Origin of the sequence: Oceanobacillus oncorhynchi (genome assembly GCF_000821065.1) — a bacterium.
Taxonomy (GTDB): domain Bacteria; phylum Bacillota; class Bacilli; order Bacillales; family Amphibacillaceae; genus Oceanobacillus; species Oceanobacillus oncorhynchi.
In genome coordinates this window covers 1-230,686 of record NZ_CDGG01000001.1, presented here as the reverse complement: position 1 = coordinate 230,686, position 230,686 = coordinate 1, and the positions used below count along the sequence as shown (strand labels likewise).

General features: G+C 38.7%; 209 protein-coding genes, 3 tRNA genes, 1 other RNA gene, 1 pseudogene and 2 other annotated features (1 of these 216 cut by a window edge). Of the genes and pseudogenes, 100 read left to right on the top strand and 114 right to left on the bottom strand.

Going from position 1 to position 230,686, the window contains the following annotated elements:
- The 5 genes in view from BN997_RS01080 to BN997_RS01060 are tightly spaced (at most 13 nt apart) and all read left to right on the top strand, a layout consistent with a single transcriptional unit that may run on beyond the window.
- Positions 1 to 278, top strand: the end of a protein-coding gene (locus BN997_RS01080; protein WP_042528881.1) for a MurR/RpiR family transcriptional regulator. The gene continues 592 nt to the left of window position 1, outside the view; 278 of the gene's 870 nt are visible here — the last part of the coding sequence; its start codon lies beyond the left edge, outside the window; it ends in the stop codon at positions 276 to 278.
- Positions 269 to 1,420 (top strand): amidohydrolase, encoded by a 1,152-nt coding sequence (locus BN997_RS01075; RefSeq protein ID WP_042528879.1) that lies wholly within the window; start codon positions 269 to 271, stop codon positions 1,418 to 1,420. The genes BN997_RS01080 and BN997_RS01075 overlap by 10 nt, the downstream gene beginning before the upstream one ends.
- The gene (locus tag BN997_RS01070; RefSeq protein WP_042528877.1) at positions 1,417 to 2,229 is read left to right on the top strand and encodes a GNAT family N-acetyltransferase; all 813 of its coding nucleotides are present in this window, start codon (positions 1,417 to 1,419) and stop codon (positions 2,227 to 2,229) included. The genes BN997_RS01075 and BN997_RS01070 overlap by 4 nt, the downstream gene beginning before the upstream one ends.
- Before the next feature lie 2 nt (positions 2,230 to 2,231).
- Complete coding sequence (gene menC, locus BN997_RS01065) at positions 2,232 to 3,338, top strand: o-succinylbenzoate synthase (protein WP_042528875.1); 1,107 nt, start codon at positions 2,232 to 2,234, stop codon at positions 3,336 to 3,338.
- A gap of 13 nt (positions 3,339 to 3,351) precedes the next feature.
- Positions 3,352 to 4,407 (top strand): YkvI family membrane protein, encoded by a 1,056-nt coding sequence (locus tag BN997_RS01060; protein ID WP_042528873.1) that lies wholly within the window; start codon positions 3,352 to 3,354, stop codon positions 4,405 to 4,407.
- A gap of 79 nt (positions 4,408 to 4,486) precedes the next feature.
- Here the strand turns inward: BN997_RS01060 and istB are convergent, their stop codons facing one another.
- From istB to BN997_RS00990, 13 genes are all read right to left on the bottom strand, one after another.
- Positions 4,487 to 5,242: an IS21-like element helper ATPase IstB gene (gene istB, locus BN997_RS01055; RefSeq protein WP_042528871.1), complete on the bottom strand. Its 756-nt coding sequence runs from the start codon at positions 5,240 to 5,242 to the stop codon at positions 4,487 to 4,489.
- On the bottom strand, positions 5,239 to 6,819 hold the full coding sequence (gene istA / locus BN997_RS01050; protein WP_042535626.1) for an IS21 family transposase: 1,581 nt from the start codon (positions 6,817 to 6,819) through the stop codon (positions 5,239 to 5,241). Before istA ends, istB begins: the two co-directional genes overlap by 4 nt.
- Before the next feature lie 675 nt (positions 6,820 to 7,494).
- Positions 7,495 to 8,178 carry an MgtC/SapB family protein gene (locus tag BN997_RS01040; protein WP_042528867.1) on the bottom strand — a complete coding sequence of 228 codons (684 nt, stop codon included), beginning with the start codon at positions 8,176 to 8,178 and terminating at the stop codon, positions 7,495 to 7,497.
- Between the two features lie 278 nt (positions 8,179 to 8,456).
- The gene (locus tag BN997_RS01035) at positions 8,457 to 9,218 is read right to left on the bottom strand and encodes a sugar phosphate isomerase/epimerase family protein (RefSeq protein WP_042528865.1); all 762 of its coding nucleotides are present in this window, start codon (positions 9,216 to 9,218) and stop codon (positions 8,457 to 8,459) included.
- An 18-nt stretch (positions 9,219 to 9,236) separates the two neighbouring features.
- Positions 9,237 to 10,193 carry an aldo/keto reductase gene (locus BN997_RS01030; RefSeq protein WP_042528863.1) on the bottom strand — a complete coding sequence of 319 codons (957 nt, stop codon included), beginning with the start codon at positions 10,191 to 10,193 and terminating at the stop codon, positions 9,237 to 9,239.
- A gap of 128 nt (positions 10,194 to 10,321) precedes the next feature.
- A complete protein-coding gene (locus BN997_RS01025) occupies positions 10,322 to 11,374 on the bottom strand; it encodes an ABC transporter ATP-binding protein (protein ID WP_042528860.1) in 1,053 nt (350 codons plus the stop codon).
- Positions 11,375 to 11,423: 49 nt separating this feature from the next.
- A complete protein-coding gene (locus BN997_RS01020; protein ID WP_042528858.1) occupies positions 11,424 to 13,100 on the bottom strand; it encodes an ABC transporter permease in 1,677 nt (558 codons plus the stop codon).
- 316 nt (positions 13,101 to 13,416) lie between these two features.
- Positions 13,417 to 14,418, bottom strand: a complete 1,002-nt coding sequence (locus tag BN997_RS01015; protein WP_052484849.1) for an extracellular solute-binding protein — start codon at positions 14,416 to 14,418, stop codon at positions 13,417 to 13,419.
- Between the two features lie 129 nt (positions 14,419 to 14,547).
- Positions 14,548 to 15,561: a CehA/McbA family metallohydrolase gene (locus tag BN997_RS01010; protein ID WP_042528856.1), complete on the bottom strand. Its 1,014-nt coding sequence runs from the start codon at positions 15,559 to 15,561 to the stop codon at positions 14,548 to 14,550.
- A 4-nt stretch (positions 15,562 to 15,565) separates the two neighbouring features.
- The gene (locus BN997_RS01005) at positions 15,566 to 16,021 is read right to left on the bottom strand and encodes a hypothetical protein (RefSeq protein WP_042528854.1); all 456 of its coding nucleotides are present in this window, start codon (positions 16,019 to 16,021) and stop codon (positions 15,566 to 15,568) included.
- A gap of 314 nt (positions 16,022 to 16,335) precedes the next feature.
- On the bottom strand, positions 16,336 to 17,565 hold the full coding sequence (locus tag BN997_RS01000; RefSeq protein ID WP_052484848.1) for an IS4 family transposase: 1,230 nt from the start codon (positions 17,563 to 17,565) through the stop codon (positions 16,336 to 16,338).
- A 183-nt stretch (positions 17,566 to 17,748) separates the two neighbouring features.
- Positions 17,749 to 18,480: a glucosamine-6-phosphate deaminase gene (locus tag BN997_RS00995; protein WP_042528852.1), complete on the bottom strand. Its 732-nt coding sequence runs from the start codon at positions 18,478 to 18,480 to the stop codon at positions 17,749 to 17,751.
- Position 18,481: 1 nt separating this feature from the next.
- Complete coding sequence (locus BN997_RS00990) at positions 18,482 to 19,399, bottom strand: ROK family protein (RefSeq protein WP_042528850.1); 918 nt, start codon at positions 19,397 to 19,399, stop codon at positions 18,482 to 18,484.
- A gap of 234 nt (positions 19,400 to 19,633) precedes the next feature.
- Between BN997_RS00990 and BN997_RS00985 the strand changes: the two genes are divergently transcribed.
- On the top strand, positions 19,634 to 20,758 hold the full coding sequence (locus tag BN997_RS00985; RefSeq protein ID WP_042528848.1) for an ROK family transcriptional regulator: 1,125 nt from the start codon (positions 19,634 to 19,636) through the stop codon (positions 20,756 to 20,758).
- A gap of 168 nt (positions 20,759 to 20,926) precedes the next feature.
- On the opposite strand, the gene dagF is transcribed toward BN997_RS00985, so the two are convergent.
- From dagF to BN997_RS00895, 18 genes are all read right to left on the bottom strand, one after another.
- Positions 20,927 to 21,682 carry a 2-dehydro-3-deoxy-phosphogluconate aldolase gene (gene dagF, locus BN997_RS00980; protein WP_042528846.1) on the bottom strand — a complete coding sequence of 252 codons (756 nt, stop codon included), beginning with the start codon at positions 21,680 to 21,682 and terminating at the stop codon, positions 20,927 to 20,929.
- Positions 21,679 to 22,788: a DgaE family pyridoxal phosphate-dependent ammonia lyase gene (locus tag BN997_RS00975; protein ID WP_042528844.1), complete on the bottom strand. Its 1,110-nt coding sequence runs from the start codon at positions 22,786 to 22,788 to the stop codon at positions 21,679 to 21,681. Before BN997_RS00975 ends, dagF begins: the two co-directional genes overlap by 4 nt.
- A gap of 147 nt (positions 22,789 to 22,935) precedes the next feature.
- Complete coding sequence (locus tag BN997_RS00970) at positions 22,936 to 23,595, bottom strand: DUF4310 family protein (RefSeq protein WP_084612803.1); 660 nt, start codon at positions 23,593 to 23,595, stop codon at positions 22,936 to 22,938.
- A 15-nt stretch (positions 23,596 to 23,610) separates the two neighbouring features.
- The gene (locus tag BN997_RS00965; protein ID WP_212929293.1) at positions 23,611 to 24,390 is read right to left on the bottom strand and encodes a DUF4311 domain-containing protein; all 780 of its coding nucleotides are present in this window, start codon (positions 24,388 to 24,390) and stop codon (positions 23,611 to 23,613) included.
- The gene (locus tag BN997_RS00960; protein WP_052484847.1) at positions 24,362 to 24,715 is read right to left on the bottom strand and encodes a DUF4312 family protein; all 354 of its coding nucleotides are present in this window, start codon (positions 24,713 to 24,715) and stop codon (positions 24,362 to 24,364) included. Before BN997_RS00960 ends, BN997_RS00965 begins: the two co-directional genes overlap by 29 nt.
- A 5-nt stretch (positions 24,716 to 24,720) precedes the next feature.
- On the bottom strand, positions 24,721 to 25,077 hold the full coding sequence (locus BN997_RS00955) for an SFCGS family glycine-rich protein (protein WP_042528842.1): 357 nt from the start codon (positions 25,075 to 25,077) through the stop codon (positions 24,721 to 24,723).
- Positions 25,078 to 25,089: 12 nt separating this feature from the next.
- Complete coding sequence (locus BN997_RS00950; RefSeq protein ID WP_052484846.1) at positions 25,090 to 25,428, bottom strand: PRD domain-containing protein; 339 nt, start codon at positions 25,426 to 25,428, stop codon at positions 25,090 to 25,092.
- 4 nt (positions 25,429 to 25,432) lie between these two features.
- On the bottom strand, positions 25,433 to 26,557 hold the full coding sequence (locus BN997_RS00945) for an amidohydrolase/deacetylase family metallohydrolase (RefSeq protein WP_042528841.1): 1,125 nt from the start codon (positions 26,555 to 26,557) through the stop codon (positions 25,433 to 25,435).
- Positions 26,535 to 28,391, bottom strand: coding sequence for a BglG family transcription antiterminator (locus tag BN997_RS00940; RefSeq protein ID WP_042528839.1), 1,857 nt, complete (start codon positions 28,389 to 28,391; stop codon positions 26,535 to 26,537). Before BN997_RS00940 ends, BN997_RS00945 begins: the two co-directional genes overlap by 23 nt.
- Positions 28,392 to 28,892: 501 nt before the next feature.
- The gene (locus BN997_RS00935; protein ID WP_042528837.1) at positions 28,893 to 29,909 is read right to left on the bottom strand and encodes an oxidoreductase; all 1,017 of its coding nucleotides are present in this window, start codon (positions 29,907 to 29,909) and stop codon (positions 28,893 to 28,895) included.
- A gap of 168 nt (positions 29,910 to 30,077) precedes the next feature.
- Positions 30,078 to 30,992, bottom strand: coding sequence for a PTS system mannose/fructose/sorbose family transporter subunit IID (locus BN997_RS00930; protein WP_042528835.1), 915 nt, complete (start codon positions 30,990 to 30,992; stop codon positions 30,078 to 30,080).
- An 18-nt stretch (positions 30,993 to 31,010) separates the two neighbouring features.
- The gene (locus BN997_RS00925; protein WP_042528833.1) at positions 31,011 to 31,811 is read right to left on the bottom strand and encodes a PTS mannose/fructose/sorbose transporter subunit IIC; all 801 of its coding nucleotides are present in this window, start codon (positions 31,809 to 31,811) and stop codon (positions 31,011 to 31,013) included.
- A gap of 36 nt (positions 31,812 to 31,847) precedes the next feature.
- Positions 31,848 to 32,822, bottom strand: a complete 975-nt coding sequence (locus tag BN997_RS00920) for a mannose/fructose/sorbose PTS transporter subunit IIA (protein WP_042528831.1) — start codon at positions 32,820 to 32,822, stop codon at positions 31,848 to 31,850.
- Between the two features lie 452 nt (positions 32,823 to 33,274).
- Positions 33,275 to 33,649, bottom strand: coding sequence for a DUF956 family protein (locus tag BN997_RS00915; RefSeq protein ID WP_042528829.1), 375 nt, complete (start codon positions 33,647 to 33,649; stop codon positions 33,275 to 33,277).
- Positions 33,650 to 33,742: 93 nt separating this feature from the next.
- Entirely contained in the window at positions 33,743 to 34,408 is a 666-nt protein-coding gene (locus BN997_RS00910) for an LrgB family protein (protein ID WP_338112898.1), read from the bottom strand.
- Positions 34,409 to 34,413: 5 nt separating this feature from the next.
- Complete coding sequence (locus BN997_RS00905; RefSeq protein WP_042528825.1) at positions 34,414 to 34,782, bottom strand: CidA/LrgA family protein; 369 nt, start codon at positions 34,780 to 34,782, stop codon at positions 34,414 to 34,416.
- A gap of 106 nt (positions 34,783 to 34,888) precedes the next feature.
- The gene (locus tag BN997_RS00900; RefSeq protein WP_042528823.1) at positions 34,889 to 35,770 is read right to left on the bottom strand and encodes a LysR family transcriptional regulator; all 882 of its coding nucleotides are present in this window, start codon (positions 35,768 to 35,770) and stop codon (positions 34,889 to 34,891) included.
- A 265-nt stretch (positions 35,771 to 36,035) separates the two neighbouring features.
- Positions 36,036 to 37,730 (bottom strand): methyl-accepting chemotaxis protein, encoded by a 1,695-nt coding sequence (locus BN997_RS00895; protein ID WP_042528821.1) that lies wholly within the window; start codon positions 37,728 to 37,730, stop codon positions 36,036 to 36,038.
- Positions 37,731 to 38,469: 739 nt separating this feature from the next.
- Between BN997_RS00895 and BN997_RS00890 the strand changes: the two genes are divergently transcribed.
- Positions 38,470 to 39,078, top strand: coding sequence for a helix-turn-helix domain-containing protein (locus tag BN997_RS00890; RefSeq protein ID WP_042528819.1), 609 nt, complete (start codon positions 38,470 to 38,472; stop codon positions 39,076 to 39,078).
- A gap of 127 nt (positions 39,079 to 39,205) precedes the next feature.
- Here BN997_RS00890 and BN997_RS00885 read toward each other — a convergent pair whose 3' ends face one another.
- The 5 genes from BN997_RS00885 to BN997_RS00865 are packed head-to-tail and all read right to left on the bottom strand — an operon-like array spanning position 39,206 to position 45,673.
- Positions 39,206 to 41,830: a glycoside hydrolase family 38 N-terminal domain-containing protein gene (locus tag BN997_RS00885; protein WP_042528817.1), complete on the bottom strand. Its 2,625-nt coding sequence runs from the start codon at positions 41,828 to 41,830 to the stop codon at positions 39,206 to 39,208.
- Positions 41,830 to 42,945, bottom strand: a complete 1,116-nt coding sequence (locus tag BN997_RS00880) for a PTS fructose transporter subunit IIC (RefSeq protein ID WP_042528815.1) — start codon at positions 42,943 to 42,945, stop codon at positions 41,830 to 41,832. The genes BN997_RS00885 and BN997_RS00880 overlap by 1 nt, the downstream gene beginning before the upstream one ends.
- A gap of 17 nt (positions 42,946 to 42,962) precedes the next feature.
- Positions 42,963 to 43,283, bottom strand: a complete 321-nt coding sequence (locus tag BN997_RS00875) for a PTS fructose transporter subunit IIB (protein WP_042528813.1) — start codon at positions 43,281 to 43,283, stop codon at positions 42,963 to 42,965.
- Between the two features lie 15 nt (positions 43,284 to 43,298).
- Positions 43,299 to 43,745 carry a PTS sugar transporter subunit IIA gene (locus tag BN997_RS00870; RefSeq protein ID WP_042528812.1) on the bottom strand — a complete coding sequence of 149 codons (447 nt, stop codon included), beginning with the start codon at positions 43,743 to 43,745 and terminating at the stop codon, positions 43,299 to 43,301.
- The gene (locus BN997_RS00865) at positions 43,736 to 45,673 is read right to left on the bottom strand and encodes a BglG family transcription antiterminator (protein WP_042528811.1); all 1,938 of its coding nucleotides are present in this window, start codon (positions 45,671 to 45,673) and stop codon (positions 43,736 to 43,738) included. The genes BN997_RS00870 and BN997_RS00865 overlap by 10 nt, the downstream gene beginning before the upstream one ends.
- Before the next feature lie 332 nt (positions 45,674 to 46,005).
- Between BN997_RS00865 and BN997_RS23405 the strand changes: the two genes are divergently transcribed.
- Positions 46,006 to 46,398: a (deoxy)nucleoside triphosphate pyrophosphohydrolase gene (locus tag BN997_RS23405; protein WP_042528809.1), complete on the top strand. Its 393-nt coding sequence runs from the start codon at positions 46,006 to 46,008 to the stop codon at positions 46,396 to 46,398.
- A 28-nt stretch (positions 46,399 to 46,426) separates the two neighbouring features.
- Positions 46,427 to 49,324, top strand: coding sequence for a DEAD/DEAH box helicase (locus BN997_RS00855; protein ID WP_042528806.1), 2,898 nt, complete (start codon positions 46,427 to 46,429; stop codon positions 49,322 to 49,324).
- Between the two features lie 494 nt (positions 49,325 to 49,818).
- Here BN997_RS00855 and BN997_RS00845 read toward each other — a convergent pair whose 3' ends face one another.
- The 13 genes from BN997_RS00845 to BN997_RS23630 all read right to left on the bottom strand — a co-directional run bounded on the left by BN997_RS00845 (position 49,819) and on the right by BN997_RS23630 (position 65,641).
- Positions 49,819 to 52,929: a type I restriction endonuclease subunit R gene (locus tag BN997_RS00845; protein WP_042528802.1), complete on the bottom strand. Its 3,111-nt coding sequence runs from the start codon at positions 52,927 to 52,929 to the stop codon at positions 49,819 to 49,821.
- A gap of 3 nt (positions 52,930 to 52,932) precedes the next feature.
- Positions 52,933 to 54,177, bottom strand: a complete 1,245-nt coding sequence (locus BN997_RS00840) for a restriction endonuclease subunit S (protein ID WP_042528800.1) — start codon at positions 54,175 to 54,177, stop codon at positions 52,933 to 52,935.
- Positions 54,167 to 55,687, bottom strand: a complete 1,521-nt coding sequence (locus tag BN997_RS00835; RefSeq protein WP_042528798.1) for a class I SAM-dependent DNA methyltransferase — start codon at positions 55,685 to 55,687, stop codon at positions 54,167 to 54,169. The genes BN997_RS00840 and BN997_RS00835 overlap by 11 nt, the downstream gene beginning before the upstream one ends.
- A gap of 170 nt (positions 55,688 to 55,857) precedes the next feature.
- Positions 55,858 to 56,157, bottom strand: coding sequence for a hypothetical protein (locus BN997_RS00830; RefSeq protein WP_042528796.1), 300 nt, complete (start codon positions 56,155 to 56,157; stop codon positions 55,858 to 55,860).
- Positions 56,158 to 56,398: 241 nt separating this feature from the next.
- Positions 56,399 to 58,213 (bottom strand): N-6 DNA methylase, encoded by a 1,815-nt coding sequence (locus tag BN997_RS00825; protein ID WP_042528794.1) that lies wholly within the window; start codon positions 58,211 to 58,213, stop codon positions 56,399 to 56,401.
- Between the two features lie 346 nt (positions 58,214 to 58,559).
- Entirely contained in the window at positions 58,560 to 59,111 is a 552-nt protein-coding gene (locus BN997_RS00820) for a M20/M25/M40 family metallo-hydrolase (RefSeq protein ID WP_084612798.1), read from the bottom strand.
- A 254-nt stretch (positions 59,112 to 59,365) separates the two neighbouring features.
- Entirely contained in the window at positions 59,366 to 60,268 is a 903-nt protein-coding gene (locus BN997_RS00815) for a quinate/shikimate dehydrogenase (protein WP_425311623.1), read from the bottom strand.
- A 36-nt stretch (positions 60,269 to 60,304) separates the two neighbouring features.
- The gene (locus tag BN997_RS00810) at positions 60,305 to 61,492 is read right to left on the bottom strand and encodes an MFS transporter (protein ID WP_042528790.1); all 1,188 of its coding nucleotides are present in this window, start codon (positions 61,490 to 61,492) and stop codon (positions 60,305 to 60,307) included.
- A 12-nt stretch (positions 61,493 to 61,504) separates the two neighbouring features.
- On the bottom strand, positions 61,505 to 62,740 hold the full coding sequence (locus tag BN997_RS00805; RefSeq protein WP_042528788.1) for an MFS transporter: 1,236 nt from the start codon (positions 62,738 to 62,740) through the stop codon (positions 61,505 to 61,507).
- Between the two features lie 320 nt (positions 62,741 to 63,060).
- Positions 63,061 to 64,080, bottom strand: coding sequence for a LacI family DNA-binding transcriptional regulator (locus tag BN997_RS00800; protein WP_042528785.1), 1,020 nt, complete (start codon positions 64,078 to 64,080; stop codon positions 63,061 to 63,063).
- Between the two features lie 331 nt (positions 64,081 to 64,411).
- On the bottom strand, positions 64,412 to 65,125 hold the full coding sequence (locus BN997_RS00795) for a methyltransferase domain-containing protein (protein WP_338112870.1): 714 nt from the start codon (positions 65,123 to 65,125) through the stop codon (positions 64,412 to 64,414).
- Positions 65,106 to 65,297 (bottom strand): putative RNA methyltransferase, encoded by a 192-nt coding sequence (locus BN997_RS23735; RefSeq protein ID WP_338112897.1) that lies wholly within the window; start codon positions 65,295 to 65,297, stop codon positions 65,106 to 65,108. Before BN997_RS23735 ends, BN997_RS00795 begins: the two co-directional genes overlap by 20 nt.
- 212 nt (positions 65,298 to 65,509) lie before the next feature.
- The gene (locus tag BN997_RS23630; RefSeq protein ID WP_256705414.1) at positions 65,510 to 65,641 is read right to left on the bottom strand and encodes a hypothetical protein; all 132 of its coding nucleotides are present in this window, start codon (positions 65,639 to 65,641) and stop codon (positions 65,510 to 65,512) included.
- Between the two features lie 461 nt (positions 65,642 to 66,102).
- Here BN997_RS23630 and BN997_RS00785 point away from each other — a divergent pair, with 461 nt between their 5' ends.
- Together BN997_RS00785 and BN997_RS00780 are read left to right on the top strand one after the other, a co-directional pair.
- Positions 66,103 to 66,972 carry a prephenate dehydratase gene (locus tag BN997_RS00785; RefSeq protein ID WP_042528780.1) on the top strand — a complete coding sequence of 290 codons (870 nt, stop codon included), beginning with the start codon at positions 66,103 to 66,105 and terminating at the stop codon, positions 66,970 to 66,972.
- Positions 66,950 to 68,182 (top strand): dicarboxylate/amino acid:cation symporter, encoded by a 1,233-nt coding sequence (locus BN997_RS00780; RefSeq protein ID WP_042528778.1) that lies wholly within the window; start codon positions 66,950 to 66,952, stop codon positions 68,180 to 68,182. Before BN997_RS00785 ends, BN997_RS00780 begins: the two co-directional genes overlap by 23 nt.
- Positions 68,183 to 68,307: 125 nt before the next feature.
- Here BN997_RS00780 and BN997_RS00775 read toward each other — a convergent pair whose 3' ends face one another.
- Both BN997_RS00775 and BN997_RS00770 read right to left on the bottom strand, forming a co-directional pair.
- Complete coding sequence (locus BN997_RS00775; RefSeq protein ID WP_042528776.1) at positions 68,308 to 68,835, bottom strand: STM3941 family protein; 528 nt, start codon at positions 68,833 to 68,835, stop codon at positions 68,308 to 68,310.
- Positions 68,836 to 68,941: 106 nt separating this feature from the next.
- A complete protein-coding gene (locus BN997_RS00770) occupies positions 68,942 to 69,844 on the bottom strand; it encodes a LysR family transcriptional regulator (RefSeq protein WP_042528774.1) in 903 nt (300 codons plus the stop codon).
- 169 nt (positions 69,845 to 70,013) lie between these two features.
- Between BN997_RS00770 and BN997_RS00765 the strand changes: the two genes are divergently transcribed.
- On the top strand, positions 70,014 to 71,204 hold the full coding sequence (locus tag BN997_RS00765; protein ID WP_042535608.1) for a coenzyme F420-0:L-glutamate ligase: 1,191 nt from the start codon (positions 70,014 to 70,016) through the stop codon (positions 71,202 to 71,204).
- A gap of 424 nt (positions 71,205 to 71,628) precedes the next feature.
- Here BN997_RS00765 and BN997_RS00760 read toward each other — a convergent pair.
- From BN997_RS00760 to BN997_RS00730, 7 genes and pseudogenes are all read right to left on the bottom strand, one after another.
- A pseudogene (locus BN997_RS00760) lies at positions 71,629 to 72,475 on the bottom strand (DMT family transporter).
- Positions 72,476 to 72,677: 202 nt separating this feature from the next.
- Positions 72,678 to 73,157, bottom strand: a complete 480-nt coding sequence (gene rlmH, locus BN997_RS00755; RefSeq protein WP_042528772.1) for a 23S rRNA (pseudouridine(1915)-N(3))-methyltransferase RlmH — start codon at positions 73,155 to 73,157, stop codon at positions 72,678 to 72,680.
- A gap of 200 nt (positions 73,158 to 73,357) precedes the next feature.
- Entirely contained in the window at positions 73,358 to 73,993 is a 636-nt protein-coding gene (locus BN997_RS00750) for a D-sedoheptulose-7-phosphate isomerase (protein WP_042528770.1), read from the bottom strand.
- A gap of 23 nt (positions 73,994 to 74,016) precedes the next feature.
- On the bottom strand, positions 74,017 to 75,375 hold the full coding sequence (locus BN997_RS00745) for a PTS ascorbate transporter subunit IIC (RefSeq protein ID WP_425311622.1): 1,359 nt from the start codon (positions 75,373 to 75,375) through the stop codon (positions 74,017 to 74,019).
- A gap of 9 nt (positions 75,376 to 75,384) precedes the next feature.
- Positions 75,385 to 75,654: a PTS sugar transporter subunit IIB gene (locus BN997_RS00740; RefSeq protein WP_042528766.1), complete on the bottom strand. Its 270-nt coding sequence runs from the start codon at positions 75,652 to 75,654 to the stop codon at positions 75,385 to 75,387.
- A gap of 30 nt (positions 75,655 to 75,684) precedes the next feature.
- Positions 75,685 to 77,640 (bottom strand): BglG family transcription antiterminator, encoded by a 1,956-nt coding sequence (locus BN997_RS00735; RefSeq protein WP_042528764.1) that lies wholly within the window; start codon positions 77,638 to 77,640, stop codon positions 75,685 to 75,687.
- A 233-nt stretch (positions 77,641 to 77,873) separates the two neighbouring features.
- A complete protein-coding gene (locus BN997_RS00730; RefSeq protein ID WP_042528762.1) occupies positions 77,874 to 78,650 on the bottom strand; it encodes a Cof-type HAD-IIB family hydrolase in 777 nt (258 codons plus the stop codon).
- A 250-nt stretch (positions 78,651 to 78,900) separates the two neighbouring features.
- Between BN997_RS00730 and BN997_RS00725 the strand changes: the two genes are divergently transcribed.
- Positions 78,901 to 80,622: a pyruvate oxidase gene (locus BN997_RS00725; protein WP_042528760.1), complete on the top strand. Its 1,722-nt coding sequence runs from the start codon at positions 78,901 to 78,903 to the stop codon at positions 80,620 to 80,622.
- Positions 80,623 to 80,722: 100 nt separating this feature from the next.
- Here the strand turns inward: BN997_RS00725 and BN997_RS00720 are convergent, their stop codons facing one another.
- The 4 genes from BN997_RS00720 to BN997_RS00705 all read right to left on the bottom strand — a co-directional run bounded on the left by BN997_RS00720 (position 80,723) and on the right by BN997_RS00705 (position 85,475).
- The gene (locus BN997_RS00720) at positions 80,723 to 81,670 is read right to left on the bottom strand and encodes an ATP-grasp domain-containing protein (protein ID WP_042528758.1); all 948 of its coding nucleotides are present in this window, start codon (positions 81,668 to 81,670) and stop codon (positions 80,723 to 80,725) included.
- A gap of 187 nt (positions 81,671 to 81,857) precedes the next feature.
- Positions 81,858 to 82,778 (bottom strand): HPr(Ser) kinase/phosphatase, encoded by a 921-nt coding sequence (gene hprK / locus BN997_RS00715; RefSeq protein WP_042528756.1) that lies wholly within the window; start codon positions 82,776 to 82,778, stop codon positions 81,858 to 81,860.
- A gap of 173 nt (positions 82,779 to 82,951) precedes the next feature.
- Positions 82,952 to 84,172 (bottom strand): hemolysin family protein, encoded by a 1,221-nt coding sequence (locus tag BN997_RS00710; RefSeq protein WP_042528755.1) that lies wholly within the window; start codon positions 84,170 to 84,172, stop codon positions 82,952 to 82,954.
- Between the two features lie 130 nt (positions 84,173 to 84,302).
- Positions 84,303 to 85,475: a TraB/GumN family protein gene (locus tag BN997_RS00705; protein ID WP_042528753.1), complete on the bottom strand. Its 1,173-nt coding sequence runs from the start codon at positions 85,473 to 85,475 to the stop codon at positions 84,303 to 84,305.
- A 167-nt stretch (positions 85,476 to 85,642) separates the two neighbouring features.
- Here BN997_RS00705 and BN997_RS00700 point away from each other — a divergent pair, with 167 nt between their 5' ends.
- Positions 85,643 to 86,185 (top strand): GNAT family N-acetyltransferase, encoded by a 543-nt coding sequence (locus tag BN997_RS00700; RefSeq protein ID WP_042528751.1) that lies wholly within the window; start codon positions 85,643 to 85,645, stop codon positions 86,183 to 86,185.
- A 22-nt stretch (positions 86,186 to 86,207) separates the two neighbouring features.
- Here BN997_RS00700 and BN997_RS00695 read toward each other — a convergent pair whose 3' ends face one another.
- Both BN997_RS00695 and BN997_RS00690 read right to left on the bottom strand, forming a co-directional pair.
- Positions 86,208 to 86,528, bottom strand: a complete 321-nt coding sequence (locus tag BN997_RS00695) for a DUF3889 domain-containing protein (protein WP_042528749.1) — start codon at positions 86,526 to 86,528, stop codon at positions 86,208 to 86,210.
- 137 nt (positions 86,529 to 86,665) lie between these two features.
- On the bottom strand, positions 86,666 to 88,381 hold the full coding sequence (locus tag BN997_RS00690; RefSeq protein WP_042528747.1) for an ABC transporter ATP-binding protein: 1,716 nt from the start codon (positions 88,379 to 88,381) through the stop codon (positions 86,666 to 86,668).
- A 155-nt stretch (positions 88,382 to 88,536) separates the two neighbouring features.
- On the opposite strand from BN997_RS00690, the gene BN997_RS00685 reads away from it, so the two are divergent.
- The gene (locus BN997_RS00685; protein WP_042528745.1) at positions 88,537 to 88,908 is read left to right on the top strand and encodes a DoxX family protein; all 372 of its coding nucleotides are present in this window, start codon (positions 88,537 to 88,539) and stop codon (positions 88,906 to 88,908) included.
- A 257-nt stretch (positions 88,909 to 89,165) separates the two neighbouring features.
- Here BN997_RS00685 and BN997_RS00680 read toward each other — a convergent pair whose 3' ends face one another.
- The 11 genes from BN997_RS00680 to BN997_RS00630 all read right to left on the bottom strand — a co-directional run bounded on the left by BN997_RS00680 (position 89,166) and on the right by BN997_RS00630 (position 102,248).
- A complete protein-coding gene (locus tag BN997_RS00680; RefSeq protein ID WP_042528743.1) occupies positions 89,166 to 90,383 on the bottom strand; it encodes a S1C family serine protease in 1,218 nt (405 codons plus the stop codon).
- A gap of 295 nt (positions 90,384 to 90,678) precedes the next feature.
- Positions 90,679 to 91,482, bottom strand: a complete 804-nt coding sequence (locus tag BN997_RS00675; protein ID WP_042528741.1) for an MBL fold metallo-hydrolase — start codon at positions 91,480 to 91,482, stop codon at positions 90,679 to 90,681.
- Positions 91,479 to 92,426 carry a two-component system regulatory protein YycI gene (locus tag BN997_RS00670; RefSeq protein WP_042528739.1) on the bottom strand — a complete coding sequence of 316 codons (948 nt, stop codon included), beginning with the start codon at positions 92,424 to 92,426 and terminating at the stop codon, positions 91,479 to 91,481. Before BN997_RS00670 ends, BN997_RS00675 begins: the two co-directional genes overlap by 4 nt.
- A gap of 2 nt (positions 92,427 to 92,428) precedes the next feature.
- Entirely contained in the window at positions 92,429 to 93,733 is a 1,305-nt protein-coding gene (locus tag BN997_RS00665; RefSeq protein ID WP_042528737.1) for a YycH family regulatory protein, read from the bottom strand.
- A complete protein-coding gene (gene walK, locus BN997_RS00660; RefSeq protein ID WP_042528735.1) occupies positions 93,730 to 95,556 on the bottom strand; it encodes a cell wall metabolism sensor histidine kinase WalK in 1,827 nt (608 codons plus the stop codon). The genes BN997_RS00665 and walK overlap by 4 nt, the downstream gene beginning before the upstream one ends.
- Before the next feature lie 6 nt (positions 95,557 to 95,562).
- Positions 95,563 to 96,267 carry a response regulator YycF gene (yycF, locus tag BN997_RS00655; RefSeq protein ID WP_042528733.1) on the bottom strand — a complete coding sequence of 235 codons (705 nt, stop codon included), beginning with the start codon at positions 96,265 to 96,267 and terminating at the stop codon, positions 95,563 to 95,565.
- Between the two features lie 431 nt (positions 96,268 to 96,698).
- Positions 96,699 to 97,988, bottom strand: coding sequence for an adenylosuccinate synthase (locus BN997_RS00650; protein ID WP_042528731.1), 1,290 nt, complete (start codon positions 97,986 to 97,988; stop codon positions 96,699 to 96,701).
- A 332-nt stretch (positions 97,989 to 98,320) separates the two neighbouring features.
- Positions 98,321 to 99,217 carry a glycine betaine ABC transporter substrate-binding protein gene (locus BN997_RS00645; protein ID WP_042528729.1) on the bottom strand — a complete coding sequence of 299 codons (897 nt, stop codon included), beginning with the start codon at positions 99,215 to 99,217 and terminating at the stop codon, positions 98,321 to 98,323.
- Between the two features lie 94 nt (positions 99,218 to 99,311).
- A complete protein-coding gene (locus tag BN997_RS00640; protein WP_042528727.1) occupies positions 99,312 to 100,157 on the bottom strand; it encodes an ABC transporter permease in 846 nt (281 codons plus the stop codon).
- Positions 100,150 to 101,349 (bottom strand): quaternary amine ABC transporter ATP-binding protein, encoded by a 1,200-nt coding sequence (locus BN997_RS00635; RefSeq protein ID WP_042528725.1) that lies wholly within the window; start codon positions 101,347 to 101,349, stop codon positions 100,150 to 100,152. Before BN997_RS00635 ends, BN997_RS00640 begins: the two co-directional genes overlap by 8 nt.
- A gap of 371 nt (positions 101,350 to 101,720) precedes the next feature.
- Positions 101,721 to 102,248: a DUF2812 domain-containing protein gene (locus tag BN997_RS00630; protein WP_042528723.1), complete on the bottom strand. Its 528-nt coding sequence runs from the start codon at positions 102,246 to 102,248 to the stop codon at positions 101,721 to 101,723.
- 358 nt (positions 102,249 to 102,606) lie between these two features.
- Between BN997_RS00630 and BN997_RS00625 the strand changes: the two genes are divergently transcribed.
- Genes BN997_RS00625 through BN997_RS00610 form a run of 4 tightly spaced genes read left to right on the top strand, consistent with a single transcriptional unit; the run spans position 102,607 to position 106,568 of the window.
- On the top strand, positions 102,607 to 103,512 hold the full coding sequence (locus tag BN997_RS00625) for an ABC transporter permease (protein ID WP_042528720.1): 906 nt from the start codon (positions 102,607 to 102,609) through the stop codon (positions 103,510 to 103,512).
- A 16-nt stretch (positions 103,513 to 103,528) separates the two neighbouring features.
- Positions 103,529 to 104,485, top strand: coding sequence for an ABC transporter permease (locus tag BN997_RS00620; RefSeq protein WP_042528717.1), 957 nt, complete (start codon positions 103,529 to 103,531; stop codon positions 104,483 to 104,485).
- Positions 104,486 to 104,524: 39 nt separating this feature from the next.
- Positions 104,525 to 105,571: an ABC transporter ATP-binding protein gene (locus tag BN997_RS00615; protein ID WP_042528716.1), complete on the top strand. Its 1,047-nt coding sequence runs from the start codon at positions 104,525 to 104,527 to the stop codon at positions 105,569 to 105,571.
- Entirely contained in the window at positions 105,546 to 106,568 is a 1,023-nt protein-coding gene (locus BN997_RS00610; RefSeq protein ID WP_042528714.1) for an ABC transporter ATP-binding protein, read from the top strand. Before BN997_RS00615 ends, BN997_RS00610 begins: the two co-directional genes overlap by 26 nt.
- 100 nt (positions 106,569 to 106,668) lie before the next feature.
- On the opposite strand, the gene BN997_RS00605 is transcribed toward BN997_RS00610, so the two are convergent.
- The 5 genes from BN997_RS00605 to BN997_RS00585 form a co-directional block, all read right to left on the bottom strand.
- On the bottom strand, positions 106,669 to 108,279 hold the full coding sequence (locus tag BN997_RS00605) for a glutathione ABC transporter substrate-binding protein (RefSeq protein WP_042528712.1): 1,611 nt from the start codon (positions 108,277 to 108,279) through the stop codon (positions 106,669 to 106,671).
- 472 nt (positions 108,280 to 108,751) lie between these two features.
- Complete coding sequence (gene dnaB, locus BN997_RS00600) at positions 108,752 to 110,116, bottom strand: replicative DNA helicase (RefSeq protein ID WP_042528710.1); 1,365 nt, start codon at positions 110,114 to 110,116, stop codon at positions 108,752 to 108,754.
- 99 nt (positions 110,117 to 110,215) lie between these two features.
- Positions 110,216 to 110,662, bottom strand: a complete 447-nt coding sequence (gene rplI / locus BN997_RS00595) for a 50S ribosomal protein L9 (RefSeq protein ID WP_042528708.1) — start codon at positions 110,660 to 110,662, stop codon at positions 110,216 to 110,218.
- Complete coding sequence (locus BN997_RS00590) at positions 110,659 to 112,644, bottom strand: DHH family phosphoesterase (RefSeq protein WP_042528705.1); 1,986 nt, start codon at positions 112,642 to 112,644, stop codon at positions 110,659 to 110,661. The genes rplI and BN997_RS00590 overlap by 4 nt, the downstream gene beginning before the upstream one ends.
- A 126-nt stretch (positions 112,645 to 112,770) precedes the next feature.
- The gene (locus BN997_RS00585; RefSeq protein ID WP_042528703.1) at positions 112,771 to 113,703 is read right to left on the bottom strand and encodes a YybS family protein; all 933 of its coding nucleotides are present in this window, start codon (positions 113,701 to 113,703) and stop codon (positions 112,771 to 112,773) included.
- Positions 113,704 to 114,242: 539 nt separating this feature from the next.
- Between BN997_RS00585 and BN997_RS00580 the strand changes: the two genes are divergently transcribed.
- Positions 114,243 to 114,728 (top strand): DUF1189 family protein, encoded by a 486-nt coding sequence (locus BN997_RS00580; protein WP_042528701.1) that lies wholly within the window; start codon positions 114,243 to 114,245, stop codon positions 114,726 to 114,728.
- Positions 114,729 to 114,849: 121 nt separating this feature from the next.
- The gene (locus BN997_RS00575; RefSeq protein ID WP_042528698.1) at positions 114,850 to 116,220 is read left to right on the top strand and encodes a CitMHS family transporter; all 1,371 of its coding nucleotides are present in this window, start codon (positions 114,850 to 114,852) and stop codon (positions 116,218 to 116,220) included.
- 304 nt (positions 116,221 to 116,524) lie between these two features.
- Here BN997_RS00575 and rpsR read toward each other — a convergent pair whose 3' ends face one another.
- The 7 genes from rpsR to BN997_RS00535 form a co-directional block, all read right to left on the bottom strand.
- On the bottom strand, positions 116,525 to 116,755 hold the full coding sequence (gene rpsR, locus BN997_RS00570) for a 30S ribosomal protein S18 (protein WP_042528696.1): 231 nt from the start codon (positions 116,753 to 116,755) through the stop codon (positions 116,525 to 116,527).
- 39 nt (positions 116,756 to 116,794) lie between these two features.
- Positions 116,795 to 117,313, bottom strand: coding sequence for a single-stranded DNA-binding protein (gene ssb / locus BN997_RS00565; protein ID WP_042528694.1), 519 nt, complete (start codon positions 117,311 to 117,313; stop codon positions 116,795 to 116,797).
- 15 nt (positions 117,314 to 117,328) lie between these two features.
- Positions 117,329 to 117,616 carry a 30S ribosomal protein S6 gene (rpsF, locus tag BN997_RS00560; RefSeq protein WP_042528692.1) on the bottom strand — a complete coding sequence of 96 codons (288 nt, stop codon included), beginning with the start codon at positions 117,614 to 117,616 and terminating at the stop codon, positions 117,329 to 117,331.
- 204 nt (positions 117,617 to 117,820) lie between these two features.
- On the bottom strand, positions 117,821 to 118,921 hold the full coding sequence (ychF, locus tag BN997_RS00555) for a redox-regulated ATPase YchF (RefSeq protein ID WP_042528690.1): 1,101 nt from the start codon (positions 118,919 to 118,921) through the stop codon (positions 117,821 to 117,823).
- A 193-nt stretch (positions 118,922 to 119,114) separates the two neighbouring features.
- Positions 119,115 to 119,309, bottom strand: coding sequence for a DUF951 domain-containing protein (locus BN997_RS00545; protein WP_042528686.1), 195 nt, complete (start codon positions 119,307 to 119,309; stop codon positions 119,115 to 119,117).
- Between the two features lie 104 nt (positions 119,310 to 119,413).
- Positions 119,414 to 120,328, bottom strand: coding sequence for a mechanosensitive ion channel family protein (locus BN997_RS00540; protein WP_042528684.1), 915 nt, complete (start codon positions 120,326 to 120,328; stop codon positions 119,414 to 119,416).
- 236 nt (positions 120,329 to 120,564) lie between these two features.
- Positions 120,565 to 121,584 (bottom strand): YkvI family membrane protein, encoded by a 1,020-nt coding sequence (locus tag BN997_RS00535; RefSeq protein WP_042528682.1) that lies wholly within the window; start codon positions 121,582 to 121,584, stop codon positions 120,565 to 120,567.
- 78 nt (positions 121,585 to 121,662) lie between these two features.
- On the opposite strand from BN997_RS00535, the gene yyaC reads away from it, so the two are divergent.
- Positions 121,663 to 122,262: a spore protease YyaC gene (yyaC, locus tag BN997_RS00530; RefSeq protein WP_042528680.1), complete on the top strand. Its 600-nt coding sequence runs from the start codon at positions 121,663 to 121,665 to the stop codon at positions 122,260 to 122,262.
- A 40-nt stretch (positions 122,263 to 122,302) separates the two neighbouring features.
- Here yyaC and BN997_RS00525 read toward each other — a convergent pair whose 3' ends face one another.
- From BN997_RS00525 to rpmH, 15 genes are all read right to left on the bottom strand, one after another.
- A complete protein-coding gene (locus tag BN997_RS00525) occupies positions 122,303 to 123,007 on the bottom strand; it encodes a DUF554 domain-containing protein (RefSeq protein ID WP_042528678.1) in 705 nt (234 codons plus the stop codon).
- Between the two features lie 505 nt (positions 123,008 to 123,512).
- A complete protein-coding gene (locus tag BN997_RS00520) occupies positions 123,513 to 124,394 on the bottom strand; it encodes a metal ABC transporter permease (protein ID WP_042528676.1) in 882 nt (293 codons plus the stop codon).
- The gene (locus BN997_RS00515; RefSeq protein WP_042528674.1) at positions 124,391 to 125,311 is read right to left on the bottom strand and encodes a metal ABC transporter permease; all 921 of its coding nucleotides are present in this window, start codon (positions 125,309 to 125,311) and stop codon (positions 124,391 to 124,393) included. Before BN997_RS00515 ends, BN997_RS00520 begins: the two co-directional genes overlap by 4 nt.
- Entirely contained in the window at positions 125,286 to 126,059 is a 774-nt protein-coding gene (locus tag BN997_RS00510; protein WP_042528672.1) for a metal ABC transporter ATP-binding protein, read from the bottom strand. Before BN997_RS00510 ends, BN997_RS00515 begins: the two co-directional genes overlap by 26 nt.
- A complete protein-coding gene (locus tag BN997_RS00505) occupies positions 126,052 to 127,014 on the bottom strand; it encodes a metal ABC transporter solute-binding protein, Zn/Mn family (RefSeq protein WP_042528671.1) in 963 nt (320 codons plus the stop codon). Before BN997_RS00505 ends, BN997_RS00510 begins: the two co-directional genes overlap by 8 nt.
- An 856-nt stretch (positions 127,015 to 127,870) precedes the next feature.
- Entirely contained in the window at positions 127,871 to 128,710 is an 840-nt protein-coding gene (locus BN997_RS00500) for a ParB/RepB/Spo0J family partition protein (protein ID WP_042528669.1), read from the bottom strand.
- On the bottom strand, positions 128,691 to 129,464 hold the full coding sequence (locus tag BN997_RS00495; protein WP_042528667.1) for a ParA family protein: 774 nt from the start codon (positions 129,462 to 129,464) through the stop codon (positions 128,691 to 128,693). Before BN997_RS00495 ends, BN997_RS00500 begins: the two co-directional genes overlap by 20 nt.
- A 274-nt stretch (positions 129,465 to 129,738) precedes the next feature.
- Entirely contained in the window at positions 129,739 to 130,596 is an 858-nt protein-coding gene (gene noc, locus BN997_RS00490) for a nucleoid occlusion protein (RefSeq protein ID WP_042528665.1), read from the bottom strand.
- 525 nt (positions 130,597 to 131,121) lie between these two features.
- Positions 131,122 to 131,838: a 16S rRNA (guanine(527)-N(7))-methyltransferase RsmG gene (rsmG, locus tag BN997_RS00485; protein WP_042528663.1), complete on the bottom strand. Its 717-nt coding sequence runs from the start codon at positions 131,836 to 131,838 to the stop codon at positions 131,122 to 131,124.
- Between the two features lie 266 nt (positions 131,839 to 132,104).
- Complete coding sequence (mnmG, locus tag BN997_RS00480) at positions 132,105 to 133,991, bottom strand: tRNA uridine-5-carboxymethylaminomethyl(34) synthesis enzyme MnmG (protein ID WP_042528661.1); 1,887 nt, start codon at positions 133,989 to 133,991, stop codon at positions 132,105 to 132,107.
- A 35-nt stretch (positions 133,992 to 134,026) separates the two neighbouring features.
- On the bottom strand, positions 134,027 to 135,403 hold the full coding sequence (gene mnmE, locus BN997_RS00475; RefSeq protein ID WP_042528659.1) for a tRNA uridine-5-carboxymethylaminomethyl(34) synthesis GTPase MnmE: 1,377 nt from the start codon (positions 135,401 to 135,403) through the stop codon (positions 134,027 to 134,029).
- 283 nt (positions 135,404 to 135,686) lie between these two features.
- A complete protein-coding gene (jag, locus tag BN997_RS00470) occupies positions 135,687 to 136,298 on the bottom strand; it encodes an RNA-binding cell elongation regulator Jag/EloR (RefSeq protein ID WP_042528657.1) in 612 nt (203 codons plus the stop codon).
- A gap of 217 nt (positions 136,299 to 136,515) precedes the next feature.
- Positions 136,516 to 137,274: a membrane protein insertase YidC gene (gene yidC, locus BN997_RS00465; RefSeq protein ID WP_042528655.1), complete on the bottom strand. Its 759-nt coding sequence runs from the start codon at positions 137,272 to 137,274 to the stop codon at positions 136,516 to 136,518.
- Positions 137,275 to 137,356: 82 nt separating this feature from the next.
- On the bottom strand, positions 137,357 to 137,704 hold the full coding sequence (rnpA, locus tag BN997_RS00460) for a ribonuclease P protein component (protein ID WP_042528654.1): 348 nt from the start codon (positions 137,702 to 137,704) through the stop codon (positions 137,357 to 137,359).
- A 156-nt stretch (positions 137,705 to 137,860) separates the two neighbouring features.
- Positions 137,861 to 137,995 carry a 50S ribosomal protein L34 gene (rpmH, locus tag BN997_RS00455; RefSeq protein WP_042528652.1) on the bottom strand — a complete coding sequence of 45 codons (135 nt, stop codon included), beginning with the start codon at positions 137,993 to 137,995 and terminating at the stop codon, positions 137,861 to 137,863.
- A 1,044-nt stretch (positions 137,996 to 139,039) separates the two neighbouring features.
- Here rpmH and dnaA point away from each other — a divergent pair.
- The 7 genes from dnaA (at position 139,040) to gyrA (ending at position 148,962) form a co-directional block, all read left to right on the top strand.
- Positions 139,040 to 140,383 carry a chromosomal replication initiator protein DnaA gene (dnaA, locus tag BN997_RS00450; RefSeq protein WP_042528650.1) on the top strand — a complete coding sequence of 448 codons (1,344 nt, stop codon included), beginning with the start codon at positions 139,040 to 139,042 and terminating at the stop codon, positions 140,381 to 140,383.
- A gap of 370 nt (positions 140,384 to 140,753) precedes the next feature.
- The gene (gene dnaN, locus BN997_RS00445; RefSeq protein ID WP_042528648.1) at positions 140,754 to 141,890 is read left to right on the top strand and encodes a DNA polymerase III subunit beta; all 1,137 of its coding nucleotides are present in this window, start codon (positions 140,754 to 140,756) and stop codon (positions 141,888 to 141,890) included.
- A 385-nt stretch (positions 141,891 to 142,275) separates the two neighbouring features.
- On the top strand, positions 142,276 to 142,497 hold the full coding sequence (yaaA, locus tag BN997_RS00440) for a S4 domain-containing protein YaaA (protein WP_042535606.1): 222 nt from the start codon (positions 142,276 to 142,278) through the stop codon (positions 142,495 to 142,497).
- A gap of 3 nt (positions 142,498 to 142,500) precedes the next feature.
- Positions 142,501 to 143,625, top strand: coding sequence for a DNA replication/repair protein RecF (recF, locus tag BN997_RS00435; RefSeq protein WP_042528646.1), 1,125 nt, complete (start codon positions 142,501 to 142,503; stop codon positions 143,623 to 143,625).
- 142 nt (positions 143,626 to 143,767) lie between these two features.
- The gene (gene remB / locus BN997_RS00430) at positions 143,768 to 144,040 is read left to right on the top strand and encodes an extracellular matrix regulator RemB (RefSeq protein WP_042528644.1); all 273 of its coding nucleotides are present in this window, start codon (positions 143,768 to 143,770) and stop codon (positions 144,038 to 144,040) included.
- A gap of 110 nt (positions 144,041 to 144,150) precedes the next feature.
- A complete protein-coding gene (gene gyrB / locus BN997_RS00425) occupies positions 144,151 to 146,076 on the top strand; it encodes a DNA topoisomerase (ATP-hydrolyzing) subunit B (protein WP_042528642.1) in 1,926 nt (641 codons plus the stop codon).
- 372 nt (positions 146,077 to 146,448) lie between these two features.
- A complete protein-coding gene (gyrA, locus tag BN997_RS00420) occupies positions 146,449 to 148,962 on the top strand; it encodes a DNA gyrase subunit A (RefSeq protein WP_042528640.1) in 2,514 nt (837 codons plus the stop codon).
- Between the two features lie 94 nt (positions 148,963 to 149,056).
- On the opposite strand, the gene BN997_RS00415 is transcribed toward gyrA, so the two are convergent.
- A complete protein-coding gene (locus BN997_RS00415) occupies positions 149,057 to 150,001 on the bottom strand; it encodes a YaaC family protein (RefSeq protein ID WP_042528638.1) in 945 nt (314 codons plus the stop codon).
- Positions 150,002 to 150,251: 250 nt separating this feature from the next.
- Between BN997_RS00415 and guaB the strand changes: the two genes are divergently transcribed.
- The 4 genes from guaB (at position 150,252) to BN997_RS00395 (ending at position 155,115) form a co-directional block, all read left to right on the top strand.
- Complete coding sequence (gene guaB / locus BN997_RS00410; protein ID WP_042528636.1) at positions 150,252 to 151,724, top strand: IMP dehydrogenase; 1,473 nt, start codon at positions 150,252 to 150,254, stop codon at positions 151,722 to 151,724.
- 196 nt (positions 151,725 to 151,920) lie between these two features.
- Entirely contained in the window at positions 151,921 to 153,249 is a 1,329-nt protein-coding gene (locus BN997_RS00405; RefSeq protein WP_226894870.1) for a D-alanyl-D-alanine carboxypeptidase family protein, read from the top strand.
- A 67-nt stretch (positions 153,250 to 153,316) separates the two neighbouring features.
- Positions 153,317 to 153,552, top strand: a binding site (T-box leader).
- Between the two features lie 63 nt (positions 153,553 to 153,615).
- The gene (serS, locus tag BN997_RS00400) at positions 153,616 to 154,893 is read left to right on the top strand and encodes a serine--tRNA ligase (protein ID WP_042528632.1); all 1,278 of its coding nucleotides are present in this window, start codon (positions 153,616 to 153,618) and stop codon (positions 154,891 to 154,893) included.
- 129 nt (positions 154,894 to 155,022) lie between these two features.
- Positions 155,023 to 155,115: transfer RNA gene (locus tag BN997_RS00395), tRNA-Ser, on the top strand.
- Between the two features lie 88 nt (positions 155,116 to 155,203).
- Here the strand turns inward: BN997_RS00395 and BN997_RS22385 are convergent.
- A protein-coding gene (locus BN997_RS22385; protein ID WP_139088971.1) for an IS3 family transposase occupies positions 155,204 to 156,774 on the bottom strand; the annotation gives its coding sequence in 2 pieces (ribosomal slippage) (positions 155,204 to 156,111 and positions 156,111 to 156,774; 1,572 coding nt in all).
- A gap of 104 nt (positions 156,775 to 156,878) precedes the next feature.
- Positions 156,879 to 157,625, bottom strand: coding sequence for a GTP pyrophosphokinase (locus BN997_RS00380; RefSeq protein ID WP_042528626.1), 747 nt, complete (start codon positions 157,623 to 157,625; stop codon positions 156,879 to 156,881).
- Between the two features lie 148 nt (positions 157,626 to 157,773).
- Positions 157,774 to 157,980 (top strand) — a binding site (T-box leader).
- 90 nt (positions 157,981 to 158,070) lie between these two features.
- Between BN997_RS00380 and proC the strand changes: the two genes are divergently transcribed.
- From proC to BN997_RS00365, 3 genes are all read left to right on the top strand, one after another.
- Positions 158,071 to 158,889, top strand: a complete 819-nt coding sequence (gene proC, locus BN997_RS00375) for a pyrroline-5-carboxylate reductase (protein WP_042528624.1) — start codon at positions 158,071 to 158,073, stop codon at positions 158,887 to 158,889.
- Positions 158,890 to 158,929: 40 nt separating this feature from the next.
- A complete protein-coding gene (locus tag BN997_RS00370) occupies positions 158,930 to 159,217 on the top strand; it encodes a TIGR04104 family putative zinc finger protein (protein ID WP_042528622.1) in 288 nt (95 codons plus the stop codon).
- A gap of 119 nt (positions 159,218 to 159,336) precedes the next feature.
- Positions 159,337 to 159,409, top strand: a tRNA-Arg gene (locus BN997_RS00365).
- 332 nt (positions 159,410 to 159,741) lie between these two features.
- On the opposite strand, the gene pflA is transcribed toward BN997_RS00365, so the two are convergent.
- Positions 159,742 to 160,482, bottom strand: coding sequence for a pyruvate formate-lyase-activating protein (gene pflA / locus BN997_RS00360; RefSeq protein ID WP_042528620.1), 741 nt, complete (start codon positions 160,480 to 160,482; stop codon positions 159,742 to 159,744).
- Positions 160,483 to 160,580: 98 nt separating this feature from the next.
- Entirely contained in the window at positions 160,581 to 162,836 is a 2,256-nt protein-coding gene (gene pflB / locus BN997_RS00355; protein WP_042528618.1) for a formate C-acetyltransferase, read from the bottom strand.
- Between the two features lie 646 nt (positions 162,837 to 163,482).
- Here pflB and BN997_RS00345 point away from each other — a divergent pair.
- The gene (locus tag BN997_RS00345; RefSeq protein ID WP_052484845.1) at positions 163,483 to 164,400 is read left to right on the top strand and encodes a DMT family transporter; all 918 of its coding nucleotides are present in this window, start codon (positions 163,483 to 163,485) and stop codon (positions 164,398 to 164,400) included.
- Between the two features lie 100 nt (positions 164,401 to 164,500).
- Here BN997_RS00345 and BN997_RS00340 read toward each other — a convergent pair whose 3' ends face one another.
- Together BN997_RS00340 and BN997_RS23625 are read right to left on the bottom strand one after the other, a co-directional pair.
- The gene (locus BN997_RS00340; RefSeq protein ID WP_042528614.1) at positions 164,501 to 164,968 is read right to left on the bottom strand and encodes an ImmA/IrrE family metallo-endopeptidase; all 468 of its coding nucleotides are present in this window, start codon (positions 164,966 to 164,968) and stop codon (positions 164,501 to 164,503) included.
- A gap of 106 nt (positions 164,969 to 165,074) precedes the next feature.
- Positions 165,075 to 165,449: a helix-turn-helix domain-containing protein gene (locus tag BN997_RS23625; protein ID WP_042528612.1), complete on the bottom strand. Its 375-nt coding sequence runs from the start codon at positions 165,447 to 165,449 to the stop codon at positions 165,075 to 165,077.
- Between the two features lie 155 nt (positions 165,450 to 165,604).
- On the opposite strand from BN997_RS23625, the gene BN997_RS00330 reads away from it, so the two are divergent.
- The 4 genes from BN997_RS00330 (at position 165,605) to BN997_RS00315 (ending at position 170,465) form a co-directional block, all read left to right on the top strand.
- A complete protein-coding gene (locus BN997_RS00330; protein ID WP_042528610.1) occupies positions 165,605 to 165,838 on the top strand; it encodes a helix-turn-helix domain-containing protein in 234 nt (77 codons plus the stop codon).
- A gap of 542 nt (positions 165,839 to 166,380) precedes the next feature.
- The gene (locus BN997_RS00325; RefSeq protein ID WP_042528609.1) at positions 166,381 to 167,619 is read left to right on the top strand and encodes a dicarboxylate/amino acid:cation symporter; all 1,239 of its coding nucleotides are present in this window, start codon (positions 166,381 to 166,383) and stop codon (positions 167,617 to 167,619) included.
- A gap of 357 nt (positions 167,620 to 167,976) precedes the next feature.
- On the top strand, positions 167,977 to 169,692 hold the full coding sequence (gene acsA, locus BN997_RS00320; protein WP_042528606.1) for an acetate--CoA ligase: 1,716 nt from the start codon (positions 167,977 to 167,979) through the stop codon (positions 169,690 to 169,692).
- Positions 169,693 to 169,949: 257 nt separating this feature from the next.
- Positions 169,950 to 170,465, top strand: coding sequence for a type 1 glutamine amidotransferase domain-containing protein (locus BN997_RS00315; RefSeq protein ID WP_042528605.1), 516 nt, complete (start codon positions 169,950 to 169,952; stop codon positions 170,463 to 170,465).
- An 80-nt stretch (positions 170,466 to 170,545) separates the two neighbouring features.
- Here BN997_RS00315 and BN997_RS00310 read toward each other — a convergent pair whose 3' ends face one another.
- Positions 170,546 to 171,838 (bottom strand): glycoside hydrolase family 18 protein, encoded by a 1,293-nt coding sequence (locus tag BN997_RS00310; RefSeq protein WP_042528603.1) that lies wholly within the window; start codon positions 171,836 to 171,838, stop codon positions 170,546 to 170,548.
- A gap of 60 nt (positions 171,839 to 171,898) precedes the next feature.
- Positions 171,899 to 172,426 carry a cysteine hydrolase family protein gene (locus tag BN997_RS00305; RefSeq protein ID WP_042535603.1) on the bottom strand — a complete coding sequence of 176 codons (528 nt, stop codon included), beginning with the start codon at positions 172,424 to 172,426 and terminating at the stop codon, positions 171,899 to 171,901.
- A gap of 91 nt (positions 172,427 to 172,517) precedes the next feature.
- Between BN997_RS00305 and tadA the strand changes: the two genes are divergently transcribed.
- From tadA to BN997_RS00295, 3 genes are all read left to right on the top strand, one after another.
- The gene (gene tadA, locus BN997_RS00300; RefSeq protein ID WP_042528602.1) at positions 172,518 to 173,021 is read left to right on the top strand and encodes a tRNA adenosine(34) deaminase TadA; all 504 of its coding nucleotides are present in this window, start codon (positions 172,518 to 172,520) and stop codon (positions 173,019 to 173,021) included.
- 65 nt (positions 173,022 to 173,086) lie between these two features.
- An RNA gene (gene ffs / locus BN997_RS22380) (signal recognition particle sRNA large type) lies at positions 173,087 to 173,352 on the top strand.
- 136 nt (positions 173,353 to 173,488) lie between these two features.
- Positions 173,489 to 174,514 (top strand): NADH:flavin oxidoreductase/NADH oxidase, encoded by a 1,026-nt coding sequence (locus BN997_RS00295; protein ID WP_042528601.1) that lies wholly within the window; start codon positions 173,489 to 173,491, stop codon positions 174,512 to 174,514.
- A 243-nt stretch (positions 174,515 to 174,757) separates the two neighbouring features.
- On the opposite strand, the gene BN997_RS23395 is transcribed toward BN997_RS00295, so the two are convergent.
- Positions 174,758 to 174,847 carry a putative holin-like toxin gene (locus BN997_RS23395; RefSeq protein ID WP_226894862.1) on the bottom strand — a complete coding sequence of 30 codons (90 nt, stop codon included), beginning with the start codon at positions 174,845 to 174,847 and terminating at the stop codon, positions 174,758 to 174,760.
- 257 nt (positions 174,848 to 175,104) lie between these two features.
- Between BN997_RS23395 and dnaX the strand changes: the two genes are divergently transcribed.
- From dnaX to rsmI, 19 genes are all read left to right on the top strand, one after another.
- Entirely contained in the window at positions 175,105 to 176,814 is a 1,710-nt protein-coding gene (gene dnaX, locus BN997_RS00290; protein ID WP_042528600.1) for a DNA polymerase III subunit gamma/tau, read from the top strand.
- Positions 176,815 to 176,841: 27 nt separating this feature from the next.
- Positions 176,842 to 177,156 (top strand): YbaB/EbfC family nucleoid-associated protein, encoded by a 315-nt coding sequence (locus BN997_RS00285; protein WP_042528599.1) that lies wholly within the window; start codon positions 176,842 to 176,844, stop codon positions 177,154 to 177,156.
- A gap of 107 nt (positions 177,157 to 177,263) precedes the next feature.
- Complete coding sequence (gene recR / locus BN997_RS00280) at positions 177,264 to 177,860, top strand: recombination mediator RecR (protein WP_042528598.1); 597 nt, start codon at positions 177,264 to 177,266, stop codon at positions 177,858 to 177,860.
- 81 nt (positions 177,861 to 177,941) lie between these two features.
- Positions 177,942 to 178,154 (top strand): YaaL family protein, encoded by a 213-nt coding sequence (locus BN997_RS00275; protein WP_042528597.1) that lies wholly within the window; start codon positions 177,942 to 177,944, stop codon positions 178,152 to 178,154.
- A 579-nt stretch (positions 178,155 to 178,733) separates the two neighbouring features.
- Entirely contained in the window at positions 178,734 to 180,008 is a 1,275-nt protein-coding gene (gene ltrA, locus BN997_RS00270) for a group II intron reverse transcriptase/maturase (protein ID WP_042528596.1), read from the top strand.
- Between the two features lie 112 nt (positions 180,009 to 180,120).
- On the top strand, positions 180,121 to 180,648 hold the full coding sequence (locus BN997_RS00265) for a DUF1648 domain-containing protein (protein ID WP_042528595.1): 528 nt from the start codon (positions 180,121 to 180,123) through the stop codon (positions 180,646 to 180,648).
- Positions 180,649 to 180,763: 115 nt separating this feature from the next.
- Entirely contained in the window at positions 180,764 to 181,936 is a 1,173-nt protein-coding gene (tnpB, locus tag BN997_RS00260; protein ID WP_042528594.1) for an IS200/IS605 family element RNA-guided endonuclease TnpB, read from the top strand.
- Between the two features lie 228 nt (positions 181,937 to 182,164).
- On the top strand, positions 182,165 to 182,428 hold the full coding sequence (locus tag BN997_RS00255; RefSeq protein WP_042528593.1) for a pro-sigmaK processing inhibitor BofA family protein: 264 nt from the start codon (positions 182,165 to 182,167) through the stop codon (positions 182,426 to 182,428).
- 101 nt (positions 182,429 to 182,529) lie between these two features.
- Positions 182,530 to 182,727: a sigma factor G inhibitor Gin gene (locus tag BN997_RS00250; protein ID WP_042528592.1), complete on the top strand. Its 198-nt coding sequence runs from the start codon at positions 182,530 to 182,532 to the stop codon at positions 182,725 to 182,727.
- A 225-nt stretch (positions 182,728 to 182,952) separates the two neighbouring features.
- Positions 182,953 to 184,374, top strand: coding sequence for an aminotransferase class I/II-fold pyridoxal phosphate-dependent enzyme (locus BN997_RS00245; protein ID WP_042528591.1), 1,422 nt, complete (start codon positions 182,953 to 182,955; stop codon positions 184,372 to 184,374).
- Positions 184,374 to 185,006, top strand: coding sequence for a dTMP kinase (gene tmk / locus BN997_RS00240; RefSeq protein WP_256705458.1), 633 nt, complete (start codon positions 184,374 to 184,376; stop codon positions 185,004 to 185,006). The genes BN997_RS00245 and tmk overlap by 1 nt, the downstream gene beginning before the upstream one ends.
- Before the next feature lie 25 nt (positions 185,007 to 185,031).
- Entirely contained in the window at positions 185,032 to 185,361 is a 330-nt protein-coding gene (locus BN997_RS00235; protein WP_040977662.1) for a cyclic-di-AMP receptor, read from the top strand.
- 59 nt (positions 185,362 to 185,420) lie between these two features.
- Positions 185,421 to 185,852: a YaaR family protein gene (locus BN997_RS00230; protein ID WP_042528589.1), complete on the top strand. Its 432-nt coding sequence runs from the start codon at positions 185,421 to 185,423 to the stop codon at positions 185,850 to 185,852.
- Positions 185,853 to 185,935: 83 nt separating this feature from the next.
- Positions 185,936 to 186,925: a DNA polymerase III subunit delta' gene (gene holB / locus BN997_RS00225; protein WP_042528588.1), complete on the top strand. Its 990-nt coding sequence runs from the start codon at positions 185,936 to 185,938 to the stop codon at positions 186,923 to 186,925.
- Positions 186,926 to 186,929: 4 nt separating this feature from the next.
- Complete coding sequence (locus BN997_RS00220) at positions 186,930 to 187,754, top strand: PSP1 domain-containing protein (RefSeq protein WP_042528587.1); 825 nt, start codon at positions 186,930 to 186,932, stop codon at positions 187,752 to 187,754.
- A gap of 16 nt (positions 187,755 to 187,770) precedes the next feature.
- Entirely contained in the window at positions 187,771 to 188,133 is a 363-nt protein-coding gene (yabA, locus tag BN997_RS00215) for a DNA replication initiation control protein YabA (RefSeq protein ID WP_042528586.1), read from the top strand.
- Positions 188,134 to 188,379: 246 nt separating this feature from the next.
- Positions 188,380 to 189,120: a tRNA1(Val) (adenine(37)-N6)-methyltransferase gene (locus BN997_RS00210; RefSeq protein ID WP_042528585.1), complete on the top strand. Its 741-nt coding sequence runs from the start codon at positions 188,380 to 188,382 to the stop codon at positions 189,118 to 189,120.
- Entirely contained in the window at positions 189,113 to 189,388 is a 276-nt protein-coding gene (locus BN997_RS00205; protein ID WP_042528584.1) for a GIY-YIG nuclease family protein, read from the top strand. Before BN997_RS00210 ends, BN997_RS00205 begins: the two co-directional genes overlap by 8 nt.
- Entirely contained in the window at positions 189,385 to 190,266 is an 882-nt protein-coding gene (gene rsmI / locus BN997_RS00200; RefSeq protein WP_042528583.1) for a 16S rRNA (cytidine(1402)-2'-O)-methyltransferase, read from the top strand. The genes BN997_RS00205 and rsmI overlap by 4 nt, the downstream gene beginning before the upstream one ends.
- 86 nt (positions 190,267 to 190,352) lie before the next feature.
- Here rsmI and BN997_RS00195 read toward each other — a convergent pair whose 3' ends face one another.
- The gene (locus tag BN997_RS00195; protein WP_040977653.1) at positions 190,353 to 190,628 is read right to left on the bottom strand and encodes an AbrB/MazE/SpoVT family DNA-binding domain-containing protein; all 276 of its coding nucleotides are present in this window, start codon (positions 190,626 to 190,628) and stop codon (positions 190,353 to 190,355) included.
- 541 nt (positions 190,629 to 191,169) lie between these two features.
- Between BN997_RS00195 and metG the strand changes: the two genes are divergently transcribed.
- From metG to BN997_RS00080, 24 genes are all read left to right on the top strand, one after another.
- Positions 191,170 to 193,179, top strand: a complete 2,010-nt coding sequence (gene metG / locus BN997_RS00190) for a methionine--tRNA ligase (RefSeq protein WP_042528582.1) — start codon at positions 191,170 to 191,172, stop codon at positions 193,177 to 193,179.
- 84 nt (positions 193,180 to 193,263) lie between these two features.
- Positions 193,264 to 194,031 (top strand): TatD family hydrolase, encoded by a 768-nt coding sequence (locus BN997_RS00185; protein WP_042528581.1) that lies wholly within the window; start codon positions 193,264 to 193,266, stop codon positions 194,029 to 194,031.
- Positions 194,032 to 194,067: 36 nt separating this feature from the next.
- A complete protein-coding gene (gene rnmV, locus BN997_RS00180) occupies positions 194,068 to 194,634 on the top strand; it encodes a ribonuclease M5 (protein ID WP_042528580.1) in 567 nt (188 codons plus the stop codon).
- A complete protein-coding gene (gene rsmA / locus BN997_RS00175; RefSeq protein ID WP_042528579.1) occupies positions 194,627 to 195,511 on the top strand; it encodes a 16S rRNA (adenine(1518)-N(6)/adenine(1519)-N(6))-dimethyltransferase RsmA in 885 nt (294 codons plus the stop codon). Before rnmV ends, rsmA begins: the two co-directional genes overlap by 8 nt.
- Positions 195,512 to 195,607: 96 nt before the next feature.
- The gene (gene yabG / locus BN997_RS00170) at positions 195,608 to 196,483 is read left to right on the top strand and encodes a sporulation peptidase YabG (RefSeq protein ID WP_042528578.1); all 876 of its coding nucleotides are present in this window, start codon (positions 195,608 to 195,610) and stop codon (positions 196,481 to 196,483) included.
- Between the two features lie 310 nt (positions 196,484 to 196,793).
- Complete coding sequence (gene veg, locus BN997_RS00165) at positions 196,794 to 197,057, top strand: biofilm formation stimulator Veg (protein WP_042528577.1); 264 nt, start codon at positions 196,794 to 196,796, stop codon at positions 197,055 to 197,057.
- Between the two features lie 153 nt (positions 197,058 to 197,210).
- The gene (locus BN997_RS22375; protein ID WP_084612794.1) at positions 197,211 to 197,387 is read left to right on the top strand and encodes a small, acid-soluble spore protein, alpha/beta type; all 177 of its coding nucleotides are present in this window, start codon (positions 197,211 to 197,213) and stop codon (positions 197,385 to 197,387) included.
- 216 nt (positions 197,388 to 197,603) lie between these two features.
- Positions 197,604 to 198,455: a 4-(cytidine 5'-diphospho)-2-C-methyl-D-erythritol kinase gene (gene ispE, locus BN997_RS00160; RefSeq protein ID WP_042528576.1), complete on the top strand. Its 852-nt coding sequence runs from the start codon at positions 197,604 to 197,606 to the stop codon at positions 198,453 to 198,455.
- A 65-nt stretch (positions 198,456 to 198,520) separates the two neighbouring features.
- A complete protein-coding gene (gene purR / locus BN997_RS00155; RefSeq protein WP_042528575.1) occupies positions 198,521 to 199,336 on the top strand; it encodes a pur operon repressor in 816 nt (271 codons plus the stop codon).
- Positions 199,337 to 199,637: 301 nt separating this feature from the next.
- Positions 199,638 to 199,937, top strand: a complete 300-nt coding sequence (gene spoVG, locus BN997_RS00150) for a septation regulator SpoVG (protein ID WP_042528574.1) — start codon at positions 199,638 to 199,640, stop codon at positions 199,935 to 199,937.
- Between the two features lie 442 nt (positions 199,938 to 200,379).
- Entirely contained in the window at positions 200,380 to 201,747 is a 1,368-nt protein-coding gene (gene glmU, locus BN997_RS00145) for a bifunctional UDP-N-acetylglucosamine diphosphorylase/glucosamine-1-phosphate N-acetyltransferase GlmU (RefSeq protein ID WP_042528573.1), read from the top strand.
- A 30-nt stretch (positions 201,748 to 201,777) separates the two neighbouring features.
- Entirely contained in the window at positions 201,778 to 202,731 is a 954-nt protein-coding gene (locus tag BN997_RS00140; RefSeq protein WP_042528572.1) for a ribose-phosphate diphosphokinase, read from the top strand.
- 131 nt (positions 202,732 to 202,862) lie between these two features.
- Positions 202,863 to 203,501, top strand: coding sequence for a 50S ribosomal protein L25/general stress protein Ctc (locus BN997_RS00135; protein WP_042528571.1), 639 nt, complete (start codon positions 202,863 to 202,865; stop codon positions 203,499 to 203,501).
- A 121-nt stretch (positions 203,502 to 203,622) separates the two neighbouring features.
- The gene (gene pth / locus BN997_RS00130; RefSeq protein WP_042528570.1) at positions 203,623 to 204,186 is read left to right on the top strand and encodes an aminoacyl-tRNA hydrolase; all 564 of its coding nucleotides are present in this window, start codon (positions 203,623 to 203,625) and stop codon (positions 204,184 to 204,186) included.
- A gap of 175 nt (positions 204,187 to 204,361) precedes the next feature.
- Positions 204,362 to 204,592, top strand: coding sequence for an anti-sigma-F factor Fin (locus BN997_RS00125; RefSeq protein WP_042535602.1), 231 nt, complete (start codon positions 204,362 to 204,364; stop codon positions 204,590 to 204,592).
- Between the two features lie 149 nt (positions 204,593 to 204,741).
- Positions 204,742 to 208,260, top strand: a complete 3,519-nt coding sequence (mfd, locus tag BN997_RS00120) for a transcription-repair coupling factor (protein ID WP_042528569.1) — start codon at positions 204,742 to 204,744, stop codon at positions 208,258 to 208,260.
- Between the two features lie 240 nt (positions 208,261 to 208,500).
- Entirely contained in the window at positions 208,501 to 209,034 is a 534-nt protein-coding gene (gene spoVT / locus BN997_RS00115; protein ID WP_042528568.1) for a stage V sporulation protein T, read from the top strand.
- A 159-nt stretch (positions 209,035 to 209,193) separates the two neighbouring features.
- Positions 209,194 to 210,807, top strand: a complete 1,614-nt coding sequence (locus tag BN997_RS00110) for a putative polysaccharide biosynthesis protein (protein WP_042535600.1) — start codon at positions 209,194 to 209,196, stop codon at positions 210,805 to 210,807.
- Positions 210,804 to 212,276 (top strand): bifunctional methyltransferase/pyrophosphohydrolase YabN, encoded by a 1,473-nt coding sequence (gene mazG / locus BN997_RS00105; RefSeq protein WP_042528567.1) that lies wholly within the window; start codon positions 210,804 to 210,806, stop codon positions 212,274 to 212,276. The genes BN997_RS00110 and mazG overlap by 4 nt, the downstream gene beginning before the upstream one ends.
- On the top strand, positions 212,273 to 212,533 hold the full coding sequence (locus tag BN997_RS00100) for an RNA-binding S4 domain-containing protein (protein ID WP_042528566.1): 261 nt from the start codon (positions 212,273 to 212,275) through the stop codon (positions 212,531 to 212,533). The genes mazG and BN997_RS00100 overlap by 4 nt, the downstream gene beginning before the upstream one ends.
- Before the next feature lie 61 nt (positions 212,534 to 212,594).
- Complete coding sequence (yabP, locus tag BN997_RS00095; protein WP_042528565.1) at positions 212,595 to 212,897, top strand: sporulation protein YabP; 303 nt, start codon at positions 212,595 to 212,597, stop codon at positions 212,895 to 212,897.
- Positions 212,894 to 213,484: a spore cortex biosynthesis protein YabQ gene (yabQ, locus tag BN997_RS00090; protein ID WP_042528564.1), complete on the top strand. Its 591-nt coding sequence runs from the start codon at positions 212,894 to 212,896 to the stop codon at positions 213,482 to 213,484. The genes yabP and yabQ overlap by 4 nt, the downstream gene beginning before the upstream one ends.
- A gap of 55 nt (positions 213,485 to 213,539) precedes the next feature.
- On the top strand, positions 213,540 to 213,920 hold the full coding sequence (locus BN997_RS00085; RefSeq protein ID WP_042528563.1) for an FtsB family cell division protein: 381 nt from the start codon (positions 213,540 to 213,542) through the stop codon (positions 213,918 to 213,920).
- Positions 213,921 to 213,990: 70 nt separating this feature from the next.
- Positions 213,991 to 214,389 (top strand): S1 domain-containing RNA-binding protein, encoded by a 399-nt coding sequence (locus tag BN997_RS00080; RefSeq protein WP_042528562.1) that lies wholly within the window; start codon positions 213,991 to 213,993, stop codon positions 214,387 to 214,389.
- Between the two features lie 189 nt (positions 214,390 to 214,578).
- Here BN997_RS00080 and BN997_RS00075 read toward each other — a convergent pair.
- Positions 214,579 to 214,652 (bottom strand) — tRNA-Met (locus tag BN997_RS00075).
- A 454-nt stretch (positions 214,653 to 215,106) separates the two neighbouring features.
- Here BN997_RS00075 and spoIIE point away from each other — a divergent pair.
- The 13 genes from spoIIE to lysS all read left to right on the top strand — a co-directional run bounded on the left by spoIIE (position 215,107) and on the right by lysS (position 230,209).
- A complete protein-coding gene (spoIIE, locus tag BN997_RS00070; protein WP_042528561.1) occupies positions 215,107 to 217,569 on the top strand; it encodes a stage II sporulation protein E in 2,463 nt (820 codons plus the stop codon).
- Between the two features lie 110 nt (positions 217,570 to 217,679).
- Complete coding sequence (locus BN997_RS00065; protein ID WP_042528560.1) at positions 217,680 to 218,417, top strand: VWA domain-containing protein; 738 nt, start codon at positions 217,680 to 217,682, stop codon at positions 218,415 to 218,417.
- Positions 218,380 to 219,321, top strand: coding sequence for a serine/threonine protein kinase (locus BN997_RS00060; RefSeq protein WP_042528559.1), 942 nt, complete (start codon positions 218,380 to 218,382; stop codon positions 219,319 to 219,321). The genes BN997_RS00065 and BN997_RS00060 overlap by 38 nt, the downstream gene beginning before the upstream one ends.
- Positions 219,322 to 219,480: 159 nt before the next feature.
- Positions 219,481 to 220,863 carry a tRNA lysidine(34) synthetase TilS gene (gene tilS / locus BN997_RS00055; protein WP_042528558.1) on the top strand — a complete coding sequence of 461 codons (1,383 nt, stop codon included), beginning with the start codon at positions 219,481 to 219,483 and terminating at the stop codon, positions 220,861 to 220,863.
- Positions 220,864 to 220,884: 21 nt separating this feature from the next.
- Positions 220,885 to 221,439 (top strand): hypoxanthine phosphoribosyltransferase, encoded by a 555-nt coding sequence (gene hpt / locus BN997_RS00050; RefSeq protein ID WP_084612793.1) that lies wholly within the window; start codon positions 220,885 to 220,887, stop codon positions 221,437 to 221,439.
- Between the two features lie 308 nt (positions 221,440 to 221,747).
- Positions 221,748 to 223,802 (top strand): ATP-dependent zinc metalloprotease FtsH, encoded by a 2,055-nt coding sequence (gene ftsH / locus BN997_RS00040; RefSeq protein ID WP_042528556.1) that lies wholly within the window; start codon positions 221,748 to 221,750, stop codon positions 223,800 to 223,802.
- 147 nt (positions 223,803 to 223,949) lie between these two features.
- Positions 223,950 to 224,720 carry a type III pantothenate kinase gene (locus BN997_RS00035; RefSeq protein ID WP_042528555.1) on the top strand — a complete coding sequence of 257 codons (771 nt, stop codon included), beginning with the start codon at positions 223,950 to 223,952 and terminating at the stop codon, positions 224,718 to 224,720.
- A 17-nt stretch (positions 224,721 to 224,737) separates the two neighbouring features.
- Complete coding sequence (hslO, locus tag BN997_RS00030) at positions 224,738 to 225,610, top strand: Hsp33 family molecular chaperone HslO (RefSeq protein WP_042535596.1); 873 nt, start codon at positions 224,738 to 224,740, stop codon at positions 225,608 to 225,610.
- 190 nt (positions 225,611 to 225,800) lie between these two features.
- Positions 225,801 to 226,730 (top strand): cysteine synthase A, encoded by a 930-nt coding sequence (gene cysK / locus BN997_RS00025; protein ID WP_042528554.1) that lies wholly within the window; start codon positions 225,801 to 225,803, stop codon positions 226,728 to 226,730.
- A 147-nt stretch (positions 226,731 to 226,877) separates the two neighbouring features.
- On the top strand, positions 226,878 to 227,699 hold the full coding sequence (gene folP, locus BN997_RS00020; protein WP_042528553.1) for a dihydropteroate synthase: 822 nt from the start codon (positions 226,878 to 226,880) through the stop codon (positions 227,697 to 227,699).
- A gap of 48 nt (positions 227,700 to 227,747) precedes the next feature.
- A complete protein-coding gene (gene folB / locus BN997_RS00015; protein ID WP_042528552.1) occupies positions 227,748 to 228,113 on the top strand; it encodes a dihydroneopterin aldolase in 366 nt (121 codons plus the stop codon).
- Positions 228,110 to 228,610, top strand: a complete 501-nt coding sequence (gene folK / locus BN997_RS00010) for a 2-amino-4-hydroxy-6-hydroxymethyldihydropteridine diphosphokinase (protein WP_042528551.1) — start codon at positions 228,110 to 228,112, stop codon at positions 228,608 to 228,610. The genes folB and folK overlap by 4 nt, the downstream gene beginning before the upstream one ends.
- Positions 228,611 to 228,727: 117 nt before the next feature.
- A complete protein-coding gene (lysS, locus tag BN997_RS00005) occupies positions 228,728 to 230,209 on the top strand; it encodes a lysine--tRNA ligase (protein WP_042528550.1) in 1,482 nt (493 codons plus the stop codon).
- Positions 230,210 to 230,686: the final 477 nt, after the last annotated feature.

Below are 230,686 nucleotides of genomic sequence, written 5' to 3'. Positions count from 1 at the left end.
TTAAAGAACCCATTCATATTGCGGAAGCACTTCATAAACGTGGAATAACAGTGCTTGCCATAACCGATTCTAAGCTGGCGCCGATTCAAAAACATTGCTCCTATGCTTTTGTATTGGAGCAAACAGAGAAATCAACCATTGATCTGATGCCATCACTTATTTCCTTCCTTAACTTAGTAGTAACTGGAATGATGACATTTGACCCGGATTATTATGAGAAGCAGCGCGTCAATTATGATGACTTTAATCATACTTTTATTTCTGATAAATGGAGTTGAGAAAATTGATAAAACAACAATTAGCTGAACGTTTACAGCAGATTTTTGAACATTTGCATAAGCACCCTGAAATAAGCTGGAATGAAGTAGAAACCACAGCATATCTTGTGGATTTTCTGCGCAGCGAGGGGTTGGATCCGCAAACGTTTCCTGATATGACCGGATTATATGTAGACATTGGAAAAGGAACTCCCACAGTTGGATTCAGAACGGATATAGATGCATTATGGCAAAAGGTTAATGGAGTATTCCAGGCGAACCATTCCTGCGGCCATGATGGACATATGACTGTAGCGCTCGGTGTCGTTCTTTTATTAAAAGAGCTGGAGCCAACATTATCCGGAGCGGTTCGTATCCTTTTTCAGCCGGCAGAAGAAAAAGCACAGGGTGCAAAAGCTTTTGTGGATCAAGGTGTTGTGGATCCGCTCCAATTTCTATTTGGAGCACATGTCCGGCCACTGATTGAATTAGAGGACGGCACCTACGCTCCAGCACTATATCATGGAGCAGCGAAGCTTTTCACAGGAGAAATTCATGGCGTTGAAGCGCACGGTGCAAGACCAGAACAGGGAGCGAATGCGATTGAAGCAGCAGGTGCGCTGATTGATGGACTCAAGCGTATTTGGATTAGCCCTGCTGAATCAGCCTCCATTAAAATGACTCAAATACAGGGAGGCGGTGCTTCAACAAATATTATTCCAGGAAATGCTTCCTTTAGCATCGATGCCCGTGCTCAAACCAACGAAACCATGGAGGCTCTGACAGCCGGATTTGAAAAAGCAGCAGGCGCGGTAAGTACACTATACGATGTTTCCATTGATTACAATGTAGATGCCCATATCGTCGCAGCTCAAGTAAGTGATACAGCAAAATCCATTTTGGAGCAAGCTATTATCAATGTAGCTGGAGAAGAAAATTGTGCGCCTGATGCGATCACACCAGGCGGAGAGGATTTTCATTTTTATACGTATTCCAAGCCTGAGCTGCAGACAACGATGCTTGGTCTCGGATGCGGCGTCACACCGGGGCTCCACCATCCAGAAATGACATTCAATCAAAAGCACCTGCCAACCGGAGCAGAAATTATCACACAGGCGCTTGTCCTAGCACTACAACAAACAGAAAGAAGCGATACAAAATGATTCAATGTAAAGAACTAAAAACAATGGCCGAGATGGAACAAATGCAGGAGCTGGAGGGAAGGATTTGGGGAATGGCTACCATTCCCACCCATCAGACGCTTACAGCAGTCAAAAATGGCGGCATCATGGTCGGTGCTTATGCTGACGATCAATTAGTCGGCTTCAGCTATGGGTTTGCAGGCTTCGATAACGGCAAAAGCTATCTATGCTCTCATATGCTTGGTATGGATCAAGCATACCGTTCTCAAGGCATTGGAAAAATGCTGAAACAAAAACAGCGGGAGATTGCTATCCGTAAAGGCTATGACATGATGAAATGGACATATGATCCTTTGGAGACACGTAATGCCTATCTTAATCTAACAAAACTAAACGGCATGTGTAACACCTATATTGAGAATTGTTACGGCAATATGCAGGATGGTTTTAATAAAGGGCTCCCTTCAGACCGCTTTGAAATCCATTGGCATTTGAAAAGTCCACACGTGATGGAGCAGCAATCCGTAAATACAGAAAATGCAACGGCTCTGAACACGTTACCCTTTAATCAGGAAGGTTTGCCCGTTTTCACGAAAGAGAAGGAACCGCTTGAATTGACGGAATATTCCTATTCCGTTCGTGTGCCAAAGGATTTTCAAGGACTGAAAGCAGCAAGTCAAGAGCTCGCCATGGACTGGAGACTAAAGACACGAGAGCTGTTCCAAAATCTCTTTGAAGCAGGTTACGCAGCTATACGGTTAGCACCCTATGAAAATTATGGGGAATACATTTTTGTAAAAAAAGATATTTTAGATCTTGGAGGAAAATAACGATGAAAATCACAGAAGTCACTGTTCGTCATTTACAAATGAAACTAAAAGCTCCTTTCACCACCAGCTTTGGCACATTTACAAATCGAGATTTTTTATTACTGGAAGCAAAGGATGCGGATGGAACCGTCGGCTGGGGAGAATCCGTCGCATTCCATGCCCCATGGTATAACGAAGAAACCCTGCAGACCAACTGGCATATGCTGGAGGATTTTTTAATCCCGCTTATCCTAAATAAAGAATTAAAGCACCCGGATGAAGTTAATGAAATCTTTGCTGCTATCCGAAAAAACAACATGGCAAAGTCTACCCTCGAAGGAGCTATCTGGGATATTTACTCACAACAAACCAACCAATCCCTTGCTGAAGCGCTGGGTGGCAGAAAAGAAAAGATTGAAGTCGGCATCAGTATCGGCATCCAAAAATCCATTGAGGATCTTATCGCTTTAGTAGACGGCTATATCAAAGAAGGCTATAAACGCATGAAAGTAAAAATCAAGCCTGGCTGGGACATCGATGTGATCCGTACATTACGCGAGAAATTCCCGGACACAGCAATTATGGCAGATGCTAACTCCGCCTACCGTTTAGAGGATACCGAACTATTAAAACAGTTAGATGCCTTTGACCTGACCATGATTGAACAGCCCTTGGCATCTGACGATATTATCGATCATGCAAAATTACAAAAGGAACTCCAAACACCGATTTGCTTAGACGAAAGCATCCACTCACTGGAAGATGCACGAAAAGCAGTTGAACTGGGAAGTACAAAAATTATTAATATCAAAATCGGCCGTGTCGGCGGCTTAACCGAAGCGAAGAAAATCCATGACTATTGCGCAGCAAATGATATTCCAGTCTGGTGCGGCGGTATGCTGGAATCAGGAATTGGCCGTTCTCACAATATCGCTTTAACAACACTGCCAAACTTTATTTTACCGGGGGATACCGCTGGTTCCAGCCGCTACTGGGAAAAAGATATCATTGCTCCGGAGGTTGTTGCAGAAAATGGATATATCACCGTCCCGACAAAAGCTGGAATCGGTTATGAAGTAGATCGGAAAGCTGTAGAAGCTTATACCGTGGTTAAGAAAGATTATAAGTAAGGGAGATAATCAGATGAAAAAGAGTTTTCAAATAGGAAGTGCTTTTGTTGGTCTTATTGTTGGAGCCGGGTTCGCTTCAGGACAAGAAGTCATGCAATACTTCACCAGCTTTGGTATATGGGGTACAGTTGGCGGGATTGTCGCCACCCTCCTCTTTATCTTTCTAGGATTCAACTTTGCCCAGCTGGGAACAGACTTGCAGGCAGCTTCCCATAAAGGGGTAATCTACCATATCGGCGGACGTTATATCGGGGCGATATTGGATATTTTAATTACCTTCTTCCTTTTCGGAGTAGCCGTCGTTATGTTTGCAGGCTCCGGCTCTACTTTTGAGCAGATGTTTGGCATCAATACTATTGCAGGCAGCATTATTATGGTAACTTTAACTATCCTGACATTGCTATTAAATACACAAAAGATTATCGGAATCATTGCAGCAATTACACCTTACTTGATTGCGATTATCTTTATCATCTTGGTCTATTCCATTTTCACCACGGATTTATCTCTGGCTGAAGCAGATGCAATCGCCAAGGAACAAGCTTCTGCCGCACCTAACTGGTTGTTAAGCGCCTTCCTCTATGTATCTTATAATCTGGCAGCAGGAGCAGCATTACTGATTGTCATGAGCGGAGGCGTGAAAGACCGAAAAGTTGCAGGCTGGGGAGGTATTTTGGGAGGAATCATGCTTGGCGGATTGATTATTCTTATTCATATCGGGATGTTCATGAAAGTAGATGTTGTGGCAGGAATGGACATGCCAACACTTGCCTTAGCAGAACAAATCCATCCATTTATTGGTATTCTGATGGCTATTGCACTGCTTGGCATGATGTATAATACAGCAGTTGGTATGTTCTACTCCTTTACGGTACGATTTATCGCACCTGATAGCAGAGCCTATAAGCCTGCCGTTGTGATTATTGGGTTAATTGGTTTTGCAGCTAGCTTAGTCGGTTTTACAACGCTTGTCGGCAAAGTATATTCTACGATGGGGTATTTAGGGTTTGCTTTGATTATCGCAGCAATTATTGCTTGGTTTCGGAGAGGGAATACCCGTATTTCTTAAAACTAAAAGTAGGTATACAGGAACATGTTGTGAGCGTCAAGTAGAAATGAACACTTTTTGCTAATTAAATTTGGACACTTTATTCCATAAAAATGGAAGAACGGTGTTTCATTCGGTAACTATCATCATCATGAAAATGTATGACTTCAGCTCGATGTAAAATTCTATCTAGAATGGCAGTTGTAATCCCTGGATCACCTAGTAATTCTCCCCATTCATTTGGGCCTTTATTAGAAGTTAATATAATAGAAGCCTTATCATAAAGGTCGTTAATAAGATGAAAAAATAAATTCGCTTCACGTGTATCCATTGCCATAAACATTAAATCATCAATAATCACTAAATGAGAGGAACGAATTCGTTTCATTCTAGTTTGTGATTTTCTGGTAACTTCTTCTGTTTTTAATGTTTGAATCAGTTGCCCCATGGAAACAAAAGAGACTTTATATCCTTTTTGTATAGCTTCTATTCCGAGCCCTGTGGCTAAATGCGTTTTCCCCACGCCTGGCGGCCCTAAAACGATTAAATTATAAAGTTGATCCAGCCAAGTAAACTCCTTTAACTGATTTACCTGTCTTTTGCTGAGCGATTGTTGCTCATCTAAATGAAACTCATCTAATGTCTTATAAGAAGGGAATGCAGCCCATTTTAATCGTTTTTCGATTAACTTTTCATCTCTCCGTTTTAATTCATATCCGCATAATCGTTTCAAAAGTACTTGATACGTCCAATCTTCTGACTCTGCTTGTTGAATCAGAGAGGGCAAATAATTTGCCGTCTCTGTGAGTCTCAACGATCGAAATTGCTGTTGTATTTCTTCTATCGAATGACTCATACCGGTGCTCCTTTCAATAACTCTATATAAGTATCCAATTCTCTTGTTTTTGGCTTGATTTGAAGTAGCGTATCGTCCATACCATGCAATGTTTGGATACCTTCTACTTGCTGTGGTCTTTGATTAGAAACAGCTTGTCTTTGGATAAACTCTACGACATCTCTAAACTCTGTTGCACTATATATTTTGCGTGCTACACACTCTTCTAAAGCTTGATTCCTTATTTCTCTTGCTAATGTTTGGGACACCTTTAAAATAAGAGATAATTGATCCCGTATGTATCGAGGATATCTAAGATGAATTTCCTGAAGGAAATCAGAAGCCATTTCCTTATCATCAAAGTAAGTCGATACCGTTTCTATATAGGCGGTTATTCCTTTAGAACGATCCCTGGTATGCTGGGAATCTTGAATAAGTTTTCCTTTTTCTATGCTTAACGTGTGTTTGGCAATCATCGCCCCATCCGATTTTTCCCGTATGATTAATTCGTTCTGTTCATTTATTTCAATAAAAACTGTTTTATCTTTCTTGTATGTACCAAGCGGTACGGAATAACGATTTGATTGGTAGATAATAGTATTGTCCTTACGAACATTTCTTGTTATACTATTATCGATATTTGAAATTGAAATTTTTTTGTTGACTGGTCTTAAGTGTTGTTTTTCTAGGGCAAACACTTCGACTGGTCTTTTTTTTGTTGTATTATGCACTTTTCCGTTTCCGGTTCGAATCAGCCATGCTAAACAGGATTCATTCCATTTATCTATATGGTGAAATACGCGGTTCTTCGCAAAATTCTTCTTCACAAATCCTACGACATTTTCAATCTTCCCTTTACTTTCTGGATCAGCTTTTCTACATACAAAGAGCTTTAATTTTCTCTCTTCCCTGTATGCTTGAAACTCACTGGTAAGAATGAGATCTCCTTCATTTTCACTTACTACGATAAGGGAATCCTGATCATAAGCTAACTCATGTGGAATTCCTCCAAAATACTGAAAAGTATCTTCGTGAGCTTGAATCATATCCTTTGTTGTAAAAGGACGGGGGAGCCACACAACATATTTGTAACGTGAGTGCGAAAGCACGAAACTAATAAAATATAATTTCTTCTCCTTTCCCTGGGATGTTTTCTGTATCGTCTGGCCAAAATCTACCTGGGCTTGCTGCCCCATTGGTGGGTCTGGAATAGCTTGATAGACACGCTTCATTTCTGTCTTTGGAATATGATATTTTTCCCGGAGGGCTTTGACATAACTCCGAACGGTACTTTCTCCAACACGTAGAGTTGGAAACCTTTCTTTTAACCAATCATGAACTTGAGCACTAGAAAGGTCCGGATGTTCCGTTAGCCAAGTATGAATAAGTAATTCATAGGCATCTAATTTCTTCTTTCTTGTCTGTGTGGAAGCTACCCACTCCGCCATTTCCTGAGGAGACTTTTCAAGGTATTTATATACCGTTGTCCTTGATATACCTAGTTTTCTAGCTATTCTTCGTATTTTAAATCCTTCTTGTTTTAGTTGATAGATTTCCATATACACTTTCCATGTTTCCACCTTTCTTACTCCTCCCATTTCTGTATCGTACAAACATGTATTATACAGTAAATGAAAGATTGCAATAGTTGTTAGTTGGTACCCAGCGGAACGGCGAGCATGTAACAGGCTGCCGCCCCTACGGGGCAACAGCCTGTTACATGCCTATCCCCCAAGAAAAGTGTTCATTCTTATCAAGCAATAATGGTCTACTTTAGTTTAGCAGTTACACATGTGGTGTTTTTACTGTTGATTTTTGTTATTTAGCCGTCTATCTTTATAGGCGGCTTTTTTGTTTTTTGGTTGCTGCGATTTTATTAACTCTGGTGCCACCTTTCTTCTCACAAAAATTAATTTTCCATTCTCTATATTGATGAGTGCAGTGGGAAGCGTAGCCGCAATGAGTATACTATAGCAGGTCAATCATTCTATCTGTGATTAACTCTCCTGTATTATATTTATAAATTTCTTTTAAAAATGCTTGAACAGGAATTCTTGGGATTAAACAAAATATACTGATTTGACTTCTAATTTTAAATTAAAAGAAGAAGTTATTGTTCTAATGATATTGTTTTTTCAATAAGTCTATATAGAATTTTAAAGAGTCGTAAAGAGGAATATATCTGAATTAATAGGAAAAAGATATGATTTCTGACTAGATACAGAAAGCCATATCTTTTGTTTATCACACTATACTTTCAACAAGAAAGATCTTTAAATTGTCTCCACCTCTATTTTATTTATAACCGATACTTCTCTAATAATAGAATAAACATTACTTGCATTCATATCTCGATAGAGTGTTATATTCATCTGCAACAATTGTTTATCATCCTCTAAATCTTTAATTTTTATTTTATTTATTCTTATATCGTAGGAAGTAAGTTGCTCGTTGACCTTACTAAACAGATTATATTCATTGGTAGATATCGTTACCTTTAAATCCTGACGGCTAAATTTATTAGGAGCAAATCGTTTCAATAAATATGGCAATCCTTCTACACTAAACAAAATAAAAAGAGCTCCTATAATTGATTCAAAATAAAAACCTGCACCCGCACCAATTCCCAATCCGGCCGCCGCCCATATAATTGCTGCTGTAGTAATGCCAGAAATAACATTGTCGCCCCTCTTTAAAATTACACCTGCACCTATAAAACCTATGCCACTGATGATTTGTGCTGCCAATCGCATCGGATCTGTTCGCATGGTTAAAGTTTCTTCACCATACCTAATTGCTGCTTCAATAGAAATAATCGTTAATAGACAACTAGTTACAGAAATAACAATACATGTTTTTAATCCTAATGGTTTATTTTTTAATTTTCGTTCTATACCTATTATTAACCCAAGTAAAGCAGCTACCCCCATTCTAAGTAAGCTTACGCTAATATCCATATTTATTACACGCTCCTAAATGCAATTATGAATTTATATATACCTTCCAAGCCTAAATAATCTTCAAATATCTTTATTATAGGAGGAATTCTCCTTAGGTTAGAAAATAAAGAAATACGTTATAACCCTAAATAATATTCTAAAAAAATCCCTATATAAACATGATGGAACCCATAAAAATGGATTCCATCATACGAATATAACTTTTTATATTATTCGACACAAACCTATTTGATACAATTTGAGTTATTAAAATCCTTGCCTATACCATTTATTTTCTATACTTTTTCTGTTATATTTATTAAATTACTTAAACTTAACGCTAAACTATCCAGCGGACTACCTAAACAATAGTCTTGTTCAATAGCGTAGTATTCAACATTATTAACTTCTCCCCATCTTAAAATGGACAAAAAGTCAATAGAACCTTCACCAATTTCAGCAAAAGTTTGCTCTGCATCATTTGTCATATCTTTTAGATGTAGGATAGGGATAGTACTTTTTAAAGATTTGATGTAAGACAATGGATCACGGCCGGCCTTTTTCACCCAGTAAGTATCAATTTCTGGAATAATCATGTTGCCTTCTCTATCAGGAGAAAATAAATAATCTAAAGCTACCTGTCCGTCAACAATCGTTTGAAATTCAAAATCATGATGATGATAGCCTACTTTATATCCTTTAGAGGCTATTTTCTTTTGAGCTTCAATAAGATCATTTTTCACCTGTCTATACCCCTCTTCATTTTGTAAATCATCCTCTAGATAATGACAATAAAAATTTTTTGTTTCAAATAGGTCAGCTTCCTTTAATACCATTTCTAAATCATGATTAATTCTATCAAGACTAATATGCATACCAGCTGTTTTTAAGCCTGTTTCTTTTAAAACACTTGCAATTTCTTCAGGAGTATAATCAAATAACCCATCTATTTGAATAGCTTCCCATCCCATTTTTTTCAATTCTCTTAATGTGCCTGGAAAATCTTCAGCAAGTTCATTTCTAAGCGTATATAATTGAGCAGCAAATTTATGTTTCATACTAATCATCCCCTCCGGTTATTCTATTTCTGTTAAATCAAGCCATTTGATCTCATCTGCTGTCAGTCTAATTTTGGAACCTTCCAATGAAGACGCCAATTCGCTAACCTCCATTGGACCAATAATTGCAGCAGTTGGAAATGATTGATTAAGTACATAGGCAAGCGATATTTGAATAGCTGACATATTCTTTTGAGAGCCAATTTCTTTTGCTATTTCATATTTTTTCCAATTCTCATCGTTATAATAAACCCGTACTAATTCTTCATTGCTTCTATCTTCTGGAGAAAACTTACCGCTGAAGAACCCCATAGCCTGGGAAGACCATGATAAGAGTGGAAGTTGATTCCCCTTATGCCAATCTATCATCTCTTGATCAGCTACAATACTATCTGGCCAGGGAACTTCATTGCATTTCGCTAAACTAAGGCTGGGACTATTAAATGTAAATCCGATTAACCCATGCTTAGATGCATATTCATTTGCTTCCTGGATACGTTCATATGTCCAATTAGATGCTCCAATCGCATGTATTCTGCCAGCAGCAAGATGTTCGTTTAACACTTCTATTATCGGACCAACTTCCTTTGAAGGATCATCTCGATGAAGAGCATAAAAGTCAATATAACCTATATTCAATCTTTCTAAGCTTTCTAAGACATCTTTTGTAATCGAAGCTGGGTTAACCCTTTTTCCAGGTTCTCCATCGTCAGGATGTGCTCCTTTTGTTAAAATATATATTTTTTCTCGATTGCCTCTTTCTTTTATCCACTTCCCAAGTGTTACTTCGCTATTGAAATATTGATGACCTGTATCAAACATGTTACCTCCCATTTCAATAAAGTTATCCAATATTTTAAAATTATCCTCCTCACTTTCGTATTGATAAAATTGACCCGATCCCATAATTAATCTAGAGCACTTTTTTTCTATATATTTATTATCTTTTATTCCTTTAAGTGTAATATATTTCAATGTAAAAACTCCTTCATTTAAATGATTTGGAAACTCGATGCATACTATAAAAACTAGGAAATCCAACAATCTGCAGGTTCTACAATACCCTCTTCACTGACTGTCTTCATTATGCCATAAGCTTTTTTTCATTCTTTTTCAAACAGAATATACTTCTCCACACATACATGAATTTTTTCATTCACTTCAAACTTTTCTCTAGTTTCTACAATAAAATAGACCTCATCATTATAAGAAACCTCTATTTGTACATAATTCCCTCGATAGCTTGCATCCTTAACAATTACTTCAAAAGTGTCCACAGAAGGAGCATCAGCTATTGTAATTTTCTCCGGTCTAAAGACTAAGGTTCTATCTCCATCTTCCTCTTCCAAGCTCTGTAAAGGAATAAAATTTGTACCAAAAGCATAAAACTTCCTAGATTTTATCGTGCCTTGTATATTATTACTTTTCCCAACAAAATTGGAGATTGCAGTACTGTCAGGCTGCTCATAAATCTCTTCCGGTGTTCCAATTTGTGCAACTCTTCCTTTATCAAAAACAGCTATTCTATCTGACATTTCTAAAGCTTCTTCTTGATCATGTGTTACATAAATAGCTGAAATTCCGAGACGCTCTTGTAATTCTTTAATGTCCTTTCTCATTTTCACCCGCAGCTTTGCATCAAGATTACTTAATGGTTCATCAAAGAGAAGTACTTTCGGCTGTAAAACAAGTACTCTAGCAATAGATACCCGCTGCTGTTGGCCACCACTTAGTTGTGTAGGGTATGATTTTTTTAATTGTGATAGGTTTACAATATCGAGGCTCCAGTCCACCAGTTTATCTATCTGTGCTTTATTCATCTTTTTTACTTTCAGCCCATAAGCAATATTCTCATAAACTGTCATATGTGGCCATAAAGCATAGTTTTGAAAAACGAATCCAATATTCTTTTCCCAAGGCTGTAATTTTGTAATATCGTCATCACCAAAAAATATTTTCCCCTTAGTTGGTTTCTCAAAGCCGGCAATACATCTTAATAACGTCGTTTTCCCGCAACCTGATGGACCAAGTAAAGTGAAAAACTCTCCTTTTTTAATAGTAAAATCAATATCCTTTAATACTTCTATATCGCCAAATTGCTTGTATAAATTTGAAATAATTACTTCTGTTGAAAGGTTACTCTCATTTTTATTCATATCATTTATCCACCCTTCTCTTTAACTTGCAATAATTAAAACTGCTTCATCAGTATGGCTTTACCCCTCTTGAAAACTTGGTAATGATAAATAAAGGGACATAAATGCACAACATCAATATAACTCCCATTGCAGCGGCAATTCCGAAGTCTGATCCCGAAGTTAATGCATTTTGGAAAATTACAATGACCATCGTCACCCAAGGAGGCCGATAAAGAATAATTGTCGTACTAAGTTCTGCCATGGTCATTAGAAATGCTATTGTTGCACCAGATGCTACTCCACCAATCATCAACCGGAAAGTCACATCCTTAAATGCCTTCATAGGCTTCGCTCCACAAATCAAAGCAGCGTCTTCTAAAGCAGGATGAATATTATAAAGGGAAGATTCTGCACTCTTTACAGTAAATGCTAGTTTTCTCAAGAAATAGGCTAACACAAGAATAATCCAAGTACCTGTTATCATCACTGGCGGTTTATTGAAAATCATTACCAAACCTATTGCAAATACTACTCCCGGAATAATATAAGGTACCATGATAATAAAGTTTAGAAATTTAGAGAAAAACTTATATTGTTTCCTTACAATCACATATGCGATACCTATCCCAAAAAAGACAGCTAGAAATATAGACGTAAAACTTAAGAAAAATGTAATTAATATCGGTTTTAAACCGCTATCAATTAATTTAATATAATTTTCAAATGTGAAGTTATACATTAATACTCCCCATTGCCACTCCATTAATGAAATGACAACAAGTGTCAAGTGAGGCAAAAATGAAATAAATAAAATGGCTCCGATATATAAGGACATACTCAATTTCATAACTTTCCCCGGCTTACTTAAGGGAATTTTTTTAGAAGTGACAGATGAATACGTTTTTCTGGCAATAATATATCTTTGACCAATTAGTGCCAATGTCGAAATGACAATCATTACAACGCCAGCTGTTGATGCCATTGATAAATTGCTGCCGACTTCACTAACAAACTCCTTATAAACTAATGTGGGCAATACTTGAAATGATCCGCCAATGACAGCTGGTGTACCAAAATCTGAAAAAGCAGCCATTCCCGCCATAAACATCCCTGTAATAATTCCCGGAACTGCTAAAGGCACTTCTATTTTCATAAAAGTTTTAAATTTATTTGCACCTAAATTCATTGAAGCTTCACGGTGAGATACATTTTGTGCTGTAAATGAATCAAAACTCAGCAGACAAATTATTGGGAAAACGAGCCAAATAATTACCCATATAACGCCTATCTCACCGTACAAACTTGCTTCTATTTTCCAACCTGTTAAATTAAAAATTATGTCATTTGCCACTCCATATTTCCCAAATAATATTAACCACGCATATGCCCCTAAAAAAGGCGGAGAAGCAGTAGCTAAAGTAATTAGGGTAAGCACCATATTTCGATTTTTAAATTCAAATCTTGATAGTAAAAATGCTAAAGGAACCGCTATTAAAGTTGCAAAGAACGTAGAAATCACAGTAACTTTAGCACTGTTAAACAATGCAACCCAGTAACGTTCTTGTGTAAAAAACTGAATAAAATTATCCAAAGTAAAATTCAATGAATTATCTCTAAAAGCAGCTAGAAAAATCCATATCTGTGGAATAATTATAGTAATAATTGAAATAGCTACAAAGATTAATGTGAATATCATCCAAGGATTCTTTATCTCTGATAAATTAATAAATTTGTTGTTTTTCATATTTTTAATCATCCTTTTTAAGATCTCAATACCGAATCTGAATATATAAAATGAAATTTTTATCCATATTTTTCTGATGATAATTAAAAATCACAAATATACTTACATACATAAAATATATTTACTATAATATGTAATTATTTTAAAATGACTACTTCCTTTTCTTTTTATTGCAATATAAAATAGAATTTTATTTACAAAAATTTTCGTTCTTCTATCACAAGATAAAACTACAATTATTCGTATCATAAAATTATACGCTCATGTAAATTCATTCCGTGAAGAAAACCTGAACCTCTTCACGGAACAGCATTTTTTATCTTAAGTTCTCAAATTCTTCCATTATTTCTTCATTTGTTAATTGGTTATTCTCAATTAAATTAGTAGAGTCTAATTCTTTAAATCCTTCTGGCGGATCTATATCTTCTCTTGCAGAACGTCTAAGGATTTCATCACGAACAATCATATGAACTTCTTCTGAAGTAACAAAATCGATAAAAGTTTGTGCACTTTCTTCATTTGGGCCATCTAGAATAATCCCTGCAGCATCAATTTGGTTAGTAACACCATCTTCTGGATAAATCATCCGAACTGGCAAACCTGCACTCTCCCATTTTGAACCGAGATCTTCATTAATAAATCCTACTGCAAACTCTCCATCCTTTACACCATCAAACATAGCTGAAGATCCATCAACAATGCTAGCGTTTTTCAAAGCATCTCCAACAAATTCCCAATCATATAAAGAAGCCATTCCTTTAATGATACTTACTCCTGTCCCAGATGTTCCCGGATCTGACAAAGCAAAGTTTCCTTGTTCCAGCCATGCTGCATTTGGGTCTGCTAAATCTTCTATCGAAGTTGGATGTGTTGATTCATCTGGTAATTCATCTGTATTTACTAAGATTGCTTGAGGCAAATTAGAAAAAGCATGCCATTTATGTTCTGGGTCTTGAACAATCATTTCTTTATCATTTGGCGATTCATAACTGGAAAATAATTCCTCATTTAAATCGTAAGTAGTCGTCTCACCACCCCAAAGAATGTCTCCTGCAGGGTTATCGGTCTCCGCTTTAATTCTCGCTAACAGTTCTCCAGCTCCCGCATGGATTGTTTCTACATTTATTTCCGGATGTTGTTCCTGAAACAGTTCTAAGATAGGGTCACTGATTTCATTTCCCATCGCTGAATAGATAACTAAGTCAGATGACCCGCTGCCATCATCCCCTCCACCTGCTTCACTATCAGAACTGCTTCCACATCCTGCCATAAGCATTACCATTACAATAAATAAACCTATAGATACTAATTTCTTCAACTCATTTCCCTCCAATGTTTATTTAGATAATTTGATGTATCGCTTACTTTATATCTAATTATTAGGAATATTTTATTTATAAAAATTCTTTTGTAAATATTTCTAACTTCTACGTTATTCCGATTATCATTACAATGATGTATTTATTACATATATTGCATTAGTAAAAGCTATCATTGTATACACACCGTTAAACACACCATATAATTCTGCGCGCAGCCAACGTATTTCTTCTAAGTTCACAGAACTAACGATCTGTTCCTGATTCATTAAAAGTACATTTTCATTTAACATGCCTTTATTACTATTAATAGAAATTTTAAGATTTTGATCTTCTAATTCCCATTTTCTTTCTCTAACTGAATAATCAACGGTAATGTTAACTTTCGCCTTCATATCTACATTTCTACCTATCAAAATCTCTCCGCCAATAGGATGTTTTTGCTCATTCCATTCCAAAGTCATATCTATCAGAGGTCCCATAGATACACTGACTTCCCCATGCTTAATCGCATTAATAAATGCTCGATCTCCGTCTGCATTTTTTTCTACCTTATCCACCTTTAAAAAGGTTGCCGCTATAGGATCATCTAATTCCGTAGTTTCGTGCCAATCACGTCCATTTACTGCTGTGATTTGATAACCTTCATTCAGCTTTTCAGTCCATAAATGAAAAGCTCTCCTATTATCCTTTTTTACTGATGGTAAAGTTCCTGACCAAACCTCAATATAGTCGATATCTGTCCAATCCTCCACATGGTATTCCCAGAAACAACCTGTACATATAGGAGACCCGATTCGATATGGATGCACGATTCCAACAATTCCATTCTTATCATGAACTTTTTTTATCCCTGTATGAATACTTTTAGGAGTAAATTCACGCCAATCAATATATTCAGATACTCCAAGCATATTCATATGTCCATAAAAAGTAGTCCATTCTAAACCACTTATGATGTTAATATCAAATTGAGATTCAACTTCTTCTTTTCCAATCAAGCCTGACATTGTATTATGATCTGTTAAGGCTAATCCCTGTAAACCAAGCATTTTAGCTTCTTTGACCATTTCAAGCAGAGAATGTTTTCCATCGCTATGAAAAGTATGTGTGTGTAATTCAAACGGCTTCCAAATTTTCATACTCCTAAGCCTCCCCAAAGACTTCTAATTGATATGAACATTCTTCTGATACGATTGCATGTGTACTTATAGTAATCTTCCATAGTCCCGATTTATTTTTATCAGGAATCAATCCTGGAGATGCTTCATTTTCCGATAAAACTAAATGTAATTCTGAATCATGACGATGTGTAGCTCCTCTGAATTTTTCAGAATCATCAAAGGATAATGTCAAATGATTTTTTAAAGGCATATATTTTTCCCAGTTCACTTCCTCTGTTACATTAGGAATAATGCTATATTTCAATAAACTTTCTTTAATAAGAAGCTCAGAAGTCTTCTTATCTTCTAAATCCTTTGGTGTATATTTAAAATAAAAATGCAGTCTTTCGTAATCTTCCGAGATGTACATTGCATAAATAATTTGACTACTAGCACAAGAAGGAGTTACTGTCCCCTTTACGTTATAAATTTGCTTCATCTATATCCCCCTTTGAAATCCCTTACATTTTTAAACAAAGTTTGTTTGTACTAAGCATAAACTAATATGTGTACATCATATAATATTACCTTTTATTTAATCAATAACTTTTTTGTTTTTTACATACTTTTAATTATTAATTAACAAAAATATCACTAGCGTTGCATAAAAAAATAAATGCAAAAGTAAGCAATATGCTTTGTAAATTTTGATTTATTATTGTAATTTTCAGATATAGACAATGTCTTATTTTAAAAAAAGACAATGGGTATGCAAGGTAGCCCTTCATCCATTTTCTGAATTTTATATACTTTTTAAATGATTGAGTTGATTGTTACATCATCTAAATGACCAGCTTCTCCTGTTTCGTATTGTTTGAAAGTTTCTTCAAAAATTCGTTCATGCTCCAGCCTTCGTCGCCCTTTGGATGTACGTTCTGGTCCCTTGAATATGTCGGAAATAAACTGTTCCATGGATGTTGTCCAATAATCACGAATCCAGTTCAACATTTCCAGCAGGGTTCCTCGATAGTCTAAGTTGATTTTCATTAACAGGGTCAGGCAGAAAGTGATCATTGCTAGAAAAAGTTGATTATATACGGCATTTTCACTTTTTCCGTACAGCTTTTTGATTACTAAATGCTGCTTAACCCACTTGAAAAATAATTCGATCTGCCACCTGTTGCGATAAAGATCACTGATTTCTTGTGCATTCACTTTGGCGTCATTACAAATGATTCGAATCTCATTTCCTTTACTGTCTACCGTCTCTACTAATTGTACTGGATGCTTCATCTTTCCAATGTTTACGACGGCGTGACGGGTAATTGGAGAAGAAGGGTCAATAGATAATTCTTCTATAACCTTAACAACCGTATTGGTTTTGATGCGTGTCACAAACCGAATGCCTTCTGCACAATAGGCATCAAACGTTGTAAAGTTAAAATAGCCCCGGTCAAATACATGAAGCACGTTTTTATCCGGTACAATCAATGCATCCAGCTGTGTTTCGTCTGCCGGTCTTGCAGGGGTAACGATTACTTCATTTGGATAGGAGACGCCATCGCAAAAGACAATGGACGTATGCATCTTCACGCCCGACTTGGTCTCCCGAAAATCTGCCCATTCGTATTGACTCAAACACATAGAAATGGTGGATGAATCAATCAAATGCAGTTCTCCAAGTGCTTTATCTGCCTTTTGAGGCCCAAGCAGCTGGTGTATTTGTTGAATCAAATGATGCAGAATAGCCTGGAAAATGGCAGGCGGCATCTCACTATTCTTCCGAGAAAGCTGGGATTTACTGATGCTTTCTATGCCTACCAGTCTTTGAACAGTTTTCTTGCGTGTAATCGTATCACTAATCCGCTGTAGATTATCCAGCTGCTTCATCTGCGCATAAATAAATGCGTTGATAAATGTAAGTGCATCAAACTTTTTAACATACTTATCAATTTCCGCGTTATCGATCATTTTTTGAATCACTTTTGAATCTAATGGATGAATGTATTCCTTGAATACTGTTTTTATGGTATGATTGTCCATACGAGCTCCTTATAATTTGGGATTTGGACAGGACTACCATTCCCTTATTATAAGGTTTTTTTATGGATATTTGTATTGAAAACTCCCATTATTCCTAATTTTCCAATATATTGTTTTTCTTGACTTTTGGTTAAAAACTTTATGCAACGCTAGTGCAAAAATATGCATTTATAATAAGTTGACTTATTGATTTAATTCCTGGCTGGCAGATTTATCTAAAATAAATTCCATTTTTTTAGATTTTTGTAATAAACTTGCCGGAACACCATCCGTTACATTTCCTTCTATTACTTTTTTAATTATACTAGCCTTTTTTTCTCCACTGGCAATAGCTATTAACTGATCTGCAGAAGTAATAGCCCTCATTCCTAAGGTTATTCCACTTGAAAGCTTACCATCATATTCAATTTTTCCTCCTGAATCTTCAATTGTACTTTGTTCTAAAGGAACAATTTGAACTTCTTCTTCCATAGAGACATGCGGCTCATTGAAACCTAAATGCCCATTTCTCCCAATACCTAATACCATGAAATCAATACCGTTCAATGCATTAAGTTCTTTTCTTACTCTTTCTTTCTCCTTCTCAATCGGTGTTACTGTACCATCAAAAAATAAAATCTGATTTTCTTTTATCTCTAATGGATAGAAGAAATATTCATTCAATGTATGACGGCAACTTCCTACTGTATCTCCATTTACCCCAACCCATTCATCTAATCCAACGAATGTTACTTTGTCCAAAAGCACAGAAAACTCATTTACTTGTTTAATAAATTCTTTAAAAAATCCCAATGGCGTTTGTCCACCTGCTAAACAAACGACAGCATCATTCTTTTCTTGAATAAAAGAAATCAATCTCTCAGCTGTCAATTTTGATAATTCTTCATAATCATTAACAATGGTCATATTTGCCATTTCATACACTCCATTCTTTTTCAGAAATTCTATTTAATCCTGCTGCCACTGCTCCAATTGCCCCTGATGCTTCACCGAGAGGAGATAAATAAATCTTACTGGGGATAGGTGTATATTCCTTCACCATTTCATTGATATCATCGATTAGCCCCTCCAAAGATTGAGCTACTCCACCACTTATTACTACTCTTTCCGGATTTAATAAACTGACTATATTGGCAATGCTTATCGCTAGTAATTGTTTAAAGGTATTTACAGCATCTTTTGCTTCTGCCACATTTTCATAGTAATCTTTAAATAATTGTTTAGGATCATTACCATTTTCAGCTAGTGCTGTTCCTGATAACTTGGATTCCAACATTCCAAATTGTCCAGTCTTATTATATTTTTTATTTTCCACATCAGGGGTAAATAGCAAGTAACCAATCTCTCCAGCCATAAAAGAACTGCCCCGTACTAATTGTCCATTTGTAAAAATAGAACTCCCAACTCCAGTGCCAATCGAAAGATATATAAAGTCCTTACATCCAATAGCTCGCCCCTTCCACTGCTCTCCTATTGCAGCACAGTTAACATCATTCTCTACATATATTGGGCAATTAAAATATTTCGACATTTCTTCTTTAAGTGGAAGATTAGACCATTCTAATGCTGGTGCATCAATAACAACACCATCCATCATATTTGTAGTACCAGGGACTCCAAAGCTGATGAACTTTAATTGTTCTACCTCTGCATTCGCTTCTTCTAAAAAACAGATTATAATTCTAAATATTTCCTTAATTTGACGCGAAGTTTTCACTTTTTTTTCATAGATAACGTTTTCATTTTTATTCATTAAGACAAGATATATACTTGTACCGCCAATATCAACTCCTAAATTTAAACTTTTTTCCTCTGTCGTCGTAAATAGTGCCAAAGCTTTTCAACTCTTTCTCTTAGTTAGTTTGTTCTCGATTAAAACTAATTAAATACAATATACTACATAATATTATAAATTGTCAAACCCTTTTTGGGTGGTATATAGTTTAAATAATCATACTTAGCATTATGACTATTTTTTAATTGGATAAAATTCACTATTAGCGTATGATTATAGGATAGATAAATAGAAGTTAATTCGCTTATACTAGATATTATGAGGAGGTATCTAATGATAAAAGGCCATATTGAAACAATTAAGAAAATGAACCGAGAGTTGATTATTAAAACCGTACGGGATTCTCAACCAATTAGCAGAAGTGCTATCGCTAAAAGCTTATCGCTCAGTAAATCTACAGTATCATCTATTGTAAACGATTTGGTAGATCAAAATATACTTCAGGAATTAGGTCATGCTAATTCAACAAAAGAAGGTGGAAGAAGAGCTGTTCAACTAGGATTTAATGCAAATTACGGCTATATAGTTGGGCTGGGTTTTAAAAAAAACGTTATTAATGGATGTCTGACTGATTTAAATGGTGATATCCTGTTAAGCAAAAAACTAGAAGTAGAAGAACCATTCAACGACACGATTATCATAAATTTTATTTATTCCCTGATAGAAGAAAATGATTTAGATTCAGGTCAATTATTAGCAATCGGATGTTCTGTTCCTGGAATGGTCGATAGTTTGAATGGAATTGTTTCCGAAGCCCCTGAATTAAATTGGAATAATATTAACTTAAAGGATTTAATTCTTAAACATTTCAATTGTGAAGTATTTATAAACAATAATGTAAATTGCTTGGCTATGTTGGAAAAGTGGAACGAACATAATCAAAACCTCAAAAATTTTGTATATCTCTATGTTGGTTATGGTATTGGTACAGCAATTATAGCAAATAATCACTTAATAACGGGAGCAAATTTTAAAGCTGGTGAAATTGGCTTCTTCAAATATCCAAATGATGTGCTGACCTCCCCAAATGAATATGGAGAATTTGGAGAACTTGACCATAAAGCTTCTCTTCTTGCTTTTCCAGAAGACTTAAGATATTCTATCCAACATCAATCTTACAATCAACTTTCCTCCAGCCAACAAGAAATTCTCATAGCCATTATTAACAACCTAGGCTTTGCAATCGGTAATATTATAAGCTTATTAAATCCTGAAAAACTTATTCTTGGAGGAGAATTGTCACATCTCGTTTATTCAAAACGAAATGAATTGCTTCAAATCATCAAACAAGTAACACCAATCGATTTTCAACTGGAGTTTTCAAAAGTTACGAATGATTCAGCTTCTCTAGGAAGTTTGACCATAGCCTTGGATAAATTGCACGAACTAATAAAATAAATAAAGAATTATAAAAAGACACCAGACTTGCTAAATTAACAAGATTGGTGTCTTTATTCCTGATTTTAATCAAATAAATTTAATATATCCTCAAGTTATAATCTAGCAGATAGGATATTTTTCAACTTAAACGCACAATATCGTTATCAATACATAACAAGCCATCCATTATGCATATTTACTCACTAGCTGTTTCGTAACATCTAATAGTTTTTTTACATCTTCTATATTGGTTTTACCCGTTTCTTTATCAATAATAGAAGAATAAACATGAGGGATGACTTTTGGTACTCCGGCTTCAAGAGCAATGGTCAAAATCTCTTCAAAGTTATTTAAGTCAATGCCGCCAGTTGGTTCTAAAGCAAAGTCGGCTTCTGCACAAGCTTTAGCAACAGCACGGAACTCTTCTTGGTGAGCGAGACCTTTCATAGGGAAAAATTTTAATGCATGTCCTCCCATATCTTTCATTAACGCTATAGCTGATTCTATTGGAACAACAGCTTGTTCTCCGACATTGGAACTTAACGGGCCAGTTGAAATAGTTACATAACCAACTTTTCCTGATGGAGATACCAAAGCATTGATCCAGCTCTCTTTCTCTCCTAGATTCGCTCTGGTTGCACCGACAGATGGAAACACTTGGTTAATATGACTCCCTTCATATGATTTCACAATATTTTCAACCACTGCAGCCTGTCTGTTATCACCTGCACCCAAACCAATGGATACAGCCCCATGGATTGCTTCATCATATTTTCCCATTGCGCTTACTGCTTCTTCCACCGTATCATAATTCTTCGATAGTACGCCGATTAGTACCTTTCCCTCTCCTGCTTCATATACTTCCTTTGCATTTTCAATACTATTCGCCAGAACGTTTAAAGCAACACGGTCCTTATAAAAAAATTTATCTATCTTCTTCATACTTCTTTTCCTCCTAGAATGTCAACGATTCGACTATAAATAACTTGACTATCATTTTCTTGTAACGGTCGTGGATCAATATCAAAGAATCCTTGTCTCACACCATAATCACGAGTATAAATAGCAATTTCGCCATGTTTTAGTTGATTCGTTACTTCCTTAGCTGATATAGCTGTAACAGCTTCATCAATGGTGATACGTGCTCTGAAGATAGAGCGTCCCGCTTCGTCCTGAACGATCGTTGCAGTGACACCTTCCATTGTATTTAATGATTGCAGTACTTCTAAACTCGCCTTTTCAGCTTCACTATTATCTTTTTTTACAAAATACTCATCCAATGCCTGCAGTAAGCCAAATGTAGATTCCTTTCCTACCTTCATACTTCTTCCAATATAATGAAGCTGTGTTTTGACCCACTCTACATAATCTTTTTTCCCTGCCACAATACCCGATGTTGGCCCTTCAATAGCTTTCGATCCGCTGTAAATTGCCAGATCAGCAATTTTCACATATTTTCCCAAATCTTCTTCCGCTGCTGCGTCAACAATAAACGGGATATTCTTTTCTTTAGCAACCTCTGCAGCTTCTTCAACAGAAATCATATTCTTTTGTACGGCATGATGAGATTTTACATACAAAATAGCCGCTGTATTTTCGTTTACAGCATCGGAGATATGTTCTTGTTTTCCTTCATTTGCATATCCTGCCTCCACTAGCTCGCCTCCACCAAGATAGATCATTGATTCAATTGGAGCACCGTAATGAACATTTTGCCCTTTCAACATGATAATCTCATTTTTCATGATTTTTTCTTGATGTATCTTTTCACTCAACCTTCTATTTCCTTTAGTGACCAATCCAGCGACAGATAAAACAATTCCACTTGATGCTGAATTTACAATAAGAGCAGATTCTGAATCCAGCATATCCGCAATATATTCGCCTGACTTATCCACTAAATCAGTAATTTCCACATAATTTTGTCCGCCTGTTTTCATTGCATCCATCACTGTATCAGATGGTGCAGAGACGCCAAGAATACTCATTCTGCCACTTGCATTTATGACACGTTTTAATCCATATCTGTCATGTAGTGAATTATCCATAATTAATCAACCTTTCAGTTATGATTACATATCTAACATGGTTTCTATAAAGTGAAACTTCAATCAGTGAGGGTTTTCTTTTCACCCCCACTGATTGGGGTTGCAATAACATAGAACATCTACTGGAATACTTTGCTGCTATTCATTTTAAATTGGGAAAAATGCTCCGATTGCCATAGCACCTAAGATTGCTCCGCCCGCAACGGGTTTATTCCATAAATAAAAGAATGCTCCTCCAAGTAAAGAACCCAAGCCTACAGGGATGGATGCTGTTGCAGCAGAAATAATAATTAACGGTCCTAAAAATCTGCCAGACGAGTTACCTGCACCCATCATCACATCACTGCCAAATGTAGAATTAGCCTTTCCGACCGTAAACTTTTTAATGCCAATAACAACATAGCCTATTACCACGCCTATTAATAAGCCCGTTATTAAAGAGACAAAAAAGTTTTCTAGTGGTAAAACAATTCCTGCACCTAAAAGCAGTGCTGGTATTCCGATACCTACACCAGTTAGTATCGAACCACCTATATCAAGTACTCCTACTAAACCGCCTTCAAGTATACGTGCAAATAAAAAGCTAGCTCCAAATGCTGCCGCTGCACCATAGCCAGATCCTTGCATACCTGCTTCTAACAAAGCTACAATGGCTACTTCATTAAAAGCACCTACTTTATAAACGTAATACATATGCGTACCTGCAAAAATACCAGATGACAGAAGTGCTACAAAAATTGGGAACGACCAATCTGCAAACCAAAAACTCTTTTTATACATCGCATCACTTAGTTGACCATCAGTCATTTTATTTCCTCCTCACTAAGGGTTTATTAAATTATGAAGTCCTTGTAACCAATTTGGCACAGTAAGGTTGAGACTTTCAATCAGCTCTATATCAATTCCCCTAAAGAAGGCGCTTAAGATGAACAGCACAATAATAGCTGTCATTAATATTTTTGTGATGTTATTCCATCCAGAATCATCCACACCCTTACCTACCAATATACCTAGTACAACACCAGGAACAGCATTACCCATAATAATATGAGCTAGTCCGCCAAATATCGTCCCCCAAAAACCAGAACGTTTTCCGGCATCTAATGCAGCTAACCAAAATATGACCGGCATAGCCATATTAATAAGCCAATCCGCCGCTGGAGCCAATACTTCCAGCGCAACATTTCTAAGTCCCTCCGGAATAGATGCTGTTGTAGTACTTAAAAAAGCAACAACGATTGCTCCCACGATCGCCCCCGCTATACTCATTTTGAAAGGGTTATGCATGGTTTCTTCTATTGTTTTTCCTTTTCTTAAAAGCACGGCGACAGACCAATTGGGAATAATTCTATGATCTACATCCTGCGTAAGCGCGCCAGCTCCAACAGCTGATGCCCAAGCGTTAAAGAAGAAGCCCAGTCCAAATGAAAAATGGGATGCACGGTCACCTGCACAGGCATTCATCTCGCCAATCGTTCTGAATGCTCCCATTGATTGAGACTTCGGTGCATGGAACATCCTTGCTGCACCAGCACCTACGCCAAAACCGACAATCGCTCCAATAATTAATGATTTAATTAGAATAACTACGATTCCGCCCACGTATACCCCTCCTTAATGGATGGTGACTACCTTTTTTCTGCCAATTAAATTTGGCAGAATCGATTGTTTTTAAGTTTACATCTACTTTTAACGTCACATGACAACTCAATTTTTTACGCGGCATAAAAAAGAAGAAAAAACGTTCTGTATATTCTTCCATAGTTGCCTCCACTTCTTCTATGTTTTCTGGTTCCGCACGAATAACAAGCTGATTAATCTCAGAAAATATCTGTTTCTGAATTTTACTTAAAGCACGACTAACTGCCTCATCTTGTGTACTTCCCTTTCCAGAAACGGTTATTGTTACATGTTGGTTTTCAATCATGTGATTCATTCCCCTTGTATTTTCTTGTATTCTTCCACGATACGTTTGCCCAGGTCTTCTACATCCATGAACCCGAACCCTAATACTTTATAGCCTTCACGAATGGCAGTTACTCCTTCTTCAATAGAACGCATGCCATGTCTTGCTTTATATCCATATTTCGTTTGTGCTGTAATTGCTCCTGCTCCACCACTGCCGCAAAATGAAATTCCCAAATCCGCATCTACTTTATTCATTTCATCGCCGAGCTTCATGTCCGCTCCAATTCCCGGGACTACAATAGCTTCTCCTCCAGCAATTTCTACACCTTTTCCCACGTTTTGCCCTTTTCCAAGTCTATCTGCAATAACTACTTTTACCATTTAACTCACTCCTTATTTTGATTGATTATATTTAACTACTTCAAAATGAATCGATAATAAATACGTTTCATCATCTGAAATATGTTCTAATTGTTTTACTAATTCTCTAGCTTGTTTGATGGACTCTTGCGAAACTTCTTCAAATAACTTTTTATCTTCTACTTGCATTATTTCTTTTCTTTGATTTCTTTTCACCATTTCAGATATGTGATTTAATAAGGCTTCTCTTTGATCATCTTTTATTTCATATCCATTACTATCTATATAGTTCACTGCATCATTGTAAATACTTTCACAAACATCTGGATCTTGACTATTCATGAAATAGTTAGTTAGATCTTTTTTTTCCACATTCTTAACCCCTTTGATATACAATCTTTCCGTTTTTCCATGTTGTTTGTGGAATTAAACGTTGATTTACTTTCATCACTTCACCATGTGAATCGATTAGTTCTCTATCCTTTTTCTCAATATGAAACATTGTAATATCTGCTTTCTTTCCAGGTTCCAATGATCCATAATTCATTAAAGACAGCGTTCTAGCCGGAAGAATTGTAACGGATTCGATTAAATCTTCTAAGTCATATCCTACTGCTAATAATTTCGATATGGTATCCATTAAACTGCCAACTGGCTGTTCAAAATTCTTTTCATAAACATCTGTACTGATCGTAAATGGATAACTATAATTCTCTTTAAATCGTTTAATTGTTTGATATGAAAAGCTTGATGTTCCATGACCAACGTCAAATTTAACTCCCCGCTCTAGCGCCTCATGTGCTTCAGGTATTAAAGCTCCATCTTCATCAAGAATCCCGCCTTTTTTGCCATGAAAAGCATGCGTTACAATATCACCATTTTTTAATAAAGGCAGAATTTCATTTAATGGCGGAGGAGGTGAGCCAATATGCACCATGATGGGCGTATCCGTCTGATCAGCTAATTTGCGGGCATGTTCCAAAGGGCGAATACCCTGATTCCCGACCACCGATTGACTCATTCTGGCTTTCAACCCAACAATAGCCAGTTCTGAAGCTTTTATCGTTTCCCATGCACGTTCACTCATTAATTTTTCAGGAGCAGACAATTCATCCAATCCCTCTACTAAGCCCGTGGCGGATACATTTAATAACGACAATATTTCTGTCGTATGTTGATTGATAATTTTATCCTTAAATTGAGCATAATCTTTATACCCTGTACTTCCTGCATCAACAACTGTTGTAACCCCCTGATTAATACCGATTTTGTCAGCATTTATCCCAATTTGAGCAAAATTTTCAAATACGTGTACATGCATATCTATAAACCCCGGGGCAACATAGCTTCCCTTTGCATCCCATTCTGTCAGCAAATCTGTTTCCTCAATATCTTCTTCAGCTATTATTTCATCATCTTTCACATAGACATCTTTTTTAGTAAACGCTTTATTAACAGCGTTAAATACAATTCCATTTTTAATAATGGTAACCTTTCCCACAGCTTGCTTCCTCCTTTTCAATATAGAATAGGATCGCTTTTTTCTCATCTGCATTGGCCTGCAGACCTTGTTTTTTAAAAACTTCATCTACTTTCCGATAATCTTCTGTTTCTATAAAAGATGTATTTACAAGGTGATCATATTCCATTCTGAATTTAATACGATGAACCATGAGGAAAACATGCATTAGAAAAGCATCCTCCATTTTATGCTTGATTCTGCCTTTAAAAGCTTGCTTAATTCCCAAATATAGTTCCATTGCTTCCAATATAACTGCTCTGGAGTATTCTTCTGGATCATCGATATTGCTTTCACCTTTGTTGATTATCTGCTGTGCAATTACTTGATTATCACCAGTTAATTCACTTACTTTGTTCTTTAACTCTTTAATATTACTTTCGCTTGGTACCGGGTCTACCCATATCGTTGGTATAGCGGTTTCAATTGGAAATACACTAATGATGATGTCAAACGTATCCTTTTCCATAATCTCTTCTAAATCATCTAAGCCACAATATTGAATGATTCTAATCCGCGGCACTTCTTTTTCCACACGATTTTTTATAACACGTGCCACTCCTCTGCCGCTTGCACAAACATAGAGTGCTTTTAAAGGTTTCTTGTTTTCAAAAGTTGTTTCCATTGATACAAGAAAATGCAATGTAACAAATGAACTAATCATTTCAGACGTAAAATTATGTGATTCGATATATTTTTCACACGCTGTTTTAACAGGATGATAAAGATAATCATGCTTTGTTTTAAGATCTTCCATAAACGGGTTATTCTCTAATAAAATGGCATTTTCTTCAGTAAATTTATTAGAGAAATGGGACAATAGGTTTGTTTGTAACGTACTATCGTTATAAAAAGGAATGGAAAGTCTTCTGCTCACATAATGAATAATATTATTCGTCATTTCGATCAGGTCTTCGTTGTGATTATTTAATAAGGCATTTCTATAAATGTAAATGAATTCATCATTAGTTATCTCTAGGTTGAAATGTTCAAAAACATCATTTGCAACAGCATAGACGAACATTGCGAATGTTGACATGGACATATCTATCTCATCATTATTTCTTCCTAATTGAATAGCATTTTCTTTCGTTACTCGACAAACCGAAATCACTAACCTTGTAAATAGGGTGAAAATCTTAACAGAAGCAGGATGGTATTCAACCAATGATTGTTTAATAGATTTCATCAGTATTTCATCTATTAGTAGAACCACCTTTTTCATATCTGGTGAAAAGGAAGTGAGTTCTTCTTTAAATTTCAAATATATTTCTGGTCTATACGATTCCTCAATGACAATTTTGTATGTTAGTAAATATTCCGCGTGCTGCCGTATATCAACTTCTTCTCCTGCAATCGTGTATCCTTTTCTAGGAAGCATCTTTAACGTTATATTATTTTCAGCCAAGTGTTTTTCAACTTTTTTCATATCCTTATAAATCGTTTGCTTGCTTACAAGTAACTGATCAGCTAAGAATTCCGCCGTAATATACTTGCTGGGATGTAAACTTAGCAATAGGACAATACGGCGTATGCGTCCCTCTTCGCCCCAAATTTCTTCATCTACTGTCTCTAATAAGAGTTTGTGATAGATTTTCATTTTCTCTTTTTCATTTAAATTGGTAATCCAAAGGCCTTTAACCGGTTGTGACTGTAAATCTACTTGGTGCTTTTTAAACCAATACTTTACTTCCTTCATATCTGATTTAATGGTTCTAAGTGATACAGAACATTTATCAGCTAATTCTCGATAAAGTAGCGGCTTTTCACAATTCAACAACATAGATGCAATTTCTTTTTGTCTATTTGTTAACATGCTTTTCACCCTTTTCCATCCCTGCTTTCATTATAGATTTATAAATCTGTGCCATACAGACAAACTTGGTTCCCTGTAGCAGTGCAAAAAATTATAACTATATAAAACCTATTAACCCAAAAGGTTCAACATTTTTTCCTGCCCTTCGTTCAAATACTTACCTCCAATCCGTTCTGAAGGAATATTTACTTCCTTGATTGCCATGTTTGTCGTACTAATATAGATAAGAGAATCATCATTATTATTTTATAAAAATAGTGTAGTATATAAGTGATGTAGTGGAATTTGATACAAATTATTCACAAAGCAAAGATACCTTTTAGACATGATTCAGAAGAGAGGATAATACTAATGGAGTAAATCAAAAGTCAAAAGGGAGAACAATTATTATTGGGGGTTAATGTAGACAAAATACTGCTATTTGCTCTCCACACCAAAAAAACTTGGATAAACAAGACAGCTTGTTCATCCAAGTTCTATGCACTTATGCAAAAGCATCAGCTACCTTAAATGTTGAATCCCCGTCTCCAACATTTCCATCTGCAGCAACGTCTGCTCATCCGTAATCGTTTTATCTTGCCCATTGATAACCGCTTCATATAAATCGTCATATACACGCCCATAATCGCCATCTACCGATTTCATTGTTTCCTCATGTACCGTTCCTTCTTCATCCACATACGTCAGTACGCCATAATGACGCAGCGTATCGATGCCGAAATCCTCGTTATCCGGCATATAGAATAACTTTAGATGCTCTTCCTGACGATCTTTCGTTTCTTTGATAAAGCATCCTTTTTTACCATGCACAACAAAGCTTGGTCTTTCTTTCAGTCTGAAATAGCTGGATTTCACCGATACTTTTAATTCGCCATAATATAAATCTAAATCGAAATAATCGTTCATTCTTCCTTGTCCTAATAATTGCTTCACATCGTAATGGATATTATCCGGTTTGCCAAAATAGCTGATTACCTGATCCAAGGTATGGCAGCCATGTCCATATAGAAATGATGCATTAGGGTCAAACGTATCGGCAGACTTCGGCACTTCGGGACGATAATAGTCATAATGCATCTCCACTTCCAGCAAGTCCCCAAGCTTTCCTTCTTCTATCACTTTTTGAACAGTTAAAAAATCACTATCAAATCGTCTGTTTTGATAGGCCTGGACAATCAACTCTTTTTCCTTTGCCAATGCAAAAATTTCTTTTGCCTGCTCCGAGGTTTCCATGAAAGGCTTTTCGACTAAACAGTGCTTATTATGCTCTAATACTTGTTTTGCATATTCATAATGGCTGTCATGTTTTGTACAAATCACAATAAGCTGAATGTCCTCATCACGTAACAATTCCTCTAAATCTGAAGTGTAATGCACTCCTGCATGTTTATCCCAGCTATCGTTCGCAGGGGTTCTCCGGTAAATGGTTTTCACTTTGATATGTTCTCTTTGCATTACGAACGGCAGATGATACCTGTTCGTGCTTTTCCCGTTTCCAATATAACCAATAGTAAGCATAGCGGCCTCCTAAAATAGATTTGTCTTTATTTATATATCGTTAACGTCTTCTTCTGGATTCTGGCATGGAATAAAAAAGCGCCTCCTTCATTTGATAGTTTTATCATACCAGGAGGCACCTTTTTATTTATAACATCTAATCGTCAAAAATCATCTGAAAAAGATTTATTACATCAGGTTGATGGCATGGAATACAACACCAACTACGAACAATCCAAGAATCATCGTGATTGGTGACACTTTCTTCCGGAGCAGCCACATACAAAGGAGTGTCAGTAGCAGCCCGGCAAGACCAGGAATCAAACTGTCTAAGTTATCCTGCAGCGTCGTGACATCTGTTTGGGTCAATGACCTGCCCTCTTCCTGTTGTAACAATGCGGACTGAATTCCTTCCGCTCCTCCAGGCAAGCTATCCCATTCAATATAAGCACCTTCATCGAGCTGAACTTCTGCGACGGTCGGGGTAAAGGAGACATCCACCCATCGGTTTACCAATGCCCCGAGAATAAACATACCGAGTATTGATGCGCCCTTGGTAATATCCTGGAGCAATCCGCCAGATAAGTCATCAGTGATTTTTTCCCCTGCTTTGTAACCAAGTTCCTGTGAATACCATAGGAATCCCATCCGGATCAAGTTCCATGCTACGAAGAAAATGATTGGTCCAAGGATATTACCAGTCACTGCAAGTGAAGCCGCCAATGAACCAAGAATTGGTCTGAGGGTAAACCAGAAAATAGGATCCCCGATACCTGCTAACGGCCCCATCATTCCGACCTTAACCCCTTGAATCGCCTTATTGTCCACCGGAGCACCGTTTGCACGTTCTTCTTCAAGTGCCAACGTTACACCAATAATCGGAGAAGCAACATAAGGGTGTGTATTAAAGAACTCTAAGTGACGCTGTAGTGCAGCCGCACGATCTTCTTTTGTCTGATATAATCTTTTGATTGCGGGAATCATGGAAAATGCCCAGCCGCCATTTTGCATCCGTTCGTAGTTCCAAGAACCTTGAAGGAATGTGGAGCGCCACCAAATAGCAATACGATCTCTTTTTGATAATTTGATTTCTTCTTGTGCCATCTTCATGTCCTCCTTTTTTTAATAGTCATCAATAATATCGCCTAAAGGATCACCAGTGTTTCCGCCGCCACCGGAGCCGCCTTGTTTCGTAAGTGCTATATAAATAAGTGCAAGTGCTACACCAATACCGCCAAAGCCTACAAGCGTAATATCCGGAATCGTCGCCAGTACGAAACCAATGGCAAAGAATGGCCATACTTCTTTGGTAGCCATCATGTTGATAACCATGGCATAACCAACCGCTACTACCATTCCGCCTCCGACTGCCAGGCCTTCTGTTAACCAGTCAGGCATCGATTGGAGCATCTCTCTAACCGGTGTTGCACCGATAGCTACAATCAATGCAGCCGGAATAGCAATACGTAAACCCTGCATGCAGATAGCAACCACATGCCACATTTCAATTTTTCGAATGTTGCCGTCCTTGGCCGCTGCATCCATTAAATGGACAATCCCTGTAGCAAGCGTCCGAACGATGATAGTTAATAACAGACCTGCAACTGCTAAAGGAATAGCAATCGCCATAGCTGAGTTTACCCCCGCCGTCCCCTGTCCGCTTAAAACAAGAATAATTGCCGAAGCAACAGAGGCCAAAGCTGTATCCGGTGCAACAGCAGCACCAATATTTGCCCAGCCTAAAGCAATAAACTGCAGCGAGCCGCCTAAAATAAGACATGCGGTCAATTCTCCGCTAACCAGACCGATTAACGTACAAGCAACAATGGGCTGGTGAAACTGGAATTCGTCCAGGATTCCTTCAATACCAGCTATAAATGCAATAATAATAATTAATATTATTTGAATAATAGTTAAATCCATGATGATTAATCCTCCTTTTCCTCTAATGATTTAGGATTATTTCTGTCTGTCTAATTCTGCTTGCGCTCTTCTCAAAATCTCATCCATATTCCCATATGAATCAGCTGGAACCTTACGCACATCAAAATCCACGCCTAATTCCTTCAACTTTTTGAACGTATCGATATCATTCTGGTCAAAGGCAAGTACCTTATTTGGCTGCACTTTCCCAGTAGAATGGGACATCGATCCGACATTGATCGTATCCAGCGGAACGCCGCCTTCAATAGCTCTCAATACATCCTGAGGATTCTCGAATAGAAGCAATGCGCGCTGTCCGCCAAAATGCTGATCATCCTTTGCGAGCTCCACCATTTTCTGAATAGGAACCGTATGTGCCTTGATACCTGACGGGGCAGCCTGTTGAATCAATTTTTTACGTAATTCATCCTTTGCTACCGTGTCTGATACAACGATGATACGCGTGGGCGATGTACTTCTTGTCCACGACGTTGCCACCTGTCCGTGCAATAGGCGGGAGTCAATCCGCGCTAACACGTAGTCAAATGACCCGGGAGCTCCTGCACTGGCTCCAGAAGACGCAGAAGCAGATTCAGCAGATTCTTCCGGCTCTAATTCCTCCGGTTTTACCTTCACTGCATCCTTCGCCGTATCAATAATATGAGCCGCTATTTCATGCGCTGTGTTCATAGAAAAGCGCGATGCATACGATTCGATTACCATCGCTAAGTTCAACCCAGCAACGATAGCCCATGTATCTTCATGTCCCTCCATCAAGCTGCTTGCCTGATTAAAGGGGGTTCCACCCCAAAGATCGACTAAGAATAATACTTCATCTTGATTGTCGAAAGAAGCAATGGCCTCTTCCATTTTTGCTCTTACGTCATCCGGACCTTCACTCGGCATCAACGTAACAGCCTTGACATTCTCTTGCTCTCCAAAGATCATCGCTCCAGACTGCAAGATACCTGTCGCAAATTCACCATGGCTGGCAATGATAATTCCTACCATCTTTTTAACCTCCTTTTTATGTTTGTTAAGGCTTCAATAGATATGGCAAGCTCTTAAAGCAGTATGTTTGCAAGCTTTGTAAAACGCTTTCAGCACCAATGAAAAAAGACATGAGAAAAAAGCAGGTTAAATGAAGATAAAAAGACAGAGATGTCCTTCCTCTTCGCTTTAATAACTACCTTTCACTCATGCCTGATCGAATCAGTAACACGTAAAATATAATTGCAAGTGTTTATTTAATTTATATTATGTTCGAAAGCGTTTTAACCATCTATCTAAATAAAAAGCTTTCCAATTACTTTAATGAGCTTCTTTCCTTATTATAGCACCCTGTTTTTCCCCTTTCAAGAGGGATTTTTTCTTGTGCCATTTCTGTAACTGTTTCTTCGTTAACCTGTCCCGATATCCCCCCGGAAAACGAGAGACCTCTATCCACGCCGGACTCAAAACGATTAACTTTTTGATTTCTTACGCTTGAAATTGCGTTTAATGACTTCAAAAGCACCTAAGGATCGAACCATACGATCAGGGTCAACATATTCACGAATTGCCCGAAACACCTTTTTAGGCTCTTTCGATGAGAATGAAAATGTTCCATTCTTCTTCGTTTGAATGGCATAACGCGGGATCCATTTCCCTTTGAACATGACGGAAGCAATCACGTAATCTATTTCCTCCCAAGGAATTTGAATATACTTACGGGCATCCCGTTTATTATAGAATTCAAATCCTTTATCGCCAATCATAATCTTACCATACTCTGAAACTAATACATGTGAGGTTCCATCAATAACTAAATCTACTTTTGTATTGATTGATTGGACCATTTCATCTTCCCCCTCATCTCTTTATACGAATTATTATACATGGTTTGGAGGGGGAAGTAAAAATAGTTTGGATGACGAGCCATCTTTCAAGCTTTAAATAAAGGACTTTATCAAAGAACCCCAAACGAGTGTAAAGAGAGCTGCAAAAATCATTGCTAAGGAGGAAAAGACAGATTCCTGTTTTCCATATTCCAAGGCTTTATTCGTACCGACACCATGCGCTCCCATCCCTAAGGCTAACCCTTTGGCGATTGGTGTTTTGATAGACAGCCATTTCAGCACATTCGGACCTACGATTCCTCCCACGATCCCTGTGATAATCACAAAAACCGTCGTCAATGTCGGCAAGCCGCCAATCTCTTTCGATACCTCCATGGCAATCGGAGTAGTAATCGACCGGGGAAGAATCGACACAATAAAATCATCACTGAGATGAATTAATTTGGATAATAAAAATGTGGAAATCATGGCCATCAGTGTTCCCGTGGTAATACTGATAACAATGGTTTTCATATATTTTTTTATAATCGGCAGGTTCTTATAAATCGGCACCGCAAAGGCCACTGTCGCCGGTGCAAGCATATGTGATAAGAATTTGGAGCCCTGCATATAATCATTGGCGGACACATGCATGATAGAAATAATCGCAATTAATAGAATCGGCGCTAACAATAGCGGATGAAAAAGAGCAAGGTTCATTTTTTTATAAAGCATTTTAGAAACAACATAAACCAAATACGTTATTACCGTAAACAGCACAATAATCAATGCGATTCCCCCTTTTTCGCAGCAGATACTTTTTCTGCCGTCCAGGCAGTCAGACCCATAACAATTATCGTACTAAGGACAATCAAGCCAACAATCTCTAACCCTTGTATGCTGAAAATCTCTTCATAATTGATGATTCCCACAGCAGAAGGAATAAAGAACAGCAGCAGCTCTGCCATTAACCATTTCGCACCTTGATCGACCCACTCTAGCTTGATAACACCACAGCACAATGCTGCGAACAAAAGAAATAAGCCAAACATTGACGCTGGAATAGGCAATGGAATGAAATATTTTAACACTGCTCCCAGGAGCAGAAAGACATGTAAAAAACAAATTTGTAAAATAACCTTTAAGACTTTCACAGGCTTTCCCTTCTTCTATACGTAATATAAAACATCTGCTATCTATATTACGCCCCTCCAATCCATTCGTAAAATACATATTAATTATCATTTTCATGAATCAAAGTTATAATGGATCCGTTAGAATAAAATCAATAAACTTCCTTCCTGCATTGGAAATATACTTCCCTTTCCTCGTGATAACCGCAAGCTTCCACATAATCGTCGGTTCCAGGTCAATAATTTGAATATCCTTCGTAAACAGACGATTACAGATAGACTCCGGTAATATCGTTACTCCTAAATCAGCGGCAACGAGTTCCGACATCAAATCCCATTGCATGCTCTTAAATAAAATTTTCGGTTCAAAGCCCGCTATTGTAAAGAAATGATTGCGGATAATTTGATTTAAAGCAAAATCTTCATGATAAAAAATAAATTCTTCATCCCTTAAATCCTTTACATTCACTTTCGAATAGGAAGCCAGCGGATGATCCTTTTGAACAATCAGCTTCATTTTCTCTTTCACAATCGGATAAACATTAAAAATGCGCTCATCTAAAGGAAGCACCGCCACACCAAGCTCAAACTCTCCCTCCTCCACACTTTTAACAACCCTGGCACCGCCATATTCGGTAATATCTAATTTGATATTCGGATAGCTGCGATGAAAATTCTTCATCACTTCCGGGAAAAATAGGCTCCCGATAAATGGTGGAAGACCGATATTCAGCTCTCCTACTGATAAATTTGTTAAATCACTTACTGTTAATTTCATTTCATCCACTAAGCTCGTTATTTTTTGTGTGTATTCCAATACCGTTTTGCCTGCGTCGGTTAAGTCCATTGTTTTATTTGTCCGGATGATTAGCGGGGTTCCTAGTTCTTCTTCTAGGGATTTGATGGACTTGCTTAGGGCCGGCTGAGAGATATGGATTTGTTCGGCGGCTTTGGTGATGCTTTTTTGGTTTGCTATTTCTTTGAAGTAGAGTAGTTGTTTTAGTTCCATGGGGTTCACCTCTTTGTTTTAGCTATAATTAATATATCATTTTTTAAGGAATCCATACTATTATACGGAACCAGGTTAATAACTAACTGACTTGGGAAATTTTATAAGACGCTAGATCACAATATAAAAAGGAATCACGGGAAGAAGCCTCTCTTAACTCCCCCGTAATTCCTTTAATGAGAAGCTGCTTATCAGCTTTATAAGCAGCTTCTCTACAAATTTTATTTTCTCATTCAGGTGAATGATATACTTACAAATCAATCACTTAAAGCTTAAATCGCCTTACCAATCCATTTAATTCCTCAGCAAGCTGGGATAATTGCTCGGAACTTCCCGCTACCTCATCCATTGCACCGCTTGTTTGTTGCGTAGAAGCAGAGGTCTGCTCAACACCTGCAGCTGCTTCTTCGGAAATAGACGCTATTTCTCCAATTGAGTCATTCATTTCCTGGGTATTCGCAGCAATATCAGCTAAATTACCAGATACCAGATTAATATTTTCTGCCATTTTTGATATGGATTCGTTGATTTCATTAAAGGTTTTTCCAGTCGTCGTGATTTGGTTGGTTCCCATCTCTACTTCTGTATAACCACCTTTTAAGGATTCGACGACAGCACTTGTTTCACTCTGAATATTCATTACGATATTTGTAATATCTGTAACTGAAACAGCCACTTGTTCCGCTAGCTTCTTAACCTCATCAGCCACAACAGCAAAGCCTTTTCCATGCTCACCTGCTCTTGCTGCTTCAATCGCTGCATTTAATGCAAGGAGATTCGTCTGATCTGCAATATCTTTGATCATGGAAACAAGATTTGATATTTGTTGGGACTGTTCATCCAGCCCTTCTACCTTTGCAACAGTTCCTTGAACAATCCGGTCAATTTTAGACATTTGATCTGTGGTAGCTGCCATTGCCTCGCTGCCTTTATTTGTCATTCCCAGCACTTCATTTGAATACTCTTGAACGCGTTCGCCATTAACATTGACTTCTTGTACTTTAGCAGAAAAGGTACCCATGATTGACGCTAAGTCACTAGCACTATTCGCCTGTGTTTCGGAACCTGCTGCCAATTCCTGCATCGTGATGGCCACCTGATCCGAACCAGATTTCACTTCATTTGCCGCCTGCGTTAATTCCTCACTTTGATTGGTAACTGTTTCGGAAACAGCATTTATTTGTGTGAGTAAGTCACGTGTGTTGTTTGCCATTTCGTTGGCGGCGTTAACCAGCTGTCCAACTTCATCTCTGGAATCGGTTTGTAGGTCTTCCTGACTTAAATCTCCACCTGCAATAAGCTTCATTCGCTCCATTACTGTTTTAATCGGCTTTGTAATGACTCCTGCCGTAATAATTGCTGATGCAATGCTGAGAATAACAATCAAAATCGAAGCAATAATAACAATGGTTAATGTTTGCTCTCCATTATCAATAATCCCTTCCCCGTGCTGATTTATCTCTTCTTCCGAATTCGCTGCCAGTTCCTCATATCCAGTCATAATTTCACGGACGATTGGAGTCAATTCATTGAGATTCTCTATGGCTGTATCTTGATCGCCGCTTTCATATACCGCAAACACATCTTCAGCAATTGCTGTTCGCCACTCGACGGTTTCGTTAATCAAATCATCAAATTCTGCCGTAACACCGACACTTCTTGCTAATTCTTCAAATTCGGTTCCTTGTTCCGTATATTCTTCAAAGCGGTCCTTCATCGTACTGTCTCCGCTTAATATATAACCACGGGCTGTTGATATCAGGTTGGCCATTGTTGTTTCCATGCCCTTGTTTGCAATTAATTGCTGAAGATCGTTTTCAATTATATTGGTCGTATCCTGATTGACCTGTTTAATAGCTGTATAATTATATATACCTAATATAATCACTAATAAAATAACCACCGAAAATGCAGCTATTACTTTGCTTTTGATGCTTTTGAAATTAAATATCTTTTCCATTGTTTTCTCCTTCTTTATATAAAAAATGGAACACTACGCAGTTATCTTCAAGCTGTACACTGGAGATTCTATTTATTTTTCTGAAGGGTAATAGCAATTTTACGTTTAAAATTGCTGTGTCAGAACCTAATAATATGTCTCGTGCGAAGATGTGCGGTTTTATACGTTTATAGCGTGGGGACTATGGCTGTACGTTAACCGATAGAGGTGATAGTGCCTTTTTTTATATCGGCTTTTCAGGGGATTTTTAAAGGGAGAAGTTGATAAATTTTGGAATAAATATACAGATATAAATACTAAACCGTTTTCTCATGATGCTCACAATAATTTGGTTTAAAGCAAAATTCTTATAATAAAAACCATTATTTTAATCTATAAAATTCGTGGAGTTAAATGCATCTGTTATTCATCTCGTCCCAGATAGTTCTGGCATGAAACTTAGGTACTTTCCTAAGTTAAGAATATATATAGGTTCTAATTTCGTATAATTGATAGAATACAAATTCATTATCCCTATATACCATCTCCATTATAGCATCTAAAATAAATGATAATACTTCTTTTCCTATTCCCTATTTTCTATGAAATAACATACAATAGCTTACCTTAGCATTGTAAAAGGATGATGCCACACTTATGAAATAAAGTTAATACGAGCACCCGAAAGAATTTTTCCACTTCCTAAACTAATTAAAAATAGCTATACTATTGATAACTATTTTTAAGGAGACAAATTAATTTGACTAGTTATGAAATCGAAGACTCGACATATTTAGATGAAATTGAGGCAAATGCAACTGGACACAGAATAAAATTCTTAGCTCGGAAAGCAGGCTTATCACAATCAGAATTAGCAAAATTATTAAAAAGAGATGAAAAAACAATTTCTAATTATTATTGTGGAAAGTCTCTGCCTGACAAAGTTGATTTAATAATACTTTCAAAAATATTAGGAACGGATTATGACAATCTTTTAGTATATAGAGGGGATTTAGAAGGTTATCAACGAATTGACTATTACTCAATAGAATACAACGGAAAAGAAAACGAAATTAATCACGAAGCCATCAGTCGGGCCACGAAGGAAAGTAAACTATTCGATCCACATACAAAAGGACGTTGTAATATCCACAATTTAGAGGAAGCTGGTTACTGCTTAGCGTTTTTTTGTTATTTAACTCAATTAGATATTAAAAAAAGGATGATGGACGCGTTGCTTTCAAGTGGAGGAGTTCACAGCATCTATATGCATCATATTTTTGAATTTGATCTTTGGCGAAAACTATCAAGTAAACAAAAGGATGATTGTAAAGCACAGTTTGCTATATGGCGCGGTAAGGATAGTTAAAATATGGAACCTAAACGCTATTTTCAGGATAAGCATTACTCATCGCATAATATTCATATAAAAATCTCCAGCCCAGACAGGGAGAACAAGCTAATCTGTCTGGGCTGGAAACATGAGTGTTCACTAATTATCGTTTTTTCTTTTCTTTTAATTCTACTAAAAATGAAACGACTGAATACGGTTTTATTTCCTCAGAAGCATCGACAGTCTCTTCCATTGCATTTATTGGCGTTACGTTCGATATATTGCTATCTTTAAATTTATCCATCAATTCGTTTATTGCCACAGATTGATAAGTCGGATTTTCCAATCGGATTATAAACTTCTCAGGGTAATAGTAAGAATTATAACAGCTGCTTACAAAATACTGATTATCTATTTCCAGCAGACTAAATCTAGTCTCCGTCAATGTAAGCTCCTGCCTCTTTGGTTGAATTTTATTATCAATTCGATTAATAAAGTAATTAAAGTCCTGTAATTGATAATAAATCGACGGAGATTCTTCATAACGCCTCCATTCAGTAACAGCCTCTTCCGAGAAGGCTTCATTCCCTATATTAATTGCAAAATTATATTGCATATTCTTATTTAATAGTTGGGCTGATGGGGTTTCCATCATTATATGCCCTCTTTTTGTAGTATCCCCTGAAGCTCTGCCAGGTCGATAAGCTAAATCTGGCTTACCTAAGCTATCTGTGGTTGCAAATAAAGTAATATATAAATCATTTTCTTTGTATTCATATTCTTTTGTATCCTTTGTATGAAACGTAATGGTATTATTTACGGTTTCAACGGAAACGATGCCATCAAATGGCTCTACATTTACAGGTTTTTCAGAATAGGTATTTTCCCAACCTTTTTGGCTTTGATTTGTTCTACGTATATAGCCAAATGGTAACGCAGCAGTTGCTTTACGAATCCGGCTACCTGTATTTATCTTTAATCTCATTCTATGATTCAATACCGTATTTATAAAATTCAAGTTTCCTCGGATACAATCATCTTCAGCAAGTGTGAAAGTGATAAGAAACGGAAATTTGACGGTTTTTGCTCCAGCTAATCTATCCTCCATATTATGAGGCAGCTGTATTTCTCCAAAGACTTTCATTTGCTGCATACCATCTGCTTTGTATACCTCTGCATTTTTGTAATCAAGTCTAATAGACTCGTCTCCATAAATTGGAGAATAATCATACGTATCGCCGGCATTGCCTTCATCATAAATAGAGATAAAATCCGTGATTATAGCTTCATTCCTCTCCAACACCAACTCATTTTCTTTAAAGGAGAGCGTCATATGTGAATTAGCTATTTCTTTTATTTCTGTTCTTACCAATTCTTGTGCCGAATACTCAGAATAACCAAAAGATAACACACGGTATCCTAAACCTGGTAATTCACACGCTAAGCGTATAGTCAGAATATAATATCCAGGTTCAGTAATATATCGATTACCCGCTGGTGTCTCTTCAAGTATATTCTCTCTGCTGTCTACATAATCTACTTTCTCAATAGTAAAATCTCTATCATAAAAATGAATATCTTTCCTTTTTGTTAGTACTTGAATGGTTTTATAACCCCGGAACTTATGAGGCTCCGTATTCAATAGAAGAATGTCTTCATTTTTTAGTTTTAAAGCTTCTGCCATTTGTTTCATAATTGTGTTTTCCATACTATCGCTAATTTCATTGGCTTCCTTTAATCGATGCCGAATATCTTCAGCAACAGAATCAGAAACACAGCCGGCCAAGCTATCATGCGCTTGTGATTCGAGCAGCTTTTTCCATGCTTTTAATAATAAACGATTACTAAAACGAATACCTAACTGATTGGCAATTACCAATATTGGCTCTATTCTTTTTATTAGCTTCTGTTCTAATTGATAGATTGATTGCTTGATATCCATTCGAACACTGCCAATTGTTTTATGAACTCGTGCCAGCACAGGAGAACGGAATTCTCCAACATACGTTTCTAAGTCTTTTTGTTTTATCTTTTCCAAAAAATCCTGATAACTGCTGACTTGATAATGATATCTTCCTAATTGGTTGATGCTTTTCACCTTCCCATTAAAATTTGTAATAATCGCAAGCTGGTCATTACCTGAGGGAATTAGTATATCTTCTGTGTCAGTAAACTTTTTGATAAAATCAACTGCAGGATCTAAACGTCCGTCTACGTACTCAGTGGTTGGTTCAAGAAGCATTCCTGTTCCATAACCCTGAGGCAGATTCAAAGCATAAATTTCTTGATGATTACCTAATCCACGCCATTTAAAATAAGGTGATTGAACGTGCTTGCCTAAATGAACACCTCTCCATAAAACCACATTATCTAAACCAGCTTCCTTCAAGATGACCGGAATTTGTGCATTAAACCCAAAAGTATCCGGTAAATAGCCAATTGGCATATAATCTCCATACTTCTTACTTTCAAAAACACCAATCATTGCATTGCGTAATATCGATTCACCAGAAGTAAAAAAAGCATCTGTCTGCGTATACCATGGACCAATGAATAATTGTTTTTGCTCAATCAATCGTTTAATATCTGTTAATCTTTCTGGATATAATTCAACGTATTCATCAAGTATAGAAAGCTGACCATCCAAAACAAAGCTGGCCTGCGGATTACTTAATAATTCATCAATAGCATCTGAAAATAATTGATCGCTCAAAACTAAAGCATCCATCGACGTAAAATACCATTCTCTATCCCAATGTGTATGATTAACAATGTGTACATTTGTCATTAGCTTTCCCACTCTTTTTCCCATTCTTCTTCATCAAAATCATCCTCATCCTCTAATTGATTTGCTTCAGCTAATTCCGGTTCTTTACGCAATAGTACCGTAGCAATCGCTACAAACAGAGAACCTACAGCAATTGATAAAATATAGACTGGCCATTTATCTACCGTAAACCAACCATAGAACCCGCTAATTGGAGCTTGGTTAACTGCTCCCAGACCAATAGCCATGGATGAGCCAATAGCAGAGCCAATTACCGTGCACGATATGACCTTTATAGGGCTCTCCACTGCAAAGGGAATAGCTCCTTCACTCACACCGACAAGCCCCATGACAACAGAAGATTTACCGGCTTCTCTTAACTCTCTATTATATTTTCGCTTTGCTATAAAGGTTGCCAGACCCAATCCAATTGGCGGAATAATAATGGCAACCTGTGCAGCCGTATTCGGACCATAAATACCACTTGTTAATAATGCCATTGCCGTCGTAACAGCTGCTTTATTTACCGGCCCGCCAAGGTCAAAACCTACCATTGCTCCAACAATTGCCGCCATAATAATTTGATTCCCGCCGCTCAAACCATTTAGCCAGTTCTCTAACCCCGTATTTAAGGAGGCAAAAGGCACACCGATAATATATTGAATAGCTAATAATGTTATCAAGGTGCCGAAAACCGGAACTAAAAAGACAGGAACAATCGAAGACATAGATTTCGGTAGCCGCACATTATTTTTAATCCATAAACATACATATCCAGCGATCAAACCAGCTGCTAAAGCTCCCAGGAAACCTGCCTCAATATCCTTTACCAGCATCCCACCAACTAACCCTGCTGCAATACCTAATTTATCGGATATAGAATATGCTATAAAAGCAGCGATAACTGGAAACATTAAATCTAATGCAATACCACCAAACCCATCAATATCATGTAAAAGGCGGATGATAACATTTCCGCTTTCAGCATAAGATTCATCCCAGATGTCTTGGATTCCAAACATAGAACCTCCAACACGTGAAATAGCCATAATAACTGCTCCTGCAATAACTAAAGGTATCATATATGATATCCCGGTCAATACATGATTTTTTATGTCTCTTGCAACATTTCTCATCTCTATCCCCTCTTTCTTTACTGATTGTCCACTAGTGCAAGAGCATCACTAATGACTTTCTCAGCATCTTTGATTGGTGCTGCCACAGGTACATGTAAAATTCTCTTGTGATCAAAACGTTCTTTATCTCTTACTTTTGTATCTACTGCAAAAATGACTACTTCACCAATATTGACATCCTTTTCGGTCAGTTCATTTTCAATCCCTGTTGCTCCTTGGGTTTCTACTTTTAGTAAATGCCCCATAGATTTTGCTGCTTTTTTTAACGCTTTTGCTGCCATATATGTATGTGCAACACCTGTAGCACACGCTGTTACTGCGATAATTTTTCTCTTCATAATCAATTCCTCCAATTAACTTAATATATTTACGATTTTTTGTTTATCCGTTTCCTTTTTTAATTCCTCTACCACATCATCGTCCATTAATTTCATTGAGATCTGCGATAGTAATTTTAAATGTGTATCCTTCCTGTCTTTCTCCGGAATAGCGAACATAATAACAACAGAAACAGGTTGATCATCTAAAGATTTCCATTCTACCGGAGTTTTTAATTTTCCCACAGCAATAGCTGCTTCCAACACTCCCTTTGATTTACCGTGAGGAATAGCAATGCCCCCTCCGACCCCTGTAGTCGATTGTGATTCTCTTTCTAAAACGGAACCGATGTATGCATCTTTATTTGTTAAAACTTGTTTTTCATTAATTTTCTCACTTAACTTTCTAATTACTTCCTCCTGTGTTTGAGCTTCCATATCTATTTCTACTTGCTGTACATTTAAAATTGTCGCTACATCCATCTTTTTCTTCCTTTCAAATATGTCCATACTTGTTGATAATCGCCCTTAGTCAATTTCTGTTGAACGGGATGATCAATAATTTCTAATAAAGCATCATATATTTGCTCCAGCTGTTGAGGTGATTCATCCTTGATACAAATAAAAAATACAAATTTCACTTGTGTTGTGCCCCAATTGATTGGATTAGCTAAACGTAAAAAGGCTATTTTCGATTGGTTCACATATTTAGGGTCCCCATGAGGTGTTGCAAACCTTCCAAACGATGTGAAAGATAAATTTTCTCTGTTTTTCACTGATTCTATTATCTCTGGTTGTACGATATCCCTTTGAGCTAATTCATCAACGAGATAGGTGAGAACATCATCCACCGAGCGTAAATCCTTATCTAAAAACAGTGTATTTGACGATATTAACTTTGCGAATGCTTCCTCTTGCTTATCATTTGATTTCTGTTTTTCATGAATTTCCTCTTGGATCCTTGCTTGATCATGAATGTCTAGCAATGGTGAAATTACTAATACCTTTCTATTTTCAATTTCTAGGTTCACCGTACTTAAAATCAAGTCTTCTATTACTTCCGTGTGAAATAGCTGTTGTACAGATAAAATCCTGGAAACCTCTAATTGAGAGAAATTTTTCCTCATTCTTGCCGCCAATAGCTGTGACGTTCCTTTTCCACTGTTACACACAATCAACACCTTTAACTTGTCTTCAGATAACTCTTCTATCCGTTCTTTATATGCCTGAATATGCACCGCTAAAAAAGCAACTTCATCGTCAGGAACTGAAATCTGAAAGGCTTTTTCGAGTCTGTCTTTAATATAAATTGCTTCTTCAAAGGAAATAGGAAAATGCTTCTTCACATCATCTAAAAACGGATGTTTGATTGGCAAATGAAACAATAATCGATTAACAGCCATTTTCAGATGACTTACTATTCCATCCAGAAGCTTTTGATCATAGGATGGAAGGAAATCACGAATAACAGTCAGCACCGTATCCTCTATTCCTGTTTCCGACTGATAGAACACAGCATCTTTCTTCTTTAATCGGTTATTATTGGACTCCAAGTGAATCCGGATATAATACAGTTCATTCTGTGATAAAGTAACTTGAAAGCTAGCTTCTATCAGCTGAATTAATAGTCTGGCTTCTTCCTGAAATTCCTCTGATAATTCTTCTTGTACAGGCTCTTTGAGATTCTTACCTTCTTTTATCCGCTCAATTGCAATGAGTAAATGCAATAATAACGATTGATATCCAAAATCGCTAAATACAAAATTGGTACGCTCTACAAATTCTTGTAAAACCTTATTTAACTGAATCAAACTATCTTTATTAAAAAAATCGCTTACAAAATCAGGGATGCTCTCTAACAAATGAATTAAATATTCCTCACGCTTTACGATATGCCAGTTCTGACCCCAAAAATAAAGAATTAAATCCAAGGCCAGCTTTCTTCTTTCCTGCTCCATTAAATTTAGAAAAGAACCCCTGCCTGGGATACGGTCAATAGTGACATTAAACAACTGGAATACGTTCGTTACTTCTTGTAAATCTTTTTCCATGGTCGATTTACTAACGAATGTAATATCCATTAAGTCTTGAAGTGTAAAGTAATCCGTTTTTTGTAAAATGTTGAAACAAAGAAATTGAATTCTCTCCTCACGCGTTTGAAGCCTATTTACGTTAGCTTTCTGATTAATCATTGAATAAATTTTCTCTCTATCCCCTCTTAAAAACACACCAACATTCGCCTTACGAATAAGTTCAACGTCACTTCCTTTGAATAAAGATTCAATGTTATTTAAAGATTGGGTAATGGTTTTATTAGATAATCCCATATACCTTGCAATTTGAGTCACTGTCGTTTTTTCTTCTACAAGCAAATATTTTATTATTTCTTGCTCCCTTATACTCAAATCCATTGTGATTCGCTCCCTCTATACTTATATCCTATTAGTAAAGCCAATTTGCGAAAACCCTTTCTTTTACATGAATGATTCATGTAAAAGGTGGGTTGTGGGTGATATGTAATGTTTTTTATTTAATATATAGTGCCCTTTTACGAATTGAATCGATAGATCATTTTTTTCTACTGGCTATCTTATCCATAGAGATTCTGAATACGGATAAACAGACGAATTCTAAAGGAATTGCTATCAATCGTCACCATTCTAGTCTTAATAATGCTTGTTTCACCCATAATAACCAATCTGGTATAATAATACATAATAGACGACAACTAGGAGTGAATAAAGTGAATAAAAAAAATATACATGTTGTTGGCGCAGTAATTATAAAAGACGATAAAATTTTATGTGCGCAACGTGGCGAATCAAAAAATCTGTCCTATAAATGGGAGTTTCCAGGTGGGAAAATAGAATCTGGCGAAACACCTCAGCAAGCGCTAAAGCGTGAAATTCAGGAGGAAATGGAATGTGATATTGCAGTTGGAAAAAAAATCGATCATACCGTATATGAGTATGACTTTGGAATCGTTCATTTAACAACTTTTTATTGTACCTTACAAAAGGGAAGCCCCATTTTAACAGAACATCATAGTATTAAATGGCTTTTTAAGTATGAACTTTCATCATTAGATTGGGCTCCAGCAGATATTCCAACTATTGAAAAGCTAGAAAACATGTAAAGCAAATTTCAAGGGAAGGAAGGAAAATATGGATCATTTTCTCCAAGACTTAAAGGATTCTTTATATAAAGGTTTTATTAATCAAAATAGCGAAAAAAGAGATAGCTATAAACCAAGATTATTAGTAAATAACCTACAGCGTAATGAAACTGTCTTATTTCCACTACTTGAAGAATTAGATAAATGTGAGTCGTTTATATTTTCTGTAGCTTTTATTACTGAAAGTGGGTTAGCTACTCTTAAATCCCACTTATACGACTTAAAAAGAAAAGGGATAAAAGGCCGAATATTAACATCAACTTTTTTACAGTTTAATCATCCCAACGCCTTTAAAGAGTTATTAAAAATTACAAATGTAGAGGTTAGATTAACAAATTTAAAGGGTTTTCATTCAAAAGGATATATATTTGATCATAATAGCTACTATTCATTAATTGTAGGAAGCTCTAATTTAACTGCACAAGCTTTAAAAGAAAATTATGAGTGGAATGTGCACTTAACTTCTCATGAAAACGGATCGGTCATTCGACATTTTAAAGAACAATTTGAAGATGTCTGGGCGGATGCTGTTATATTGACTGAAGAATGGATTATGGCCTATGAACAAAGCTATCAACCAGTTGATTTACAAGCTGCAACCAAGGTCATCGAACTACCGGAAATTTATGAAACAAACCCCTTAGAAGAAGCTTTAACGATTACTCCCAATAAAATGCAGCAGAATGCTCTAGAACAAATAGAAGCACTAAGACAAGAGGGACATGATAAAGGTTTAGTAATTTCGGCAACAGGAACAGGAAAAACATATCTTTCCGCATTTGATGTCCGTAGCGTTGCTCCAAAGCGAATGTTATTTATTGTTCATCGCGAACAAATCCTACGTAAGGCTAAATCTGACTTTCAACGTATCTTAGGAGGGTTAGATAATGATTTTGGGATATTATCTGGATCAAGTAAAGAAACAGATGCAAAGTATCTCTTTACGACAATCCAAACTATATCGAAACAAGAGACATTAAATACATTTGATCCGGAATTATTTGATTATATTCTTATTGATGAAGTACATAAAGCTGGTGCTAGTTCTTATCAGCGTGTGATTGATTATTTTAAACCAAAGTTTCTTTTAGGTATGACAGCAACTCCCGAAAGAACCGATGATTTCAATATCTATGAGCTGTTCAACTACAATATCGCTTATGAGATCCGTCTTCAAGAAGCCTTAGAAGAAGATATGCTTTGTCCCTTTCATTATTTTGGCGTAACAGACATAGAATACGATGGAAAATTAGTAGACGATACGACCATTGTATCTAATTTAATTACAGAAGAGCGTGTTAATCATATTCTTGAAAAAATCGATTACTATAGCTATTCCGGTGATTGCGTAAAGGGTTTAATATTTTGTAGTAGAAAAGAGGAAGCAAAAGAGCTATCTGAGGTTCTGAATAACAGAGGATTTCGTACAGTGCCTTTAACAGGGGCAGATTCTCAAGATTTCCGGCTACATCAAGTAGAGCGTTTAGAAAATGGGACCCTTGATTACATAATTACAGTTGATATTTTTAACGAGGGTATTGATATACCTAGCATCAATCAGGTTGTAATGCTAAGACAAACACAATCAAGTATTATTTTCATACAACAACTAGGCAGAGGACTACGTAAACATCCATCTAAAGAATTTGTGACAATTATTGATTTTATAGGAAATTATAAAAATAATTATCTTATCCCAGTTGCCCTATCTGGTGACAAATCACAAAATAAGGATAATATTCGTCGGCGTACTGCGGAAACAAACTATATCAAAGGCGTATCCAGTATTAATTTTGAAGAAATTGCAAGAAAACAAATCTTTAAATCCATTAGTTCCAGTAACTTAACTACTCAAAAAGTATTAAGAGATGCTTATATTGAGCTGAAAAATCGATTAGGACGTATCCCTTATCTAGAAGATTTTATTCATAATCATTCTATCGATCCAACAGTTATTATTGGAAAATATAATACTTATTATGCTTTTCTTGTAAAAATGAAAGAAAAAGTTCCTGCTCTTAGTGATTATGATCAACGTGTATTAACCATGCTTTCTAAAGAGCTGTTAGATGGTAAGAGACAACATGAACTTTTATTATTACAGCTACTTTTACAGCAAGGAAAAGTGAATAAGCAAGAATATATAAGCATATTAGAGGATAACAATTGCCTGGTCAATGAAAGCATCCTTGCATCTGTAGAAAAAGTAATGAATCTATCCTTCTTTACACAAGCAGACCTTAAAAAGTATGGAGAAAAACCAATCATCACTCTTTCAGTAGATAACGAGTATACTTTTAATAAAGAAGTACATCAAAATTTAGAGTCAAATGAATACTATAAAAAACTAGTATACGATATGGTCATAACTGGAATGGAACGAAGTAAAAAATATAAATCAAACAGCTTATTTACTTTAAAAGAAAAATACACGAGAAAAGACGCATGTAAGCTTTTAAATTGGAATAAAGATGAAAGCTCTACCATGTATGGGTACAAACCAAAGCATCAAACTTGCCCAATTTTTGTTACCTACCATAAAGACAATGAAGTAGAATCTAGTGTGGATTATGGAGATGAATTAATCAGTCCAAATGTTTTCAAATGGTATACTCGAAGTAACAGAACCTTGAAATCAGAAGAGGTTCAAAAAATCATTCATGCTGAAACGAAAGGGATAGATATTCATCTCTTTATCAAGAAGGATGATGATGAAGGAAGCGACTTCTATTACCTTGGACAAGCCTTGCCTAATCAACAAACTGTAGAGCAGGATAATATGCTAGATAAAAATAATAAAGAAATTCCTGTTGTTCATATGAATATGATTTTGAATGAATCTGTGGATTATGATTTGTATCGGTATATTACTTCGGGGGAGGAATAACAGGTATAAGCAGGGAGAAAATGATTAGTTAAAAGAATTAGATTTTAAAATTAGCCATAAAAGGATTTTCGTATTGATATTTGGAAAAATGTTTATGGCTAACTAACAATGTAGGGACTGGCATTTAATTTATGTATGGTCCTACGGACCATACATAAATTAAATGAGCCACTTGCCAACTCCACCAAATAACTTTAAACTCCTCGTTGGACCAACAACGTTTGACAGGAGGATATTAGGAGATGTTAGCAGTGGCACAAGTTAATTATATCAGAGAGTTTCGTTTTCCAGTCTTTCGACACTTTCAGGCCTACTACCTAACTGTCCACCAATTACTTGATGGAGTCCAAGACTCGCTATTGATGGCTTGGTTAGATCCTTATCAAACAGGATTTCCACCTGTTAGATTACACAACCTATACTCGGTCGCTCCGAAAGTTGAGTTAATAAATAAAGGTATGTAAAATCTCTTTTACAAATGCCCTTATTTCCGCCTACATCTCCCTTGTCAACTGCTCCGACATTAATTCAGCCTGCTCTATAACAATTTCAACTGCTTGCTTCTGTAAATCTGGCGGATAACCATATTTTTTTAACAATCGTTTGACAGTAACACGCATTTTAGCTCGTGCCGATTCACGTAAATTCCAATCAATACTCATATTATTTTTAATAGATTGTGTTAATTCATGTGCAATCATTTTTAATGTATCATCGCCTAATACTTGTTCTGCTGTTTCATGTGAAGAAAGTGCATCATAGAACGCTACTTCCTCTTTAATCATTCCTGTTTCTTCACCATTTTTATATGCAGAATCCATTTCTCTAGCCAATTGAATCAACTCTTCAATAACTTTGGATGTTTCAATAGTTCGTTTATTATACTTATTTAATGAATTAGTAAGCATTTCCGAAAATTTTCGAGCTTGAACAAGGTTACTACGTTGAACATTTTTTACTTTACCATTTAATAATCGATTCAATAATTCTACTGCTAGGTTTTTTTGTGGAATTTTTCGTACATCCTCTAAAAATTGGTCTGATAATATAGATATATCTGGATTCTCTAGACCTAATTCTTTGTAAACATCCACAATATCCTCGGAAATCACAGATTCTGAAATTAATTGATTAATTTGTGCATCCATTTGTGTTACTGTTTTCTTTTTGCTACCATCGCTGATTGTTTTTACAATACTTGCTTTTACTGCTTTGAAAAAACCTATTTCTTCATTTAGTTCTTCAGCATCTGGTATTGTTGCGCATAAAGCATATGCTTTTGATAATTCTGTCACAGTATTCAAGAAACGTTTCTTTTCATTTTCTCCAAGCCCCATTATATAGTCCATTGTATTAACAATTGCCTTAATACGTTGAGAAGATCTTTCATTTCTAAAATCAGAGTAGTCATGACCATGTAACATTTCTCTAATTAATTGGTATTTTTCCAACATCACATCAACAGCAAGTGCTGTATCTACACCAGCAGTTTTTCGATCATTATCTGTATATTGCTTTAATGCTTGTTTTAAATCATCCGCAATTCCGATATAATCGACAACTAGACCACCTGGTTTATCTTTAAACACACGATTGACACGTGCAATTGCCTGCATCAAGTTATGCCCTTTCATCGGTTTATCAATATACATCGTATCCATTGCTGGTACATCAAATCCTGTTAACCACATATCACGGACAATGACAATTTTTAATGGATCTTCATTATCCTTCATACGGCGTGCTAAAAATTCTCTTCGTTTTTTATTGCCAATAAACTGCTGCCAATCAGCTGGATCACTTGATGAACCAGTCATTACAATTTTGATAATCCCTTTGCCATCATCCTCTGAATGCCATTCTGGACGTAATGTAATGATTTCTTTATACAGTTCAATTGCAATACGGCGTGACATTACAACAATCATAGATTTTCCAAACATTGCTTTTTGTCGTTCCTCGTAATGTTGCACAATATCTTGCGCCATCTTTCCTACACGTGAGTGCGATCCTGCTACAGCTTCTAAACGTGACCATTTCGATTTCAATTTTTCTTTCACAGACTGCTCTTGATCTTCCGTAATTTCTTCATAATCCTTATCGAGGCTTAAATCTTCTGGCAAATCAAGAGGAATGACCCTTGATTCATAAAATATTTTAACAGTTGCCTCGTCTTCGACAGCTTGTGACATATCATAAACATCGATATACTCACCAAAAACAGCTGGTGTATTTCGGTCTGTTGCTTCTACAGGCGTTCCTGTAAAACCAATAAAGGAAGCATTAGGTAGTGCATCACGCACATATTTTGCAAAGCCGTATTTCATTTTACCTTCACGATCCACCTGCTGTGACATGGAAGCTCCAAATCCATATTGTGAACGATGTGCTTCGTCTGCCATTACAATAACGTTTGTACGATCTGTTAAGCAAGGCATCTCTCCAGTATATTCATTAGGTGCAAATTTTTGTAATGTTGTAAAGATAATACCACCAGATTCTACACTTAATAATTCACGTAGGGCATCACGTGAATCTGCTTGATTTGGAGTTTGACGTAAAATCTCCTTCGACATAGAAAATGTTCCATAAAGTTGATCATCTAAATCATTACGGTCTGTTAAAACCACCAAAGTTGGATTATTCATTACCTTAATCAATTTACCAGCATAAAATACCATTGATAAGCTTTTTCCTGATCCTTGCGTATGCCATATAACACCAATTTTATGACTTCCACCTTCAGCAGTAGCAACCTTTGCCTTTTCGACAGCTTTATTAACCGCGTAATATTGATGGTATGCAGCTAAAATTTTAAATATATCTACACCATCTGTTTGGAATAAGATAAAATATTGAATAATATCTAATAAACGCTTAGGTTGAAGCATTCCATAAATCATTACTTCTAACTGCGGCTCTGCTGGACTAGCCAAAGTTTCTCCATCAGCTGTTCTCCATTTCATAAAGCGATCCTCATTAGCTGTAAGCGAACCCACCCTAGCATTAACACCATCACTTGCAATTAAAAAAGCATTATACCGAAATAATGTAGGGATAGTCTGCTTATACGTTTGCAGCTGATTATAAGCATCTGAAATATTCACATCTTCATTCGTCGCATTTTTTAATTCCATCACTACAACTGGTAAACCATTCAGAAAAACAATAATATCTGGACGTCTATTCGCCTGTCCTTCTATAGTTGTAAATTGATTAACTGCCATAAAATCATTATTTTGCGGTGTATCAAAATCAAATACGGAGACAGAAACTGTAGGATTATAACCATCTTTTCCTTGTCTTTGAATTTCAATGCCGTCTGTTACCAGCTGGTGGAATTGCTTATTATTTAATATGAGATTAGGAGAAGCATTTGCAATTATCTTTTGAAATGCTTCTTCAATAATTGTTTTATCTAGTGTCGGATTAATCCTTTGTAAAGCATCCCGTAAACGATCAATTAACACGACATCCTGATAGCTCCCACGCTCTGGAGAAATACCCTCCGGAGCAATATCAGGACCTTCCACAATTTCATAACCTAACCCTTCTAACCATTCAAGCGTTCCAACTTCCAATTCAGATTCATTGTATTTAAACATGGATTATACCTCCAATGCTTCAGATATTTCGACTTCTCCTGATAAAAGTTTGGGGAGAAGATTATCACGTAGTTGGGATAATTTTTTATTTTCCGTTCTTAAGACCTTTATTTTTTCAACCATATCGACCACTTTTAAACTGTATAATTCAACTTGCTCCATATCTAAAGCAATTTTATAATCTAAAGCAATAGTTGGCGTTACTCTTTGTCTACTATTTGTAGACCCTGTTGCATTAGAAATCAAATATTCATTGAATTTATCAGACTTACATAGATTATATATAAAAGCATTAAGATTTCTGGTTTCACTCTTTAAAACTACAAACTCACTCGAAGCTACATTTAAATAATTTTCAACAATATTAGTTAACCAGATACGTGGAGTCCTCGGATTCATTTTCGAAAAAACTACACAATTATCTTTTAAAATCCATTTATTACTTTTGATACCTGAAACTTCATCTATTGTGGGAGTTTGTCCATTGTCAAATGCTGGTAAACTAAAATGGCTAATTTTTTCTTCAGTAGTCTTTTCAGGATTAAAAGTCAACTTGAATAATTCAGTTAATTCGTTTAATTTATACACTCTCCATCCTTTAGGGATCTCTCCCAACTCACTTTCTACCATTTCCCCTCCACTAGATTTATACGGTTGACCTTGTTCATTTGGAAATTCAAAATCGATAAACCAATGTTTGAAAAGGGTTTGGGATAGTTGTTCTAAAGTGTTGATTATTTCTTTATTAGATTCAATTTTAGCATCATAAAGTGAAAGTGTTCGACCAATCTTCTTTTGATAATCCAAATCGGGTAAACTCATATTATATTCTAAAATAGATTGTTTTTGAGCTCTTTGTCTACCCGAAGTCCCTGTCATCGATTGAATAATAACCTTTCTTATGTTAGGATGACGCATTAAATAATAAACAAATTGAGAATCTCCTCTCCCCTCTTTTGCCCGAATAACAAAAAACTCAGTTGAACCAAAGGCTATTTCATTATCTTCTAAAATATCTACGTAAGCTGTTTTTCCATTTTCTAAACATGGAGTAATACGCGCAACCAAAGTATCACCATTTTGAAATTTTGAACCATTTTTAAACTCAGTTAACTCATATCCTTGTATTTTCTTGACATATTCATCAATATGCTCCATAGCTACTTTCTTAGAAACTAATCCTTTTTTCAAACTTAACCTTGGGTTGATTTCTAAAATGGTCTCTAGGGAAGCCTCTCTAAATATCATAACCAGCTCCCCCCAACACTCGGCGAATTTGTTCTTCTAACTCTTTTGATTTCGCAAATTGCTCAGATAGCTCACTTGTTAAACTCTCCATTCTTTCCTCAAACAGTTCCCCATCATCTTCTTGCTCTGCCAACCCTACATAGCGTCCAGGAGTTAATATATAATCATTTTCTTTCACTTTTTCTAAACTGATTTCTTTGCAAAAACCTAATTCATCTGCATATTCTTGATCATTCGTACCACGCCATGTATGAAATGTATCGGCAACCTTTTTAATATCTTCTTCACTAAATTCTTTATGTGTACGATCTGCCATAAAACCAAGATTACGTGCATCAATAAATAAAATATGATTATTACGACTACGCTTACCAGTTCTCTTTTTATACTGGGATACAAACCATAAACATACCGGAATTGGCGTAGAATAGAATAACTGTCCGGGCAAAGTAACAATACACTCTACTCGATCATTTTCAATTAAATTTTTCCGAATTTCACCTTCCCCACTTGTATTAGAAGACATGGAGCCATTTGCCAAAACAAATCCTGCTGTTCCTGCCGGTGCTAGTTTTGAAACCATATGCTGCACCCACGCAAAGTTCGCATTACCTTTTGGCGGAATACCATATTGCCAACGAACATCTTCTGTTAACTTCTCTCCACCCCAGTCACTTATATTAAATGGTGGATTTGCTAAAATATAATCCGCCTTTAATCCTTTATGCAAATCATTATGGAATGTATCAGCATGATGATCACCTAAATTTCCATCAATCCCACGAATAGCTAAATTCATTTTACAAAGTTTCCATGTAGTAGGATTCGATTCTTGTCCATAGATGGATAAGTTATCAAGGCGACCTTGATGTTCTTTTACAAATTTGGATGATTGCACAAACAAACCTCCAGAACCGCAAGCAGGATCGTATACACGGCCTTTATATGGTTCTAACATTTCAACTAACAATTGCACCACAGTGGATGGAGTATAGAATTCTCCACCATTTTTACCTTCTGCACTTGCAAATTTACTTAGAAAATATTCATAAACACGTCCTAACACATCTTTTTGACGGCTTGTTTCATCACCGACCTTGAATGAAAATAAATCAATTGTTTCACCTAGACGTGTTTTATCCAATTCTGGGCGTGCAAAAGATTTAGGAAGGACCCCTACAAGTTGAGGGTTTTCTTTTTCAATTGCAACCATTGCTGCATCAACTAGCTGACCAATTTTAGGATCTTTTGCATTATCTTTAATAAAGGACCAGCGCGCTTCTTTTGGTACAAAGAATACGTTTTCAGCTACATATTCATCTCTATCTTCTTCATTAGCCAATTCATCAGCTTTTAACTCTTTATATTTTTCTTCAAACGCATCAGATACATATTTTAAAAATAATAAACCTAATACAACATTTTTATATTCACCGGAGTCCATTGACCCACGTAATTTATCTGCCATTCTCCATAACTTTTCTTCAAAACCTATATTTGCTGTAGCCATAATTCTTCCTCCATCATCTACTCTCTATATTTATCTTATCTTTATTTTCTCTCATCGTATAGTGTGAAAACGGAAAATACTAACCAATTCCAGTACTATATACTTAAATCATTTGAATAACTTTCTGATTTTCATAAATAGCACTGATTCCTCAAACATCCATTCAAAAATCAATACACTTTATCAAATTCTTTCTTTAAATGAGTATAATCAATTGCATAATCATCATCAGAATCGCCAACTTTTTGTTTTTGAAGCTCATTATCGAATGGATAACGATATAACGTTGATTTTTTATCCATATCGTGTAATTCTAAAATTGCTTTACGAGTATTTTTAAGAAGCTTATCATCTTCTTTTACGTCATCAGAATAATACTTTCTAATAATTGTATCTGCTTTGGACCAGAGACTTTCCAAGCTATGTCCATTTAATTTATCTTTCATTTTCTCTATTTTCAAGTTTTCCATTAAAAACTCTGTAATTAGTATTGCTTTTAATAATCATTCAATAGACTGTCTAAACATATATAGGGTTGAATTAATTAATTTATCTCCATTTTCTTTGAAATAAATTGAATAACTCATAAAATCTTGATTTGGATATATCCTTCTTCTCCAATTTGGATTACGCATTTTGTCTGATTTCAGGATTTCTTCGGAATAATTTATACATAATCTCCCTCCCCGTTCATTTTATTTATCTTTAATGTTAATTCATAATCTTTGTGAATGTTTTTCCTAATCCCATCTCTGTAAAAGCTTTTGTTTTATTAGTAATACGCTTTTCTTCCAATTGTTTAATCTGCTCTTGCAATCCCTCTTCAATATGTTTATATTCCTGAACGATTGACCGCTGCTTTTCTATACTAATTATAGGTATAGGCACGTTTTTTACATCTTTAATAGGTAAATTTACAACTGTTGTACCTACCATTTTTGATTGCAATAAAAACTGTATTGGAGGTGATTGTAAATACAATGCAATAAATTCAGAATCATATTGTTTAGAACATCGAATTCCAACAAAGTTTTGAGACAATAATACATCTTCTCTATCAGATGTAAAAATGGCTATCTTTAATTGTCCTCGTATAGACAGCACAATATCGTTTTGTTCCATACGATAATTCTCTACCTTTGTACGTCCTTCTACTTGATAACGTGTTAAATCATTACCATTAATTCTATCTCCTTGAATATCGGCAATTTTCACAAGTGCGAAATTTCCATCATTTGCTTGTGTTTTAGGAAGTGCATTATAACCACGATATATCTGTGCTATTTTTTGAAGTTCTACTGTTTCTACTGTTTCCAGTTCATTTAGTTTAATTTCTAGCTCGCCGTATCCTCGCATAGCCACTGTCGTATCCATAATATAAGAACTTGGTAGAAGATTAGCCTCCTGAATATCACTAATTGATAACATCGTGGATACTCCCTTTTTTTCTTCTCCAGAAATAATAATATGATTTAGAAACTCTACTTCATTTGGCCTCAATTTAGTTCCTACCCTACTGTTTTCCCCTAATTTCGTTGCATTAATTAATTGAATAAGGCCTCTACGTTTATTTGTTTTATTCTTATTTATTAACACTAATGCAGTCGATATACTTGTTTGAGGAGTCCATAACCGTTTAGGAAACTCAACAATGGCTTCAATAATATCAGATTCTATTAATCGTTCTCTTATTTTTTTATCAGATACACTGCGAGTCAAAGCTGATAAGGGTAAATAGAAAGCTCCTTTTCCTGTATCATTTAAAGCATGTAGGCTGGCTATAACAGGACTCCATTCCGGATGTGACTTTCCTGTTGTTCCAAAATAAGAATAACGATTTTGTTTATCTTTTTTCATTGCTTTATATTCTTCATCTGTAAAACGTACTTCAAAATGTGGTGTGTTATATACAAAATCGGCTTGATGTTGTATTATTCCCTCCATCAAAATACTACGTGGGTCCATATTCTTTTGTATGTTTTCTTTTAACATTAAACGTAACTCTGCAATAACAAAATTGGCAGAAAACTTATCTTGTGCATACACAGCAATATCTGCTTGTTTTTCTATCAATGATATCATTTCATCACCAATACCAACTTCACCACTAAATATAATATGTTTCTTAGATAAATTAAGATAATTTCTTACAATATCATTTTGTTGAGTAGTTGGTCTTATTAATGTTTTTCCACCTTTTATAGACCCTAAATATTCATCAATAATTTTTGAGGGATCAAATTCTTCACACAATTTAGCCATTCGTAAAAGTATGTTGATAAAATTCTGTAGTTGTATTGTATCCACTACAGTTTTTAATTCTTTAATTAAATACATTTGGGACTGTTCATGTATTGGAAGTTCTTTAATTTTATTAATCAATTTTTCAAGAGTATTATCTGCTATTCCTACTTTACGTAATTCTTCACTTCCAAGAATAGGAAGCATTACAATTAGAGATATGTAATTACTCTTTGTATCAACTTTTTTTGTTTGTTCAATGATATGCTTTAAATCACTCTTCATATCCATCACCCTTTTAGTTAGTATTTATTATACTAAATTTAAATTGGTATTATAACTTAACACACAAAAACTATATTGTAAATACTAACTTTCTATTAAAAACGTCAACCCCTTACAATGTATGCAGGAAATAAAAGAATCCCATACAAATTGAGTATAATGAATAGTTTTATACTTGCGCAATCTTTTTTACCTCCTTTTGATCGTAAGTGAATTCAATGGTTACGTTTTGGGATTAACTACATTTTATGTACAAGAATGATATTGGAGTAGCAAGAATATAAAAATAAAAATCTTCTATTCTTATTCTAATTTATCAAGATAACTGTCGAAACGGAGGTTACACCTATCTTTTATATAATGGACTGCAAGTTGGATTATGTGTGTAAATCAATGCTGGTCCAGTTAGTTCACCAATAATCAATCCATCCAGATCATCTGCATAACCTTCCTTCGTTAATTGCTCAGACCCTAATTCACCGACTTCTTCGCCAACCGTTGCCATGAATTTCAATGTACCGTTGATATCTGCGTTTTCTTCTTTGGTTTCGATCATAGAGATTGCTAAAGCTGCCAGACCAGATTTCATATCTGTTGAACCTCGCCCGTATAATTTATCCCCATCGATTTCCGCTGAAAACGGCGGGTATTTCCATTCGCTTTCATCACCAGCCGCTACTACATCTTCATGGTCGCTAATACCCAATACTTTACCGTCACCTTTTTTGTATGTGGCTACCAGGCTTTCACGACCTTCACTATATTTTACCTTTTCAGATTCTATTCCATGTTTTTGGAATAAATCTGCTAAGTAATCCGCTACTTCGGATTCATTATCGTTTATCGATTTTATTTTTATGATATCTTGTAATACTTTAATACGTTCCTCTTTATTCAATGTATGTTTCCCCTTTTGTTGATATACTGATTCAAATACCCAACGGATAGCAGTAAATTTATAAGGTTGTCAGTCTTAACATACAATACCCTTATAATGAAAAAAGTATTCCGATACGGGTAAAAACGAATGATGTACAATATCAGCTAAATCACTTTCAGAACTTATTACAATAAGAAAGATCCATTTAAACAAAACAAAAAGCTGCCGGTTCCCTCGACAGCTTTTGTTTACCTTTATTAACCCTCTTACAACTATAAAATTTCATCAAACAATTGTTTTTTAACTTCCTCAATCGCCATGTCTTCCCCAGTAAATAGTTTATAAGCCAAAGCGCCTTGCCATAAAACCATTCCCAGACCATTAATTGCTGTAGCTCCAGCCTCTTCCGCTTGTGCTAACAATTTTGTTTTTTGCGGGTTATAGACCACATCCGTTACAACTAAATCCTCGCGTAGTACATCTGTAAGATCATCCAGAATACTCATTTCATCCAGTGGTTTCATCCCTAAGCTTGTAGCATTTGCCAGAACAGCACTTTCGGCTATTTCTTTACGGAAAGTTTCTTTATCCTCTAAAGGAAAAATGTTTGCTTTGACTCCGAAATGCGCCATCTCGTTGTTGATATAGGATACATTTTCTTCTGCTTGCGGGAAAAACTTGTCGTCTCTGGCAAAGATACTAATTTCTTTGATACCGGATTGTACTAATTGAATAGCTATTGGCGTTGCAACACCGCCGGAACCGACCAGGGTGATTTTTTGACCTTCTAATTTCACACCATGTTCTTCCAGGTTTTTCACATATCCTAACCCATCTGTATTATACCCAATCAGCTTGCCGTCTCTGTTTACGACGGTATTGCTGGCATGTGCATATTTCGCACTGTCATCCACTTCATCTAGATACTGGATGACCTCCATTTTATTTGGCATGGATACATTGAATCCTGCTGCTTCTATTGCTTTCATGCCTTCTACTGCTGTTTTAAGGTTTTCTGTACCAACTTCAAAACCTAAGTATGCATAATTCAAACCGCCAATGGTGTATCCCAAATTATGCATTTCAGGCGAAATGCTGTGCCCGATTGGGGTGGCCAGCAATCCTACAAGTTTTGTTTTACCGTTAATTTTTGCAAGGTTTTTATCATTATTCATCATGTTTCTATCTCCTTTAAATTTAATTTTATTGTATTAATTGAGTACTTTCTTACCTCGATAAAGTACAAATACAGCAAGTAAAATACTTAATACCGCGATGACCATGTCAAATACTAATGTCATGGAAATACCAATTCCTCCAACCAAAGAGCTTGTGATGATTGGAACGAGTATGAAAGCGACGCTTCCTGCTATATTTACGTAAGATGTGGTTGTTCCTTTGTTCTCTACAAAGAAGTCTGTCATCACACTGATTGCTAATTGGAAAATACCAGAAGTTGATAGTCCAAGGATAAATGTAGATATGATAACAACCGGATAAGAATGAACAAAGAAAAGCATTAGCATGGATACAAAAGCAACTGCCGGGTAGATGATCATGATCGTTATCGGCTTAATAAATTTGTCCAATACGACAGCTAACAGGAGAACAGATACCAATGCACCTATACTGAAATAACTTAAAAGCTGTACAGCGACATTTTCACTTAAGTCCATGAAACCTGTACCCAGCTCCGGAAGCCATGTCTGCCAAACGACAAACAAGGCCGTAGACGTAAACCCGATAAGGATGATTGCCAGTCCTTCTCCCCAAAACTTTGGTTTCTCTTTAAAACGATTATCTTGGGCTTCGCTTGTTTTCTCATTCTTTTCATTCGTATGGACTGCTGGGAATGGCATAAAGATTAAATACATACCACTTATTAAGAACAAGACTGCTAATAAGTAGAATGACCAGCCCCATGAAAGATCATGAGACGCTAGAAACGCCAGGATAACTGGTAATAGGGTTGCGCCAATGGATACCATTGCTTTAACCAGGACCGTTGCTGAACTTGATTGCTTTGGAAATGATTCGATTAGAGCCGGATAAGTTCCTGAGTCTAATAAAGAATTCGCAATCCCTGCGGTTATTGCTAAGGCGAAAGCCACTGGGTAGCTTGACAGCAATGGTATTCCGATTAAGAATAGCAGGTATAAAAAGCTCCCGGTAATAATAATCGGCTTTCGCCCTAACTTATCGGAGAGCCGGCCGGCAAAGAATAAGGCAACCAGCTTCCCAATACCAATGGCAGATACCAGCAAACTGATACGTTCGACTGGCTGATTATAGCTTTCTGATAAGTTACCCATGTTGGAAGCGATGATAATATTGATCATTCCTAACATGAAGTAATTCAAGTACATTCCAAACGACGTTTTGATATATGGATTTTTCATTTTTTCTCACCTCTAAAATTTTTGCAAAGATTTAAATCTATTATTCATATCTCTTTGGTAACTTTTCGAGAACAGCTTGATCTTTCTGGATAGATAGAATGCTAAAGCTGTACTCACAATGGTTATGACTAATTCTAGATAGAATACCGAGGATATCCCGATATGCTTTGTCAGCAATCCCGTGATATAAGGGATAACCATGAAGGCCACACTCGCAGCAGCACTAACATAGGAAACACTGACTCCTTTGTTATTTGGAAACATTTGAATCATCACCGTCATTGCCAACTGGTAAATCCCAGAGGTAGATAACCCCAGAAAGAACGCAATGAACGGTACGAGTGAGGAGTCATGAGCAAACAGCAGCGCAAAAACAAAGATGGCAGCAACACCCGGTGCGAACATCATTGCGGTGATCGGCTTGATGATTCTTTTCAATAACCAGGCAAGCAGTAAAACAGAAATAAGCCCGCCAACACTGTAAAAGCTGAGCAACCTTACTGCATTATTTTCATTCAGCTGAATCATTTCTTGGCCAAACGTAGGCAGCCAGGTCTGAATGACAATGGTCATGGAAACGGAAAAAAATCCAATCAATACGATAGCTGTGCCTTCTTTCCAGCTATGCGGATTGGAAGCTTGCTTTTCGACGTTCTCCTTGTCCATCTCTTCCTTACGCTTCTCCCCATTAACAGCCGGAAACCGGACGGGGATGAAGTAAAATCCCAGGCCAATAAATACTATCGCCGGCAGGAAGAATGCATATCCGAAAAACATGTCTTGGGATATCAAAAATGCGATGAATACAGGAAGAAGTGCAGCCCCTATGGACATAAATGCTTTAATCAAAACCGTTGCTGTGCCCGCTGCCTCTTTAAACCCTTCATTAAGCGCTGGATAGGAAGCAGCGTCCAATAATGAGTTACTTATGCCTGCAAACAAAGCGAAAAACATAGCCAATGCGAAATGAGTGGTTGTCGGTACCCCTATAAGGAATACAGCATAAAGTATGGCAGCCAATATGAGTAATGGCTTTCTTCCGTAGCGATCTGACAGCTTACCTGCAATATTGATACTAAGCAAGTGGCCAATCCCGACAACAGAGATCAGCAAGCTGATGTCTGTCCGGAAAACATCCAAACGTTCCGATAAAAAGCTCATATTTGATGCCAATACGATATTGACCATTCCCAAAAGCAAATAACTTAGATAAATCCCTACTCCCATATTTAAGTATGGATGCTTCATGACGTTTCTCCTTTGCAATGTGCTCTCTTATAGAAAGTTACTCTCACCCTCCTATATAGTTGGTACGATAATTTTTAAACTCGTTAGTATATCGATATACTAATAAGTAAAATATAATAAACCTAATATAAGAATAACTTTAGGTGTTTTTTGGTATAACGATATACTTAAACAACGAAACCCACTATACTCCTGCAATTTTTTTGTGTCAACATTGTGACGTCTTTCACTTGCTTCACTTCAAATACTCTCTATTTTCCTTCTCAAAAAGAGAGAGAACCTTCCTATACGAACAGGAAAGTCCTCTCTTTATTTATCGATTATTTAGATGTTTCTCTGATAACGAGCTGCGGCTTAAGTATCACGCGATGCATTTCCTCACTCTCACGTTTTACTTTACTATGTAGAAGTTTTGCCGCTTGATTGCCAATAGATTTAGGATAGGAAGAAACTGTCGTTAATGGCGGATGATATATTTCTGCTTCAGGAATATTATCAAATCCTACAATATCGATGTCACGTCCAATCACGATCCCTTTTTGAGTTAACACCTTCATCACGCCAAAAGCGATTAAATCACTAAAACAAAAAATAGCAGTAGGAATCTCCGGTAAATCCAGCATCTTTAAAGCTGCTTCTTCGCCACCTTTATCGGTTGGTTCACTGTCAATGACAAGTGATTCATCAAGCGTCAGGTTAGCATTTTCATGCGCCGTCCGGTAGCCTTCCATTCTTTCTGTCCATGTGGAAGAATTTTTCACCCCGCCTAAAAAAGCTATTTTTTCATGTCCTTTGCTGATTAAATGGCTTATTGCTTTATACGTTCCTTCTGGATAATCAATACCTACATAATCTGCATGCACATTGGTTAATTCCCGATTAGCAAGCACTAAAGGAATTTTCAAATTATTTAGCTGTTTTACTGTTTTACCAACACTTCTTGAGGCAGGATTAAGAATCAGCCCATCTACTCGATGCTCTACCATCGTCGATATTAATTTTTGTTGTTTTTCCACAGAATCAAAGGTTGTACCAAGCAATACCGTATAGCCAAAGTCCTCCAGCGTATTTTGTACACCTATCAAAAATTCTGAAATAAATTTATTTGCGATATCCGTAACGATGACCCCAATGATATTGGAATTCTGAGATCGCATATTGGCAGCTACTCTGTCATAAACGTATCCCAATTCTTCCATAGATGCTAATACTTTATTTCGGGTAGCTTCTGATATTCTTGGGTTATTTCTAACGACTAAAGAAGCGGTCGTCGTCGATACGCCAGCATGATCTGCCACCTCTTGTAACGTAACACGCACATTCTTTTTAGGTTTTTTCAACGTTCATCACCTCTTCCATCTAATCAAAGAATAAACGCGGCCTTTACTTTCAAAAAGTCCTCTTTCATAAACGAGTTTAAACACATATGTAAGGTGTTCTATTTATTATTTTTTCTGGAAAGTTTATATATTTAATATAACATTTTTTTATTCAAATGGCGTTTCGTCATTTAAAATAACCTATTTTGCGAGGTATATTGGATCTGTTACCTGGCTCTGGTTTTCCCTTTTTGTACAGAAATTAGAAATGCTCAGACTAAAATATAAAAATTAGACGAGAGACCAAAAATCCCTCGTCTATTTAGCTGACGTAGCCAATATATTATGTGATTTAAATTGTTTTCCTGCCAATTAATATTTCTAAATCCACGGTTATTTCAGCTATTTCTCTTTCTGCAAATGATTTTATCCGTTCCTCCTTGGCTGACCACGTTAAAGGAGACATTTGCATCAACGATTGAATGGACGGCTGATTCAGTTTCCTGGTATAATACACCCTGAAACTATCCATGATGCGAAAGTTTTCGTTAAAACGGTCAACCGTCTCTGAATTAGAGTAATCCTGCTTTACGGGTTTATCAAATAAGGCCTCTCTTATTTCTTTTAGATAGCCGCTTCGTGGAACAACTTTAATCACTATCCCATCCGCTTTCAATAGTCTATTAAATTCTGCATAATTGGAGGGTGATAAGATATTAAGAAGCACATCAAACTGTCTATCCTTAAACGGCGTATTGGCAAGATCTGCTACCGTCCAAATCTGATTAGTGTAGTTCTTAGAAGCTGCTAATACACCTTCTTTGGAAATATCAATCCCTACTCCTGTTACAGTTTTCCCAAAGTCCGAACTCACTTTATCGCATACATTAGCTAGATGAGAACCTTCACCGCATCCTGTATCAAGTATGAATAATGGTTCTTTATCTTTATCAGCTTGCCTTTCTATCATTTCTGCAATTGCTTGAATAAGCGGTTCAAAGAATTTATCCTCTGCAATAAGCTTCCTTCGTGCCTCAAAAAGCTCTTTACTGTACTTCGTTTTCATTGGGGTGTGTCGTTAAGTTAATATATCCTTGTTTCGTGAAATCAAACGTATGATTGTTGGAGCAAATGAAACTTTTTAATTCAAATACTTTCATCCATGCTTCACAAATAGGACATTTGAAAATGGATTCAAATTTGCTTACATATGTTGCGCTTTTTACTTTTTTTGTCATTTTAGACAAAGCAGACACCTCATTCATTCGTTTTTGTAGATAAATGAAAAAGGCATAGACAAATAAACCCTCGTTTTATTTTTAAAAAAATGAACTGGGTTTGCATGCAGTCTATACCTTTTATTATCTATAACGAATGAATTGAATAATCATGGAAAGGCTCTCCTCTGAATAAAAACTGGCAATCATGCCATTAATAGTTTATCAAGTTTTTATAACAAGAGCAAACAAGCCTTGCTTCTTTCAACGGCATGACCTTCCATTGTAAGGACCTGCTCCCCTGCCATTCCCGGCAGCATCAAATCGAGGAGCAGCATATCCCATTCCTTGTTTTCGATATACAATTTACTTACATTCTCATGCATCCTTTAGATTAAGTTACTATAATTAGATTATAACCCTAGCTGCAGAGAAATATCATTGGTTTTTTTGCTCTTTGCAGAACGCCTATGCAATGACTCCCTATCCATTAGCCAAAATTCCTGACTGTTCGTATTGACAACACACCAACAAATCGTTAGAATCTATTTAACAATTAAAAGATTCGAGTGATTATTATGTTAAAGCATCCATCCCAACAATTAAATCGTTTCTTTTTTAGCTATTTTAGATAGCGTCTATATGCCATCAAGGATATAGACGACCTATATCTAAGATGGCTGATTAGCATGTAAACATGTTTAACCAGTCACAGGAGAAATCGAAGTGGCTGGTTTTTTATATTTTGTAGACCATTTACGTTTCTCCTATTCCAGCGGCAGAAGCATAAATGGTCTTTTTTATTATCAATAGAGGAGTGAATAGATTGTTAATTGGTTATCAAGGCGTGGAAGGCAGCTACAGTACGATTGCATGCCAAAAGTTTAGTGAAGGAAATAATTATCAGACGAAGGGGTATCCTACTTTTCCATTATTAGTGGATGCATTGCTCCATGAGGAGGTTGACTATATTGCGCTGCCAGTAGAAAACGCAACAAGCGGTCCGATTACTAGAACGATTGATTTATTGAAGTATGTAGATGTCACCGCTACGGATGAAATCTATGTAAAAATTGATCATGCACTCATTACAAAGCATCCCATAGAGCTTTCGGAAATCACAAAAGTGTATTCACATCCGGAAGCACTTAAACAATGCGATACCTATTTAAGCCAGTACCCGCATATCGAGGTCATTGACTATATGGATACAGCTGGTGCGGTGGAAATGGTGAAGCATGCAGCGGATCATACCATCGCCAGCATCGCAGGCAGCCATGCTGCAGCATTGTACGGCATGACCGTGATGCAGGAAAATATTAATGACAATCCATTCAATACGACGCGTTTCTTATTTTTTAAAAAGAAAAAGGAGCTAGTGAATCAAATACAGGATAAAACATCAATGTATGTCGAAGCCAATCACAGCACCAGCTTACTAAGCGATATGTTACACATTTTTAAAAAGCATGCGATTGATGTACTCTACTTGATGCCCCGTCCCGTTCAATCGGAACCGTTCGCGTATGGATTCTTTATCGATATCGATAACGGTGCCGGTCACGAGGCACTCCATATGGCATTAAAGGAGTTAGAAGATAGCTGCACCTATATAAATATTTTAGGCAATTACCGTAAAGGTAAAATCCCAGCATACAAAGGAGCCTTACAGCATGAAAAACTTGTTAACCGCTAAAAAACACTTATTCACCCGAATTGCGATTGGGTTCGGGCTCGGAATCCTATTCGGTATCCTTTTACCCGAATTCTCGATTCAAGCAAAATTTATCGGCGATATTTACTTAAATTTAATTCAGATGATGATTATTCCCATTATTTTTGTAGCCGTCTCCACTGGGATTATTAATATTGGCAGTTCCAGTGACCTCGGCCGAATTGGCTTTAAAAGTATTGTTGTCTTTGTTGCCATGTTTATCACCACCGCCGCCATCAGCTTAGTCATTTCCTACTTGATTCGTCCTGGTCAGCGAATTAATATGGATGCCGGCGTCGGGTATGACGGGGAAATTACCGAACCAAGTGTCGCAGATTTCTTTATGAATATCGTACCAAGCAATCTATTTCAGGCGATTTCTGAAGGCGATATTTTTGCGACTATTTTATTCACTGTTATTTTCTCGGTAGCCATTGTTATCGTTGGGAAAGAGGCGGATCCAGTCAAAACGTTTATCAACAGCCTGTCCAAAGTCATCTTTAAAATTCTTGATTTCATCATGGAGCTCACACCGATTGGAATTATTTTTCTGATGGCCTACGCCATTGCTGAATATGGTGCCGGCATTTTCTCTGCACTTGGATTATATATTTTCACAGCATATTTCGCATGTATTGTCGTATTTATCCTGGTGATGTTAATTCCAGTCTGGTTATATACTAAATTCAATCCGATTGATTTTATTAAGGGCATTTATAAAGTGTGGCTGGTATCGCTATCCACTACAAGCTCTGCTGTAACGATGCCGACAACCATGCGGGTAACCAGAAATGATTTTAAAGTTTCCGAATCCATTACGAACTTTGTTGTACCATTGGGGACGACCATTAATACGGCCGGCGGAGCAGTATCATTTAGCCTGCTCGCTGTCTTTGTATCTGACTTTTATGATATCCCGCTCGGTGTCGGTCAAATTATTTATCTCGTTATGATTGCAACAATTTTAAATATGGCAGCCCCCGGTATTCCAGGCGGCGGAATTGTACTCGGGGCATCGTTCCTGACACTTCTTAACCTGCCGATCGAATTGATGGGTCCTATCGCAGCCATCTATCGGTTACTCGATATGGCTTATACGACCATGAATATCACCGGCGATGCCACTGCAGCAGTCCTGATTGATAAATCGGAGGAGAAACGGAATGTAAAATTAAAAGCTCGGAAATCGTAACAAATGTAGAGAGCTGGGGCTGAATCAGCCTAAAAGACAGAAGAGGAATGTCACATCGTGTTTAGATGTAACATTCCTCTTTTTTCATGTATTTTCCAATCATTTCTGCTGACAGCTTTTTGGCTTCATTCTTTTTTGCTTTCTTCCTTCAACGCTGTATCCCAACGTTCGCCAATAGCATTCAACAGCTCCTCCGCAGAACAATCCAAATTCTTAAAAGGAATGTTCACTTGAGATGGCAACAGCCCTTTGTTTAATCGGTTAAATACTTTCTTTATTCCGCTTGACCGGTTAATAATCAATTCAGGATCATATGTAAAAATACCAAGAAATACCTGACCTGAAAAGTTTAAAAAATCAATTGCTTCAATTTCCTCCCATTTGACGAGACCTGCTCGAATGTAACTGGAATTATCGATGATTCCCTCTTTTGTAATCATGACGGCTGGTTCCCTTTTGGCAAGTGCTTTAACATAATACAGGAAACAAAGCCCGAATACTAAAATGGCAAGAATCCCTATCACCATGGGTAACATTGGTTCATTAAACGGGACTAATAAAATGATTATGCCCAGCGCAACAAACACGAGCGAAAAAATAGTCAGCATGACCATCCTGCCCTTTTTCGCCATTACTATAAAATGATCATTCATTTACTTACCTCCTATGGTTACGGTTGTTTAATAGATTCTCAAATATTAAAATCATCTTATTTTGTGCTGCGTACATCTTCTCATATTACCCAAACGAATGGTACACCTATTGCCATTTGAAATTCCTCTTATTTTCTTCCATAATGTCCACAAACCTTTCTGCAGCTCGATTTAAAGGAACATTTTTTAAATAACATATGCCAATACTTCTTTTAGGTATAGGTTCCGTTAAAATCACTTCATCAAGCAGGCCTTCTCTCATAAACTGTTCAGAGAATTCTTTTGTGACGCAAGCAACGCCAAGATTAATCTTAGCAAATTCTAACAGCAGTTCATGGGAACCCAGCTCAAATTCCGGCTGGATTTTAATTCCTTTTGTAAGAAAAAATTCTTCGACATATCTCCGGGAATTGGAATTGTCCAATAAAATAAGCGGAAAATGAACCAATTCTTCCGGTTCAATTGGTTTAGATAATACTTCCCGGTATTTTTCTCCATATACAAAGGTATCCTGAATTTCTAATAAAGGCTTTACTTCTAAGAACTTGTCGTCAACGGGGAGATTACAGATAGCTATGTTCACTTCTCCTGCTTTTAAGGCAGCTATGATTTCCCATGTGGTCCCATTGACTATTTTGAATTTGAGATTTGGATACCGATTATGGAATGTTTCTAAATAGGGAAGCAGAAAAAATCGTGAAATGGTATCGCTGACCCCTATTTTAAGTTCACCAATGATTAATTTTTTAAATTCTAAAAGCTTTTCTTCCCCAGCTTGTATAAATTGAAGTGCTGAACTGACATATTCAAACAATAAATTTCCTTCATCCGTTAGCGTTACACCTTTAGACAGCCGATTAAACAGCCTTGTATCTAATTCCTTCTCTAATTGTGCCATGGATTGGCTTATTGCCGGCTGGGACATATACAGCTCTTTAGCCGCTTTAGAAAAGCTTTTATTTTTACCAACCGTATAAAAAAGATAATATAAATCCAATTTGCCCGTCATATAACCCACCCTTATACCCCATATTAGATATATTGACTTTACTTATATCATGAAAAGCCGTATATTACAAGAGGAGACTGTTTAGATTGTTAGTATATTAGTAAGATACTTTTTAACAAGTGAATATTTTATAAAATATAGCAACATTACCAAGAAGGAGCGAATGATTGTGGAAAGAGTTGTAGGAACTATCGCCAGAGGACTGCGTTGTCCCATCATCAATACGGGAGATAACATTGAGGAGATTGTTGCGGATAGTGTATTAAAAGCAGCAGAGGTTGAAGGCTTTACTATTCAGAATAAAGATGTTGTCACCGTTACGGAATCCGTTGTGGCACGTGCACAAGGCAACTACGCTACGATTGACCATATTGCCAACGATGTTCAAACTAAATTTGGAGAGGATACCATCGGTGTGATCTTCCCGATCCTTAGCCGTAACCGTTTTTCTACTTGCCTCAGCGGAATCGCAAAAGGCGCGAAGAAAATCGTGTTAATGCTGAGCTATCCTTCCGATGAAGTAGGCAACCATTTAGTGGATTTAGATACACTTGATGAAAAAGGGATAAACCCTTGGACAGATGTTCTAACTGAAAAGCAGTTTCGGGAGCATTTTGGCTACAACAAACATACCTTCACAGGCGTAGATTATATCGATTATTACAAATCCCTGGTTGAAGAATATGGAATCGAGTGCGAAGTCATCTTTTCAAATGATCCAAAGACAATTTTGGAATACACAAAGAGTGTACTTTGCTGTGATATTCATTCACGGGAAAGAACAAAGCGAATTTTAAAGGCAAATGGCGGCGAAAAAATTTACAGCCTTGATAATATTCTTTCTGAATCCATTGACGGAAGCGGCTTTAACGAAGCTTACGGCTTACTGGGCTCTAATAAAGCAACAGAGGATAGCGTAAAGTTATTCCCGCACAATTGCCAGCCTGTTGTTGATACCATTCAAGAAATCCTGAAAGAAAAGACAGGTAAAACGGTTGAGGTCATGATTTATGGGGATGGCGCATTCAAAGATCCTGTAGGAAAGATATGGGAACTGGCAGATCCGGTTGTTTCCCCTGCTTACACAACTGGATTAGAAGGAACACCAAATGAAATTAAATTAAAGTACTTGGCTGACAACCAGTTTGCTGACTTAAAAGGGGAAGAGCTAAAAGAGGCAATCTCTAAACACATTAATGAGAAACAGGATGACTTGGTTGGAGCAATGGAAGCACAAGGAACTACCCCACGGAGACTGACGGACCTTATCGGGTCGTTGTCTGATTTAACTTCAGGCAGTGGGGATAAAGGGACGCCGATTGTTTTTATTCAGGGGTATTTTGATAATTATACGAAATAAGTGTCGGTAGGGAAAACTTATAGGACGAGGGAGAGAAGCTCCTTTGTCCTATTTTTTATAGGTTGGCGCAAGTGCTTGAAAGAGAACGTACATATAAAGGTACGAATTTGTACTGACTTCGGAATGGATTGAAGGAAACTAGTTAATGGAATTGGTGCCGAATAAAGGTATAGGATACTTTTAGAAGGGAATACAAAATGAAAAAAATTATCATACCTTTAGCGTTTTTGCGTTAAAGTAGCGATATAAAGAATCCTTTCTGGTGGTTATTACTAGCATTTTAACCTTATCAGAAATGGATTCCTTTTTCATTTATTTAGTGTAGATGAAATCGGTCAAGAGAGCTTAGAGTACTGGGATTTGGGTTAATTCCTAAATTACTATGAATAATTCAGGATGAATGTTTTTTATGATATAGGTCTTGTTAATTCAATCGGTTATTTAGCTTTTTTCGTTGATATGTAGAGAGTATGACTCCCCCCACTATAAATAGAGCCCCGAAAACTTCTATGTTAGTTATTGGTTTGGATAATACGATCAATCCCATGATCATCGCTACAAAAGGTTCTAAATTGGATAATATTGAAGCCTTTGAAGCATCAACATGACTAATGTTTTTATTCCATATCAAATTAGCTAGACCGTGTATAACAACGGCCGTTACAATCAGTAAAGACCAATCTGACATCTTAGAGCTTATTTGTATAGGTGTATCTAGAAATAATGCAAGGAATCGACACAATCAACCCAACAATAGTTGAATGTAAGGTAAGAGTAAAAGGGTCTATCCTATCTGAAAGATGCCTCGTCATAATAATCATAATGGCGAATGTTATCATCGTTAAAACAATCCATAATAGACCACTATCGATATGTACGGAAGATAAATCCCCTTTTGTTACCACAAAATAAATACCGACGATTGCCACAATAGACCCCATCAACATCCGAATTGTTAATTTTTCTTTTAAAAAAATCGCAGCTAATACGCCAGTTAGAATAGGGGTAGTTGCCAAAATTAATGCAGATGTTGTTGGATCAGCTGTTTGTAATCCAACAAAAAAAGACCATTGGTTTATAAAAATACCAATCAATCCTAGAAAGAAAACCGAGAGTAAATCTGATTTCTTAACTCGCTTAAAATATCCATTATATGAGGATAACCCAATTAAAAATAATACAATAAATAAAAGCCTAAGCATGGTTAACAGGGTTGGGGAAAAACTTTGGACTAACACTTTTCCAAATACAAAGTTACTTCCCCACACCATTACACAAAATGTTAGCCAAGTATATGTTTTTAACACACTATCATCCTTCCTACAACCAAATGCTAACTGTTTTATTTTACACATAACAGGATTTTTCGTATACATTTTTGTTTGGATGTATTACTCACCAAAATGTAGGTTGGACCATATTTAAAGGATTACTAGTTGTTTCATTCCACATACACATATGAGAAAACCTCATTTACTTATGATACGGTTCCCCCCTCATAATCCGAAAACTCCGATAAACCTGCTCCAACAACACCAGCCGCATCAACTGATGAGGAAACGTCATCTTAGAAAACGACAAAGCCAAATCACTTCGCTTCCGCACATCCTCACTAATCCCAAGCGAACCGCCAATCACAAACACAATCTTGCTCTTCCCATAAGTCGCCAGCTCATCCAGCTTTTTCGCCAGCTGCTCCGAACTCAGCATCTTTCCTTCAATCTCCAACGTAATCACAAATGCATCTGGATGAACCTGCGCAAGAATACGCTCGCCTTCCTTACGCTTCACTTCTTCCATTTCCGCTTCACTCATTGTCTCTGGAGCTTTTTCATCCGCTACCTCGACAATATTCACTTTCGCATAGGCACCTAAGCGTTTTTTATATTCCTCAATACCTTGCTTTAAGTATTTTTCCTTCAGCTTTCCTACAGTGACAAGGGTTATATTCATTGAAATCTTCCTTTATGTTAAATTGATTTTTTTCGTTAGAATGTCCTTCTATTTTACCATATCCCCATCACCTGAACACCTATTTCCACAACCACAAACCAAAAGAGATACCTAATATATTCAATAAATATACAGGCATCTCTTAATCACAATCTCTTATTCTATTTTCCTATAAAAATACACACCTCAACCGACAAAAACTAAAACAAACTATCCTCTACAGCAAGACACAAACAATGATAAATCGGCAAATGTAACTCCTGAATCTTATACGTTTCCGTCTCTGGAACCAAGATATTACAATTCGTATACTCCCCAATTGTTCCTTGCTGCTGGCCGCTTAACAGAATAACATTCATTCCGATCATTTTTCCTATCATCGCAGCATACTTTACATTCTTAGAGTTACCTGAGCTTGATAGACATAACAGGGTGTCCTTTTCTGTACCACGTGTCAGGAGGTCCTGTGCAAAGACTAAATTGGCATCTACATCATTACTGAAGGCATATGCAAATGCGTCCTGGCTCCCCAGCACCATAGAATCAATTCCCGCTTCTAAATTATCTGCTAAGTACCGGCCTTCTTCTGCATACTCCGAAACTAATTTTTCGGTAATCCGGCTATTTAATTCTCTTTTCTTATCAAAGGATTTTAACAGCTCTCCTACAATGTGCTGACCGTCGGAATAGCTCCCGCCGTTTCCACACATATAGATGGTCCCGCCAGATTGAATCGTCTTCATGAATAAATGATAGGTTTCTTCAATTTGGCTCTGATTCACTTCTAATACTGGATATCTTTCTACTAACGATTGAACATGCTCTTGAATAGCCATTGGATAAGCTCCTCTCTCTTAAACTATTTAGCTTCCGCTTCTGGCATTTTATTATTTCTTGCCTTGATGATTGAACCAACGATAAAAATAAGTGCCAGAATAAACAGGATTCCATAGATACCTGCTTTACTAAACAGCACACCTAATTGTCCGAGAAGGATTCCCGTTACTGCAAAATCTGCGTCTCCAAAAGTGGAGTTTGCAAATCCGAGCTCCCCTAACAACGGGAGCATTAATGCCGGCAAAAAGGTGATTAGCGCACCATTAAAAATGCCTCCGACAATCGTACCCCGGATTCCGCCGACTGCATTCGCCAGCACACCAACACCTGCACCTACAAAGAATAAATTGATTAAACCAGGGATAATTACCGGCAATGGTGTAAACGGTAAAATAAGAAAGACCATTAATCCTCCGACAACGGAAGACATAAATCCAATTAATACCGCATTTGGAGCGTACGGAAACAGCACTGGTACATCGAGTGCAGGTGTGGCATCTGGTACAATTTTTTCAGAAATCCCTTTAAATGCAGGGACAATTTCTGCAAGCATCATACGTACACCATGCAGAACCACTACAAATCCTGCTGTAAAAATCATTGCCTGCATCACCGCGTACATGACAATATTATCTCCGCCAGATAATTCCATTGCGACAGACCTTTCCGCAAATAAATAGGTTACTACATATAAAATAATCATGACGATTGCGGTTGTAATCGTATTATCACGGAAGAAGCTTAATTGCTTTGGAACTTTAATATCCTCCGTGGAACGCTGTTTGTTCCCAACTGCTTTACTAATTAATGGAGAAAGGGAATAACTAATTGCATTAAAATGACCCATAGCTATGTTATCGTTACCTGTCGCTTTTCTATAGAAAGGCTGTACAACCGCCGGTGACAGTGTCATCACAGCTCCAAGGATTAACGATCCGGTTATGACCAGTTCGGTTCCTCTGAAACCGATTGTACTTAAAACAGCCGCTAACAATGCTGACATGAATAAAACATGGTGACCTGTTAAAAAGATGTATTTAAACTTGGTAAAGCGGGCGATTAAGATGTTACAAATAAATCCGAATGCCATAATCAATGCCATTTCAGCACCGAATAAAGTCTCTGCCAATCCGATAACAGCTTCATTGGAGGGAATTACTCCCTGCACTTGAAAGGCGCTCTCAAAAGCTGGGGACAGCTTTTCCAATGCACTTGAAATAATGCCTCCACCCTGTGATAAAATCACAAAGCCGACTACGGTCTTAAAGGTACCGGATAAAATTTTATCAATGGGCTTTCGTAAAGCAACTAAGCCAATAAAAGCAATCAGCCCAATGATAATTGCTGGTTGATTAAAAAAACTGTATACAAAATTCATGATGGTCTCCTCCTATTTGGCGAGATAATCCTTTAATTGCTGCTCGATATCGCTTTTATCGACTACATTACTAACTAAAATTTTGTCTGCTGTAAATTCCTCCAGCTGATCTCCAAATTCCTTCGTAGATATAAGTAAATCTACTTGATGTCCTGCCACAGAGCCGATATCGCATGCTTCTACCTCTGCATCTTTTCCTAAACCAGAAAGAACCTCTTCCACATTCATTTTTAAAATTAATGATGATCCTGATCCCATACCGCAAACTGTTAATATTTTCATATTGATGCACTCCCTTATTTTTTATAAAATTTATTTTTGATTAATGACTTTTACAATTTCTTCTTTATCTGAATGAAGCAGCATATTTACAAATTCTTCGTTATTCAGTTCCTCTACTAATTCCGACAACGCTTTTAAATGGGTGTGATGATCAATGGCTGCCAGACATATGACAATCCTCACCGGGTCATTATCTTTATTGCCGAATTCTACCCCCTCGTCTAAGGTAATCAGACTCATACCGATTTGATGGACACCGTCCTTTGAACTGGCGTGTGCCAAAGCAATCCTTGGTGCAATCACAATATACGGGCCGAAATTCTTTACAGCCTCGACCATTGCCTGCGTATATTCATTGGTTATGACACCTGTTTTTTCTAAAATTTTCCCGCTGTAAATGATTGCTTCTTCCCAATCATTTACAGACACCTTTGTTTCAATTGTTTCTTCTGTCAGAAGGTCTTTTAACATAGGTTCACTTCTTCCTTTCCATACTCCCTCTTCCTGGAATGTTATCTTTTCCTCTATAATCTGTTTTTCAAGACGCTGTATATTTTTTATATCAACCTCTGTTACATACGGCGTTACCTGTATGTATGGAATGTTGAAATCCTGCAAATGAATCGTGGAGATAATCATATCCGCTTTATTCGCTTCTTCTGATAGAATTTTTTTAGTAACGATTCTCGGTTTAAATTTAAAGTAATGATTGAGCTGATATTTTAAAAATTGCGAAGTCCCGATTCCCATATGACAAATCAATATGACATTTAATTCCTCTGCAATTCTGTCTTTGATTTTTTCAATGGAGGAAACTATATGCAATGTGATAAAGAGCCATTCCATTTCATTATTAAATGGAATATGCTCTCTTCTTCCAATATCCTGCATGACACGTTTTACAACGGTATAAATATGCTCATGAACCGCCTTTATGTCTTTAAAGGTTTCTTTTGTAATCAAATGAGCAATCTCATAATCATCCTTTGTTATTGTTGTCTGAAAATGCAGAGCAAGATGTTTAAACAGCTCTTTATCCAACGTAAGATCGATTTTTAGAAGCTTGCTTATTTCCTTGATGCAGGAATTTACAATAATATCCAAATTTACTTGATATCCTTGATAAACTACTTCATTTTTTATTAAGTTACTGCGGTAAATTTGCTTGGAAATAAACACTACCTCAGAAGGTGGAATGATTATATTAAAATATTTTTCTAAGATGACACAGTTATTATCAATAATATCCATTTCATAACTGGATTTAGGATTTAAATTCTTCGAGTTGATCGTTACTTTTTTCCCTTGTTGAATCCTACCGGTAATCGTTCTCATAATTGGGATAAGTCTTTGAAAACTGCTGTAGGAAATTTCAATCATCAGCTCTTCTTCCACCTTCCTGATCCAATAGGTCAGGATAGCCGCTTCATCATCATTAGATATTTCCAGATTATAGTTATATTGCTCAAACAAGTCGATAAAATGAAAATATAAGATTCGGAGCTTCTCCTCTTTACCCAATAAGTAAAGTCCTTTATTTTTTTCAAAAAGGATATCTATGCTCATTTCCTTGGCCATGTTTTTGAGCTTTTTCAAGTCATTGTTTATCGTGCTTCTGCTTACAAATAATTCTTTTTCCAAGCTTTCTATCGTGATTCTCTGCTCGCTCCAAAACAATTTGTTATATAAAAATCCTAATCTATATATAGGCTCTTCCCAGTAATCAATTTGTTTTTCCGAATCAGCATGTATCTTATTCAGAACACGATGAATAGTTGTCGACTGTTCGTTTTCAATCGAATAGTTTATCATGGTTTCCTTTTTTAAATTTGTTAAATTATTTTCGGTTAAAAACCCATCGATTTTTGCTAAATCATTTCGGATCGTTCTTTCTGTAACTCCGAGCAGCTTTGCTGTTTCCTCTAAGTTAACCTTTCTCTTCTCCAGCAGTAGATTTAAGATTAATTTACTCCTTTCGTTCAGCATATTTATCCTCCTTATAGTTTTATTATTTAACAAAACAATGCTAATAAAAAGTTTAAAAATTTTCTTTGGTTTGGAAGCGTTTTACACACATTCTTAAAAACTAGTGCATTTACTCATAATAGACGAGTAAATGCACTAGTTTTCTTATAAGCAGAATAAAAAATCGAACTCTCCCGCATCCTTTTAAAAATGCAGAAAAAGTCCGATTTATTGCTTCCTTCTCTATTACTTTTTTACTCAATCAACCCGCACATCTTCAACCCATCAGCAATTCCATCATCATCCGCTGACTTCGTAATATACGTCGCCACTTCCTTAATCTCCTCCACAGAGTTCTCCATCGCCACCGATGTTTTCACAAACCCAAACATCTCCAGGTCGTTTAATCCATCGCCGAAAGCATATGTATTCTCTTTAGAAAGTCCGGTGACTTCTAAGAATTTCTTAATACCTGTTGCTTTGGAGACGTCTTTTGGGAAGACATCACAGTTATAGGGAGAGTTGCGGACAAAGTGAAGCTCTGGGAATTTTTCCTGATATTCTTCTTCCCCATCTTCCAGGTATATTTCTACCTGATAGACCGGCTTGTTCATATAAATATCATCATCCACTTCCGGAATCTCTCTGTCACATTCCAGGCAGTCCTTCTTTAACAGCTCACATTGATTGTTCGTTGTAAAAATTTGCTCGGCAGTGTGGAAAGAAAGGGTGACCCCTCTTTGTGTTGCATAGTCTCCCAATTTTTTTAATTGGACCGGGTTGATTCGGTTCCGGGAAACGACTTCTCCTTCATGTACAATGAATTGTCCATTCATCAACACAGCTGATCCGATTCCTGTCTCTGCTCGTAATTTCTTTGTTTCAAATGGAGGTCTGCCTGTTGCAAGCACAGGTATTCCATCATTTTCAATTAGTTTTTCAATTGCCTCAATACTGCTTTTTGCTACTTTATTATCACTTGTCAATAATGTTCCGTCTAAATCAAAAAATACAACGGGTCTTTTCATCATTTTTTATCCCCCTCACATATCCTGCTGGAGTTAATGTATCCCTATTCTAAAAGATAATGAGATGAAAAGCTAGGCTTTCTGTCATTTTCTGAATTATTTTCATTTCCATTTTTTCCTATTCCTCCTGGTTTCATGTTCCCCGTATTGTGGAATAGACAAAGTAGGCAAAAAAAAAGAGGAACATGAAGCTGTTTATCAGCTATTCGATGGATAGATAAGATAAAATACTCACGAAAAGGAGACATGCCGCATGTTTGATGATCGTGCAGGAAAAGTACTTGTGGATTTACTGGAGGACTGGGGTGTAAACCATATTTATGGAATGCCTGGGGACTCCATCAACAATTTAATGGAAGAACTGCGAAAAGCAGAGGATAAAATAAAATTTGTGCAGGTTCGTCATGAAGAGGCCGGCGCATTAGCTGCTGCTTCTTACGCAAAATTAACTGGAAAGCTTGGCGTTTGTTTATCCATTGCGGGGCCGGGTGCGATTCACTTATTAAATGGATTGTATGATGCGAAGGAGGATAGCGCTCCTGTCCTTGTTCTTGCCGGGCAGGTTCCCACAGATCAAATTGGGACAGATAGCTTTCAAGAAGTCAATATGGAACGCATTTTTGATGATGTTGCGGTTTATAATAAAGAGGTTACCTCAGAGGAACAGCTCCCATCCATGGTCAATCAGGCTATTCGCACAGCGTATGCGGAAAAAGGAGTTGCTGTGTTAACCTTGCCGGATGATATTCCAACTGAAAAAATTAAAAATAAGGTGCAAAAAAATGCAGTGATGTATGAGTCACCAGCACTTACTCCAGATGTAACTGCGATGCAGGAGGCTGCAGCTGCAATTGAAAAAGCGAAAAAACCTATTATTTTAGCAGGAACAGGTGTGAAGAAAGCGAAGGAAGAGCTGGCGGCATTTTCAGATACGATTGCTGCACCCGTTGTTATTTCCTTACCTGCTAAAGGAGTGATGGAGGATGAGCATCCAAATTTCCTTGGTAACCTTGGAATGATTGGCACCAAGCCGGCTTATGAAGCAATGGAGGAGACAGACCTCTTAATCCTGCTTGGAACCTCTTACCCTTATACCGAGTTTCTGCCAGAGGATGTTACCTGCATCCAAATTGATAGGAATCCTTTACAAATCGGCAAAAGGTATCCCGTGGATATTGGCGTTGCCGGGGATGCGAAAAAGGTGCTCGGGTGGTTCAATGAACAGCTGCCTCGCTCCGAGAAACGTGATTTCTTAGAAAAATATCAGGAGAAAATGACCAGCTGGTGGGAGGAAATGAAGAACGATGAAGAGCAAACCTCTACACCAATTAAGCCGCAGCAGGTCATTCATGAAGTGCAGAAAATCGCAGAGGATGATGCTATCCTGTCAGTTGATGTCGGCAATGTGACTGTATGGGCGACGCGGCATTTCCGGATGAAAACAACGCAGGATTTCTTGATTTCCAGCTGGCTAGGCACGATGGGTTGCAGTCTTCCTGGAGCGATTGCAAGTAAAATAGCTTTCCCTGAGCGGCAGGTAATCAGCCTTGCCGGCGATGGCGGTTTTTCCATGAACATGCAGGATTTTTTAACTGCTATGAAATATAACCTGCCAATGATTGTTGTTATCTTTAATAATGAACGTATCGGCATGATTAAGTACGAGCAGGAGGCTGGCGGACACCTGGATTATAAAACTGGCTTAGAAAGCTTTAACTTTGCTCAATTTGCGGATAACTGCGGCGGTAAAGGGTATCTTGTAGAAAAGTTTGAAGACCTTGGACCTTCTCTGCAGGCTGCAGCGTCGTTTAATCAGCCCGCGATTATCGATGTCTGTATTGAGGATGAGCCCCCAATTCCAGGCAAGCTTTCTTATGATCAGGTGACCAGCTACACCAAGCAGACCATTAAAAAATTATTTGAAAAAGGAAAGCTGGAGCTTCCGCCGATTCGCAAGGGGTTAAAGCGGATGTAAGCTGACGTTTAGAAGGAGTGTTTCTTTTCGAAGCACTCCTTCTTTTTTATGGATTTCTCTTAAACTTTTGAGGAGTTCTTCATTTTATCCATCTATTATCCTATGATAAACGTTCTTTTTCTAAAGCATTCCCTAAAAATCGAGCTAATTCCAACATCCCATATTTATTAACTTTTTCTTCCGCTTCCGAATTGTAGTTTGTATTCGTATTTACATCATACGTGTAAATCTCTCCATTGATATCACGAATAAATTCAATACCGGCAACATCAATCCCGCTATTTTTCAAGAAATTCTCATAACGTGCAATTTGCTCCGTGTCCATTCCTTCTTCCATAATCTCAAACATCGGCGGACTTTCTTCTTCCTCCCCGACCGGACAAAATGCATCGCCAATCCGGCACGCATCTGCAGGGCACAACTCAAAGCCTTCTGTAGTATCTACCTTCACTGCGTAAATCAATTTCCCGCCGACAAATTCTGCTCGTATGATAAAAGGCTCAGGCGACTGGATGTATTGCTGAATCAATGTAATACCATCAACGGGTTCTTCAAATTCCGGGCTATTTACATACGCTTCAAGGGCATCGATGGAATGGAAAAGCTGAACTCCCAGCCCTTTCCCTGCTCTGTTATGCTTTGTAATGAAAGAAGATTCACCTATTTTTTTTGCAGCTTCTATTATTTGGTCACGTCCAACTGCTCCAATTGTCTTTGGTGTTTTTATGCCGTTTTTTTCAAGTGCGGTATATTGGTTAATCTTGCTAATTTCCAGCTGAAGCGCCTGTGAACCATTAAAGACCGTTCGATTATGCATCTCTAACCAGGATAGAATGCCTCCAGCTAATTCGGGTGCAAAGCGGTGATCTCGTGTGTGTGAGGAGGCACTCATCCGATTATAAAATACCCCTTCAGGCGGTTCTGCGGTTAAATCAACCATCCCCTTATCTAAATGCCAGGTTTCATAAGGCAAATTTAATTCTTCCAGACGATTGGTTAAGTGTACTGTCCAATCATCGTTTTCATGTAAAATATATATTTTCGACAATGATAACACCCCTTCATTAAAAAATTTTATTTCATATGGCTTAGCTTCTATTTAGCATCCATGCACTATTTCCAGCCATGACATAACTTCCATTCTTTATAAAAAGAAATTCTAAACACTGTTGATTTTAACAAAAAAAGAAGGAAGAACCCAAGATTCTCCCCTCTTTATATGTAAAAGGAAACCATCAATCGTCTCCTTCTTCCCACTGGACACGCTCCATAAATTCCGTAGAAGCCTTATATCCCTGCTGCTGCAGGTACCAATTATTCGCAGCCGCTTCTACTAATCCAGCTACATCCCGTCCTGGCTGGAGCTGAATCTCAATTCTTGGAACCTGGACGCCCATATACTCTTCATAATCGGTTTTCGGCTCCAGATCATTATTGAGTGCATCCTTCTCCCACTTTGTCAGTTCAATATCCAAGGAAATACGTGATTCATCCTGGAACGCCTTTCTGCCATACATCCGTACAACATTTAAAAGTCCGACACTGCGGAGAGCGAGGAATTCACGATTGATATCGTTATGTGTACCAAGAATCGTCTTATGGCTCACCTTTTTCAAAATAACAATGTCATCCGAAACAAGCCGATGTCCGCGCCCAATCAAGGTATGTGCCAGCTCACTTTTCCCTACGCCAGACTCTCCGCGAATTAAGACGCCAATTCCGGAGACATTCAGGCAGACCCCATGAACTGCAATTTCTGTTGCGAGCTTGCGGGTTAAATAATTATCTACCTTAGCGATAAAATCAACGGCTGTATCTGCTGTACGCAGAAGCGGAATATTTTCTTCCTGACAGAATTTCGTTAAGTACGTAAGTCCCTCTTGATTCGACGTAACAATAAAGCATGGCGGATGATAGCTTACCACATGGTCTATCCGTTCCTTACGTTCTTCAATATTCTGCTGCTTCAAAAAGTTAATTTCTTTTTTCCCTAAAATCTGCACACGTTCCATTGGGAAAAAGTCAAAGTAACCAATGAATTCTAAGCCAGGGCGATGGGTCCTGGCTTTCTTGATGGTGCGATCTAACTCATCGCCTCCAGCCAGTACTTCCAATTTAAATTCTTGCACTAATTGCTTTACACTGATAGATTTCAAAGCACCACGCTCCTCTCCGTCCTGTCCTTTTCCCTACATTATAACGAATTATGTCGCAAAGAGACAGAATCATGTATGAGAAATCGCTATTTCACTAATTTGTCACATTAACCTGTAACTATTTGAAAAAGGAACTGGAGAAATGTGCAAAATATAGCGCCTTTTCATTATTTCTATTTAATAATTTGAACCCGCTTAATATATCGGCCGTCTATTTCTAATATGTGGAATGTTAAATTTTCCTTTTCCAGCGTATCTCCTTCTACAGGGAAGGTAGTAAAGTTTCTCAGAATATAAGCTGCAAGCACATCATCTTCCTCTGGAATATCTGTATCAAAGGTATTATTCAGCTGGTGAAGCGTGATTTTTCCATCACAGATAATTTCGGTTTCTGTCTGCTTTTCTATCAGCGCATCCTCTTCCACATCCATCTCATCTTCTATCTCTTGTCCAATCATCACTTCAATAATATCTTCCTGTGTGACAATTCCTTCTGTGCCGCCATACTCATCCAATACGATAGCCATATGCTTCTTTTCCTCCAGCATTTTATGGAATACCCATTCGATATTATTAAATTCATACACACGCAGCGGATCCATATCACTATAATCTGCAAGTGTTTTTTCTTTTTCATCGCTCCACGCAATTAAATACTTAGAGTGAAAAATGCCGATAATATCATCCACATCTTCTCCATAAATAGGATACCTTGTAAATGGACTGGACAGCGCCAATTCTTTCACCTCTTGGTAACTTGCTTCATGATCTAACCCGACAATTTCAACGCGCGGTGTTTTTAGAACATCCTTTACATTCAAATGATAAAAATCAAATACACCACGTATTCGTGAAGACTCTTCCTTTTGAAAAGCTCCTTCTGAATCAGCAATATCCACTATTGCCCGCAGCTCTTCTTTGGAAACAGACTCCATCTGCACTTCTCCTTTAGAAAGTGCCCGGGTAATCGTGCCTGTTAATCCATTTAATAAAAAGGTGATTGGTTTTAAAATCCATACCACAGCCCGAATAACCGGGAAGATCAAAGCAGCAATCCGGTCCGGGAAGCTGGCTGCTACGGATTTTGGTATCACTTCCGAAAATACAATAATCGTAATGGTCAGTACAGCTGACGCAATTCCTACATTTAAACCATAATCTATCGCCATCATGGTAACCAGTGTAGGCAACAGAATATTCGCCACGTTATTTCCGATTAAAATTGCTGTAATAAATTCACTTGGGGTAGAGACAAGCTGAAGCAGTTTTTCTGATTTTATATCACCATCATTTGCTTTTGCCTGCAGTCTCACCTTATTTGTTGCTGTTAAAGCTGTTTCACTTCCTGAGAAGAATAGAGAAACAAATAATAAAAAAATGATCGCAATGATCACGAGTAAATTCCTCCTAAATGACATTTTCGTTAGATATGCTGCATCACTATGTAGAGCAGAAAAGATAGCTCTCTTTCATTTGAAAACTATCTTTGTTGAACATATACACGCTGAAATAATTTTAAAACCTTTAATTTAATAAATTCTGGATAAACACACGAATCACATCCGCGCCGCCAATCAATGTTCCTAAAGAACTTCCTATATTGGCAAATACGATTACTAACAAGATACGTGTTACTTTATTATTCCAAAAACCTTTTACAGAATGCACATCATCTGCAAGTGAATCAAAATCGCCTACATTCGGCCGCTTAATATAAGCCTGAGCAAACCCTGCAAACCAGCCTGCCGCAAGTAATGGATTCAGCGAAGTAAATGGCGCTGCGACGAATGCAGTCAGGGCAGCTAATGGATGTGCGAAGGCAACAAGGGCGCCAATAGCTGAGAGAGAGCCGTTCCAGAGCGCCCAGCTTATCGTTTGCTGCCAGCCTGCCGCTGGATTTGTCATGAATGTGTAGGCAATGATGCCAATAATGAAAATAGGTATCGCCCATCCAACCACTTTCGGCCACTTTGATTTCGGCGGACGTGTGTTTAGTTGTTCCAAATCCTGTTCTTTTTCAATTTCTTTGGTTATGCCTGGCACATGTGCTGCCCCAAGTATCGCGACAACCTTATCGCCGGGAGCATCTTTAATCTTTTGAGATAAATATTGATCCCGTTCATCAATCAATGGTTTCTTCAGGTCTGGAAAATAAGCGGTAAACTCTTGAAGCATCGCATTAATCGTATCCTGCTGCTTCATCTTTTCTAATTCTTCTTCGGAAATTTCCTCTCTGCTGAAGATACTTCCAAACACTTGCATGAGCAGCATTGATTTTCCTTTAAAGCCCATATTCCCCCAAATTCGGGCAAAAGTAATTTGAATATCCCGATCGGCTAAAACAAGCTCGGCTCCTGTTTCTTCCGCGGATTCAATTCCTTGTATCATCTCTTCTCCCGGACGAATACCAAACTGCTTAGCCATCCGCTTCTGAAAGGAAGAAACTGCCAGGTTCATTAATAGCATGACTGCTTTTTTATCGCGGATGACTTGAAAGATATCGGTGTTTTTCCATTTATTATTATCCTTCACCGATTGAAAACGCTGGGCATCCAGCTCAATACATACCGCATCAGGCTGTTCCCTTTCAATGACTTCCTTGACCTGTTCGGCACTATTTTTAGAAACATGGGCTGTTCCGATTAGTATATATTCTTTTCCATTCAAATGGAGCCTTGTGATGTTCTCCTCACTCATGTACCATCCTTCTTCCTTCCATTATGTTATTCAACACGGAATTCCTTTTTTTAAACTTGTATATCCTATTGTAATACATTTTCACCAATTAATTAAACATCTACGCACAAATAACGTATGATATAGGAAGATGATAATAAAGGAAGTATGAATATGGGGGTTAACCTATGTTTCACTATCAAATAGATGACCGTCTAACCTTGCGCCAGCTGCAGATGAATGATGCAAACGCGCTGTTCAGGACGGTAGAAAGCTCCAGAGAAGAGCTGCGTGAGTGGCTTCCCTGGATTGAAACGACACAAAAACCGGCCGATTGTTTAGCCTTTATTGATTTATGCCTGCAAGGAGCCCGGCACAGACAGTCGCTGAATATCGGTATCTTTGATCGGGATAGGCTGATTGGCTGTGTCAATTATAATTTTATTGACTGGCAAAATGGCAGCACATCGATTGGCTACTGGTTAGATCCGGCTTATCAAGGGAAGGGCGTCATGACCACAGCAGTTCAGGTGATGATTGATTATGCCTTTTATACACTGCGGTTAAACCGGGTTGAAATTCGTGCTGCAACCCACAATAAAAAAAGCAGAGCCATTCCAGAACGGCTCCGTTTTCAAAAAGAAGGTATGATCAGGCAGGGAGAATGGCTATACGATCATTATGAAGATTTAGTTGTTTACGGACTGCTAGCACGAGAATGGACGCATTAACGGAGAATCACAGCTCATTGTGCTAGTTCTTTGTTTCCCTCATTTTTATTTCGACAATTTCTTTTGTATCGGTTTTAAAATAAATATCAATAATAACACCAAATTCCTTTTCTTTTCCCACTAACCATAGCTTAAAGGTTTCGACTGTATTTTCAGATTCTGTTTGTCTGCCTACATGCAAATAATCTACAATTTTTTCTTGAGGGTACTTGGCTTTCACTTCTTTCATGGCAATCTGACCCCATTCGGCATATTCCGGCTCTTCTGCATTCACCCATGTTCCAATCAACAATGGAATGATAATAATGCCGGCGAAGATAAGGGCGCGATATATTCGATTCATCAGGCCACCTCCTAATTAGTCTTAGCTTGTGTTATTTTTTATGTTTTTATGCTAATCAGAAGACAGATGTCTTTATTTCCCGGGAAATGAAGACAATACGCTAAAAAAACAGGCTGCGCTTGGCACAGCCTGTTCTGCTATTTCATTTGAACACCGTGCAGATGAGCAAAGATACCTTTTTTCTGCAGGAGTTCTTCGTGCGTTCCTTCTTCTTCAATCCCATTTTTCGTTACCACCATAATACGGTCTGCTTCTTTAATCGTAGCAAGACGATGGGCGATCACAATTGTCGTCCGGTTGGCGGCCAGCTCGTTCAATGCTTTTTGAATAATCATTTCTGTCTCTGTATCCAGCGCCGAGGTTGCTTCGTCCAAAATAAGAATTGGCGGATTTTTCAAGAACATCCGCGCTATTGCAATCCGCTGCTTTTGTCCTCCTGACAGCTTTAAGCCTCTTTCTCCAACCTGTGTCTCATAGCCATCTGGAAGCTCCTTAATAAAATCCTCCATATGTGCACGTTTAGCTGCAAGTTCGATTTCTTCATCAGTTGCTTCCAGGTTTCCATACGCAATATTCTCCCGCAGGGTTCCTGTAAACAGAAATACATCCTGCTGTACGACACCGATTTTACTGCGGAGAGATTCCTTCGTCATATCACGAATATCCATTCCATCAATCGTAATCGCTCCATCTGTCACATCATAAAATCTTGGAATCAATGCGGAAATCGTTGTTTTTCCAGCTCCAGACGGTCCGACAAAAGCAACCGTCTCTCCATGATGAATATCAAAGCTGATATCGTTCAATACCGGTTTTTTCGTTTTATCGTAGCTGAAGCTGACTTGATCAAAACGGATATCCCCTTTTAATTCACTGACTGCTTCGGCATCCGGCTTGTCCTCGACATCCGGGTTGATTGCCATCATATCTGAGAAACGTTTAAAGCCGGCCATTCCTTTGGGATATAGCTCTAAGAGTGCTGTAATTTTATTGATTGGTGTCGTTAATACATTCACGAACAAGATAAAGCTGACTAATTCTCCATAGCTGAGGCGATCTGTATAAGTGAACCAGGCCCCTACAACAAGTACAAGCAGTGTCATTAAACGCATCAGCAGAAAAATATTCGAATGGACGATACCCATTACTTTATATGCTCCAACCTTTACAAGGCGAAACTTTTCATTATTCTCCTGAAAACGCTGCTTTTCGAATTCTTCATTTGTAAAGGATTGTACGACACGTACACCAGAAACAGCATCCTCTATTCTTGCATTGACTCCTGCAATATTTGCATACATTTTTCTCCACGCCTTATTCATACGAATATTTCCAAATGTAATAAGGAATATCAGGATAGGTACGGTAATAAGAACAATCAGTGCTAAAACTGGATTAATGGTGAACATAATAAAGAAAGCACCTAAAAATGTCATGATGGAAATAAAGAAATCCTCCGGGCCGTGATGGGCAAGCTCTCCCAGATCAAATAAATCATTCGTAATACGGCTCATGATATGGCCTGTTTTCGTATTATCAAAGAAATGAAAGGATTGTCTCTGAACCTGATAAAATAAATCACGGCGCATATCTGTTTCGATATTAATTCCCAATTTATGCCCTAAATAGGAAACCACATATTGCAAATACGTACTGATAATATACACAATCAGCAGTAAAATCGATATAACAACAATGGCATTCCAGTCTTGGCCAGGTAATAATTGATCGATAAACCACTGAACCGCTACCGGAAAGGCTAATTCCATCAGCGCCACAATCACTGCAGCTGAAAAATCTATAATAAATAACCGCTTATGCGGTTTATAGTATGAAAAAAATTGACGCAGCATACTTATCCTCCTCCTCTTCTTTTTTATAAAAAGCTAAAGCGCATATGAATGAATTATATAGTTAATCGCTTATGAAAACAATATGCTTTTCTCCAGATTCTTGGGAAAGTTTGTCCTTTCCCCTGCATACCATTTAAAAAAGGAGGATGTTTCACATGAAACCAATGAAGCTTATTTGCTATGTAGTGGGATTTGTATTTCTAGTTTCCGGGCTGATGAAATTTGTGGACCTTTCGATGGTCAGCAGTTTTGAACAAATGGGCGTGCCTTTATCCAATTTTGTTTATTTCTTTGTAGCTCTGTTTGAAGTGATGGCGGGGATGTTATTAATCGGCAGAATATTTATCCACATAAGTCTTATTCCACTGATTTTTATTATGCTTGGCGCACTCTTTTTCACCAAGCTTCCTATTCTGACAGGGGACGGGATATTCGCATTTCTTTTTGCTTCGCGATTAGATCTGACGTTACTTATACTGCTCATCTTTCTCTGGTCTCAGCGAAATGAAAAAGAAGCCTTCACGTAACTTTCCCACACCCAAATTGTGGACAACATCTGTGTAATTCAAAAATCCTGTTTATAGCTTATGGACAAACTGCATTTATCCACAATTATATCCACATATGCACAAATGTTCGCATTTATATAGTATAGGAACATATTTTCCACACCAAATATAGAATCTCATTCCTTTCTTATCCACCGTTTGTGCATAATTCTATATTTCTGTGGATAAAAACTAAAAAAAGAATGGATACCCTTTCATCCATTCTTTTCTAGCTTTTATTGAATTTCTAATTCCAACTCTGTCTGCATTAACTCGCCGTCCCTGTAATAATCAATGGTTACGACTTCTCCAACCTCTTTCTCTTCGTAAAGGATTTTCCGCAGGTCAATCGTGTTATGCACAGGCACACCATCCAATGCGACGATGACATCATATTGTTGAATACCTGCTTCATCAGCTGGCGATAAGTTTTCTACGCTCCATACATACACACCGCCCTCAACTTCCACCGGCAGCTGCAATGTGTTTCTCCATTCATATTGAGGCAGCTCCTCAATCGAATAAATTTCTACACCTAAGAATGGACGGACGACTTCTCCATTTTCCTCTAATTCCTGAATCACAGGAATGGCACTGTCGATTGGAATGGCAAAACCAATTCCTTCTACCGCTTCCTCATTAATTTTCATAGAATTAATACCGATCAATTGCCCGTATAAATTTATCAATGCTCCGCCGCTATTTCCCGGATTAATCGCTGCGTCTGTCTGGATAACTTCAGCCTGCCAATCGGGCTGCCCGTCAAAGTTAAAATCCATTGGAATGGTGCGCTCCATCCCGCTGATGACGCCCTGCGTAACAGTGCTTGATAAGTATGCTCCCAGCGGGTTTCCGATAGCAATGGCCGGTTCGCCTACCTTCAAACTCTCGGAGGTTCCGATTTCCATTGGCGTATCTTCATTCTCATTATCCATTTTAAGTACTGCTAAATCTGTAAATAAATCACTGCCGATGATTTCTGCTTCCATATGTGTCTCATCATGCAAAATCACTTCTACGCTGTCCGCATCTTCAATAACATGGTGGTTCGTCACAATATAGGTTTCTCCGTCTTCTACCTTATAAATGACGCCTGATCCTGTTCCGGCCTCAATCCCATCCGCTTCGGCTCCCCAAGAAACATTCTGCTGAATATTAGTTATACCGACTACTGCGGGGGTTACTTGTTCAATAATCTCTGTCAGCTGAGTAGAAACATCTACCTGCATCGGCTGGTCTTCCAAAATCCCGTTACTGTCAGCGTTCTCATTGTTTTCTTCTTCACCAGCAGGGCTGATTTGCGCTGTATTCTCATTACGAAGAAAATCAGGATTTATAAGCAACACGAGGATTCCGCCAATAATAATACCTAGCAGTAAGGGGATAAGCCATTTTCCTTTATTCTTTTTATCCGGTCCTGGCTGCGGCTGATTCGGTTGGTCATTATATTCCATATATCCTTCTCCTTATCGATTCATCTACCTACATATTCCCTAAATACATTTATTACTAACACAAAATTGCTCTTTATTAATTCTGCTCTTCACCAAAGTCTATCGGTAACATACTAGATATAAATTTGCTGTAAGCGACCGCTACAGAAATACACTACGCTTTCCATGGGCTCCGAGCTCAGCCTCCAGAATTCAAAACAGAGGTCTGCAAGAGGGAATTAATTTCAGTTTATGCACAAATGAAATTTTTATCCCATTACAGACCTCTGTATCTTTGATCATTACTTTATTTTCTTTATACACGCTCGGTTACAGCGCCGACATCATATAATGGCGTTGGCGCTTCCGGATCAGTGTCATGCAGCTCTACATCGATTCCGCGCTCGGTCAGAACTTGATTGACAGACATACGCGCCAGGTCTTTCATATTATTATCCAGACTCAGGTGAGCCAGGTAAATCCGCTTCGTACGGTTAGAAATAACATCGGTTAAAGCAAGCCCGGAATCCTCATTGGAAATATGTCCGGAGTCTCCTAAGATGCGTCGTTTTACATTCCATGGATAGCGTCCCATCCTAAGCATCTCCACATCATGATTTGCTTCAAAAATATAAGCGTCTGCGTCCTCGACCGTTTTTTTAATACGTTCGGATACGTATCCTAAATCCGTCACAAGCGCTACTTTCTGTCCGTTATTGCGGAAGGTGTAAAACATTGGCTCTGCCGCATCATGAGACACACCGAATGATTCGACCTCGATATCTCCAAAGCTTCGAACGGATCCCATATCAAACTGAAATTTTTGGTCGATGGTCAGCTTTCCGAGAGAAGACTCCATTGCCTGCCATGTTTTTTCATTTGCATAGATGGGCAGCTGATACTTTCGCGCAAAAATGCCCAGACCTTTAATGTGGTCGCTATGCTCATGTGTTACCAGAATCCCGTCAAGACGTGACGGATCGACATCAATTCCCTTAAACAGCCCGTCCATCTTTTTTCCGCTTAATCCGGCGTCTACTAGTAAACGCTGTTGTTCTGTTTCGATATAAAAGGCGTTGCCTGTGCTGCCTGAGGCAAGCACACTAAAACGTAAACTCATTCTGGCTCACTCCTATAAGGCTCAATCTTATCCTCTATAATGGAAATTAGGTCATCCGCTATTTCCTCATCATCCTCCGACATGGAATAAAGCTTTTGTAAATAATTTTCCTCAAACATCTTTGTTGTAAAATATTCCGTATAATTTCCCGGATACGTAAAGGACTCTGCAGCATTGACAAAATAATCATTTTCCTCATCTTCTTCAGCTACCGTGATTTTGTATGTGGGTGCAAACACCTGCGTCCCTTCTCCTTCTTCATCAATTCTGGAATAATACCCGTACGTGACATTTGTCACTTCTTCTTCGGCATTTAAAAAGCGATTTTGAAGAAGCGTACCAATGGCAATCTTAGGTGTATTTAAGCTGGTGCTCCCCTGTGTACTTGCGTCACCGACCATCGTTTGCGTATAATGCGTAATCTCTCTATCATCATTCACATAAAAAGTGAGCATTGCATGCTGATTTAAATAAAGCGGGTATCCTTCTTTATTTTGATAGAAGACGATAATATTTAAATCATGATTCCATGTGCCAAAACTGAATTCAGAAGTATTTAAAACATACGGGCTGACCAAATCAGACAAATCTCCCCGCTCCAAATTTTCCGGAATCTCCAATGGTGAAGAAAATTCCACAGTTAACAACTTATTATCCACACTCTTCGCCGCATCGATATCATCTATATCATTTAATTCCCTAATTTCCGTTTGGGTAAATTCCTTTTGAGTGGATGAAATATAGCTCAGCTCAGGAACTTCAAAATCAGTGTCTGCAGAAACAGTAATATTTTCTTGATCCAGCTGCTCGTCCAGATTCAAATCATTAACCTCCAGCTCTGGAATATCCATATCCTGCTGCTTATCAATAAATTGAAATAGCAAATAAATATTTAAGACAAGGAAACTGAGAATAAACAGCGTTTTAATATGTGACCATTGCATTCTCAACTTCCTCCTTCTAAGTTTTGCTGTGTGTTTGTATTTGGCTCTGGTACCACTGACCAGCTGTTATTTACTTTCTGATACCAATTAGGCTCTAAAAGCACATAATCTCCATTATCATCGGTTTCAATCGTTAAACGGTAGGCAATCTGAACATCTTGGATATCTGCTGTATTTTCATTTTGCTGAATGCTGTTCATAATCTCTTCGCCGCTCCTCAACTCTTTTTCCGAGGTATTGACCACGGTATTGAGCGATACCAGAGAACGATTATATTTGCTTAATTGATCATTTTGCCATTCCTGATAGATGGTAGATAAATCCATATATGAATTATTCACAACAGGATATTCAAATTGATACATCCGGTAAGCAATACTATCTTCTGTAAAGCCTTCTAAGCGATAATCTCCTGTAAAGCCTCGATGTGCGTTAATATTATTTAAGCTTTGCTGTAAAACGCTGTTATCCACCTGCTCCGTATTTCTTTCCGCAACATCAATAAACCGCATCCCGTAGCCGGCAATATTTAATTGTCTATTATCTGTCCGATACATAATCGATCCAGGAGCTGTCTCTGATACACTGACTACATTCGGGTTGCTGAACATAATATTTCTGATATCGACCGCTTCAATGGAGTCGAAGGTATACGTATAAGACGTTAATGCTTTCTTTTCCTTTGGAATATAAATATCTCTGGCTGCATCGGTCAATAACTGTTTTTCCTCATACTCATCTTCCGTCAGCTCCCCAAATATCGACAGCAGCTCGTCATAGCTCGTTCTGGAGTAGATCGTACCTTCCACAACTTCTTCCCTGTCTGCTGAAACAAATTGAACGTGTAAAACCTCTTCCTCTTCCTGCAGCTCGATGGAAAATCGATCCACATAGAAATTCGTGTTATTCGTCAATGTACTGTCGACATTTAAGATCGTATCGAACAAAGATAACGGGACCTCCGTCGGGAAAATAATTTCTACTTCTGCACCAGATTCAGTGTCTTCTTCTAAATCATTCCTTTGTATATCCGTCAATTCCCATTGCCGGATATCTTCAAAAAACTGCATACTATCCTCTGGTTCCTTATAGCTGGAGAATTCGCCGTTCATTTTAAAAACCACATCATTCGGCTTTACAAGATCACTTATCTCCTGTTCTTCACCGCCCAGATCTACTTCATCAATCGATTCGACATCGTTTAATGGCCTGTATTCCGCCTGATAATTCCACATCCCGAACGTGAGAACCAGACTCGTTCCTATTAAAATAATCAGCAATAATGATTTTGCAGTCTCTAATTTCATCTGCCTCTCCCCCGCTTCGAGCCCATGAGTGGCAAGGTAAATAGGATTGTCGTACCGCGTCCTTCTTTACTTTGGGCCCAAATCTTTCCATGATGAGCCTCAACAAGTTCTTTTGTAATTGCTAAACCAAGACCGGTTCCGCCAAATTTTCTTGTTCTGGCGCGGTCGGCGCGGTAGAAACGATCAAATATTTTATCGAGCTTGTCATATGGAATCCCCATTCCTTCATCCTGAATACTGATAATGACCATATGACGTCTTACATCCAGATTCACACGCACTTTTCCACCTTCTGGCGAGTATTTAAAAGCATTGGTAATAATATTATCAAATACCTGTGTTACCTTATCCCGGTCCATCCATACAAACGATTTTCCTTTTGGTATCTGGCGCTCCAGCGTAATCGTTTCCGGCAAATTCATTTCATAACGATCAAGGACCTGATGTACATAACCCATGAATTCTGTTCTTTCTTTATGCATCGGCAATTCATCTGAATCCATTTTAGACAGCTGCAGCAGATCATTTACCATCCGGATCATCCGGTCCGTTTCCTTCTGTGTAACCTCTAAAAAGCGCGGCGCAATTTCTTTATTTTCCCAAGCACCGTCAGACAATGCTTCTAAGTAGCTTTTCATGGTCGTCAGCGGCGTGCGGAGTTCATGAGATACATTCGATACAAAGTCTCTTCGCTCTTGTTCCATTTTCTCCTGCTCCGTAACATCGCTGATAACAGTAATAAACCCTGTCACTTCTTCTTCCTCATCCACAACTGTCGAAAAGTTTGCACGTATGATAAACGGCGTTTCTTCATCACTGAAATCGATAATCATCGAACCGCTGTCGGACAGCTTGCTAATATCGACAATTTTCTCTTCCAGGTTAAGCACATCGATGAGATCATCTCCAATCATATCATCCGGATTGGAGCCAATCATTCTGGCCGCAGCATCATTCATCAATGTGACTGCTCCCGTCTGATCGGTTGCGATTACCCCGTCACTCATATACGAAAGAACAGAGCTCAGCTTCCTTCGCTCTTCTTCAATCGTAGCGTAAGAATGCTTCAGCCTGCTATTTAAATCATTAAAGGTTTCGGCAAGCTGTCCAATTTCATCCCGTCCATAGACGTCCAGTTTTTGTGTGAAGTCTCCATTCGACATAATCAGTGCTTGCTCACGCATTTCCTTGATTGGCTTGGTAATTGTACGCGCCACGAGTACCCCGAGGATGGCAGAGATACTTATCGCCAAAACAGAACCCTGCAGGAAGATATTATTGATTCCTTCGATTTGGTCATAGACCTCTTCCAAAGAAGCAGTGAACTGCACCGCTCCAACTGCCTCTCCATTTCCAATCAGCGGCTCCACATGGACATGCACTCTGCTGTCGGTTTGCCGGTCAAAATACGTACTCCGCTGGGATTGTTCAAAAAAGATCGTATTCTGTACATCGATATCTGTAGATTTCTTGCCGACCTCTCCCTGCTCATCAATCTGGTTTGTCCCGAGAATCCTGCCCTGACGATCATAAACATAAATGGTTGTCGCTACATTCTCGGTATTCACATCATCAATGATGGATTGAATTTCCTGCTCTAAACTCGGCTCGTCTTCCGAACGCTCTCTCGCAAAAGCTTGTTCCAGATTATAGCTCAACATCTCCACACGCTCCGTGATTGATGCCTTAAACGTATCCGTTAATTCTTGTTCTAGCCGTTGTGTAAAAAAAGAGCCGATAACCTGTACAGCTAAAATCAACAGAAGGATATAAATAATAATAAACTTTAACTGGATTGATCTAAAAAAACCAACTTTATTCATATTGCCTTACTCCTGTTCAGGACTGCGCAAATAATAGCCGACACCTCTTCTTGTGACAATCCATAATGGGTTGCTAGGATTTTCTTCAATTTTTTCACGCAGACGGCGAACCGTTACATCAACCGTACGCACATCACCAAAATAATCATAGCCCCATACGGTTTCCAATAAGTGTTCACGTGTCATAACTTGTCCAATATGGCGTGCTAAATAATGTAATAATTCAAATTCACGGTGAGTTAATTCAATCTCTACGCCTTTGCGGGAAACAACATATGCATCGGGATGGACGACTAAATCGCCAATCACAATATCCTTGGTTGTTTTTGACGGCTCCTCTGCAGGTACATTTTCACGACGCAGATTTGCTTTCACGCGCGCAATTAATTCACGATTACTGAATGGTTTGGTCACATAATCGTCTGCACCAAGCTCTAATCCGAGCACCTTATCGATTTCAGCATCTTTTGCAGTCAGCATAATCACAGGGACACTTTGTGTTTTACGTACCTCACGCAATACTTCATTTCCGTCTTTTCCAGGAAGCATAATATCCAATAGAATAAGATTAGGACGCTCTGTTTCTGCAAGTTCAATTGCAGTATCGCCATCATTCGCTACCACTACCTGGTATCCTTCTTTTTCTAAATTAAATTGTAATATATCAGCAATTGGCTGTTCATCATCGACAACTAATATTTTTTGACTCATTGCTTGCACATCCTTTTTTTAGTTATAATTCTTTATTATCCATACAGGGAGACAGATAAGTGAGAGGCGCTTCCATAATTTCATAGGGGTAGGCTTACTGCCCCTAAAAATATTTTTTCTTAGATGTCCCCGGCTTTTTCTCCCGCCAGTTTATATTTTAAAATCTCATTTTCTCTTTATTGTAAATAACGAAAGTATAACATGAAATCAGTTAACCTATAATTGCAATTCTTTATACAACCTGATTTTCTAGACAAATTGCTTCCTTCTATTTTAACGTAAATTCGCGTTTATGTCTTGTAGGCAGAACAGAAAGATAGAGATTGGGGGAATTTGGATATGATTTTTCCTTAAATTCTTTACAGTTTCTTCACATGCAAAAAAGAGCTGATTTTCATCATCAGCTCTTTTTTAATACATTTCTTAGTTTATTATGGACGGTACACGCTTCTTACGACATTTGTCTGCGAACGATCTGGGCCTACAGAGAAGATGGATAATGGAATTTCTGTCAGCTGAGAAATCCGCTCTAGGTAGTGGCGCGCATTGGCTGGAAGTTCATCCAATGTCTTCACTCCGGTAATATCCTCTGTCCAGCCTGGCATTTCTTCATATACCGGTTCACATTCTGCTAATGCTTTTAAGCTTGCCGGGAATTCTTTGATGACTTCCCCTTTGTAGCGATAGGCAACACAGATTTTCAATGTTTCAATACCTGTTAATACATCAATTGAGTTGAGAGATAAATCTGTAATTCCGCTCACACGGCGGGCATGACGGACAACAACGCTATCAAACCAGCCTACACGGCGCGGACGGCCTGTTGTTGTACCATACTCACGGCCAATTTCACGAATTTGGTTTCCTATTTCATCATGTAATTCTGTTGGGAAAGGACCATCACCAACGCGTGTTGTATATGCTTTTGACACACCTACGACATGATTGATTTTGGAAGGCCCTACACCAGAACCGATAGTTACACCGCCGGCAATCGGGTTAGAAGATGTTACAAATGGATACGTACCTTGGTCAATATCAAGCATAACCCCTTGTGCGCCTTCGAACAGGACACGTTTTCCTTCATCAATTGCATCGTTTAACACAACCGATGTATCTACAACATAAGGAGCCATTTGCTGTCCATATTCAAAATATTCATCGAGAATATCTTCTACCAGCATGGGGTCAGACTCATATACTTTTTCGAATAAACGATTCTTTTCTTTTAAGTTCTGCACTAATTTCCCGTGGAATACTTCTTTGTCCATTAAATCAGCAATGCGGATACCGACACGTGCTGCTTTATCCATATAAGCAGGGCCGATTCCTTTTTTCGTCGTACCGATTTTATTTTCGCCTTTTTCTTCCTCTTGAAGAATATCCAGCTTCAAGTGATAAGGAAGAATCACATGCGCACGATTACTGATACGAAGATTTTCTGTAGAAACATTGCGCTCATGTAAATAAGCAACTTCCTCTACAAATGCTTTAGGATCGATAACCATTCCGTTTCCAAGAACACATGTCTTCTCGCTAAAGAAAATCCCAGATGGAATCAAATGTAACTTGTATGTTACATCATCAAATTTTATCGTATGACCAGCGTTATTTCCGCCTTGATAACGAGCAACTACTTCTGCATTTTGAGATAAGAAATCAGTAACTTTACCTTTCCCTTCATCTCCCCATTGCGTACCTACAACTACTACTGAGGACATCGTGCACCTCCAAAATTGGTTTTATATATGAAGATTCTTGCCCTGCATGAATTTTTTATTCATCATAACAGCACAATTACTTATCAACATTTGCTTTTCACTTACCACGTAGTATTTTATCAGTAATAAAAAGACACGTCAATGTAAAACACGAACATTACTTTTTCATTTTGACTTTATCATTCGCTTCATTCGTCTTTTTTATCGTTTTTGTTAAAGAAAAACGAACTTAATAATGTAAAAGGCAAAGTAAAGTTCGGTTTTCACCTATAAACATAGAAAAAGCAGCCCCAACATAATTTGGAGCTGCCTCTCTGAGCAGACAAAATGAATTATTCAATACCTTCTGTCCATTCATCTACTTTATCTTGATTCGCTTCTACCCAGTCAGCTGCAGCATCTTCTGGTGTTGCACCTTCATTAATATCAAGCATTACTTCTTCCATGTCATCTGTTTCCCAATAGAAGTTATCTAATACTTGATATGCTTCTGGAGCGTCCTCTTCCAGTCCTTCACGAACCATTGTTTCAATGGTTTCTGCCTCACCAAATACGCCGTCTGGATCATCAAGATATTTTAAATCATAGGCTTGGAATTTCCAATGCGGAGACCAGCCAGTTACAACAATATCATCTTCATTATCAATTGCATTACCTAATTCTGTTGCCATTGCACCGCTGGAAGAAGTCTGTACAGTCCAGTCTTCCAGATTATCATATTCTTCTACAGCATTTTCTGCGGCGTTTACAACACCTGCACCCGGTTCAATACCTGTAATCGTTTGACCAGCTTCATCTGTAAGATCTTCAATCGAATCTACATCCATGTATTCAGGTACAACAAGACCAATTGCTGCTCCTTCTAAGTTAGGTCCAAGCTGTTCTACTTGATCGCCATAAGCTTCGAATTGTTCCGCATGTGTTCCAGGTAACCATGCAGCTACCATCCCATCTGCTTCACCAGTTGCAACAGCTTCCCACATAACCGCATTATCAAGCGGTGTCGTTGTAACATCATAGCCTACATCTTCTAATACTTTAGCTACAACATGTGTGGAAGCTACTTCCGTATCCCATTCTACATAGGCTAAATCAATGTCTCCCTCTACTCCGCCTTCTGCAGAATCATCATCTCCGCCATTGCTGTCATCACTTCCGCAGCCGGCAACAACTAGTCCAAGTGCTAATGAACCGATAAGTCCAGCACGCTTAAGACTCCATTTAGACATAATTAAAACTCCCCTTTTCTTAAATTTTGTTTTCTATATAGACACTTTTCATGAGAGGGGATAGCCTCCCTCATAAAAAGATTGCCACACAAATTTATTCTTTTCCTTTATTCATATTTTGTGTAATACGGTCAATAATAATCGCTAAAATAACGATTCCGATACCAGCCACAAATCCGGTACCGACAGACGCACGTTGAAGAGAAGAAAGCACTTGACTTCCAAGCCCCGGCGCACCAATCATTGACGCGATAACAACCATAGACAGCGCAAGCATAACTGTTTGGTTAATACCAGCCATGATGGTTCCTTTTGCCATAGGCAGTTCTACCTTAAATAGTTTCTGTGATCCGGTCGTACCAAATGCATCAGATGCTTCAATTAAATCCTTAGAAACCTGACGAATCCCTAAGTTTGTAAAACGGACCGTCGGCGGTGTCGCGAAAATTAGGGATGCGAATACACCAGGAACCATCCCGATTCCGAAGAAAGCTACTGCCGGGATCAAATATACGAATGCCGGCATGGTTTGCATAAAGTCCAGAATTGGTGTAAAAATCGTATTAGCAATTTTGCTTTTTGCCATTAATATTCCTACAGGAACACCAACAATGACAGATAGTAAACTTGCTAAAATAACCAATGTTACTGTAGACATCAGCGCATCCCATAACCCCTGGTTATAAACAAACCATAGACCCACGATAGAAAATACAGCTAATCCAAGTTTTTTACCAGAAACAAAGAACGCAATTACAGCAACAATCAAGATAAATATAATTGGCGGAATACCTGCTAGAACATCTGAAGATACAAAATCCATAAAATTACCAAGATGATCTTTGATTGGTTCAAAAAGAAAGGCAAAGGTATCTTGAATCCAATCTGTCGCAGTCTCTGTCCATTCGGATAAAGGTATTTGATCAATAAAATCAAGCATTTAAGTTCACCTCACCATCATTTGCAAGCGCGGCTAATACAGCACCGCGAACAATAATTCCATTTAACCGCCCGTTATCTTCTACAACTGCAATGGGAACCGGCGTATCATAGATCATGGAGAAAATATCTTGCATTGGTGTGTCTGGGGTTACTCTTAAAATATCTGTTTGTAAAATTTCTTTAATATCTGTTATTTCTTTTTTACGTGCCTCAGAAGCGTCATCTGCTGTCACATAGCCCTGTAAACGGCGGTTTTCATCCACTACGAGAATGCTGGAAATACCTTCCCTGCGCATTCTTTCTAATGCTGCGCGCGGACCGTGCTTCGCTATATTGATTGTTTCCGGCCGCTTCATAATATGGCTTGCTGTAAGTATCTTCGAGCGGTCCACATCCTCTACGAATTTCTCAACGTAATCATTCGCAGGATTCATCAGAATTTCTTCTGGAGTTCCAATTTGAACGATAGCTCCATCCTTCATTAACGCAATACGATCCCCTAAACGAAGCGCTTCATCCAGGTCATGTGTAATAAAGATAATGGTTTTCTTCATGGAGGATTGCAAATCAATCAGCTCATCCTGCATTTCTTTACGGATAAGCGGATCAAGCGCAGAAAAAGCTTCATCCATTAATAATACTTTTGGGTCATTCGCTAGCGCACGAGCCAGCCCTACACGCTGCTGCATACCGCCTGATAACTGGCCAGGCTTCTGATGCATATAATCACCTAGTCCAACAAGCTTTAAGGATTCCTCCGCTTTTTTATCCCGTTCCGATTTATCAACTCCTTGTACCTCTAAACCAAACGCTGCGTTCTGTAAAATCGTGCGGTGCGGGAAAAGTGCGAATTGCTGGAATACCATTCCTAATTTTTCACGACGTACTTGTCTTAATGCTTTTTTATCTAATGTCGCCAGTTCTTTTCCATCAATTAGAATAGATCCTTCGCTCGGTTCGATTAATCGATTTATTAATCGAACCAGGGTTGACTTCCCGCTTCCGGAAAGCCCCATTATTACGAATATTTCGCCTTCTTCAACTGAAAAACTGGCACGATTTACCCCGACAGTATTACCTGTCTTTTTCAGTATCTCTTCTTTGGACATACCTTGATCTAACATTTTGATAGATTGGCCGATATTTTTACCAAAGATTTTAGACAGGTTTTTTGCTTCTACTACTGCCATATAATCACCTCTCTATTTGTTTTGATTTGTAGTACATCTAAAATTAAAATAATCTTTGGTACTCCCGAACCATTTATGCTGAAATTAAAAATAAATGAACCAACGATTGACTCATTTATTTTATGGCATCCACATAGATGTATTTACCTGTTTCAAGGCAACAATACTAATTATAATTAAGTTCCTGTTAAACCTCAAACCGCTTATTTTACGGTATTCTAATAGTTTTAAGCAATAAATTCCTTCTATTCCATATAAATCGACGTTTCCTGCCTTTTCCTTCTGTATACTTTTAAATGCTTCACTTATTTTACAATTGGTAACATTTATTTCTGAAAAATTACCATTTTGTTACAATTGAAACCACGATATTACATATTTTTTAAATTATGCTGTCGGAACTTATTTACAATATATAAAGTCAGCATCAAAATAGCCGTGATGGACAGCATCATTATTCCGCCAAGCAGAATCATTTGTACCAAAGCCCAGTCCGCTCTCATATGTAAAATAAAGAAAGACACTAAAAACAAAATTGAGATAATTGTATATTTTCCGAGGGAATACCCTTCTTGGCGCAACTGTCCCAGCAGCAGTTCATACGACGTTTCTTTCGGCAGCGCTTCCGATGAGCCTTGATAAACTTGAGTATAATCTACTGTATCGACAAGCTCCCAACCTTCTTCTAATGGCGGCGTATCTTCCTCCACCTTTTGAATAGGCTGAAACTCCAGATGATATTGTACTTCTTTCGGTTTATCTTCTGTTAATTGAAAAAGCAGACCGCCTAATCGTAACCTTTCTACTACCCATCCTTCCTTTGCAAGAGCTTCTAATTTTTCTGTTCCTATATAATGAAAGAAAAATCTAGCAGGGTTCCAAATTAATTTCTTTTTCATGATTTTTCACCTCTGTATAATGACATCTAAATTTAAATTAGTATCATTATACAAGATTTCCCGCGATTCTTCCTAGTAATCATAAAATATGACAGAAAAATGATTTTATTAACAAAAAGATAACGCTTTCATTTTTTAACTAATGACAATTTTCATATTAAATCTATTTTTACGAATTTAAATAGTTTCCTTTTTTATCCAATTGCGTAAACCCTTTTATACCAACGCTTCCCGTTTTTTGATAGTTTCCAAAACCATGCATTTTCTAAGGATTTTCAAATGACTTATATTTCTCTAAGTCTTTTCATGATATAATCGAGACTGACCTATAACACGAGAGAAAGGATGAAATAAACCGATGAGTCGTTCAAACGAACATATTGAAAAGCCGGAGATAGCTGTCAAGCAGCCTAATCCCCGTCTTAAAAGCTGGAAAAGCGTCTTTAATAAACTGAAGAAAAATAAGTCGGCTGTTGTCGGCGGAATTTTAATTATTTTACTTATCATTATCGCTCTTATCGGCCCATACTTAACCCCCTACGACCCTCTATACGATCAAGATGTAACCAATAAATTAGCTACCCCTTCATCTGATCATTGGTTTGGGACAGATAACTTTGGGAGAGATATATTCAGCAGGGTAATCCAAGGCACCGGATTAACACTGATGATAGGTTTTTTCTCTATCTTACTGGGAGCAACTGCCGGCGTATTTCTCGGTATTATCGCAGGCTATTACGGCAAACGGATAGATAGTATTATCATGCGTTTCATGGATATTTTATTAGCATTCCCTAGTATTCTATTAGCGTTAACGATCGTTACGGTTTTAGGCGGAAGCATGGTTAATGTTGTTATCGCGGTTGCTGTTTCCTCTGTACCGATATTTGCCAGAATTGTTCGTGGATCTACTTTATCTGTGAAAAAGCTGGAGTATATTGATGCGATGAGAGCGCTGGGCGCCAGTGATTCCAGAATTATTTTTAAACATATTTTACCTAATATCACCTCTCCAATTATCGTTCAGGCTACGTTAAGTATTGCTACAGCGATTCTGTCAGCTGCGGGGCTTTCCTTCTTAGGATTGGGCGCACAGCCTCCTACACCAGAATGGGGAGCCATGTTAAGTGATGGACGAAATTACTTATATAATGCACCCCATGTAGCGTTATTTCCTGGGCTTGCTATTGTCGTAGCTGTATTGGCATTTAACATGCTTGGAGATGGATTACGTGACGCATTTGATCCAAAAACGAGAGAATAGAAAGAGGTGAACGATTTTGATTCAATTTATCATTCGACGTATTTTACAAACGATACCCGTCCTAATTGGTGTATCTATATTAGTATTTAGCATGATGCATTTAGTTCCGGGTGATCCAGCACAAGTAATCGCTGGAGAAGGTGCGCCACAGGAACAAATTGAAAATATCAGAGAACGATTAGGTTTAAATGACCCTTTACCCACGCAGTATCTTAATTATGTAACCAGTGCAGTCCAAGGCGACTTAGGAACCTCTATGCGAAGCGGTAGAGATGTTTCAGCCGAAATTGGGGCCCGATTCTGGGTAACCGTTGAGCTTGCCATCTATAGTACCATCTTAGCTGTTTTTTTAGGATTAATTGCAGGTATTATTTCTGCTACACGTAAATATACAGCCATCGATACTACTATTATGATTGTCGCTTTATTTGGTTTATCGATGCCTAACTTTTGGCTTGGGTTAATGTTAATTCAGTGGTTTGCAATTGGAATTGATTTGCCATCCTGGGTACCTTTCTTTAATAACACAGCATGGTTCAGTCCTTCCGGCTGGGGAAGCTTCAGCCAAATTGTCTTACCTGTAATCACATTAGGTACAGGAAGTGCTGCCATTATTGCACGTATGACACGTTCCAGCATGCTCGATGTTATCGGCTCAGATTATATTCGAACCGCCCGTGCCAAAGGGGTAAAAGAGCAAATCGTTATTTATAGACATGCATTAAAGAATGCATTAATCCCTATTGTTACCGTAGTTGGATTACAATTTGGCGGACTTCTTGGCGGAGCCGTATTAACAGAGTCTGTATTCGCCGTTAATGGAATGGGAAAATTGATTATCGATTCTATCCAAGCCCGTGATTTCCCGGTTGTTCAAGGAACCGTTTTGGTCGCATCTCTTCTCTTCATTCTTGTAAACTTAATTGTCGATGTTGCTTACAGATTCTTGAACAAACGGATTGATTTAGATTAGTATTCTTGCATTACAAGATTTCGAAAGGAGCTGCTTACTATGACAGGTGCACCAAACCCTTCATATGATAATATACTAGAAATTAAAAATTTACAGACTTCTTTCTTCACAAAAGATTTAGAAGTAAAGGCTGTAGATGGTGTTTCCTTTAATATTCCAAAAGGAAAAGTACTTGGTGTCGTTGGAGAGTCTGGTTCCGGAAAAAGTATTACTTCCTTATCTATTCTCCGTCTTATCGAAGAACCAGGTAAGATTAAAGGTGGAGAAATTCTCTTCAAAGGAGAAAACCTCTTAGATAAGAGCGAAGCACAGATGCGCAAAATTCGAGGCAATGAAATATCAATGATTTTCCAGGAACCAATGACTTCCTTGAACCCTACCTTTACGGTCGGCCAGCAGATCAGTGAATCATTCCGCATTCACGAAGGTCTTGGCAAAAAGGAAGCAAAAAAGAAATCCATTGAGATGTTAAAGCTGGTAGGAATTCCTTCCCCAGAAAAACGTATCAATCAGTATCCATTTGAGTTATCTGGAGGGATGCGCCAGCGTGTGATGATCGCAATCGCGCTTGCCTGTAACCCAGATCTATTGATTGCTGATGAACCAACAACCGCATTGGATGTAACAATTCAAGCACAGATTTTAGATTTAATGAAAGAATTGCAAGAAAAATTGGACATGGGTATTTTATTAATTACCCATGACCTCGGCGTTGTGGCAGAAACTTGTGATTATGTTGCCGTTATGTATTGCGGGAAAGTGGTCGAATTCACCGATAAAAAGACCTTATTTACAGAACCAAAACACCCATATACCGTTGGTTTGATGCAATCTGTTCCACAACACGACCAAGACGTAGATGGCGATTTAGCAGTGATTAGAGGATCTGTTCCAAGTCCAGCTGATATGCCGCAGGGCTGCCGTTTTGCGCCAAGATGTCCATTTGCTACCGATTTATGCCGAAATAAATTACCTGACTTAGAAACGGATGAAGAGGGTAATCAAATTCGTTGCTGGATTTATTCTGATGAATGGGACGGAGATCCGGAGGTGAACGTTCATGAACAATCAAAAAGTACTTCTTAAAGTAGATGACTTAAAACAATATTTTCCGATTAAAGGCGGGTTTTTTGGCCGCACCGTCAATCACGTAAAGGCAGTAGACGATATCTCCTTTGAAGTGTATGAAGGAGAAACACTAAGTATCGTAGGAGAATCTGGCTGTGGAAAATCGACAACCGGACGAGCTGTTCTCCGATTAGATGAACCTACTGATGGAAAAGTAGAATTTGATGGTACAAATATTCTTGAGCTAAATAAAAAAGAAATGAATAAATTTCGTAAAGATATGCAGATTATTTTTCAGGATCCATATGCATCGATTAATCCCCGCCACACTGTCCGGCAAATTTTAACCGAAGCAATGGAAATTCAAAATGCGGTTCCTAAACATGAAAGAAATGATCGTGTGAAGGAGTTGATGGAGACAGTAGGCCTTGGCGCCCACCAGATTGACCGGCATCCACACGAGTTCAGCGGCGGGCAGCGACAGCGTATCGGGATTGCCCGAGCACTGTCTGTTGATCCGAAATTAATTATTGCTGATGAGGCTGTGTCAGCACTTGATGTGTCTATTCAGGCACAGGTTATCAATCTGCTGAAAAAGCTGCAGCGTGAATTTAAACTGACTTATCTTTTCATTTCACATGATTTAGGTGTTGTACGTCACATTTCTGACCGTATTATAGTAATGTATTTAGGAAAAGTTGTTGAAATAGCTGATAAAAAATCATTATTTACCAATAACATGCATCCGTACACGAAAGCACTTCTTTCTGCTATCCCTAGTACGGATTTGGAAGCCAAAAAAGAACGTATTACGCTAAAAGGAGATGTGCCTTCTCCGATTGATCCTCCTGAAGGCTGCCGCTTCCACACACGCTGTCCTTTTGCCACGGACATCTGCCGTACAAAGGTGCCTGAACTGCGTAACACAGAAGGTATGAAAGACGGACATCGTGCAGCTTGTCACCATATGGAAGCTATCCGTTCTGGTGAACATCAGCCGACGGTTAATGCGTAATTATATTGTAAAAGTCACATGATATGAATCATGTGACTTTTTTTATGTACAAAAAACAGCTGCTTATCTCTATCAGAAAAACAGCTGTTTATTCATTTCATTATTGATTTAAAGATACATCATGTAATTGAAGTATTCCAGTTGGCGATTGCGTTAAGCCTTGTACATTATCATTCACACCAAGCAAGAATTCTTGATGGTGCAGATAAAGCATTGGCGCAAGCTCTGTAAGTTTTGCCTGAATGTCACTGTAAAGCTGCAGACGAGTCTCTTCGTCTCCTTCACGGCGGGCAGCTTCAAGCATTTCATCTAATTCCTCATCTTGTAAGAAAGAACGGTTACCAGGCTCACCGATATTCTCCGAATGGAATAATGGATATAATCCATAATCAGCATCCCCAGTTACAGTAGACCAGCCAAGTACAAACATATCATGATCTCCTTGAGCTGTTCTTTCTAAATACGTGCCCCATTCAAGTACTTCAACCTCTACATCAATATTCAATTCTTGTAATTGAGCTTGAACATTGGTAGCAGCATCTATACGCTCTTGTGTATCATTTGTCCAAAGCGTTGTCGAGAAGCCATCTTCATAGCCCGCATCTGCTAACAATTGCTTCGCTTCTTCTAAATCATATTCTAAACCAGGTGCATCCTCGTCATAACCATATACTGCCGGTGCTAATGGCCCAACAGCCGGGATTCCAACTCCTTCGTAAATACCATCAATAATCTGGCTTTTATCAATTGCCATATTGATTGCTTGACGCACATTCGGATCATCAAATGGTTCTTTTTCTACGTTAAATCCAATATAAGATACGCTGACACTTTCTTGCGGTGCTACATGGATTCCTTCTGAATTTTCAACCTGAGCCATATTACTTGGTCCCAGAGGATCAATAATATGTGAATCTCCAGTTTCAAGCTCAGCTACTCGCGTATTCGCTTCACTTACAACCTTAAATACAACGGAATCAAGGTGAGCCGGCTCTCCCCAATAATCTTCGTTTTTCACTAAACGAACTTCAGAACCTGAATTCCATGAATCAAATTTAAAGAAGCCTGTACCAATCGGGTTCTCATTAATATAGCTTCCCGGTTCTTCTCCATTTTCCATTGCTTCATAGTCTGCCTCAATTACTTCAAGCGATGTCATTCCACCGCCATTATGTGCAATATGTGCCGGGAATGGCGCAAATGGATATTCTGTCGTAAAACGTACAGTATAATCATCCACTACTTCTATATCCTCTACCATTTCATAAAGGAAGTAACGCTGAGAAGCTACATCTTCATCTAAAATACGTTCAATATTTGCTTTTACTACTTCCGCATTAAATTCCGAGCCATCATGGAAAGTTACATCATCACGTAATTTGAACTCCCATACATTATCTTCTACTGCTTCCCACTCTGTAGCAAGACCAGGCTGTAATTCCATATTTTCATCTAAAGTTACAAGTGTTTCAAAGATATTTGCCTGTACGTTACTAGATGGTGTATCGTTTGAACCTGCCGGGTCCATTGAAACAACATCTGACTGGTTGGCAATAACAAGCTCGCCGCCCTCAGCAGCTTCTTCGGAAGTGCCTTCTCCATCCGAATCGCTGTTACCGCCTTCATCTGGTTCGCTTGCACACGCTACCAAAAAAACGCTAAGTAAAAGACCGAAAATTAGCAATAATAAAGACTTTTTTGACAATTTCATATTCGTACTCCCCTCAAATTAGAATATATTTGTCTTACTACTCTATTCTAATCTATCTCCCAGATAAATTCAATAATAGTATTAATTTACTAAAATTTTGAAATATCTTAATATAACTGTAATCTATTTGTATCCCAGCACTTACACTCTATTTACCAGCAGAAAAGAAATACATGTCTGTTCCCCTCTATATCAGTCTTTTATAGCTTTACATAGAACATAGAATCACTCATTATACTCTTTTTAATTTGTTAACTTCTTGTAAAATAATCTAGTTCCATTGTCTTATTTTGTCGATTCATCTGAAAGCACTACTATTTTCCTTTCATAAAACAAAAAAGAGATGCCTATCTTACAAGACACCTCTTCCCACACTAGTATTCATTATTGGACCATTATACGTTCAACAGTCTCATCTAAGTGACACAGAAATAGACTTTCTCATATGAAAAATCAAAAGTACCTCTATTATCTACATCGCCGGCGGAATATCTCCCTCTCCATAACGATGATCTAAGTCCACGAATTTATTATATTCTTTTACAAAGGCTAGCTCTACGGTTCCTGTTGGACCATTACGCTGCTTCGCAATAATAATCTCAATAATATTCTCTTTCTCTGTCTCTTTATCATAATAATCATCACGATATAAGAAACCTACAATATCCGCATCCTGCTCAATACTTCCTGATTCACGGATATCCGACATCATTGGGCGCTTGTCCTGCCTGGACTCCACACCACGGGAGAGCTGAGATAATGCAATCAATGGCACTTCCAGCTCCCTGGCCAATGCTTTTAGCGCACGGGAAATCTCGGAAACCTCCTGCTGACGGTTTTCCTTCGAGCTGCCGCTTCCCTGGATGAGCTGCAAATAATCAATCAGAATCATCCCAAGCCCATGCTCCTGCTTCAGGCGCCGGCACTTGGAACGAATTTCATTGACACGTACGCCTGGCGTATCATCAATATAAATTCCTGCATTCGACAGGGACCCCATCGACATCGTCAGCTTACTCCAGTCATCTGCTTGCAGCTGTCCGTTTCTTAAACGCTGCGCGTCAATATTTCCTTCCGCACAAAGCATACGCTGAACGAGCTGATCCGCGCCCATCTCGAGACTGAAAATAGCTACATTTTCATCTGTTTTTACGGCAACGTTTTGCGCTACGTTTAATGCAAAGGCTGTTTTCCCTACGGAAGGACGCGCCGCAATAATAATCAAATCGTTCCGCTGAAAGCCTGATGTAATGCGGTCTAAGTCCAAGAAACCCGTTGGAACGCCTGTTACATCACCTTTTTGCTGGTGAAGCTGTTCAATATTATCATATACATCAATCAAGACATCTTTTATATTTTTGAAAGCTCCTGAATTTTTTCGTCCAGAAACCTCCAGGATACTTTTTTCTGCATCATTTAAAACATCTTCAACCTCATCTTCTTTTTCAAAAGAGGCCGTCACAATGTCTGTTGCTTTTCGAATCAAGCTGCGCAGGGTTGATTTTTCTTCTACAATTCTGCTGTAATACTCTACGTTAGCTGCAGTCGGCACACTTTCTGCCAGTTCTGTTAAGTAGGAGACACCGCCTGCTTCCTCCAGCTGTTTCCGGTCATTTAAAAACGTGGTAACTGTTACAACATCAATCGGTTCCCCGCGCTCAGACAAGGTCATCATCGCTGTAAAAATAAGCTGATGGCTCGCACGGTAGAAATCTTCTGGTATCAAAATTTCCGAAGCCTGTACAAAGGCGGTCGGCTCCAAAAAAACAGCGCCTAAAACAGATTGCTCTGCTTCTAAATTATGCGGTGGTGTACGATCATTCAAAGACGCACTCATTACCTCTCCTCCGTATTCTAGTTAAGTGAAAAAAGAAATCGGCACACAATTTTTCTGCCAATTTCTTTTTCCTCTGTTTATTTCCGAATGTCATCCTATTTATTTTTCTTTTACATGAACCTTTACAGAGCCAGATACTTCCGGATGTAATTTAACGGGAACATTTGTGTAACCCAACGCACGGATTGGCTCATCTAATTCTAGCTTGCGCTTATCGATTTTATAGCCATGCTGTTTATTTAATCCTTCTGAAATCTGTTTACTGGTTATGGAACCGAATAAACGTCCATTTTCTCCAGATTTTGCTTCCAGCTCAACCGTTAAATCAGCAAGTTTGTCTTTTAATTGAATGGCATTTTCTTTTTCTTCTATTTCTAATTGATCTTGTTTTTTCTTTTTCGCATCAAGTGCTTTCAGATTCCCGGAAGTAGCTTCTTCTGCCAGTTTATTTTTGAACAGGAAGTTACGGGCATAGCCGTCAGGAACATTTTTCACTTCGCCTTTTTTTGCTTTCCCTTTAACATCTTTTAAGAAAATAACTTTCATTCTGAATCTCTCCCTTTTTTATACTCCAGCTCATCAATAATCTCAACAAGCATTTCTTTGACTTCCTCAATGGTTTTGTCTTCTATTTGCGTTGCTGCATTGGTTAAATGTCCGCCGCCATTCATTTGTTCCATGATGACCTGTACATTGACATCCCCCAGCGACCGTGCACTGACTCCGATTCTGCCGTCTGCTCTTTCCGAAATAACAAAGGAAGCCGTGATACCTACCATAGACAGTAAGGTATCCGCTGCTTGCGCAATCAGCACAGGGTTATATGCTCTTCCGCTCGGCGCTGTCGCAATCGCAATATAGTCATTATAAATTTGTGTTCTTTCAATAATATTGCTGCGTTCGATAAATACCTCTAAGTCATCTTTGAGTAAATGCTGGACCAATACCGTGTCAGCGCCTTGTGACCTTAAATACGAAGCCGCATCAAATGTTCTTGAGCCTGTACGCAGCGTAAAACTTTTCGTATCAACGATAATCCCAGCTAAAAGTGCTGTAGCTTCCAGTACTTTCAGCTTCACTCCTTTGGGCTGATACTCCAGGAGCTCCGTCACAAGCTCTGCTGTGGAGGATGCATAAGGCTCCATATAGACAAGCGTAGGATTATCAACAAATTCCTCTGCCCGGCGATGATGGTCGATAACAATTTTATAATCGGTATAGTTCAATAAGCTTTCTACTGCAACCATGCTCGGTTTGTGGGTATCCACAATGATCAATAAACTCTGCTGATCAATCATGAGATCCTCTGCTTCTTCCGGTGAGATGAATTGATCCCAAAGCTCTCCATCCTCACGAATACGGTCTATCAAGCGGGAAACACCAGTCTCCACATCATTCTCATCAAACACAATATAACCGGGTACATCATTTGTTTTAGCAATATTTAATACACCGATAGCTGCACCAATGGCATCCATATCAGGTGATTTATGTCCCATAATAATAACATTATCACTGGCACGAACCAACTCTTTTAACGCATGGGATATCACTCGTGCCCGTACACGGGTACGTTTTTCCATCGGGTTGGTCTTTCCGCCGTAAAAACGTACTTTTCCATTCTCATCCTTAATAGCCACCTGATCGCCGCCCCGGCCTAAGGCTAAATCTAAGCTGGACTGGGCTACTTCACCAATCTCCGGCAGCGTCATGTTTCCAGCACCGACCCCGATGCTCAATGTGACTGGGTTGCTTTCAGATCCTTTCATTTCCCGGACTTCATCTAAAATAGAGAATTTAACTTTTTCCAGCTCTTCGAGAATTTCCAGATTCCCAACAGCTAAAAATCGTTCCTGTGATGTTCGTTTCAAGTAGAGTCCATAATGACTGGACCAGTTATTCAAAACAGCCGTCACCTGTGAGTTCAATTGACTCTTAGCTGTATCATCCATATTTTGAGTGATTTCTTCATAATTGTCTAAGAAGATAATAGCAAGTACGGTTTGTTCATTATAGTAACGGTCCTTCAGTTTTTGATGCTCTGTACGATCAAGGAAATAGAGCAGTTTCTCTTCCTTTTTTATCACACATAGAAAGGTGTAATCTCCAATTTCCACCCATATTTCATCTCGGTTCTCTATAATCATCGGGATTAGGTCTTCCGATAACTGATTAAGAGATTCACCGATAATGGTATCCTTGCTTGCTTTAAACTGATTCATGAATGGGTTCGACCACTCTATTTGAAAGTTATCATTGTATAGAACAATTCCAAACGGCATCTCTAATAAAGCTTCCGAACCAACTTTTTTCACTCGATGAGAAATCGTCGATATATATTCTTCCGCTTCATCCAGAAGCACTCTTTCCGTTCGAATACTATAGTAAAATGAAGCAGCGTAGACAACTGTCATTATTAAGCCAACTATCCATTGATAGTACCAAACATATAAAAGCAATAGAAATGTAAAGATATAAATTATCCATACATGCTTGCTTAATGTTGGTCTATTCTGTAAATCTGGCACGGCATTCAGCTCCTTCAAAGTCCAACAGTCTTTCTGTTTTTTTCCTGTACTTATTCTTAGACCGAACAATTATTTTATGGCTTTCGGTGTGGGAATCTCGGGTTGCTCTATAAGCCTGCTTCTTTTTTATTTTAACCGCCCTCTTAACCGGAAACCTATATCAATTATACCTAAGATTCGGATGAAATAAAGAAGAATTCCTGGAAAAAGAATCGTTGCAATAACAATCAAAATAGGAACTGCTTTGGCTATACGTTTGATATGTGCAAAGTAAAAAATAAATGAAAATCCTTGCAGCATCAAAGCAATCCCGACAATCATCAATAAATTCTGCGCTCCAAATTCCATGGTGCTTCCTTCTTCAAAACCGATAACAGATAAAATTAATGCTAACAGATAAATCCAAATAATTGCACCCGGAAATTGTAATTCACGGAATGGCGGAAAAGAAAATTTCTCTTTCTCTATCCGATTTAATAACTTATAACTGATCCATTGCGTAATAAATGCCGTAGCTAGAGCAAATACAACCATAAAGGTAGGAATTAATTGCTTCAGTAGGCTAATTTGTGTCTCTTGCAATGCGGTGATATCTTCTTCGTTCAGCGAAGGATTGACACTTTCTATCATGGATGCACTCATACTGACAGAGTCTTCCACAATGTTTTCGTATTCAGATACAATATTAACATCCAACAGTATTTGAATAAAAACAAAAGCCAAAAGCATCCCAACAATAAAGCCGAATGTTCCTTGGGCCAGTGTTTCATATGCTGTATTCCTTTTATACATGGCATAGCCGATAAAAATACCGCCTGCTGCAGCAATAAGCACACCTGGCAGTATCATCATAGACATCAGCAATGTAGATATAATCGCAACAGCCACTGTCATTATAAGACCTGCCTTCACCCCATGCCGTTTCACATAGAATATAAAAGGAACAGGCAGTACAAACATGCTGATTAAACTAAGTATCGGTAAGAAAGAAGCCACCAACAAAACCATAACAATGGCAATCATTAATGCTCCTTCGGTAACTTTTCTCGATTGGTTCATATACTGCACCTCGTTCTAACAAAATTAAATAATAGTAGAGGATGTTTTAAATTCTTCTCCTCTATAAAAAATACATCAAAATTAATCCAATTAGCTGTATCCTTTCCTGTTTAATCACATCCATTTTTATGGGTTTAAATGGCAATATGATAATTCCACACATATTCTATTATGATAACATGAATTTAGCAGAAAGGCTTGTATAGTACCTTGTTCAAAAGAGGGCGTAACGGTGGTGTTCACTATGCTCAGGGAGTATCACCGCTCTATGTATGCAATTAAATGAGGGTAAGTTACACTGAAAATGAATTTTCATATTATTTCCCGGGAAATTTGTCGAATAACGCTGTATTCTTAGCCAACTAAAAGCTAACTCCTATATAATAATAGTGTTGCCAACTAAAAGTAGATTAAATCATATCTTTTCCATTGGTTTCTGAACGGTATATATTTTCTCTTAATCCAATATGAAGCTCTTTATTTGCTCATAATTTTTAGAGGAGAAGACTTTTTCTACTTCAATATAAAGGATGATAATAATGAAATTCACAAAAATACTCAAAGAAAGTCTTTTTCTTCCACAAAAAAAAGCTATGTTTCAGATTAACCGAATCGGGATGGATCAAATTATGATTTACCTTTTCATTTTATTTATGGTGACATCCCTGCCTGAACTAATTTCCCGTTTAACAAGCTGGAGCGGTTTAGGAGGAGAAATGAATATTATCTTTCAGCTTATTTATTTCTTTATGTTTTATTACTTAATTCTATCTATTCTGCTGCTGGGCGTCATTTCATTTATCGCTTATCTCGGCAAAGGGATTGTCCGGCTGGCCAACCGGAAGCTCTATTACGGCACACTTTGGAAGTTGACTGCTTGTTCACTGACGATTCCGATGCTGATTTTTACCTTATTCTCGTTTATTTGGTCCATTCCAGATTGGTTTTTATTCATCTTTTTTATTTATCCAGTAGTTTTGCTGGTGCGGATGGTATTTTTATACCCACAGAAAAGGTTCCGTTAAATGACATTTTTCTACATATTTAAACAAATAAATTGTTGAAATTAATCTGTAAACGTTTTATAGTTTTATTATGCATTTTTTTAGTAATTTGTAAAGCGTTTGCAAAGAAAAGGGGTTTATTATGGAAGATATTTCTGTTTGGCTTACAATTGTTGGACTGCTTATTATCTTTTCAATTGTAGGTTTGCTTATCTCAAATAAAATCAGCCCTATTGTCGGAATGACGATCATTCCAATCATAGGAGCATTTATAGCCGGATTTAATTTTGAGGAACTATCTGGATTTTTAGCAGCTGGTTCTGATCAAGTAATGGGCGTTGTAATCATGTTTATTTTTGCCATTATCTATTTTGGTATTATGCAGGATAGTGGTTTATTTAATCCTTTCATACGCTTTATGATTTTAATGACAAAGGGGAACGTAATCATCGTAGCCATGGCAACCGCGGTTATCGGAATGATTGCACAACTTGACGGGGCAGGAGCATCTACCTTCCTTCTCTGTATTCCAGCGTTGCTTCCTTTATATAAAGAACTACATATGAGCCGTTATTTATTATTATTATTAGTTGCTTTAAGTGCAAGTGTTATCAATATGATTCCATGGGGCGGGCCTGCTGCACGTTCAGCAACCGTTATTGATATGGATTTGATTGACTTCTACCTGCCGCTTATTCCGATACAGGCAATTGGAGCTGTATTAATTTTAGTACTGGCTGCTTTTCTCGGAATTCGTGAGAAAAAGAAAATCAGTAAAAAAGTGGCGGCTGGTGAAATCACCTTAAGTGAAAACGTAAATATTCTTGCGATTGCTGACAATTTTACGAAAAGACAAAATGAAGAAATGGCACAGGCGAAAGAACAGCCGCGAAATTTAGCATGGAGAAACGCGGCAAACCTTGTTCTTACGGTTCTGGTATTAGGGGCCATGATGGCTAGTTTACTGGCTCCTCAATATGCATTTATGATTGGTGTAGCGATTGCCCTTCCATTGAATTACAAGGGCGTCGATAATCAAATGAACCGTGTCAAAGCCCATGCTCCTAATGCCTTAATGATGGCAGCAGTTATTTTAGCTGCCGGAGTATTCCTTGGGGTCTTGAACGAATCAGGCATGCTTGAACAAATTGCACTTGCCGGAATTGCTATCATGCCAGCATTTGTTGTTCCTATTGTACACATTATTGTTGGTATCTTCGGTGTTCCTTTAGATTTACTGACCAGTACTGACGCATATTATTTTGCATTGATGCCGATTGTGGATCAGATTGCGAGCTCCCAAGGGATTGCTTCTGTATCTACCGCATACGCTATGATGATTGGTAACATCATTGGAACATTTGTAAGTCCTTTCTCTCCTGCATTATGGTTAGGAATTGGACTTGCGTCAGCTAACATGGGGAAACATATCAAATACTCTTTCTTCTGGTTATGGGGATTCAGTATCGTTCTATTAGTCATTGCTGTATTAATTGGTGTGGTTACTCTATAATATTAGATTCATAAATTCATATAAACGCTTCAAGTACAGCTACGTATTTGCCTGTACTTGAAGCGTTTTTTATGAGGAGAGGCTAGAAGAGAAATAAAAAAGACAGGCTGTAGATCCCTTTTTTATTATTATTATTTCTATGCTTGCCTGAATCGTATTTATTTTGTTATTTAATAAACTTCTACTGGATGAAATGACCCTCCCTGTCTGCCTACATGACGTGAGTATCCCCAAAAGGGCTTCTATGCCCTTTTAAAGACATAAAAAATCCCTCAAGTCCATTAAAACTTGAGGGATTTTTTAATCAGTCTGTTACGTAAGGCAATAAAGCCATTTGACGAGCACGTTTAATTGCAATAGTCAATTTACGTTGATATTTTGCAGAAGTTCCAGTTACACGACGAGGAAGAATTTTTCCACGTTCAGAAACGAAACGTCTTAGCAAATCTACATCTTTATAGTCAATGTGTGTAATTCCATTTGCTGTGAAATAACACACCTTACGACGTTTTGCGCGTCCGCGACGAGCTGCCATGTGAATACACTCCTTTTAAATTAATTTAGTGAAAATGATTTAAAACGGTAAATCATCATCTGATATGTCAATTGGTTCTCCATTGTTTTTAAATGGATCTTCCTGACTTGTATTTTGATTTTGGTTTTGATTAAATCCTTGATTTTGATTTGATGAAAATGGATTTTGCTGATATTGGTTCTGATTATTTTGGTTGTTCTGGTATCCATCCGATTGAAACTGTCCGCCCCCTTGGGAACCTTTCGTCTCTAAGAATTGAACACTATCTGCAACAATCTCTGTTACATAAACCCGTTTGCCATCCTGGCCTTCAAAATTACGTGTCTGTACACGGCCATCTACACCAATCAAACTTCCTTTTTTCATATAATTCGCCAGGTTCTCCGCAGGTCTGCGCCAAACGACACAGTTAATAAAATCTGCTTCGCGATCTCCCTGTTGATTTGAAAAAGGTCTGTTCACAGCAATATTAAAATTAGCTACTGCCACACCGCTTGGTGTATAGCGTAAATCAGGATCCCTCGTTAATCTGCCAACTAATACGACACGATTTAACATCAGAACCACTCCTTATTATTTTTCATCTCGAATTGCCATATGGCGAATAATATCATCGTTGAATTTCGCTAGGCGGTCAAATTCATTTACTGCATTTTCATCACCTTGGAAATTGATAACAACATAATAGCCATCACGATAGTCATTGATTTCATATGCAAGACGTTTCTTGCCTTTTTCATCAACTTTTTCGATTTCCGCACCGTTATCAGTAAGGATTTTGTTAAAACGCTCGATTAAAGCAGTTTGTGCTTCCTCCTCGATATCTGGGCGGATGATGTACATAATTTCGTATTTTCTCATCCGTTACACCTCCTTTTGGTCTTAGCGGCTCTGTTCTCTGCAACTCCGTATGAATCACAGATATAAGAGCAAGGAATAATTTTTTAATTACTCACATTTGGACATTATACCAAATAAATTATGTTATGACAAGCCTTCGAGAGAACCTGATTACGTTTATTTTTAAATATTTACTGTTATCCAGCTTATAATTAGAAAATACACTTACACATTAAATCGGAAATGAATAACGTCACCGTCTTGAACAATATATTCTTTTCCTTCCAGTCTCACTTGACCTCTTTCTCTTGCTGTCGCCATATTGCCTGCATCTACTAAAGCATCATAAGATACGGTCTCTGCACGAATAAATCCTCGTTCAAAATCAGTATGGATAATCCCTGCAGCCTGAGGTGCTTTGATACCCTGACGGAAAGTCCAGGCTCGCACTTCTTGTTCACCGGCTGTAAAATATGTAGCCAGTCCAAGTAAATTATAAGATGCTTTAATTAATTGATCCAAACCAGATTCAGAAATACCTAAATCCTCCAGGAATTCTTCTTTCTCTTCCGGTTCTAATTCAGCTATTTCTTCCTCAATACGTGCGCAGACCACAATTACTTCTGCATTCTCATTGGCTGCATATTCTTTTACTCTTTGAACATTTTCATTTGAATCAGAGTCTGCTACCTCTTCTTCGCTTACATTGGCCACATATAAGGTAGGTTTACTCGTTAACAGATGCAGTCCTTTAACTATTTTCTCCTGCTCCTCTGTAAACTCTAAAGCACGTACCGGCTGATCGTTCTCTAAGCCTTCTTTTACTTTGTTTAAAATCTCATACTCTGCCAATGCTTCTTTATCCTTTTGACGCGCCAGTTTTTCTACACGCTGAAATCGTTTATTGACCGATTCCAAGTCTGCTAAAATCAGCTCCAGATTAATGATTTCAATATCATCAATTGGATCGACCTTTCCGGAAACATGTGTAATATTCTCATCTTCAAAGCAGCGTACAACCTGACAAATCGCATCTACCTGTCTGATATGAGATAAAAATTGGTTTCCTAGTCCTTCCCCCTTGCTTGCACCCTTCACAATTCCGGCAATATCCGTGAATTCAAATGCAGTCGGGACTGTTTTCTTTGGTTTTACAAGCTCTGTTAATTTATTTAAACGTTCGTCTGGAACCTCCACAATCCCTACATTCGGATCAATTGTAGCAAATGGGTAGTTTGCTGCTTCCGCTCCTGCCTGCGTGATTGCATTAAATAAGGTAGATTTTCCTACATTTGGAAGGCCGACAATTCCTGCTGTTAATGCCATATTACTTTTTCCAACTCCTTAAGGACTTAATTCGTTCATGAACATTTTCGTAACTCCAATTATAGATAGTCCGCTGCAAAAAGACAAGCATGAGAAAACTCAAAACAGGGCCATTGTCTGACCCCATTTTGAGTTTTCTTCTAAGGAATTTTTTATTTTTGTCTTGTCTTTTCATCAGTAAAATCATTTTTTACTATTCTTCGTGTTTTTCTAGAACTTTTTTCATCTTCTTCGTAAAATCTCTTCTCGGGATAAGCACACTATGCCCGCAGCCAAGACATTTAATCCGGATATCCATCCCCATCCGGATAATTTGCCATCGGTTCTCTCCGCATGGATGCGGCTTTTTCATTTGGACAACGTCACGCAAATCAAATTCTTTATCCATAACTCCTGCTCCTTTTTTGAAATAATGCTGTCTGGCTCCAAGAACCTTTTTAACGGAAACGCAGCGCTTTTCTTACATTACATTATAGCAAATTTAAAGGAGGATTATCCTCGATTTTGCCGACGTTCTTGACGTTCCCGTGTTAATTGATCCATTTCCTGCTCGGAATAAGCAACAATACGAGGAGAAGGAATTTTAACCCCGGATTTATATAGCTTGTCCTGAACCTCTTTACGGATATTCCGTTCTCCCGCCCATTGGAAGACCGGCTCTGTTTCTGCAATAATACGAACAACGAAATGAGAAACATCCAGATTTTGAACACCGATAATCTCTGGAACACCTAAAATAAAATCATATTTTTCCGGCAGTGTTTCTGCTACTTCATGAATAATTTGTTCTACATGTGCGATATCACTTTCATACGGCACATTTACATCGACAACAGAAAGGCCATTTCGAGATGAATAATTGATTACCTGATCAATATTTCCGTTAGGGACAATGTTCAGTTCTCCTGTCCAGGAAACAATTTTTGACGTGCGTAGTCCAATTTCTTCCACTGTTCCTTCTATTCCAGCAGCTAACACATAATCACCTACTGAAAATTGATCTTCAAAAATAATAAAGAAGCCAGTAATGATATCACGCACAAGGTTCTGTGCCCCAAAACCGATTGCCAGACCTGCAACACCAGCGCCGGCTAACAATGGTCCAATTTCAAAGTTAAAGACTTCCAATATCATAACAAGTGCCATAAAGTAAACAACATATGCAACGACACTCTTAATCAATTTCTTCAGTGTATCTTCCCGGCGTTTCGGAATTTTTATCGGCCCATGCTGTCTTTGTACAAATAATTTATCTACTATTTTCCGCACGATACGGACAACCAGCCAAGAAATAAGAAGAATTAAAGCAATCCGGATGGCCCCTCCTAAAATGGTTAACCAAAATTCAGGATTGCTGAAATAATCCCATAACCTGTCAAATTGATGACTTATAAAACTCAAGTTCATGCGTATATAACTCCTTTCACTTTCTCAATAAAACAGTTCTTCTATTATTGGATGTTAAAAAATACTACCATAATGTTTTTCCCATCTGCAAAAATATAAACATATATATCTTATATTTTGCAAGTTTTTTATTTATAAATTGAGATGACATCGGGGTTATACTATTCTCTGACACCTTCATTTTTTTAACAGTCCTTTATTTAGAAGTTATATACATGTTATTCATCAATGAAGTATTATTTTGTTTTTTTCCATAACGGATAGGTTAACAGTCTGGCTAAAATATATAAATTAAGTATACCGTACAGCGGATAGAGGAAATTTACCAAATTAGCAAAACCAAATCCTGTTAATGGCAGCATCAGCAATACTGAAACAAGGACAATAAGATACATCGGCTTTTCTTCTTTTAAAAATGACTGCACCCTGGTGGCGATGCCCAGCATCCCTGCAGCGGCGGTTGTAAAGATTGCCAGCCAAAGAAGGATAGACATAAATAGAATCATCCCTAATGGAAATTCTTTTAAAATAGCGAATAAGGGAATCTCATAAAGAATAATTTCATCCGCGATTTGAATCAAGCTACTATTGTAAATATACGAAACAATTCCTAAGCACACCCCTGTCCCAATACAGCAAATAATAATTTCTCCTCTTCCCTTCACCTTATTTCCAATCGCTCCTAAAATAGCAATCAGCGGAAGAATATTTAATGCTGTAAAGGGAAAGGCGGAAAACCAATTTCGCTGCTGGTGCCAATATGCAAACAGCTGTAAATTTTGATTGGAAACATACATTGCTAACACATACAAAAGCCCGCCAATCAAAATAGGCAATATAAGTTCATTAAAAGTCAATAACCCGTTTATTCCCTTAATAAATAACAATACAAGTACAATTCCAGTAATTCCGATACCGACCGGATATGGTAAATGAAATACCTGCCCCGTTGCCCCGCTTCCCGCAATCATAATCATCGTCGTGGTGAACAGATACAGAAGGATTAATCCGTCAAATGCCTTCGTCAGCTTTTTTCCAGCAATTATTTCTAAAACAGGTAAATAATTTTCACTTTTCATTTGGTAGCTGATTGCCATAATCACATAACAGCAGAATGAAAATAGAAAAGAAAATAACACAATAGCCAGTCCGCTTTCATGCCCAAAAAATTGCCACAGTTCTCTTCCTGATACATATCCGGCACCAATCGTTGCACCAAGGATTAATGCCGTCCATTGCAGGCCTCTTCTCCACATGGTATTTCCTCCAATTCATACGTATAGTTCTTCGTAAATTACCGTATACTGTAACAATATGATTTTGGAGGAACTGCTATGAATCTAAAAACAAGCTTACGCATACAATCAAACCATTTTAGAGCAAATTATCAAGAACCCGACATAGCCAAAACATTATCTAATCAAATCATGCCCTGGTTTCCTTTGAAAGCTGTTGATTATATCGCTGTCTTCATTGGTACTGATCGTTCTACAGGAGACGCATTAGGCCCGCTCGCTGGTATGTATTTCGAGGAAATGCGTCCCAGAAATTTACATGTTTATGGAACGATTCATGAGCCGGTTCATGCGGTTAACCTGAAAGAATCCCTCTTAAGCATTTATAAAAATCACGAGAAACCTTATCTGATTGCCATTGATGCATGCCTGGGCAAAAGCAGCTCTGTTGGAAGTATAATTGCTGAAAACAAGCCTTTAAAGCCTGGTCTTGCATTAAACAAACAGCTCCCTCAGGTTGGCAATATGAACATTACAGGGGTTGTCAATGTCAGCGGATTTATGGAACAAACCGTTTTACAAAATACCCGCCTGTCACTCGTCATGGATATGGCTTTAGAAGTAGCAGGCATACTCAAACAGGTGGACAGACAATTAACTTATTCCCGGCATATAAATACAGTTAAAAATATGATTTAAGCATAAAAAAACGGGCTCTCTCTGCCCGATTTTTTTCGTTCTAGAATAAAGTAAAAAGATAGTAAACAAGGACTACTGTTAAAATACTTGGCAGTAAATTCCCGATGCGAATCTTGGTGATATTTAATAAATTGAAGCCAATTGCCAGGATAAGCAGACCGCCGACTGCAGTCAACTCGACAATTAATCCATCTAAAAAAGCGGCCGACACCCACTTGTCAATTTGGGTTGCCAAAAGCGTTATCGTTCCCTGATAAAGCACAACGGGAATGGCTGATAAGATCACACCAATGCCTAAGGTAGTCGTTAACACAAGTGCTGTAAATCCATCAATGATTCCTTTGGTAATCAAAATACCATGATCTCCGCGAATGCCGCTGTCTAAAGCACCGATAATTGCCATTGCTCCAACACAGAAGATAAGAGAAGCTGTTACAAAACCTTGCGAGATGCTTGTATCATTCTCATTCGCTGCAAAACGATAGCCAATCCACTTTCCAAAACGATTTAAGCCTTCTTCAATCTTTAACCCTTCTCCAATGATTGCTCCAGATAGTAAACTTAATAAGACCACAATAATCTGTTCCGTCTGTAATGCCATCTGCAGACCAATTAAAACAATAGCCAGTCCTATCCCGTTCATCACCGTCTCTTTAAACCGTTCCGGAATTTTTGTAAAAAATAAACCGATGATGCTTCCAATAATAATAAATGCGAAATTAATAATTGTTCCGAATAAAGCCACTTCCTGCCTCCTATTTTTATGAGTTTTTTAATGAGACAAATAAACCTTCTCATATGGCTGTAAAACCACAATAGATAATGTTTTACAGGGCCCCTCTTATGTAGATAATGTTCCACGTGAAACATTCTTCCTAAAAGCACTATATGTATTGACTTAAAGGGGTATCATCATAATCTAGCTATGTTTTATCTTTTAAAATATATAATAAAAAGGGATGTATTCTTTCTTCATTTCTGCTAGATTAAATGTTCTCTTTTCAGCTATTCATTTCAAACAAATAGTTAAAAAGCATTATAATCAAATTTTGTTTCATTTGCAATCCCTTTTCTTCCGCTAATAAGTTGATAAGGTACCATATTTAGATACATTTGAGAATTGATTAAGTGTACTTACAGGTACCTGACTCATTTTACAGATTTCTAAATCGACGTCCCATGTTATCCAGCAAATAGAAAAAGGAATTCCATATCCTCTTTCAGATACGAAATTCCTTTACAAAAAACTTTTACGCCTCTTCCCTGACTTCTGCCGGCCGAACCCATCTCGAGATCAGACCATGCTTTGGCGAGAGCAGGAAGGTTATAAAAAAGATACAGCCTGTCATAAGCGCCATGGATCCGGAAATAGATGTATTCAGCCACGTAGCTACCCAATATCCTGCAACAGCAGATATGATGCCAAATCCACCGCTTAAAAACAGCATCAAGATTAATTTATCTGTCCATAAGTAAGCAGCTGCTGCTGGAGTAATGAGCATCGCAACCACAAGGATGGCACCGACTGCATCAAAAGAAGCAACGGTGGTTACCGACACAAGTGTCATAAATAAGTAGTGAAAGAAAATCACTGGTATACCTATGCTTGCTGCCAGCGCCGGGTCAAAAGAAGTAATTTTCCATTCCTTATAAAAGGCAATAATAAAGAAAATCACAACTATTAACACAAGCGCAAGGATTGCAGTAGCTTTAGGTACTGATCCGATCAACGGAATATCCATCGTTGTGAATGGAACAAACGTAATTTCTCCCATCAATGCGTGCTGCACATCTAAATGCACATTCCCCACCGAGGTGGAAATCAAAATAACGCCAATGGCAAACAAGGTTGTAAATACAATTCCCAAGGAGGCGTCGTGCTGTACCTTCAAGTTATTAAGGGACTGCACAAGGAATGCCGTAAGAATGCCGGCAAAAATACCGCCTACAAGCATTGCGGTTCCTGATAACTGCTGTGTTACCATATAAGCTAATACAATCCCAAGCAGCACCGTATGGCTAATTGCATCTGCCATCATCGCCTGTTTTTTCAGAATGAGATATACACCGATTAAGCCGCAGGAAAGACCCACAAGAGATGCTGTTAAAATAATCCACATCGTATAAGTCATTGTGATCCTCCTTTTTCAGCTGCTAATGGATGCTTTTTTTGAGATGCCCGCTGCTGCATTTTAAATTGGATGAAATTGATAATAATCCCTTTTTCCTTTCCAAACAATAAGGAAAGGATAAAAACAGCGGAGGAAGTGAGGACGATAAAGGGTCCCGTCGGCAATCCGCTTCCTGTGGAGCTTACCCATGTACCAAACGCACCAGCTAAGCCCCCTATTGCAGAAGAAAGTAAAATCATCATTTTAAAGGAATGCGTCCAATATCTCGCACTCACAGCCGGGATAATCAGCATCGCAGCCATTAAAATAACACCAACCGCCTGGATGCCAATAACAATGGTTGTTACCAGCACGATAGTATACAGCACGTTCATGCCGCGTATGGACATTCCGACACCTTTAGCAAAGTTAGCATCGAATAAAAATAATTTCCATTCCTTGAAAGCAAGGAATATAATCAAAATAACAATTGATGCCAGTGCAATCATTGTAATGACATCGGAACGAACCATTGCCGCTGCCTGCCCATAGATAAAGTTATTTAATCCGCTCTGGTTCCCGCCGGGAGAACGGTTGGCAATCGCCAAAAGCATGACACCGACACCGTAAAAGACGGATAGGGTCATTCCCATGGCGGTGTCTTCCGTAATTCTTGACGCATTCGAAAACCATTGAATAAAAAATGCCCCTAGGAGCGCACTGAGTGCTGCTCCAATAACAAGTAATAATAAATTTTTTTCCTGGATAATCAAGAAAGCTACTACAACACCGGGTAATGCTGCGTGGGACAAAGCATCACTCATCAGATTTTGTCTTTTCCAATAAGCTAAGCATCCAATTCCCCCTGCAGCAATTCCCAAAATCATGGTACTTGCCATCACCCATAACGTATTAATGTGAAGAAGATTGGATAACATATTGATCTCCCTTTCCAACCCATTGCATATCTCCACCATACGTTCTTGCTATATTGTCTGTTGTGAACACTTCTTCTGTTTGTCCATGAGCATATACGGTTTTATTTAAAAATAAGACATGGTCAAAATATTCTGGGACGGTTTGCAGATCATGATGGACAACCAACACGGTCTTGCCATTGCTCTTTAATTCTTTCAAAATAGTCATAATCGCTTTTTCCGTAGACGCATCTACTCCTGCCAAAGGTTCATCCATAAAGTATAGCTCAGCATCCTGAGCGAGTGCACGTGCTAAGAATACACGCTGCTGCTGCCCTCCTGATAACTGACTGATTTGACGATGTGCATAAGCTTCCATACCCATTTTCTTCAAGGCATTCATTGCTTTTTCTTTATCTTTTTTAGAAGGAAGACGAAACCAGCCAATCTTTCCATACAGTCCCATGGTTACTACATCCAATGCATCCGTTGGAAAATCCCAGTCAACCGATCCGCGTTGAGGGACATAACCAATTTTCTTCTTTGCAGTTTTAAAAGGACTACCCCAAAATCTGACATTTCCTGTCAGCTTGGGGTGAAGTCCTAACATGGTCTTGATTAATGTCGATTTACCGGCACCGTTAGGACCGACAATCGCTGTAATCGTTCCTTCTTTCACTTCAAAACTTACATCATTCAATACTTTATTTTTTTGGTAAGAAGCTGATAAATCATCTACGCGTATTACAGATGATGTCACCTTACTCATCTCCTCCAGATAATGCTTCATAGATTGTATTTATATTATGCTTATACATTCCAATGTATGTGCCTTCGTCTGTTCCTTCTTCGCCCATTGCATCAGAATATAGTTCTCCGCCGATTTCTACTTCCATCCCATTATTGGAAGCTCCTTCAATAACTGCATTAATCGTGTCCTGATTCACGCTGCTTTCTACAAATATGGCTGGAACTTCATGTTCTTCAATAATAGAAATGGTATTATTCACATCAGAAACACCGGCTTCACTTTCTGTACTGATCCCCTGCAGACCAACTACTTCCATATCGTGCAGCTGACCAAAATAATTAAATGCATCATGTGCCGTTACAAGCACGCGCTGCTCATCAGGGATATCTTGTAATTTTGCTGCTTCTTCATCTAATTCTTCTAGCTGTGCAAAATATTCCTGTTTTCCCTCTTCCAGTTCATCTGCATGCTCAGGAGCATACTCTTTTAATTCCTCTACCGCAGCATCTAATGCGTCCTGCCACAGATTATAATCAAACCATATGTGTGGGTCTGGAGCTCCCGGCTCTTCTTCATCTTCTAAAAGAACATCCTCAGGCAATGTTTCCCCGATTGCTAACACGGGTTTTTCGGAGCTGATTGATTCTAATGGTTCTTCCATATTCGCTTCTAAATGTAATCCAGAATAAAAGACGACATCTGCTTCTGATAACGTAGCTATATCCCCTTGTGTTGGATCATATAAATGCGGATCTACAGAAGGCCCCATTAACGTCTCTACATTTACTAGATCCCCGCCAATCTGGGATATCGGCTCCCCGATTTGCGCAATTGTTGTGACAATTTCAATTGGGTCGTCACCTGATGCGCCTCCGCTTCCGTTTTCTTCCTCACTGTCTGAGCCGCAAGCTGCTAAAACGAATACTCCCATTAGTATAGCAAAGCCCAGTATTTTCTTCCAAGCTTTCTTCATCTTTCTTCCTCCCTCGTTTTTTGCATAAGGTAAACTTTATTATCTAATCCCTACTTTATGCATTGTATTTCGTTTTGTCAAGTAAATTTTAGCTAGTCTACTATTTTTCCCTCAGGAAACATTTAATACATTAAATTCCATTAAGCGTTCACATAGTTAATTTGAAAGACCTTTTCAGAATAATCAAGCTATCTAAATACATATTTTTTTCATGTGAAAAATTTTTTAACTTGTATTCGTTCATCCATATATGCAAACAGTAAATCGAATTTACAGTCTCTGCAATTACATTTTGAGCAGGATACGTAAATATCATTCTGAGGCCTAGCGTATTAGGCTAAAGGTAACTTTCCTAAGCATCAGAAATTTTTATTTACTATGTATTTCCAGCATATAAAATAAGTCAGTTTTATTTTTTGTCAAAATGACTTATTTCATTCCATCTACACCTAGCTTGTTTACGACGATTAAGAAAAACCAAGAATACCGCTTGATCTTTAAAACACGAGTATTCTTGCCAAAGAGATGTCAACTGCGACGGTTTTCGATGGGACGAGTAATCGCAGTCCCAGTCCCAGTGTGAAGACCCCGCAGAAAAAAGCGGACTTCTTTTTTTCTACCCGCGGGGCATAAGTGCGACTATGCTTCTGTCTGCGCCTGTCGGCTTGCCAATCAGCAAGTCTTCTTTAAAGGAGATGGGCTCGAGGCCCACGGAAAGCGGAGTGTATTTCTGGAGCCTAAGATTACTCACCCCATGAAATCCGTTGGAGCGGGTATCCTCAACATTTTATACTTTCTTACTTTTTAACAAAAAAACAGCCGATATACTGCTTATTTGCAGTATATCGGCTGTTTCCTATTTTTCCAGATATTCCAGAATACGATTTAAATCATCGTCATTGTAAAATTCAATTTCAATTTTACCTTTTTTCTTTCCTTTATGAATATGAACGGCTGTGCCAAGCGTATCACGAAGCACCGTTTCTCTTTCCTGGATAAATACATCCTTTTTCGGCTTCTTCTTCTGTTGTTTCACTTGTTTTTCGTTCATAGCGATAATAAGCTTCTCTGCCTGCCGCACATTTAACTTCTCGTTGCGTATTTTATTGGCTACAGCAAGCATCGCTTCCTGTTCTTTTAACCCAAGTAATGCCCGTCCGTGTCCCATGGATAACTCACCATTATTAATATGAGCAATTACTTCCTCGGGCAAGGATAATAAACGAATCATATTCGCAATATGGGAACGGCTCTTCCCTAATCTTTCAGCCAGGACGTGCTGCGTAATATTCAGCCTGTCTACTAAATTAGCGTAGGCTTGTGCTTCTTCAATTGGAGTCAGGTTCTCACGTTGCAAGTTTTCTAGTAACGCAATTTCCATCATGCGTTCATCTGTCAATTCACGGACAATAGCAGGAATTGTCTCTAATCCAGCTTCTTTTGCTGCCCGGCATCTTCTTTCCCCGACAACAATTTCAAAACCTTTAAGGCTTTTCCGTACAATAATCGGCTGAATAACACCGTACTCTTTAATCGAGTCTTTTAGCTCTTCAATAGAATCTGCCTGAAAGCTCTTCCTTGGCTGATAAGGATTGGGACGACAATGAGATAATTCAATTTCCTGCACATTATCTTTACTGTCTTTTTCAGCTTCTGGAAACAACGCGTTAATTCCTTTACCTAACCCTCTCTGCATTTGTCATCACTTCCTTCGCTAAATCAAGATATACCTCTGCACCACGAGATTTGGAATCATAAGAAATAATCGGCTGGCCATGACTCGGTGCTTCCCCTAAACGAACATTTCTTGGAATAATGGTTTCAAATACTTTATCTTGGAAATACTTCTTCACTTCTTCAATCACTTGAAGACCGAGATTAGTACGTGCATCCAGCATCGTTAAAAGAACCCCTTCTATCATTAATTCTGTATTCAAATGCTTTTGCACTAATCGTATTGTATTTAATAACTGGCTCAAGCCTTCCAATGCATAATACTCACATTGTACTGGAATCATAACAGTATCGGATGCGGTTAATGCATTAATTGTCAGTAATCCCAATGATGGCGGACAATCAATAATAATATAATCATACTGGTCTTTTATCTCGCTTAATGCCGTTTTCAGTCGAATTTCTCTTGAAATAATGGGAACAAGTTCAATTTCTGATCCTGCCAGTTGAATCGTTGCAGGAATAATATCTAAGTTCTCTAAATTCGAGGGAACAATGACATCTGCTGCTGGTGTATCTTCTACTAATACATTGTAGATACATTGACTGACATCTGCTTTATTCACGCCTACCCCGCTTGTTGCATTTCCTTGGGGGTCTGTGTCCACGAGTAATACCTTATTCCCCAATGAAGCTAAGCAAGCACTGACATTCACAGATGAGGTTGTCTTTCCAACGCCTCCTTTTTGATTTGCGATGGATATAATTTTTCCCATGTTGACACCTACCTTAGTTGGAGGTTGTTCAAATTTTTCCTGATAAAATGAAATTTCATTCTTTTCATCAAAAAAAATTGAGCAATCACTTCTCTATTCACTATCATAGCATTTATTTTAAATTTACGATGCTTTCTAGCATTTTTTAATTTAATTTTAATATAGAACAATCCAAAATACTACCCGAGCAAATGTATCATGTATGTTCAAAACAAAATACCCATCTAATCTTAAGATGGGCAAAGAAAAGCCGGTATGCTAATTCATTCTGCTGCTATTTTTGCTTAGGTATTTTAATGGTTATCTGATAATAATCATCGAGTTCTTGTTCATCTGATTCCACATCAACACCCGTATCTGACACCATATTAAGAGACTGTCGGATTGTATTCATTGCAATCCGGACATCTTTATTAATACCTTTGAATTTTGGTTTTGGCTTCTTTTTTTCCTCTTTTGGCTCATTGATTTTAGAGATTCGCTCTTCTGTTTGCTTCACATTTAATTCTTTCTCAAGAATTTCTTTTAACAGGAGAAGCTGCTGTTCCTCGTCCTTTAACTTAATTAAAGCACGTGCATGTCTTTCTGTAATTAATTTTTCCAATAAAGCATCCTGCACTTCTTTCGGAAGCTTTAATAATCGCAGTTTATTAGCGATTGTAGACTGGTTTTTACCAAGACGCTGCGCTAATGCTTCCTGCGTCAAATCATGCAGCTCAAGCAATTTATTATATGCTATGGCTTCTTCTATTACTGTCAGTTCTTCCCGTTGCAGATTTTCAATAAGTGCAACAGAAGCTGTTTCCGTATCACTCATTTCACGAATAATTGCGGATACTTGTTTCCAGCCTAAATGCTGAACTGCTCTCCATCTTCTTTCCCCTGCAATTAACTCAAAGGAATCTTCATCTAGTTTACGAACGACAATTGGCTGAATCATTCCATGTGTGTGTATGGTTTGTGCTAATTCTTTTATTTTTTCTTCTTGAAAAATCGTTCGTGGCTGGTAGCGATTGGCCTGAATTTTATCGATATCGATTTGAATCACTTCATCTGAAGAATAGGAAACCTTCTCCGTATCAATTGGATCCTTATCGCTTTTTCCAAATATCCGATTAAAAGGACTCACCACTTGCTGACACCACCTTCTAAAATTAACAAACTATTCATTATCAAATCTATTAAAAATAAAAGCCCGAAGCTGTACGAGCTTTCACAGAACGGGACTTAGATTAGCTCGGAGCTGTAATCACCTGCCCCATCGAAGAGATTTCGTGATTACGCGTCCCACCGAAAACATTTAAGATAACTTCAACATCTCTTGTCACGCTTAAACGGACAATTTTTAGCAGAAGTTTCTTTTTCATATGTTAACATTCCTAATTTACTTCTTAATTAAAAGATAATGTTTCACGTGAAACATTATTAAACTTTCCAAATTACTTCGTGAATTCATCTACTATTATATAGATGGTTTATTCACCTGTACAACATTCATATAATAGCATCTATCCTTTTATAAATACAACAACGAACAGTCCATATGTACAGTTTCTATTTTACCATACCTACCGCTGAAAAAATATAAAATGAATTTAAATAATCGAAAGCGCATCTTTTTGTCAGTTTGTGAATCTTTTTTTAGATTAAAAAGCAGCTATTCAATTGGTTCTTTATTTGGTACTCCTGCTTTTCTAGGATATTTTTTTGGTGTCTTTCGTTTCTTTGCGATTTTAACAATAGAACGTTCTCCTGCATCAGGGGAAAGTGTGAACGTATCAATCGATTCTACTTCTCCCCCAAGCAATTCAATCGCTGCTTTTCCTGTTTCCAGCTCTTCTTTTGCTTGTGATCCTTTCATCGCAACAAAATAGCCGCCTTTTTTCACAAATGGAAGACATAATTCACTCAACACCGACATTCTGGCTACTGCTCTGGCCGTTACTAAATCATATTGTTCGCGGAATGTATCGTTTTTCCCTGCATTTTCTGCACGGTCATGATAAAAAGCAACGTCAGTCAATCCCAGTGTATTGGCTAAATGGTTTAAAAATGTAATTCGTTTTTTCAATGAATCAATAATAGTTACCTTTAAGTGTGGAAAGCATATTTTCAGTGGAATACTTGGAAAGCCCGCACCTGCGCCAATATCACAAATAGACAGCTCCTGCGTCATATCTGTATGAAAAGCGGCCGTAATACAGTCATAGAAATGCTTTTCATATACTTCTTCTTCCTCTGTAATTGCTGTTAAATTTATTTTTTCATTCCATTCGACAAGCTCTTGAAAATAAAGATGAAATGCTTGTTGTTGTGATTCATTTAATGTTATTCCTTTTTCTTCCAACGCTTGGACAAATTGTTCTGGTTTCATTATAGTCTCCTTTTCCTTCATTTGTTTTTGATCATCTGTTCGTTAAAAATAAATTCGATATCAAGCATCCTTTATCTTTTTATATAAGTTGAAATACAAATTTCAACTTATATCAATTACGCGAGAGTTTTATGTATTCTTTTTTATTCATACAGGGAGAACTCCCCTCCCCTGCTGCATCAATATTATCGATACATCAAAATAGAAAGCGCTGTATAATATTTAGAAAAATAGCGACGTATGGATAACGCCGCTATTTTCTTATTTTAATTTGCAATTCGGGCAATATTTCCTTGTTCAATATAAACGAGCAAAATAGAGATATCTGCCGGGTTTACTCCGGAAATTCTGGATGCTTGACCAACAGAAAGCGGGCGTACCTTTTTCAATTTTTCAATTGCTTCTGTGGCAATGCCATTGATTGCATTATAGTCGATATCTGCAGGTATTTTCTTATCTTCCATTTTCAGCATTCTTGCTACTTGCTCTTTTGCTTTTTTAATATAGCCTTCATATTTAATTTGAATCGCTACCTGTTCTTTTACATCATCACTGATATTCTCGTCAATTTCAATCATTTGCTCGACATATTCATACGTTAATTCGGGACGTTTTAATAAATCATATGCTTTAACTGCTTCTTTCATCGGTGCAGCACCAGCGGATTTCATCACGTTTTGTATTTCTTCCGTTGGTTTGATCACGATTTTATTTAGACGTTTCTTTTCTGCTTCCACCTGCTCTTTCTTCGCTATGAAAGCAGCGTATCTTTCTTCAGAAATTAACCCATAGTCGTAGCCAATATCGGTAAGACGTAAATCTGCATTATCATGACGAAGCAATAAGCGGTATTCTGCACGTGATGTCAGTAAGCGATAAGGCTCATTTGTTCCTTTCGTTACGAGATCATCAATCATTACGCCGATATATGCTTGGGAACGATCTAAGATAATCGGTTCTTTACCAGTTACTTTTGCTGCTGCGTTCATGCCGGCCATTAAGCCTTGACCAGCTGCTTCTTCATAACCTGAAGTTCCGTTAATTTGACCAGCAGTGAATAATCCAGGCAAGCGTTTGGTTTCCAATGTCGGCCACAGCTGTGTCGGAACTACCGCATCATATTCAATCGCATAGCCGGCACGCATAATTTCTGCATTTTCCAGACCTGGAACAGATTTTACCATTTCATGCTGCACAGACTCCGGCAAAGAAGTTGATAGCCCTTGTACATAAACCTCTTCTGTATTTCTTCCTTCTGGTTCTAAGAAAATTTGATGTCGGGGCTTATCATTAAAACGAACGATTTTATCCTCAATTGACGGACAATATCTTGGCCCGGTTCCCCGCTTCATACCAGAATACATGGCTGATAACGTCAAATTTTCATTAATTACTTCATGTGTGAATTCATTCGTATACGTTAACCAGCAAGGAATTTGATCTTCAATCACTTCCGTTGTTTCATAAGAGAAGCTTTTCGGATTCTCGTCTCCAGGCTGAATTTCTGTTTGTGAATAATCAATTGTATGGCTGTTTACACGTGGAGGTGTGCCTGTTTTAAAACGTGTTAAGTTAAAACCTAATTCCTCCAGGTTTTCTGATAACTTAATGGATACACGCTGATTATTTGGGCCACTTTCATATTCTAAATCGCCCATCAGCACTTTCCCGCGCATAAATGTTCCGGTAGTCACAATAACCGATTCAGCATAATAAGCTGCTTTTGTTTCTGTAATAACTCCCTTACAAATGCCGTCCTCTACGATAAGCGAGTTTACCATCCCTTGGCGGACCGTTAAGTTCTCTTCATTTTCAACCAGATTCTTCACTTCCTGCATATATACTGGTTTATCAGCCTGTGCACGTAATGCTTGTACAGCCGGCCCCTTTCCAGTATTCAGCATCCGCATTTGGATATAGCTTTTATCAATGATTTTCCCCATAATTCCGCCAAGTGCATCAATCTCCCGTACGACAATACCTTTGGCAGGACCGCCAATAGATGGGTTACAAGGCATAAATGCAATCATATCTAAGTTCAATGTCAGCATTAATGTTTTTGCCCCCATACGGGCAGAAGCATGCGCTGCTTCTATTCCAGCATGACCGGCTCCAACAACAATGACATCATAATTTCCTGCGTTGTAAGTCATTTTTTTTCTTCCTTTCCTTTATATAAACATATCCGTTATTTTCCTAAGCAGAACTGAGAGAATAACTGATCAATCAAGCTGTCACTTGCTGTATCGCCAATAATTTCTCCCATAAACTCCCATGAACGTGTTACATCAATTTGCACAATATCCATCGGCATGCCAAGCTCAATTGCCTCGCGAGCATCATCCAAAGCCTGTTTTGCCTGTTTTAACAGCTGAATATGACGTACATTGGATACATACGTTAAATCGCCTGTATCTACTTCACCAGAGAAGAAGGTATTGGCAATTGCCTGCTCCAGCTGATCAACACCCTGCTCTTCAATTAAGGAAGTTGTCACGACAGGCTTGCCTTCTGCAAATTTCCGTACTTCTTCTAAATCTAACTTCTGCTCTAAGTCTGTCTTGTTGATGATGACAATATACTCTAAACCTTGCACAGCTTCAAATAATTTTTTATCTTCCTCACTCAAAGCTTCATTATAATTTAATACAAATAAAATTAAATCGGATTCCTTCAATACCTGTCTGGAACGATCCACGCCAATACGCTCTACAATATCCTCTGTTTCCCGGATTCCTGCTGTATCTACTAAACGTAAAGGAACCCCGCGGACATTCACATATTCTTCAATGATATCACGCGTTGTCCCTGGAACTTCTGTAACAATAGCTTTATTTTCCTGCACCAGGGTATTCATTAAGGAAGACTTTCCGACATTTGGACGTCCAATAATGGCCGTTGCTAAGCCTTCGCGCAAAATTTTCCCTTGCGCTGCAACTTCCAGAAGCTTCTCTATTTCTTCTCCCACCTCTTTGGTCTTTTCCTCCATCAAGGTGTGCGACATTTCCTCAACATCATCATACTCTGGATAATCGATGTTTACCTCTACATGGGCAACGGTCTCCAGTAATTCTTGTCTCAACGTCTGAATAAGCTTCGACAGACGTCCATCCATTTGTTTTAATGCCACATTCATTGCTTTATCTGTCTTTGCACGGATCAAATCCATTACTGCTTCCGCTTGTGATAAATCAATGCGGCCATTTAAAAAGGCACGTTTAGTGAACTCGCCCGGCTCGGCCAGACGTGCTCCTTTTGCGAGCATAATCTCTAACACACGATTCACGGAAACCAATCCGCCATGACAGTTGATTTCAACAATATCTTCACGGGTGAAGGTTTTCGGAGCACGCATCACGGAAACCATAACCTCTTCTGCTAATTCCTTTGTTTCCGGGTCAATCACTTTCCCATAATGAATTGTATGGGAATCTGCCTCTTTCAGGCTCTTTCCTTCAAACACATCCGAGGCTAACGGAATTGCTTCCGGTCCGCTTAGACGCACAATTGCAATCGCCCCCTCACCTACTGGAGTGGATATCGCTGCTATTGTATCTGTATCCATACTTATTCACCTGCCTTCCTTTCATTCTATATCTATAAATTAATTCGTTAATTTTTATTATCACTAACAATCAAGAATAACATAGTTTTAGAAAAAAGGAAACTTATCCACAAAAATAGTTTTGTTTATTTTCGACCTAGTGTTATCCACATGTGCATAACACTATTTAATCATTCTCTTCCTGCCAGGATAACAAGATATATACTTATTATTAGGTGCGAAAGTTGATTAAAATACAAATGAAAAGCCAGAAAGATTTTAATCTCCCTGGCTTTCCTTTTATCTATGGTTTTATAACAATATGACGATGTGGCTCGACGCCGTCAGAATAAGTAGAAACCTGCTTATCCTGCAGGACGCTATGGATAATTTTACGTTCAAATGCCGGCATCGGCTCCAGTACTACTTTTTTCTTCGTTTTCTGTGCTTTATCTCCCATTTTTAACGCGAGTGATTCCAGTGTTTCTTTTCTTCTCGCGCGGTAACCTTCTGCATCTAAGGTTACCGTATAGTACGTATCATTCTGTTTATTAATGACTAAATGAACTAAATATTGCAGCGCATTTAAAGTCTGGCCCCGTTTTCCGATAAGCTTCGCAATATTTTCATGATGCATCGTATACGTTACATGGTTTCCCTTTATTTCGGTATCTACTTTTACTGAGAGATTCATGTTGCTAGTAACTTCTTTGATAAATTGAGCAGTTTCTTCAACTGGATCCTTTGCGACCGTTACTTTTACATAAGCACGCTTGGACCCAAATATGCCAAACATTCCTCTTTTGCCTTCATCAATGACCTCAACATCTACTTGATTCTCTTCCACTCCCAATTGCTCCAGAGCTGATTGAATCGCTTCTTCAACGGTTTGACCACTTGCAGTTACTTCTCTCAATCGCTTCCCCTCCATTAATCACAGCATGAGTATCCGTAATTTCCCTTACTTGGCAAAAAATGATATATACTTTTGTGAGGGAAAACGGCTGCTATATCTTCTGATTAAGTACTGTAGCTAGGACTTTTGATGAATTCACATATATTTTTAAAAATGCAAAATATTTAACTATTTTTCTTATAAATAATGGGGGAATTTCTTCCCCCATTATTAAAAATTATTTTTTTGACATCATCGGCTTATTAATAAGAAGTGTCTGGAATACCATAAATATGTTACCTGTTACCCAGTACAACGCCAATGCTGCCGGGAAGAAGAATGCCATAACACCAATCATGATCGGCATGACATAAAGCATAATCTGCAGCTGTAAACGCATTTGCGGATTACTGTTTGCTGCGGAGTTCGTAGACATCATTAATTTCTGCTGTAAGAACGTAAACAGCGCTGTCAGAATCGGTAAAACAAAATCTGGTGTTCCAAGCTGGAACCAGAGGAAATCATGTGTAGCAATTTCTGTCGTACGTCTGATTGCATGATACATTGCAATAAATATTGGCATCTGTACAAGAATCGGTAAACAACCTGCTAATGGATTGACCCCATTCTTTTGGAATAATTGCATCGTTTCCTGCTGTAATTTCTGCTGTGTATTCGCATCCTTAGACGCATACTTTTTCTGAAGTTCCTGTAATTGCGGCTGCACTTCCTGCATTGCCCTCGTGCTTTTGATCTGTTTTACATTTAATGGTACTAAGAGTAAACGGATAACTACTGTTACCAGGATAATTGCCAGTCCATAGTTTTCATTTAAAAATTCTGCAATCATTGTTATAAACCATGATAATGGGTAAACAAAGATTGTATTCCATATTCCTTCACTTTCAGGTGTAATCGGTTCATCGATTTGGGTACACCCAGCTAAAAAAACCGCTAACACGAGAAATGTGACTAATATCCCGTATTTTCTACGCAAAACATTTCCTCCTTAATATTACCAACGCTTATAATTGCTATTTTAGCTTATTTACATTGCGAATTCTATCCTAAACTTGTTCTTACTTGGAATGTTTAAATAATTTTTCTTTATATAGTAAATGCGAGAGACTTTTTTTCATCATCTCGTAACTCATTGTTTTCGTTGGGTTTCTGGCAATGATTACAATATCATAACAAGGTTTAATATCTTGCTCTAACTCTTGAAAAGACGCTCGCAACAACCTTTTAATCCGATTCCTGACAACGGCATTTCCTATTTTTTTCCCTACAGACAGACCTATCCGAAAATGATCCTGATTATCTTTCTTTTTATAATAAATAACCAGCTGCCTATTTGCGAAAGAATTCCCATGTTTAAATGTTGCCTGAAATTCTTCATTTTTTTTAATCCGAAATTGTTTTTTCACCGTCATCACCTTTTAATTTAACCCGCATACATCTTCTTCTATTCATCTTGTTTCAGCAAACTTGTCCATTTTTATCAGCATAAAATATGTACTCCTTATGTGAATAAGCATATCCTCTAAAATACAGAAAAAAAACCACTGATAGTTGTCAGTGGCTTATGCAGATAAAACTTTACGTCCTTTGCGACGACGACGAGCCAAGATATGACGACCATTTTTTGTGCTCATACGCGTGCGAAAGCCGTGAACTTTTTTACGTTTGCGGTTATTTGGTTGAAACGTTCTTTTCATGAGTGTGCACCTCCTTGGAATCTCCAAGTTCATATTTAAACTAAAATAGCTTATAACTTATCCTTTAGACAGTCCTTGATATTATACGAAAAAATGATTGATTTTGTCAACCGGGTATTTAATAAAATTCCAACGACCTTTATTCCTCACACATTTTTTCGGTCGATATTTTAACTGCTATATATAGTTGAAATAAAATTTTATCATTTTGCGTTCGCTGCGACAGCTGTCGTGTAAAGATTAATCATATTCTCTGCCACACATTTTCATTATTACCATGCTGATATATTCCTTTCCATATAACATCCCCTTTATTCCTTCTAAATTTTACTTCTTCCACTAATCACCTTGCTTTAACATCGATGCATCTTAATCATTGATTTTGGTGTCCCTCCAAAAATAGTACAGAAATTAATACAGCCCGCACAGAATTTCTATTTTAGAAATCACTCTTATTATCCACATCTTATATCGGATATATTTCCTTTCTTTTTTCTATCCACACAAAAAATAAACAGGATAATCACAAAATACAGTGTTGTTTATAAGCAAAACACACAACAGATAGAATATGTGGATAACTATTTAAAAGCCATTGATTTATTCAGTTTTATTTGGTATTATATTTATGTTTTAGTTTGTGGAAATCATTTCGCAGATAAATCTTATTCACAGATTGTGGATAAGATGTGGATATTCTTTCCACTGATTTTTGATAAAGTTTTCTACAAAGTTGTGGATAGCGTTTATATATGTCATATTTTATTTAGAATTAGCTTTAATAGTATAATGTAAATACCTTTTATATTCGTATTTAATCGTATATATGATTTCTTTTTTATTTATCCACAGCGCTTTTTTTATTTTAATACGTCTGCCTTTCCATCTAATACATGAAATAGATTGAGAGAGGCTTTTTTCTTCTGAATAGAAGTTATGAATTTCTATGATGAATATTAATGGAATGCGCTGGTTGATTCTTTTTTATTGCTGTCAGCTATTAAGCCTATTTCCTAACTCAGGTCGAAAGGAGTGAAAGTAACTTTGGAAAATATTGAAGAACTTTGGGATGCCACATTGGACATTATTAAAGAGAAATTAAGTAAGCCGAGCTTTGACACCTGGCTGAAGAATACAAAAGCCCTTCACTTAGAAAAAAATACATTGGTTATCTCTGCTCCAAATGAATTTACAAAGGACTGGCTGGAGACACAGTATACAGATTTAATTACGCAAACATTGGAAAAAACTACTGGGACAAGTCTGAATGCAAAATTTATTATTCCTGATTCTGTGGAAGAGCCATCCGATCAAAAACCCATGCCAAAACCGAATATCGATGCAAAAACAACGGATTCCCCCAAGTCAATGCTTAATGATAAATATACATTTGATACATTTGTTATCGGCGCCGGAAATCGCTTTGCACACGCAGCATCGCTAGCTGTAGCGGAAGCTCCTGCTAAAGCGTACAATCCCTTATTTATCTACGGCGGCGTCGGTTTAGGGAAAACACATTTAATGCATGCAATTGGTCATTATGTAAGAGAACATAATAAAGATGCGAAAGTGGTTTACCTGACTTCTGAAAAATTTACGAATGAATTTATCAATGCCATTATGGATAATAAATCGAATCATTTCCGTAATAAATATCGCAATATTGATGTCCTTCTTATTGATGATATTCAATTTATTGCTGGAAAAGAATCCACACAGGAAGAATTTTTCCATACATTTAATGCGCTGCATGAAGAAAGCAAGCAAATTATTATTTCCAGTGACCGGCCGCCAAAAGAAATTCCTACATTAGAGGATCGTTTGCGTTCACGCTTTGAATGGGGTCTGATTACCGATATCACACCTCCTGACTTAGAAACAAGAATTGCCATTTTAAATAAAAAGGCAAAAGCAGAAGGTTTAGATATTCCGAATGAGGTTATGCTCTATATTGCTAATCAAATCAATACAAACATCCGGGAGCTGGAGGGCGCGCTGATACGTGTTGTTGCCTATTCTTCTTTAGTCAATCAAGACATTGACGCATCGTTGGCAGCAAATGCATTAAAGGATATCATTCCAAGTAATAAACCAAAAGAAATTACCATTCCTGCGATTCAAGAGGTTGTCGCAGACCGGTATCATATCCGTCTGGAAGATTTTCCTGCTAAAAAACGTACCAAATCGATTGCCTTTCCAAGACAGATTGCAATGTATTTGTCACGGGAGCTTACGGACTCATCCCTGCCTAAAATTGGCCAGGAATTTGGCGGAAGAGATCATACGACCGTCATTCACGCCCATGAAAAAATTTCGAAGCTGCTTGAAACAGATACAGAGCTCGATCGGGATATTGAAGAATTAAAAGAAAAACTTAAATCCTTATAATACATGTTCAAAAAATGCGTTTTTATTGGAGTTTTTGAGCATCCACCTATAGAGAAAACACAACAAAGGCAAACCTAAATAGAAACAGGATTGCCTTTGTTGTCCTCCTGCTTTTTAATTATGCAGAAGGAAGCAGCTGTGTATGCTGTGAAAAAAGTGAATCACTTATGAACAGGTTATACACATGTGGAAAACTTTGATGTTTTCATGCTAAACTTACTTATCCACAGTAATCACAACACTTATTACTGTTATTACTGATTTTATATTATAATTAATAAATATATAGAACCCTTTTTTATTGATTTTGAAAAGAATTTAAGAAATAGTTGCTGTAAAACTTTTCTTAAAACCTGAGGAGGATATAAACATGCGTTTTACAATACAAAGAGATAAACTGATTGCCAGTGTACAGGATGTTATGAAAGCAATCTCTTCCAGAACAGTTATTCCGATATTGACTGGAATGAAGATAGAAGTGAGACAACACGGAGTGACATTAACCGGGAGTGATTCAGATATTTCTATTGAATCTTATATTCCTGCAGAAGATGAAGATAAAGTATATGTTGAAAATATAGAAGATGGAACTATTGTATTGCAGGCTAAATATTTTCCTGAAATTGTCCGCAAGCTCCCGGAAGCACAAGTAGATATAGTTGTTGATGAGCAGTTTAATGTAAAAATTACTTCCGGAAAATCAGAATTTAATTTAAATGGACAGAGCGCCGATGAATATCCGCATCTTCCACAAGTAGAAACAGAAAATAGCTTTGAAATGCCAATTGACTTATTAAAAAGTATGATTAAACAAACTGTTTTTGCTGTGTCTACGATGGAAACCAGACCAATTTTAACCGGAGTAAATATCAAGCTGGAAGATCAAAAGCTTGTATTTACAGCAACTGACAGCCATCGACTGGCCAAAAGAGAGGTTCCAGTAACAGGAACGAATGTATCGATAGAACAGGTTGTTGTTCCTGGAAAAAGTCTCAATGAACTCTATAAAATTTTAAATGATTCAGAGGAAACAGTAGAAATCAGTGTAACGAATAACCAAATTCTTTTCCGTACGGAGCATTTAAATTTCTTATCCCGATTACTGGACGGGAATTATCCAGAAACATCGAGATTGATTCCGGATCATAGTAAAACAACAATCCAAATAAAAACAACACCGCTATTAAGATCAATCGAACGTGCTTCTTTATTAGCAAAAGAAGAAAGAAATAATGTTGTTAAATTTACCAGCAATGATGATGGGGTTATCCAGATTTCAAGTAACTCTCCAGAAATCGGAAATGTTGAAGAAGAAGTCACAGCTGATGAGATTAACGGAGAGAATTTAAAGATATCCTTCAGTTCAAAATATATGATCGATGCGCTAAAAGCGATTGAATATGATGAAGTAGTGATAGAATTCACTGGAGCAATGCGTCCATTTATCATTTGCCCGGTAGAAAATGATTCCATCCTGCAGCTTATTTTACCGGTAAGAACCTATTAATTTTTACGCATTACGCGTTAAAAAAAGTATTCCAGCTGGATGATAAGTAAAAGTTATACCTGATCATTTAAAAGCTCTTTTGTGGAAGAAAGAGCTTTTTCTTTTGGATTAGAACCGATAATGAGAAAGAAAACCGCATTTTTTTGACAACCCCTTTAAAAAAACAACAGAAAACGCGCTCTAAGAAGAGATTAGGGAAATAAGAATTCCCCCATTAAAAATATCTTAAAAGCTCTGTAACGCATCTTTTTGTAATTATTTGAGGCCTATTCTTCCTTTTTTAATCAATCTTTAGTAAAATAGACAATAGAGGAAAAAATAATCGTATTTGTCTTTGGTCAAAATAAAGGCAGATAAAACAAATAGAAAGTATTTGGTGATATCCATGCATGAACAGATAAAAATAGATACGGAATACATTACGCTTGGGCAATGCATCAAGCTGATTAACTTTTTAGATTCTGGCGGAATGGTCAAAGCATATCTTCAAGATATAGGTGCTGTGGTAAATGGGGAACGTGAACATCGCCGCGGAAGAAAATTATATCCCGAAGATGTCCTTGAAATTGATGAGATAGGATCATTTATCATTCTTAAAGAGGATTAAAGCATGCATATTGAACAGTTAAAATTAACCAATTACCGCAACTATGAAACATTGGATATTACATTTGATGATAAAATAAATGTCATCATTGGTGAGAATGCTCAAGGGAAAACCAATCTGATGGAAGCTATTTATGTACTCTCTTTTACCCGTTCTCACCGGACCATGCGGGAAAAAGAGCTCATACGCTGGGATTCAGATTATGCTACAATAGAGGGCAGGATTACAAAAAGAAATCAATCGATTCCCCTGCAAATCTCCATTTCATCCAAAGGAAAAAAAGCAAAAGTAAATCATTTGGAGCAGCACCGGTTAAGTGACTATATTGGTGCGGTTAATGTGGTTATGTTTGCACCGGAGGATTTAACCATTGTAAAAGGTGCTCCGCAGATTCGCCGGCGTTTTATGGATATGGAGTTAGGCCAAATCCAGCCAACTTATATATACCATTTATCTCAATATCAAAAAATACTAAAGCAAAGAAACCATTTATTAAAGCAGCTGCAGCGCAGGAGCTCTGCTGATGAAACGATGTTGGATGTATTAACAGACCAACTGGTTGAGCATGCTTCTTTTTTGTTGGAGAGAAGATTTGTCTATCTTGATTTGTTAAGAAAGTGGGCAGGACCGATTCATGAAGGCATCAGCCGCAATCTAGAAAACTTAGAAATTCAATATGACGCGACAATAAAGGTATCAGAAGAGGCAGATAAGGAGAAAATAGCTACTATCTACCAAGATTCCTTCAAGGATGTCCGTGAAAAAGAAATAGAGCGCGGCACCACGCTGATTGGTCCGCACCGGGATGACCTTATCTTCTTAGTAAATGGCAAAGATGTACAAACATATGGTTCTCAGGGACAGCAGCGGACAACCGCATTGTCGATTAAACTGGCTGAGATTGAATTGATTTATCAGGAAGTAGGCGAATATCCGATTCTTTTACTGGATGACGTGTTAAGTGAACTGGATGATTATCGCCAGTCGCATTTATTAAATACCATTCAGGGAAAGGTGCAGACATTTGTGTCCACCACAAATGTAGACGGGATTCACCATGAAACGCTAAAAAATGCTGAGTTATTTTATGTTCATCAGGGAGTTGCGACCAATAAAGAAGAGTCATAATTTCCAGCTGTAAAAAGAGGATGTACAAAAAGTTTCCAGGGTATTGCATTTTTTGGCACTTAAGAGCGTTTATTCTTTATACAAAATATCCCCCTGAGGATGGAAAAAAGTCTGGTTTAATGAAGAAAGGAAGCGATTGATCGTGTTCATTCACATTGGCAATGACAATGTTATCCGGTCTCGGGAAATCGTTGCGATTATTGATTACGATTTATATACCAATGCATCAGGAATATATCAAATGATACAGGAATGGAAGCAGCAAAACAAAGTTTCCGGTCCTGAAAAAAAGGCCAAATCCATTGTGGTTACTGCAGATCATATTTTTTTCAGTTCTTTATCTGTAACTACTTTAAGAAAACGGTCAGGTATTTTAACTACAATCAGTAATCTAGATGATTATTATGAAGAATAAGCCTGAGATAACAAAATCAAGAGATTTCTGCTGAGGAAAATGCAGAGCCTTCTCTTTTTAATATATACAAATGGATGGATTGTAATTCATATAGAAATGAGTGTGAGAAGATGTCGATGGAAGACAAAATTACAGAAAACCAAGCCTATGATGCTGATCAGATACAAGTACTTGAAGGTCTTGAGGCAGTTCGGAAAAGACCGGGAATGTATATTGGCTCCACCAGTGAAAAAGGATTACATCACCTTGTCTGGGAGATAGTGGATAACAGTATCGATGAAGCACTGGCAGGTTATTGTGATCATATTGAAGTCATTATTGAAGAAGATAACAGTATTACTGTAATAGATAATGGCCGGGGGATTCCTGTTGATATTCAAAAGAAAACAGGCCGTCCAGCTTTGGAAGTCATTATGACGGTTCTTCATGCCGGCGGTAAATTCGGCGGCGGCGGATATAAGGTTTCCGGCGGACTTCATGGTGTAGGTGCATCTGTTGTAAATGCTCTTTCTAGTAAATTGGAGGTATCTGTCCACCGGGATGGAAAAATTCATTACCTCTCGTTTAAAAAAGGTGTACCTCAGGGTGAAATTACCGTAATTGGCGAAACAGATATTACAGGGACAGTCACCCATTTTATACCGGATGAAGAAATTTTTACAGAAACTACTGAATATAACTATGAAACATTAGAACAGCGTCTGAGAGAGCTTGCCTTTTTAAACAAAGGATTGCGTATCTCGATTGAAGACAAACGGTCTGGAAAAAAGCCGGCATCTTACTACTATGAGGGCGGAATCAGCTCTTATGTTGAATTCATTAATAAAAATAAAGAAGTATTGCATGAACCTTTCTTTGCAGAAGGCGAAGATCAGGGAATAGCCGTGGAAATTGCTATCCAGTATAACGATGGGTTTGCAACGAGCTTATATTCTTTTGCAAATAATATCCATACGTACGAGGGCGGTACACATGAAGTTGGTTTCCGTTCCGGTTTGACACGTGCTATCAACGATTATGCGAAAAAGAACAGCCTGTTGAAAGATAGTGATGCCAACCTGTCCGGAGAGGATGTCCGCGAAGGACTGACAGCGATTGTTTCTGTAAAGCATCCAGACCCGCAATTTGAAGGACAGACAAAAACAAAACTTGGTAATAGCGAAGTACGGGCCATTACAGATGGTGTATTTTCAGAGTCCTTTTCTAAATTTCTCTATGAAAACCCGACAATTGCTAAAATCGTTGTTGATAAAGGACTTATGGCATCCAGAGCACGTCTGGCAGCGAAAAAAGCAAGAGAGCTGACCCGCCGTAAAAGTGCATTGGATGTAACAAGTCTGCCTGGCAAGCTTGCTGACTGTTCTTCCAAAGATGCCTCTTTGAGTGAACTGTATATCGTAGAGGGTGACTCTGCCGGCGGTTCCGCAAAATCAGGAAGAGACCGTCATTATCAGGCTATCCTGCCATTGCGTGGAAAAATTCTGAATGTCGAAAAAGCGCGCTTAGATCGAATTTTATCAAATAATGAAGTACGAGCTATGATTACGGCATTAGGAACCGGTATCGGCGAAGAATTTGATATTACAAAGGCACGCTATCACAAAGTAGTCATTATGACAGATGCCGATGTAGATGGCGCTCATATTCGAACGTTATTATTGACCTTTTTCTATCGATATATGCGTCCGTTGATTGAGCACGGGTATATTTATATTGCCCAGCCGCCGCTTTATCAAATCAAACAAGGAAAATCTGTTCACTATGTTTATTCGGATAAAGGATTGGATGCGCTTCTGGAAGAGATTCCAAAAGCACCAAAACCAGGTATTCAGCGTTATAAGGGGTTAGGAGAAATGAATGCAGATCAGCTATGGGATACCACAATGAACCCAGAATCCCGCACACTGCTGCAGGTTGAACTCAGTGACGCAATCGACGCAGACCAGGTTTTTGATATGCTGATGGGCGATAAAGTAGAACCGCGACGCAACTTTATCGAAGAAAACGCCCAATACGTACAAAACTTAGATATTTAAGTATTACATCCTTTTAATAAGGACAACAAAGCGGATAGAAGTACTTCTATCCCTTTCTTGTCAGATATAATTAAAACGATTAAATTACATGCTTGCGTTTTTTATAACAAGATCGAATGGTGATTATACACTATAACTAGCGGAAGAAATACACGGAGACTCCCGTGGGAAAGCGCAGTGGGAAGACCCCGCAGAAAAAGCGGTCTTCTTTTTCGAGGAGGCTGAGCGCAAGCCCACAGGAAAGCGTAGTGTATTTCTGTAGCGGCTGCTACTTGAGCTGTTTATATTTTATGCATATTGAAATGCAATTCAACTGATAATGAAAGATTCAAGGAATCACTAACACAATGGTGATTGGGAGGTTATTAGACTATGGCAGAGGAAAATCGTCCGAGTGTCCAGGAAATAAATATAAGTAAAGAGATGCGCACATCCTTCTTGGATTATGCAATGAGCGTCATTGTGGCAAGAGCATTGCCAGACGTTCGAGATGGAATGAAGCCCGTACATCGCCGTATTCTTTACGCAATGAATGATTTAGGAATGCACTCTGACAAAGCATTTAAAAAATCAGCACGTATCGTCGGAGAGGTTATAGGTAAGTACCATCCGCACGGTGACTCAGCTGTTTATGAGACAATGGTAAGAATGGCACAGGATTTCAGTTACCGGTATATGCTAGTGGATGGACATGGTAACTTTGGTTCGGTCGATGGCGATTCAGCAGCAGCGATGCGTTATACAGAAGCACGTATGTCTAAGATTTCCATGGAACTGCTTCGTGATATTAATAAAGACACGATTGATTATCAGGATAACTATGACGGAGCGGAACGCGAGCCAATTGTATTTCCGGCACGTTTCCCGAATTTACTTGTCAATGGAACTTCTGGAATCGCAGTCGGTATGGCGACTAATATTCCGCCGCATCATCTGGGAGAGACGATTGATGCTGTTCTGGCAATCAGTAAAAATCCGGATTTAACTGTGGATGAAATCATGGAAAATTATCTTCCTGGTCCAGATTTCCCTACTGCAGGACAAATCTTAGGCAGAAGCGGTATCCGTAAAGCATACGAAACAGGAAAAGGCTCCATTACCATCCGGGCTAAAATCAATATTGAGCAAGGCAAAAATGACAAAGAAACCATTATTGTGACAGAGCTTCCTTATCAAGTGAACAAAGCCAAGCTCATTGAAAAAATAGCGGAGCTTGTCCGCGATAAGAAAATTGACGGCATTACCGATCTTCGTGACGAATCAGACCGTAATGGCATGCGGGTTGTTATGGAGCTTAGAAGAGATGCAAATGCGAATGTGGTTTTGAATAATTTATATAAGCATACTTCCTTGCAAACGACATTTGGTATCAATATGCTTGCGCTTGTGGACGGACGTCCGCAGGTATTAACTGTCAAACAATGCCTGATGTATTATTTAGATCACCAGAAAGTAATTATCAAGCGTCGTACAGCCTTTGAATTAAATAAAGCCGAAGCACGCGCTCATATTTTAGAAGGCTTGCGTGTTGCACTCGATCATTTGGATGAGGTTATTTCTTTAATCCGTAATTCAAAAACAGCAGATATTGCAAGAGAAGGGTTAATGGAACGTTACCAGTTATCCGAGAAACAAGCCCAAGCTATTCTTGATATGCGTCTACAGCGTTTAACAGGATTAGAACGCGAAAAAATTGAAGAAGAATACAAAGAGCTGCAGGCATTGATTGCTGAATTAAAAGCTATTTTAGCGGATGAAGAGAAAGTATTGGAAATCATTCGTGAAGAGCTGACGGAAATCAAAGAGAAGTTCCGTGATGAACGCCGTACAGAAATTGTTGCCGGTGGAGCGGGCTTCTTTGAAGATGAAGATTTAATTCCGGAAGAGAATATCGTTATTACATTGACCCACCAGGGCTATATTAAACGCTTGCCTGCTTCTACTTACCGTACGCAGCGCCGTGGCGGACGAGGTATCCAGGGCATGGGAACCAATGAGGATGACTTTGTAGAACACCTTGTATCCACATCAACACATGATACAGTTCTTTTCTTTACGAATAAAGGGAAGGTATATAAAACAAAGGGTTATGAAGTACCGGAGTTCAGCCGGACAGCTAAAGGGATTCCAATTATTAACCTGCTTCAAGTAGAAAAAGGAGAATGGGTGAACGCCGTTATCTCTGTAACTGAGTTTGATGAGGATCACTTCTTATTCTTTACAACGAAGCTTGGGGTTGCAAAACGTACATCCCTTGAAAAATTCAAAAACATCCGTAAAGGCGGCCTGATTGCTGTAAATCTTCGGGAAGAGGATGAGCTGATTTCTGTCCGCATGACAGATGGCGAAAAAGAAATTATGATTGCTACGAAAAATGGCTATCTGATTCGTTTTGAAGAAGAACAAATGCGTCCAATGGGTAGAACCGCAGCAGGAGTAAAAGGTATTTCCCTGCGTGAGGATGATGAAGTTGTTTCCATGGAAATTATGGATGAAGGTTCTAAAATTCTCCATGTAACCAGCAAAGGATTTGGAAAGCAGACACCAGAAGATGAATATCGCCGTATCAATCGTGGCGGTAAAGGTGTATTTACGTGTAAGCTGGATGAAAAAACAGGACATGTAGTTGATGTAAAAGCCATTCAGGGTGATGAAGACTTAATGGTTATTACTGCCGGCGGCGTTCTGATCCGAATGCAAGTATCCGATATTTCACAAACTGGAAGAAATACCAAAGGGGTACACTTGATACGTCTGCAGGATGACGAAGAAGTTGCAACAGTAGCACGAATTGAGAAAGAAGAAGAGGAAGCGGCAGAGGAAATCGAAGCATCTGAGGAAAATAAAGAAGTTAATGAAGGTGCAGACGATAACAACGAGGAATAGGTAAAACGATGAGATATTGAAAGATGATATAAAACAGCGGACAGGCAAAGTGATTCATAGCCCGTCCGTTGTTTTTGTATCTGCTGGAACAGCTTTATTCTTTAAAATTCTGTAGTAAATGATGGCCGATAAGCGCTGGTGTTTTTTGCTGGGTGACGGTTAAAAATCGTTGGATAAGCGGATATTCCCGGTCTGCTTTCATTTGCATCAGCTCACCCCACCATTCTGTTTCATAACGGCAAATCATACTCAAATTAAATAGCAGCAGATAATGTACCAGGATTTCGGAATAAGGAAAATAGTTTGCCCGATTCGCTGGAAAATAAATTGCTTCATTATGCAAATCATAACGAAAGGGGCCGTCCCAATCTTTGACGGGCCCGGTCAGATAAAGCTGTAATTCCTCCTTTTTTTGTTGTATATCCTCAATTGGAGGCAAAAAAGCCCGAATACGCTCGACAAAGGTATCTTCTTTTAAATAAAATCCATCTAAAATCCGATTGGGAAAACGAAGCAGTTTACTGTTTTTATTCCCAATAATAATCATCGACTCCTCCTGATAAAGCTGCCAAATATTGCTTAATTCTGGAATAGAAGCTAATAACAGACGCATTGAAACACGTTCTAATGGAAAGGGATAGAGAGAAAATAAATGGCGGCTTACATATGGAAATAACCCCTTTTGCTGTAATTTGACCTCATCCTCGATAAATCGATAATCCTTGCGTTTTCTTTTCCGGGCAGTCAGACCATGCGCAAGAACAGCTGTTGTTTCCGGATAATCAGGGCGCTTTGACAGCAACCAGCCTTTTAAAAGATGTGTCATTCCATAAAAAGACAGAACAGGCTGAACCAGCACACTGCTTTGCCTGCTTGATTCCATAAAGCATGTTCCATTATGAATATAATGGATAAAAGCAGAGCTGTTTTGATAGCTTTTTGCCTGAGCTTCACGAAGAAATGAGTAACTTTTCTTCAGGTAATTTTGTGCATTTTCCTGAGTGGTTAAAAATGGATATAAATCTTCAACATGCAACATTTCTACAGCTCCATAACTATTTAAATATTTTGAATCTATCCTCTATTTTTTCTATATGTAGGGTGCTTGAAAAAGCATGAAAAAAAGCGTAATGTAAGTAAAAATAGATATTTGCTGCTGCTTTCACAGGATTGGTATTTTTTTAGCAGTTTCTCCGATATTCGATAAGGATATACCTTGAAAACTGTATAATACCCGTAAGTGAAGTGAATTGAGGTTGCGAATTCAATGATTGGAGGATGAGCTAGCAATGAGAGAAGACAAATTTGCAAAAGAAGGTTTGACATTTGATGATGTATTGCTTGTTCCGGCAGAATCAGATGTTTTACCAAACCAGGTGGATCTGAGTGTTGATTTAACATCAAATTTAAAATTGAAATCCCCATTTATCAGTGCTGGAATGGATACAGTAACAGAAGCAGAAATGGCAATTGCGATGGCACGTCAAGGCGGGTTTGGAGTTATTCATAAGAATATGTCTATTGAACAGCAGGCAGAGGAAGTAGACCGTGTGAAACGCTCAGAAAGCGGCGTAATCACGAACCCGTTCTTCTTAACTCCGGAGCATCAGGTTTATGATGCGGAACATTTAATGGGAAAATACCGCATTTCAGGAGTTCCCATTGTAAATAATATTGAGGAACAAAAGCTCGTCGGTATTTTAACCAATCGTGACTTACGTTTTATTGAAGATTATTCGATTCTGATTTCGGAAGTGATGACCACAGAGGAATTAGTGACAGCGCCAGTGGGAACAACACTGGATGAAGCAGAGAAGCTTCTGCAGAAATATAAAATTGAAAAACTGCCTCTTGTTGATGATCAGGGAATTCTAAAAGGGTTAATTACGATTAAAGATATTGAAAAGGTCATTGAATTTCCAAATGCAGCAAAGGATGCACAAGGACGGTTGATTGCAGCAGCTGCAGTCGGCGTGACAGGCGACGCGATGAAGCGGATTGAAAAATTAGTGGATGTCGGTGTAGATGCCATTGTAATCGATACAGCACATGGTCATTCTAAAGGTGTTCTCGATCAATTAAAACACATTCGCGAAACGTATCCTGATTTGACAATTATTGCAGGAAATGTTGCTACAGAGGATGGGACAAAAGCTTTGATTGAAGCAGGAGCTTCCGTTGTCAAAGTAGGTATTGGACCGGGGTCTATCTGTACCACAAGAGTAGTAGCAGGGGTCGGTGTACCACAAATTACAGCAGTTTATGACTGCGCAAGAGCAGCAAAAGAATACGGTGTACCCGTTATTGCAGACGGCGGAATCAAATACTCCGGCGATATTGTGAAGGCTTTGGCATCAGGTGCACATGCTGTAATGCTGGGAAGTATTTTTGCCGGAACAAAGGAAAGCCCTGGAGAAACAGAAATTTTCCAAGGACGTCAATATAAAGTATATCGCGGTATGGGCTCTGTTGGAGCAATGCAAGCAGGCTCCAAAGACCGTTATTTCCAAAGTGAATCAGAGAATAAAAAGCTTGTTCCAGAAGGCATTGAAGGACGTATTGCGTATAAAGGCTCGCTGGGAGATACCTTCCATCAGCTGGCAGGCGGTTTACGCTCCGGCATGGGATATTGTGGAACGAAAAATCTGGAGAGCTTAAGAAACGATTCCCGATTTATCCGGATTACCGGGGCTGGGTTGAAGGAAAGCCATCCGCATGATGTTCAGATTACGAAAGAAGCACCGAACTATTTTATGCAGTAAAAAAGAGAATAATTAAGCAATTTAGTTGATGACAAATTTGTGTCATACGGTCGTAAAAAAAATAGATGGAGGATGTTGCTCCATCTATTTTTTTATGAATTTTTATGGTAAAATGTGAAGCGTGCTCAGCAGAATACATAGAACGTATGTTGATGGCTATATTATTAAACGGAGGTACGGAAATGTGAGAAAGTCTATGAAAAAATTGTTTCTTTTGGTGGTTGCAGCAGCGCTTGTTTTAACATCTTTTGTTACACCATCCATGTCTGTGTATGCAGATGGATTAGATATAGAAGCGGAATCGGCTATTTTAGTGGATGCAGAAACGGGGAAAGTATTATTTGCAAAGGACCCGGATGTGGCATTGCCTCCTGCTAGCATGACGAAAATAATGACAGAATATCTCGTTTGGGAAGCAGTTGAAAACGGAGATATTTCCTGGGATACAACAACACAAATTAGTGATTATGCATATGAAATATCCAGCAATGATGATTTTTCAGGGGTTGGATTAAGACAGCAGCAAGATTACACAGTAGAAGATTTATATAAAGCAATGGCAATCAACTCAGATAATGCGACAACGATTGCACTTGCAGAGTTAATTGCAGGTTCAGAAAGTGAATTTGTCGAAATGATGAATGCAAAGGCAGAAGAACTGGGAATGCCGGAATATAAATTTGTTAATTCCAGCGGATTAGATAATGAGAGTCTGGGGGATAATTATCCAGAAGGAACAAGTCCTAACGATACAAACTTATTATCAGCCCGTTCAGCAGCAATTTTAGGGTCTGCATTAGTGAATGATTATCCGGAAGCATTAGAAATTTCCAGCGTGCCGAGTACGGAATTTGATGATCAGGAGATCCGTAACTGGAATTACATGCTGGATCATGATGCAGATTATTTACAGCAGCATTACTATGAAGGTGTAGATGGTTTAAAAACTGGTTTTACAACGGTTGCCGGTTATGCTTTTACAGGAACAGCAGAACGGGATGGACGACGTCTTATCAGTGTGGTTATGAAAACAGACAGTGAAGATGCCCGTTTTAATGAGACTGCAAAACTGTTTGATTATGGATTTGATCAATTTGAAACACAAGAATTATTCCCGGCAGGATATCAAGAAGAAGGCAATGAAACAGCTCCGGTTGCAAGAGGAAAAGAAAAAGAAGTAAATATTGGCATCAATGAAGGGATTCATGTTCCGATCAAAACTGGTGAGGAAGATCTGTATCATTTAGAATATAAAATTGATGAAGACAGATTGAATGATAATGGAGAGTTAGAAGCTCCAGTGGAAGCAGATGAAGTTATCGGAACAGTTACCGTTGTCTATGATGGAGAAGAAGAAGATTTTGGATATATTTCCGATGAAGCGAGTCAGGAAAGTTATGATTTAGTTGCAATGGACTCCGTTGAAAAAGCAAATTGGTTTATGCTTACGTTACAATCTATTGGTGATTTCTTTGTAAACATGTTCCAAGGTGCATTTAATTGGGTGAAGGGACTTTTCAGCTAATTTTTGCAGGAAGTCTTGCAACCTGATTGGAAATAGATTATGATGATATACAATCATTCATTGAAATAATAAAGCGTTGATAGGAAGCAGTAGCTGTTTGATTCTATCTATAGAGAGCTAATATCTGGTGCAAATTAGCGTTAGAATGCAGTGAATCCATCCTGGAGCATGCTTATTGAAGTGGTTCAGTCACGTAAGTAAGCACGGAGATACGACGTTATTCGTATATAAAGCCGGAAGAATCTGTCTGTATAGATTCTTTAACTAGGGTGGCAACGCGGGAAATATACTCTCGTCCCTTTCTACATAAGGGATGGGAGTTTTTTTATGGTTTTAAAGACATTAAAAATATAGGAGGTAATCAGTATGTTAGATATGAAATATGTACGAAATAACTTTGATGAAGTGAAGCAAAGATTAGCACACCGCGGAGAAGACCTTGGCGATTTAGACAAATTTGGCGAGCTTGATGTAAGAAGACGGGAATTGATTGCAGAGACAGAAAAACTAAAGGCAAAACGTAATGAAGTGTCTAAGGAAATTTCTGTTTTAAAGCGCGAGAAGAAGGATGCGGAGGAAGCCATAGCTTCTATGCGTGAAGTTGGAGATCAAATTTCTAAATATGATAAAGAATTAAAAGACATTGAGGAAACCCTGGAACATATCATGCTTTCTATTCCTAATCTGCCGCATGAGAGTGTGCCTGTTGGTGAAGATGAGGATGATAATGTAGAAGCACGTAAATGGGGAGAGGTGCCGGAATTTTCATTTGAAGCACAGCCGCACTGGGATGTTGCGACAAATTTAGATATTTTGGACTTTGAACGTGCAGCAAAGGTAACAGGAAGCCGTTTTGTTTTTTATAAAGGATTAGGAGCAAGACTGGAACGTGCATTATTAAACTTCATGATGGATCTGCATGCGGATAAGCATGGCTATCAGGAAATGCTTCCTCCATACATTGTGAATCGCCTGAGTATGACAGGAACAGGACAGCTTCCGAAATTTGAAGAGGATGCGTTTAAACTGGAAGACTGGGATTATTTTCTGGTGCCGACTGCAGAAGTCCCTGTAACCAATTATCACCGTGATGAGATTTTATCAGGAGAGGCGTTGCCGAAAAAATATGTTGCATTCAGCGCCAGCTTCCGTTCTGAAGCAGGTTCTGCCGGAAGAGATACACGCGGCTTGATTCGCCAGCATCAATTTAACAAAGTGGAGCTTGTGAATTTCGTGAAACCGGAAGATTCTTATGACACATTAGAAAGACTGACAGGGGAAGCGGAAAAAGTATTGCAGCTGTTAGAACTCCCTTATCGTGTGATGAGTATGTGTACAGGTGATTTAGGCTTTACAGCAGCGAAAAAATACGATATTGAAGTATGGATTCCAAGCCAGCATACGTACCGTGAAATTTCTTCTTGTTCTAATTTTGAGGATTTCCAAGCGCGCCGTGCCGGAATTCGCTTCCGCCGCGAAGCAAATGGAAAACCAGAATTTGTCCATACGTTAAACGGTTCTGGTCTTGCGTTAGGACGTACTGTAGCGGCTATTTTAGAGAATTGCCAGCAGGAAGATGGAAGTGTAGTAATTCCTGAAGTATTGCGTCCGTATATGGGCGGCATTGAAGTGATTGGCAAGTAATGATTAAGTAAGAGGCTCTCCATCTTTGGGGGCCTCTTATTTTTTGATAAAAAATATTGACAAGTCATCTTTGAGGATGATATAGTATATTTTGTTCGCTAGGAAGTGAGCAAATTAGCGTTATTTCATGGAGGTATACCCAAGTCTGGCTGAAGGGGTCGGTCTTGAAAACCGAGAGGCGGGTCAAACCGCGCGGGGGTTCGAATCCCTCTACCTCCTCCATTTAAAACAACCGTAAAAAATTGGAGATAAAAACCCGCAGCTTTCGTGAACTGCGCCCTGTCAAGTAGACAGTGAAAAAACAAAAAATCTATGCGACAGCCTGGTGCCGGAATTCTAACGGTGCAAGGCTGTTTAATTTTGCTTGATATCGTTCTTCATTATAAAACGTTATATATTCGTCAATATCTTCCTTTAGCTCCTCAAACGACTTATACTGCTTTAGGTTGTAACATTCACATTTAAAGTGACCGAAAAAGCTCTCAATCGGAGCATTGTCAATACAGTTACCGACACGAGACATACTGCGCGTCATGCCAGCTTCTGTAGTAATATAACGATACTCCTTTGATGTATACTGCGAACCTCGATCACTATGAATCAATGGAGTTGTGTCAGGATTTGCTTGTATAGCCGCTTTGATGGTATCCATAACTAGAGGGTTGTCATTATAGCGTCCAACCTGGTAAGCAATGATTGAGCCGTCATAAAGGTCCTTAATGGCACTTAAATAAGCTTTACTGCCAAAACCATAATGCATGTGCGTAATATCCGTTACCCACTTCTCATTCGGCTTCTCTGCGGTAAATTCTCGGTTTAAAATATTTTCTTCAATATTTTCGTGACTTGTCTTCGTTGAATAACCATTCGACCGGCGAATATGCGATTTTAGGCCCATTTGATCCATTAAGCGTCGAATTCTTTTCTCGTTATACTGCTTCTTATATTTGCGGTTGATCACCATGGTTATTCGACGATAACCAAAGTTACCGTGATACTTTTTAAATTCTTCTTTCACTACTTTCATGAGCCATTCATTTTCTTTTTCGGATTCTGTTGGGTCATAGTTCAACCATTTATAGTATCCGGAGCGTGATACAACTAAGATTTCACAGAGTAATAGAATCGGAGTGTCTGTCTCCTGTTGGTAATCATGAATTGCTTGGAATTTAGCTAAATGTGTTCCTAGTCGCGCGGTCCCATCCCCCTTTCGATTTCCTTCAACTTTTTTAATAAGCCATTCTCCGCCTCTAAATACTGATTACGGTGTTCCAGCTCTTTAATACGAAGCTGTAATTCTTCCTCTTCTGTAAGTGTAGGCTTTGACTCCAGGGACTTTCCACGACGATCCTGAAGACCTTGTTCCCCATCTTTTTCATACTTGCGTACCCAGCTATATACTTGTTGATAAGAAACGTTATACTTTTCAGCTGCCTTATGATAGTCGCGGTCGTTGGCAATCGTATATTGTACAATTTCGATACGCTCTTGAAGATTGGTTTTACGCCCTTTAGTCACGGTTCCTCTTCCTTTACTAGTAGATTTTATCTCTTTCCCACTAGTATACTGATTTATCCATTGACGTAAAACCGAATGAGATGAAATATTGAACTTTTCACAAGTCGTTCTCAAACTGCCTTCTCCATTTAAATAAAATTCAACAGCTTCCCTTTTCAGCTCGCTGGAATATCCCTTCCATGTCCTCAAATCCTTTAAACCATAGCCCCCATTTTCTTTGTACTTGCGAACCCATACGTTAATCGTCGTTCGGTCGACAGCGTATTCTTTAGCAATCCTGCTTACAGACACGCTCCCCTCCATCACACGTAATACTGCCTCTATCCTTTCATTTAAAGTATGTTTACTTCTCCTTTTAGACATAGAAAATGCCCCCAATACAGTAGTAGAGAATTTTTATTATTTCTCTGTCCACTGTATTGGGAGCATATCATTCGTGCTGCGGGTTTTCTAATACATATATATGTTTACTCTCTATCTCTTCGCTCCAACAACGATTCTAATAACTGCTTTGGCAGCGGGAAGCGTTTGTTATCAAGCGGCAGAAAGTTAAGCTTGCTCTCTGCATGTTTATCCTCTTTTGCTTCATTGATTTCCGTATGAAGAAACTCCATCTTTTCATCCAGTTGATTTGCGATATTTGCACTGGTTGTTAATTCTTCTACCAGATGTGCCGGTACTTCCCCATCATATTTATAATAAATTTTATGCTCTAAGCTCGCCCAGAAATCCATCGCAACGGTACGGATTTGAATTTCGATAAATACCTCTTCCTGACGGTCAGAGAAAAAGACAGGAATGGATAAAATCAGATGCAGACTTTTATATCCGTTTGGTTTTGGATGCTTAATATAGTCTTTCGTTTCAATGACTTTGATATCCTGCTGACCTTGGATCATTTCGCTGATTTTATAAATATCGGATATAAAGGAGCAGACAATCCGGATTCCTGCAATATCCTTGATATGATTCTTGATAGATTTTTGCGTAATCGAAATGTTTTTTCGCTGGCATTTTCGTAAAATACTTTCAGGTGTTTTTATACGTGATTTTAAATGTTCAATCGGATTATAATCATGAATATGCTCAAATTCTTCTTGAAGGATGTTCAGCTTGGTATTGATTTCATCCAGTCCAAATTTATAGCTGAGCATGAAACGTGTCAGTTCTTTTCGTACAGCGGTTAACTGGTGTATCTGTTTTGATTCATCCATTGATAAAATTCCTTTCTGGCTTACATTCATGTACAATATAAGTATAGCAAAATTTGTTTTGAATAGCAGATAAAAAGACGCTGCAATCCATTCTGATGGGTGCAGTCTTGACAAAAGTATGGCAAGGCCTTATAGTACAATTCAATAAAGAAATACGGTGAACGGGCCAGTAATCGATGTGTATTTACCAAAGAGAGGAAATCCGGCGGCTGTAAGATTTCTGTAAATGCCTTGATGAACCTATCCGGGAGTAGGTTAGTGTATGCTGACTGCAGTAAACTGCATTATCAATGTGAGTGGATAACTTTTATCAACAAAGGTGGTACCGCGGAATAATACTGATTTCGTCCTTTACAAGGGATGTATAATCAGTTTTTTTTATTGCTCTGAGGTATCGGTGAAATAAAATATTAAAGGAAAGAAGAAACACACAGGAGGAAACTACATGGAAAAAACAATTGCATTTTTTGGAGCAGGAAATTTAGCAGAGGCGATTATTGCAGGCATTACAAGGACTAATGTTGTTACAAAAGAACAGGTGCTGGTGACGAATCGCAGTGATAAAGCAAGGTTAGATCTGATTGCTGAAAAGTATGGAGTGACTTGCGACCTGGATAAAGAAGAAATGATCGAGAAAGCAGATATTATTATTTTAGCGATGAAGCCTAAGGATGCGAAGGATTATTTAGACTGGCTAAAAAATTATATAAAACCGCATCACATGGTTATTTCGGTGATTGCAGGGTTATCTATCGAACAGATGGAAAAAACGCTGGGAGAAGGTATTCCTGTTATTCGAACCATGCCGAATACGTCTGCATTGATCGGCCAATCAGCTACTGCTATTTCAAAGGGAACCAATGTCGAACTCGGTCAGCTTTACTTTGCTGAGGAACTATTCCAGACAGTGGGTACAACAAAAATTGTTGATGAGGAGCAGATGCATACGATTACGGCGATTGCAGGAAGCGGACCGGCATTTTTCTACTACATGGTGGAAGCAATGGAAAAAGCAGCAATTGAAGCAGGATTGGACCGGGATACGGCATTAGAGCTGCTGACCCAGACGGTGATCGGCGCAGGAAAAATGCTGGAGACATCTGGCGCAGACCCGGAACAGCTCCGTGTTAATATTACCAGCCCGGCAGGAACCACAGAGGCTGGTTTAAACCAGTTAATGGCGAATGAATTTGATAAGATAATTAAATCATGTGTCGATGGCGCACGAAATCGGTCTATCGAGATTACGAATGCTCAGAACTAATTTTTTACACGTACTTTAAAAAAGAGAAGAGGGAAAGCAGATGCATACACCGGATTGCAGTTATTGCGGGAAAAGATGGAGTTATGGACAGACCTTTAAGCAGGTATTTAAGATTAAAATGATTTGTCCGCACTGCGGCAAAGAAAATTATTATAATGCAAGTAAAAAAGGCGGCTGGCTCCCTTTATTAGCCATACCTATTCTGTTAGGGCTGGCCTTTCTGCTAAGGCTGTCTTCTGTAGAAATTATTCTCATGGGCTGTTTGCTGATGATTCTTCACGTCCTGTCGATTCCTTATCGGACGAGATTGCAGAGAGCCGGCAAATAAATGAAACATGATGCTTTCCAAAATAGATAAGGTTTAGTATAATACGATTGTTCGTTTATTTTTCAATGGACGGATAATGAAGCATAATTGAGCGGTTTCCACTGCTGATTATGTGCAAAGCCCCCGTAGCTCAGGGGATAGAGCATTGGTTTCCTAAACCATGTGCCGCAGGTTCGAATCCTGCCGGGGGCGTAAAAAAGTCTTGTTATACAGAGATTTGTGTCTTTCAGTTATATTATCGGAGGCCACGGTTTATACTTGAAAATTACATAAACCGACAGACGTCATTTTTCGTTTTCTTGTTTGTTTTATGACAAGATTTCTGAAAGGTGGCTTTTTTTTATATAGAGAAGACAATTATTTTTCTGCTTATTTTTCGTGAAAAAGCAAAATGAGAAACACCATTGATTTTTTTTGTTTTATAGACGGTAATAATGAATAGAGCCGCTCCTAAAAAGAAGCGGCTCCATTCTTCTCATCTATATAAAGGGCAGGATACAGCAATGGATTCCGATTCCCTATCGCTATATCACTTTCACCCGATTCAAAATATCTTCGGCGTTTTTCACCCGTTCCTCTGTCGGTGGCTCTACACCTTCCAGCGGATAGTCCAAACCAAGATTTTCCCATTTATAGACACCTAATTTATGATACGGCAGCACTTCTATTTTTTCGACATTATTTAATGTCGCAATAAAATCGGAGAGCTGCTGTAAATGTGCATCGTTATCGCTGCCACCGGGAACAAGTACATGACGGACCCAGACAGGCACTTTCTTCTCGTCTAAATAGCGGGCCATGTCGAGAATATGTTCATTGGACAGACCAGTGAGCTCTTTATGCGCTGCAGCGTTGATATGCTTTAAATCAAGTAAAACCAAATCAGTTAATTCCAGTACTTTATCTAAATTTTTTATAAAGTGAGGGGAGCGGTTAAAGCATCCGGCAGAAGTATCAATGGTTGTGTGTACTCCTAATTTTTTCAGTTCGGTGAACAATTCGAGTAAAAATTCAACCTGAAGTAAAGGCTCTCCGCCGCTGACAGTCACTCCTCCATTGGTAGATTGGAAGAATGGGAGATAGCCCTTAATATCCTTCACCAGCTCTTGTACAGACATTTTCTTTCCTGCTCCCATGTTCCATGTATCCGGATTATGACAAAATTGACAGCGTAATAAACAGCCTTGAGTAAAGATAACATAGCGTAATCCAGGCCCGTCTACGGTTCCACACGTTTCGATTGAATGAATTCTTCCTTCTTTCATGATACTTTTCCCCCTCACTTCATATGCTGAAAATAATTCAGCATCAAGCGCTCAAGTTATTTAATGAGCGCTTGATATTGACTTCTTACAGAATGGCCTTACAAGCTTTCATGGAAGGTCCGGTTAATGACATCGATTTGCTGTTCTCTTGTCAGCTTAATAAAGTTTACTGCATATCCAGAGACGCGGATGGTAAGCTGCGGGTATTCTTCCGGATGCTCCATCGCATCTAATAAAGTTTCCCGATCAAAGACATTGATGTTTAGATGATGTCCTTTTTTTGCTGCATAGCCATCGAGGATACCGGCTAAGTTTGTTTTTCTTGTTTCTTCATCTTTACCTAACGCTTTTGGCACGATGGAGAAGGTGTTCGAGATACCATCCAGTGCGTATTTATATGGCAATTTTGCAACGGAGCTTAAAGAAGCTAATGAGCCATTTTTATCACGTCCGTGTAATGGGTTTGCTCCTGGAGCAAAAGGTTCTCCTGCTTTTCGTCCATCTGGTGTATTTCCCGTTTTCTTCCCGTAAACCACATTGGAAGTAATCGTCAGGATAGACTGTGTTGGTGTAGCATCGCGATACATATGGTGTTTCTTAATTTTATTCATAAAGTCTTTTACGAGACTCACAGCAATTTCATCTGCGCGATCATCGTTATTGCCGTATTTTGGATAGTCTCCTTCTATTTCATAATCAACAACAAGTCCGTCTTCATCACGAATGGTTCTTACCTTCGCATATTTAATGGCGCTTAGGGAATCGACAATGACGGATAGTCCTGCTACACCACAAGCCATGGTCCGTAATACTTCCCGGTCATGCAACGCCATTTCCAGTCGCTCGTAGCTGTATTTATCATGCATATAATGGATAATGTTTAATGCGTTGACATATAAACCAGATAACCAGTCTAGGAGGTTATCATATTTCTCCATCACTTCGTCGTAATCAAGATACTCTGATGTGATTGGTGCATAGTTTGGAGCTACCTGCATTTTTAGATTTTCATCTACACCGCCATTGATCGCATACAGAAGTGCTTTTGCCAAGTTTGCCCGTGCACCGAAGAACTGCATTTGTTTCCCGATGCGCATTGCAGATACACAGCAGGCAATTCCATAGTCATCTCCATAGATCGGGCGCATGATATCATCGTTTTCATATTGAATCGAGCTTGATTTAATAGACATTTTTGCACAATATTTTTTATAGTTTTCCGGCAGTTTAGCAGACCAAAGTACGGTTAAGTTTGGCTCTGGCGCCGGTCCTAAGTTATCTAATGTGTGCAGAAAACGATAGGAGCTCTTTGTTACAAGTGGGCGTCCATCTTCTGCTATTCCTGCCAATGATTCTGTTACCCAAGTCGGGTCTCCGCTAAATAATTCGTTATAATCTGGTGTTCTTGCGAATTTTACGAGACGCAGCTTCATCACAAAATGATCGACAAGTTCTTGCGCTTCTTGCTCTGTCATAACCCCATTTTCAATATCTCTCTCTATATAAATATCTAAGAATGTAGAAACACGGCCAAGACTCATGGCAGCCCCGTTTTGCTCTTTAATGGCAGCTAAATAGGCTAAATAGAGCCATTGGAATGCTTCCTGTGCAGTTGTTGCAGGCTTGGAAAGGTCAAATTCATATTTTTCTCCGAGCTTTTTCAAATCCATTAAGGAACGAATCTGCTCCGAGGTTTCTTCACGGTCGCGAATCACATCGTCCGTCATTGTTCCGTTACCAATCAGCTGCAGGTCTTTTTTCTTTTCTTCAATTAAACGGTCTACTCCATACAGGGCAACGCGGCGGTAATCACCGATAATACGTCCGCGGCCGTATGCATCTGGAAGCCCGGTGATGATTCCTGCTTTTCTTGCTTTTAAGATTTCGGGTGTATAGGCATCAAAGACGCCTTGGTTATGCGTTTTCCGGTGTTCTGTAAAGGTATGGACAACGTCATCATCAACTTTGTAGCCATAGGATTCTGCGGCAGCTACAGCCATACGGATACCTCCAAAAGGCATTAGAGCACGTTTGAAAGGCGCATCTGTTTGCACGCCGATGATTTTTTCCAAGGGCTTATTTAAATAACCAGCACCGTGAGAGGTAATAGTAGATACGATTTTTGTATCTAAATCATATACACCGCCATTTTCCCGTTCTTCTCTGGTTAATTGCATGACTTGCTCCCACAGGTCTTTGGTGGCTTGAGTTGCATCAGTTAAGAAGGATTCATTTCCTTCATATAAATGATAATTCTGTAAAATAAAATCACGAACATCAATTTCTTGCTGCCAGTTGCCTTCAACGAAACCATCCCAAGGGACTCTTTTTACCATTTCATCTGCTACTTTCATAACAAAAACCCTCCTCTTAATTAATTGTGAATAAATTCACAATAACCTCTATTTTTATTATAACGGTTTCGGAAAATAAAACAAGTGAAATACTTCACAAATGAAGAAAGTTCTTAAAATGTTCAAATTTAAAGCTTGAGAAATAAGAGGATTTTATAAAATAGTAACATTCGTTCCAAGCCTTTTTTAAAGAGTAAGAAAGTATAAAATGTTGAGGATAGCCGCTCCAACGGGTTTCATGGGGGGAGTAATCTTAGGCCCCAGAAATACACTACGCTTTCCATGGGCCCCGAGCTCATCTCCTTTAAAGAAGACTTGCTGATTGGCAAGCCGACAGGCGCAGACAGAAGCATAGTCGCGCTTATGCCTATGGTAGAAAATAGAAGAACACTTTTTTCCTGCGGAGTCTTCCCACTAGGACTGCTGCGGTTACTCGCCCCGTCAAAACCGTTGCCCGCGGAAAGCGACTTCCCGAAGCGGACATCTGCTCGGCAAGAATATTAGTATTTTAAAGACCAAGTGATTTTCTTGGTTTCTCTTAATAAATACCGGGTTTTGGATAGGGGAACGGAGCAAGTGTATTGTTTTCTGCTATATATTTGCTTAAAATAAATACATTACGGTTTTTAGAAGGAAGGTTTCTTTATTGTATGTAATAATTGTTCTGGGGATCATTGCAGGAATGATGATTCCGCTGCAGACAGCAGTAAATAATCGGCTGACTGTGTTTACGAAAGCGGTGTTGCCGACATCCTTTTATTCCTTTTTATCTGGAAGTATTATTTTATTTTTCATTAATCTTATGATAGATCCTGACAAATTTACAGTATCATTCTTTGCAGATCAATCCTTTTCCTATATCTGGTTTACTGGTGGTGTGCTTGGAGTAATTTTTCTTACAGGGAATATTATTTTACTGCCCAAAATTGGTGCAGCATTAACGGTTATTGTTACCGTAACAGGACAGATGGTGATTGGTATTTTGATTGATACCTTTGGCTGGTTTGGTGCAGAGGTAAAACCGTTGCATTTTATGCATATCGTTGGTGTTCTTCTTTTAATTACCGGAATTGTCTATATGAATGCGAAAAAAAATCCCGGCGTTTCGCAGAGTCATTCCCGTCTGTGGGTATTGTTCGGGATATGTACAGGAATGATGCCGCCGCTGCAGACAGCAATCAATAGCGCCTTGCGTTATGAAGTAGACTCCTTTATTTATGCTGCTTTTATTTCATTTATTGTAGGAACCGCTGTGTTATTTATTCTGTCGATGATAGTGAATAAAGGAGTAAAGTTAACACGTATTTCTGGAGATTTTAAATTAAAGCCCTGGCATTTTGCCGGTGGTGCACTCGGCGCAGCATATATCGCATCAAATATCAGTTTAATGCCTTATCTGGGTGTTACATTAACGATGATGGCTGCTATTTTAGGGCAGATTATCATGGGACTGTTAATTGATCATTTTGGGCTGTTTAACCTTCCGAAGTATTTAATTGATCAAAGAAGGGTTATCGCTGTTATTATGATTATCAGTGGAATAATCGTACTCAATATCTTTTAAGAGGATATTTAAAAATTCTTTTTCACTGTCCTTTTTGTACATTATTTTAAGTTCGCAGACCTTGTTTCTTGCCTGTTGGAAAGGAAACAAGGTCTAATTTTTACCCTGTGAGATAGGAAGCGGTTTTTTCATACAGAGAAAAATGGTTATTATGGTACATCTCCAGCCTGTGCAGCGCAAAGGAAAATTCCACCGGAAAATGCTGCAGAATATCATAAACATTTTCGATATGAAGCTGGTCCAGCATAAATGTCGGGATACAAAAATGATATGCAAAATGGTTGGCTTGATTTTCTTGCAGGTCGACAAAAAGGGAATGCATAAAACGCTGATCTCCTTCATGGAAAAAATAATGGCATAATTCATGCCCAAAACATTGCCATATATTTTGCTGGGAAGTATTTGGAAGTACGATATAATTATCTATCCGCATACTGACAGATGCTGCATAAATAATTTCAATATTTAAAGCTTGTGCAATAGCAGAAATGGAGAGCTCTGCCGGAGTCTGGATATTCAGCTGCTTGTATAATACTTCGACAAATTTTTCTACATCTGAATAGTACATTTGATTTCCCACCTTCAATAAGAATATATGTTCGGTTTGAAGTGCTAAAAATAAGGTGCAGCAAGTACACCTGTTTTTATATTGCTTATGGAAGTATAAATCAGCATTAGTCATTTTGATTGGCGTTACCATTATTTGTTTTCTTTCTGTATAAAATATATTGTATCACATTTAAAGCTTCTTCTTTCTCATCTTCTGTCATTCGTTTCCAATTACGGAACATCAATGTATCTTGCTCCGACATCGGCTCCGGCCGGGAAGTATCCTTTGTTGAGGGAGACATAGATTTACCTAAAAGCCAATCTACGGAAACACCATATAAATTAGCCATTTTATGTAACGTGTCTGTGTCCGGATCACGATATTCTCTTTCATAACCAGATAAAGTACCATTTGAAATACCTAAAAGTTTCGAAGCTTCAATTTGTTTTAATCCAGCTTTTTCTCGTGCTTCTCTTAATCTTTGGGAAAGAATTTTCATAGTATCCACCTCAATATAGAGATAATACCATTTTTAATAAAAACAATAATATTTTTAAGCGAAATGCAAATTTTATTGTTTTCGTATATTGACTTATGCAAAGCGCTTAATTATAATTTAAAGTATAAAAACCAAAAGATGGATGGGGTGATTTAGTGGAAATACATGAGAAAATCGAATTTATCAGACAGCAAAAGCAGATAACGAAGACACAAATTGCAAAAAAATGCTCTAAAACTCCTGCCTGGTACACCAATATTTCCAAGGGAAAAACAAAGATAGATGTAGATACCCTGGAAAGAATAGCAGATGCATTAGAAATTGATGTGAAAATGTTATTTGATAAGGAGTTGAATGATGCATTAAATAAATGCAAAGAGCTTTTATAAACGAAAATAAAAAGGAAGAGATTTTATACACCCTAGATCAAAACGATACCTCGAAGAGCTGGAATGATATAACTATCATTAAGCGCCACATAGCTATCCCCTCAAAGAAAAATCTCTCAACCATAATATATTTTATCCTGTTATAATACGTAATTCGGGTTCTATCTCCTCGTTCATAGGGAGGTAGTTTTTTATTGGATAAATGAAGCTTGTGTTTTACTCAATAAAAAACTGGGTAAAGATTTTAAACATATTTATGTAATATGGAATATAATGTAATATTTAAAAACATACTATTCAAGTACCTTACATTTATGGTAGAATTTATCTTACTCTACAATTAGAATAAACCCTGTAAAATGTAGTCGCCTCAACTACAATGAAAAATCCAATAAATCTATGTTTTATATCCAATGAAAATAAAGTGTTTATCAAGAGTGAAGAATGACTGATTAAAGAGAAGGTAACTAGCAGTAAAAAAAAAAACTTTGTTTCAGTTGGATATTTTTGTACCCGAAAACATAGTGAAAGGAAGAAGGTATATGGATTCTAAAAAATTAACGAGAAGAATATTAATTGCTCTGGTTGCTGGTGCAGCTGCTGGTATAGCACTGACATTTGCCCCGGAAAGTTTTTTTGAACCTCTCGATAAATATGTATTAGACCCGATTGGTCAAATATTTATTAATCTTATAATGATGTTAGTAGTTCCGCTTGTATTTGTATCCATTGTATTAGGAACAGCAGGCCTGGGAGACCCGAAAAAATTAGGAAAGATTGGTGTTTCCGCGGTTGCCTTTTTCTTAACAACAACGGCAATTGCAATCAGTTTAGGTCTAGGTTTGGGTTATTTGATCCAGCCGGGGTCGACAGGGATTTTTGATACGTCAAATGCAGAATACAGCGCAGATGAAGCACCGCCAATTATGGAGACGTTGATTAATATTGTTCCTGAGAATCCTATAGAAGCATTGGCATCTGGAGAAATGCTTCAGATTATTGCATTTGCTATCTTTATTGGGGTTGCATTGGCATTTTTAAGTGATAAAACAAAAGGAATATATAATCTATTTGAACAGGCAAACGAAATTTTGAATTGGTTAATTACAGTGATTATGCGATTTGCTCCGTATGGGGCATTTGCTTTGATTGCCTCAGCAATTGGTGATGCTGGACTGAATGCACTCGGTTCCATGTTGAGCTATATGTTAACGGTGATTGCAGGTTTGCTGCTGCACGCACTCATTATCTATTCGCTTGCTATTTGGCTAATCGGACGCGGGAACCCAATTACATTTTTTAAAGTATTTTTCCCGGCAATGGTGGTTGGCTTTAGTACTTCCAGCTCTAATGCTGCACTTCCTGTGGCGATGAAGACAGCTCAAGAAAAACTGGGTGTAAAAAAAGCTGTCAGCAGCTTTGTTCAGCCGCTCGGTGCAACCATTAATATGGACGGGACAGCAATTATGCAGGCTGTAGCAACCGTATTTATTTCCCAAGTGTATGATATCCCGCTGACTTTTATGGATTTATTAATGGTCGTTCTTATCGCTACGTTGGCAAGTGTTGGTACAGCAGGCGTCCCTGGCGTCGGACTGGTGATGCTGGCAATGGTACTTGGCCAAGTTGGGCTGCCGGTAGAAGGTATTGCTTTAATAATTGGTATTGACCGTCTTCTCGATATGTTAAGGACATCTCTAAATATTGCCGGCGATGCTACTTGTGCATATATTATATCTGAACGGGGAAAACGGAATGAGAAAAAGACACAAAATGCATAAAATCAATATTTAATTCAATGAAATCCGAACGCATTTGCATTCTAACGAGAGAATGTTCAAAATGGGTCCGGATTTCTTTGTTTCGTACGTTGTTTTTATTCTATTTAGCTGGAAGTTGATTAAGAGATAACCTGCAGCACGCTTTCTGCTTAATTTATTTGTTCCTGATAAACTGCTGTAAATCATGGGTTAACGGGTATTCATCCCAGTAATATCTCCTTTATTTTGTAAAATTAGAAACAAACTCTTTAAAAATGTCACAGAATGTTCTAAAATAGAAATAGTTAACAAAATATTTTAATCCTTTTTTTAATTCTATTTGTAATCGTTTCCAATTAAGATGAATGAGGTGATTAGATGGATATGCAAGCAATTCCGGCACGTGAAGGCAATCATAATTTAAAAAACTACGAGGATTTTCGAAAAACATTTTCTTGGGAAAGTGTGGAGAAGAACTTTTCCTGGCATGAAACAGGAAAAGTGAATATGGCCTATGAAGCAATTGATAGACATGCTGATAATCCGGATAAGAAGGATAAAATCGCATTACTATATTCAGATCCCAATCGAGAAGAAAAGGTCAGCTTTGATGAACTTCGTTTACAAAGTAATCAATTTGCGAATGTATTGAAGAAATACGATGTGCAAAAAGGAGATCGTGTTTTTCTTTTTATGCCGAGAAGTCCGGAGTTCTATCAAGCATTTTTTGGTATTCTAAAAATAGGGGCGATTGCAGGACCGCTGTTTGAGGCATTTATGGAGCAGGCAGTCGGCGATCGATTAGAGAATAGTGAGGCGCGTGTATTAATAACAACTCCTGATTTACTCTACCGTATCCCGCAGGACAGACTGCCTCATTTAGAGAAAATCGTGTTAGTAGGTGCGCATGAGGAAGAAGGAGACCAGTATATTGATTTCGATTCCGAAATGAAAGAGGCATCCACGGATTTTGATATTGTTTGGGTGGATAGAGAAGATGGCATGCTGCTTCATTATACATCTGGTTCCACAGGGAAGCCAAAAGGCATTCTGCATGTGCATAATGCTATGATTCAGCATTACGCTACAGGAGAATGGGTATTAGATTTAGAAGAGGATGATATCTACTGGTGTACAGCAGACCCGGGCTGGGTTACAGGAACAAGCTATGGTATTTTTGCGCCTTGGCTGCACGGAGTGACAAATGTGATTCGCGGCGGACGTTTTTCTCCAGATGATTGGTATAAAACGTTACAGGATAATCATGTTACCGTATGGTATACTGCACCGACAGCATTACGGATGCTTGTAAGTCACGGCGAAGAGAAGGTCAGAGAATATGACCTGTCTGCGCTGCGTCATATTTTGAGCGTAGGAGAGCCATTAAATCCGGAAGTAATTACATGGGGATTAAAAGCTTTCGATTTACGAATTCATGATACCTGGTGGATGACAGAGACAGGGGCGCAGGTGATTGTAAACATCCCGTCACTGGAAATCAGACCTGGTTCCATGGGGAAACCAATCCCTGGGGTAGAGGCGTCCATTGTCGATAATGAAGGCAATGAAATCCCTCCAAATCAAATGGGTAATTTAGCCATCAAAGCGGGATGGCCGTCCATGATGCGCGAGGTTTGGAACAATAAAGGAAAATATGAAAGTTATTTTATTAACGGCTGGTATGTCTCTGGAGATAGTGCATATCGCGATGAAGATGGATATTTCTGGTTCCAGGGCCGTCTGGATGATGTTATCAATACATCTGGAGAACGGGTCGGACCATTTGAGGTCGAGAGCAAGCTGATTGAACATCCGGCTGTTGCAGAGGCGGGAGTTATCGGTAAGCCGGATCCGGAGCGTGGAGAAATTATTAAAGCATTTATCACCTTAAATCCGGGTCATGAAAAAAGTGATGAGCTGTTGGAAGAAATTCGTCAATTTATTAAAAAAGAATTAAGTGCACACGCTGCACCAAGAGAAATTGAAGTAAAAGACTCTATTCCTAAAACACGGAGCGGTAAAATCATGCGCCGTTTATTAAAATCATGGGAATTAGGGCTGCCGACAGGAGATACTTCGACGTTAGAGGAGTAATCCGTCTATTGTAAAAAAAGCAGGAAATACTTTATAAAATGAACATAGTGGCTTCTCATTTAACGATAAAAATGAGAAGCCACTATTTTTACGTACTCAAACTTTCGTACATTAAAAAATAACTTTTTTTTCACAGAAACAGGAGTTAATCGTTCCTTCGATAACGCCCTTTACAAAGAATATCAATTCGTATGTTTTAAATAAATTCTATTTGGGAAGATATAGGATGTAACCAATATTAAAGGAGTGAATAATTCATGGGTAAAAAAATTGCAACAGTTATCACAGACTTATTTGAAGACGTAGAATATACAGACCCTAAAAAAGCATTGGAAGAAGCTGGTCATGAGCTGGTTACGATTGAAAAAGAACAAGGCAATACCGTAACAGGCAAATCAGAAGATACAAAAGTAACTATCGATAAAGGTATTGATGACGTAAAACCAGAAGACTTTGATGCATTATTTATTCCTGGCGGTTTCTCTCCAGACATGCTTCGTGCAGATGACCGCTTCGTTGCATTTGCAAAACATTTTATGGATGAGAAGAAACCAGTGATGGCCATTTGTCATGGACCGCAGCTTCTTATCACTGCAAAAACACTGAATGGACGTGGAGCAACAGGCTTTAAATCAATCCAGGTTGATTTAGAAAATGCAGGTGCGAAATTCCAGGATAAAGAAGTTGTCGTTTGTCAAAATCAATTAGTAACAAGCCGTACACCAGATGATATTCCAGCGTTTAATCGTGAGTCTGTGAAAGTGCTTGGTTAATTAAAAAGTATAATTAGAAATAAAGAAGAGTGCTTTGAAAATATGGTTTCAAAGCACTCTTTTTCAGGTACATATTCTGCTTATTCCTCTAATTTTTGAATATCAAATTCATTATTTAAAAGCAGCCAGTTCTGCGGGAAGGACAGCCCTAATTTCCAATAAGAAATGCCTAAAAGTTGAAATTCGCGGATTAAATCAAATTTAGCCTGGATCGAACGGGCATCCTCAAACCAAACCTCGTGCTCCTGTCCGGAGGCATCTGCATACATAAAATAGGGCGCTTGGGCTGTGGTATCATATTGAATCGCAACATTATTCTCCCAGGCGATTTGAACGGCCTGCTGCGGACTGATAGCCCGTGCCGCTTCCCCTCCTTCTACAAAAGGAAGCGTCCAATCATATCCATATAAATTCTGACCGAGTAAAATTTTCTCTGATGGAATTTCAGAAACAGCATATTCCACCACATCGCGGACGGAGTTGAGAGGTGAAATAGCCATCGGTGGCCCGTAGCTGTAGCCCCATTCATAAGTCATCAACACAACAAAATCAACAATCTCTCCGTGGGTGCGGTAATCATGCGCTTCATACCATTGCCCTGCCTGTTCTGCGCTCGTTTTTGGCGCAAGTGCTGTTGAAATCAGCAGTCCAGCTTGGGAAAGGCGATCCTTCGCGGTACGCAAAAAGGTATTATAAGCCTCCCTATCATCTGATGGAAGAAATTCAAAATCAAAATGTACATCACGAAAGCCTTGTTCTGTTGCGATATTAATAATCTCATCTAATAACCGGTTTTGAACAGCCTGCACCGTTAAGATAATATGCCCGACCTCCGAGCTGAATGCTCCTTCTTCTAAATTAGTAATGGCCATCGCAATGGAAGCGCCGTTTGCTCGTGCGGAGGTGATAAGATTCCCTGTTGGCGGAGCTGTCAGTGTACCATCCCGATTAGCGCGGTAGCTAAATAAGGTGAGATACGTTAAAAAAGGCGAATACGTGCTTGCTGCTGTTTCTAATGTCTGGGAAACCTCCTCTCCCATTGGTTCGACATAGGCATTGGAAGTAATCGGTTCTTTTGGAGCAGGCGGGATGTATAGGCGAAGTCCAGGATAAATAATCTGATTTGCATTTAATCCGTTAATCGTTGCTAATTCCTCCACAGGGATGTTAAATTGAGCCGCCACGGAAGAAAGTGTATCACCAGACTGCACAAAATAAAACTCTCCGACAATGGGAATGACAAGTGCTTGCCCGATAACTAGTTGGTCAGGTGCATTTAGTTCATTCGCATTGACAATATCTTGAACGGAGGAACCGTATGTATCTGCAATTTGCTCCAGCGTATTTCCTTGTTCAACGACGTATATTTGCAAACTAATAACCCCCTTCAGAGTGCTTCTTACTCACTATATGAAGGGGGAGAAAGTAATATGTTAAATTGCTGTAATATCTGCATCCATGACCGATTCCATTAGATAAAGCGCATAGTTATTATTATCCACTCCCTCGGAGGCGAGGCAGTTTTTAGGAATGGAAAGGCTGAATTTATACATATAGGCATCCTTTGCCGTAAACAGAATACAAATATCGCCGGCGATCCCTGCCAAAATAAGATGTGTTCGTTTTAAATCTGTTAAAAGAGCGTGTAAGGGTGCTTGAAAAAAGGCGGAGTGTTGTGGTTTAATTAGGAAATAATCGTCATCATCCGGTTTGATTTTTTCAATGATGTTCTCACTCTTTTCATTTTTACAATATTTGATAATCTCCCGGAAATCTGCTTGCCATAAGCCATAATGATCGTTAACGTAGATAATAGGTATCGACTTTTCTTTGGCGAAGTGACGCAAATTAATTAAATTTGGGAGAATCTCTTCTGTGTTTGCAAGAAGGTTGTCACCGCCGTCAAATTTAAAATCATTGATTAAGTCGATAAAAACGAGTGCTGTGTTCTCTGGTGTTATATTCATGAGCTTCTCCTTTTTTAAAGAAATCAGTTAATATAGTATTCCCGCTAAACAATTATTAAAACGAGAATAAAGTGATGTGATAAAAATGACAGAAGAAATATCTGTAAGCCAAGATGAAAAGTATATGGCAGCTGCTCTGCAGGAGGCACGCAGAGCTTGGATGTTAAACGAAGTTCCCATTGGTGCAGTGGTCGTGAAGGAAGGAGAAATTATCGGCAGAGGCTTTAATTTGCGTGAATCCATGCAGACTACTTTAACTCATGCAGAGCTTCTTGCTATTCAGGATGCCAATCAAAAAGTCGGCAGCTGGAGATTAGAGGATTGCACCTTATATGTTACATTAGAGCCATGCCCTATGTGCGCCGGAGCAATTGTTCAATCAAGAGTGAAGCGTGTAGTCTATGGAGCAAGTGACCCAAAAGCAGGCTGTGCGGGAACCTTAATGAATTTATTGGAAGAACCGCGGTTTAACCATCAGGTCGAGGTGAAATCTGGTGTGCTTGAACCACAATGCAGTACGGTTTTAAAGAATTTTTTTAAAGAGCTGCGTCAGAAGAAGAATGAAAAGGATGCTGAGGCGGGAGAATAGAGCCGGCACTGGAAAAGATACTTTTTTCATTGCATTTTTAGGACGAGGAAGCTATAATAATAAATACGTGCTAAGCGGGGAGGTAGCGGTGCCCTGTACTCGCAATCCGCTATAGCGAGGCCGAATTCCTGCTCGAGGTGGGATGACTGTGTGGTCAGACGTAAGGAATTGGTGTTGACGTCCGGGTCCTGCGCAACAGGAACCCATGAACCCTGTCAGGTCCGGAAGGAAGCAGCAGTAAGTGGTCATTCTTGTGTGCCGCAGGGAAACCTGGGCTGAGCCATGAACTTACGTAGCGCATATGGTCACTCCATCGAAAGCAGGTGCACGTTACATATGAAAGAAAAGGACTGTGAATGCAGTTCTTTTTTTATGCAAAAATATAGCGGGATAAACAGATTATTTGCACTGAATCATAAGAAAGCATATGCTATGAATTACTTAAAATTTACAAGCGAGGTGTAAAAATGGCTCAATTAACACAACCTTTTACATTAAAAAATTTAACCTTGAAAAATAAAGTTGTCATGGCTCCAATGTGCCAGTATTCAGTAGATGCTAAGGACGGGATTCCAAACGATTGGCATTTTGTTCATTATACCTCCCGTGCAGTGGGCGGCGCCGGATTAATCTTAGTGGAAATGACAGATGTCGATCCGGATGGGCGGATTACAGATAATGACCTTGGTCTCTGGTCAGACGAGCAAATTCCAGCTTATAAAAAAATAGTTGATGCCGTTCATAAGCAGGGCGCTAAAATTGGTATTCAGATTGCGCATGCCGGCAGAAAGGCTGAGGATGCGAACCCGCCAGTTGCTCCATCGGCAATTCCTGTTACTGAGGATGATAAAATGCCTCGTGCTTTAACGACAGATGAAGTCCGGGAAACGATTCAACAGTTCCAGGATGCAGCAAAACGAGCAGTCGAAGCTGGTTTTGATACGATTGAATTGCATGGAGCACACGGTTATTTGATTCATCAATTTCATTCTCCGTTAATTAATCAGAGAGAGGATGAATATCAGGAGCTGTCCTTCTTTGGGGTACAAATTATCCGTGCTGTGAAAGATGTGATTCCTGCAGATATGCCGCTTCTGATGCGCATTTCAGCTGTAGAATACATGGATGGCGGCTATGATATAGACCACGCATTAGAAATTGCCAAAAAATATAAAGCGGCTGGTGTTGATATGTTCCATATTTCCAGCGGCGGAGAAGCACCTCCAGGAAAGCAAAAACCAGCCACCAATCCAGGCTATCAGCTTCCATTTGCACGCAGGTTTAAAGAAGAGCTGGATATGCCGGTGATTGCTGTCGGCCTTTTAGAAGACCCTGCGTTGGCAGAGTCTGTTATTGGCAATGGCGATGCGGACCTGGTTGCGATTGGCCGCGGTATGCTGAAAGATCCTTATTGGGCCATTCGGGCAAGCGAACAGTTGGGAGATACGATGGAACCGGCAAGACAATATAAGCGTGCTTATCCGAAGAAGTAGTGATGAATGCAGACGAATAGAAGGATGATTCCCCGTACGAGTTTCTTTTTACAGGTAAAATTGTACTAGAAACCAGGGATATGATATAATTTCTATAGCAAAGCATACGATATAAAAAAGGGCAGCATGCAACCACATGCTGCCCGGAAAATACACACAGTGATTTCTCTCCATCAGAGAGGGAAGGCTGTTTTAAGTGACAATGAAGCCACCCTGTTTGCCGGCAAGCGAAGGGTGGTTTTTTTACTTTTGGTCTTTATCATGAAATGAAAGAATGGCTATAATAAGCAAGCCAAAGCTGATCATTAAAGATAAGGCATCAAAAGTAGCCATAGGCATCACCTCCTTTCATATAGGAGATGGTACCTTCCACCGTTTAACTTCTTACTGTGAGTATCTTAGTGTATTATACCATAATAGGAACATTAGTTCTATAAATTTAGACGAACCTTTTTATTCAACATAAAAAAATTAAATTCTAAGCTAATTTTTGCAAACATAAATTACTTCCAGATAATCATTTCTAAGGTTTTCATCCAAGCCTTTAATCGGGTATAATAAGAAGGAGACAAATAAGGGGAATCGAAATCATGAGTTATCAAGCTTTATACCGCGTCTGGCGACCAAGAACATTTGAAGATGTCGTAGGACAGCAGCATATCACGAGAACATTACAAAATGCTATTACCCAGGATAAATTCTCACATGCTTATTTATTCTCTGGCCCAAGAGGGACAGGGAAAACGAGTGCTGCAAAGATTTTTGCACAAACGATTAATTGTGAGCATGCGCCTGTCAAAGAACCATGTAATGAATGTGCGGCATGTAAAGGGATTCAAGATGGCTCTATTTCGGATGTCATTGAAATTGATGCGGCATCAAATACTAGCGTCGATGATATTCGTGATATTCGTGATAAAGTAAAGTATGCACCGAGTGCTGTTCCTTATAAAGTGTATATTATTGATGAAGTGCATATGATATCTGTCAATGCATTTAATGCGCTTTTGAAAACGCTGGAAGAGCCGCCAAAACATGTTGTATTTATTCTGGCAACTACCGAACCGCATAAAATACCATTAACGATTATATCCCGTTGCCAGCGCTTTGATTTCAAACCGATCTCTAATCAGGCAATTGTGGAAAGAATGCAAAAAATCATGCAGGCAGAAACTATTTCTGTTACAGAGGAAGCCTTAGAGTCTGTGGCATTAGCAGCAGAAGGCGGAATGCGTGATGCACTGAGTATCCTGGACCAGGCAATTTCCTATAGTGAGGAGCAGGTAGAGTTAGAAGATGTGCTTGCTGTAACTGGCGGAGTATCTCAGGAGGTGCTCACCAATATCGTCCGTGCAATGATTCAGCAGGATGTGCAGACGGTGCTTCAAGGATTGGACCAGATGATTCAGACCGGAAAAGATCCGGGAAAGTTTGTACAGGATTTAATCTACTTTATGCGTGATTTACTTTTATATAAAAGCTCGTCAGGTTTAGCTGATTTATTAGAACGGGCAGTAGCCAATGAAGCTTTTGAAGCATTATCGGAGCAAGTGGAGAACAGCTGGATTCAGCATGCAATTATTGAACTGAATCAATGCCAGCAGGAAATGAAATGGTCCAACAGTCCGAAAATCTTTATTGAAGTTGCACTGTTGTCCATTACAGATCAATTTGGAAAGACGCAAGGATCCGGACAGCTTCAGCCGGAAGCTGTGGAGCAATCAGCTGTTGTCGGGCAGCTTCAGCAGAAACTGCAGGCGATGGAGCGTGATATTGCAAAATTAAAAGAAGCCCCGCCCCAGCAGCAAGATGCTGGCGGTACCGCCCCTGCACAGGAAAGACGCCGTCCCAGCTCGAGAAATTCACGAAACACTTATAAGATTCCATTTGATCGAATTCGTGATACACTAGGAAAGGCAGAGAAAAAAGAACTGAAAGATGTTCATGCACATTGGGCAAACTTCTTAAATCAGTTGAAAACAACAAATGCCCCGGCTCATGCGACGATTCAGGACAGCAAGCCTGCTGCGGCATCAGCTGATACCCTGATTGTTGCGTTTAAATATGAAATTCATTGTTCTTTATTCCTGGATCATCGGGAAATGGTAGAATCGATATTAGGGAATTTGGATAAACACCGCACGATTATTCCTATTCCGGAGAAAGAGTGGAATGACCTGCGCAGTGAGTATATTCAAAAGCAGGAAAAGCCGGATGAACCCAAGAAACCAGAAGGAGACCCGCTCGTAGATGAAGCGCGAAAGCTTTTTGGTGATGATCTTTTAGAAATTCATGATTAACATATACATTTAAAGGAGGTATTTTCCATGAAGGGAAATATGAATAACATGATGAAGCAAATGCAGAAAATGCAGAAGAAAATGATGAAGGCACAGGATGAATTACATGAAATGTCCTTTGAAGCTTCAGCTGGCGGCGGCATGGTAACTGTCCGGGCGAATGGCAAAAAAGAAATTACAGATGTAGAAATCAAAGAAGAGGTTGTTGACCCGGATGATATTGAAATGCTGCAGGATCTTATTTTAGCAGCGACTAATGACGTGTTAACACAAATCGATGACAAAACAAATGATACCATGGGACAATTTACAAAAGGAATGAATATGCCAGGAATGTTCTAATTCCTTTCTAATTAAAGATAAGACGTCTGGCTTCACTGCCAAGGCGTCTTATTTTCGCAAAAGATAGAGTTTTTAATTGACTTTTTTTGATAAGGGGGTAAGAAAGTATGTATTATCCAGAGCCGATAACCAAGCTGATGGATAGCTTCTCCAAATTACCGGGAATTGGTCCAAAGACAGCAGCACGTCTGGCCTTCTTTGTTTTAAATATGAAGGATGACGATGTGATGAATTTTGCTAATGCATTAGTGAATGCGAAACGGGAGCTTACCCATTGTTCTGTTTGCGGACATATTACAGACCAAGACCCGTGTGCTATTTGTCAGGATACCAGCCGGGATGGATCGATTATTTGTGTTGTCCAAGATCCGAAAGACGTGATTGCGATGGAAAAAATGAAAGAATTTCGCGGCAAATATCATGTTCTCCATGGAGCCATTTCACCGATGGACGGAATTGGTCCAGAGGATATTAATGTGCCGGATTTGATTAATCGATTGAAAGACGAAGAAGTAGAAGAGCTTATTTTAGCAACCAATCCGAATATTGAAGGGGAAGCCACGGCAATGTATATTTCCCGGTTGGTAAAGCCTTCTGGTATTCGTACCACACGTATTGCACATGGATTGCCTGTCGGCGGTGATTTGGAATATGCGGATGAGGTTACATTATCAAAAGCATTAGAGGGACGAAGAGATGTCTAAATTGTATCGCTGATCATTCATGAGGAGAATAAAGCTTCCATGGGATGAAATTTCATTTTATAACGAGGTTTGGTGGGAAATATGGCAAAGAAATTAAAGAAAAAAGATATGGACCAGGAGCTTCTGAATGCTTTATATCAAGTAGAGGGCGAGTGGAGGCAGCTTCAGGATTTTGTGCGAAAAAGTATTGACCCGTCACGTAATGGGATGAAAGAGGAGCTATTAGCGAGATCCAAATATTTGATGCTGTTGAAAGAAGCTCGTATTCGCAAGGTTAAAGCGACACGATTTTAAAATTAAAGAATATATTTTTCCAAAAGAATCAAGTATGTTTCAAGCTGCCTGATTCTTTTTTATGTGCGCCAGGCATGGCGACTATCTAGGTGGTGGAAATCCACTGTGGAGGTACACATCGACCAACCACTAGAGAAGCGCAAAGCATTTATCGTGAGGTAAAGGCTGAAGGAAGCGTGTATCAAAATCTTGGCTCGACGAACAGAAATCTGATACGAAGGCTCTGTAGGCGGATAAGGCTCCATAACAAGTCAAAATCCAAAAGATGTGCGTAACCCTGCAGAGTAAATTAGGCGAGTAAAAGAGGAAAGATAGTTGTCTTACCCTGGGAGGTCTCACGGACAGCTGAGGAGTCCCCTAAAAAGAAAGCTGGTCGAAAAAGGTTTATCGTGAGAAGTCAGCCGATGCCGTAGTAGTGATGAAAATCATGAAGGGCTGAACAATTTATAGTGTTTCTACGCCATGAATGCACGAAGAATAAACTTCTGAATGTGTTAATGATGAAAGTATGAGCGTATCTCAGAGGATAGTCAAAATAGAAGTGTTCTCCGTCACATGAAAGGAAAGGAAGAAACGAGTGTGGAAATTTTAGAAAAGATTTTAAGCGATCAAAATATGAACGAAGCCTATCTTCGAGTGTACCGAAACAAAGGTGCAGGTGGGGTAGACGGCGTAACAGTAAATGAACTGAAAGCATACCTAAGGAAACACAAAGAGGAATTGCGAACGCAAATCCAGAAAAGAAAATACAAACCAATGCCAGCACTGCGCGTAGAAATTCCGAAAGAAAATGGAAAGATGCGCAAATTGGGTATTCCAACAGTGGTTGACAGAGTTGTCCAACAGGCAATTAGTCAAGTGCTCAGCCCGATATTTGAAAAACAATTCAGTGACTACAGTTATGGTTTCAGACCAAGAAGAAGTTGCGAAATGGCAATCACGCAAGTATTGGAATATATCAATGACGGATACCAGTGGTTAGTGGATATTGACCTGGAACGATTTTTCGATACTGTCCATCATGATAAGTTAATGCGAATAATCTCGCACACAATCAAAGATGGTGATGTCATTTCTCTGATACGAAAATACCTCGTAAGTGGTGTGATGGTCGATGGGAAATATGAAGATACAACTATAGGAACCCCACAGGGAGGCAACCTTAGTCCACTTCTAAGTAACATTATGTTGAATGAGTTAGATAAGGAACTGGAGGCAAGAGGTCTGCGTTTCGTAAGATACGCAGACGATAGCCTTATCTTTGTCAAAAGTGAAAAGGCGGCAAATAGAGTTCTTACTTCCATTACAACATTTATCGAAGAGAAACTGGGGCTAAAGGTAAATATGGAGAAAAGTAAAATCTCACGCCCTACGAAAACAACATTTCTAGGCTTTGGTTTTTACTATGACTCAAATAAGAGGAAATTTCAACCGAGACCCAGTAAAACGTCGGTTCAAAAATTCCAAAGGAAACTGCGCCGATTAACAAAGCGAAATTGGAGTATTTCCTTAAACGACAGAATCATCAAGTTAAAACAGGTCATGTATGGTTGGGTCAACTATTTTAGGGTAGCTAATATGAAGAGCGTTTTAGAGTCTATAGATGCGAAGTTGCGCTCCAGAATAAGAGTAATTATCTGGAAACAATGGAAGAACAACAAAAAGAGAATTAAATCTCTCATACAACTTGGTATACCAAAGGAAGAAGCCAAGGGGCTAACCTATTGTAGGAAAGGTTTCCGATTTACTGGGTTGTCGAAAGTTGTTCAGAGAGCATTGTCTAATAAAAGACTAAAGCAAAGAGGTATCCCCTTTGCCTTAGACCGTTATCTAAAAGTACACACTGAAATATAAATTGAACCGCCGTATACGGAACCGTATGTACTGGTGGTGTGAGAGGGGCGAAAAGTTATTTAGCTTTTCCCTCTACTCGATTTTTCTAAGAAAAAAAGAGGGGACACTTATTATGGAAACCAATCCGCCGAATCTAAACTTAAAAATGACTGCAATTGAAAAGCTGTTGAATGTTCTGGGAATACTGAGTTACTCTGGTGTTATTGTGTATATTATTTTTACATGGGATGCTATTCCAAATCAGATTCCCGGACACTATAATGAAGCAGGGGAAGTAACAAGATGGGGAGGAAGGGAAGAACTGTTCATCCTCTTAGGCATCGGGTTACTTTTATGGTTTGGGATGACTGTTATGGAACGATTTCCACATGTATATAATTATCGGAATCTAACAGAAGCAAATGTGAAAGGGCAATATATCAATTCCAGAATGCTGGTGAACGTTTTAAAAAATGAGATAGCTATTCTCTTCCCTTTTATTATATGGAATGATATTCGTGTTGCGAGAGGGCTTCCATCTTATATAAATACGTGGTCTTTGGTATTCATTATTCTTCTATTTGCAGGGACGATTGCTTTCTTTATCAAAAAAATGAGAGAAAACTCCCTCTTCAAGCGCGTAGAGGTGAGGGGGAGATGAATCTCCTATGCACAAAAGATTACTTTAGGGCGTCTCGACTATCCAACACCGAGTCGAACAAACGTTCCAAAATCATCCTTCTTCTGATATAATAGACAAGAGGAGGTAAGAAGCTATGAAAGTAAAAAAAGCATTTCGTTTTCGTATCTATCCGAACAAAAAACAAATCACCTTCATCCATAAGACAATCGGCTGCTTCCGCTTTGTCTACAACTATTTTACAGGAAAACAAAAAGAAAAAGACCACTATTGGCATACGGTGAATGAAATGATACAAAACGGACAGCTTCTTCAAAATAATTGGAAGGGCGAATTTTTCAATAAAAATAAGGCAATCAAAGCGGTTCCAGAATTGAAGAAAAACTATCCCTTCCTCAAAGAAGTCGATAGCATTGCCCTTCAAAAAGCGGTGGAAAATGTGAATGATTCCTATACGCGCTATTATAAGAAGCAGAATAAGGCACCTCGTTTTAAATCAAAAAAGAATCCTGTTCAATCGTATACCACGAAACATGTCAATAGAAACATTGCTGTATTGGATAAACATATCAAACTGCCTAAGCTCGGATTGGTTCGTTTTGCCAAAAGTCGGGAAGTGGAAGGACGTATTATCAATGCAACGATCCGGCGCAATCCTTCAGGCAAGTACTTTGTTTCGATTGTGGTTGAAACGGAAGTTAAGCACTATGAAAAAACAGGTTCTTCTGTAGGCATCGATGTTGGAATAACCGATTTTGCAACCCTTTCCGATGGGACGGTGTATGAAAATCCAAGGTTTTTCCGGACATTAGAAAAGAAGCTGGCAAAAGCGCAGGTGATTCTTTCAAGGCGACAGGTGGGCTCGGCGAATTGGCAGAAACAAAAAAGAAAAGTAGCCCGGCTTCACGAGAAAATTACTAATAAAAGAAAAGACATGTTAGATAAAATCTCCACCGAGATAGTCAAAAACCACGATATCATCGGAATAGAAGATTTATCTGTGAAAAACATGTTAAAAAATCAAAATCTTGCGAAAGCGATTAGCGAAGTATCCTGGTCAACGTTCCGAACAATGCTGGAATATAAAGCGGCCTGGTATGGAAAGCAGATTGTTAAGGTCGCTAAAAACTATCCATCCAGTCAGCTGTGTTCCAATTGTGGACACCAAAACCAAGACGTTAAAAAACTTGCTTTGCGTGCATGGACGTGTGATATCTGTCAATGCCATCACCAAAGAGATAAGAACGCAAGCAGGAATCTTCGTAAAGAAGCATTGCGATTAACCGCAGGGACTGCGGGGCTAGCCTAATCCATAACTGACCGATAGGTTGGTGTTCTTAGGAATCCCCCACTTCAATCAACCTTGAAGGTTGATAAGCGGGGGTAGTTCAATGTCCGTTCTTCTCGTCTAAAGAAGGAAGCTGCTAATGAATCTTAGAAAGTTGTCAATTATCCTGCTGCTTTTAAAACCTGTTCTAATCGCTTCCGGTAAATCATAGAAATAAGTTAAAGTGATGGAAGGAAAGTGGGGAGAGGAATGAATTCAACACTATTTATTGGAACGATTGTCGGATTAATTATTATTTTATTTATTGTAGGTGCGCCGGTAAAACCAATGAAACATATTGGGAAAGCAACGATGAAGCTGGGGATAGGTGTATTGCTGCTTTTTTTCTTGAATGTATTTGGAGGGGCTGTTGGCCTGCATATTCCAATTAATCTATTTACAGTCCTGGTATCTGGATTTCTTGGTATATTCGGTGTCGGTTCCCTTGCAGCGATTCATTTATTTATTCTTTGAGACGCTGTTTTATTTTTTAGATTGAGTAAAAATCTAAAAAATAATATCTATGTATAGCATCCGTTAGATTAGGAGATACTAGTTTTAACGGAGGTGGAGAAATGAAGCAGCAAAAAGTTCAAGAGTATGAGTATTGCGGAATTTGTGAGGAACCAAAGGAAAACGGTATTCATTTGTATTCCATGTTTTTATGTTCGGAATGTGAGCATAATATGATTCATACGGAGCCGCGGGAAGAAAAATATCAATACTATCTCTCAAAGTTAAAAAATATCAATCAATCAACATTACATTCTTAATATAATCCCCTTTTACAAGTCTTTGCATGCAAAGGCTTTTTTGTTAGGATAAAATAGAAGAAAAATACTTGTTAACATTAAAAAAGTGGAATAATAGTCATTTTTGTATCCATGTTTTTCATCCCTTTCACTTGCTTGGTATAATAAGAAGTACACCATAATAAACAAATCAATTTTAATGAATTGGTTTGTTTATTTACATATATAAAGAAATGAGGCAGACAAATGGAGCAGCAGCGTATGCCATTAGCAGAGCATTTACAAGCATTTGCAAAAAGGAATCCAATCTCTTTCCACGTACCGGGCCATAAGCACGGACAAGTTTTTCCATCTGCATATTATAACGATTTTCAACACATGCTCCGCTGGGATGTGACTGAAATTACGGGAATGGATGATTTGCATGCGCCTGCAGGAATTATTGCAGATGCGGAAAGCTTAGCAGCAGCTTTTTTTCAGACCCAGCATACATTTTTTCTGGTTGGGGGATCGACAGCTGGCAATCTGGCGATGATTCTCGCGGCGTGTAAGCAGGAAGATAAGATTCTTATTCAGCGTAATTGTCATAAGTCGGTGATGAATGGCGTAGAGTTAGCAGGAGCACAGCCTGTTTTTTTAGCTCCGGAATGGGAGGGGCAGGTCAGCCGATTTACAAGTCCAAGCTATGAAACCATAGCATCCGCCATAGAGCAGCATCCTGATGCCAAAGCAATCGTTCTTACCTACCCGGATTATTTTGGTCAAACCTATCAATTGAAAGCAATGATTGATAAGGCGCACCAATACAATATCCCTGTACTAGTAGACGAAGCGCATGGTGTTCATTTTGCTTTAGGAGACCCTTTTCCAGCTTCAGCGATAGAGCTGGGGGCAGATGCTGTGGTGCATTCTGCGCATAAAATGGCTCCCGCAATGACGATGGCTTCGTATTTACATCTGGGGACTTCCCGTATCAATCCGTCTCAAATTGCGCATTATTTACAAATTTTCCAATCGAGCAGTCCATCTTATATACTTATGGCTTCTTTAGATATAGCAAGGCATTTTTTAGCACACTTTTCAAAAGAAGATCGAATCAAAACGATAAAAAGTGTGGAACAGGTAAAGCAGTTGTTTTCCGCTTTTTCATTTTGGGAATTCATGCCTTCCGACGATTCATTAAAGCTAACGTTCCACGTGAAACATTCTTTTTCGACAAAGTCCGTTGTAAACTTACTCGAAAAAGCAGGAATTTTTCCGGAGCTTGCGACGGATGAGCAAATTTTATTTGTCCACGGGCTTGCTCCGATGGAAGAAATAGATACACTGGAAAAAAGGTTGAAAACCATAGGGCATCCATTAAAAAAATCAGTAAATCGTGCTACAATAGAGAGGACAAATCTTTTTCCCGAAAAGGTCCAAGAATTAGATTTGTCTTATCAAGAAATGAATAATTATCCAACGTATCTGGTCTCGATGAGGGAAAGCATAGGAGAGATAGCTGCTGAGGCAGTGATTCCCTATCCGCCTGGTATTCCGCTTCTCTTAAAAGGAGAACGAATCCAAGAGATGCATATCGCACATTTGGAAAAATTAGTGGAGCAGGGTGTTCGAATACAGCATAGGGACGAAGGAATACGCATATATAGGAACAAAGGGGAAAGATGATGACAACTGGTTTGTTTATAACATTTGAAGGTGGCGAAGGAGCTGGCAAAACCACTATCCTAAATCAGGTTTATGAAGAGCTGACAGCTCGGGGGATAGAGGTTATCAAGACAAGAGAGCCAGGCGGTATCCGTATCTCCGAGAAGATTCGAGAAATTATCCATGACCCTCTCCATCTGGAAATGGAAGAAAGAACAGAAGCGTTATTATATGCAGCAGCAAGAAGACAGCATCTTGTAGAAAAGGTTTTTCCTGCATTAGAACAAGGGAAAATTGTATTATGCGATCGTTTTGTAGACAGCAGTCTGGTTTATCAAGGCTATGCAAGAGGCATTGGTGTAGATGAGGTATATGCGATTAATCAATTTGTGATTGAGGATTGTATGCCGGATACAACGTTCTACTTTGATATTTCTCCAAAAAAAGGACTGGAGCGTATATCAGCAAATGCAGACAGAGAGAAAAATCGCTTGGATTTAGAAACCCTTGAATTTCATGAGAAAGTCTATGAAGGATATCAGCTGATCCGGTCTCGTTTTCCGGAGCGATTTCAAACTGTGGATGCTGATCGTTCGCTTGAAGCGGTCTATCAAGATGTATTAGAAAGAATTACAGCTTTATTTAATAAATAAATATGCCAAAAGGGGCTGGTCAATCATGAAATTAATTATAACGGTCATTCAAGATAAAGATTCCAATCGTTTAGTAAACGCATTAGGTGAAAATAAATTCCAGACAACAAAATTAGCGACAACAGGCGGATTTTTAAAGGAAGGCAATACCACGTTAATGATTGGCTGTGAGGATGAGTATGTGAATGATGCGCTTGAAATTATTCGTGATAATTGCTCGCATCGTGAACAGATGGTGGCGCCAATTTCTCCGATGGGAGGAAATGCCGATTCGTATATTCCAAAGCCAGTGAAGGTAGAAGTCGGCGGTGCTACGGTATTCATCTTGCCTATCGAGTCCTTTTATCAATTCTAAACAGGAATTCTGTTTTAAAAGCAAGCTATGTAATATGATTAAACCGAAGGGGGAGAACAATGAAGATTTCCAGTGATATCGTAACACCGAGAGATGGCAATTTAAAGCGTCCGGCGCAGACAAATAATGCCTCTTTTCAAAACCTTGTTCAATCCCAATCGGAACAGCTGAAGACCCAGGAATTTACTCAAATGGTGAAGCAGATTACGGAGCAGGGAGATAAACTGAGCCGATATCGTTCCTTTCGTGAACTAGTCAAGTTTAAACGAATAGTAAAGGGCTTTTTGGAAAAAGCGACCTCGGAAGGGTATCTTTTAGAAAAAAAGCAAAGCTTCAGCATGCAAGGAAGCAGGCAATTGTCTACAGTGAAGATAATTGATGAAAAGATTGCCCAGTTAGCAGAAGATTTAATGGATGAAGAAAAGAAAACCATTGATATTCTCGGATTAATCGGGGAAATCAAGGGGTTATTAGTTAATATTTATACTTGAGCAAAGCTTTTATATCGAAAGGACTTTAGCAGCCTTTCATAAAAATAAATAGAAACAGCTCCTGTTTAAAGGTGGAAGTAATGATGAAGACATGGGAAGAGATAGAACAAATACAGCCTGTAGCAACCCGGACGATAATGAATAGTATCAAGAAGAATCGTATTTCCCATGCTTATTTATTCCAAGGAGATCGAGGGACTGGCAAAAAAGAAATGGCGCTTCTGTTGGCAAAGTATTTATTTTGTATGAATCGCCAAGGAGAGAATCCATGTAATCACTGTATCAATTGCCAGCGGATTGATTCTGGAAACCATCCGGATATGCACTGGATTGAGCCGGATGGCGCCTCTATTAAAATAGAACAGGTGCGTAATCTGCAGAAGGAATTTACGTATTCGGGAATGGAGTCCAACCAGAAGGTGTATATCATTAAGGATGCAGATACATTAACCGTAAATGCTGCCAATCGATTGTTGAAATTTTTAGAAGAGCCAAGTGTGGAAACAACGGCTATGATGCTTACAGAGAATGGTCACTCCATGCTGTCAACTATTCGATCACGCTGTCAGATTATTGATTTGCAGCCGCTTCCGCCGGGGATTTTGCAGGAAAGATTACAGCAAGAGGGTGTGAATGAGACCGATGCTAAACTTTTAAGTGCATTGACAAACAGTCTGACAGAAGCCCTCGAACTTGCCCAAGATGATTGGTTTGCAGACGCGCGAAAAATAGTGATACAATGGGTAGAAATGTATACTGCACAGCCTGAGGATATCTACACATACATTCATCAAAATTGGATACCTCATTTTAAAGATAGAGAAGGTCAAGAACGAGGTCTGGACTTATTAATACTAGGATTTAAAGATATTTTACATCAGCATATATATACAGACGCCAATACGATACTGCTATCCAATGATTCATCTAAGTTAGAAAAAATAGTCATCACGTTTTCCCAAGCTCAATTATTGACTATTTTAAATCAGATTTTAATGGCGAAAAGAAAATTAAAGGCAAATGTTCAGCCAACATTGGTGATTGAACAACTAGCGCTTCAAATACAGAGGTGAAAAAATGTTAGAAGTTATTGGCGTACGTTTTAAGAAAGCCGGTAAAATCTACTATTTCGATCCAGATTCTTACCCGGTCACTCCAGATAGCTATGTCATCGTGGAGACAGTGAGAGGGATAGAATTTGGAAAAGTAGTCATTACGGAAAAGCAAGTCGATGAAGAAGATGTAGTTTTACCATTAAAGAAAGTAATCCGAATCGCAAACGAGAAGGATAAGCGAACGGTTATAGAGAATCAGGATCAGGCGAAAAAAGCCTTTGACATATGTACAGATAAAATTACGCAGCATAAGCTGGATATGAATCTGGTTGATGTAGAATATACATTTGACCGCAATAAAATCATATTCTATTTTACAGCGGACGGAAGAGTGGACTTCAGAAATCTTGTAAAAGATCTTGCGTCGATGTTCAAGACACGTATTGAATTAAGGCAAATTGGAGTCAGAGATGAAGCGAAAATGCTGGGCGGAATTGGTCCATGCGGCCGTATGCTCTGCTGTTCCACTTTCTTAGGAGACTTTGAGCCGGTGTCTATTAAAATGGCAAAGGATCAAAATCTTTCTTTAAACCCGGCAAAAATATCCGGTTTATGCGGAAGGCTAATGTGCTGTTTGAAATATGAGAATGATGAATATGAAACAGCAAAAAGAGAGCTCCCGGATATTGGTGAAACGATGCCGACACCGCACGGAAAAGGAAAGGTTGTCGGGTTAAATATATTAGAAAAAATGGTTCAAATTGAGCTTTTAGATAAAGAACGTGTTGTGGAGTATACATTAGATGAATTAATCGAAGAAGGAATTGTAGCACAAGTCACAGAATAGAGGCAGGTGATCAATCTTGGGAAACAGAGAGATATTCGATCAAGTTTCCGATATGGAGAAGCAAATTGGTGAATTATATGAGCAGTTAGGTGATTTAAAAGGTAAACTTAGTGATTTGCTTGAAGAAAATCACCGGTTGGCCCATGAAAATCATCATTTGCGTAATCACCTAGACAGTTTTACAGAAGAATCTGTGGAAAAACAGCAGGAAAAAAGCGATTCTAAACAACAAAAAGGAATATTTCCGGGGGAAGGCTATGATAATTTAGCACGTCTTTATGAAGAAGGTTTCCATATTTGCAGTTTAGAGTTTGGCAGTCCGAGACGAAACGAAGATTGTATTTTTTGCTTGGACTTCTTTGATAAAACGAAACTTTAACCATGGGGAGTGGTGTTCTTCTCTCCATGATTATTAGCTTGAGTTAATCAGGAGATGAAGTGACCGTTTTTCCCCAAGGATATTTAAATATTTCTTCTATAACCTAAAGGGGAAAATGACGGTCACTCATGCTGTGATAAAATGAAATAGAGTACGGTAAGTATCGTATTGGATGGCTGTCTTCCTATGAAGGCAGCTATTTTTCTGATAAGCTGTCCAATGAGAACATAAGGATGTGGTGAACCAATGGTGGAGCTATATGATGATGAACGATTAGATTATTTATTAGCAGATGAAACGATGAAAATTATCCAAAGCCCGACAGCGTTTGCTTTTTCATTGGATGCGGTGTTGTTAGCTCATTTTAGTTCTATCCCTAAAAAACGAGGAAAAATTCTTGATTTGTGTACAGGAAATGGGGTCATTCCGTTATTGCTGTCTAAAAAGACAAATGCGGAAATTATTGGGGTGGAGATTCAAAAACGTATTTTTCAGATGGCGGAGAGAAATGTCGCTTTAAATGATTTGCAACCTCGATTACGAATGATTCATGGGGATTTAAAGGAAATGCAGTCGACCCTGGATCAAAGTGCTTTTGATATGGTTACCTGTAATCCGCCCTATTTTAAAACACCCTCTGCAACAGAGCATAATCATAATGCGTACCTTACGATTGCCAGGCATGAAGTGTATTGTACATTAGAGGATGTCGTCAAAGCTTGTAAAAGATATGTCCGGCCCGGGGGAAAAGTTGCCATGGTGCATCGTCCCGGACGCCTGGTAGATATTATAGAGAAATTTAGAAAGTACCGTATCGAGCCCAAACGTGTGCAATTTGTTTATCCGAAACAAGGAAAGGAAGCAAATATGCTCTTGATAGAAGGGATTCGTGACGGGAAAGCAGATGTGAAAATCCTGCCGCCATTCTATATTTATGAACAGGATGGTTCCTATACGAAGCAGGCAGAGGAAGTTATCTATGGCTGACGGAGAGCATTTGGTTTATATGTTACATTGTCAGGACGGAACGCTGTATACGGGATATACAAATGATTTAGCGCATCGGATTCGTATGCATGAAGAGGGAAAAGGGGCAAAATATACTAGAGGAAGAGGGCCTTTTGAAATCATCTATACATGCGCATTTGAAAATAAGTCAGATGCCTTGCGCGAGGAATATCGAATAAAAAAATTAACCCGCCAGGAAAAGCTGGAAATGATTCAAGCTTATGAGAAAGGAATGTGCCATGAATGAATATCCAAAATAGTTATCAGCCGGAGGAGCATGCTGCATTATACGTTGTCCCGACACCTATTGGAAATTTGGAGGATATGACTTTTCGGGCGATTCGGGTATTAAAGGAATGCAAGTTGATTGCTGCGGAGGATACGAGGAATACAAAAAAGCTGCTTCATTATTTTGAGATTCACACCCCTCTCATCAGCTATCATGAGCATAATCATCAGGAAAGAGAAAAACAGCTTTTAGATACGATTCGTCAGGGAGAATCGGTTGCTGTTGTAAGCGACGCGGGGATGCCTGCGATTTCTGATCCTGGTTCAGAGCTGGTCCAAGCAGCTATTCAAGAAGGGCTGGATGTCATCGTGTTACCAGGAGCCAATGCGGCACTCGTAGCACTGGTCGGGTCTGGCCTAACAGCACAGCCTTTTACATTTTACGGTTTTCTTCCCAGAAAGAAAAAAGATAAAAAAGAAACACTGGAGAAATTAAAAAATTTTAATACAACTTTAATTTTTTATGAATCTCCTTACCGCATCAAAGATACCCTGCAGGAAATGGAAGGTATCCTAAATGACAGGAAAGCGGCCATAGGAAGAGAAATCTCTAAGAAATTTGAAGAATTTGTTAGAGGTACCATACAAGAACTTTTTTCATGGAGTAAGAAAAATGACATGCGAGGCGAGTTTGTTATTGTGGTAGAAGGTCCAACGGAAGCAGAATCAGCTTCATTTGAGCAGGAATCAAGCTGGTGGGAAGCGTTATCTGTGAAAGAACATGTAGAAGCATTGATGGATAAAGAGCATCTATCCAGTAAAGAAGCCATTAAGCAGGCAGCCATCGAACGGAAAGTGCCGAAAAGGGAAGTTTATCAGAGCTACCATATTGATTAGCTTTGTTCCAGTTCGCTAGATAATAAAGGCAAAAAAAGGACGACCTCCTCTATGTACGTAGGTCATCCTTTTTTTGCCTTTTAAATTTATTTAAAACGGTTTTGAATTTCTTCCAGTAAAATTTTTGCACCCTCTGGGCTAAGGATAAGGTTGCCGTCAGCCAGGGTCTGATTATCATCTGTCAGCTCTCCAGTGATTTGACAGGTCATATTTGGGCGGTATTTTTTCAAGACAATACGATCATTGTCTACGTATATTTCCATTGTATCTTTCTCTTTAATATCAAGGGTGCGGCGTAATTCAATAGGAATAACTACGCGACCAAGCTCATCAACCTTACGTACGATACCAGTAGATTTCATTCTTCATTCCTCCAATGTTAGATTTAATAAAATTTTCTGAATAAATAAGTATTACAATTTCAAATAATGAGATAAATTGCAAAAAATGTCGTTACTAGTCGGTACTGATAACATTAGAATAGCAACAATATTTGGTATTGTCAATACAATTTTACTGTAAAAGGAAAAGTTTTATTCCTTTTTCATAAATATTCAGGTTTTTATCCGTTTTTATTTATTTAAGAGGAAGAAAGTATCTCTTTTTTGTAAAATTAATTTCTAAGAAGTTGGATAAAGAATGAGTGAATAGGTACACAATTTGGCAAATTACGTTATAATAGCTACAATAGATGTTGATATTTTATATGCGTCATGTGATACCATAAAAAATAGGGCGAAAGCTGAAATTCTAAAAGTTGATTTTGAATCTTTTTCGGATGAGATGGCAATGCTTGTTTCATAGCATGTATCTTTTTATAGGTAAATGGGAAATCTTTCTGCCACTTGTACATCTCAGGACAAGATTTTTTAAATAGGAACAAATCTAGGAGGAATAAAACGGATGGGAAGCAAAAATACTTTTTACATTACAACGCCAATATATTATCCGAGCGGAAAATTACATATTGGCAGTGCATACACAACGATAGCTTGTGATACGATGGCGCGATATAAGCGCTTATTAGGGTTTGATGTGTTTTATTTAACAGGCAGTGATGAGCATGGACAAAAAATTGAGCAGAAGGCTGCTGAACAAAATATCTCTCCGCAAGAATATGTAGATGGCATGGCTGCTGGAATGCAGGATTTATGGAAGAAACTTGAAATCAGCAATGATAAATTTATTCGCACAACCGATGAACAGCATCAGAAGGTTGTAGCTGATATTTTTGAGCGTTTCTTAAAACAAGGAGATATCTACCTGGATGAATATGAGGGCTGGTATTCTGTACCGGATGAAACGTTTTATACGGAAACACAGCTGGAAGATGTTGAAAGGGACGAGGATGGTAATGTTATCAGCGGGAAGTCACCGGACAGTGGTCACCCTGTTGAGCTGATTAAAGAGGAGTCCTATTTCTTCCGGATGAGTAAATATGCAGATCGCTTATTGAAATATTACGAGGATCATCCAGATTTTATTCAGCCGGAGTCGCGTAAAAATGAAATGATTAATAACTTCATTAAACCAGGTTTAGAGGATTTAGCTGTATCCCGTACTACCTTCAGCTGGGGAGTCAAGGTACCAAGTAATCCAAAGCATGTGATTTATGTATGGATCGATGCATTGGCAAACTATATCACAGCATTAGGCTATGGTACAAATGATGATGAAAACTTCCAAAAATATTGGCCGGCAGACGTGCATATGGTAGGGAAAGAAATTGTTCGTTTCCATACCATTTATTGGCCGATTATGCTGATGGCTTTAGACTTGCCGCTTCCGAAGAAAGTATTCGGCCACGGCTGGTTGTTGATGAAAGACGGAAAAATGTCGAAATCAAAAGGAAATGTGGTTTATCCGGAAATGCTTGTAGAGCGTTATGGTCTCGATGCTTTACGTTACTACTTAATGAGAGAAGTTGCTTTTGGCAGTGATGGCGTTTTTGCACCGGAAGATTTTGTTTCCAGAGTAAACTATGATTTAGCAAATGATTTAGGGAACTTATTGAACCGTACTGTAGCGATGATTAATAAATATTTTGACGGAAAAGTCCCTACAGTAAACGGCGTTATTAATAAAGAAGATGCCGATCTGCAGGAGCTGGCAGCATCTGTTATTCAGGATTATCAAGAATCGATGGAGCAGATGGAATTCAGTAATGCATTGAAAAAAGTATGGACGTTAATTTCCCGTGCGAATAAATATATTGATGAAACACAGCCATGGATTCTTGCGAAAGATGAGGAAAAGCGTCCTGAACTGGCAAGTGTTATGGCACATCTGGCAGAAACATTACGCGTTGTTGCAACGCTGCTTCAGCCTTGTCTGACGCATGCACCGAAAAAAATCATCGAGCAGCTTGGTTTAGACGAAGCCGGCGGATTAGCCTGGGAGAATGTTCCGTTTGGAAACTTCCCGGAAGGCACTACCGTTGTGAAAAAAGGGCAGCCTATCTTCCCTCGTTTAGATGTGGAAGAAGAAGTAGAATATATCCGTTCCCAAATGGGAGGAACTGCTGCAGCTGATGAAGAAGAGGCTTGGGACCCGAATGAAACGGAGCTTGTTTCTACCAAAGAAAAACAAATCAAATATGATGTATTTGATAAAGTAGAGCTGAAAGTTGCGGAAGTGAAAGACTGCAGTAAGGTCGAAGGTGCAGATAAACTATTGAAATTCCGCCTGGACGCTGGTGATGAAGCAGACAGACAAATTTTGTCGGGAATAGCAGAATATTACCCGGAACCGGAAAAATTGATTGGGAAAAAGGTTGTTATCGTAGCGAACCTTAAACCGCGTAAAATGCGCGGAGAAATCAGTCAGGGAATGATTCTTTCTGCCGAGAAGGACGGGAAATTAGAAATCGTTCCAGCACCGGAAAGCGCACCAAACGGATCGCCGATTTCTTAATTAATAATAGATGGAAGGGAGCTGTCATCGTGTTCATGTCAGCTCCTTCCTTTTCGATAGAAGAACAAAAAAAGGATGATTAGAATGTTATTTGACACACATGTTCATTTAAACGCAAGGCAGTTTGCTGAAGATAGAGAAGAGATAATTCAGCGTGCAAAGGATGCAGGTGTGGAATATATGGTCGTGGTTGGTTTTGATCATGAAACCATTCCCCTGGCTATTGAAATCGCGGAAGCACATGAGAATATATATGCGGCAGTCGGCTGGCATCCTGTTGATGCAATCGATATGACAGAGAAAGAATTGGAATGGATTGAAGAATTAACGGAACATCCTAAAGTGGTCGCGATTGGCGAGATGGGCTTGGATTATCATTGGGATAAATCGCCGAAAGATATACAGAAGAAGGTCTTTCGTCAGCAAATCGCACTTGCTAAAAAAGTAAAAATGCCGATTATTATTCATAACCGGGAAGCGACAGAAGATATTATTGCTATCCTGCAGGAAGAAAACGCTGCAGAGGTTGGCGGCATCATGCACTGTTACAATGATTCTGTCCAATATGTCCAGACATGTCTGGATATGAATTTTTATATTTCCTTAGGCGGTCCGGTAACCTTCAAGAATGCTCCATTGCCGAAGGAAGTAGCAAAGCAGGTTCCTTTAGACCGTCTGCTGATTGAAACAGATGCCCCATTTCTAGCACCGCATCCATACCGTGGAAAAAGAAATGAGCCGGCATATGTAGCACGTGTAGCGGAAGATATTGCGGCATTACGTGACATGGATACAGCGGAAATTGGAAATATTACAACTGAGAATGCGAAACGATTTTTTAAAATTGATTAAATCTGTCGTATTATGGAATAAAGTGGAGGAAATCGATTGAAGATAAAAGAAATGATTGTAGTAGAAGGACGGGACGACACAACACGAATCAGACTTGCTGTGGATGCAGATACGATTGAAACAAATGGTTCTGCAGTGAACAAAGCAACGCTCGATAAAATTCGTCATGCAAAAGAAAAGCGCGGAGTGATTGTGTTTACAGACCCGGATTATCCGGGCGAGCGGATCAGGCACTTAATTAATCAGGCAATCCCCGGCTGCAAGCACGCTTTTTTACGAAGAGATCAGGCAAAGGCAAAACATTCCATGAATAAAAGCTTAGGTATTGAACATGCCTCTGTGGAGGATATTCAAAAAGCACTTGCGGAGGTTTATGAATTAGCGGATTTTTCGGATAGCGATATTAACAAAGCAGACCTGATTGATTATGGATTAATTGGAGGTAAGAAGGCGTCCGGACGGAGAAAACGTCTGGGAGAGCTTTTGCATATTGGACATACCAATGGAAAGCAGCTGTTAAAACGCCTTACCCAATTCCAAATTTCCAAGGAACAATTGGAAGAAGCGATGGAAGTTATAGAGCAGGAGGAGCAGGATGTCTAAAAAATATATTGCAACACCATCGAGAACAAAAGAACTGCTGAACAAATATAGTTTTGCATTTAAAAAAAGCTTAGGACAAAACTTCCTGATTGATGTAAATGTATTAGAGAATATCATTCATCAAGCGGGGATTACAAAGGAATCGGGTGCCATTGAAATTGGGCCTGGAATGGGTGCTTTAACGGAGCAATTAGCTATTCATGCAGACAAGGTCGTTGCATTTGAGATTGACCAGCGCCTGCTCCCGATTTTAGAAGAGACGTTAGCCGATTATGATAATGTAGAAATTATTCATCATGATATTTTAAAGGCGAATGTAGAAGAAGTGATTCGGACACATTTCGAGGAAGGTCAGGATATTCATGTCGTTGCTAATCTTCCTTACTATATTACGACACCAATTTTGATGAAGCTTGTACGTGATCAGCTTCCGGTTACCAGCCTGACTGTGATGATCCAAAAAGAAGTAGCGGATAGAATGGCTGCTGTCCCAAATACCAAAAGCTATGGCTCGCTTAGCATTGCCGTACAATACTATACGGAAGCCAGTGTCGTTTTAAATGTGCCGAAGCAGGTGTTTATGCCGCAGCCTAATGTCGATTCTAGTGTGTTAAAGCTTGTGATGCGCAAAGAACCGCCTGTTCAAGTAGATAATGTAGATTTCTTTTTTGAATTGATTCAAGCAAGCTTTGCTCAAAGAAGAAAAACCCTCCGTAATAACTTAAACCGGTTTTTGCAGGATAAATTTGCAAAACAGCAAATAGAAACCTTCCTAGAAAACGCAGCAATAGATGGAGGAAGACGCGGTGAAACCTTAACCATGGAGGAATTTTCATCCTTGGCAAATGTAATCCATAAAGAGCTTCCAAAAAACTGATCAGAAGATATAATCTTTTGATCAGTTTTTTTAAATGGAACAGAGCTGTGCTTTTATTCATACAATGACAAAGAGTAAAAGGTGAGAGGTGCAGCGATGGATATACAGAAGGGTGCGTTAGTAACAAGGAAATCATATAATCATGATTTATTATTCCGTGTGGCAGAGGTCAAAAAAGGAGCTGCTGTCCTTCATGGGGAAGAACTGCGATTAAAAGCAGATGCAGCTCTATCCGATTTAACGTTAGTGGATCAAAGAGAGCATAAAAAAAGAAAAGCGGAGGACAGAGAAAAACAAGAATCCTCCTATCGATTATTTCGTCAGGACTATCAAATGATGAAAGAAAAAAGAAATTATGAAGCAACAGAAGGTTATACGGATGCTGCAAATTATTTTCAATTGCCGGCAAAAGTCCTTCATATTGATGGAGATCCGTCCTATTTAAGAAAGTGTATCCAATTATATCAGCGTATTGGGCTGCAAGTGCATGGTGTTCACTTAACGGAAACAGAAATGCCTTTTCAAATAAAAGATCTGCTTGAGAAAATCCAGCCGGATATTATGGTTATTACGGGCCACGATGCTTATTCACATAATAAGGGGATGAAGCATGATTTAAGTGCCTACCGCCATTCTAAATATTTTGTAGAGGCTGTGCGGGAAGCGAGGAACGTTTATCCGAATCTGGATCAGCTCGTCATTTTTGCAGGAGCATGCCAATCGCATTTTGAGTCATTGATTCGTGCGGGATCCAATTTTGCCAGCTCACCGTCCAGAGTCAATATTCATGCCCTGGATCCAGTCTATATTGTCGCAAAGGTAGCGTACACGTCATTTATGGAAAGTGTATCGGTGTGGGAAGCGCTCCGTAATACGTTAACGGGAGAAAAAGGATTAGGAGGAATACAGACAAGGGGATTATTACGAACAGGCATGCCTTACTTAGCGAATGAGGACGAAGATGAATTATAATCTCAAAAACTGCTTAGAAAAGGCAGTAATGGGAATAAGAGGTGTGCTTTTGTTCATCTTTCTTTCCAAGGAATTGGAACCTGTAATTAGACCATTCTGATTAGTTATTTTTTTGTAATTTTTATAAAATCAGCCTCTTATGCATTTTTTTGTGACAATTTATGTATAAAAATAGCATCATGACAAATAATATCAGAAATAGACAAAATAAATAGTTGACAATCTAAAACATATGCTGATATAATTGTTTGTTTTGCTTGACATTTCATCGGCGTATATGCTAAAATAAATGTATGTGAGGTGGAGTGTAGTGGGCAAAACGTTGATCGAAATCAAGCAAGGTCTAGATGGTCAGGTAGGTAAACGGTTAAGGCTCAGAGCGAATGGCGGAAGACGGAAAACCGTTGAAAGATGCGGTGTTCTAGCGGAGACATATCCCTCTGTTTTCATTGTTGAGCTTGACCAGGACGAGAATGCATTCGAACGGGTTTCATACAGCTATACAGACATATTGACAGAAACGGTGGAGCTGAATTTTGTGGAAGGAAGTTCAGCGGTATTTTTTAAACAGTAGACAAGCATATTGTCTGCTGTTTTTTATATTGGGTAAAAAGAACAGAAAATGGTTCTCTTGGTTAATTCTTTTGCGATTGAATGGAGGAAAAGTACATAAGCTATAATTGCCTGTCGATAAAATAAAACTTCATTCGTAAAGGGGAGCTTTTATATGGGTAGACGAGGGATTATGTCCGCACAAATGAAAGAAGAAATAGCGAAAGAATTAGGATTTTACGATACGGTACAGCAGGAAGGCTGGGGAGGAATAAAAGCTCGTGATGCCGGTAATATGGTGAAACGGGCGATAGAAATGGCAGAAGAAAGTATGAAAAAGAGCGAGTCCTGACCGGGCTTGCTTTTTTGTTTTAACGCAGTTCTGTTCCCGGCTTCAGGAGACTGGAAAGCTTGACCGGGAACTTTTTTCGGCTGCCCTTGAAACCCTTTCTTAAACTAAATTAGCCTACGTGTTTTGATTATGATACAATAAAACATATTTTTATGGACGTAGCTATGGTTTCAAATAGGTGAACGAATTTCCAACGCTTTGAGGATGTGATTGAAGATGCTTGTCATGGAGAAGGCGCCTGCTAAGATAAATTTATCATTAGATGTACTAAATAAGCGGGAGGATGGCTATCATGATGTTGAAATGGTCATGACAACGATAGACTTAGCAGATCGTTTAGAATTACGGGAATTACCTGCAGATAAAATTCAATTATCTTTGGAAAGCCGTTATGTTCCCAGCGATGAACGGAATTTAGCATATCAAGCAGCAATTTTATTTAAGAAAACGTACAATATCAAAAAAGGTGTTCACATCCAAATTGATAAATCGATTCCTGTTTCCGCTGGATTGGCTGGTGGAAGTGCTGATGCTGCAGCGGTTTTACGGGGATTAAACCGATTATGGGGACTGAATATCCCGTTAGCTGAATTAGCTGATTTAGGATCGCAATTAGGAGCGGATATTGCTTTTTGCGTTCACAGTAAAACAGCGATAGCAAAAGGTTACGGCGAGTGCATTGAACTCTTGCCTGCCCCGCCTACCTGCTGGGTTGTTCTTGCCAGACCGGATATTGGTGTATCCTCCTATACCGTATTTGATCAAATTAAAATTCCGGAGTTACAGCACCCAAATACTAAGCAGGTACTGGCAGCTTTGGAGGAAAGAGACTTTTCAAAGCTGTGCAATCATCTGGGAAATGCATTGGAGCCAATTACTTTTTCCATGCATCCGGAAGTTGCACGGCTGAAGGAAGCGATGCAGCTGGCAGGAGCAGAAGGTGTGATGATGAGCGGGAGCGGGCCGACCGTGTTTGGCTTAATGAAGCATCACCGGAAGGCACTGCGGATTTATAACAGTATGCGGGGCTTTTGCAAGGACGTTCAATTAATCCGAATGTTAGGATAGGCATTGCTAAAATGCATATGAAAATGCTATATTATATTAAGAACATTCGGATTTGAGGTGTGAGTTTGAAAAGAAGTAATCGATTGGTTGTGTTAACAGAGTACTTTTTAGAAAACCCGAGGAAACATATTCAATTGCCTTACTTTGTCGAGCTTTGTGATACAACGAAGTCATCGATAAGTGAGGATTTAGATATTATACATGAAGTTTTTCAAACAAAAGGATTGGGGTATCTGGAGAGAACGACCGGAGCTGGCGGCGGTGTGAAATATATTGCTACCAGCTCGGCAGAATCAAGCAGAGAGTTTATTTCCACGCTTCAGAAAAAGTTAGAAGATCCTGCCCGTATTCTTCCAGGAGGGTATCTGTATATGAGCGATATCCTTGGTGACCCTTCCATGGTCCGGGAAATTGGCCGTGTCTTTGCTTCCTGCTTTGCCCATTTAGAGATTGATGCAATTGTCACTGTTGCAACAAAGGGGATTCCTTTGGCGTATGCAACAGCATCCTTTTTAAATGTGCCGGTTGTTATTGCGCGCAGAGACCCCAAAGTAACAGAAGGATCCTCTGTAAGTATCAATTATGTTTCTGGATCGTCCCGGAAAATTCAAACGATGGTGCTGCCAAAGCGCAGTCTGCCTGATGGCTCAAACGTATGTATCATCGATGATTTTATGAAAGCAGGGGGAACGATTACAGGGATAAAAAGCCTCTTGGAGGAATTCTCTGCAACGGTACAGGCTGTTGGAGTACTGGCAGAAGCAGATGATGAGGAAGATGAAAGAGTGATTACCGATTATACGTCCCTCTTGAAAATATCTCCTGTCGACATACAGAATCATCATGTGTCTGTACTGCCGGGGAATTATCAAATGGAATAAACCGTATCCAAGCATACGATACAGATCTTAATCTATTTACAGATTAAGGTCTTTTTTTATACATTTGATTGATTAAAAAGATGAAATTTCATTGTTTTTAGACAATCATTTTACTTGGAAGAAAAAGGTGGATAATAATGACTAAGAAAGTCGAAAACAAATCAATTCTTAGGTATAGGGGAGAATAAATTTAAAATATTTTATTTTATTGGTATTTATAAGAAGGATTTTTGTAATTTATGTTGAAATAGTATAAGTATAAAGGATGATTTTTGAATTAGGAAAAAGGTGGTGAAACATCATGGAAGTAACTGACGTAAGATTGCGCCGCGTAAAAACAGATGGAAGAATGCAGGCCATTGCCTCAATCACATTAGACAACGAGTTTGTTGTCCATGATATCCGTGTCATCGACGGGAATAGTGGATTATTTGTTGCAATGCCGTCAAAGCGGACGCCAGACGGAGAGTTTAGGGATATTGCTCATCCGATTAATTCTGGAACACGCTCAAAAATTCAAGAAGCTGTTTTAGGGGAGTATCAACGTGAACGTGAGAATGAAGAGGGACTAGGCTATAAAGAAGAAGCCGGTGTTTCCTGAACATACGCTGGAGGGCGATTGGGCGAGAAGGTAGAAATCTGAATGAAGATTTGCCTTCTTTTTTTTGTTCTTTTTTATTGGAGCAGCACCATATGGCCGAAAAATCAAATTAAATGTGATCAAGGCAACTGGCTGATGTAGTATATTTCCGCAGCAATCGTTTGTAGAAAAAATATATTTGCTGCGTCCTCAAAGGCTTTTTAATAATAACAAATCTGGTATTTTATGGGATTAATTTGAGCTGCCGGCTGCCGTTTTGTCTGTAATAAACCAATGAATGCAGCAATGAAAGTTTTTTTCGTATTTTAGTTAAGCGATGTCACGAAAAAAATAAAAATATGATAACATAAGATATAGAAATAAAACCTTTTATTTTATTGAAATAAAGGTTTTTTTACGATATATTTTTAAATGGATATTTAGAGATGATGGAGGTTTCCTAATGACGAATCGATTTGCTGTTATTTTAGCAGCTGGGCAAGGAACAAGGATGAAATCAAAGTTATATAAAGTGCTTCATCCTGTAGTTGGCAAACCAATGGTACAGCATGTTGCGGATCAATTACAACAAACTGGGTTAGATAAATTAGTTACCATTGTCGGATTTGGAGCAGAGCAAGTAAGAGAGCAGCTTGGAGCGTCCAGTGACTTTGTCGTACAGGAAGAACAACTCGGCACAGGACATGCTGTGATGCAGGCGGAACAACTGTTACAGAATAAAGAAGGTGTAACCATTGTAGCTTGCGGGGATACCCCTTTGATTCGTGCAGAAACATTCCAAAAATTGTTTGAACATCATGAGCAGACGGGTTCTAAAGCAAGTATATTGACGGCACTTGCAGATAACCCTGCCGGATATGGCCGGGTGGTTCGAAATGATGCAGGGGAAGTTGAGAAAATTGTCGAACATAAAGATGCTTCGGAAGAGGAATTAACGATAAATGAGATTAATACAGGAACCTATTGTTTTGACAATAAAGCATTATTTGAAGCTTTAAAATCGGTGTCTAATGACAATGCACAAGGAGAGTATTATTTACCTGATGTCATTAAAATTTTAGGTGACCAGGGAGAGCGTATCAGCGCTTATGTAGCAGCTGAATTTAATGAAACGATAGGGATTAATGATCGTGTTGCATTAAGTGAAGCGGAAAAAATTATGAAACGGCGTATTAATGAGACGCACATGCGTAATGGTGTGACCATCGTGGATCCTGATAATACATATATCGGTCCGGATGTGAAAATTGCTGCAGATGTGTATCTTCATCCAGGAACGGTCTTAAAAGGGGATACCTCCATTGCGGCTGGTTCAGAGATTGGTCCGCATACAGAAATAAAAGATTGTGAAGTTGGGGAAGCTACAACGATCCGATTCAGTGTCGCTGCAGACAGCCGCATTGGGAATCGAGTGAATATTGGTCCCTACGCACATATCCGTCCAGCCTCAAATGTTGGAAACGACACAAAAATTGGCAATTTTGTAGAGCTGAAGAAAACGACTCTGGGCAACAACAGCAAGGTTTCTCATCTTAGTTATGTAGGGGATGCTAATGTGGGAGAGCGTGTAAATGTCGGTTGTGGTACAATAACAGTAAATTATGATGGAAAAAATAAATTCCTGACAACAATAGAAGATGATTCGTTTATTGGATGTAACTCCAATTTAATTGCGCCGGTTACAGTTGGTAAAGGTGCATATGTGGCAGCCGGATCGACAATTACAAATGATGTGCCGGACGAGGCATTATCCATTGCAAGATCGAAGCAATCAAATAAAGAAGGATATGCAAAGAAGTTTAAAAAATAGACTACAAACAAAGTCATGGAGGTTAGAGGAATGTCATCCAACTATAAGGACGCTTCGTTGAAAGTATTTTCGTTAAATTCGAATCCAGCATTAGCAGAAAGTATTGCAGCTCAAATCGGAACGAAATTAGGAAAATGTACCGTAACGCAATTTAGTGACGGTGAAATTCAAATTAATATAGATGAGAGTGTGCGTGGTTCTGACGTATATGTTATCCAGTCTACGTCAGCACCGGTAAACCAGAATATTATGGAGCTGCTGATTATGATCGACGCATTGAAGCGCGCTTCTGCCAAATCAATCAATATTGTTATGCCTTACTACGGTTATGCTCGGCAGGACCGTAAAGCCAGAGCCCGTGAGCCGATTACGGCAAAATTAATGGCAGATATAATTGAAAAAGCAGGAGCAAATCGAATGATTACACTTGATCTGCATGCACCACAAATTCAAGGCTTCTTTGATATTCCAATTGACCACTTACAGGGTGTCCCTATTTTAGCTACTTATTTCGAACAGAAGAATCTGGAGGATGTGATTGTTGTTTCTCCTGACCATGGCGGTGTAGTGCGTGCCAGAAAAATGGCAGACCGCTTAAAAGCCCCAATTGGTATTATTGATAAACGACGTCCAAAGCCCAATGTTGCTGAAGTGATGAATATTATTGGTAACATTGAAGGGAAGACAGCTATTTTAATTGATGATTTAATTGATACAGCTGGTACAATTACCTTAGCTGCGAACGCATTAATTGAAAGTGGCGCAAAAGAAGTATATGCTTGTTGTACCCACCCGGTACTTTCTGGACCAGCTATCGAGCGCATTGACAATTCAAAAATCAAAGAGCTCGTTGTCACAGATACGATTCCTTTGCCGGAAGAAAAATGTATTGATAAAATTACCGAATTATCGGTTGCTTCTCTGCTGGGCGAAGCGATTATCCGTGTTCACGAAATGCAATCTGTAAGTATTCTTTTTGATTAAAGGTTTAACTTGTTCCATTTTAGGGTATGTATTATATTGACCGTTTATTTTATTGAGAAAAAGAAATAATGCAACATATGCAGTAACAATGATTCATATTATTTTTTTAATCAACTTGGAGGGTGATACGAATGGCAGTAAAATTAAACGCAAAAAAAAGAGAAGATCTTGCAAAATCAGTAACAAGCGAAATTAGAAAAAGCGGTAGAATTCCAGCGGTCGTCTATGGAAAGGACAAAGACGCGAAGACAATTTCTGTAGATAGCGTTGATTTAGTGAAAACCGTTCGGGATGAAGGACGAAATGCAATCATTTCACTTCAAGTCGAAGGCGGCGACACGGTAGATGTGATGCTGCATGATTATCAAATAGATCCGATAAAAGATGATTTGCTTCACGCCGATTTCTATATCGTAAATATGTCTGAAGAAATGGACGTTGATGTTTCTGTTCGCCTTGATGGTGAATCAAAAGGTGAAAAAGAAGGCGGCGTACTACAGCAGCCGTTTTATGAAATTCAAGTCCGTGCAAAACCAAAAGATATTCCTGAGGAAATCGTGGTAGATGTCTCTGACCTGGATGTGAACGAAAGCTTATCTATTTCTGATTTGAAAGTAACTGGAAACTATGAGTTTTTAGATGATCCAGATACGACAATCGCTTCCGTTGTTCCTCCAACTACAGAAGAAGATTTAGAAACAGACACAGAAGCAGATGAAAATGCAGAACCGGAAGTCATTAAAGAAAAATCTGACTCAGAGGAAGAGTAATTTTTAAGTTAACAATATAGAAGTAATACCTCCCTTCTTTACGCATACAATACTGGTATGCGTAAAGAAGGGTTATTGCGTTTAACAGAAATTGTGGACAGGGAAAAGTGAGGGTATGGTGATGAAGTTAATTGTTGGGCTAGGAAACCCTGGAAGGAAATATAAGAAGACGCGTCATAATATTGGCTTCCGTACGATTGATGCGCTGTTAGATCGTCATGGATGGAAGCTGAATAACTCGAAATTTCACGGGGATTATGCCATTGAACATTTCAATGGAGAAAAGATTGTATTATTACAGCCGCAAACCTATATGAATTTGTCAGGCGAGTCCATTCGGCCGCTGATGGATTATTATGATATAGAGACAGAAGACGTGATCGTTATTTATGATGATCTTGATTTGCCGACAGGGAAAATCAGGTTACGGCAAAAGGGCGGCCATGGCGGTCATAATGGAGTTCGTTCCACAATTGAACATTTAGGAACAAAAGAATTTAAACGAATACGTTTAGGGGTAGGAAGACCGGTAAATGCAACTCCTGTCGTAGATTATGTATTAGGGAAGTTTCCCAAAGATGAAAAAGAAGCGGTTGAACAAAGTGTTCAAGATGCAGCTGATGCTATTGAAGCGTGGATAGAAGGCAAACCTTTTGTAGAAGTGATGAATGATTTTAATCAATAAAGCATACCTTTGGTTTGAAGGGGAAGTTCCATTCATCCACCTTTTTGAGTGGGAAATGGAAGCAGGGTATATTCTTATTCCTCTCGGTTAAAACTAAATGAAAAGTGCAGATATCCTTTCTGAGCAAGGAATAGGCTGCGCTCTAAATTTTTGTATTTTAATCGAGGTGAATGAGATGGTTATCTACTATGGTTGTCGACATTGCGGAAAAGAGCTGGGTGTGCTGCAGCATACAGAAATGGATATAACCTTACGATTCCTTGAACTTCTGGAGGAAAAGGATTTAGCAGAAATGATAGTCTCTGAAAAAGATGGCTATTTCCGCTTAGAAGTCATTTGTGAATACTGTCAGCAGGCTCTTGATATGCATCCTGATTATCATGAATTGGACCATTTTTTACAATAGCCTGAATGGATTCCGGTCTGATGATTATTTTCTGGATAGACCTATGACCGTATATACCATTTTCTTAAAAATAAAATATATTTTATCGACTATTTTCACGCACAATGCGCGTTTTTAAAATACTTTAACAATTTAGAGGGGAAATACGAATGAAAGCAGTTCATAATTATTTAAAATCACAGGAAGATATTCAGTCGATTATGGATGGATTGCTGGCAGGCATGAAGGAGCAGATGGTTGCCGGCTTAAGCGGCTCTGCTAGAAGCCTGCTCTTATCCACCATACATCAATCCATGAATCGTCCTTTATTAATTGTTACCCATCAGCTCGCTCAGGCACAGCAGCTGTATGATGATTTAGCAGAGCTGGCAAATGAGGAGGGGGTATATCTTTATCCTGTCAACGAGTTAATAGCCTCCGAAATGGCTGTAGCGAGCCCTGAATTGCGCGCTCAGCGGATTGAAGCATTAACTGCTTGGACACAGAAAGATAAAGGGATACTAATCGCTCCTGTTGCAGCATTAAAAAGAATGCTGCCGCCAAAAGCATATTGGAATAAATATCAGCTTCTATTTCAAACAGGAAAAGACATTGAGGTAGAGGCCTATCTGCGTTCCTTGGTGGAAATGGGCTATGAAGGCGCCTCAATGGTTACCGCCCCTGGTGAATTCAGCCAGCGGGGAGGAATTATTGATATTTATCCAATTACGGAGGAGCATCCAATCCGGATTGAGCTATTTGATGAAGAGGTAGATTCTATCCGCTATTTTGATGCGGAGTCACAGCGTTCTTTAGACAAAGTAGAAGAGGTAATAATCCACCCTGCTACAGAATTATTGATAGATAAACAAGAAATGGTGAAAGTAGCAGAACGGCTAGAGGATGCCCTTTCAGATACATTGAAAAAAGTCAAAAAACCTTCTGATCAAGAAGAGCTTGTGGAGGTTATTGAACAAGATATTGAACAATTTAAACAATTAAACCGTTTCCAGGGGATGTATAAATACATTGGCTATTTATATAACGAGCCAGCTAGTTTGTTAGACTATTTGCCGCGGAATGGGGTTGTCTTTTTTGATGAAATGAGCCGTATTCAGGAAACGGCGACCAATTTAGATCATGAAGAGCTGGAATGGTATACGGGGCTGCTGGAAGGAAATAAAATGGTCCAGGGCAGTCAATTTTCTTTTGGATGGAATACATTGATAGACGGTATTTCCCATTCTCGTGTATATATGTCTGTGTTTATGCGGCATATTCCAAATACGAACCCGCAAAATATTATTAATCTATCGACACGAACGATGCAGGAATTTCATGGGCAGATGCCTTTATTTAAAAATGAATTAAAGCGCTGGGAAAAGGGAGATTACTCGGTTGTTATTCTGACACCAAATGAACAGCGCGCAGAAAAAGTACATTCTATTTTAGAAGATTATGATATTGAAACACAGGTGGAAAAAGAATTAAAACTGCCGATACAAAAGCCGACCGTTATCGTGGGGCAGTTGCATTCGGGAATTGAATTCCCGATGCATAAGCTGGCGATTATCACCGAAAATGAATTGTTCAAGCAGCGCACGAAGCGTTCTAGAAAACAGCCAAAGATTACGAATGCAGAGCGCATTAAGAATTATCAAGAGCTCAAGGTCGGCGATTATGTAGTTCATGCAAATCATGGTGTCGGGAAATATCTCGGGATTGAAACGTTAGAAGTTAACAAACTGCATAAGGATTATATGCTGATCCGTTACTCTGGAGACGATAAGCTGTTCGTGCCAATTGATCAAATTGATTTAGTTCAGAAATTTGTCGGTTCTGAAGGAAAGGAACCGAAGCTATATAAATTAGGCGGTACGGAATGGACAAAGGTAAAACGCAAAGTTCAGCGATCTGTGGAAGACATTGCTGATGATTTAATCAAGTTATATTCGGAGCGTGAATCCCGGCAAGGCTACGCTTTCTCACCAGATTCTGAATTACAGCGTGAATTTGAAGCGTCCTTTGCCTACCAGGAGACAGAGGATCAACTGCGGTGTATCACAGAAATCAAAGAGGATATGGAAAAAGTAAAACCAATGGACCGCTTGCTCTGTGGGGACGTTGGTTACGGGAAAACAGAGGTTGCTATCCGTGCTGCTTTCAAAGCAGTGGCAGATGGAAAGCAGGTTGCTATTCTGGTGCCGACAACGATTCTGGCACAGCAGCATTATGAGACAATTCGCGAAAGATTCCAGGATTACCCGGTAAACATTGGTTTATTAAGCCGTTTCCGCACGCGTAAGCAATCCAATGAAACGGTAAAAGGGCTGGAAGATGGAAATATGGATATTGTTGTAGGGACACATCGTCTGTTATCAAAGGATGTAAAATACAAGGATTTAGGCTTGCTTGTTGTCGATGAGGAACAGCGGTTTGGTGTGAAGCACAAGGAAAAAATCAAACAGCTGAAGACCAATGTCGATGTTTTAACGCTGACAGCAACGCCTATTCCAAGAACACTGCATATGTCCATGCTGGGAGTAAGGGATCTATCTGTTATTGAAACCCCCCCTGAAAACAGATTTCCGATTCAAACCTATGTGATGGAATATAATCCATCCTTTATTCGGGAAGCTGTTGATCGGGAAATGTCCAGAGGGGGGCAGGTTTTCTTCCTGCATAACAGAGTAGAAAATATTGAGAAAACAGCCCGCGATATTGGCATGCTTGTACCAAATGCCAAGGTAGCCATTGCGCATGGACAAATGAATGAATCCGAATTGGAGAATGTTATTTTCGGTTTCATAGAAGGGGAATTTGATATTTTAGTCAGTACGACCATTATTGAAACAGGGGTGGACATCCCGAATGTGAATACCTTGATTGTCAATCATGCCGATCGTATGGGGCTGAGCCAGCTTTACCAATTAAGAGGCCGTGTCGGGCGTTCTAATCGTGTAGCTTATGCTTATTTCACGTATCAGCGTGATAAGGTATTAACAGAGGTGGCTGAGAAACGATTGCAGGCCATTAAAGAATTTACAGAGCTCGGCTCTGGATTTAAGATTGCGATGCGCGATTTGTCTATTCGCGGTGCTGGAAATTTACTCGGCGCACAGCAGCACGGATTTATTGATTCAGTTGGGTTTGATATGTATTCTCAAATGCTGAAGGATGCAATCGATGCCCGCAAAGAAGGAAAAGAAGTAGAAGATATTAAGCCGTTTGAACCGGAGATTTCATTAAAAATCGATGCATATATTCCGGATGAATACTTGAATGATGAGAAACAGAAAATTGAAATGTATAAGCAATTCCAAAACGTGGATAGCCCGGAAGCAGTCCAGGATTTAAGAGACGAATTAATTGACCGCTTCGGAGATTATCCTGCAGAAGTCGAAAATTTATTCACGGTAAGCATTATGAGAATGCATGCGAAGAAACAGCGTGTGCAATCCATTACAGAAGCGCCGCAAAAAATCACGATGCTGCTCGATGAAGAAAGAAGTCAGGAAATTGATGGCTCTAAATTATTTGAAGCGGCGAATCAATTTGATCGTCAAGTCAGTCTGGGCACCGAAAATCAAAACTTAAAAGCAGGTATTAAATGGAGCAAAGACAAGGCTTATAAACGGCACGATACCGTTATTGAATTCATTAAAAAATTAAGCGATGTGAATCGTTAAAGATATGATAAACCAGTGAAAAGCTGCTTTCTTACGAAAAGAGAGCAGCTTTTTTTATGCGAAGAACACGGCTGGAGCGGAGGGTTTTCCTATACATTCCAAATAAAATAACAAAAATTTCAATTGGAATGTATAGTTATCTCTGGTTGTTTAATACTATAACAACAACCGGTGATGAATCATGGAAGGAAGTCCTTCCATCCAGGTCAGAATCGTCATTTAGAAAGGGAGGATACTTAGATGAAAGCAACAGGAATCGTACGACGTATCGATGATTTAGGAAGAGTAGTGGTGCCAAAAGAAATTCGGAGAACCTTGCGTATTCGTGAAGGAGACCCCCTCGAAATTTTCGTTGACCGGGAAGGAGAGGTTATTTTAAAGAAATATTCCCCAATCAGTGAACTGGGTCATTTTGCGAAAGAATATGCGGAGGCGTTGTTTCAATCCTTGCAAGCACCGGTTATTATCACTGACCGGGATGAAATTATTGCTGTAGCAGGAGAATCTAAAAAAGAGTACTTGAATAAATCGCTGAGCGGTAAGATTACTGACATTATTGAAGGACGATCGCCTGTTTATGAAGGGGATAAGTCCCAGATGGAAATTGTAGATGGAAATGAACAGGAGCTGCACTCTTATTCGATTCATCCGATTATTGCCAATGGCGACCCCATCGGCTGTGTAATGATTTTTTCGAAAGAAGATAAACTGAGCAAGGTAGAACAGAAGGCGGCAGAGACGGCATCTGTTTTCCTGGCGAAACAAATGGAATAGACCATACTTTTACTATTATTTTTTCTAGAAGAAGCTTTCTCTAGGTTACCTCCAATCTAGAAGACAGGCTTCTTTTTTTCTTGATTTTTCTTAGCAACGTGCTTCTCTCCCTGATATGATATACTGAGAGAAATTCATTTGGAAAAGGAAAAATTTATCATGTCAGATAATGAAACAAGCCGGCTGGTTAAAGGTGCGGTGGTACTGAGTATCGCTGGTTTGATAAGTAAAGTGCTTAGTGCTGTTTATCGTATTGTATTGCAAAACTTAACAGGGGATATCGGCTTTTATATGTATCAGCAGCTCTATCCATTATTGGGAATTGCTACGATGCTTGCATTGTACGGGTTCCCTTCTGCTATTTCCTCGCTAACAGCAACGGAGCTGGAAAAAGGAAGAGCGCTGTCCTGGAGAGGATTCTATCGGCCAATCCTTTTTATTCTTGGGAGCTTTCATCTCTTGCTTATTGCAATCGTGTATTTTACAGCTCCATTATTAGCCCGATTAGCTGGGGATGAGCGTTTTGTTGGTTTATATCAAGTTACAGCCGCCGTGTTCCTGATTGTTCCTGTACTGGCTTTATTCCGGGGGATACAGCAGGGAAAGTATGAGATGGCTCCTACTGCATTTTCGCAAATCGGAGAACAATTTATTCGTGTAGGGACCATTATTGCCGGAGCGCTGCTGGTCAGCCAAGGTATTTTTCAAATTGATGCCATTGGAACGACGGCCGTGCTTGCATCCTTGCTGGGAGGAGTCAGTGCGCTTGTTGTGCTGGTGTGCTTTTATTATAAAAATCGAAAGCATTCCCCTGCAGACGTTAAAGCATTTTCTTTGGAGGAAGCTGTCCCATGGAAAAAATATGTGAAAACCTTGCTTTTATTTGGGGTAGCTGCGGCGATGAATCATATGACACTTTTATTCATGCAGTTAGCAGATGCTTTTACATTTGTGCCGAGATTGATGGCAAGCGGAGCAGCAGAGATAGCTGCTAAAGAAATGAAAGGCGTGTTTGACCGGGGGCAGCCGCTGATTCAGGTGGTGACCATCATTGGTTCGTCCATTGCTTTAGCGATTATACCGGCGATTAATTATCAGAAATTAAAAAAACAACGGGAGCAAGTAATGAATTATATTCAAACAGCCATGCATGTTGGTATTTTTATCGCCATAGGTGCTGTTTTAGGGCTATTTATTATTTTCCCGGAGGTCAACCAGCTGCTTTATAAAAATATCCAGGGTACGAGCGAATTAAGATTATTGATTATAGCTATCGGCATGTCTACCATTTCGATTATCGGCGCATCGATTTTGCAAAGCTTGGGGATGATTGTGCGAACAGCTGTATTTATCGGTATTTCCTTTGTAGTGAAGGTAGGCAGTAACCTGATTCTTATTCCGCATTTTGAGGTATATGGCGCGAGTATAGCAACGATTTTAAGTCTCAGTGTGTTATTATTGCTTGTAGGAATCGAGTTATATCGAAAATTGCCAAGCGTGTCATTATATCGTTCAATGTCATGGAAAAGCTTGGCTGCAGCGAGCTTATCGATGGTTATATACCTTTTGGTGATGCAGAGAATGTTTTCTGCACTTGTGATAGATATAAGGCTGCTGCTGCTGATATATGTTCTTTTTATTTCGGTATCAGGCGCAGGTTTATTCCTCTTTGTATTGCTAAAAACAGGCGGATTAACCGAAGCACAAATTCGTATTTTACCAAAATCAGCGTACATGTTACGTATTTATCATAAAGGGAGGAAAAAACCTTGAAGCAAATAGAGGTTATTGGATTGGGCGCAGGAGATATAGAGCAGCTCCCGCTCGGTATATATAGAAAATTAACGCAAGCACAGCAAACGATTTATGCAAGAACTAATGATCATCCCGTTATCAAAGTGCTGGAAGCAGAGAGAGTCTCTTTTACTTCTTTTGATACGCTTTATGAAGAAGAAGAGCAGTTTGATACGGTATATGCCCGTATTACAGCACAGCTTGTAGAAGCTGCTAAAACAAGTGAGGACACCGTTATCTACGCTGTTCCCGGCCATCCTATGCTGGCAGAGAAAACCGTTCAGCTTCTATTGGAGCAGAACGAGGTCGAGGTATTGATTGCAGGCGGGCAAAGCTATTTAGATGACTTATTTACTGCCATGCAAATTGATCCTATTGAAGGATTTCAATTTGTAGACGGAACAGATTTCAGACGTGATCAGCTTCATTTCGGTAATCATTTATTTGTTTGTCAGGTATATGACATGTTCATTGCCTCCGAGGTCAAGCTGACTTTATTGGAGGATTTGCCGCCTGCTTATGAGGTTTATATTGTGGAAGCGGCTGGCAGCAGGGCGGAAAAAATTGAAAAAGTTCGTTTAGAGGAATTGGATCACCGGATGGAAATCAGCAATTTGACTACGCTATATATCCCTCCGGTTCCAAAAGGATATCTGCACCATACCTTCCCGTTCTTACGTGAAGTGATGGCGATTTTGCGCGGACCTGATGGCTGCCCGTGGGATAAGAAGCAAACGCATGAATCCTTGCGTCATCATACGATTGAAGAGGTCTATGAGCTGATTGAAGCGATTGATGAAGAAGATGATGACCATATTGTCGAGGAGCTTGGTGATTTGTTGATGCATATTTTATTGCATAGTCAAATTGGCGAGGACAATGGTTATTTTACGATAGATGATGTAATTCAGTCGATTTCGGATAAAATGATTTACCGCCATCCGCATGTTTTTGGGGGAGCAACAGCAGATACTGAGGAAACAGTGTTAGAGAACTGGGAAGAGCTCAAAAAACAGGAAAAAGGAAAAGAGAGGGAATCCGTGCTGGACGGTATTCCCGTACATCTTCCTGCTTTAGCTAAAGCATATAAGCTTGTGTCCAAAGCAGGGAAAGTCGGCTTTGAATGGAGTCATGTAGACGAAGTATGGGAGAATTTGAAGGAAGAGATCGATGAAGTTATCGAAGCTGTTCAGGATAAAGATTTGACGGATGTGGAAGAGGAGCTGGGAGATGTATTATTTGTCTTAGCGAATATTTCCAGATACTATAAAGTCAATCCTGAGGTTGCGCTGGAGCGTGCCAACCGGAAATTTATCAGCCGATTTCAATATATAGAAAACAAGCTTGAAGAAAAGAGGCAGAGTCCTGAAACAGCTTCTCTGCAGGAAATGGATGCTTATTGGGAAGAAGCGAAGAAAAATCAAGCGATGAGAGGAGAAGAAAGATGAGATTAGATAAATTTTTAAAAATATCCCGAATCATTAAACGCCGTACATTAGCTAAAGAAGTAGCAGACCAAGGAAGAATCACTGTAAATGGAAACGCAGCGAAGGCTTCTTCCGTCCTTTCTGAAGGGGATGAGCTTGTTATTCGATTTGGCCAGAAATTGGTTACGGTAAAAGTAAATTCACTGCGGGAAAATGTCCGTAAAGATGAAGCAGATACCCTTTACACCATTGTGAAAGAAGAAAAAATAGAGCAGTAAAAATATAGTTCTATACTTGTCCCTCCCATCATAAATTATTAACGATAGGGAGGGTTTTTATATGAATTATTATGAGAATAAAGATGTAAGAAATCATGTTGAACTAGAGCATACCGTAAAAATAGACAAACGAAAAAACCTTGAAATTACGGGCGTCAAAGAAGTGGACAGCTTTGATAATGAAGCATTCCTTTTAGAAACGGTGATGGGATACTTGATTATCCGCGGACAGAATCTGCAATTGAAGAATTTAGATGTGACAGAAGGTATTGTCACCATTAAAGGAAAAATATACGAGCTTTCCTATGTAGATGATCAGCAGCAGGAGAAAGCTAAAGGGTTCTTTAGCAAGATATTCCGATGACGTTATCTACGCAATTTTTAACACTTATCACGATGATTATAAGTGGGTTTTATCTAGGTGTTGTCCAGGAAACCTTCCGGCGCTTCACGATTTATTGGAAGGGACGATTATTTTTAACTTATTTTTTAGAAATATTATTTTGGATGACCCAGGCCGGCATTTTATTTTATATATTATATCGTGTCAACCAAGGAGAGCTCAGGATTTATATTGTGTTAGCGTGTCTCTTTGGTTTTTCTATTTACCAGGCCTTGGCGAAGCAGCTGTATAAAAAATTATTAGAGCATATGATTCGTGTTTTTAAAGCAATTTATCGGGGGATAGAAAAAATAATAAATTTCTTGCTTATTTCTCCTTTGCAGTGGATATTCTTGACGTTCTATCGTATGATAAAGGCAATTCTGATGGGAGTTTTCAAAATAATAACATGGCTGTGTCTATTTTTATTTACTCCTTTCCGGTGGATAGGGAAAGGGCTTTTTCGCCTTTGTCCACAATCTATTCAAAATTTCTTTCTGCAAATAGCAGGATTTTATAGTAAAATGAAGAATATAGTTTATAAATACGTGTTTAAAAAATATGATTAAGTGGGTTTTTTAAGCATCCCAAAATGGATTCAGTCTTATCGAAGGAGGTAAAGCTGTGGAGGAAAGAAAGAAGAAAGTAACAAAGCTTCAATCTAAATCCGTGCACCAGTACGATGCGTACATAGAGCGGCAGAATAGAAAAAAACAGCGTCTTACCAGACGGTTGGTACTGTATGCATTAGTTGTAGCGGTTATCGTAGGAAGTATGTCCATCTATCATTTTAATCAGCGGGCAACAAAGGCAGACAAAATGGAAGAATACGAACAGTTAGAACAGCAGCTTGCAGATTTAGAGCAGCAAGAATCAGATTTAAATCATGAAATCGAACTCCTGCAGGATGAAGAATATGTTCTTGAGATTGCCAGAACTAATTATTTCTTCTCAAATGAAGGAGAACTTATATTTAAATTACCGGATGAAGACCCGTCATATTGACACTTTTTATTTTGATTAATATACTATATATTGAAGAACATTTAATCTTTTAAGGAGGAGCATTTCTTTTATGTCAATTGAAGTAGGCAGCAAGCTGCAAGGAAAGGTAACCGGAATCACTAATTTTGGAGCTTTTGTGGAGTTAGAAGAGGGTAAAACAGGTCTCGTTCATATTAGTGAGGTTGCTGACAACTATGTTAAAGATATTAATGAGCATTTAACAGTTGGAGACGAAGTAACAGTTAAAGTCATTAATGTCGAAAAGGATGGCAAAATCGGCCTGTCCATCAGAAAGGCGAAAGATCGCCCGCAACAAGCACGTCCAAAAAGTCAAAAGAGTCAAAAAGAACGCACAGAGAACTTCGAGTCCAAAATGAATCGTTTCCTGAAGGATTCCGAGGATCGTTTAGCCTCTTTGAAGAAGCACACAGAATCCAAGCGCGGAGGACGGGGTGCCAGAAGAGGATAGTAGTTGCTGTCTATTAATAATGCTCTATGGATAAATAAAAAAGCAGGGACGCTGGTTCCTGCTTTTTTTTAACATGTAGCGAGGATTTCTCCTCCTGTCAACATATGGAATGATGAAATCAATTTATTTCGTTTACACAAAAAAACTCATCTCTTTATTTAAAGAAATGAGTTTTTTTATTATTTAGGATAGCGGCGGAGGGGATCGAACCCACGACCTCACGGGTATGAACCGTACGCTCTCGCCAGCTGAGCTACGCCGCCAAGTGAAATCAACAAGAAAAATCATACAACAGACAGCATAAACTGTCAATAGTTTCTCTATAATTTTTTGAAGCTTATTTTAAAATTCTTCCGGATATGATTCCTGCGAACTAAAAAATCCGCGTTTACTTCCTTAATTTCGAAAAGTTCGGTTATCTTGTCGAGGTTATAAAAAAGAACCGCATTTCCCCTCACTTTTTCTACAAATGATGTAGCGATGTTTAAAAAAATGCGGAGGTTTAAAATGAAGTAAAATCCCGTATATGATTTGCAAAGCAACGTACCCTCTGCTTTTTTAATGAAACTGGATGAATATCCTAAGGTACACCCTTTTTGTAAAACGATGGTAACTTCCCAAGATTACGTCGAACGATTTTTATAAACTGCCATGTTTTTTTGACAAAAAAAGAAAGCAACCTATGTTTTACTAGTTGGAAAGATGGGAGTGGATAAAATGATAGGTTCAATTCCAAGGGTGGAATCGGGAAGCATTACAATCGAGAAAGCAAGTAAAAAGAGAAAATGGAGAGAACAGATTACTGCGAAGGTCAACCATATATTGATTGCACAGGGCTGGTTATTCTATATTACAGGCTTTTTATTAGGACGAGCTGTCATCCTGCAGACAGTATCTCCATTTGCTGTGGCCTTCATTGCGAGCATGTGGCTTGTCCATCGGGAAAAATCCTTCCGGTCGATGATAGCTGTTATATTAGGGGCGCTGACTTACTCGATGCAGCATGTAGCTTATATTTTTATTGCTTTTATTTTATTTATCTTTATCTCGGCAGCAACAAAATCTTTAAAGCATCAACAGTGGATGCTGCCCATTACTGTCTTTTTTGCAACCAGTCTGCCGAGAATGTTTTTATATTCTCTCCAGGGCACCATATCATCCTTTGAATGGATGATGCTGGCCGTTGAAGGAGTCCTTGGGGCAATCCTTGTACTTATATTTATGCAAAGTATTCCGTTATTATCACCAAAACGATATAAACCCACCTTAAAAAGTGAAGAAATTGTCTGCTTGATTATTCTGATTGCCTCGGTATTAACAGGGTTTATCGGCTGGGAGGTGTACGGCGCATCCTTAGAGCATGTTTTTTCAAGGTATTTTGTTTTGGTGTTTGCCTTTATTGGAGGTGCTGCTATTGGTTCTACGGTGGGCGTGGTGGCAGGAATGATCTTGTCATTAGCCAATGTGGTTAACCTCTATCAAATGAGTCTGCTTGCATTTTCAGGTGTGCTTGGAGGACTGCTGAAGGAAGGAAGGAAACCGGGAACAGCGGTGGGGCTTTTGATTGGGACAGGACTCATCGGTGTTTATGGGGAGAGTGTTGCTTTATTGCCGTCGTTAACGGAATCACTTATGGCTGTGCTGCTATTTTTGATGACACCGGCATCCTGGCTGGAGCAAATTGCCCGTTATATTCCGGGAACAGAAGCATATACAAATGAACAGGAGCAGTACTCGCAAAAGGTCCGAAATGTTACTGCCAAACGCGTGGAACAATTTTCCGATGTCTTTCAGGCGTTATCCAAAAGCTTTGCCGTGACAGACAGGACATTAAGTGATGAAAAAAGGGACGAGAAGCGAGATACCGATTACTTTTTAAGCCAGGTAACGGAAAAAACATGTCAGGACTGCTTTTTAAAGAATAAATGCTGGCAGAAGGAATTTGATAAAACCTATTCGCTGATGGAGACGATGAAGCAGAATATTACCGCCGGGCAGGAGCCCCACCGAAATGTCGTGAAGGAATTTGAGAATCATTGTGTGCGATCGCGCCAGGTCAAGGAGGCAATGCAGTCAGAAATGAGCTTCTATGAGGCGAACCAACAGCTGAGACAGCAGGTGACAGAAAGTAAGCGCTTAGTTTCTGACCAGCTTCAGGGCGTTTCTGATGTAATGAATGATTTTGCTAAAGAAATATTAAAGGAACGGCAGCATCATGAACTGCAGGAATCGCAAATTATTCAAGCTTTGAAACAGATGGGAATCGAATTAGTCCGTTTAGATATTTATCACTTAGAGAAGGGAAATGTAGATATTGAACTAACGACAAGTTTCTACGAATATCATGGGGAAGGGGAAAAATTAATTGCTCCGGTTCTTTCGGAGCTGCTCGATGAGATGATTGTGGTAAGGAATGAGGACATTTCTTCTTTCCCTTATGGATACAGCCACTTCGTCTTTGGATCAGCAAGGGATTTTGAGGTGGAGACAGGGGCGGCCAATGCAGCAAAAGGAGGGGGGCTTGTATCTGGTGACAGCTTTACGACCATTGAGCTGGGCGCAGGGAAATTTGCAATGGCTATCAGCGATGGGATGGGGAATGGAAAGCGTGCAAAGGAAGAAAGTACAGAGACATTACGTTTACTGCAGCAAATTTTGCAGACTGGGATACGGGAAAAGGTAGCAATCAAAACAATTAATTCGATTCTTGCTTTGCGTACTACGGATGAGATGTTTGCAACGCTTGATTTAGCAGTGGTGGATCTGCATAATGCATCTGCTGAATTTTTAAAAATTGGTTCGACTCCAAGCTTTGTCCGCAGAGGGAATTCCATGATAAAAATTGAGGCCAGCAATTTGCCGATGGGGATTATTCAGGAATTTGATGTAGATATTGTCAGTGAGCAGCTAAAGCCGAATGATTTATTAATCATGATGAGTGACGGCATTTTTGACGGCCCGAAAGACGTGGAAAACATTGATATTTGGATTAAACGGAAAATCAAAGAGATGGATACGGAGGATCCGCAGGAAATTGCTGATTTATTATTAGAAGAGGTGATTCGAACCAGATCGGGGGATATTCATGATGACATGACCGTATTGGTTGCTAAAGTAAAGAAAAATACACCGAAATGGGCTAATGTTCCAGTCCGGCAAGAGAAGCTGCTCTCGATGTAGAGCACGCTCAGCTGTATGCTTCTTTCTCTCAAGCCAATCTGCCAAATATACGTATACAGAAAGCATTATTTGGTGATGATGGTAATGGAAGATGAGGAGGTATACATGAAATGAACGCAGGAACATTAAAACAAATTTTACTATTAACCGATGGCTGCTCCAATAAAGGCGAAAGCCCTGCAACGGTAGCCGGTTTAGCAAACCAACAGGGAATCACAGTGAATGTCATTGGTATATTAGACGATGATCAGACGGAACAGCCAGAGGGTCTTCAGGAAGTGGAGGATATCGCTGTATCTGGCGGCGGAGTCAGTCAAATTGTCTATAGTGAACGTTTATCTCAAACGGTGCAAATGGTAACTAGACAGGCAATGACACAAACATTGCAGGGATTTGTCAATAAAGAATTGCGCAGCATTTTAGGAAAAGACCAGTCGATGGAAGAGCTGGATCCGGAAAAACGCGGTGAAATCATGGAAGTGGTAGAGGACTTAGGAGAAACCAGCGATTTAGAGGTGGTGGTGCTAGTCGACAGCAGTGCGAGCATGCGTGATAAATTAGAAACAGTCAAGGAAGCGTTGTTTGACTTATCTATGAGCTTGAATGCACGAGTTGGAAAAAACCGCTTTTGTATTTACCGGTTTCCTGGCAGGCGGAACGATATTGAGCTTGTGCTTGATTGGTCGCCGAGGCTGGATGGGATTTCCAAGGTTTTTCCGAAATTAACAAGCGGAGGAATCACCCCGACCGGGCCGGCATTACGAGCAGCAATGTACCAATTTAGCAAAAAGCAGCTACGGAGGAATTCGGATGAAGAACCATTCGACATGGAAGAAACCGGCTATTAGGTTAAATTCTCAGCAAAAGATAACAGGGAAGTGGCATCAAAAATCCTATACCGTTGTGAGAAAAATTGGCGAAGGTGCAATTGGAGCTGTGTATCTCTGCATGCATCATGGACGGCCGGTTGCTTTGAAAATAAGCGAACAGGATACGGCTGTAACGGTAGAAGTCAATGTGCTCAAAGCATTGAAAAAGGTTCAAGGATATCGCCTTGGACCTTCTTTATTGGATGTCGATGATTGGAGAGCACCAGGCGGCAGGGTGTATTCCTTTTATGTGATGGAGTATATGGAGGGGCAGACATTAGGTGCGTTTATTCAGGCGAGAGGCAAGAAGTGGCTGGGCGTATTGATGGTTCAGCTGTTAGAGGATTTAGACCAGCTTCATCAGGCAGGCTGGACCTTTGGCGATTTAAAAACAGATAATATTCTTGTGGAATCGAATCCGCCAAGAATCAGACTGGTTGATGTAGGCGGCACAACAAGGATGGGGCGTTCTATTAAAGAATATACAGAGTTTTTTGATCGCGGCTATTGGGGGCTTGGAACGCGCAAGGCAGAGCCAAGCTATGATTTATTTGCGGTTGCGATGGTGTTTCTCCATATCTATTATCCGAGACGCTTTGACCGGATAGCGGGGGAATCCTCTGAAAAGCTGCTTGAGAAAAAGTTGTATCGGGCCAACGACCTGCAGCTCCTGCATCCATTTTTAAAGAAGGCACTAAAAGGAAAGTATTCTACCGCAACAGAAATGAAAAAAGATGTAATGGGCAAGATAAAACAGGTACAGCACAAGCGCAGCCAATATCGAAAAAAAACACAGCAAAAAAAAGTATATCCTGTGAAAGAATCCTTTAGTATTTCTCTGGCAGCCTCCTTTTTTTGGATTATTTCTTTGTTATTGCCTTAAACTGAAAAAAGATCGACTGAAAATATGCTTTTTTGCATCCTCTCTTTTGAACCGTTCCTCAAAAAGGAGTATGATAGAAGTATAGTTAAAATACGGTTTTTTTCTAATTTTATCCTAACCGTATAGGGAGCCAGAACCGATGGATGGAGGAGGAATGAGATGGAGCAGGAAGTGTGTGCATTTATCAGAAGGCACCGCCTAATTCAAAAGCATGCAACGGTTCTTGTCGGCGTTTCAGGAGGACCGGATTCGATTGCGCTATTACATTTCTTGAACAACATTTCATCCAAATGGGAATTAAGCCTTATAGCAGTGACCATAGATCATCAGCTGCGTAACGGAGATTCTGTCGACGATTGTCAATTTGTGAAAGATACTTGTCAGGAATGGGGAATACCCTGCGTGGAAAGAATGGTGGACGTCAGACAATATCAAAAGGAAAAGGGTGTCAGTGAAGAGGTTGCTGCACGTGAATTACGCTATAATGTTTACTTGGATCTGATGCATGAGAAAAAAGCTGATCTGCTTGCTCTTGGACATCACGCTGATGATCAAATTGAAACGATGGTTATGCGAATGGTAAGAATGGCGACCTCAAATGCTTTAAAAGGGATTCCCGTGCGGCGTGATTTTGCCGGCGGTGAAATTATCCGTCCTTTATTAGGGGTGACAAAGAATAACATCCTGGCTTATTTGGAAAAGTATCAATTGAGCTATCAGGTCGATAAAACGAACGCGGATGATACGTATACGAGAAATTATTACCGGAAAAACGTCGTCCCGCTGCTGAAGGAGAAAAATCCGCGTATCGCAGACACCATTCAGACGCTCAGCGAAACGTTAGTCCAGGACGAACAATACTTGCAGGAGCAGGCGAAGGAAATGGTAGAAAAAGTGGCGGAATTTCGGGAAGATACAAGGGAAATTTGTTTTGCAGCAGAAGCGTTTTCAGAGCTTCCTCAGGCTTTACAAAGACGGGCCTTTCATCTAATATTAAACTATCTATATGGAACCTTGCCTAAAGACCTATCTTATATCCACGAAGTAAACTTTTTTGACCTGTTGAGACGCCGAAATGGAAGTACAAGTATTGATTTTCCGTTAAGGCTCCGTGTGACAAATATATATGGGAAGATTTATCTGCAATTTGGTCATCAATCATCCGTAAAGTCAGCTCAACCCTCTTTATTGCCAGTTCCAGGTGAAACGGTGCTGTCTGATGGCACAAAGATTGAGGCTGCCATCATCAAAGAAGCCCCGGCAGAGGATGAAGCAACCTTTGTTTTTCCGCTAGATTCGATTTCATTACCACTACATATCCGAGTAAGAAGAGCGGGAGATCGTATGTCTGTAAGGGGACTAAATGGTTCAAAAAAGCTGAAGGATATTTTTATAGATGCGAAGATACCCCAAAATCTGCGGGATAATTGGCCGATAATAGTGGATGATAAAGAGGAGATCCTGTGGGTCGTCGGTCTAAAAAAAGCGGAGACTGCACAAAATGGTAAAGGAATGAATATAAAACTGAAAATTAGCTCATGACGCTGATTAGGAGGAGAAAAAATGGCGCAGGAAACAATTCATAATGAGATTGAAAAAATCTTGGTAAGCGAGGAAGAAATTCAAAAAAAATGCAAGGAGCTCGGTGCAATATTAACAGAAGAATACGAGGGCAAATTTCCCTTGGCTATTGGCGTGTTAAAAGGTGCATTGCCGTTTATGTCAGATATTCTTCGGCATACAGAAATCCATTTAGAAATGGATTTTATGGATGTATCCAGCTATGACGGCGGCACATCCTCCACAGGAGAAGTAAAAATCCTGAAGGACTTGAATACAAAAGTAGAGGGCCGCGATTTAATTATTGTTGAGGACATTATTGACAGCGGACTGACATTGAACTACTTAGTAGACCTGTTTAAATATCGTAAAGCAAATTCCATTAAGATCGTGACACTTCTTGATAAACCGGCTGGAAGAACAGCAGATATTAAAGCAGATTTAATTGGTTTTGAAGTTCCGGATGAATTTGTTGTCGGCTACGGTTTAGATTATGCAGAAAAATATCGAAACCTTTCGTATATCGGTGTTCTTAAGCCAGAAATTTATGGCGGCTGATGGAGAAAATGAAAAGGAAGAAGCCGCGCTTGGGAAGGGACAGGCTGTAAAAGAAAGCCCGCATAAAATAGATTTTTTACTTTGCGGGCAATGCATGTATTTGAAAAATCATCTTGGACGATATCATCCGGGTTTTTGCAATAATTTCTTTCATACATGCGGATGTTCCAAGCGTATGATTATATTTATCGGATTTCTTAAACATTCCAAAAAAATAATTCGTCAAAAATGGTTAAATTATTTGTATAAAGCGATTTTACTATGATACGATTTACTATAGTTTTTCCCCATTTGGGAGGAGGTAAGCAATGAATCAGATATTTCGTAAGGTCTTCGTATGGATGCTCTTATTTATAATCATTATTGGTGTAATCGGAGTATTTAACAATCCAAGTGAAGATCAGGAGCAGTATGATGTACAGCAATTTATGAATGCTTTAAATAATGGTGAGATTAAAGAACTGACCTTTCAGCCGTCACATGGTATCATCCGTTTGACGGGTACATTAATGGACGATGAGACAGAATTTGTTGCTCAGGTACCGGATAATGAAGCACTTGTTTCACAAATTACAAATAGTGCAAGCGAGCAAAGTGAATTAACGGTGGAAGAGGAAGAGCAGCCTAGTCCTTGGCTCACATTCTTAACTGGAATCATTCCATTCTTATTGATTGGTCTATTCTTACTGTTCATTCTTAGCCAGGCGCAAGGCGGCGGTGGCGGCGGCCGTGTGATGAACTTCGGTAAGAGTAAGGCAAAAATGTACTCTGAAGATAAGAAAAAAGTCCGCTTTAAAGATGTCGCTGGTGCCGATGAAGAGAAACAAGAGCTTGTCGAGGTTGTGGAATTCTTAAAAGATCCGCGCAAATTCTCACAAGTAGGCGCACGTATTCCAAAAGGTGTACTTCTTGTCGGACCTCCAGGTACTGGTAAAACTTTATTAGCAAAAGCAGTTGCTGGTGAAGCGGGAACACCATTTTTCTCTATCAGTGGTTCTGATTTCGTAGAGATGTTCGTTGGTGTCGGTGCGTCCCGTGTCCGTGACTTATTTGAAAATGCGAAGAAAAATTCGCCATGTATCATCTTTATTGATGAGATTGATGCAGTCGGTCGTCAGCGTGGAGCTGGTCTTGGCGGTGGACATGATGAACGTGAGCAAACATTAAACCAGCTATTGGTGGAAATGGATGGATTTGGAGCGAATGAAGGTATTATCATGATTGCTGCAACAAACCGTGCTGATATTCTTGACCCGGCCCTATTGCGTCCAGGGCGTTTTGACAGGCAGATTATGGTAGATCGTCCAGATGTCAAAGGCCGTGAAGCGGTTCTTGGTGTTCACGCTCAAAATAAACCGTTGGAAGATACAGTAGATTTAAAAACGATTGCTATGCGTACACCAGGCTTCTCAGGTGCGGATTTAGAGAACTTACTCAATGAAGCAGCATTAATTGCAGCAAGAGCTGACCGTAAGAAAATCAGTCAGCTGGATATCGATGAAGCCATTGACCGTGTGATTGCGGGACCTGCGAAGAAAAGCAGAGTTATTTCTGAAAAAGAAAGAAATATCGTTGCTTATCATGAGAGTGGTCATACCGTTATCGGGATGGTTCTTGATGATGCAGATGTGGTTCACAAAGTTACCATCGTTCCTCGTGGCCAAGCCGGCGGTTATGCGGTGATGCTTCCAAGGGAAGACCGTTACTTCATGACAAAACCAGAGCTGTTTGATAAAATCACTGGTTTACTGGGCGGACGTGTTGCAGAAGAAATCATTTTTGGCGAAGTGAGTACAGGTGCTTCGAATGACTTCCAGCGTGCAACAGGTATTGCTCATAAGATGATAACCGAATTCGGTATGAGTGATAAGATTGGTCCGCTTCAATTCAGCAGCGGCGGTGGCGGGAATGTATTCCTTGGTCGAGACATTCAAAATGAACAGACCTATTCGGATGCGATTGCACAGGATATCGATAAGGAAATGCAAAATTTCATTAATTACTGTTATGACCGTGCAAAACGTATTCTTACAGAGCATAGAGAGCAATTAGAATTGCTTGCAAAAACATTATTAGAAGTAGAAACACTCGATGCGAAACAAATCAAGTCTCTTTTTGAAAATGGAACGCTTCCTGAACCGGAAGAGGATTCAGATGATGTGAAGGTAAGCATCCATTCGAAGGAAGAAAAAGAGGATGAGGATAAAAAAGGTCTTTCTTTTGAAGAAGCAAAAGAAAGAGAGGAAAAGAAATCCGACTCTTATATTAACGACCCGATTATGGGCGGTGGTTCTGAAGAAAAAGAAACAGATCACACGGATGATAATAAGGAAGATGACTCCGATTCTGATCGTAAAAACTAAAGGATTGGAAAAGATATAGAAAGGAAGCAGCCAAAGGAATAGAAAGGCTGCTTCTTTTTGTTCATTGGACGGATGCTTTTTTGGTTTTTCCTGAAAAGAAGTATGTTATATTAAATTTTAGAGAAACAAAGGAAGGTATGGTGACAGATGTTATTTGTTCTTGATGTAGGGAATACCAATACAGTTCTGGGTGTTTTTGATAATGATAAATTAATTCATCACTGGCGGATAAAAACCGACCGGTATAAAACAGAAGATGAATTTGGCATGCTTGTCCATTCTTTATTTGAATATAAAGGGGTTCATTTTAAAGAAATCACCGGGGTGATTATTTCTTCCGTTGTACCGCCTATTATGTTTGCGTTAGAAAAAATGAGCCGCGATTATTTTGATATAGAACCTGTGGTTATCGGGAAAACTTCTTATGATAAGCTAATTAAGATGAATTATCCAAATCCGTCTGAAGTTGGGGCGGACCGGATTGTTAATGCTATAGCAGGTATTGAAAAATACGGAGCACCGCTAATCATCATTGATTTTGGGACAGCGACAACTTACTGCTATGTGGATGAAGAAGCAAGGTATGCTGGCGGGATTATTACCCCGGGTGTAAATATTTCGATGGAGGCGCTGAACACAAGAGCTTCGAAGCTGCCGAAAATTGAGATTCAGAAACCGCAGCGTGTGATTGGTTCTTCTACTGTTGAGGCAATGACATCTGGTGTATTTTACGGGTACATTGGTCAAATTGATGGGCTGGTCAAACGAATACAACAAGAAAAAGGGACAAACTCAACGGTTATCGCAACGGGTGGTTTGTCTAAACTTATTGCACATGAATCAGAAACCATAGATGCTGTCGAGCCCTATCTCACGTTGAATGGGCTGTATCTTATTTATAAAAAGTATTATCAATAAACGGAGGAATGATGATGGTGAAGGATTATTTAATTAAAGCGACAACCTATGATGGCATGATCCGAGCATATGCTATTACGTCGACAGAAACAGTGGAGGAAGCTCGCCGGAGACAGGATACATGGGCAACAGCTTCTGCAGCACTTGGACGTACCATAACGGTAACAGCAATGATGGGAGCAATGTTAAAAGGGGACGACTCCGTTACCGTAAAAGTAATGGGAAATGGACCAACTGGAGCTATTGTTGCTGATGGAGATGGTAAAGGTCACGTTCGCGGCTATGTTACAAACCCGCATGTCGATTTTGATTTAAATGATAAAGGAAAGCTGGATGTGGCTAGAGCAGTCGGGACAGAGGGGAATCTGAGCGTTATCAAGGATTTAGGGATGAAAGACTATTTCACCGGTGAAACACCGATTGTTTCTGGAGAAATAAGTGAAGATTTCACGTATTATTTTGCAACCTCTGAACAGGTTCCATCCGCAGTAGGCGCAGGGGTTCTGGTTAACCCGGACTTGAGTATTTTAGCGGCAGGCGGTTTTATCGTACAAGTAATGCCAGGAGCGGATGAAGCGGTGATTGAACGGCTGGAAGACCGTATTCAGTCTTTCCCTGCTATTTCTACGCTGATCCGGGAAGGAAAAACACCAGAAGAAATTCTATATACCTTGTTTGACGAAGAAAATGTAAATATATTGGAGAAAATGCCAATTGAATTTCAATGCAAATGTTCGAAAGAGAGACTTGCTAATGCTATCATTGGGTTAGGTAATGAAGAAATCCAGCTAATGATCGATGAAGATCACGGAGCAGAAGCAACCTGCCATTTTTGTAATGAACACTACCATTTTACAGAAGAAGAGCTAGAAGAACTTAAGCAATCATAGGTGGTACATTGATAAAAATGGAAACATGACGAGCTGCTTTGGATGCAGCTAAAATCGGACGACAAATTCGTATATTGCTTTTAGATTAGAAAAATAGGCGTTTTTTTCGCATTTAGGATTGACATTTTCTTAAGAAAGCAATACATTATATATAAATCATATAAAAATACTTGGTATTAGGAGGAGTTATATGACAGTCGTTAATAATATTGCAGGTTTAATTGGAGGAACACCGATTGTAAAGCTTCATAATGTAGCGGATGAGAATAGTGCAGATGTATATGTTAAATTAGAATTTATGAATCCGGGAAGCTCGGTGAAAGACCGCATTGCAGCTGCGATGGTAGAAGCTGCAGAGAATGCAGGTGAATTAAAACCAGGTGACACCATCATTGAACCAACCAGCGGAAATACCGGGATTGGTTTGGCAATGGTTGCTACTGCTAAAGGATATCAGGCGATTCTGGTTATGCCGGATACAATGAGTCAAGAACGTCGTAATTTATTGAAGGCGTATGGAGCGAAGTTAGTTTTAACTCCAGGAGCGGAAGGAATGAAGGGTGCCATTGCCAAAGCGAAGGAATTACAAGAAGAAAACGGTTATTTTATGCCGCAGCAATTTAATAATCCAGCTAACCCGGAAATTCATGCAAAAACAACTGGTAAAGAAATTGTAGAGCAGATGTCAGATGGATTAGATGCTTTTATTTCCGGTATTGGTACCGGCGGAACAATTACTGGTGCAGGGAAAGTGCTAAGGGAACATTTTGACGGTATTAAAATTTATGCTGTGGAGCCAAAGGATTCCCCGGTGCTTTCAGGTGGAAATCCTGGACCTCATAAAATTCAGGGAATTGGCGCAGGCTTCAAACCAGAAGTGCTTGATACATCAATTTATGATGAGGTACTTCCGGTCGGAAATGAAGAATCCTTTGAAACAGCGCGTAAAGTTGCTACTACAAATGGAATTCTGGGAGGAATTTCTTCTGGAGCAGCGGTTGCTGCAGCACTAAAAGTAGCGAAAGACTTAGGAAAAGGAAAGAAGGTTCTTGCCGTCCTTCCTGATAACGGAGAGCGGTACCTATCTACAGCGCTGTATCAATTTGAAGACGAAAAATAAATCTCGGAATGTAAAAGGAATCAGCCGTATTGAAGCTGGTTCCTTTTTTACGTTAATCTTTCTTAACCAGCGCTTTCCACTTTTGTTCTTTACCTTCTTAGGGTAGGATGTAGAATAGATATATTTTTAACAGAGAAGGGGCGGATAATGCAAGTGATGCAGGCAAAAGAGTTTCAATTAGATTTAAATAAACGGACGCATATTATGGGGATATTAAATGTGACGCCGGATTCCTTCTCGGACGGGGGACGATATACAGATATTGAAAAGGCGGCTGCCGCGGCGAAGAAAATGGAGAAAGAAGGGGCGGATATCATTGATATCGGCGGAGAATCCACCAGGCCGGGCCATACTCCTGTCAGTGCGGAAGAAGAAGCAGAGCGTATTATCCCGGTTATTGAAGCGTTAAAAAATGATTTGCAGATACCTATATCCGTGGATACATTTAAAGCATCTGTAGCAGAGCAAGCAGTAAAAGCCGGCGCTTCTATGATAAATGATATTTGGGGAGCAAAAAAAGAACCGGAAATTGCTGCGGTTGCTGCCCGTTATCAGGTGCCCATTATTCTTATGCATAATCGAACGGATATGGACTATGGGGACTTTATTTCGGATGTGAAAGCAGACTTACAAGCAAGTGTTTCTATTGCTAAACAAGCCGGTGTAGAGGATAAACAGATTATTCTTGACCCAGGTATCGGCTTTGCAAAAACAATGGAGCAGAATCAATATATGATTAAAGAACTGCAAGAGCTGAATATATTTGGTTATCCGCTGCTTTTGGCAGCATCCCGTAAAAGATTTATTGGTGATATTTTAGATGTTCCTGCAAATCAAAGAGATATCGGGACGGCAGCAACGACAGTAATTGGAATTGCTAAAGGCGCCCGTATTGTTCGTGTACATGATGTAAAGGCGAACCTGGAAGCGGCAAAAGTAGCAGATGCGATTTATTATACGAATCTGTAAGGGATAGGAATAGAGGAGAGAGCATGTTTAAAGAAAGGATGGACAAGGATGGACAAAATTATTCTAAAACGAATGCAGTTTTATGGATATCACGGGCTGTTACCTGAAGAAAATACGTTGGGGCAGCGTTTTTATGTGGATGCTGACCTGTACCTGTCTTTAAAGAAGGCGGGACAGTCTGATGCAATGGAGGACTCCGTTCACTATGGGGAAGCATATGAAAAAATAAAGCATGTCGTAGAGGGGGAAAGGTTTCATTTGATTGAAGCGGTGGCAGAAGCAATTGCAGATGAGCTCTTTACTTCTTTTGAACAATTGGAGGCATGTTCCATCCGTCTAACAAAGCCGGATCCACCGATTCGGGGCTACTATGAATCGGTAGCTGTAGAAATTTATAGGGAGAGAACGAAATGAATCAAGCATTTATTGCTCTCGGAACAAATATTGAACCGAGAGAAGAACATCTGACGCAAGCATTAGACTTATTAGAGACAAATGAATATATCTCTATCCAAAAAAAATCTTCTATATATGAAACTGCGCCGGTTGGATACCAGGACCAGGGAGATTTTTTAAATATGGTATTAGCGCTTCAAACAAATTTATCATCCATGGATCTGCTTGAGGCTTGTCAGCAGATTGAAAAAGAACTCGGCAGAAAACGTGATATCCGATTCGGTCCGCGGACGATTGACCTTGACATTTTGACATTTAATTATGAAAATAGTACAGTAGAAAGATTGATTATACCGCATCCCCGCATGCATGAGCGGGCTTTTGTATTAATTCCATTAGCAGAAATCGCTCCGGGTTTTGTTGTACCTGTACAAAAGAAGACTGTAGAAGCCTATTTAGAAGAACTTCCAGAGAAGGATAAGGCGGACGTCAGACTGTGGAAGACAGAAATATAAAACGAAGCTTCATTCCGTGGGAGTTTCACGGGTGATTCTCCGTGATGATAAAGCAATAACTGTTTTAATGACAAGGTTAGAAGATATCATAATTAATTAAGAAGTGGAGTGGTAGAAGTGTCAGAAGAATTGAATGAACATATGCAGGTAAGACGTGACAAACTCACAGAATACATGGAAAAAGGATTGAATCCATTCGGTGAAAAATTTGAACGTACGCATTTAACAAATGATCTAGTTGAAAAATATGATCAATATTCTAAAGAAGAGCTGGAGGAACTTCCAGATGAAGTAACGATTGCAGGACGTTTAATGACAAAGCGCGGAAAAGGGAAAGCGGGATTCGCGCATCTTCAGGATTTAAGCGGACAAATTCAATTATATGTTCGTAAAGATGCAATTGGCGAAGAGGCATATGATGTATTTAAATCAGTGGACTTAGGTGATATTGTCGGTGTGACAGGGGTTATGTTTAAAACAAATGTTGGAGAATTATCTGTTAAAGCGAAAGAATTTCATCTATTAACCAAATCACTGCGCCCGCTGCCAGAAAAATATCATGGCTTAAAAGATATTGAACAGCGCTATCGTCAGCGTTATCTTGATTTAATCACTAATCCGGACAGCAGAGATACGTTCGTAGCCCGCAGTAAGATTATTCAATCCATGCGTGAATATTTAAATGCTCAAGGTTATTTAGAAGTAGAAACACCGATGATGCACAGTATTCCGGGCGGAGCATCTGCGCGTCCATTTATTACGCATCATAATGCGCTGGATGCTGAATTATATATGCGTATTGCAATCGAACTACATTTAAAACGCCTTATTGTCGGCGGGTTAGAAAAAGTATATGAGATAGGCCGTGTATTCCGTAACGAAGGGGTTTCCACAAGACATAACCCTGAATTTACAATGATTGAACTATATGAAGCATATGCGGATTATCATGATATTATGGATCTTACGGAAAACTTAATTGCACATATTGCAAAAGAAGTATATGGAAAAACGACGATTCAATATGACGATGAGGAAGTAAACCTTGAGCCTAAATGGACAAGACTGCATATGGTAGATGCGATAAAAAAAGAGACAGGTGTAGACTTCTGGCAGCACTTATCGAATGATGAAGCACGTGCTTTAGCAAAGGAATATAACGTAGAAATTACAGATGCGATGACTTTCGGACATATTGTAAATGAATTCTTTGAGCAAAAGGTAGAGGAAACACTCATTCAACCTACATTTATTTTTGGACATCCTGTAGAAATTTCTCCTCTCGCTAAAAAGAACAAAGAGGATGAGCGTTTTACAGATCGTTTCGAGTTATTTATTGTAGGAAGAGAGCATGCTAATGCCTTTAGTGAGCTGAATGACCCGATTGACCAGCGCCAACGTTTTGAAGCGCAAGTGAAAGAAAGAGACCAAGGAAATGATGAAGCACATTATATGGATGAAGACTTTTTAGAAGCATTAGAATATGGTATGCCACCAACTGGCGGTTTAGGAATTGGAGTAGATCGTTTGGTGATGCTGTTAACAAATTCGCCTTCTATTCGGGACGTACTGTTATTCCCGCAAATGAAAAATCGTTAATTAACCATTATATTATTGTTGAAAGCACCGCTGGAAGGTTACTCTTCTGTCGGTGCTTTTGTATGTATACGTAAGGGAGTGAAAGAGAGGAAAACCTTTGAGAATAGTGATTTATTAAGGGGTTTTAAAACTGCTTCAATAAAATGAATTATAGAAATATTTAACTTGTACTATTTTATTTAAAAAAAGACTTGCTTTCGGTTTGGAATCATGATAAATTAATTATCGTTGCATAACGCAATGCGCATCACACAAACGATTCAACAGATTAACAACAAAATAAATTTTAAAAAGTTGTTGACAACGAATTGCAGATATGATAAATTAATAAAGTCGCCAATTTGAAACAGCGACAGAAACAAATTGCTCTTTGAAAACTGAACAAAACAACCAGTACGAAAGAAGAAAGACAACCTCGTTTTTCTTAAAAAATAAGTCAGAAGTTGACTTCTGAAAGCTAATGTTTCAAACACTTTT

Excerpts from the sequence above, each read along its gene's own strand:
- BN997_RS00650 (WP_042528731.1), bottom strand. The coding sequence starts at position 97,988 with ATGTCCTCAGTAGTAGTTGTAGGTACGCAATGGGGAGATGAAGGGAAA.
- rpsR (WP_042528696.1), bottom strand. The coding sequence starts at position 116,755 with ATGGCAGCTCGTCGCGGACGCGCAAAACGTCGTAAGGTGTGTTATTTC.
- BN997_RS00870 (WP_042528812.1), bottom strand. The coding sequence starts at position 43,745 with ATGGATGTAGCGACAATTTTAAATGTACAGCAAGTAGAAATAGATATG.
- spoIIE (WP_042528561.1), top strand. The coding sequence starts at position 215,107 with ATGATAGGTTCAATTCCAAGGGTGGAATCGGGAAGCATTACAATCGAG.
- tilS (WP_042528558.1), top strand. The coding sequence starts at position 219,481 with ATGGAGCAGGAAGTGTGTGCATTTATCAGAAGGCACCGCCTAATTCAA.
- BN997_RS00125 (WP_042535602.1), top strand. The coding sequence starts at position 204,362 with ATGGTTATCTACTATGGTTGTCGACATTGCGGAAAAGAGCTGGGTGTG.
- BN997_RS00995 (WP_042528852.1), bottom strand. The coding sequence starts at position 18,480 with ATGGCAAATATGACCATTGTTAATGATTATGAAGAATTATCAAAATTG.
- BN997_RS00805 (WP_042528788.1), bottom strand. The coding sequence starts at position 62,740 with ATGAAGCATCCATACTTAAATATGGGAGTAGGGATTTATCTAAGTTAT.
- recR (WP_042528598.1), top strand. The coding sequence starts at position 177,264 with ATGTATTATCCAGAGCCGATAACCAAGCTGATGGATAGCTTCTCCAAA.
- BN997_RS00230 (WP_042528589.1), top strand. The coding sequence starts at position 185,421 with ATGAAGATTTCCAGTGATATCGTAACACCGAGAGATGGCAATTTAAAG.
- BN997_RS23625 (WP_042528612.1), bottom strand. The coding sequence starts at position 165,449 with ATGAAAATTCTTTCCCAAAGATTAAGAGAAGCACGAGAAAAAGCTGGA.
- BN997_RS00415 (WP_042528638.1), bottom strand. The coding sequence starts at position 150,001 with ATGTTGCATGTTGAAGATTTATATCCATTTTTAACCACTCAGGAAAAT.
- BN997_RS00830 (WP_042528796.1), bottom strand. The coding sequence starts at position 56,157 with ATGGAAAACTTGAAAATAGAGAAAATGAAAGATAAATTAAATGGACAT.
- BN997_RS00615 (WP_042528716.1), top strand. The coding sequence starts at position 104,525 with ATGACAGGTGCACCAAACCCTTCATATGATAATATACTAGAAATTAAA.
- BN997_RS00730 (WP_042528762.1), bottom strand. The coding sequence starts at position 78,650 with ATGATGAAAAGACCCGTTGTATTTTTTGATTTAGACGGAACATTATTG.
- BN997_RS00325 (WP_042528609.1), top strand. The coding sequence starts at position 166,381 with ATGGATTCTAAAAAATTAACGAGAAGAATATTAATTGCTCTGGTTGCT.
- BN997_RS01040 (WP_042528867.1), bottom strand. The coding sequence starts at position 8,178 with ATGGATATTAGCGTAAGCTTACTTAGAATGGGGGTAGCTGCTTTACTT.
- BN997_RS01035 (WP_042528865.1), bottom strand. The coding sequence starts at position 9,218 with ATGAAACATAAATTTGCTGCTCAATTATATACGCTTAGAAATGAACTT.
- BN997_RS01005 (WP_042528854.1), bottom strand. The coding sequence starts at position 16,021 with ATGAAGCAAATTTATAACGTAAAGGGGACAGTAACTCCTTCTTGTGCT.
- BN997_RS23395 (WP_226894862.1), bottom strand. The coding sequence starts at position 174,847 with ATGGCTACTTTTGATGCCTTATCTTTAATGATCAGCTTTGGCTTGCTT.
- BN997_RS00675 (WP_042528741.1), bottom strand. The coding sequence starts at position 91,482 with ATGAGTTTACGTTTTAGTGTGCTTGCCTCAGGCAGCACAGGCAACGCC.
- BN997_RS22375 (WP_084612794.1), top strand. The coding sequence starts at position 197,211 with ATGGGTAGACGAGGGATTATGTCCGCACAAATGAAAGAAGAAATAGCG.
- mnmE (WP_042528659.1), bottom strand. The coding sequence starts at position 135,403 with ATGGATACAGATACAATAGCAGCGATATCCACTCCAGTAGGTGAGGGG.
- BN997_RS01000 (WP_052484848.1), bottom strand. The coding sequence starts at position 17,565 with ATGGACAATCATACCATAAAAACAGTATTCAAGGAATACATTCATCCA.
- rsmA (WP_042528579.1), top strand. The coding sequence starts at position 194,627 with ATGTCTAAAAAATATATTGCAACACCATCGAGAACAAAAGAACTGCTG.
- guaB (WP_042528636.1), top strand. The coding sequence starts at position 150,252 with ATGAGAGAAGACAAATTTGCAAAAGAAGGTTTGACATTTGATGATGTA.
- mnmG (WP_042528661.1), bottom strand. The coding sequence starts at position 133,991 with ATGACTTACAACGCAGGAAATTATGATGTCATTGTTGTTGGAGCCGGT.
- pflB (WP_042528618.1), bottom strand. The coding sequence starts at position 162,836 with ATGAAAGTAGCAGATGAAATGGTAAAAAGAGTCCCTTGGGATGGTTTC.
- rlmH (WP_042528772.1), bottom strand. The coding sequence starts at position 73,157 with ATGAATATAACCCTTGTCACTGTAGGAAAGCTGAAGGAAAAATACTTA.
- BN997_RS00705 (WP_042528753.1), bottom strand. The coding sequence starts at position 85,475 with ATGAGTGAGGAGAACATCACAAGGCTCCATTTGAATGGAAAAGAATAT.
- BN997_RS00035 (WP_042528555.1), top strand. The coding sequence starts at position 223,950 with ATGTTATTTGTTCTTGATGTAGGGAATACCAATACAGTTCTGGGTGTT.
- BN997_RS00845 (WP_042528802.1), bottom strand. The coding sequence starts at position 52,929 with ATGTTTAAATACAATGAATCTGAATTGGAAGTTGGAACGCTTGAATGG.
- spoVG (WP_042528574.1), top strand. The coding sequence starts at position 199,638 with ATGGAAGTAACTGACGTAAGATTGCGCCGCGTAAAAACAGATGGAAGA.
- folB (WP_042528552.1), top strand. The coding sequence starts at position 227,748 with ATGGACAAAATTATTCTAAAACGAATGCAGTTTTATGGATATCACGGG.
- BN997_RS00780 (WP_042528778.1), top strand. The coding sequence starts at position 66,950 with ATGAAAAACTTGTTAACCGCTAAAAAACACTTATTCACCCGAATTGCG.
- folP (WP_042528553.1), top strand. The coding sequence starts at position 226,878 with ATGCAAGTGATGCAGGCAAAAGAGTTTCAATTAGATTTAAATAAACGG.
- rpsF (WP_042528692.1), bottom strand. The coding sequence starts at position 117,616 with ATGAGAAAATACGAAATTATGTACATCATCCGCCCAGATATCGAGGAG.
- BN997_RS00245 (WP_042528591.1), top strand. The coding sequence starts at position 182,953 with ATGGAGCAGCAGCGTATGCCATTAGCAGAGCATTTACAAGCATTTGCA.
- BN997_RS00775 (WP_042528776.1), bottom strand. The coding sequence starts at position 68,835 with ATGAATGATCATTTTATAGTAATGGCGAAAAAGGGCAGGATGGTCATG.
- BN997_RS00750 (WP_042528770.1), bottom strand. The coding sequence starts at position 73,993 with ATGGCTATTCAAGAGCATGTTCAATCGTTAGTAGAAAGATATCCAGTA.
- BN997_RS00505 (WP_042528671.1), bottom strand. The coding sequence starts at position 127,014 with ATGAAGAAAGCTTGGAAGAAAATACTGGGCTTTGCTATACTAATGGGA.
- BN997_RS00940 (WP_042528839.1), bottom strand. The coding sequence starts at position 28,391 with ATGTTAACAAATAGACAAAAAGAAATTGCATCTATGTTGTTGAATTGT.
- BN997_RS00185 (WP_042528581.1), top strand. The coding sequence starts at position 193,264 with ATGTTATTTGACACACATGTTCATTTAAACGCAAGGCAGTTTGCTGAA.
- BN997_RS00255 (WP_042528593.1), top strand. The coding sequence starts at position 182,165 with ATGAATTCAACACTATTTATTGGAACGATTGTCGGATTAATTATTATT.
- BN997_RS00210 (WP_042528585.1), top strand. The coding sequence starts at position 188,380 with ATGGTGGAGCTATATGATGATGAACGATTAGATTATTTATTAGCAGAT.
- BN997_RS00370 (WP_042528622.1), top strand. The coding sequence starts at position 158,930 with ATGCATACACCGGATTGCAGTTATTGCGGGAAAAGATGGAGTTATGGA.
- BN997_RS00495 (WP_042528667.1), bottom strand. The coding sequence starts at position 129,464 with ATGGGAAAAATTATATCCATCGCAAATCAAAAAGGAGGCGTTGGAAAG.
- BN997_RS00220 (WP_042528587.1), top strand. The coding sequence starts at position 186,930 with ATGTTAGAAGTTATTGGCGTACGTTTTAAGAAAGCCGGTAAAATCTAC.
- BN997_RS00670 (WP_042528739.1), bottom strand. The coding sequence starts at position 92,426 with ATGCAATGGTCACATATTAAAACGCTGTTTATTCTCAGTTTCCTTGTC.
- BN997_RS00810 (WP_042528790.1), bottom strand. The coding sequence starts at position 61,492 with ATGAAAAATCCATATATCAAAACGTCGTTTGGAATGTACTTGAATTAC.
- BN997_RS01060 (WP_042528873.1), top strand. The coding sequence starts at position 3,352 with ATGAAAAAGAGTTTTCAAATAGGAAGTGCTTTTGTTGGTCTTATTGTT.
- ftsH (WP_042528556.1), top strand. The coding sequence starts at position 221,748 with ATGAATCAGATATTTCGTAAGGTCTTCGTATGGATGCTCTTATTTATA.
- dnaB (WP_042528710.1), bottom strand. The coding sequence starts at position 110,116 with ATGAGTGCGTCTTTGAATGATCGTACACCACCGCATAATTTAGAAGCA.
- BN997_RS00645 (WP_042528729.1), bottom strand. The coding sequence starts at position 99,217 with ATGTCTAAATGGAGTCTTAAGCGTGCTGGACTTATCGGTTCATTAGCA.
- BN997_RS00695 (WP_042528749.1), bottom strand. The coding sequence starts at position 86,528 with ATGAATCGAATATATCGCGCCCTTATCTTCGCCGGCATTATTATCATT.
- ychF (WP_042528690.1), bottom strand. The coding sequence starts at position 118,921 with ATGGCATTAACAGCAGGAATTGTCGGCCTTCCAAATGTAGGAAAATCT.
- ispE (WP_042528576.1), top strand. The coding sequence starts at position 197,604 with ATGCTTGTCATGGAGAAGGCGCCTGCTAAGATAAATTTATCATTAGAT.
- BN997_RS00135 (WP_042528571.1), top strand. The coding sequence starts at position 202,863 with ATGGCAGTAAAATTAAACGCAAAAAAAAGAGAAGATCTTGCAAAATCA.
- dnaX (WP_042528600.1), top strand. The coding sequence starts at position 175,105 with ATGAGTTATCAAGCTTTATACCGCGTCTGGCGACCAAGAACATTTGAA.
- BN997_RS00140 (WP_042528572.1), top strand. The coding sequence starts at position 201,778 with ATGTCATCCAACTATAAGGACGCTTCGTTGAAAGTATTTTCGTTAAAT.
- BN997_RS00250 (WP_042528592.1), top strand. The coding sequence starts at position 182,530 with ATGAAGCAGCAAAAAGTTCAAGAGTATGAGTATTGCGGAATTTGTGAG.
- BN997_RS00960 (WP_052484847.1), bottom strand. The coding sequence starts at position 24,715 with ATGATTGAAAACCAACATGTAACAATAACCGTTTCTGGAAAGGGAAGT.
- BN997_RS00515 (WP_042528674.1), bottom strand. The coding sequence starts at position 125,311 with ATGTTATCCAATCTTCTTCACATTAATACGTTATGGGTGATGGCAAGT.
- BN997_RS00740 (WP_042528766.1), bottom strand. The coding sequence starts at position 75,654 with ATGAAAATATTAACAGTTTGCGGTATGGGATCAGGATCATCATTAATT.
- cysK (WP_042528554.1), top strand. The coding sequence starts at position 225,801 with ATGACAGTCGTTAATAATATTGCAGGTTTAATTGGAGGAACACCGATT.
- glmU (WP_042528573.1), top strand. The coding sequence starts at position 200,380 with ATGACGAATCGATTTGCTGTTATTTTAGCAGCTGGGCAAGGAACAAGG.
- BN997_RS00610 (WP_042528714.1), top strand. The coding sequence starts at position 105,546 with ATGAACAATCAAAAAGTACTTCTTAAAGTAGATGACTTAAAACAATAT.
- pth (WP_042528570.1), top strand. The coding sequence starts at position 203,623 with ATGAAGTTAATTGTTGGGCTAGGAAACCCTGGAAGGAAATATAAGAAG.
- BN997_RS00080 (WP_042528562.1), top strand. The coding sequence starts at position 213,991 with ATGTCAATTGAAGTAGGCAGCAAGCTGCAAGGAAAGGTAACCGGAATC.
- BN997_RS00540 (WP_042528684.1), bottom strand. The coding sequence starts at position 120,328 with ATGAACTTGAGTTTTATAAGTCATCAATTTGACAGGTTATGGGATTAT.
- BN997_RS00500 (WP_042528669.1), bottom strand. The coding sequence starts at position 128,710 with ATGCAGAGAGGGTTAGGTAAAGGAATTAACGCGTTGTTTCCAGAAGCT.
- BN997_RS00580 (WP_042528701.1), top strand. The coding sequence starts at position 114,243 with ATGAAATTCACAAAAATACTCAAAGAAAGTCTTTTTCTTCCACAAAAA.
- istA (WP_042535626.1), bottom strand. The coding sequence starts at position 6,819 with ATGGGAGGAGTAAGAAAGGTGGAAACATGGAAAGTGTATATGGAAATC.
- BN997_RS00235 (WP_040977662.1), top strand. The coding sequence starts at position 185,032 with ATGAAATTAATTATAACGGTCATTCAAGATAAAGATTCCAATCGTTTA.
- BN997_RS00265 (WP_042528595.1), top strand. The coding sequence starts at position 180,121 with ATGGAAACCAATCCGCCGAATCTAAACTTAAAAATGACTGCAATTGAA.
- BN997_RS00915 (WP_042528829.1), bottom strand. The coding sequence starts at position 33,649 with ATGGTCCAATCAATCAATACAAAAGTAGATTTAGTTATTGATGGAACC.
- BN997_RS00840 (WP_042528800.1), bottom strand. The coding sequence starts at position 54,177 with ATGATATTTAGAGAGGCTTCCCTAGAGACCATTTTAGAAATCAACCCA.
- holB (WP_042528588.1), top strand. The coding sequence starts at position 185,936 with ATGAAGACATGGGAAGAGATAGAACAAATACAGCCTGTAGCAACCCGG.
- BN997_RS00770 (WP_042528774.1), bottom strand. The coding sequence starts at position 69,844 with ATGACGGGCAAATTGGATTTATATTATCTTTTTTATACGGTTGGTAAA.
- rpmH (WP_042528652.1), bottom strand. The coding sequence starts at position 137,995 with ATGAAAAGAACGTTTCAACCAAATAACCGCAAACGTAAAAAAGTTCAC.
- BN997_RS00690 (WP_042528747.1), bottom strand. The coding sequence starts at position 88,381 with ATGCTGCGTCAATTTTTTTCATACTATAAACCGCATAAGCGGTTATTT.
- dnaN (WP_042528648.1), top strand. The coding sequence starts at position 140,754 with ATGCGTTTTACAATACAAAGAGATAAACTGATTGCCAGTGTACAGGAT.
- BN997_RS00295 (WP_042528601.1), top strand. The coding sequence starts at position 173,489 with ATGGCTCAATTAACACAACCTTTTACATTAAAAAATTTAACCTTGAAA.
- BN997_RS00920 (WP_042528831.1), bottom strand. The coding sequence starts at position 32,822 with ATGGTAGGAATTATCATTGCCAGCCATGGTGAATTTGCGACAGGTATC.
- BN997_RS00680 (WP_042528743.1), bottom strand. The coding sequence starts at position 90,383 with ATGGAATATAATGACCAACCGAATCAGCCGCAGCCAGGACCGGATAAA.
- BN997_RS00380 (WP_042528626.1), bottom strand. The coding sequence starts at position 157,625 with ATGGATGAATCAAAACAGATACACCAGTTAACCGCTGTACGAAAAGAA.
- istB (WP_042528871.1), bottom strand. The coding sequence starts at position 5,242 with ATGAGTCATTCGATAGAAGAAATACAACAGCAATTTCGATCGTTGAGA.
- BN997_RS00195 (WP_040977653.1), bottom strand. The coding sequence starts at position 190,628 with ATGAAATCTACTGGTATCGTACGTAAGGTTGATGAGCTTGGTCGCGTA.
- BN997_RS00935 (WP_042528837.1), bottom strand. The coding sequence starts at position 29,909 with ATGCTTACTATTGGTTATATTGGAAACGGGAAAAGCACGAACAGGTAT.
- hpt (WP_084612793.1), top strand. The coding sequence starts at position 220,885 with ATGGCGCAGGAAACAATTCATAATGAGATTGAAAAAATCTTGGTAAGC.
- tmk (WP_256705458.1), top strand. The coding sequence starts at position 184,374 with ATGACAACTGGTTTGTTTATAACATTTGAAGGTGGCGAAGGAGCTGGC.
- BN997_RS00520 (WP_042528676.1), bottom strand. The coding sequence starts at position 124,394 with ATGACTTATACGATGTGGATTATTTTAACAGCATCTCTTGTGGGTCTT.
- BN997_RS00635 (WP_042528725.1), bottom strand. The coding sequence starts at position 101,349 with ATGGCAGTAGTAGAAGCAAAAAACCTGTCTAAAATCTTTGGTAAAAAT.
- BN997_RS00605 (WP_042528712.1), bottom strand. The coding sequence starts at position 108,279 with ATGAAATTGTCAAAAAAGTCTTTATTATTGCTAATTTTCGGTCTTTTA.
- BN997_RS00735 (WP_042528764.1), bottom strand. The coding sequence starts at position 77,640 with ATGCTGAACGAAAGGAGTAAATTAATCTTAAATCTACTGCTGGAGAAG.
- spoVT (WP_042528568.1), top strand. The coding sequence starts at position 208,501 with ATGAAAGCAACAGGAATCGTACGACGTATCGATGATTTAGGAAGAGTA.
- BN997_RS00585 (WP_042528703.1), bottom strand. The coding sequence starts at position 113,703 with ATGAACCAATCGAGAAAAGTTACCGAAGGAGCATTAATGATTGCCATT.
- BN997_RS00975 (WP_042528844.1), bottom strand. The coding sequence starts at position 22,788 with ATGGATAATTCACTACATGACAGATATGGATTAAAACGTGTCATAAAT.
- BN997_RS00545 (WP_042528686.1), bottom strand. The coding sequence starts at position 119,309 with ATGGATAAAGAATTTGATTTGCGTGACGTTGTCCAAATGAAAAAGCCG.
- BN997_RS00340 (WP_042528614.1), bottom strand. The coding sequence starts at position 164,968 with ATGTACTATTCAGATGTAGAAAAATTTGTCGAAGTATTATACAAGCAG.
- BN997_RS00895 (WP_042528821.1), bottom strand. The coding sequence starts at position 37,730 with ATGGAAAAGATATTTAATTTCAAAAGCATCAAAAGCAAAGTAATAGCT.
- BN997_RS00110 (WP_042535600.1), top strand. The coding sequence starts at position 209,194 with ATGTCAGATAATGAAACAAGCCGGCTGGTTAAAGGTGCGGTGGTACTG.
- dagF (WP_042528846.1), bottom strand. The coding sequence starts at position 21,682 with ATGAAGAAGATAGATAAATTTTTTTATAAGGACCGTGTTGCTTTAAAC.
- BN997_RS00060 (WP_042528559.1), top strand. The coding sequence starts at position 218,380 with ATGAAGAACCATTCGACATGGAAGAAACCGGCTATTAGGTTAAATTCT.
- menC (WP_042528875.1), top strand. The coding sequence starts at position 2,232 with ATGAAAATCACAGAAGTCACTGTTCGTCATTTACAAATGAAACTAAAA.
- BN997_RS00100 (WP_042528566.1), top strand. The coding sequence starts at position 212,273 with ATGAGATTAGATAAATTTTTAAAAATATCCCGAATCATTAAACGCCGT.
- BN997_RS00930 (WP_042528835.1), bottom strand. The coding sequence starts at position 30,992 with ATGGCACAAGAAGAAATCAAATTATCAAAAAGAGATCGTATTGCTATT.
- BN997_RS00795 (WP_338112870.1), bottom strand. The coding sequence starts at position 65,125 with ATGAAAACGAAGTACAGTAAAGAGCTTTTTGAGGCACGAAGGAAGCTT.
- yyaC (WP_042528680.1), top strand. The coding sequence starts at position 121,663 with ATGAATCTAAAAACAAGCTTACGCATACAATCAAACCATTTTAGAGCA.
- proC (WP_042528624.1), top strand. The coding sequence starts at position 158,071 with ATGGAAAAAACAATTGCATTTTTTGGAGCAGGAAATTTAGCAGAGGCG.
- BN997_RS01070 (WP_042528877.1), top strand. The coding sequence starts at position 1,417 with ATGATTCAATGTAAAGAACTAAAAACAATGGCCGAGATGGAACAAATG.
- gyrA (WP_042528640.1), top strand. The coding sequence starts at position 146,449 with ATGGCAGAGGAAAATCGTCCGAGTGTCCAGGAAATAAATATAAGTAAA.
- BN997_RS00825 (WP_042528794.1), bottom strand. The coding sequence starts at position 58,213 with ATGAAGAGTGATTTAAAGCATATCATTGAACAAACAAAAAAAGTTGAT.
- BN997_RS00725 (WP_042528760.1), top strand. The coding sequence starts at position 78,901 with ATGTTTGATGATCGTGCAGGAAAAGTACTTGTGGATTTACTGGAGGAC.
- mfd (WP_042528569.1), top strand. The coding sequence starts at position 204,742 with ATGAAAGCAGTTCATAATTATTTAAAATCACAGGAAGATATTCAGTCG.
- BN997_RS01025 (WP_042528860.1), bottom strand. The coding sequence starts at position 11,374 with ATGAATAAAAATGAGAGTAACCTTTCAACAGAAGTAATTATTTCAAAT.
- ssb (WP_042528694.1), bottom strand. The coding sequence starts at position 117,313 with ATGTTAAATCGTGTCGTATTAGTTGGCAGATTAACGAGGGATCCTGAT.
- BN997_RS00685 (WP_042528745.1), top strand. The coding sequence starts at position 88,537 with ATGAAACCAATGAAGCTTATTTGCTATGTAGTGGGATTTGTATTTCTA.
- BN997_RS00625 (WP_042528720.1), top strand. The coding sequence starts at position 102,607 with ATGAGTCGTTCAAACGAACATATTGAAAAGCCGGAGATAGCTGTCAAG.
- BN997_RS00405 (WP_226894870.1), top strand. The coding sequence starts at position 151,921 with ATGAAAAAATTGTTTCTTTTGGTGGTTGCAGCAGCGCTTGTTTTAACA.
- BN997_RS01010 (WP_042528856.1), bottom strand. The coding sequence starts at position 15,561 with ATGAAAATTTGGAAGCCGTTTGAATTACACACACATACTTTTCATAGC.
- gyrB (WP_042528642.1), top strand. The coding sequence starts at position 144,151 with ATGTCGATGGAAGACAAAATTACAGAAAACCAAGCCTATGATGCTGAT.
- BN997_RS00510 (WP_042528672.1), bottom strand. The coding sequence starts at position 126,059 with ATGAGTAAGGTGACATCATCTGTAATACGCGTAGATGATTTATCAGCT.
- BN997_RS00285 (WP_042528599.1), top strand. The coding sequence starts at position 176,842 with ATGAAGGGAAATATGAATAACATGATGAAGCAAATGCAGAAAATGCAG.
- BN997_RS00065 (WP_042528560.1), top strand. The coding sequence starts at position 217,680 with ATGAACGCAGGAACATTAAAACAAATTTTACTATTAACCGATGGCTGC.
- BN997_RS00535 (WP_042528682.1), bottom strand. The coding sequence starts at position 121,584 with ATGTGGAGAAGAGGCCTGCAATGGACGGCATTAATCCTTGGTGCAACG.
- BN997_RS01075 (WP_042528879.1), top strand. The coding sequence starts at position 269 with ATGGAGTTGAGAAAATTGATAAAACAACAATTAGCTGAACGTTTACAG.
- BN997_RS23735 (WP_338112897.1), bottom strand. The coding sequence starts at position 65,297 with ATGACAAAAAAAGTAAAAAGCGCAACATATGTAAGCAAATTTGAATCC.
- BN997_RS01020 (WP_042528858.1), bottom strand. The coding sequence starts at position 13,100 with ATGAAAAACAACAAATTTATTAATTTATCAGAGATAAAGAATCCTTGG.
- BN997_RS00875 (WP_042528813.1), bottom strand. The coding sequence starts at position 43,283 with ATGAAGAGAAAAATTATCGCAGTAACAGCGTGTGCTACAGGTGTTGCA.
- rsmG (WP_042528663.1), bottom strand. The coding sequence starts at position 131,838 with ATGAAACCAGAACAATTTGTCCAAGCGTTGGAAGAAAAAGGAATAACA.
- BN997_RS00640 (WP_042528727.1), bottom strand. The coding sequence starts at position 100,157 with ATGCTTGATTTTATTGATCAAATACCTTTATCCGAATGGACAGAGACT.
- folK (WP_042528551.1), top strand. The coding sequence starts at position 228,110 with ATGAATCAAGCATTTATTGCTCTCGGAACAAATATTGAACCGAGAGAA.
- BN997_RS00955 (WP_042528842.1), bottom strand. The coding sequence starts at position 25,077 with ATGGTAAAAGTAGTTATTGCAGATAGACTTGGAAAAGGGCAAAACGTG.
- walK (WP_042528735.1), bottom strand. The coding sequence starts at position 95,556 with ATGAATAAAGTTGGTTTTTTTAGATCAATCCAGTTAAAGTTTATTATT.
- pflA (WP_042528620.1), bottom strand. The coding sequence starts at position 160,482 with ATGAAAGAAGGAAGAATTCATTCAATCGAAACGTGTGGAACCGTAGAC.
- BN997_RS00835 (WP_042528798.1), bottom strand. The coding sequence starts at position 55,687 with ATGGCTACAGCAAATATAGGTTTTGAAGAAAAGTTATGGAGAATGGCA.
- BN997_RS00275 (WP_042528597.1), top strand. The coding sequence starts at position 177,942 with ATGGCAAAGAAATTAAAGAAAAAAGATATGGACCAGGAGCTTCTGAAT.
- yycF (WP_042528733.1), bottom strand. The coding sequence starts at position 96,267 with ATGAGTCAAAAAATATTAGTTGTCGATGATGAACAGCCAATTGCTGAT.
- BN997_RS00315 (WP_042528605.1), top strand. The coding sequence starts at position 169,950 with ATGGGTAAAAAAATTGCAACAGTTATCACAGACTTATTTGAAGACGTA.
- tnpB (WP_042528594.1), top strand. The coding sequence starts at position 180,764 with ATGAAAGTAAAAAAAGCATTTCGTTTTCGTATCTATCCGAACAAAAAA.
- BN997_RS00665 (WP_042528737.1), bottom strand. The coding sequence starts at position 93,733 with ATGAAATTAGAGACTGCAAAATCATTATTGCTGATTATTTTAATAGGA.
- yabQ (WP_042528564.1), top strand. The coding sequence starts at position 212,894 with ATGACGTTATCTACGCAATTTTTAACACTTATCACGATGATTATAAGT.
- BN997_RS00205 (WP_042528584.1), top strand. The coding sequence starts at position 189,113 with ATGGCTGACGGAGAGCATTTGGTTTATATGTTACATTGTCAGGACGGA.
- recF (WP_042528646.1), top strand. The coding sequence starts at position 142,501 with ATGCATATTGAACAGTTAAAATTAACCAATTACCGCAACTATGAAACA.
- BN997_RS00815 (WP_425311623.1), bottom strand. The coding sequence starts at position 60,268 with ATGAATAATGATAAAAACCTTGCAAAAATTAACGGTAAAACAAAACTT.
- BN997_RS00865 (WP_042528811.1), bottom strand. The coding sequence starts at position 45,673 with ATGGATTTGAGTATAAGGGAGCAAGAAATAATAAAATATTTGCTTGTA.
- metG (WP_042528582.1), top strand. The coding sequence starts at position 191,170 with ATGGGAAGCAAAAATACTTTTTACATTACAACGCCAATATATTATCCG.
- tadA (WP_042528602.1), top strand. The coding sequence starts at position 172,518 with ATGACAGAAGAAATATCTGTAAGCCAAGATGAAAAGTATATGGCAGCT.
- yabG (WP_042528578.1), top strand. The coding sequence starts at position 195,608 with ATGGATATACAGAAGGGTGCGTTAGTAACAAGGAAATCATATAATCAT.
- BN997_RS00885 (WP_042528817.1), bottom strand. The coding sequence starts at position 41,830 with ATGACAAATGTACACATTGTTAATCATACACATTGGGATAGAGAATGG.
- BN997_RS00855 (WP_042528806.1), top strand. The coding sequence starts at position 46,427 with ATGGATCATTTTCTCCAAGACTTAAAGGATTCTTTATATAAAGGTTTT.
- yabP (WP_042528565.1), top strand. The coding sequence starts at position 212,595 with ATGAATTATTATGAGAATAAAGATGTAAGAAATCATGTTGAACTAGAG.
- rsmI (WP_042528583.1), top strand. The coding sequence starts at position 189,385 with ATGAATATCCAAAATAGTTATCAGCCGGAGGAGCATGCTGCATTATAC.
- yaaA (WP_042535606.1), top strand. The coding sequence starts at position 142,276 with ATGCATGAACAGATAAAAATAGATACGGAATACATTACGCTTGGGCAA.
- acsA (WP_042528606.1), top strand. The coding sequence starts at position 167,977 with ATGGATATGCAAGCAATTCCGGCACGTGAAGGCAATCATAATTTAAAA.
- BN997_RS00985 (WP_042528848.1), top strand. The coding sequence starts at position 19,634 with ATGATAAAAGGCCATATTGAAACAATTAAGAAAATGAACCGAGAGTTG.
- BN997_RS00880 (WP_042528815.1), bottom strand. The coding sequence starts at position 42,945 with ATGAGAAATGTTGCAAGAGACATAAAAAATCATGTATTGACCGGGATA.
- BN997_RS00925 (WP_042528833.1), bottom strand. The coding sequence starts at position 31,811 with ATGGATTTAACTATTATTCAAATAATATTAATTATTATTATTGCATTT.
- BN997_RS00970 (WP_084612803.1), bottom strand. The coding sequence starts at position 23,595 with ATGACTGATGGTCAACTAAGTGATGCGATGTATAAAAAGAGTTTTTGG.
- BN997_RS00630 (WP_042528723.1), bottom strand. The coding sequence starts at position 102,248 with ATGAAAAAGAAATTAATTTGGAACCCTGCTAGATTTTTCTTTCATTAT.
- serS (WP_042528632.1), top strand. The coding sequence starts at position 153,616 with ATGTTAGATATGAAATATGTACGAAATAACTTTGATGAAGTGAAGCAA.
- rplI (WP_042528708.1), bottom strand. The coding sequence starts at position 110,662 with ATGAAAGTTATTTTCTTAAAAGATGTTAAAGGGAAAGCAAAAAAAGGC.
- BN997_RS00575 (WP_042528698.1), top strand. The coding sequence starts at position 114,850 with ATGGAAGATATTTCTGTTTGGCTTACAATTGTTGGACTGCTTATTATC.
- BN997_RS00900 (WP_042528823.1), bottom strand. The coding sequence starts at position 35,770 with ATGGAACTAAAACAACTACTCTACTTCAAAGAAATAGCAAACCAAAAA.
- BN997_RS00700 (WP_042528751.1), top strand. The coding sequence starts at position 85,643 with ATGTTTCACTATCAAATAGATGACCGTCTAACCTTGCGCCAGCTGCAG.